214 protein-coding genes, 4 tRNA genes and 1 other RNA gene (2 of these 219 only partly in view) are annotated in these 226,761 nt (G+C 70.9%); 118 read left to right on the forward strand and 101 right to left on the reverse strand.

What is annotated here, in order from left to right; genetic code table 11:
• The 3 genes from BJ963_RS02190 to BJ963_RS02200 all read left to right on the forward strand — a co-directional run.
• Positions 1-1,478, forward strand: partial view of an aldehyde dehydrogenase family protein gene (locus BJ963_RS02190; protein ID WP_179454294.1) — the 3' portion only. 28 nt of this gene lie to the left of the window's left edge; 1,478 of the gene's 1,506 nt are visible here — the last part of the coding sequence; its start codon lies beyond the left edge, outside the window; its stop codon occupies positions 1,476-1,478.
• Positions 1,475-2,335, forward strand: coding sequence for an aldehyde dehydrogenase family protein (locus tag BJ963_RS02195; RefSeq protein ID WP_089912494.1), 861 nt, complete (start codon positions 1,475-1,477; stop codon positions 2,333-2,335). The genes BJ963_RS02190 and BJ963_RS02195 overlap by 4 nt, the downstream gene beginning before the upstream one ends.
• A gap of 87 nt (positions 2,336-2,422) precedes the next feature.
• On the forward strand, positions 2,423-3,016 hold the full coding sequence (locus BJ963_RS02200; protein WP_179454296.1) for an SGNH/GDSL hydrolase family protein: 594 nt from the start codon (positions 2,423-2,425) through the stop codon (positions 3,014-3,016).
• A 106-nt stretch (positions 3,017-3,122) separates the two neighbouring features.
• Here the strand turns inward: BJ963_RS02200 and BJ963_RS02205 are convergent, their stop codons facing one another.
• The 9 genes from BJ963_RS02205 to BJ963_RS02245 form a co-directional block, all read right to left on the reverse strand.
• Positions 3,123-4,637: a helix-turn-helix domain-containing protein gene (locus BJ963_RS02205; protein ID WP_179454298.1), complete on the reverse strand. Its 1,515-nt coding sequence runs from the start codon at positions 4,635-4,637 to the stop codon at positions 3,123-3,125.
• Positions 4,634-5,662 (reverse strand): S-methyl thiohydantoin desulfurase domain-containing protein, encoded by a 1,029-nt coding sequence (locus BJ963_RS02210; RefSeq protein WP_179454300.1) that lies wholly within the window; start codon positions 5,660-5,662, stop codon positions 4,634-4,636. The genes BJ963_RS02205 and BJ963_RS02210 overlap by 4 nt, the downstream gene beginning before the upstream one ends.
• Before the next feature lie 38 nt (positions 5,663-5,700).
• Positions 5,701-6,843 carry an S-methyl thiohydantoin desulfurase domain-containing protein gene (locus BJ963_RS02215; protein ID WP_179454302.1) on the reverse strand — a complete coding sequence of 381 codons (1,143 nt, stop codon included), beginning with the start codon at positions 6,841-6,843 and terminating at the stop codon, positions 5,701-5,703.
• Positions 6,840-7,934 carry an S-methyl thiohydantoin desulfurase family protein gene (locus tag BJ963_RS02220; RefSeq protein WP_179454304.1) on the reverse strand — a complete coding sequence of 365 codons (1,095 nt, stop codon included), beginning with the start codon at positions 7,932-7,934 and terminating at the stop codon, positions 6,840-6,842. Before BJ963_RS02220 ends, BJ963_RS02215 begins: the two co-directional genes overlap by 4 nt.
• Complete coding sequence (locus BJ963_RS02225; protein ID WP_179454306.1) at positions 7,931-9,484, reverse strand: hydantoinase/oxoprolinase N-terminal domain-containing protein; 1,554 nt, start codon at positions 9,482-9,484, stop codon at positions 7,931-7,933. The genes BJ963_RS02220 and BJ963_RS02225 overlap by 4 nt, the downstream gene beginning before the upstream one ends.
• A 44-nt stretch (positions 9,485-9,528) precedes the next feature.
• Positions 9,529-10,914 carry a purine-cytosine permease family protein gene (locus BJ963_RS02230; RefSeq protein ID WP_179454308.1) on the reverse strand — a complete coding sequence of 462 codons (1,386 nt, stop codon included), beginning with the start codon at positions 10,912-10,914 and terminating at the stop codon, positions 9,529-9,531.
• A gap of 216 nt (positions 10,915-11,130) precedes the next feature.
• Positions 11,131-12,405, reverse strand: a complete 1,275-nt coding sequence (locus BJ963_RS02235) for a M20/M25/M40 family metallo-hydrolase (RefSeq protein WP_179457996.1) — start codon at positions 12,403-12,405, stop codon at positions 11,131-11,133.
• Positions 12,406-12,461: 56 nt separating this feature from the next.
• Positions 12,462-12,998: an O-acetyl-ADP-ribose deacetylase gene (locus BJ963_RS02240; protein ID WP_179454310.1), complete on the reverse strand. Its 537-nt coding sequence runs from the start codon at positions 12,996-12,998 to the stop codon at positions 12,462-12,464.
• Positions 12,999-13,007: 9 nt separating this feature from the next.
• Positions 13,008-13,286 (reverse strand): metal-sensitive transcriptional regulator, encoded by a 279-nt coding sequence (locus BJ963_RS02245; protein ID WP_018190392.1) that lies wholly within the window; start codon positions 13,284-13,286, stop codon positions 13,008-13,010.
• 194 nt (positions 13,287-13,480) lie between these two features.
• On the opposite strand from BJ963_RS02245, the gene BJ963_RS02250 reads away from it, so the two are divergent.
• From BJ963_RS02250 to BJ963_RS02260, 3 genes are all read left to right on the forward strand, one after another.
• The gene (locus BJ963_RS02250; RefSeq protein ID WP_089912470.1) at positions 13,481-13,909 is read left to right on the forward strand and encodes an RbsD/FucU domain-containing protein; all 429 of its coding nucleotides are present in this window, start codon (positions 13,481-13,483) and stop codon (positions 13,907-13,909) included.
• 112 nt (positions 13,910-14,021) lie between these two features.
• Positions 14,022-14,369: a DUF6804 family protein gene (locus BJ963_RS02255; RefSeq protein ID WP_089912466.1), complete on the forward strand. Its 348-nt coding sequence runs from the start codon at positions 14,022-14,024 to the stop codon at positions 14,367-14,369.
• Between the two features lie 170 nt (positions 14,370-14,539).
• On the forward strand, positions 14,540-16,699 hold the full coding sequence (locus BJ963_RS02260; RefSeq protein WP_179454312.1) for a DEAD/DEAH box helicase: 2,160 nt from the start codon (positions 14,540-14,542) through the stop codon (positions 16,697-16,699).
• A gap of 85 nt (positions 16,700-16,784) precedes the next feature.
• On the opposite strand, the gene BJ963_RS02265 is transcribed toward BJ963_RS02260, so the two are convergent.
• Complete coding sequence (locus BJ963_RS02265) at positions 16,785-16,985, reverse strand: hypothetical protein (RefSeq protein ID WP_018190396.1); 201 nt, start codon at positions 16,983-16,985, stop codon at positions 16,785-16,787.
• 43 nt (positions 16,986-17,028) lie between these two features.
• Positions 17,029-17,421, reverse strand: coding sequence for a DUF3224 domain-containing protein (locus BJ963_RS02270; protein ID WP_179454314.1), 393 nt, complete (start codon positions 17,419-17,421; stop codon positions 17,029-17,031).
• A 76-nt stretch (positions 17,422-17,497) separates the two neighbouring features.
• On the opposite strand from BJ963_RS02270, the gene BJ963_RS02275 reads away from it, so the two are divergent.
• The 4 genes from BJ963_RS02275 to BJ963_RS02290 all read left to right on the forward strand — a co-directional run bounded on the left by BJ963_RS02275 (position 17,498) and on the right by BJ963_RS02290 (position 20,691).
• Complete coding sequence (locus BJ963_RS02275) at positions 17,498-18,112, forward strand: CYTH domain-containing protein (protein WP_179454316.1); 615 nt, start codon at positions 17,498-17,500, stop codon at positions 18,110-18,112.
• 117 nt (positions 18,113-18,229) lie between these two features.
• Positions 18,230-19,258, forward strand: coding sequence for a 6-phosphofructokinase (locus tag BJ963_RS02280; RefSeq protein WP_089912452.1), 1,029 nt, complete (start codon positions 18,230-18,232; stop codon positions 19,256-19,258).
• 86 nt (positions 19,259-19,344) lie between these two features.
• Positions 19,345-20,268 carry an alcohol dehydrogenase catalytic domain-containing protein gene (locus tag BJ963_RS02285; RefSeq protein WP_179454318.1) on the forward strand — a complete coding sequence of 308 codons (924 nt, stop codon included), beginning with the start codon at positions 19,345-19,347 and terminating at the stop codon, positions 20,266-20,268.
• A gap of 15 nt (positions 20,269-20,283) precedes the next feature.
• Complete coding sequence (locus BJ963_RS02290; protein ID WP_179454320.1) at positions 20,284-20,691, forward strand: cupin domain-containing protein; 408 nt, start codon at positions 20,284-20,286, stop codon at positions 20,689-20,691.
• On the opposite strand, the gene BJ963_RS02295 is transcribed toward BJ963_RS02290, so the two are convergent.
• The 3 genes from BJ963_RS02295 to BJ963_RS02305 form a co-directional block, all read right to left on the reverse strand.
• On the reverse strand, positions 20,688-21,167 hold the full coding sequence (locus tag BJ963_RS02295; protein ID WP_179454322.1) for an acetyltransferase: 480 nt from the start codon (positions 21,165-21,167) through the stop codon (positions 20,688-20,690). The two genes, BJ963_RS02290 and BJ963_RS02295, sit on opposite strands and share 4 nt — an antisense overlap.
• A gap of 34 nt (positions 21,168-21,201) precedes the next feature.
• On the reverse strand, positions 21,202-22,500 hold the full coding sequence (locus BJ963_RS02300; RefSeq protein WP_179454324.1) for an alpha-hydroxy-acid oxidizing protein: 1,299 nt from the start codon (positions 22,498-22,500) through the stop codon (positions 21,202-21,204).
• A gap of 95 nt (positions 22,501-22,595) precedes the next feature.
• Positions 22,596-23,249 (reverse strand): LysR substrate-binding domain-containing protein, encoded by a 654-nt coding sequence (locus BJ963_RS02305; RefSeq protein WP_179454326.1) that lies wholly within the window; start codon positions 23,247-23,249, stop codon positions 22,596-22,598.
• A gap of 33 nt (positions 23,250-23,282) precedes the next feature.
• Here BJ963_RS02305 and BJ963_RS02310 point away from each other — a divergent pair, with 33 nt between their 5' ends.
• On the forward strand, positions 23,283-23,675 hold the full coding sequence (locus BJ963_RS02310; RefSeq protein ID WP_089912435.1) for a DUF5997 family protein: 393 nt from the start codon (positions 23,283-23,285) through the stop codon (positions 23,673-23,675).
• A 6-nt stretch (positions 23,676-23,681) separates the two neighbouring features.
• Here BJ963_RS02310 and BJ963_RS02315 read toward each other — a convergent pair whose 3' ends face one another.
• Complete coding sequence (locus BJ963_RS02315; RefSeq protein ID WP_089912433.1) at positions 23,682-24,107, reverse strand: DUF1622 domain-containing protein; 426 nt, start codon at positions 24,105-24,107, stop codon at positions 23,682-23,684.
• A gap of 29 nt (positions 24,108-24,136) precedes the next feature.
• Here BJ963_RS02315 and BJ963_RS02320 point away from each other — a divergent pair, with 29 nt between their 5' ends.
• Together BJ963_RS02320 and BJ963_RS02325 are read left to right on the forward strand one after the other, a co-directional pair.
• Positions 24,137-25,639: an SDR family NAD(P)-dependent oxidoreductase gene (locus BJ963_RS02320; RefSeq protein WP_179454328.1), complete on the forward strand. Its 1,503-nt coding sequence runs from the start codon at positions 24,137-24,139 to the stop codon at positions 25,637-25,639.
• A 40-nt stretch (positions 25,640-25,679) separates the two neighbouring features.
• A complete protein-coding gene (locus tag BJ963_RS02325) occupies positions 25,680-27,770 on the forward strand; it encodes an APC family permease (protein WP_425484707.1) in 2,091 nt (696 codons plus the stop codon).
• 193 nt (positions 27,771-27,963) lie between these two features.
• Here BJ963_RS02325 and BJ963_RS02330 read toward each other — a convergent pair whose 3' ends face one another.
• Genes BJ963_RS02330 through BJ963_RS02340 form a run of 3 tightly spaced genes read right to left on the reverse strand, consistent with a single transcriptional unit; the run spans position 27,964 to position 29,584 of the window.
• Positions 27,964-28,230, reverse strand: a complete 267-nt coding sequence (locus BJ963_RS02330) for a DUF6510 family protein (protein WP_089912426.1) — start codon at positions 28,228-28,230, stop codon at positions 27,964-27,966.
• The gene (locus BJ963_RS02335; RefSeq protein ID WP_179457998.1) at positions 28,227-28,976 is read right to left on the reverse strand and encodes an FAD-binding oxidoreductase; all 750 of its coding nucleotides are present in this window, start codon (positions 28,974-28,976) and stop codon (positions 28,227-28,229) included. Before BJ963_RS02335 ends, BJ963_RS02330 begins: the two co-directional genes overlap by 4 nt.
• Before the next feature lie 14 nt (positions 28,977-28,990).
• On the reverse strand, positions 28,991-29,584 hold the full coding sequence (locus tag BJ963_RS02340) for a sulfite oxidase-like oxidoreductase (RefSeq protein WP_179454330.1): 594 nt from the start codon (positions 29,582-29,584) through the stop codon (positions 28,991-28,993).
• Positions 29,585-29,663: 79 nt separating this feature from the next.
• Between BJ963_RS02340 and moaA the strand changes: the two genes are divergently transcribed.
• Entirely contained in the window at positions 29,664-30,755 is a 1,092-nt protein-coding gene (gene moaA, locus BJ963_RS02345; RefSeq protein ID WP_218857001.1) for a GTP 3',8-cyclase MoaA, read from the forward strand.
• Entirely contained in the window at positions 30,748-30,993 is a 246-nt protein-coding gene (locus BJ963_RS02350; protein WP_089912416.1) for a MoaD/ThiS family protein, read from the forward strand. The genes moaA and BJ963_RS02350 overlap by 8 nt, the downstream gene beginning before the upstream one ends.
• A gap of 109 nt (positions 30,994-31,102) precedes the next feature.
• On the opposite strand, the gene BJ963_RS02355 is transcribed toward BJ963_RS02350, so the two are convergent.
• The 9 genes from BJ963_RS02355 to BJ963_RS02395 form a co-directional block, all read right to left on the reverse strand.
• Positions 31,103-32,185: an ABC transporter ATP-binding protein gene (locus BJ963_RS02355; RefSeq protein WP_179454332.1), complete on the reverse strand. Its 1,083-nt coding sequence runs from the start codon at positions 32,183-32,185 to the stop codon at positions 31,103-31,105.
• The gene (locus BJ963_RS02360; protein ID WP_179454334.1) at positions 32,182-32,997 is read right to left on the reverse strand and encodes an ABC transporter permease; all 816 of its coding nucleotides are present in this window, start codon (positions 32,995-32,997) and stop codon (positions 32,182-32,184) included. Before BJ963_RS02360 ends, BJ963_RS02355 begins: the two co-directional genes overlap by 4 nt.
• A gap of 19 nt (positions 32,998-33,016) precedes the next feature.
• Complete coding sequence (modA, locus tag BJ963_RS02365) at positions 33,017-33,847, reverse strand: molybdate ABC transporter substrate-binding protein (protein WP_179454336.1); 831 nt, start codon at positions 33,845-33,847, stop codon at positions 33,017-33,019.
• A complete protein-coding gene (locus tag BJ963_RS02370; RefSeq protein WP_179454338.1) occupies positions 33,844-34,248 on the reverse strand; it encodes a TOBE domain-containing protein in 405 nt (134 codons plus the stop codon). The genes modA and BJ963_RS02370 overlap by 4 nt, the downstream gene beginning before the upstream one ends.
• A gap of 35 nt (positions 34,249-34,283) precedes the next feature.
• The gene (locus BJ963_RS02375; RefSeq protein ID WP_179454340.1) at positions 34,284-34,697 is read right to left on the reverse strand and encodes a molybdenum cofactor biosynthesis protein MoaE; all 414 of its coding nucleotides are present in this window, start codon (positions 34,695-34,697) and stop codon (positions 34,284-34,286) included.
• Positions 34,694-35,716 carry a bifunctional molybdenum cofactor biosynthesis protein MoaC/MoaB gene (moaCB, locus tag BJ963_RS02380; protein ID WP_179454342.1) on the reverse strand — a complete coding sequence of 341 codons (1,023 nt, stop codon included), beginning with the start codon at positions 35,714-35,716 and terminating at the stop codon, positions 34,694-34,696. The genes BJ963_RS02375 and moaCB overlap by 4 nt, the downstream gene beginning before the upstream one ends.
• Complete coding sequence (locus tag BJ963_RS02385) at positions 35,713-36,942, reverse strand: molybdopterin molybdotransferase MoeA (RefSeq protein ID WP_179454344.1); 1,230 nt, start codon at positions 36,940-36,942, stop codon at positions 35,713-35,715. The genes moaCB and BJ963_RS02385 overlap by 4 nt, the downstream gene beginning before the upstream one ends.
• Positions 36,943-37,032: 90 nt before the next feature.
• Entirely contained in the window at positions 37,033-38,163 is a 1,131-nt protein-coding gene (locus tag BJ963_RS02390) for a ThiF family adenylyltransferase (RefSeq protein ID WP_179454346.1), read from the reverse strand.
• Between the two features lie 42 nt (positions 38,164-38,205).
• Positions 38,206-39,732: a molybdopterin-dependent oxidoreductase gene (locus tag BJ963_RS02395; RefSeq protein ID WP_179454348.1), complete on the reverse strand. Its 1,527-nt coding sequence runs from the start codon at positions 39,730-39,732 to the stop codon at positions 38,206-38,208.
• A 72-nt stretch (positions 39,733-39,804) separates the two neighbouring features.
• Between BJ963_RS02395 and BJ963_RS02400 the strand changes: the two genes are divergently transcribed.
• The 3 genes from BJ963_RS02400 (at position 39,805) to BJ963_RS02410 (ending at position 44,110) form a co-directional block, all read left to right on the forward strand.
• The gene (locus BJ963_RS02400; protein ID WP_179454350.1) at positions 39,805-42,408 is read left to right on the forward strand and encodes a DEAD/DEAH box helicase; all 2,604 of its coding nucleotides are present in this window, start codon (positions 39,805-39,807) and stop codon (positions 42,406-42,408) included.
• 158 nt (positions 42,409-42,566) lie between these two features.
• Positions 42,567-43,781 (forward strand): inorganic phosphate transporter, encoded by a 1,215-nt coding sequence (locus BJ963_RS02405; protein WP_089912388.1) that lies wholly within the window; start codon positions 42,567-42,569, stop codon positions 43,779-43,781.
• On the forward strand, positions 43,778-44,110 hold the full coding sequence (locus BJ963_RS02410) for a peptidase (protein ID WP_089912386.1): 333 nt from the start codon (positions 43,778-43,780) through the stop codon (positions 44,108-44,110). Before BJ963_RS02405 ends, BJ963_RS02410 begins: the two co-directional genes overlap by 4 nt.
• A gap of 22 nt (positions 44,111-44,132) precedes the next feature.
• On the opposite strand, the gene BJ963_RS02415 is transcribed toward BJ963_RS02410, so the two are convergent.
• Positions 44,133-45,410, reverse strand: a complete 1,278-nt coding sequence (locus BJ963_RS02415) for a uracil-xanthine permease family protein (protein ID WP_179454352.1) — start codon at positions 45,408-45,410, stop codon at positions 44,133-44,135.
• 205 nt (positions 45,411-45,615) lie between these two features.
• Here BJ963_RS02415 and BJ963_RS02420 point away from each other — a divergent pair, with 205 nt between their 5' ends.
• The 6 genes from BJ963_RS02420 (at position 45,616) to BJ963_RS02445 (ending at position 51,721) form a co-directional block, all read left to right on the forward strand.
• Complete coding sequence (locus BJ963_RS02420; RefSeq protein WP_425484708.1) at positions 45,616-46,971, forward strand: NCS2 family permease; 1,356 nt, start codon at positions 45,616-45,618, stop codon at positions 46,969-46,971.
• A 94-nt stretch (positions 46,972-47,065) separates the two neighbouring features.
• Positions 47,066-47,353 carry a hypothetical protein gene (locus BJ963_RS02425; protein ID WP_089912375.1) on the forward strand — a complete coding sequence of 96 codons (288 nt, stop codon included), beginning with the start codon at positions 47,066-47,068 and terminating at the stop codon, positions 47,351-47,353.
• Positions 47,354-47,375: 22 nt separating this feature from the next.
• Positions 47,376-48,059, forward strand: a complete 684-nt coding sequence (gene trmB, locus BJ963_RS02430) for a tRNA (guanosine(46)-N7)-methyltransferase TrmB (protein ID WP_179454354.1) — start codon at positions 47,376-47,378, stop codon at positions 48,057-48,059.
• 52 nt (positions 48,060-48,111) lie between these two features.
• Positions 48,112-49,494 carry an aldehyde dehydrogenase family protein gene (locus tag BJ963_RS02435; RefSeq protein WP_179454356.1) on the forward strand — a complete coding sequence of 461 codons (1,383 nt, stop codon included), beginning with the start codon at positions 48,112-48,114 and terminating at the stop codon, positions 49,492-49,494.
• A 189-nt stretch (positions 49,495-49,683) separates the two neighbouring features.
• Positions 49,684-51,249, forward strand: coding sequence for an aspartate ammonia-lyase (locus BJ963_RS02440; protein WP_089912365.1), 1,566 nt, complete (start codon positions 49,684-49,686; stop codon positions 51,247-51,249).
• A 118-nt stretch (positions 51,250-51,367) separates the two neighbouring features.
• Positions 51,368-51,721: an ABC transporter substrate-binding protein gene (locus BJ963_RS02445; protein WP_179454358.1), complete on the forward strand. Its 354-nt coding sequence runs from the start codon at positions 51,368-51,370 to the stop codon at positions 51,719-51,721.
• Here BJ963_RS02445 and BJ963_RS02450 read toward each other — a convergent pair.
• The 6 genes from BJ963_RS02450 to BJ963_RS02480 all read right to left on the reverse strand — a co-directional run bounded on the left by BJ963_RS02450 (position 51,673) and on the right by BJ963_RS02480 (position 57,059).
• Complete coding sequence (locus BJ963_RS02450; protein ID WP_157696933.1) at positions 51,673-51,906, reverse strand: ACT domain-containing protein; 234 nt, start codon at positions 51,904-51,906, stop codon at positions 51,673-51,675. The two genes, BJ963_RS02445 and BJ963_RS02450, sit on opposite strands and share 49 nt — an antisense overlap.
• 214 nt (positions 51,907-52,120) lie before the next feature.
• On the reverse strand, positions 52,121-52,405 hold the full coding sequence (locus BJ963_RS02455; RefSeq protein ID WP_179454360.1) for a hypothetical protein: 285 nt from the start codon (positions 52,403-52,405) through the stop codon (positions 52,121-52,123).
• A gap of 434 nt (positions 52,406-52,839) precedes the next feature.
• The gene (locus BJ963_RS02465) at positions 52,840-53,757 is read right to left on the reverse strand and encodes an alpha/beta fold hydrolase (RefSeq protein WP_179454369.1); all 918 of its coding nucleotides are present in this window, start codon (positions 53,755-53,757) and stop codon (positions 52,840-52,842) included.
• 30 nt (positions 53,758-53,787) lie between these two features.
• A complete protein-coding gene (locus BJ963_RS02470; protein ID WP_179454371.1) occupies positions 53,788-54,663 on the reverse strand; it encodes a fumarylacetoacetate hydrolase family protein in 876 nt (291 codons plus the stop codon).
• Positions 54,664-54,681: 18 nt separating this feature from the next.
• Positions 54,682-55,446: a glycosyltransferase gene (locus tag BJ963_RS02475; RefSeq protein WP_179454373.1), complete on the reverse strand. Its 765-nt coding sequence runs from the start codon at positions 55,444-55,446 to the stop codon at positions 54,682-54,684.
• A gap of 47 nt (positions 55,447-55,493) precedes the next feature.
• Positions 55,494-57,059, reverse strand: coding sequence for a DNA-3-methyladenine glycosylase 2 (locus BJ963_RS02480; RefSeq protein ID WP_281363868.1), 1,566 nt, complete (start codon positions 57,057-57,059; stop codon positions 55,494-55,496).
• Positions 57,060-57,122: 63 nt separating this feature from the next.
• Here BJ963_RS02480 and BJ963_RS02485 point away from each other — a divergent pair, with 63 nt between their 5' ends.
• On the forward strand, positions 57,123-58,520 hold the full coding sequence (locus BJ963_RS02485; protein ID WP_179454377.1) for an FAD-binding oxidoreductase: 1,398 nt from the start codon (positions 57,123-57,125) through the stop codon (positions 58,518-58,520).
• A 183-nt stretch (positions 58,521-58,703) separates the two neighbouring features.
• Entirely contained in the window at positions 58,704-59,078 is a 375-nt protein-coding gene (locus BJ963_RS02490) for an FKBP-type peptidyl-prolyl cis-trans isomerase (RefSeq protein WP_089912339.1), read from the forward strand.
• 129 nt (positions 59,079-59,207) lie between these two features.
• On the opposite strand, the gene BJ963_RS02495 is transcribed toward BJ963_RS02490, so the two are convergent.
• Positions 59,208-59,648, reverse strand: coding sequence for a carboxymuconolactone decarboxylase family protein (locus BJ963_RS02495; protein WP_089916815.1), 441 nt, complete (start codon positions 59,646-59,648; stop codon positions 59,208-59,210).
• A gap of 137 nt (positions 59,649-59,785) precedes the next feature.
• On the opposite strand from BJ963_RS02495, the gene pdxR reads away from it, so the two are divergent.
• From pdxR to rpsO, 4 genes are all read left to right on the forward strand, one after another.
• Positions 59,786-61,228: a MocR-like pyridoxine biosynthesis transcription factor PdxR gene (pdxR, locus tag BJ963_RS02500; protein WP_484497032.1), complete on the forward strand. Its 1,443-nt coding sequence runs from the start codon at positions 59,786-59,788 to the stop codon at positions 61,226-61,228.
• A 7-nt stretch (positions 61,229-61,235) separates the two neighbouring features.
• Positions 61,236-61,832 (forward strand): acyl-CoA-like ligand-binding transcription factor, encoded by a 597-nt coding sequence (locus tag BJ963_RS02505; protein WP_179454380.1) that lies wholly within the window; start codon positions 61,236-61,238, stop codon positions 61,830-61,832.
• A gap of 77 nt (positions 61,833-61,909) precedes the next feature.
• Positions 61,910-62,677 (forward strand): VOC family protein, encoded by a 768-nt coding sequence (locus BJ963_RS02510; protein WP_179454382.1) that lies wholly within the window; start codon positions 61,910-61,912, stop codon positions 62,675-62,677.
• A 133-nt stretch (positions 62,678-62,810) separates the two neighbouring features.
• On the forward strand, positions 62,811-63,080 hold the full coding sequence (gene rpsO, locus BJ963_RS02515; RefSeq protein ID WP_018190446.1) for a 30S ribosomal protein S15: 270 nt from the start codon (positions 62,811-62,813) through the stop codon (positions 63,078-63,080).
• A gap of 99 nt (positions 63,081-63,179) precedes the next feature.
• Here the strand turns inward: rpsO and BJ963_RS02520 are convergent, their stop codons facing one another.
• A complete protein-coding gene (locus BJ963_RS02520; RefSeq protein WP_179454384.1) occupies positions 63,180-63,347 on the reverse strand; it encodes a hypothetical protein in 168 nt (55 codons plus the stop codon).
• 77 nt (positions 63,348-63,424) lie between these two features.
• Positions 63,425-64,618 carry a low temperature requirement protein A gene (locus tag BJ963_RS02525; RefSeq protein ID WP_246297975.1) on the reverse strand — a complete coding sequence of 398 codons (1,194 nt, stop codon included), beginning with the start codon at positions 64,616-64,618 and terminating at the stop codon, positions 63,425-63,427.
• Positions 64,619-64,636: 18 nt separating this feature from the next.
• On the opposite strand from BJ963_RS02525, the gene BJ963_RS02530 reads away from it, so the two are divergent.
• The 3 genes from BJ963_RS02530 (at position 64,637) to BJ963_RS02540 (ending at position 68,438) form a co-directional block, all read left to right on the forward strand.
• The gene (locus BJ963_RS02530) at positions 64,637-65,071 is read left to right on the forward strand and encodes a VanZ family protein (protein WP_179454388.1); all 435 of its coding nucleotides are present in this window, start codon (positions 64,637-64,639) and stop codon (positions 65,069-65,071) included.
• Positions 65,068-65,826, forward strand: coding sequence for a fructosamine kinase family protein (locus BJ963_RS02535; protein ID WP_179458003.1), 759 nt, complete (start codon positions 65,068-65,070; stop codon positions 65,824-65,826). Before BJ963_RS02530 ends, BJ963_RS02535 begins: the two co-directional genes overlap by 4 nt.
• A gap of 323 nt (positions 65,827-66,149) precedes the next feature.
• The gene (locus BJ963_RS02540; RefSeq protein WP_179454390.1) at positions 66,150-68,438 is read left to right on the forward strand and encodes a polyribonucleotide nucleotidyltransferase; all 2,289 of its coding nucleotides are present in this window, start codon (positions 66,150-66,152) and stop codon (positions 68,436-68,438) included.
• 191 nt (positions 68,439-68,629) lie between these two features.
• Here BJ963_RS02540 and BJ963_RS02545 read toward each other — a convergent pair whose 3' ends face one another.
• A complete protein-coding gene (locus BJ963_RS02545; protein ID WP_089912319.1) occupies positions 68,630-69,094 on the reverse strand; it encodes an Lrp/AsnC family transcriptional regulator in 465 nt (154 codons plus the stop codon).
• A gap of 184 nt (positions 69,095-69,278) precedes the next feature.
• Here BJ963_RS02545 and pdhA point away from each other — a divergent pair, with 184 nt between their 5' ends.
• Genes pdhA through BJ963_RS02560 form a run of 3 tightly spaced genes read left to right on the forward strand, consistent with a single transcriptional unit; the run spans position 69,279 to position 72,822 of the window.
• Entirely contained in the window at positions 69,279-70,454 is a 1,176-nt protein-coding gene (gene pdhA, locus BJ963_RS02550; protein ID WP_179454392.1) for a pyruvate dehydrogenase (acetyl-transferring) E1 component subunit alpha, read from the forward strand.
• A complete protein-coding gene (locus BJ963_RS02555; protein WP_179454394.1) occupies positions 70,451-71,461 on the forward strand; it encodes an alpha-ketoacid dehydrogenase subunit beta in 1,011 nt (336 codons plus the stop codon). Before pdhA ends, BJ963_RS02555 begins: the two co-directional genes overlap by 4 nt.
• Complete coding sequence (locus BJ963_RS02560) at positions 71,461-72,822, forward strand: dihydrolipoamide acetyltransferase family protein (protein WP_179454396.1); 1,362 nt, start codon at positions 71,461-71,463, stop codon at positions 72,820-72,822. Before BJ963_RS02555 ends, BJ963_RS02560 begins: the two co-directional genes overlap by 1 nt.
• Positions 72,823-72,908: 86 nt before the next feature.
• Here BJ963_RS02560 and dapD read toward each other — a convergent pair whose 3' ends face one another.
• A complete protein-coding gene (dapD, locus tag BJ963_RS02565; protein ID WP_179454398.1) occupies positions 72,909-73,919 on the reverse strand; it encodes a 2,3,4,5-tetrahydropyridine-2,6-dicarboxylate N-succinyltransferase in 1,011 nt (336 codons plus the stop codon).
• Between the two features lie 17 nt (positions 73,920-73,936).
• Here dapD and dapE point away from each other — a divergent pair, with 17 nt between their 5' ends.
• The 3 genes from dapE (at position 73,937) to BJ963_RS02580 (ending at position 76,510) form a co-directional block, all read left to right on the forward strand.
• Complete coding sequence (dapE, locus tag BJ963_RS02570) at positions 73,937-75,034, forward strand: succinyl-diaminopimelate desuccinylase (protein WP_179454400.1); 1,098 nt, start codon at positions 73,937-73,939, stop codon at positions 75,032-75,034.
• Complete coding sequence (locus BJ963_RS02575; protein WP_179454402.1) at positions 75,003-76,268, forward strand: hypothetical protein; 1,266 nt, start codon at positions 75,003-75,005, stop codon at positions 76,266-76,268. Before dapE ends, BJ963_RS02575 begins: the two co-directional genes overlap by 32 nt.
• Before the next feature lie 68 nt (positions 76,269-76,336).
• Positions 76,337-76,510 (forward strand): DUF3117 domain-containing protein, encoded by a 174-nt coding sequence (locus BJ963_RS02580; RefSeq protein WP_018190460.1) that lies wholly within the window; start codon positions 76,337-76,339, stop codon positions 76,508-76,510.
• A 64-nt stretch (positions 76,511-76,574) separates the two neighbouring features.
• Here BJ963_RS02580 and BJ963_RS02585 read toward each other — a convergent pair whose 3' ends face one another.
• A complete protein-coding gene (locus BJ963_RS02585) occupies positions 76,575-77,207 on the reverse strand; it encodes a class I SAM-dependent methyltransferase (protein ID WP_179454404.1) in 633 nt (210 codons plus the stop codon).
• Positions 77,208-77,304: 97 nt separating this feature from the next.
• On the opposite strand from BJ963_RS02585, the gene BJ963_RS02590 reads away from it, so the two are divergent.
• Genes BJ963_RS02590 through BJ963_RS02600 form a run of 3 tightly spaced genes read left to right on the forward strand, consistent with a single transcriptional unit; the run spans position 77,305 to position 80,573 of the window.
• Positions 77,305-77,667, forward strand: a complete 363-nt coding sequence (locus BJ963_RS02590; protein WP_179454406.1) for a twin-arginine translocase TatA/TatE family subunit — start codon at positions 77,305-77,307, stop codon at positions 77,665-77,667.
• 46 nt (positions 77,668-77,713) lie between these two features.
• Positions 77,714-79,087, forward strand: coding sequence for an MFS transporter (locus tag BJ963_RS02595; protein ID WP_179454408.1), 1,374 nt, complete (start codon positions 77,714-77,716; stop codon positions 79,085-79,087).
• Positions 79,074-80,573 carry a pyridoxal phosphate-dependent decarboxylase family protein gene (locus BJ963_RS02600; RefSeq protein WP_179454411.1) on the forward strand — a complete coding sequence of 500 codons (1,500 nt, stop codon included), beginning with the start codon at positions 79,074-79,076 and terminating at the stop codon, positions 80,571-80,573. Before BJ963_RS02595 ends, BJ963_RS02600 begins: the two co-directional genes overlap by 14 nt.
• Positions 80,574-80,664: 91 nt before the next feature.
• Here the strand turns inward: BJ963_RS02600 and BJ963_RS02605 are convergent, their stop codons facing one another.
• From BJ963_RS02605 to BJ963_RS02615, 3 genes are read right to left on the reverse strand one after another with little or no spacing between them, the layout of a single operon-like run.
• On the reverse strand, positions 80,665-81,825 hold the full coding sequence (locus BJ963_RS02605; protein ID WP_179454413.1) for a P-loop NTPase: 1,161 nt from the start codon (positions 81,823-81,825) through the stop codon (positions 80,665-80,667).
• Positions 81,818-82,339, reverse strand: a complete 522-nt coding sequence (locus BJ963_RS02610) for a DUF1003 domain-containing protein (RefSeq protein ID WP_089912281.1) — start codon at positions 82,337-82,339, stop codon at positions 81,818-81,820. The genes BJ963_RS02605 and BJ963_RS02610 overlap by 8 nt, the downstream gene beginning before the upstream one ends.
• Complete coding sequence (locus tag BJ963_RS02615) at positions 82,326-83,648, reverse strand: magnesium transporter MgtE N-terminal domain-containing protein (RefSeq protein ID WP_179454415.1); 1,323 nt, start codon at positions 83,646-83,648, stop codon at positions 82,326-82,328. The genes BJ963_RS02610 and BJ963_RS02615 overlap by 14 nt, the downstream gene beginning before the upstream one ends.
• Positions 83,649-83,725: 77 nt before the next feature.
• On the opposite strand from BJ963_RS02615, the gene BJ963_RS02620 reads away from it, so the two are divergent.
• Positions 83,726-84,373, forward strand: coding sequence for a YflT domain-containing protein (locus BJ963_RS02620; protein WP_179454417.1), 648 nt, complete (start codon positions 83,726-83,728; stop codon positions 84,371-84,373).
• Positions 84,374-84,431: 58 nt separating this feature from the next.
• Here BJ963_RS02620 and BJ963_RS02625 read toward each other — a convergent pair whose 3' ends face one another.
• Positions 84,432-86,024 (reverse strand): aminopeptidase P family protein, encoded by a 1,593-nt coding sequence (locus tag BJ963_RS02625; RefSeq protein ID WP_425484710.1) that lies wholly within the window; start codon positions 86,022-86,024, stop codon positions 84,432-84,434.
• A 68-nt stretch (positions 86,025-86,092) separates the two neighbouring features.
• On the opposite strand from BJ963_RS02625, the gene BJ963_RS02630 reads away from it, so the two are divergent.
• Both BJ963_RS02630 and BJ963_RS02635 read left to right on the forward strand, forming a co-directional pair.
• Entirely contained in the window at positions 86,093-86,965 is an 873-nt protein-coding gene (locus tag BJ963_RS02630) for a PHP domain-containing protein (RefSeq protein ID WP_179454421.1), read from the forward strand.
• Between the two features lie 61 nt (positions 86,966-87,026).
• Positions 87,027-88,154 carry an aggregation-promoting factor C-terminal-like domain-containing protein gene (locus BJ963_RS02635; RefSeq protein WP_179454423.1) on the forward strand — a complete coding sequence of 376 codons (1,128 nt, stop codon included), beginning with the start codon at positions 87,027-87,029 and terminating at the stop codon, positions 88,152-88,154.
• Between the two features lie 115 nt (positions 88,155-88,269).
• On the opposite strand, the gene BJ963_RS02640 is transcribed toward BJ963_RS02635, so the two are convergent.
• The gene (locus tag BJ963_RS02640; RefSeq protein ID WP_179454425.1) at positions 88,270-89,742 is read right to left on the reverse strand and encodes a DEAD/DEAH box helicase; all 1,473 of its coding nucleotides are present in this window, start codon (positions 89,740-89,742) and stop codon (positions 88,270-88,272) included.
• Positions 89,743-89,867: 125 nt separating this feature from the next.
• On the opposite strand from BJ963_RS02640, the gene BJ963_RS02645 reads away from it, so the two are divergent.
• On the forward strand, positions 89,868-90,584 hold the full coding sequence (locus BJ963_RS02645; RefSeq protein ID WP_179454427.1) for a ferritin-like fold-containing protein: 717 nt from the start codon (positions 89,868-89,870) through the stop codon (positions 90,582-90,584).
• 205 nt (positions 90,585-90,789) lie between these two features.
• Here the strand turns inward: BJ963_RS02645 and BJ963_RS02650 are convergent, their stop codons facing one another.
• The gene (locus BJ963_RS02650) at positions 90,790-91,092 is read right to left on the reverse strand and encodes a hypothetical protein (protein WP_089912257.1); all 303 of its coding nucleotides are present in this window, start codon (positions 91,090-91,092) and stop codon (positions 90,790-90,792) included.
• Positions 91,093-91,102: 10 nt separating this feature from the next.
• The gene (locus tag BJ963_RS02655) at positions 91,103-91,327 is read right to left on the reverse strand and encodes a DUF3107 family protein (protein WP_179454429.1); all 225 of its coding nucleotides are present in this window, start codon (positions 91,325-91,327) and stop codon (positions 91,103-91,105) included.
• A gap of 107 nt (positions 91,328-91,434) precedes the next feature.
• Here BJ963_RS02655 and BJ963_RS02660 point away from each other — a divergent pair, with 107 nt between their 5' ends.
• Complete coding sequence (locus BJ963_RS02660) at positions 91,435-94,632, forward strand: UrvD/REP family ATP-dependent DNA helicase (protein ID WP_179454431.1); 3,198 nt, start codon at positions 91,435-91,437, stop codon at positions 94,630-94,632.
• The gene (locus BJ963_RS02665; RefSeq protein WP_179454433.1) at positions 94,629-97,988 is read left to right on the forward strand and encodes an ATP-dependent helicase; all 3,360 of its coding nucleotides are present in this window, start codon (positions 94,629-94,631) and stop codon (positions 97,986-97,988) included. The genes BJ963_RS02660 and BJ963_RS02665 overlap by 4 nt, the downstream gene beginning before the upstream one ends.
• On the opposite strand, the gene BJ963_RS02670 is transcribed toward BJ963_RS02665, so the two are convergent.
• Entirely contained in the window at positions 97,919-98,998 is a 1,080-nt protein-coding gene (locus BJ963_RS02670; RefSeq protein ID WP_179454435.1) for a phosphotransferase, read from the reverse strand. The two genes, BJ963_RS02665 and BJ963_RS02670, sit on opposite strands and share 70 nt — an antisense overlap.
• Positions 98,999-99,058: 60 nt before the next feature.
• On the opposite strand from BJ963_RS02670, the gene nudC reads away from it, so the two are divergent.
• Both nudC and BJ963_RS02680 read left to right on the forward strand, forming a co-directional pair.
• Positions 99,059-100,078 (forward strand): NAD(+) diphosphatase, encoded by a 1,020-nt coding sequence (gene nudC, locus BJ963_RS02675; RefSeq protein ID WP_089912242.1) that lies wholly within the window; start codon positions 99,059-99,061, stop codon positions 100,076-100,078.
• Positions 100,075-101,841, forward strand: coding sequence for a UvrD-helicase domain-containing protein (locus tag BJ963_RS02680; protein WP_179454437.1), 1,767 nt, complete (start codon positions 100,075-100,077; stop codon positions 101,839-101,841). Before nudC ends, BJ963_RS02680 begins: the two co-directional genes overlap by 4 nt.
• Here BJ963_RS02680 and BJ963_RS02685 read toward each other — a convergent pair.
• Together BJ963_RS02685 and BJ963_RS02690 are read right to left on the reverse strand one after the other, a co-directional pair.
• A complete protein-coding gene (locus tag BJ963_RS02685; RefSeq protein ID WP_179454439.1) occupies positions 101,786-102,622 on the reverse strand; it encodes a hypothetical protein in 837 nt (278 codons plus the stop codon). The two genes, BJ963_RS02680 and BJ963_RS02685, sit on opposite strands and share 56 nt — an antisense overlap.
• A 78-nt stretch (positions 102,623-102,700) precedes the next feature.
• The gene (locus BJ963_RS02690) at positions 102,701-104,050 is read right to left on the reverse strand and encodes a zinc-dependent metalloprotease (protein WP_089912231.1); all 1,350 of its coding nucleotides are present in this window, start codon (positions 104,048-104,050) and stop codon (positions 102,701-102,703) included.
• Between the two features lie 204 nt (positions 104,051-104,254).
• On the opposite strand from BJ963_RS02690, the gene BJ963_RS02695 reads away from it, so the two are divergent.
• The 4 genes from BJ963_RS02695 (at position 104,255) to BJ963_RS02710 (ending at position 110,290) form a co-directional block, all read left to right on the forward strand.
• Entirely contained in the window at positions 104,255-105,394 is a 1,140-nt protein-coding gene (locus BJ963_RS02695; RefSeq protein ID WP_179454441.1) for a PDZ domain-containing protein, read from the forward strand.
• Between the two features lie 86 nt (positions 105,395-105,480).
• A complete protein-coding gene (locus BJ963_RS02700) occupies positions 105,481-108,405 on the forward strand; it encodes a UPF0182 family membrane protein (RefSeq protein ID WP_343037215.1) in 2,925 nt (974 codons plus the stop codon).
• Positions 108,406-108,623: 218 nt separating this feature from the next.
• Positions 108,624-109,817, forward strand: a complete 1,194-nt coding sequence (locus tag BJ963_RS02705; RefSeq protein WP_179454443.1) for an ROK family transcriptional regulator — start codon at positions 108,624-108,626, stop codon at positions 109,815-109,817.
• Complete coding sequence (locus BJ963_RS02710; protein ID WP_179454445.1) at positions 109,817-110,290, forward strand: hypothetical protein; 474 nt, start codon at positions 109,817-109,819, stop codon at positions 110,288-110,290. Before BJ963_RS02705 ends, BJ963_RS02710 begins: the two co-directional genes overlap by 1 nt.
• A 16-nt stretch (positions 110,291-110,306) precedes the next feature.
• Here the strand turns inward: BJ963_RS02710 and BJ963_RS02715 are convergent, their stop codons facing one another.
• The gene (locus BJ963_RS02715; protein WP_179454447.1) at positions 110,307-111,446 is read right to left on the reverse strand and encodes an ROK family protein; all 1,140 of its coding nucleotides are present in this window, start codon (positions 111,444-111,446) and stop codon (positions 110,307-110,309) included.
• Positions 111,447-111,574: 128 nt separating this feature from the next.
• Between BJ963_RS02715 and BJ963_RS02720 the strand changes: the two genes are divergently transcribed.
• Positions 111,575-113,911: a phospholipase C/P1 nuclease family protein gene (locus BJ963_RS02720; protein WP_246297976.1), complete on the forward strand. Its 2,337-nt coding sequence runs from the start codon at positions 111,575-111,577 to the stop codon at positions 113,909-113,911.
• Between the two features lie 32 nt (positions 113,912-113,943).
• Here BJ963_RS02720 and BJ963_RS02725 read toward each other — a convergent pair.
• Positions 113,944-114,017 (reverse strand) — tRNA-Met (locus BJ963_RS02725).
• A gap of 119 nt (positions 114,018-114,136) precedes the next feature.
• On the opposite strand from BJ963_RS02725, the gene BJ963_RS02730 reads away from it, so the two are divergent.
• Genes BJ963_RS02730 through BJ963_RS02765 form a run of 8 tightly spaced genes read left to right on the forward strand, consistent with a single transcriptional unit; the run spans position 114,137 to position 120,602 of the window.
• A complete protein-coding gene (locus BJ963_RS02730; RefSeq protein WP_089912213.1) occupies positions 114,137-115,219 on the forward strand; it encodes a response regulator in 1,083 nt (360 codons plus the stop codon).
• Positions 115,216-116,229 carry an ATP-grasp domain-containing protein gene (locus BJ963_RS02735; RefSeq protein ID WP_179454449.1) on the forward strand — a complete coding sequence of 338 codons (1,014 nt, stop codon included), beginning with the start codon at positions 115,216-115,218 and terminating at the stop codon, positions 116,227-116,229. Before BJ963_RS02730 ends, BJ963_RS02735 begins: the two co-directional genes overlap by 4 nt.
• Positions 116,226-117,044 (forward strand): PHP domain-containing protein, encoded by an 819-nt coding sequence (locus BJ963_RS02740; RefSeq protein WP_343037216.1) that lies wholly within the window; start codon positions 116,226-116,228, stop codon positions 117,042-117,044. The genes BJ963_RS02735 and BJ963_RS02740 overlap by 4 nt, the downstream gene beginning before the upstream one ends.
• Positions 117,041-117,223 (forward strand): hypothetical protein, encoded by a 183-nt coding sequence (locus BJ963_RS02745; protein WP_179454451.1) that lies wholly within the window; start codon positions 117,041-117,043, stop codon positions 117,221-117,223. The genes BJ963_RS02740 and BJ963_RS02745 overlap by 4 nt, the downstream gene beginning before the upstream one ends.
• Positions 117,216-117,608, forward strand: coding sequence for a response regulator (locus tag BJ963_RS02750; protein ID WP_179454453.1), 393 nt, complete (start codon positions 117,216-117,218; stop codon positions 117,606-117,608). The genes BJ963_RS02745 and BJ963_RS02750 overlap by 8 nt, the downstream gene beginning before the upstream one ends.
• Complete coding sequence (locus BJ963_RS02755; protein ID WP_179454455.1) at positions 117,605-119,383, forward strand: sensor histidine kinase; 1,779 nt, start codon at positions 117,605-117,607, stop codon at positions 119,381-119,383. The genes BJ963_RS02750 and BJ963_RS02755 overlap by 4 nt, the downstream gene beginning before the upstream one ends.
• Positions 119,380-120,222, forward strand: a complete 843-nt coding sequence (locus tag BJ963_RS02760; RefSeq protein WP_179454457.1) for a nitrilase-related carbon-nitrogen hydrolase — start codon at positions 119,380-119,382, stop codon at positions 120,220-120,222. Before BJ963_RS02755 ends, BJ963_RS02760 begins: the two co-directional genes overlap by 4 nt.
• Positions 120,222-120,602: a hypothetical protein gene (locus BJ963_RS02765; protein ID WP_179454459.1), complete on the forward strand. Its 381-nt coding sequence runs from the start codon at positions 120,222-120,224 to the stop codon at positions 120,600-120,602. Before BJ963_RS02760 ends, BJ963_RS02765 begins: the two co-directional genes overlap by 1 nt.
• Before the next feature lie 54 nt (positions 120,603-120,656).
• Here BJ963_RS02765 and BJ963_RS02770 read toward each other — a convergent pair whose 3' ends face one another.
• Positions 120,657-121,853 (reverse strand): pyridoxal phosphate-dependent aminotransferase, encoded by a 1,197-nt coding sequence (locus tag BJ963_RS02770; protein ID WP_179454461.1) that lies wholly within the window; start codon positions 121,851-121,853, stop codon positions 120,657-120,659.
• Positions 121,854-122,000: 147 nt separating this feature from the next.
• On the opposite strand from BJ963_RS02770, the gene BJ963_RS02775 reads away from it, so the two are divergent.
• The 4 genes from BJ963_RS02775 to BJ963_RS02790 all read left to right on the forward strand — a co-directional run bounded on the left by BJ963_RS02775 (position 122,001) and on the right by BJ963_RS02790 (position 126,600).
• The gene (locus tag BJ963_RS02775) at positions 122,001-123,734 is read left to right on the forward strand and encodes a S1C family serine protease (protein ID WP_179454463.1); all 1,734 of its coding nucleotides are present in this window, start codon (positions 122,001-122,003) and stop codon (positions 123,732-123,734) included.
• A 124-nt stretch (positions 123,735-123,858) separates the two neighbouring features.
• Positions 123,859-124,902 carry a glycosyltransferase family 2 protein gene (locus tag BJ963_RS02780; protein ID WP_089912185.1) on the forward strand — a complete coding sequence of 348 codons (1,044 nt, stop codon included), beginning with the start codon at positions 123,859-123,861 and terminating at the stop codon, positions 124,900-124,902.
• Positions 124,903-124,904: 2 nt separating this feature from the next.
• A complete protein-coding gene (locus tag BJ963_RS02785; protein WP_179454464.1) occupies positions 124,905-125,723 on the forward strand; it encodes a CDP-alcohol phosphatidyltransferase family protein in 819 nt (272 codons plus the stop codon).
• The gene (locus BJ963_RS02790) at positions 125,716-126,600 is read left to right on the forward strand and encodes a glycosyltransferase (protein WP_179454466.1); all 885 of its coding nucleotides are present in this window, start codon (positions 125,716-125,718) and stop codon (positions 126,598-126,600) included. The genes BJ963_RS02785 and BJ963_RS02790 overlap by 8 nt, the downstream gene beginning before the upstream one ends.
• A 41-nt stretch (positions 126,601-126,641) precedes the next feature.
• On the opposite strand, the gene BJ963_RS02795 is transcribed toward BJ963_RS02790, so the two are convergent.
• The 6 genes from BJ963_RS02795 to BJ963_RS02820 form a co-directional block, all read right to left on the reverse strand.
• On the reverse strand, positions 126,642-127,640 hold the full coding sequence (locus BJ963_RS02795) for a hypothetical protein (RefSeq protein ID WP_246297977.1): 999 nt from the start codon (positions 127,638-127,640) through the stop codon (positions 126,642-126,644).
• Between the two features lie 27 nt (positions 127,641-127,667).
• Positions 127,668-127,976, reverse strand: a complete 309-nt coding sequence (locus BJ963_RS02800) for a helix-turn-helix domain-containing protein (protein WP_179454468.1) — start codon at positions 127,974-127,976, stop codon at positions 127,668-127,670.
• A 148-nt stretch (positions 127,977-128,124) separates the two neighbouring features.
• Complete coding sequence (locus tag BJ963_RS02805) at positions 128,125-128,442, reverse strand: hypothetical protein (RefSeq protein ID WP_231946785.1); 318 nt, start codon at positions 128,440-128,442, stop codon at positions 128,125-128,127.
• 126 nt (positions 128,443-128,568) lie between these two features.
• Positions 128,569-129,303: an ABC transporter ATP-binding protein gene (locus tag BJ963_RS02810; protein ID WP_089912175.1), complete on the reverse strand. Its 735-nt coding sequence runs from the start codon at positions 129,301-129,303 to the stop codon at positions 128,569-128,571.
• The gene (locus BJ963_RS02815; RefSeq protein WP_179458005.1) at positions 129,304-130,167 is read right to left on the reverse strand and encodes an ABC transporter permease; all 864 of its coding nucleotides are present in this window, start codon (positions 130,165-130,167) and stop codon (positions 129,304-129,306) included.
• A gap of 73 nt (positions 130,168-130,240) precedes the next feature.
• Entirely contained in the window at positions 130,241-130,933 is a 693-nt protein-coding gene (locus tag BJ963_RS02820) for a phosphocholine cytidylyltransferase family protein (protein WP_089912169.1), read from the reverse strand.
• Positions 130,934-131,317: 384 nt separating this feature from the next.
• Here BJ963_RS02820 and BJ963_RS02825 point away from each other — a divergent pair, with 384 nt between their 5' ends.
• The 3 genes from BJ963_RS02825 to BJ963_RS02835 are packed head-to-tail and all read left to right on the forward strand — an operon-like array spanning position 131,318 to position 134,205.
• Complete coding sequence (locus BJ963_RS02825; RefSeq protein ID WP_089912167.1) at positions 131,318-132,316, forward strand: ABC transporter ATP-binding protein; 999 nt, start codon at positions 131,318-131,320, stop codon at positions 132,314-132,316.
• Positions 132,292-133,869 (forward strand): hypothetical protein, encoded by a 1,578-nt coding sequence (locus tag BJ963_RS02830; RefSeq protein ID WP_343037217.1) that lies wholly within the window; start codon positions 132,292-132,294, stop codon positions 133,867-133,869. Before BJ963_RS02825 ends, BJ963_RS02830 begins: the two co-directional genes overlap by 25 nt.
• A 57-nt stretch (positions 133,870-133,926) precedes the next feature.
• A complete protein-coding gene (locus BJ963_RS02835) occupies positions 133,927-134,205 on the forward strand; it encodes a DUF3039 domain-containing protein (protein WP_018190512.1) in 279 nt (92 codons plus the stop codon).
• Between the two features lie 24 nt (positions 134,206-134,229).
• Here BJ963_RS02835 and BJ963_RS02840 read toward each other — a convergent pair whose 3' ends face one another.
• On the reverse strand, positions 134,230-135,546 hold the full coding sequence (locus tag BJ963_RS02840; RefSeq protein WP_179454470.1) for a nicotinate phosphoribosyltransferase: 1,317 nt from the start codon (positions 135,544-135,546) through the stop codon (positions 134,230-134,232).
• Between the two features lie 71 nt (positions 135,547-135,617).
• On the opposite strand from BJ963_RS02840, the gene murI reads away from it, so the two are divergent.
• The 4 genes from murI (at position 135,618) to BJ963_RS02860 (ending at position 138,791) form a co-directional block, all read left to right on the forward strand.
• Positions 135,618-136,436, forward strand: coding sequence for a glutamate racemase (murI, locus tag BJ963_RS02845; protein ID WP_089912157.1), 819 nt, complete (start codon positions 135,618-135,620; stop codon positions 136,434-136,436).
• Between the two features lie 28 nt (positions 136,437-136,464).
• Positions 136,465-137,220 (forward strand): ribonuclease PH, encoded by a 756-nt coding sequence (gene rph / locus BJ963_RS02850; RefSeq protein WP_179454472.1) that lies wholly within the window; start codon positions 136,465-136,467, stop codon positions 137,218-137,220.
• A gap of 2 nt (positions 137,221-137,222) precedes the next feature.
• Positions 137,223-137,816 (forward strand): RdgB/HAM1 family non-canonical purine NTP pyrophosphatase, encoded by a 594-nt coding sequence (gene rdgB, locus BJ963_RS02855; RefSeq protein ID WP_179454474.1) that lies wholly within the window; start codon positions 137,223-137,225, stop codon positions 137,814-137,816.
• Between the two features lie 72 nt (positions 137,817-137,888).
• Positions 137,889-138,791: a cation diffusion facilitator family transporter gene (locus BJ963_RS02860; protein WP_179454476.1), complete on the forward strand. Its 903-nt coding sequence runs from the start codon at positions 137,889-137,891 to the stop codon at positions 138,789-138,791.
• A 116-nt stretch (positions 138,792-138,907) separates the two neighbouring features.
• Here BJ963_RS02860 and BJ963_RS02865 read toward each other — a convergent pair whose 3' ends face one another.
• The 4 genes from BJ963_RS02865 to BJ963_RS02880 all read right to left on the reverse strand — a co-directional run bounded on the left by BJ963_RS02865 (position 138,908) and on the right by BJ963_RS02880 (position 142,216).
• Entirely contained in the window at positions 138,908-139,684 is a 777-nt protein-coding gene (locus tag BJ963_RS02865; protein ID WP_218857005.1) for a DedA family protein, read from the reverse strand.
• A 68-nt stretch (positions 139,685-139,752) separates the two neighbouring features.
• A tRNA-Leu gene (locus BJ963_RS02870) sits at positions 139,753-139,834 on the reverse strand.
• Between the two features lie 16 nt (positions 139,835-139,850).
• On the reverse strand, positions 139,851-140,888 hold the full coding sequence (locus BJ963_RS02875) for an LLM class flavin-dependent oxidoreductase (RefSeq protein ID WP_179454478.1): 1,038 nt from the start codon (positions 140,886-140,888) through the stop codon (positions 139,851-139,853).
• A gap of 62 nt (positions 140,889-140,950) precedes the next feature.
• A complete protein-coding gene (locus BJ963_RS02880) occupies positions 140,951-142,216 on the reverse strand; it encodes an MFS transporter (RefSeq protein WP_179454480.1) in 1,266 nt (421 codons plus the stop codon).
• A gap of 67 nt (positions 142,217-142,283) precedes the next feature.
• Between BJ963_RS02880 and prfB the strand changes: the two genes are divergently transcribed.
• From prfB to BJ963_RS02910, 6 genes are all read left to right on the forward strand, one after another.
• Positions 142,284-143,396 (forward strand): peptide chain release factor 2, encoded by a 1,113-nt coding sequence (gene prfB, locus BJ963_RS02885; protein WP_179454482.1) that lies wholly within the window; start codon positions 142,284-142,286, stop codon positions 143,394-143,396.
• Between the two features lie 100 nt (positions 143,397-143,496).
• Positions 143,497-144,579, forward strand: a complete 1,083-nt coding sequence (ftsE, locus tag BJ963_RS02890) for a cell division ATP-binding protein FtsE (RefSeq protein ID WP_179454484.1) — start codon at positions 143,497-143,499, stop codon at positions 144,577-144,579.
• Positions 144,576-145,481 (forward strand): permease-like cell division protein FtsX, encoded by a 906-nt coding sequence (gene ftsX / locus BJ963_RS02895; RefSeq protein WP_089912130.1) that lies wholly within the window; start codon positions 144,576-144,578, stop codon positions 145,479-145,481. The genes ftsE and ftsX overlap by 4 nt, the downstream gene beginning before the upstream one ends.
• Positions 145,482-145,571: 90 nt before the next feature.
• Positions 145,572-146,048 (forward strand): SsrA-binding protein SmpB, encoded by a 477-nt coding sequence (gene smpB / locus BJ963_RS02900; RefSeq protein WP_089912127.1) that lies wholly within the window; start codon positions 145,572-145,574, stop codon positions 146,046-146,048.
• A gap of 29 nt (positions 146,049-146,077) precedes the next feature.
• Positions 146,078-146,818, forward strand: coding sequence for a tyrosine-protein phosphatase (locus BJ963_RS02905; RefSeq protein WP_179454486.1), 741 nt, complete (start codon positions 146,078-146,080; stop codon positions 146,816-146,818).
• An 82-nt stretch (positions 146,819-146,900) separates the two neighbouring features.
• Complete coding sequence (locus BJ963_RS02910) at positions 146,901-147,578, forward strand: DUF5666 domain-containing protein (RefSeq protein WP_246297978.1); 678 nt, start codon at positions 146,901-146,903, stop codon at positions 147,576-147,578.
• A 41-nt stretch (positions 147,579-147,619) separates the two neighbouring features.
• Here BJ963_RS02910 and BJ963_RS02915 read toward each other — a convergent pair whose 3' ends face one another.
• The gene (locus BJ963_RS02915) at positions 147,620-148,288 is read right to left on the reverse strand and encodes an SIMPL domain-containing protein (RefSeq protein ID WP_179454490.1); all 669 of its coding nucleotides are present in this window, start codon (positions 148,286-148,288) and stop codon (positions 147,620-147,622) included.
• A gap of 128 nt (positions 148,289-148,416) precedes the next feature.
• On the opposite strand from BJ963_RS02915, the gene ssrA reads away from it, so the two are divergent.
• Positions 148,417-148,811, forward strand: a transfer-messenger RNA (tmRNA) gene (gene ssrA / locus BJ963_RS02920).
• Between the two features lie 57 nt (positions 148,812-148,868).
• Here the strand turns inward: ssrA and BJ963_RS02925 are convergent.
• From BJ963_RS02925 to BJ963_RS02935, 3 genes are all read right to left on the reverse strand, one after another.
• A complete protein-coding gene (locus BJ963_RS02925) occupies positions 148,869-150,293 on the reverse strand; it encodes a DUF2252 domain-containing protein (protein ID WP_343037218.1) in 1,425 nt (474 codons plus the stop codon).
• Positions 150,294-150,309: 16 nt separating this feature from the next.
• Positions 150,310-150,675: an META domain-containing protein gene (locus BJ963_RS02930; protein WP_179454494.1), complete on the reverse strand. Its 366-nt coding sequence runs from the start codon at positions 150,673-150,675 to the stop codon at positions 150,310-150,312.
• Positions 150,676-150,738: 63 nt separating this feature from the next.
• The gene (locus BJ963_RS02935; protein ID WP_179454497.1) at positions 150,739-151,734 is read right to left on the reverse strand and encodes an SLAC1 family transporter; all 996 of its coding nucleotides are present in this window, start codon (positions 151,732-151,734) and stop codon (positions 150,739-150,741) included.
• A 303-nt stretch (positions 151,735-152,037) separates the two neighbouring features.
• Here BJ963_RS02935 and BJ963_RS02940 point away from each other — a divergent pair, with 303 nt between their 5' ends.
• The 3 genes from BJ963_RS02940 to BJ963_RS02950 are packed head-to-tail and all read left to right on the forward strand — an operon-like array spanning position 152,038 to position 155,073.
• On the forward strand, positions 152,038-152,538 hold the full coding sequence (locus tag BJ963_RS02940) for a DUF6325 family protein (RefSeq protein ID WP_179454499.1): 501 nt from the start codon (positions 152,038-152,040) through the stop codon (positions 152,536-152,538).
• A gap of 1 nt (position 152,539) precedes the next feature.
• A complete protein-coding gene (locus BJ963_RS02945) occupies positions 152,540-152,695 on the forward strand; it encodes a hypothetical protein (RefSeq protein WP_172824199.1) in 156 nt (51 codons plus the stop codon).
• An 11-nt stretch (positions 152,696-152,706) separates the two neighbouring features.
• A complete protein-coding gene (locus tag BJ963_RS02950; protein ID WP_179454501.1) occupies positions 152,707-155,073 on the forward strand; it encodes an arylsulfatase in 2,367 nt (788 codons plus the stop codon).
• 64 nt (positions 155,074-155,137) lie between these two features.
• On the opposite strand, the gene BJ963_RS02955 is transcribed toward BJ963_RS02950, so the two are convergent.
• The 5 genes from BJ963_RS02955 to BJ963_RS02975 all read right to left on the reverse strand — a co-directional run bounded on the left by BJ963_RS02955 (position 155,138) and on the right by BJ963_RS02975 (position 159,189).
• Positions 155,138-155,806 (reverse strand): copper resistance protein CopC, encoded by a 669-nt coding sequence (locus BJ963_RS02955; protein WP_179454504.1) that lies wholly within the window; start codon positions 155,804-155,806, stop codon positions 155,138-155,140.
• A 4-nt stretch (positions 155,807-155,810) separates the two neighbouring features.
• Positions 155,811-156,545: a YcnI family copper-binding membrane protein gene (locus tag BJ963_RS02960; protein WP_179454506.1), complete on the reverse strand. Its 735-nt coding sequence runs from the start codon at positions 156,543-156,545 to the stop codon at positions 155,811-155,813.
• Positions 156,546-156,646: 101 nt separating this feature from the next.
• Entirely contained in the window at positions 156,647-157,264 is a 618-nt protein-coding gene (locus tag BJ963_RS02965; RefSeq protein WP_218857006.1) for a hypothetical protein, read from the reverse strand.
• 81 nt (positions 157,265-157,345) lie between these two features.
• Positions 157,346-158,176: an alpha/beta fold hydrolase gene (locus BJ963_RS02970; RefSeq protein ID WP_179454508.1), complete on the reverse strand. Its 831-nt coding sequence runs from the start codon at positions 158,174-158,176 to the stop codon at positions 157,346-157,348.
• Positions 158,173-159,189 (reverse strand): adenosine deaminase, encoded by a 1,017-nt coding sequence (locus BJ963_RS02975; protein ID WP_179454510.1) that lies wholly within the window; start codon positions 159,187-159,189, stop codon positions 158,173-158,175. The genes BJ963_RS02970 and BJ963_RS02975 overlap by 4 nt, the downstream gene beginning before the upstream one ends.
• A gap of 80 nt (positions 159,190-159,269) precedes the next feature.
• Here BJ963_RS02975 and BJ963_RS02980 point away from each other — a divergent pair, with 80 nt between their 5' ends.
• Complete coding sequence (locus BJ963_RS02980) at positions 159,270-159,725, forward strand: ribosomal maturation YjgA family protein (RefSeq protein ID WP_179454512.1); 456 nt, start codon at positions 159,270-159,272, stop codon at positions 159,723-159,725.
• Here BJ963_RS02980 and BJ963_RS02985 read toward each other — a convergent pair.
• Genes BJ963_RS02985 through hisN form a run of 4 tightly spaced genes read right to left on the reverse strand, consistent with a single transcriptional unit; the run spans position 159,628 to position 163,629 of the window.
• Positions 159,628-160,608, reverse strand: a complete 981-nt coding sequence (locus BJ963_RS02985; protein WP_179454514.1) for an NAD(P)H-quinone oxidoreductase — start codon at positions 160,606-160,608, stop codon at positions 159,628-159,630. The two genes, BJ963_RS02980 and BJ963_RS02985, sit on opposite strands and share 98 nt — an antisense overlap.
• Positions 160,608-161,864 (reverse strand): ABC transporter permease, encoded by a 1,257-nt coding sequence (locus tag BJ963_RS02990; RefSeq protein WP_179454515.1) that lies wholly within the window; start codon positions 161,862-161,864, stop codon positions 160,608-160,610. Before BJ963_RS02990 ends, BJ963_RS02985 begins: the two co-directional genes overlap by 1 nt.
• Positions 161,865-161,867: 3 nt before the next feature.
• Entirely contained in the window at positions 161,868-162,803 is a 936-nt protein-coding gene (locus BJ963_RS02995) for an ABC transporter ATP-binding protein (protein WP_179454517.1), read from the reverse strand.
• Positions 162,804-162,813: 10 nt separating this feature from the next.
• A complete protein-coding gene (hisN, locus tag BJ963_RS03000; protein ID WP_179454519.1) occupies positions 162,814-163,629 on the reverse strand; it encodes a histidinol-phosphatase in 816 nt (271 codons plus the stop codon).
• A gap of 59 nt (positions 163,630-163,688) precedes the next feature.
• Between hisN and BJ963_RS03005 the strand changes: the two genes are divergently transcribed.
• The 6 genes from BJ963_RS03005 (at position 163,689) to BJ963_RS03030 (ending at position 170,271) form a co-directional block, all read left to right on the forward strand.
• Positions 163,689-164,045 carry a hypothetical protein gene (locus BJ963_RS03005; protein ID WP_179454520.1) on the forward strand — a complete coding sequence of 119 codons (357 nt, stop codon included), beginning with the start codon at positions 163,689-163,691 and terminating at the stop codon, positions 164,043-164,045.
• A gap of 118 nt (positions 164,046-164,163) precedes the next feature.
• Positions 164,164-165,240 (forward strand): AI-2E family transporter, encoded by a 1,077-nt coding sequence (locus BJ963_RS03010; protein ID WP_231946779.1) that lies wholly within the window; start codon positions 164,164-164,166, stop codon positions 165,238-165,240.
• 77 nt (positions 165,241-165,317) lie between these two features.
• A tRNA-Lys gene (locus BJ963_RS03015) sits at positions 165,318-165,393 on the forward strand.
• 515 nt (positions 165,394-165,908) lie between these two features.
• Positions 165,909-167,324 carry a 3' terminal RNA ribose 2'-O-methyltransferase Hen1 gene (locus tag BJ963_RS03020; RefSeq protein WP_179454521.1) on the forward strand — a complete coding sequence of 472 codons (1,416 nt, stop codon included), beginning with the start codon at positions 165,909-165,911 and terminating at the stop codon, positions 167,322-167,324.
• A complete protein-coding gene (locus BJ963_RS03025; RefSeq protein WP_179454523.1) occupies positions 167,321-169,861 on the forward strand; it encodes a polynucleotide kinase-phosphatase in 2,541 nt (846 codons plus the stop codon). Before BJ963_RS03020 ends, BJ963_RS03025 begins: the two co-directional genes overlap by 4 nt.
• 158 nt (positions 169,862-170,019) lie before the next feature.
• Positions 170,020-170,271 carry a hypothetical protein gene (locus BJ963_RS03030; protein ID WP_179454525.1) on the forward strand — a complete coding sequence of 84 codons (252 nt, stop codon included), beginning with the start codon at positions 170,020-170,022 and terminating at the stop codon, positions 170,269-170,271.
• A 1,315-nt stretch (positions 170,272-171,586) separates the two neighbouring features.
• Here the strand turns inward: BJ963_RS03030 and BJ963_RS03035 are convergent.
• From BJ963_RS03035 to BJ963_RS03060, 6 genes are all read right to left on the reverse strand, one after another.
• Entirely contained in the window at positions 171,587-172,708 is a 1,122-nt protein-coding gene (locus BJ963_RS03035; RefSeq protein ID WP_179454527.1) for a fatty acid desaturase family protein, read from the reverse strand.
• Positions 172,709-172,807: 99 nt separating this feature from the next.
• Positions 172,808-172,978 (reverse strand): hypothetical protein, encoded by a 171-nt coding sequence (locus tag BJ963_RS03040; RefSeq protein WP_172824198.1) that lies wholly within the window; start codon positions 172,976-172,978, stop codon positions 172,808-172,810.
• Between the two features lie 57 nt (positions 172,979-173,035).
• Positions 173,036-173,878: an NAD(P)-dependent oxidoreductase gene (locus BJ963_RS03045; protein ID WP_179454529.1), complete on the reverse strand. Its 843-nt coding sequence runs from the start codon at positions 173,876-173,878 to the stop codon at positions 173,036-173,038.
• Positions 173,879-173,936: 58 nt separating this feature from the next.
• The gene (locus BJ963_RS03050) at positions 173,937-175,235 is read right to left on the reverse strand and encodes an RNA polymerase sigma factor (protein WP_179454531.1); all 1,299 of its coding nucleotides are present in this window, start codon (positions 175,233-175,235) and stop codon (positions 173,937-173,939) included.
• Positions 175,236-175,249: 14 nt separating this feature from the next.
• Positions 175,250-175,591 carry a YciI family protein gene (locus tag BJ963_RS03055; RefSeq protein WP_089912050.1) on the reverse strand — a complete coding sequence of 114 codons (342 nt, stop codon included), beginning with the start codon at positions 175,589-175,591 and terminating at the stop codon, positions 175,250-175,252.
• Positions 175,592-175,692: 101 nt separating this feature from the next.
• Entirely contained in the window at positions 175,693-177,090 is a 1,398-nt protein-coding gene (locus tag BJ963_RS03060; RefSeq protein WP_179454533.1) for an MFS transporter, read from the reverse strand.
• 151 nt (positions 177,091-177,241) lie between these two features.
• Here BJ963_RS03060 and BJ963_RS03065 point away from each other — a divergent pair, with 151 nt between their 5' ends.
• A complete protein-coding gene (locus tag BJ963_RS03065; RefSeq protein ID WP_179454535.1) occupies positions 177,242-179,122 on the forward strand; it encodes a glycoside hydrolase family 15 protein in 1,881 nt (626 codons plus the stop codon).
• Here the strand turns inward: BJ963_RS03065 and BJ963_RS03070 are convergent.
• The 8 genes from BJ963_RS03070 to BJ963_RS03105 all read right to left on the reverse strand — a co-directional run bounded on the left by BJ963_RS03070 (position 179,043) and on the right by BJ963_RS03105 (position 188,752).
• Complete coding sequence (locus BJ963_RS03070) at positions 179,043-180,176, reverse strand: hypothetical protein (protein WP_179454537.1); 1,134 nt, start codon at positions 180,174-180,176, stop codon at positions 179,043-179,045. The two genes, BJ963_RS03065 and BJ963_RS03070, sit on opposite strands and share 80 nt — an antisense overlap.
• Positions 180,177-180,280: 104 nt before the next feature.
• Positions 180,281-181,342 carry a glycoside hydrolase family 130 protein gene (locus BJ963_RS03075; RefSeq protein ID WP_179454539.1) on the reverse strand — a complete coding sequence of 354 codons (1,062 nt, stop codon included), beginning with the start codon at positions 181,340-181,342 and terminating at the stop codon, positions 180,281-180,283.
• Positions 181,339-182,364, reverse strand: coding sequence for a glycoside hydrolase family 130 protein (locus BJ963_RS03080; protein ID WP_179454541.1), 1,026 nt, complete (start codon positions 182,362-182,364; stop codon positions 181,339-181,341). Before BJ963_RS03080 ends, BJ963_RS03075 begins: the two co-directional genes overlap by 4 nt.
• 41 nt (positions 182,365-182,405) lie before the next feature.
• Positions 182,406-183,329 carry a carbohydrate ABC transporter permease gene (locus tag BJ963_RS03085; RefSeq protein WP_089912031.1) on the reverse strand — a complete coding sequence of 308 codons (924 nt, stop codon included), beginning with the start codon at positions 183,327-183,329 and terminating at the stop codon, positions 182,406-182,408.
• Positions 183,326-184,303, reverse strand: coding sequence for a carbohydrate ABC transporter permease (locus BJ963_RS03090; protein ID WP_089912028.1), 978 nt, complete (start codon positions 184,301-184,303; stop codon positions 183,326-183,328). The genes BJ963_RS03085 and BJ963_RS03090 overlap by 4 nt, the downstream gene beginning before the upstream one ends.
• Before the next feature lie 2 nt (positions 184,304-184,305).
• Positions 184,306-185,598: an ABC transporter substrate-binding protein gene (locus BJ963_RS03095; protein ID WP_179454544.1), complete on the reverse strand. Its 1,293-nt coding sequence runs from the start codon at positions 185,596-185,598 to the stop codon at positions 184,306-184,308.
• A 36-nt stretch (positions 185,599-185,634) separates the two neighbouring features.
• On the reverse strand, positions 185,635-186,657 hold the full coding sequence (locus BJ963_RS03100; RefSeq protein WP_179454546.1) for a LacI family DNA-binding transcriptional regulator: 1,023 nt from the start codon (positions 186,655-186,657) through the stop codon (positions 185,635-185,637).
• A gap of 7 nt (positions 186,658-186,664) precedes the next feature.
• Positions 186,665-188,752, reverse strand: coding sequence for a hypothetical protein (locus tag BJ963_RS03105; RefSeq protein ID WP_179454548.1), 2,088 nt, complete (start codon positions 188,750-188,752; stop codon positions 186,665-186,667).
• A 184-nt stretch (positions 188,753-188,936) separates the two neighbouring features.
• Between BJ963_RS03105 and BJ963_RS19080 the strand changes: the two genes are divergently transcribed.
• A complete protein-coding gene (locus tag BJ963_RS19080) occupies positions 188,937-190,058 on the forward strand; it encodes a baeRF11 domain-containing protein (protein WP_179454550.1) in 1,122 nt (373 codons plus the stop codon).
• A gap of 236 nt (positions 190,059-190,294) precedes the next feature.
• Here the strand turns inward: BJ963_RS19080 and BJ963_RS03115 are convergent, their stop codons facing one another.
• Genes BJ963_RS03115 through BJ963_RS03125 form a run of 3 tightly spaced genes read right to left on the reverse strand, consistent with a single transcriptional unit; the run spans position 190,295 to position 192,860 of the window.
• Positions 190,295-190,801 (reverse strand): DUF2017 family protein, encoded by a 507-nt coding sequence (locus BJ963_RS03115; RefSeq protein ID WP_179454552.1) that lies wholly within the window; start codon positions 190,799-190,801, stop codon positions 190,295-190,297.
• Positions 190,798-191,088: an ATP-dependent Clp protease adapter ClpS gene (gene clpS / locus BJ963_RS03120; protein ID WP_089912007.1), complete on the reverse strand. Its 291-nt coding sequence runs from the start codon at positions 191,086-191,088 to the stop codon at positions 190,798-190,800. Before clpS ends, BJ963_RS03115 begins: the two co-directional genes overlap by 4 nt.
• Positions 191,085-192,860: a glycoside hydrolase family 15 protein gene (locus BJ963_RS03125; protein WP_179454554.1), complete on the reverse strand. Its 1,776-nt coding sequence runs from the start codon at positions 192,858-192,860 to the stop codon at positions 191,085-191,087. The genes clpS and BJ963_RS03125 overlap by 4 nt, the downstream gene beginning before the upstream one ends.
• A 29-nt stretch (positions 192,861-192,889) precedes the next feature.
• Between BJ963_RS03125 and BJ963_RS03130 the strand changes: the two genes are divergently transcribed.
• On the forward strand, positions 192,890-194,266 hold the full coding sequence (locus BJ963_RS03130; RefSeq protein WP_218857007.1) for a glucose-6-phosphate dehydrogenase: 1,377 nt from the start codon (positions 192,890-192,892) through the stop codon (positions 194,264-194,266).
• Positions 194,267-194,298: 32 nt separating this feature from the next.
• Here BJ963_RS03130 and BJ963_RS03135 read toward each other — a convergent pair whose 3' ends face one another.
• Both BJ963_RS03135 and BJ963_RS03140 read right to left on the reverse strand, forming a co-directional pair.
• Positions 194,299-194,736, reverse strand: coding sequence for a hypothetical protein (locus BJ963_RS03135; RefSeq protein ID WP_343037219.1), 438 nt, complete (start codon positions 194,734-194,736; stop codon positions 194,299-194,301).
• A gap of 168 nt (positions 194,737-194,904) precedes the next feature.
• A complete protein-coding gene (locus BJ963_RS03140; protein WP_089911998.1) occupies positions 194,905-195,123 on the reverse strand; it encodes a hypothetical protein in 219 nt (72 codons plus the stop codon).
• A 62-nt stretch (positions 195,124-195,185) separates the two neighbouring features.
• Between BJ963_RS03140 and BJ963_RS03145 the strand changes: the two genes are divergently transcribed.
• Positions 195,186-196,340: an SLC13 family permease gene (locus BJ963_RS03145; protein WP_179454560.1), complete on the forward strand. Its 1,155-nt coding sequence runs from the start codon at positions 195,186-195,188 to the stop codon at positions 196,338-196,340.
• 67 nt (positions 196,341-196,407) lie between these two features.
• Here the strand turns inward: BJ963_RS03145 and BJ963_RS03150 are convergent, their stop codons facing one another.
• Together BJ963_RS03150 and BJ963_RS03155 are read right to left on the reverse strand one after the other, a co-directional pair.
• The gene (locus BJ963_RS03150; RefSeq protein ID WP_179454562.1) at positions 196,408-198,384 is read right to left on the reverse strand and encodes a YhgE/Pip domain-containing protein; all 1,977 of its coding nucleotides are present in this window, start codon (positions 198,382-198,384) and stop codon (positions 196,408-196,410) included.
• Complete coding sequence (locus BJ963_RS03155) at positions 198,381-201,317, reverse strand: MMPL family transporter (RefSeq protein ID WP_179454564.1); 2,937 nt, start codon at positions 201,315-201,317, stop codon at positions 198,381-198,383. Before BJ963_RS03155 ends, BJ963_RS03150 begins: the two co-directional genes overlap by 4 nt.
• Positions 201,318-201,435: 118 nt before the next feature.
• On the opposite strand from BJ963_RS03155, the gene BJ963_RS03160 reads away from it, so the two are divergent.
• The 9 genes from BJ963_RS03160 (at position 201,436) to BJ963_RS03200 (ending at position 211,620) form a co-directional block, all read left to right on the forward strand.
• Complete coding sequence (locus BJ963_RS03160) at positions 201,436-202,122, forward strand: TetR/AcrR family transcriptional regulator (RefSeq protein WP_179454567.1); 687 nt, start codon at positions 201,436-201,438, stop codon at positions 202,120-202,122.
• Between the two features lie 35 nt (positions 202,123-202,157).
• Complete coding sequence (locus BJ963_RS03165) at positions 202,158-203,075, forward strand: SGNH/GDSL hydrolase family protein (protein ID WP_179454569.1); 918 nt, start codon at positions 202,158-202,160, stop codon at positions 203,073-203,075.
• A gap of 159 nt (positions 203,076-203,234) precedes the next feature.
• Positions 203,235-204,707: an alpha,alpha-trehalose-phosphate synthase (UDP-forming) gene (gene otsA, locus BJ963_RS03170; protein WP_343037220.1), complete on the forward strand. Its 1,473-nt coding sequence runs from the start codon at positions 203,235-203,237 to the stop codon at positions 204,705-204,707.
• A gap of 34 nt (positions 204,708-204,741) precedes the next feature.
• The gene (gene otsB, locus BJ963_RS03175) at positions 204,742-205,566 is read left to right on the forward strand and encodes a trehalose-phosphatase (RefSeq protein ID WP_179454571.1); all 825 of its coding nucleotides are present in this window, start codon (positions 204,742-204,744) and stop codon (positions 205,564-205,566) included.
• A 72-nt stretch (positions 205,567-205,638) separates the two neighbouring features.
• Positions 205,639-207,333, forward strand: a complete 1,695-nt coding sequence (gene ilvD, locus BJ963_RS03180) for a dihydroxy-acid dehydratase (RefSeq protein WP_089911974.1) — start codon at positions 205,639-205,641, stop codon at positions 207,331-207,333.
• 53 nt (positions 207,334-207,386) lie between these two features.
• Entirely contained in the window at positions 207,387-209,192 is a 1,806-nt protein-coding gene (locus BJ963_RS03185; protein ID WP_179454573.1) for an acetolactate synthase large subunit, read from the forward strand.
• A gap of 2 nt (positions 209,193-209,194) precedes the next feature.
• Positions 209,195-209,704, forward strand: coding sequence for an acetolactate synthase small subunit (ilvN, locus tag BJ963_RS03190; RefSeq protein ID WP_026307135.1), 510 nt, complete (start codon positions 209,195-209,197; stop codon positions 209,702-209,704).
• A 24-nt stretch (positions 209,705-209,728) separates the two neighbouring features.
• The gene (ilvC, locus tag BJ963_RS03195; RefSeq protein WP_484497033.1) at positions 209,729-210,805 is read left to right on the forward strand and encodes a ketol-acid reductoisomerase; all 1,077 of its coding nucleotides are present in this window, start codon (positions 209,729-209,731) and stop codon (positions 210,803-210,805) included.
• 86 nt (positions 210,806-210,891) lie between these two features.
• Complete coding sequence (locus tag BJ963_RS03200) at positions 210,892-211,620, forward strand: copper homeostasis protein CutC (RefSeq protein ID WP_179454575.1); 729 nt, start codon at positions 210,892-210,894, stop codon at positions 211,618-211,620.
• A gap of 10 nt (positions 211,621-211,630) precedes the next feature.
• Here the strand turns inward: BJ963_RS03200 and BJ963_RS19335 are convergent, their stop codons facing one another.
• On the reverse strand, positions 211,631-212,011 hold the full coding sequence (locus tag BJ963_RS19335; RefSeq protein ID WP_179454577.1) for a DoxX family membrane protein: 381 nt from the start codon (positions 212,009-212,011) through the stop codon (positions 211,631-211,633).
• Positions 212,012-212,160: 149 nt separating this feature from the next.
• Here BJ963_RS19335 and serA point away from each other — a divergent pair, with 149 nt between their 5' ends.
• Positions 212,161-213,753, forward strand: coding sequence for a phosphoglycerate dehydrogenase (serA, locus tag BJ963_RS03210; protein WP_089911963.1), 1,593 nt, complete (start codon positions 212,161-212,163; stop codon positions 213,751-213,753).
• A 189-nt stretch (positions 213,754-213,942) separates the two neighbouring features.
• Here serA and BJ963_RS03215 read toward each other — a convergent pair whose 3' ends face one another.
• Complete coding sequence (locus BJ963_RS03215) at positions 213,943-214,584, reverse strand: TetR/AcrR family transcriptional regulator (protein WP_218857008.1); 642 nt, start codon at positions 214,582-214,584, stop codon at positions 213,943-213,945.
• A 58-nt stretch (positions 214,585-214,642) separates the two neighbouring features.
• Between BJ963_RS03215 and BJ963_RS03220 the strand changes: the two genes are divergently transcribed.
• The 12 genes from BJ963_RS03220 (at position 214,643) to BJ963_RS03275 (ending at position 225,401) form a co-directional block, all read left to right on the forward strand.
• Complete coding sequence (locus tag BJ963_RS03220) at positions 214,643-216,169, forward strand: MFS transporter (protein WP_179454579.1); 1,527 nt, start codon at positions 214,643-214,645, stop codon at positions 216,167-216,169.
• Between the two features lie 73 nt (positions 216,170-216,242).
• Positions 216,243-217,298 (forward strand): 3-isopropylmalate dehydrogenase, encoded by a 1,056-nt coding sequence (locus BJ963_RS03225; protein WP_089911958.1) that lies wholly within the window; start codon positions 216,243-216,245, stop codon positions 217,296-217,298.
• A gap of 25 nt (positions 217,299-217,323) precedes the next feature.
• On the forward strand, positions 217,324-218,454 hold the full coding sequence (locus tag BJ963_RS03230; protein ID WP_089911953.1) for a branched-chain amino acid aminotransferase: 1,131 nt from the start codon (positions 217,324-217,326) through the stop codon (positions 218,452-218,454).
• Positions 218,455-218,744: 290 nt separating this feature from the next.
• Complete coding sequence (locus BJ963_RS03235) at positions 218,745-219,059, forward strand: hypothetical protein (RefSeq protein WP_179454581.1); 315 nt, start codon at positions 218,745-218,747, stop codon at positions 219,057-219,059.
• 137 nt (positions 219,060-219,196) lie between these two features.
• On the forward strand, positions 219,197-220,285 hold the full coding sequence (locus BJ963_RS03240; RefSeq protein WP_179454583.1) for a Tle-like phospholipase domain-containing protein: 1,089 nt from the start codon (positions 219,197-219,199) through the stop codon (positions 220,283-220,285).
• Positions 220,286-220,300: 15 nt separating this feature from the next.
• Positions 220,301-220,663, forward strand: a complete 363-nt coding sequence (locus BJ963_RS03245; protein ID WP_179454585.1) for a hypothetical protein — start codon at positions 220,301-220,303, stop codon at positions 220,661-220,663.
• Between the two features lie 14 nt (positions 220,664-220,677).
• Complete coding sequence (locus BJ963_RS03250) at positions 220,678-220,998, forward strand: hypothetical protein (RefSeq protein WP_218857009.1); 321 nt, start codon at positions 220,678-220,680, stop codon at positions 220,996-220,998.
• Between the two features lie 43 nt (positions 220,999-221,041).
• On the forward strand, positions 221,042-221,914 hold the full coding sequence (locus tag BJ963_RS03255; protein WP_179454589.1) for a ketopantoate reductase family protein: 873 nt from the start codon (positions 221,042-221,044) through the stop codon (positions 221,912-221,914).
• Positions 221,915-221,974: 60 nt separating this feature from the next.
• Positions 221,975-222,760: a fumarylacetoacetate hydrolase family protein gene (locus tag BJ963_RS03260; protein ID WP_179454591.1), complete on the forward strand. Its 786-nt coding sequence runs from the start codon at positions 221,975-221,977 to the stop codon at positions 222,758-222,760.
• Between the two features lie 24 nt (positions 222,761-222,784).
• Positions 222,785-224,302: a glutamate--tRNA ligase gene (gene gltX / locus BJ963_RS03265; RefSeq protein ID WP_179454593.1), complete on the forward strand. Its 1,518-nt coding sequence runs from the start codon at positions 222,785-222,787 to the stop codon at positions 224,300-224,302.
• 4 nt (positions 224,303-224,306) lie between these two features.
• A complete protein-coding gene (locus BJ963_RS03270) occupies positions 224,307-225,272 on the forward strand; it encodes an NAD(P)/FAD-dependent oxidoreductase (protein ID WP_179454596.1) in 966 nt (321 codons plus the stop codon).
• A gap of 57 nt (positions 225,273-225,329) precedes the next feature.
• Positions 225,330-225,401: transfer RNA gene (locus BJ963_RS03275), tRNA-Gln, on the forward strand.
• Positions 225,402-225,444: 43 nt separating this feature from the next.
• On the opposite strand, the gene BJ963_RS03280 is transcribed toward BJ963_RS03275, so the two are convergent.
• On the reverse strand, positions 225,445-225,774 hold the full coding sequence (locus BJ963_RS03280) for a ferritin family protein (protein WP_089911938.1): 330 nt from the start codon (positions 225,772-225,774) through the stop codon (positions 225,445-225,447).
• 125 nt (positions 225,775-225,899) lie between these two features.
• Here BJ963_RS03280 and BJ963_RS03285 point away from each other — a divergent pair, with 125 nt between their 5' ends.
• Positions 225,900-226,761 carry the 5' portion of an FAD-dependent oxidoreductase gene (locus tag BJ963_RS03285; RefSeq protein WP_179454598.1) on the forward strand. Its footprint extends 266 nt past the window's final position, so 862 of the gene's 1,128 nt are visible here — the first part of the coding sequence; its start codon is at positions 225,900-225,902; its stop codon lies off the right edge, out of view.

The raw sequence follows: 226,761 nt of genomic DNA on the forward strand, positions 1-226,761 counted from the left end.
CCGAGTCGCGGTCGATCCTCACCCTGCGCGACGAGTACGGGCTGTTCATCGACGGCGAGTTCGTCGCCGGGCACGGCACGCCGTTCCAGACCATCTCTCCCGCGACGGAGGAGCGCCTCGCGACCATCGCCACCGCCGACTCCTCCGACGTGGATGCGGCCGTCGCGTCCGCCCGCCGCGCCTACGACCGCGTCTGGTCGCGAATGAGCGGGAGCGACCGCGGCAAATACCTCTTCCGCATCGCCCGGCTCGTCCAGGAGCGCGCACGCGAGCTCGCCGTGGCCGAGAGCCTCGACAACGGCAAGCCGATCAAGGAGAGCCGCGATGTGGACGTGCCGCTCGTCGCCGCCTGGTTCTTCTACTACGCGGGCTGGGCCGACAAGCTCGAGCACGCCGGGCTCGGCCCCGCGCCCCGGGCGCTCGGCGTGGCCGCGCAGGTGATCCCGTGGAACTTCCCGCTGCTGATGCTCGCGTGGAAGATCGCCCCGGCCCTCGCCGCAGGCAACACGGTCGTGCTGAAGCCGGCCGAGACGACGCCGCTCACGGCGCTGCTGTTCGCCGAGATCGTGCAGCAGGCCGACCTGCCCGCCGGTGTCGTGAACATCGTCACCGGCGCGGGGGAGACCGGGCGCGACCTGGTCGCCCACCCGGATGTGGACAAGGTCGCGTTCACGGGCTCCACGGCCGTCGGGCGCGAGATCGCGCGCACCGTCGCCGGCACCTCCAAGAAGCTGACCCTGGAGCTCGGCGGCAAGGCCGCCAACATCGTCTTCGACGACGCTCCCATCGACCAGGCCGTCGAGGGCATCGTCAACGGCATCTTCTTCAACCAGGGCCACGTCTGCTGTGCCGGAAGCCGCCTGCTGGTGCAGGAGAGCGTCCACGACGAGGTCGTCGAGCGACTGAAGAGCCGCCTGTCGACGCTGCGTCTCGGCGACCCGCTCGACAAGAACACCGACATCGGCGCGATCAACAGCGCGGAGCAGCTGCAGCGCATCCGCGAGCTGTCGGACATCGGCGAGGCCGAGGGCGCGGAGCGCTGGACGGCCGACTGCGAGATCCCGGAGAACGGGTTCTGGTTCGCGCCGACCATCTTCGACAACGTGTCGACCAGCCACCGCATCGCCCGCGAGGAGATCTTCGGCCCTGTGCTGTCGGTGCTGACCTTCCGCACTCCGGCCGAGGCGATCGCGAAGGCCAACAACACCCCGTACGGGCTGTCGGCCGGCATCTGGTCGGAGAAGGGCAGCCGCATCCTGGCCGTCGCCGACAAGCTGCGCGCCGGTGTCGTCTGGGCCAACACCTTCAACCGCTTCGACCCCGCCAGCCCGTTCGGCGGGTACAAGGAGTCCGGCTACGGCCGCGAGGGCGGCCGTCACGGTCTCGGCGCGTACCTCGTGCCCGGCCGTTCGCTGCCCGCCGCCTCCGGCCTCCGCATCCCCGCCGTCCGCCCGACCCGCAAGGGAGCCTCCAAATGAGCCGCCTGGCCGTCCCCAAGACCTACAAGCTCTACATCGGCGGGAAGTTTCCGCGCAGCGAGTCCGGCCGCACCTACGAGGTCGTCTCGTCGAAGGGGGCGTTCCTGGCGAACGCGGCCAAGGCGTCCCGCAAGGACGCCCGCGACGCCGTCGTCGCCGCGCGCGCCGCCGTCTCCGGCTGGTCGGGCGCCACGGCGTACAACCGCGGCCAGGTGCTGTACCGGATCGCGGAGCTGATGGAGGGGCGTCGTGCCCAGTTCGTCGACGAGATCCAGAAGTCCGAGGGCGTCTCGGCGTCCGTCGCGACCGCGCAGGTCGACGAGGCGATCGACCGCTGGGTCTGGTACGCGGGATGGGCGGACAAGTTCGCGCAGGTCGCGGGCAACGCCAACCCCGTCGCCGGCCCGTACTTCAACATCTCGGTGCCGGAGCCGACCGGCGTCGTCGCCATCGTCGCGCCGCAGGACTCCAGCCTGCTCGGCTTCACCAGCGCGGTCGCCCCGGCCCTGGTCGCGGGCAACACGGTCGTGGTGATCGCGAGCGAGCGCTTCCCGCTGTCGGCGATCAGCCTCAGCGAGGTGCTCGCGACGAGCGATGTGCCGGGCGGCGTCGTGAACATCCTGACCGGCTCGCCGGCCGAGATCGCGCCGTGGCTGGCCTCGCACGCCGACGTCAACGCGCTCGATCTGGTCGGCGCGGGCGAGCTCGACTGGGTGGACCTGCAGATCGCCGCGGCGGACACCCTCAAGCGCGTGCTGACGCCCGAGAACGGGCCCGATGCGGCCGCGCCGTCGCTCGACCGCATCGCCTTCTTCACCGAGACGAAGACGGTCTGGCACACCAAGTCGCTGCTGTAGGCGCCGCGCGCGGCGGGACCCCGGCCCGCATTCCTTCCCCTTGTCGCGGATGTGAGGGAGGATGGGGGCGAGGAACGGGGACACGGTATGACGGATGAGTGGAGACCCGAACGCGGTGAGCTTGCCCTCGTCGGCGACAGCCTGACGCAGGGCGGCGACTGGGATGCGCTGCTTCCCGGTGAGGCGGTTCGCAACTTCGGGATGGCCGGCGACACCACCGACGACGTCCTCGCGCGACTCGGGGACGTGATCGACGCGCGGCCCGCGCTGATCGCCCTCCTCGTCGGCACCAACGACCTGGCCTGGCGCCGCTCGGTGGAGCACGTCGTCCGCAACATCGAGACCATGCTGGTGACGCTCCGCAAGGAGCTGCCGGAGACGCGCATTCTGGCCCAGTCCGTGATGCCGCGAGGGCACGAGTTCGCCGACCAGATCCGCGACATCAACCGGCACCTGTGGCAGTTCGCCCCGACCGTGCACGCCGGCTGGCTCGACCTGTGGCCGGCCATGGCGCTGGAGGACGGCGAGCTGAACCCCGCGTACACCGAGGACCGTCTGCACCTCAATGCCGAGGGCTACCGCGTGTGGGCCGGCGAGCTCATCCCCGCGCTGGAGCGCATCCGCGAGCTGCCGCCGTCGAGCCGCGCCATCACCCTCCCCGACCTCGGCGGCGCCGCCTAGCCGCCCACCCTCCTCGCCCCGCCGTCGAGTCCGCGATCTTTGCACGCGACGCGCCGTGCGGGCGTGCAAAGTTTGCGGACTCGACGGTGGGGGACAGGCGGACGGGTCAGCGGCGGAGCGCGCGGCAGGCGAGGTGCACGGCGAGGCGCGTCTCGGGGTCGGCGAGGTCGAGACCGAGCAGCTCCTGGGCGCGCGCGACGCGGGTGGAGACGGTGTTGCGGTGCAGACCGAGCGCCTCGGCGGTCGCCGCGATGCCCGACTCGTGGTCCAGGTACGCGGCGAGGGTCTCCACGAGCTCCGGCCCGCGGGCGAGAAGCGGGGCGAGCAGGGATTCCGCCGCGGGGACGAACGTGTCGCTCTCGGTCCACGACAGCAGCAGCTGCTCCAGTCCGAGCGCGTCGATCCGCACGAAGTAGCCCGTCGCCGAGCGGCCGGCAGCGATGCGCGCGGCGTCCGAGGCCCCGTCGATTGTGGCGACGAGTCCGGTAGCGCCGCCCTCCAGCGTCCCGACCCCTGTCGCGACGTTGAACACGCGGCGGGCGGCCGTGTGCATCGCGAGCAGCGCCCGCACGCTCTCCTCGACCCGGCTCGGCGACGGCGGAGTGGCGAAGCTGAGCCAGCCCGTCACCCCGCGACCGCTCGTGGCGGCGTGCGAGTCGACGGGCAGCGCCGTCAGCTCCCGGGCGACCAGGCGCAGCAGTTGGAGGGTGTCGACGCGGGAGCGCCCGACCAGACGGAACCCCAGATGGTATCCGGTCGTCCGCCAGCCGCGTTCGAGCATCCGTTGCTCCAACTCGGAGTCGCGGCTGTCGCGCAGCTCCAGGAAGTCGCGCAGCAGGCCGGAGGCGACCGCCGCATCGTTCACGTCGGCCACCTCGTCGATGAGGATGCGCGCGGCGACCGCGGGCATGGCCACCTCCGCTGCGACCGCCAGGGCGCTCAGCTGCACGGCGCCGAGGCCCCGGCCGAAGACCGCCAGCCGGAGGCCGGCGCGGCTCGGGCTGTCCACCCGGACGGAGGCGGCGGACCCCTCCGGGAGTTCGACGGTGCTGATCCAGGGGCCGAAGTCGATCGCGGCGTGGACGGAGGCGGGCAGCGCTTCCCCCGCCTCCAGCAGCACGCCTTCACTGTCGATCAGGGCGACGCCATGGCCCACGCTGGCGGAGAGGTGCCGCAGCAGATCCGCGAGGTTGTCCGCGTGGTACTCGATCGACTGCGCGACGCGCCGGACGTACCCGAGAGTGAGCGCGTCCCGTCCTTCGCGCAGCTCCCACCCGGCGCGGGCGAGCGCCATCGGGTCGGCCGCGCCGAGGAGCGCCAGCCCGAGGCGCTCCGCGAGGGAGCGGGTGCCCGCACCGAACCCCTCCGCCTCGGGGAGCACCAGCCCGCGGTAGCCGCGGTCGCGGACGCGGCGCACCAGCGCATCCTGCTGCCACGGCGTCGCCGGCGGCGGGACCGTGAGCACGGCGAGTCGTCCGTCTCCCTCGTCCGGCAGCCCGGACTCGTCCGCGGCGACGACGAGTTCACGCCACACGACGGACGGCTGCGCCCCCGCGATGGCGCGCAGTCCGCCGTTCGCGGGATGCGCGAACAGGGCCGCGAGGTCGAGTCCGTCGCTCACGCGTGCACCTCCAGTCCGCGCAGGCCGAAACCGGCGGGCGTGATGTGCCGCTCGCGGTCGGGGGAGGCGGTCCACCAGGCCGGGGCCGCCAGCGCGAGCACGATCACGTTGCGGGCCAGGGTGATCTCGTCGACCTGCAGCACGTCGCCCGAGACGGAGTCGAGCGCGACGATGATCTCCGGGCTCGCGGCGGTGGTCAGGCCGTCGCGCACGACGGCCAGCAGCTCCGATCGCGCCACGAGCCGCAGCAGGGCGCCGTCGTCGCCGTCGAGCTGGATGGCGCTGACGTACGGGTCCTCGACGGAGGCCTGGACGCCGCTCACCCGTCCCGTCGCGAGCAGCCGGGCGTCGATGGCCTCCGCGAGGGCGGAGGGGGCGAGGGTCCGGTCGGCGCTGCCGAGGCCGAGACGGAGGGCGCGCCCGGCCGTGCCGACCACGCCGTGCTCGACGAGATCGCCGACGGTGAAGCCGGCGACGAGCACGGCACCGGCGCCTCCCGCCTGAACGATGGCGGCGCGCACCTGACTCTCGACGTCCGCCGGCCGGGCGGTGTCGATCACGACGACGCCGCCTCCGGTGTCGCAGACCGCGACCACGCCGGGGACGGCGTCCACCAGCAGCGAGATCTGGTCGAGCCGGGGGAGCGCCCGGCCCATCAGGTCGGCGTCGACGAGGTCGAGGCGGTCGGCGAGGAGCAGCGGGCTGAGCCCGTTCATCCCGGAGCCCTCGAGCCCGCACACCGCGCTGGCGCGCACCCCGGTCCAGCGCTCGGCGGCCGCCAGCAGCGGCCCGAACGCGTCCGCCGCCGGGAGGCGCTCGGTCAGCAGGTAGGTCGACCCGGCGAACGCGACGGCGACGCACGGAGTGGCCGGGTCGAACGCGTCCGGCTCCCGCAGCACGATCGGCCAGATGGGGGCGTCCTGCACCATCAGCTCCAGCATCGTCGTGGCGCCGCCGCCCCCGGAGCCGAGCAGCGAGAAGCCCCGGGCGAGAGCCGGCAGGCTCTCCTGGCCGAGAGTTCTCATGTCCTCCAGCGTAGGCGGCGACGGCCGCGGCGGCGGCGTCAGACCAGCGCCCGCGCCGACTCGACCGGGACGAACTCCTCGGTCAGCCCGAAGGCGCGCGGGCCGAACGCGGCGAGCGCTGCCGGCGTCCGCATCATCTCCGGGGTCGAGATGCCGAGCACCCGGACGCGCTGCCCGTACCGCAGCCCCTCCGTGGTGATCGGCTCTCCCGACTCGATGTCGGTGACGCAGATCAGGTCGGGGACGATCGCGACGAGCTCGCCGTCGCGGTGCGCCGTGAGGTTCTCGTTCTGGAAGCGGATCTCGAGCGTGCCGCCGGAGGCGCCCGCGCTGCCCGACCCTGTGCCGTCCAGGGCGGAGATGGTCGCGCGTCCTTTCGCGAACCCCTCGGTGGTGCGGCGTTCCACGTCCGTGACCTTGCCGGCGAACAGCTCCCGGACCTCCGAATAGAGGGTCGTCGAGAGGGTGTGCGCGATCGCCTCGAACGGCGACCGGTGCTCCTCCCGCGCAACGCGGATGGCCCGCCCGAGGGCGAGCGCCATCGAGAGGGTGCGCGGGACGGCGGTGCGCTTCACGTCCGCACCGCTCATCGCGTACTCCGCGATGTGCCCGACACCGCCGAGCCGGATGGTGACGCCGCGCGCCAGCCACTCCATCTGCCGGTCGTCGTCGCCGGTGTCGATGATCACCGTCTCGCCGCGCTCGCCGGCCAGCGCCAGCGGGGAGCCGTGCACGCCGTAGACGGCGAAGGTCTCCATCGAGAGCTCGGGGAAGGCACGGCCCATGCCGTCCGCATCCACGACGGGAAGACCGGTCTCGGCGGCGACGATGAGCGGGATCATCGAGTTGATCCCGCCGCACTCGATCGGCATGGTCGCGTCGGCGGAGCGCCCGAGGTGGGCCTCGAGCGTCCGCAGGGCGAGCGTCGGCTCGGTGCCGGCCGGGATCTTCTCGATCATCACCGTCGGCGCGCCCATCTGGGCGGTGGGGATGACGAACGTGTCGTCGGCCAGGTCGTCCGGATCCAGGATGGTGATGCCGCGGTCTCCGATGCCCCGCTCGCTCAGCACTCGGGCGACGAGCATCTGGCCGATGTAGGGGTCGCCGCCCCCGCCGGTGCCGAGGAGGGTCGCCCCACGGGCGAGGTCGGGCAGGTCGGCCGCGGTCAGCGTCCAGCTCACGCGGTCACCCCCTCGAGCACGCGCTCCGCCGTCCCGTCGAAGCGGTGCGACGGCAGGTCGTAGCCGAAGTATCCGGGGCCGACCATGGCCAGCGCCTCGGCGCTGTGCCAGCGCGGGTCGCTGGGTGCGGCGATCACGCGCACGCGCTGCCCGTACCGCAGGCCCTCGGTGGTGATCGGCTCTCCGCTCTCGGCGTCGAGCACGATGATCAGGTCGGGCGTCGTCACGAAGACCTCGTCCCCGGACCGCGCGATCAGGTGCTCGTTCTGGAAGGCGAGGTCGAGCGACGAGTCCGCGCCATCGATGCGGGCGCGTCCCCGGGCGAACCCGGCCGTGGTGCCGCGCTCCACATCCACCACCTTGCCGGAGAAGAACTCGCGCCCGCCGAGCAGCTCGACGGTCGCGGCGACCGCGTCGGCCTTCGCGGCACGCGCGGCGGTGATCCCGGAGCCGATGGCGAGGCAGTGCGCCAGCGAACCCGGCACCAGGGCCTCCCGGGCCACGGACCCGCTCATCGGGAAGCCGGAGATCATGATCGAGCAGCCCATCTCGACGCACGCCACCCGGGCGATGCGCTCGGTCCAGTGGTTGTCGGCGGTGTTCAGGACGCCGACGTTGCCCTTCTCATCGCCGAAGGCGAGCGGGGACGCCGTGACGCCGTACAGGGTCGGAAGCACCATCTGCAGTTCGGGGAAGGCGCGGCCCATGCCGTCCGCGTCGACCAGCGGCAGACCGAGCGCGGCGGCAGCGGCGACCGGGATGGTGGAGTTGACTCCGCCGATCTCGGCGCACGCCACGTGGGTCACCGGGCGGCCGAGGTAGGTGTCGAGCGCGTGGACGGGCGCGATCACCTCCTCGAGGCTGGGCAGCTTCTCGACCATGACCGTCGGGGCGCCCATCATCGCCACCGTGAGCACCAGGGCGTCGTCGGGCACTTCGTCGAGCGAGACGACCGTCACCGGGCCGTGCTCGGCGAGCGCCTGCGCGGCCAGCAGCGACCCGATGTAGGGGTCGCCGCCTCCTCCGGTCCCGAGCACGGCCGCACCGCGCGCGAGCTCGGCGATCCGGTCGGCGGTCAGCGTCCAGCTCATACCCGCACCTCCATCGCCAGATCGCCGACGGCCTTGACCCGGATGCGCGTCGCGTTCCCGGGAAGGTAGGGGATGGGCACCTCGTCGAAGTCGACGATCGCGACCGACGTGGGGGAGGCGCCGGCCGCGATCGCCTTATCCACCGCCTCCGCCCGAACGGCGGCGATGGCCTCATCGCGGCGGCCGGGCTCGACGGCGTACACCTTGTCGATCTCGCCCCCGACCTGTGCGATGGATGCGCCGATCGCGTTCGCGACGGCGTAGTTGTCGGGCCGGTGCACGGCGCCGAAGATGGGCAGCTCCTCCGGCAGCAGGATGGACCCGCCGCCCACCGCCACGACGGGGATGGGGTCGGGCGAGGTGCGCATCCGGTCGACGGCCTCCGCGACGCGTTCGGCGATGCGGTCGAGCACGCGCTGCACGAACGCAGGATCGAGGTGGGCGACCTTCGCCGGGTCGCCGATGACGGCGCGGCCCGCCGCAACGGCGACGTCCGTCGCCGTCAGGGTGGACCCGCCGAAGACGAGGGCCTCGGAGGTCAGCCGGTAGCCGACGGACTCCGGACCGACCTCGGCCGTCTTGGTGTCGACGATGGACCCGCCGCCGATGCCGATCGAGAGCACATCCGGCATCCGGAAGTTGGTGCGGACACCGGCGACCTTGACCTCGTTCGCGGTCTCGCGCGGGAAGCCGTTGACGAGGAGGCCGATGTCGGCCGTGGTGCCGCCGATGTCGACGACCGCGCAGGTCGAGAGACCACTGGTCAGGGCGGCTCCGCGCATCGAGTTGGTGGGGCCGGAGGCGAACGTGGCGACCGGGTAGAGGCGCACGTAGTCCTCGTCCATCAGCGTCCCGTCGTTCTGGCTGAGGAAGATGGGCGCGTCGATGCCCTGCGCGCGGACGGCCGAGGTGAGGCCGTCGACGATCTCGGAGGCGAGCTCCCGCAGCGCCGCGTTGATGATGGTGGCGTTCTCGCGCTCGAGGAGCCCGATCCGGCCGATCTCGTGCGACAGCGAGATCGCGACGCCGTCGCCCAGCTCGTCGCCAAGGATGGCCGCGGCCTGCGTCTCCACGTCGTGGTTCACGGGCGAGAAGACGGAGGAGATGGCCACCGACCGCACCCCGTTCGCCGCCATGTCCGCCGCGATGCCCTTGAGCTCTGCGACGTCGATCGGCGAGATCGGACGGCCGTCGAACTCGTAGCCGCCGTGCGCGAGGTAGCTGCGGCCGCCGATGGCGCCGATGAGCGACTCCGGCCAGTCCACCAGCGGAGGCAGGGCACGGGTCGCGGGCAGGCCGAGGCGAAGCGCGGCGGTGGGCGCCAGGCGCTTCGCCTCGACGAGCGCGTTGATGAAGTGCGTCGTGCCGATCATCACCGCCTGGATGTCGTCGCCCCGGAAGTCCCGCGCCGCCCGCAGCGCTTCGATCGCGCTCACGATGCCGCTGGTGACATCCGGGCTCGTCGAGTTCTTCACGCCGGCCAGGGTGGTCCGGCCGTCCATGAGCACTGCGTCGGTGTTGGTGCCGCCGACGTCGATGCCGATATGCATGTTGTGTCGCTTTCTGTGGTGATGGGCGGTGCGGGAGCCGGAGCTCAGTTGGAGGCGACGGCCTCGGGGCCGGACGGGGAGTCGGCCGTGGGGACCGTCGCCGCGTCCTGCGTGCCGGCAGGCGCCTGGATCGTGGTCGCGCGGCCGACGCCGCGCACCCAGCCGAGCTTGCCGGCGACCGTGTAGAGCACGATCGAGAGCAGCAGCGACCAGATGGCCGGGATGCCCCAGGTCACGAAGTACCCGACCAGCGAGGAGACCAGCCACACCAGGAGGGTGACGGGGACGATCCGCGGTGCGTACTGGGGGAGGCGCCCGGTCGCGCGGGTCTCGTCGAGGTCGCCGCGCCAGCGCCGCACGAAGAAGTACTCGGCGACCATGATGCCGGCGATCGGAGGGAAGGCGACGCCGAGGATCGTGAGGAAGCCGGTGAACTGGGCGAGGATGCCCGCGGCCGCGAGCACCGAGCCGACGATGCCGAGCACGATCGTGGTGGTCACGCGGTGCAGGTTCTTCGAGAACGCGGTGGAGATGAAGTTCACCAGTCCGAGCGTGGACGAGTAGAGGTTCCAGTCGTTGATCTTGAGCGTTCCGGTGATGACGATGATCAGACCGACGAAGCCGATCGACGATGTCACGATCGCGACGATGTCGCCGCTGGCCGCCGCGTGGGCGAGGAGGACGCCCGCCAGGCCGATCACGAACTCGCCGAGCGTGACGCCCAGCACGGTCTGCTTCACGACGTCTGCCCGGCTGCGGTTGAATCGCGTCATGTCGGCGGTGATGATCGCGCCGACGATGAGGCTGCCCGCGACGATGCCTGTGCCCTGCCAGACCGACATCGTCGGCCCGGGCGCCGGCGATGTCATCAGCTCGCCGATGGAGTGCTTGCTCAGCTCGCTGATGATCGACCAGCCGACGAGGATGAGGAAGAGCGGGACGGTGATGTTCGCCAGCCACTGCATCCCGACGAAGCCGTACGCGACGATGGCGGTGACGGCCAGGCCGAACAGCAGGCTCCACACCCACACCGGCATGACGCCGGGCATGAGCACGTTCAGGGACTGGGCCGAGATGGCGGACTGGATGCCGAACCAGCCGATCAGGCTGATGCCGATCGCCAGGCCGACGAGGGAGGCGCCGATCTCGCCGAAGCCGGTCCAGCGCGCCAGGAGGGCCGTGTTGAGGCCCTCCTTCTGGCCGATGATGCCGACGATGCACATGATCACCTCGAGGATGATCGAGCCGAGGAGCAGCGCGAGCGCCGCCTCCCCGAAGGTCATCGAGTAGCCCAGGGTCGCCCCGAGCAGGAACTGCGAGAGAGCCGAGACCTGGCCGAAGCGCTGCACCGCGATCCCGAACCACGGCTTGCGCGCGTCGGGGGTCACACGGGAGAGGGCGAAGTCGTCGGCATGAGCTGTGCGTGCCATTGGGAGTCCTTCATACGGGTGGGAGGGGGACGGTTGCCCGAAACCGTAGTAACCGCCTCCCCCTCGACGGAATGTGCAACCCGCACGACTTCGCCGCCCACCTGTGCACATCGCACACCCCCTCCCTCCATCCGCCCCACCGTCGAGTCCGCGATCTTTGTACGCGAAACGCCGCGGGAGCGTGCAAAGTTTGCGGACTCGACGGTGGGGGTGGGGTCAGGAGGCGCGGAGGAGCGCGGTGTAGACGGCGATGCCGCGTTGCCAGGTGGCGACGTGGATGCGCTCGTCGCGCGCGTGCAGCGCGCCCCGCTCCTCGGCGCTCAGCTCGAACGGGGTGAACCGGTAGACCGCGTCGCAGATGCCGGTGAAGTGCCGCCCGTCGCTCGCGCCGAGCATGATGTACGGCGTCACGACGGCCCGCGGATGCACAGCGCCGATGGCGGCGGCGAGACGGTCCCACTCCGGCCCGTCTGCGGGGGAGACGGGCGACGGCTCGCTCGCATCCACGGCCTCCACCCGCACGGCGTCGTCGCGGATGGCCCTCCGGATGTGCTCCAGTGTCTCGGCGACGGAGGATCCGACGGCGATCCGCGTGTTCACGACCGCCTCCGCCGTCTCGGGCAGTGCGTTCGCGGCGAGGCTGCCGCGCAGCTGCGTCACCGCGGTCGTGGTCCGCACGATCGCACGCGTCTCGTCGCTCAGCCGCCCGAACACGACACGCAGCAGCGGCTGCAGGCGCCGGGCGCGCGTGAAGACCGCGCGAAGGGGTCCGGTCGCGTGCGCGCCGAGCGTCTCCACCATCCGCAGATTGGTCTCGGTCAGCCGAGCTGGGAACGGGCGGGCGTCGAGCCGGGTGATGGCACGTGCGAGCCGCACCGTCGCGGTCGTCCTCGGGGGAGTGGATGCGTGCCCGCCGTGCTGCTCGACGGTGAGCCGGACGCTCGTGATGCCCTTCTCGCTCACACCGACCACCGCGATGGGCGCCGTGACGCCCGGGAAGATGCGCTCGACGACCGCTCCGCCCTCGTCGAGCACGAGCGCAGGGCGGATGCCGCGCTCGGCGAGCACCGCGGCGATGGTCCGTGCGCCGGAGCCGACCGTCTCCTCATCGTGGCCGAAGCTGAGGTAGACGTCGTGCTCGGGCCGGAAGCCCTCCCGCACCAGCGCCTCCACCGCCTCCAGGATCGCGACGAGCGACCCTTTGTCGTCGATCGCGCCTCGCGCCCACAGCAGCTGCTGCTCTCCGGAGCCCGTCAGCTCGGCGCCGAACGGGGGATGCGTCCAGCCCTCGTCGGTCGCGGGGACGACGTCGTAGTGCGCCATCAGCACCATCGGCGCTCCGTCCTCCCGCCCGCGCCAGCGGTAAAGCAGGGAATGTCCGTGGCGCTCCTGTTCGAGCGCCGCGTGGAGCGCCGGGTACAGCTCGGGCAGGGCGACGACGAACCGGTCGAACGCCGGCCAGTCGGTCTCCTCGACGGCGTTGCGCGACATCGTCGGGATGCGCAGCAGGGTGCGGAAGCGCTCCAGTGCCGCGGTGTCGGCCGCCGTCACTCGCCGGCCGCTTCCCGGAAGGCGTCGAACGCCTCGTCCGAGAACAGCACGAATCGGACGTGCTCGACCGATCCGACGCCGGAGGACAGCACGGCGCGGACGGTGCTGACGGCGATGCGCGCCGCGTCGTCCATCGGCCAGCCGTAGACGCCGGCCGAGATCGCGGGGAAGGCGAGGGTGCGGGCTCCGAGTTCGCGGGCGACGCGGAGGGAGGAGCGGTACGCGTTCTGGAGCAGCGGCGTGCGGTCTTCGCTGCCCGACCAGACGGGTCCGACCGCGTGGATGACCCACCTCGCCGCGAGGTCGCCCGCGGTCGTCGCGACGGCCTGGCCGGTGGGCAGTCCGTCGGGGAGGGTCGTGGCGCGGAGTTCGCGCGTCGCCTCCAGGATGGCGGGGCCGCCGCGGCGGTGGATGGCGCCGTCGACGCCTCCGCCGCCGAGCAGCGAGCTGTTGGCGGCGTTGACGATCGCATCGACGGTCTCGTCGGTGATGTCGCCGCGCACGATGCGGATGAGCTCTTCGCGGTCCGTCACGGCTGCGTCTCAGCCGCGGTTGTTGGAGAGCTCGTAGACCTTGAGGAGTTCGACGATCGCGTCGTCGCGGGCGCTTCCGCCCTCCTCGAACATCTCCGAGACGTGGGTGCGGAGGTGGTTCTCGACCAGGAGCTTGTTGAGCGACCCGAGCGACTTCTGGATGGCGAGGGACTGCGTGATGATGTCGATGCAGTAGTCCTCGTTCTCGATCATCTTCTCGAGGCCCCGGAGCTGGCCTTCGAGGATGCGCGTGCGGTGCAGCGCCCGCTTCTTGATGTCTGCGATCACCCCCTCAGGATAGTGCCGCAGGGGGCATACCCGGCGGGGGTACGAGGGGGTGTTCGCGCAGGGCATTCCGCCCTCGCCTGCGCCCGGCGGACCGGCAGGTATCCCCCTAATGGGGGGGTGGGGGTGGACATACCGACGGGTCTATCCTCCACGTAGGGGTTGAGAAATATTCGTTTAACAGGAAAGGCCCGACTTTGCTGAAGAACCTCAGCCCGCTGCTGTCCGGTGCGCTCTTGAGTGCGCTCGACGCGATGCACGATGGCGCGACGCTTACCCTCGTCGGCAGCGGCTACCCGGAAGACCAGATGACCACACCCGTCGTCCACCTCGGTGACGACGTCACGACGGAGGCCGCCGCCGAGGCGATCCTCTCCGTGTTCCCGCTCGACCAGGAGAGTGCCTCGCCGATCGTGTTCCTCGATCTCGCCGACGAACCCTACGACGTGCCCGACGTCGCGTTCGCGGTGAACGGGATCGCGTCCGATGCAGAACTCCGTCGAGTCCCGATGACCCGCCTCGAACTCGAACCGTTCCTCGAGCTCGCCCGAAACTCCAGCGTCATGGTCCGCGTCGGATCCGACGCCCCGCCCTGCGCATTCCTGTTCCGCCGCGGAGTGCTGTAGCCAACAGCATCCCGCACAGCACACAGCGTCGCCCGCCCGGCCGGAGAGAACGTCTCCGCACCCGGGCGGGCGCACCACGTCCGGCGCGCCGACTGCGTAGAGTGGACTCCCGATGCCCGCACCACACACTCCGCAGCAGCCCGCATACAACCGCGCCGCGCTGGTCCCCGGCCTGCTCGGGGCGATCGTGCTCCTCGCGGGTCTGGCCCTCATCGGCGGGGACTGGTACCTCTACGTGCGGTACGCCGTCAGCATCCTCGCGCTCATCCTGTGCGTGTTCGCCGGACAGGCGCGGATGTGGTGGTGGTTCGCGGGGCTCGTCCCGCTCGCCGTGGTCTGGAATCCGGTCTGGCCGCTGCCGCTCGGCGGTGTCGCGCTCCAGGGGCTCTCGATCGCGGGAGCCGTGGTTTTCGTCGCAGCAGCGGTCACGATCAAGATCCCCGCAGACACGCGTCGCTGAACGGCCGCGCATCCGGTAAAATGGGTTCTGCGCGGCCATCCTGCGTCGCGCTCCCGGCGTCACTCGCGGCGAATACGGTCCACTCGGCACCCGACCTCCCCGCCCCGCCGGCCTCACGCCAACACGGCGTCGCACCCTCCGGCAGCGCGCGACGCCTCTCCTGGAGGACCATGTCTCGTTCCGGTCAGCGCACCAGCCCGACCAGGCCGCAGCAGCGGAAGAACCGGCACGCCAACAACGACGGACTCATCCCCGTCCTCGCCCGCAAGGTGCGCGAGGTCGAGGCGAAGGCCGCCGACGGCAAGAAGCTCGGGCCGACGAACCGCACCAAGTTCCAGGTGATCGCGTTCCTGATGCGCGAGGAGCGCGCCAGGGCGAAATCCGACCCGGAGCTCAGCGACGCCGCTCGCGCCGAACAGCTGAAGCGCCTCGACGGCATCGCGACCATCCTGGCCAAGACGGCGGCGCGCGACACGTCGCTGATCTCGCTGCTCGAGAGCGAGTCGCCGTCGACCGCCACCGCGCAGAAGATGCGCCGCGACTGGCTGCTCGAGTCGGGCACGGAGCTCTCGCCCGACGACCTGATCATCACGATCGAGCGGCCCGTGACCAAGCAGGACAGCGTCATCCCGCCGGAGCTGGCGGATAAGCAGGTCGTTCCGCCCTCGGTCAAGGCGCGCCAGCTGTCCAACCCCTTCCTCGCGCCCGACTTCTCCCGGCTCAGCCCGGCCGCGCCGACCCCGCGCCGCCGCCTCGACTCGTGGGAGCTGCTCGGCCCGCTGTTCAAGTCGTTCGAGTACGGCGCGGGCGGTCAGGCGGCCAGCATGGACCTGCCGCCCGCTCCGCCGATCGACCGCTACTCGCCGCAGGGCCTGGAGCTGATGCACCACCAGTCGCGCTTCATCGAGAGCGTGCGCCTGGGGCACCGCAGCTTCCTGCTCGCCGACGAGCCGGGTCTCGGGAAGACGGCGCAGTCCGTCCTTGCCGCATCCGTCGCCGGGGCGTACCCGCTGCTGGCTGTCGTGCCCAACGTCGTCAAGATGAACTGGGCGCGCGAGGTGGAGCGCTGGACGCCGCATCGCCGTGCCACGGTCATCCACGGCGACGGTGAGGGCCTCGACGCGTTCGCCGACATCGTCATCGTCAACTACGAGGTGCTCGACCGCCACCTCTCGTGGCTGAGCACCCTCGGCTTCAAGGGCATGGTCGTCGACGAGGCGCACTTCATCAAGAACCTGCACTCGCAGCGTTCGCGCCTGGTGCTGGGGCTGGCGGACGCCATCCGCTCGACGACCCCGGATCCGCTGATGATCGCGCTGACCGGAACGCCGCTGATCAACGACATCGACGACTTCAAGGCCATCTGGCAGTTCCTCGGCTGGATCGACGGCAACAAGCCGACCGCGACGCTGATGGAGCACCTGGAGGAGACCGGGCTGACCCCGGCCGACTTCGGCTTCTACGCCGCGGCCCGCGAGGCCGTGATCGACATGGGGATCGTGCGTCGGCGCAAGCTGGACGTGGCCTCCGATCTGCCGAGCCGTCGTGTCGTCGACCTGCCCGTCGAACTCGACGACGAACTGGGCCGCTCCATCCGCCAGGCGGAGAAGGAGCTCGCCGCCCGGCTCGTCACGCGCTACCAGCGCGCGGCGGCCGCCGGCCGTCCCGCCGGTTTCGAGGGCGACGACGACGCGCACAGGAAGCACCTCATCCGGCTCGTCGCGCAGTCCGAGCTGGAGGAGTCGAAGTCGGCGAAGTCCGGCGAGAACGTCTTCACCATGGTCCGGCGGATCGGTCAGGCGAAGGCCGGCCTGGCGTCGGACTACACGGCCCAGCTGGCCCGCTCGGTCGGCAAGGTGGTCTTCTTCGCCAAGCACATCGACGTGATGGACGCGGCGGAGGAGGCGTTCGCCGCCCGCGACCTGAAGACGATCTCGATCCGCGGCGACCAGTCCGCGCTGTCCCGGCAGAAGGAGATCGACGCGTTCAACAACGACCCGGAGGTCGCGGTCGCCGTCTGCTCGCTCACGGCGGCGGGCGTCGGCCTCAACCTGCAGGCGGCGTCGAACGTCGTGCTCGCCGAGCTGTCGTGGACGGCCGCCGAGCAGACCCAGGCGATCGACCGCGTGCACCGCATCGGTCAGGAGGAGCCGGTCACGGCGTGGCGGATCATCGCAGCGCAGACGATTGACTCGAAGATCGCCGAGCTCATCGACGCGAAGCAGGGGCTCGCCGCGCGGGCCCTCGACGGCAGCGATGTCGAGGTCGGCTCGGCCGACTCCGTGCAGCTCGACGCCCTCATCCACCTGCTCGAGGACGCCCTCGCCTGACCCGAGTCCCTCCCCTCACACCGACAGCTCCTGAGTTTTTCGCGTTCCGGACGCCGAATCCGCGGAAAAACTCAGGAGCTGTCGGCTAGGCGATCTCGGCGTCGTCGGGGTCGATGGGAACCGGACGGTCGTCGTCGGGGAGCAGCTCGTCGTCCTCGTCGTCGACGACCGGCACATCCTCCGGGTCGTGGATGACGGGCTCCGGCTCGTAGTCGGTCTCCTGCGCCTCGCGGAAGTCGTCGAGGTCCTCGTCGTCTCGGTACTCACGTCCTCTGGGGTCGCTCATGCCCCAACGGTACCGCCGGGCGCCGCGGGCGTGAAGGGCGGTCTCAGTCGAGCTCGAAGACGAAGAACGCCCCGCGGTCGTCGTGCTCGATCCGCGCCCGTCCGCGGAACCCCGAGAAGTCGTCCGTCCCGGTGCCCGGCACGATGTTCCCGAACGCGGAGCTGTCGTCGGGATGCTGCAGCGCGCCGTGGTGCACGGTGAACGACCCGGACCTCCCGTCGTCGAGCCGGCCGGTGATCCGCTCGGCGGCGAGGTAGCCGCGGCCTCCCTCCTCGGTGCCGGACGAGACGAAGTGCGCGAGCGACTCGCCGACCAGTCCCTCGGTGTAGGTCTTCCGCATGACGACGGCGCCCACCCAGTCGCCGTCGATGCCCGCCAGGTCGGCCGGCTCCCATCCGGTCACGTCGAAGCGGGCGGTGATCGTCTCTGAGGTCATGCGTCCACCGTAGGCGACGCAGCGGGCTGTCCTCTTGTAATTTCGCGACAGACGAATTGTGGGCTAGACAGGGGATATGCCCCACCACTCCCAGACAGAGATCGAGCGGAAGTACGACGTCGACGCCGAGGCGCGGCATCCTCTGCTCGTGGGCGTCGGCGCGGTCGCGGTCCAGGGGGAGCCCGAGCGGCACGAGCTGGTGGCCACCTACTTCGACACGGCCGACCTCGCCCTCGCTCAGCACCGGACCGCCGTGCGCGTCCGCCGCGGCGGTCACGACGCCGGCTGGCACGTCAAGCTGCCGGCCGACGAGGGCCGGACCGAGCTGCACTGGGAGCTGACGGACGGCGACGAGCCTCCGGCCGAGCTGCGCGCGTACCTCCGCGAGGTCATCGGCGACGAGCCGCTCATCCCGATCGCCCTGGTCACCAATCATCGCGACAGCGTCCTGCTGCAGGATGCTGCGGGCTTCGAGGTGGCGGAGCTCACCGACGACCACGTGCACAGCGAGAACCTCCGCACCGGCGGGGCGCAGGAGTGGCGCGAGTGGGAGGTGGAGCTGCTGAGCGGCGCCCCCGACACCCGGCAGCGCCGCACCGCCCTCCTCGACGAGATCGAGGAGCGCCTGCTCGCCGCGGGCGCGCGCCCATCGGCGAGTTCGTCGAAGCTGCAGCGCGCGCTCGGACTCTGAGACGCGACGGTCTACCCCGGGCCGTTTACCACCCGCCGCCGCCGGCGTCCAGTGCGATTTTGTGCAGCCCGCCGGGTCCGGGCATGATTCAGGGGACGCCTTGAGAAACGGAGCAGCATGAAGATCGGCATCCTCACCAGCGGCGGCGACTGCCCGGGCCTGAACGCGGTCATCCGCGGCGCGGTCCTGAAGGGCGACCGCGTGTACCGCTCCGAGTTCGCCGGCTTCCGCTACGGCTGGCGCGGTGTGGTCGACGGCGACATCATGCCGCTCGACCGGCACAGCGTCCGCGGCCTGTCCCGCCAGGGCGGCACCATCCTCGGCTCCAGCCGCACCAACCCGTTCGAGGGCGACAAGGGCGGCCCGGAGAACATCCAGCGGATGATGGACGAGAACGGCATCGACGCGATCATCGCCATCGGCGGGGAGGGCACCCTGACCGCGGCTCGCCGTCTCACCGACGCGGGTCTCAAGATCGTCGGCGTCCCGAAGACGATCGACAACGACCTCGCCGCCACCGACTACTCCTTCGGCTTCGACACGGCCGTCGAGATCGCCACCGAGGCGATCGACCGCCTGCGTACGACGGCCGAGTCGCACCAGCGCTGCATGGTCGTCGAGGTCATGGGCCGTCACGTCGGCTGGATCGCGCTCCACTCGGGCATGGCGGGCGGCGCCCACGCCATCCTCATCCCCGAGCAGCCGCAGTCCATCGAGCAGATCTGCGAGTGGGTCGAGTCCGTCCGCGACCGCGGCCGCGCGCCCGTCATCGTCGTCTCCGAGGGTTTCCACCTCGACACGATGGAGGAGGCGCACTCGCACAAGGGACTGGACGCGTTCAACCGGCCGCGCCTCGGCGGCATCGGCGAGATGCTCGCACCGCTGATCGAGGAGCGCACCGGCATCGAGTCGCGCGCCACGGTGCTCGGCCACATGCAGCGCGGCGGCGTCCCGAGCGCCTACGACCGCGTGCTCGCCACGCGCCTCGGCATGGCGGCGGTGGATGCGGTGTACGAGGGCCGCTGGGGCTCGATGGTGTCGCTTCGCGGCACCGATGTCGTCAACGTCTCGATCGCCGACGCGACCGGTGGTCTGAAGACCGTTCCGGCGGCCCGCTACGAAGAGGCCGCCATCCTCTTCGGCTGAGTGCTCGCTGCACCCGCGCCCCGCTCTCTGCTGTTCCGGGGGAGTCGGGGCTAGGCTCCGTGCTACCAGAGGGAAGGAGCCCGACCGTGCCGCGTTTCGTCCAGTTCGATGAGTTCGGCTCCCGCGACTACCTGCAGGTGGTCGAGCGGGAGAGACCGTGGGCCGGTCCGGGCCAGGTGCTGGTGCGGGTGATGGCCGCCGGGCTCAACCCGATGGACGTGAAGGCGTATCGCGACGAGCGGTCCGCCGCGCGGATGGGCGTCACGCTGCCGAGCGGGATCGGTCAGGACTTCGCCGGGTTCGTCGAGGAGGTCGGCGATGGCGTGACGCGCTTCGAGCTCGGCCAGGCCGTACTCGGCACGGCGCCGTTCGCCTCCATCGCCGACTTCGTCGTGGTGGCGGAGGACGGCCAGGTGATCCCCAAGCCCGACCCTCTCACCTTCGAGGTGGCCGGCTCCCTCGGCGTCGTCGGCCGGACGGCCATGGCGAGCGTGCGCTCGCTGGGCATCCGCGAGCGCGACACGGTGCTGGTGAGCGCCGCCGCGGGCGGGGTCGGCGTTCTCGCCGCCCAGCTCGTCGTCCGCGCCGGCGCGACCGTGATCGGCACGGCGAGCGAGGAGAACCACGAGTTCCTCGAGTCTCTCGGCGTCATCCCGGTGACCTACGGGGACGGCCTCGCCCAGCGGGTGCGCGAGGCGCTCGACGACGACCGCGTCACCGCGGTGCTGGACAACCACGGTGCGGACACCATCGAGGCGGCGCTGGAGCTCGGCGTCCCGATCGAGCGCGTCAACTCCATCGCGGCGTTCGGACCGGCCGCGCACGGTGCGCAGAACGTCGGAGGCTCCGCCGGCACCAACGACGACCTCGCCGAACTGGCCGATCTGCTCGCCGAGAACGAGCTGGTGCTGCCGATCGACTCGATCTATCCCATCGAGCGGACCGTCGAGGCGTACGGCAGGCTCGAGGCCGGCCACGTGCGCGGCAAGATCGTCATCGTCACCGACTGAGCGTAAGGAGCATCCATGATCGCAGAGGACATCGCCCGGCAGCTTCGTGCCGCGGGCCTGCGCTGGCAGCCGGTGTCGGGCGACACGTTCGCCATCGACCGTCCCGGCATGGAGGGCGAGCGCTTCACCGTCAGCGAGATGACGATCGAGCCGCACCACTTCGATACGGGGACGATCCTCGGCTTCAACGGCACCACCGAGTGGGCGCTCGACTCGCTCGCGGTGGAGGACGCCCTGTGGATCCCGCGCGAGGACCAGCTGCGCGAGCTGCTCGGCGGCACGTTCCGGCATCTGGCGCGCACACCCGACGGCTACCGGGTCACCGTGGTGATCGAGAGGGAGGAGCGGTACTTCGAGCACGACGACGCCGCCACCGCGTACGCGCAGGCGCTGCTGTCGCTGATCGGCGCGTCCGTCTCCTAGCGATGCAGGCTCGGCCGCGCGAGCCCGAGATGGAGCAGCGGATACGGACGCCCCGCCTCATCGGTCGCGCTCCGGCCGACGACCTCGAACCCGCGGGACAGGTAGAAGCCGGCGGCCGACCCGTTCTGCTCGTTGACGTCGACGCGGACGATGCCCTGGTCGCGGATGGCGTGGTCGAGGAGCGCCGTGCCGATCCCTCCGCCGCGCTCGGCCGCATCGACGAACAGCATCTCCAGGGTGCCGTCGAGCACACCGGAGAAGCCGACCGGTCGGCCGTCGCGCTCGGCGACCGACAGCGTCACGGCGGGGAAGTAGTCGGACGCCAGCCGTGCCTCGATCTCGTCGCGGTCGGCGGCGGAGAGGAAGTCGTGGGTCGCATCCACGGCTCGGCGCCAGATCGCCACGAGAGCCGGGTACTCGGCTGGTCCGGCGGAGGGCCGGATGCGCGCGGGCACACCGGTGGATGCGGACACCATGCGGGCTCCCTTCGGCGGATATCGGCCTTCCAGCCTACGGAATGACCGGCGAAGCGGCCGGAGCCAGGATGCCCGCATCCAGCTCGGCGACGCTGCGGACGCCGGCGAGGCCGAGCGTGATGTCGAGCTCGGCGATGGTGTTGCGCAGCAGCTCCCGGACGCCGGCCTCGCCCGCGACCGCCAGTGCATAGGCGTACGGCCGGCCGATCGCGACCGCCCGCGCGCCGAGGGCCAGAGCGATCACCGCGTCCGCGCCTCCGCGGATGCCGCTGTCGAAGAGCACAGGCGCGCGTCCGTCGATCGCCGCGACGACTCCGGGCAGCGCATCGAGCGCCGCGATCTCCCCGTCGATCTGGCGGCCGCCGTGGTTCGAGACCTGCACCGCGTCCACTCCGGCGTCGAGCGCGCGACGGGCGTCGTCGGGATGGAGCACGCCCTTCAGCACGATCGGCAGCCGGGTGCGCTCCCGCAGGAACGCCAGGTCGTCCCACGTCAGGGAGGGGTCCGCGAACACGTCGAGGAACGTCTCGACCGCGGCGAGCGGCTCGCCCGACCGCAGCTTCTCGCGCAGCGGTCCCGGATGGTGGCGCAGGATGCCGGCGAAGGCCGCGAGCGCCGCGGGCGTCGGCGTGGTGCGCGGTCGGACGGCCACCGCCGCCCGCTCCCGCACCAGCTGCCGGAAGACGGGATCGCTGGTGTACTGAGCAATCCCCAGCCCGCGGCTGAACGGCAGATACCCGAGGGCCAGGTCGCGGGGCCGCCAGCCCAGGACGTGCGTGTCGAGGGTGACGACGATGGCCTCGCAGCCGGAGCGCTCCGCCCGCTCGACCAGGCTCGCCACGAGGTCGCGCGACGAGCTCCAGTACAGCTGGAACCAGCGGGAGGCGCCGGGCGCCGCGTCGTCCATGGCGGCGGCGACCTCCTCCATCGGCTGCGATGCCTGCGTGGAGAGCACGGCAGGGACGCCGAGGGCCGCTGCTGCGCGCGCGGCGGCCGCATCCCCTCCGCGCCGGGCGAGTTCCAGCACGCCGATCGGCGCGAGCAGTAGCGGCGTCGGGCGGCGGACGCCGAACAGCTCGACGGAGAGGTCGCGAGCGGACACGTCGCGCAGCACGCGCGGAACGATGCGTCGCCGCCGGAACGCGTCGGCGTTGGCGTCCGCCGTGCGTTCGAGCCCGGCGGACCCGGCGATGTACGCGAACGCCGCACGGCTCAGCCGGCGCTGCGCCGCCCGTTCCAGCTGTGCGTAGCCCACCGGGATGCGCGGGCGACGGCCGGCGACGCCGTCGCGGTAGATCTCGGACTGGGCGTCGCGCCCGGCGCTGGAGCTCATGGCTCCTATCCTCCATGAATCCGGTTGACGCAACACGCCGTCGGTGGGCACGGCCGGACGGCGTGTCGTGTCCACTGGACCGGCGAAGAGGCGCGTCAGCGGCGGCGCGGGCGCTTGCGCGGAGTGGACGAGCGTGGACCCGAGGGCGCACGGCCGCCGGACGGCGTGCGCGGGCCGCCCGCCTTGCGGCCGTCGGCCGCCTCGCGCGCCGCGATCTCCGGGTTGCGCGAGCTGTGGGCCGTGCGGCCCCGGACGATCCCGATGAAGTCGTCCACCAGTGGATGCTGCCCCTCCCGCGGCCAGGTCAGGCCGATGCGGCTCTGCGGGGCGTCCTCGAGGGGCAGGGCCACCACGTCCTTGCGACGGAGGGCCTTCGCGACCGACGCGGGCAGCAGGGCGATGCCGTCGCCCGCGGCGACGCTGCGCATGAGCGCCTCCGACGGCTCGCCCGTGACCCGCGGCTCGCCGTCGAGGTCGGCGATCCGGAGGTGCTCCTCCAGGGTGAGCAGGTGCTCGTGGTGCGCGACGACCACCACATCCTCGGCATAGAGCGGGATGAGGTGGCGATCGTCGTCCGCCTCGGCGTCGCGGGCGAACACCATGTCCGCGTCCCCGGCCGCGAGCACGGCGAGGGGATCGCCGCTCGGCCGCACCACGAGCTCCACGTCGGGGAGGCGCTGCTCGAACGCGCGCGTCCACTTGCCGACGGTGACACCGAGCGGGAAGGCGATCGCGAAGCGGGAGGGCACCTGACGAGGGTAGCGAACGGTAGCCTGGAGAACATGAAGGCGCAGACGATGAAACCGGCCACAGCGGCCAAGAAGCTCGGCATCTACCTGCCGGCGGCGCCCGACGACTTCCGCGACCGCGAGATCAGCCGGACCGAGCTGGATGCGCTGACCGCCGAGCCGCCGGAGTGGCTGAAGACCCTGCGCGCCGACGGGCCGCATCCCCGCGACGTCGTGGCACGCAAGCTGGGCGTCTCCAACTCGGGCCTCGCCCGCGGAGGGGTGACCGAGGCGCTCACCACCGCTCAGATCAAGGACCTGCTGGCCGACCCGCCGCAGTGGCTGGTCGACGAGCGGGCGACGCAGGCGGCCGTCCGCGCCGAGAACGCGCGCGTCAAGCAGCGCGATGCCGAGCGCGCGGCGCGCTGGGCGGCCGAAGAGGAGTAGGCGGCCTCACGCCCCGCCGGGCTCCGGGCTGCCGTCCGGTGTGCGGGTCGCCGACCGCGCGGCCCGCGCGATCGTCTGCGGCCCCGTCACCAGAGCCCGCCGCCAGGGCGCGACGCCGTCGATCTCGACCTGCAGCGAGAAGCTCAGGATGGTGCGGATGAGGACGATGATCCCGAGCACCACCGCATCCGTCAGCGACGGCGTCGACGTCACGGTCTTCACCAGGTCGGCCGCGACGAGGATCTCGAGGCCGAGCAGGATGACGCCGCCGAAGCTCTCGCGCAGGGTCCGGAACGCCGCGGCCCCGCTGCGCTGACGCCGCCAGGCGACCAGCGACAGGCCGATCGCGACGAGGAGGCCGATGGCCATCGCGGCGACGCCGGCGAACTCGAACGCCGTACCGGTCGCCTCGAACAACGCGTGCGCATCCATGTGCTCATGGTGCCACGTAGAATTCTCCGGTGCCTCCCGAAACCCCGGCGTCCTCCGGCCTCGACCCCGATGAGCTCGCCGTCACCCTCCGCGTCCTCGGACAGCTGCATGAGCTGGACCAGGAGCACCCCGACTACGTGACCGTGCGCCGCGCGACCGCCCACATGTTCAAGGCGTCGAAGCAGGCCAGGAAGCGGCAGCTCCGCGAGCAGGTGCAGGCGGCCGACCGCGCCGTCATCGCCGCGACCGCCACCGGCGCGCCCGACCGCATCGACGACGAGACCCGTGGCCGCGAGCTGACCTCCGGCACGACGGCGTCGCACACCGCAGGCACGCTCATCACGCCGCGCGCCTGCTACATCTGCAAGCAGGACTACACCCAGGTCGACTGGTTCTACCACCAGCTGTGCCCGTCGTGCGCGGCGTTCAGCCACGCGAAGCGCAACGCGCGCACCGACCTCACCGGCAAGCGCGCGCTGCTCACGGGCGGCCGCGCGAAGATCGGCATGCACATCGCCCTGCGGCTGCTGCGCGACGGCGCGCACCTGACGATCACCACCCGGTTCCCGCGGGATGCGGTGCGCCGGTTCTCGCAGCTGCCGGACGCCGGCCGCTGGATCGACCGACTCCGGGTCGTGGGCATCGACCTGCGCGACCCCGCCCAGGTCATCGCCCTGGCGGACTCCGTCGCCGAGCGCGGGGGCCTCGACATCCTGATCAACAACGCCGCGCAGACCGTGCGGCGCTCGCCCGGCGCGTACTCGCTGCTCGCCGAGGCGGAGACGCAGCCCCTGCCCGACGGTCCGCTGCCCGAGCTCGAGACGTTCGGCCACACCGCCGATCCGCATCCCCTCGCCCTGGAGCGCTCGGTCGCGGCGCACCCGCTGCTGTCGGCGGCAGACGTCCGCGGGACGATCGCGGAGGTCGCCGGCGCCGCGGCGCTCACCGCCGACGACCTCGCGGCCGTCGCGATGGCCGCCGGCTCGTCGTCGCTCGAGAAGCACGCCGACGGCACCGCCATCGACGCGGGAGGGCTGGTGCCGGATGTTGCGCACGTGAACAGCTGGACGCAGACGATCGGAGCGATCGACACGCTTGAGCTGCTCGAGGTCCAGCTGTGCAACCAGACCGCTCCGTTCATCCTGATCGACCGGCTGCGCCCGTCCCTCGCCGCCGCCGGCCGCTCGTACATCGTCAACGTGTCGGCGATGGAGGGCGTCTTCGGCCGCCGCTACAAGGGCCCCGGCCACCCGCACACCAACATGTCGAAGGCGGCGCTCAACATGCTCACGCGCACGAGCGCGGCCGAGCTGTTCGAGACCGACGGCATCCTGATGACGGCCGTGGACACCGGATGGATCACCGACGAGCGTCCGCACCACACGAAGGTGCGGCTCGCGGAGGAGGGCTTCCACGCCCCGCTCGACCTCGTCGACGGCGCGGCCCGCGTCTACGACCCGATCGTGCGGGGAGAGGCGGGCGAGGACGTCTACGGCGTCTTCCTCAAGGACTACCGTGCCTCGGCCTGGTGAGCGCTACGCTGACGACGAAGGCATGAGCGGAAGGACGCCGATGTCGAGCACTCCGGGCCAGCAGACCCCCAGCGGCGAGGCGACCTCGGGCGAGGCGACCTCGGGCGAGGCGACCGCGGGCGACGGCGCCCCGGCGCCGGTCCCGCGGGTCACGCCCCGCAGCGCCGTGCCCGTCCCGGGGCAGGCCCGCCCCATCCCGGCGCAGGCGAAGGGCGGCAGGTTCCGCCACTGGCTGCTCACCGGCCTGGTGGATGAGCGCGGTACCCAGCAGGGACCGCACGGCCGCAACCCCGAGCGCACGCACCCGTGGTGGCAGGTCATGTGCCTCACCGGCGTCGACTACTTCTCGACCCTCGGCTACCAGCCGGCCATCGCCGCGCTCGCCGCCGGCCTCATCTCGCCGTTCGCGACCCTGGTGCTCGTCGCCCTCACCCTGCTCGGGGCGCTGCCGGTGTACCGCCGGGTTGCGCGCGAGAGCTTCAAGGGCTCCGGCTCGATCGCCATGCTGGAGCGTCTGCTGCCGTGGTGGGCCGGCAAGCTGCTGGTGCTCGTCCTGCTCGGGTTCGCGGCGACCGACTTCATGATCACGATCACGCTGTCGGCGGCGGACGCCTCGGCGCACGCGATCGAGAACCCGTACTCGCCGGAGTGGTTCCACGGCAACAACGTGCTCATCACGCTGTTCCTGCTCGCACTCCTCGGCGCCGTCTTCCTCAAGGGCTTCAAGGAGGCGATCGGCATCGCGGTGGTGCTCGTCGCGGTCTACTTGGCGCTGAACGTCATCGTGGTGACCACCTCCATCGTGGAGGTGTTCCAGCACCCCACCGCCGTCGACGACTGGTGGAGCGCGCTGTTCCGGCAGAACGGCGATCCGCTCGTCGTGGTGGGCATCGCGCTGATCGTGTTCCCGCGCCTGGCCCTGGGCCTCTCCGGCTTCGAGACCGGCGTCGCCGTCATGCCGCAGATCAAGGGCCGGCCGGACGACGACCCGGCCTACCCGAAGGGGCGCATCCGCGGCGCGGGGCGCCTGCTGACGACGGCGGCGATCATCATGAGCGTCTTCCTCATCACGTCGAGCTTCACGACGACGCTGCTCATCCCGCAGAAGGACTTCCAGCCCGGCGGCCCCGCGAACGGACGCGCGCTGGCGTACCTCGCGCACGAGTACCTCGGCAACGGGTTCGGCACGGTCTACGACATCAGCACGATCCTCATCCTGTGGTTCGCCGGAGCATCGGCCATGGCCGGTCTGCTCAACCTCGTTCCACGCTACCTGCCCCGCTACGGGATGGCGCCGCAGTGGGCGCGCGCGGTGCGTCCGCTCGTCCTGGTGTTCACGGCCATCGCGTTCCTCATCACCCTGGTGTTCGAGGCGAGCGTGGATGCGCAGGGCGGCGCATACGCGACGGGCGTCCTGGTGCTGATCACCTCCGCATCCCTCGCGGTGACGCTGTCGGCCCGGCGGAAGCGGCAGCACAAGCGCATGGTCGCGTTCGGCGTGATCACGGCGATCTTCGTCTACACGACGGTGGACAACATCATCGAGCGGCCGGACGGCCTGCGGATCGCGACGCTCTTCATCCTCGCGATCCTGGTCGTGTCCATCGTGTCGCGGATCGGCCGGTCGTTCCAGCTGCGCGCCACCTCCGTCACCTTCGACGTGACGGCGCTCGACTTCATCCTCGAAGACGCCGAGGAGGGCGAGATCCGCATCATCTCGCACGAGCCGGACGTCGACACGGACAAGGAGTACGCGCAGAAGAACAAGGACGAGCGGAAGTTCAGCCACATCCCGCAGCGGTCGCGCACCATCTTCCTCGAGGTGCTGCCGTCGGACTCCTCCGACTTCGAGGAGGACCTGGAGGTGCAGGGTGTCGTCAAGCACGGCTACCGGGTGCTGCAGGTGCGCAGCGGCAACGTGCCGAACACGATCGCGGCCGTGCTGCTCGAGATGCGCGACATCACCGGGGTGGTGCCGGCGATCTACTTCGAGTGGACGGAGGGCAACCCGATCTCGAACATGTTCCGCTACCTGATCACCGGCGTCGGCGAGGTCGCCCCGGTGACCCGCGAGGTGCTGCGGGAGGCCGAGAAGGACGTCAAGCGCCGGCCGCTCGTCCACGTGTCCTGAGCCCCCGATTCGTCACGAATGGCGACCATTCGTCACGAATGGCGACCATTCGTGACGAATCGCGGGCTCAGGACACGTGCGCCCGAGCTAGCGACTCGTCACGAACGGCGGTCATTCGTCACGAATGGTCGCCATTCGTGACGAATCGCGGCGGGTGGGGGGCGAGAGGGAGAGAGGGAGAGCGGGAGCGGGGCTATTCGACCGCGAACTCCAGCCAGGCGAGGCCCCGCAGGTCGAGGCAGAGCCGTCCGGCGCGCTCCGCGGCGACCGCCAGCACGTCGCCGCAGACCGAACAGCGGACGACCAGCCCGTGCTCGTCCAGGTAGACGCGGCCGCGGGCGACGACCGACTCGTCGCCGCAGTTGCCGCAGCAGCCGACCGCGGTGGTGACGTCGGCCGCGAAGACCTCCGACAGCATCCCGGCCGCGGCGTTCCCGTCGAGGAAGTCCTGTTCCGTCATGGCGTGCCTCCGATGCCGCCGTAGCGTTCGGTGCGGATGCGCGCCGCCTCGTGACCCGCGTCGACGAGCCAGCCCGAGACCGCCTCGACGAACGGCGTGGAGCCGCAGATGAAGAAGGTGGGGGAGTCGGAGGCCGGGAGGGTGCGCTGCATGAGGCCTTCGGCGGTCAGGCGGGCGGGCGCGGGTGCGCCCTCTGGAGCCTGCCGCGTGTAGACGTAGTCGAGCTGGAGGGGCGCCACGGTGTCGGCGGCCAGCGCGGCGAGCTCGTCCGGGTAGTACCCGGAGGCGGGGGAGCGCAGCGAGTAGAGCATCCGGAACGGGGCGGCGCTCCCGGCGGCCGCGTGCGCCCGCGCCATCGACATGAGCGGGACGACGCCTGAGCCACCCGCGATCAACTGCACGGGGGAGGTGTCGCCGTCGCGCCAGACGAACCAGCCGCCCACCGGACCGCGCACCTCCAGCTGGTCGCCGTCGGCGAGCCCGCGCACCAGGTAGGGGGAGACCTCGCCGTCGGCGAGCTCCTCCACGGTCAGCTCCAGCTCGTCGTCCGGAAGCTCACGCGGTTCGAGCGCTCCCCGTCCGCCCCCGGAGGCGATCGAGTACGACCGCACCGCCTGGTAGCCGTCGGGCGCCGTCAACCGGATGTCGACGTGCTGCCCCGCGAGGTGGCCGTGCAATCCGGGGATGCGCAGCCGGATGGTGCGGGCCGTCGGGGTCTCCATCCGCGTGGCGACGACGTCGGCCACCCGCCATACGCTGCTCACCAGTAGCGCTGTTCCTTCCAGGGGTCGCCGTACATGTTGTAGCCGTTCTGCTCCCAGAAGCCGGGCTGGTCCTGCGGGAGCATCTGCAGCCCGTTGACCCACTTGGCGCTCTTCCAGAAGTACAGGTGCGGAACGAGCAGCCGGGCCGGACCGCCGTGCTCGGGGTCGAGGTCCTTGCCGTCGAAGCTGTGCGCGACCCATGCCTTGCCGCCGAGCAGGTCGGCGAGCGGCACGTTGGTCGTGTAGCCGCCGTAGCTGTGCGCCATCGTGTACTCGAACGAGGTGTCGACATCGGCGAACAGCGTGTCGAGGGCGACGCCCCGCCAGGAGGTGCCGAGCTTCGACCAGCTGGTCACGCAGTGGATGTCGGTGCTCACGTCCTCCTGCGGGAGCGCGAGGAACTCGTCCCAGCTCCAGCGGTGAACCTGGCCCTTCTCGGTGGTGATGGTGAACGCCCAGTCGTCCTTGGCGATGCGGGGCGTCGGCCCGGCCGAGAGCACCGGGAAGCCCTCGGTCAGGTACTGACCGGGTGGCAGGCGGGGGTCGTCGGACCTGCGACGGCCCAGAAAGCCGGAGGAGATGATTCCCATGGGGGCAGCTTATTGCCGTGCGTGCCTCCGGGTCTACGACGGGCTCGGTGTTGACGGGCGGGCGGTCTAGGGTGAAGTCATGACCGCCGTCAACCTGGGGCTCCCGCTGAGTGCGCAGCGCCAGGCCGCGCCGCCGACGGTCCCCGACACCGCGGGGCGGCCCGAGCATCCCGGCCTCCTCGACCGGTTCGGGCGTGTCGCCCGCGATCTGCGCGTCTCGGTGACCGAGAAGTGCTCGCTGCGCTGCACGTACTGCATGCCGGCGGAAGGTCTGCCCGCGATCCCGCGCGACGACCTGCTCAGCGCGACCGAGATCGCGCGGCTGGTCGGCATCGGGGTCCGCGACCTGGGGGTGCGCGAGGTGCGGTTCACCGGCGGGGAGCCGCTGATGCGCGCCGACCTCGCCGAGATCATCGGCCGCTCGGCGGCGGTCGCCCCCGGAGTGGACCTGTCGATCACGACCAACGGCATCGGGCTGGACCACCGCATCCGGTCGCTGGTAGACGCCGGCCTCACGCGCGTCAACGTCTCGCTCGACACCGTCGACCGCGAGCACTTCGCCCGCCTCACCCGGCGCGACCGGCTTCCGGCGGTGCTCGCGGGCATCCACGCCGCGCACGCGGCGGGGCTCACTCCGCTGAAGCTCAACGCCGTGATGATGCGCGACACGCTCGACGACGCGGCCGACCTCCTCGCCTGGGCGCTGGAGAACGGCTGCCGGCTGCGGTTCATCGAGCAGATGCCGCTCGACGCGGACCGGTCCTGGCTGCGCGAGAACATGGTGTCGGCCGAGGAGCTGCTCTCGGTGCTCGGCGAGCGCTTCACCCTCATCGAGGCGGGTCGCGACGACCCGCACGCCCCCGCCGAGGAGTGGCTCGTCGACGGCTGGACGGTGGATGGGCTCCCCGCCACGGTCGGGATCATCGCGTCGGTGACGCGCTCCTTCTGCTCGGCCTGCGACCGCACCAGGATCACCGCGGAGGGCACCGTCCGCTCGTGCCTGTTCGGCGACGACGAGACCGACCTCCGCGGACTGCTCCGCGGCGGTGCCGACGACGCCGAGATCGCCCGATGGTGGCGAGCGGCGATGTGGGGCAAGCAGGCCGGTCACGGGATGGACGCGGCCGGGTTCGCCCCGCCGGTGCGGAGCATGGGGGCGATCGGTGGCTGAGGTGCTCGTGCGCTACTTCGCCGCGGCCGAGGAGGCCGCCGGACGACCGGAGGAGCGCGTCGAGGTCGCGGATGCGACGGTCGGAGGGCTGCAGGCCGAGCTCGTCGCCCGTTACGGCGAGCCGATGGAGCGCGTCGTGCGCTCCGGCTCGTTCCTGGTCGGCGGGGTCGTCTCGCGCGATCCGTCCCGCGAACTCACGGCCACCGTCGACGTCCTCCCCCCGTTCGCCGGCGGCTGACCCCCGCCCTCACCCGCCCACCCGCTCACCCTCCCACACCGTCGAGTCCGCGATCTTTGCACGGTTTCGGGCGCCCGAGCGTGCAAAGATCGCGGACTCGACGGTGGGGTCAGGCGGGGTAGACGGTCACGGCGGAGGGCGGGACGTCGAGGGTCACGCGGTCGCCGATGCGCAGGCGGAGGTCGGCCACGTCGGCGGGCGGCACCAGCGCGTCGAGGCGGTCGGTGCGGACCCGGACGAGGTCGGCCTGCGGCTCGAGGCCGGTGACGATCGCGGGGATGCGGTCGGGGCGGTCCGCGTCCGTGACGCGCTCGGGGCGGTCCGCGTCCGTGACGCGGGTCGACCCTGCGCCCGCCAGCACACGAACGGCGGACGGGCGCACCGCCGCCAGCGCCGGAGCACCCACCGGAACGGCCGCGACGGCGGTGGCGCGCAGCCGCATCCCGTCGCCCGTCTCGATGCCCTCGGCCGTCCGGGCGCCCGTCAGCAGCGTCAGCCCGGAGAGCTCGGCGGTGAAGGGATGCCGTGGCCGCTCGAGCACCTGCCGCATCGGTCCCTGCTCCACCACGCGGCCCGCGTGCATGACCGCGACGCGGTCGGCGAGGAGGTACGCGTCCAGCGCGTCGTGGGTGACGAGGACCGTCGTGCGTCCGGCCAGCACGCCGGCCAGCGTTCCCCTGAGTTCGGCGGCGACCCCCACATCCAGCGCCGACAGCGGCTCGTCGAGCAGCAGCAGCCGGGGCTCAGCGGCGAGCGCCCGCGCGACGGCGGCCCGCTGCGCCTGCCCCCCGGAGAGCTCGGAAGGGCGCCGGTCGGCGAACTCCGCGGTGGCCGTCCTCCGCATCCACTCGTCCGCCCGGTCCGCCGCCTCGGCGCGGGTGGCGCCCGCCGACCGCGGCCCGAAGGCCACGTTCTCGCGGACGCTGAGGTGCGGGAAGAGCAGTGCGTCCTGCGCGAGCAGCGCGACGCCGCGGAGGTGCGGCGGCCGCCAGTCTCGGGGGAGGTCGAACAGGGTCTCGTCGCCGAGCGTCGCCCGGCCGTCGTCCGGGCGGAGCAGGCCGGCCAGCATGCCGAGCACCGTCGACTTCCCCGCGCCGTTGGGGCCGAGCAGAGCGAGGGTCTCGCCGTCGGCGACGGAGAGCTCGACGGCGACGTCCCGTGCCGCGAGCGACGCGGCCAGCCGGAGGCTCATGCCGTCCGCTGCCGGGCGTCGGCGTCGGTGCCCGCCCGCCGCGGGCGGAGGCCCTCGCCGGCTCCGTGGGCGACGGCCACGACGGCGATCGCGACGGCCACCAGGACGAGCGAGAGCGCGACGGCCGCATCCGGATCGGTCTCGCGCTGCAGGTAGATCTCCAGCGGCAGCGTTCTGGTCACCCCCTGCAGGCTGCCGGCGAAGGTCAGGGTCGCGCCGAACTCGCCGAGCGCCCGCGCGAACGACAGGATCGACCCGGAGACGATCGCCGGCAGCACCAGCGGCAGCGTCACCCGGAACAGGACGGTGGACGGCCGGGCGCCGAGCGTCGCCGCCACCGCCTCGTAGCGCTCGCCGGCCGAGCGCAGTGCGCCCTCCAGGCTCAGCACGAGGAAGGGGAGCGCGACGAACGTCTGCGCGATCACCACGGCGGGCGTCGAGAAGGCGACATCGATGGCGCCGCCGAGCAGGCCGCGGCGGCCGTACAGCGCGAGCAGCGCCAGGCCGCCGACGACCGGCGGCAGCACGAGCGGCAGCAGGACGACGGCGCGCACGACGCGGCGCCCGGCGAACGGCACCCGGGCGAGCACGACCGCCATCGGGACGCCGAGCACCAGGCAGCCGGCCGTGGCCAGCAGCGATGTCCGCAGGCTGAGGAGCAGCGCATCCACCGACGACGGCGACGTGATGAGCGGGAGGAAGTGCGCCCAGTCGACGCGCGCGGCCATCGCGACCAGCGGGAGCACGATGAACAGGCCGCCGAGGGCGGCGACCACCACGATCCACCGCGGAACGCCCAGCCGCGCGCTCATCGCGTCGGCACCTCCGCGGTCACGGTGCCCCGAATCCGGCGGCGGAGAGCACCCGGCGCCCCTCGGGTCCGGTGACGAAGGCGACGAACGCCTTCGCCCCCGGGGCGTTCGGTGCGTGCGCCACCGCGGTGATCGGGTAGACGTTGACCGTCTTCGCCGCCTCCGGGAACGGCACGGACCCCACGGCCGAGCCTGCGCCCTTCACGTCGGTGGCGTAGACGATCCCGGCGTCCGCCTCTCCCGAGGTCACCTTGCCGAGGACGTCCGTCACCGAGGACTCCTGGCTCACCGGCGTCAGGGTCACGCCGGCCGATGCCTCGACCTTCGCGGTGGCGGCGCCGCACGGCACCTGGGGCGCACAGACCACCGTCTTGACGCCGGGGGAGGCGAGGTCGGCGAAGCCGGTGATGTGAGCCGGATTGCCGCGCGGCACGGCGATGGCGAGCACGTTCGTGGCGAAGTCGACGGGGGAGCCGCTGACGACCTGCGCATCCACCGCCTTGGCCATGTTCGCCTCGTCGGCCGAGGCGAACACGTCCGCCGGGGCGCCCGCGGCCAGCTGCGAGACCAGGTCGGAGGAGCCGGCGAACGAGAAGGTCACGGTCGTTCCGGGATGCGCCGCCTCGAACCGCCTGCCGAGCTCGGTGAACGTCTTCGTGAGCGAGGCGGCGGCGAAGACGGTCACGGTGCCGGTCACATCCGCGGACGAAGGCGTGGAGGACGGGAGGGATGCGGCAGGGCCGCTGCAGCCGGAGAGGGCCAGGAGGGCGGCGGTCAGGGCGGCGGCGGTCACCGCCGTCACGCGGGCGCGGCGGTCGCGACGCGCGGAGCGGGGCGGGAGCGCCGTCATCGGGCGACCGCCGGAGCCTCGACGATGACATTCGTCGCCTTGATGACGGCCACCGCGACCGATCCGGGTTCGAGGCCCAGCTCGCGCAGCGCTTCGCTGCTGATGAGCGAGACGACCCGGTGCGGGCCGCACTGCAGCTCGACCTGGGCCATCACGCGGTCCATCACGATGCCGGTGACGAGCCCGACGAAGCGGTTGCGCGCCGAGCCCGCGACGCCCGAGGGGTCGCCCGGCAGCACGGCGTTCTGCTTGGCGAGCTGCGCGAGCTCCAGGCCGTCGACGACCGTGCGGCCCGACTCGTCCTTCGCGCTTCCGAGCACGCCTCCGTCGATCCAGCGGCGCACGGTGTCGTCGCTCACACCGAGGTAGAGCGCGGCGTCTTTGATCCGAATCTGCGGCATGGATCTCATCCTATGACCGCAGATGCGGAAGCGGGCTACAGGCCGACCCACTCCGAATCGCCGTCGGTGAAGTGCTGACGCTTCCAAATGGGCACGCGGGCCTTGATGATCTCGACCAGTTCGGCGCAGGCGGCGAAGGCCTCGGCCCGGTGCGGGGCGGCGACCGCGGCGATCAGCGCGAGGTCGCCGATGGTGAGCGACCCGACGCGATGCTGCGCGGCGACCCGCAGTCCCGTGGTCCGCGCGACCTCCTCGCAACATTCGCGGAGGAACGTCTCCGCCTCAGGATGCGCGCGGTAGTCGAGCGAGACGACGCCCTTTCCGCCGTCGTGGTCGCGCACGATGCCCTGGAACGACACGACGGCACCGGCGTCGGAACGCCACACGAACTCGTCGACGGTCGAGGGGTCGAGGGGGTCGCCCGTGACGGCGGCCAGGATGTCGCTCATCCGTGATCCCCTCCCCGCAGCTGGTCGAGCAGGTGAGGAAGCAGGTCGTCCAGCACCGCGAGCCCGTCGGAGACTCCGCCGCGCGAGCCGGGCAGGTTGACGACGAGCGTGGACCCCGCGACGCCGACGACCCCGCGGCTGAGCGCGGCGAGCGGGGTGGCGGCCGCTCCGCGCGCGCGGAGCGCCTCGGCGACGCCGGGCAGCTGCCGGTCGAGCAGGGCCGCGGTCGCCTCCGGCGTCCGGTCGGTGGGGGAGACCCCGGTTCCGCCCGTCGTGATGACCACGCGCGGGCGCTCTGCGACCGCTTGGCGCAGGGCCGCATCCACGTCGGCGTCCGCGACGACGCGCACGTCGGCGGGCAGCCGGCGCTCGGCCAGCCAGGCGGAGATCGCCGGCCCGGTGGTGTCCTCGGAGACTCCGGCTGCGGCCCGGGTGGAGGCGACGAGCACGATGGCCGGTGCGGTGGCGGCGGGTGGAGCGGCGGCCGGTGCGGTGGCGGCCGGTGCGGTGGATGCGGGAGCGCCGGGTGCGTCCGCCGCCTCGCCGTCGCGCCTCCACTCGCCGCGCTTTCCGCCGCTCTTGGCGACCAGCCGGATGTCGGTGAGGGTGGCGGCCGGATCCACCGCCTTCACCATGTCGTGCAGGGTGAGTCCGGCGACCGCGACGGCCGTGAGCGCCTCCATCTCGACGCCCGTCCGCCCGCGCGTCCGGGCGACGACCTCGATGTCGATCGCTCCTGCCTCGGGGTCGAGCTCGAAGTCGACCCGGACGCTGTTCAGCGGCAGGGGGTGGCAGAGCGGGATGAGCTCGCTCGTGCGCTTCGCGCCGCCGATGCCCGCGATGCGCGCGGTGGCCAGCACATCCGCCTTGGGGAGGTCGTCGGCGGCCACCAGACGGATGACCTCCGGCGTCGTCAGGAACCGGCCGCGGGCCACCGCCTCACGGTCCGTCTCCGGCTTGCCGCCGACATCGACCATGCGGGCGCGGCCGTCGGAATCGAGGTGGGTGAGCTGCGTCATAGTGTCCAGACTGTCACGGCCGCGCCGGCGTCGAGCGCGTCGGCCTCGGCGGGCACATCGATGAGCACGTCGGCGCGGGCCATGCCGGCGACCAGGTGCGAGGACGGCCCGGAGACCGGCGACACCGCCCCCGAGGGGTCGAGACTGCCGCGGAGGAACTGCCGCTTTCCCGGCACCGACCGCAGGCCGTCGGCGAGCGTGGCCTCGACCGGGGGGACCGCGGGCAGTCCCGCCGCCGCGCGCAGCGGGTCGCGCAGGAACACGACGAACGACACCTGGGTGCTGACCGGGTTGCCCGGGAAGGCGAAGACCGGGACGCCGCCGACGACGGCCGTCGCCTGCGGGCCGCCGGGCTGCATGGCCACGGTGGTGACGTCGGCGCCGTGGGGGAGCAGCACCTCGCGGACGACCTCGTACGCTCCGCGCGAGATCCCGCCGGAGGTGATGACGAGGTCGCTGCGGTGGATGGCGTCCTCGAGGATGCGCTCGAACGCGGCAGGGTCGTCGTCGCTGCTGGCGCGCACCGACACGACGGCGCCCGCCTCCTCGACCAGCGCGGCGAGGGCGATGCCGTTCGCGTCGAACACCTGGCCGAACTCCGGGGTTCCGGACCCGACGAGCTCTGTGCCGGTCGTGAGCACCGCCACGCGCAGCCGTGCCCGCACCCGGACGTTCGCGATTCCCGCTGCGGCGAGCGCCGCGAGGTGCCGCGGGCCGAGCCGCGTGCCGGCCGGGACGAGCACATCCCCGCGGCGCACATCGCTGCCGCGTTCGCGGACGTACTCGCCGACGGCGCGCGACCGGCGGATCTCGACGATCGCCCCGGCCAGATCGTCGTCGCGGCCGAGCACCAGCTCCGTGTCCTCCACCGGCACGATGGTGTCGGCTCCGGACGGGACGGGCGCTCCCGTCATGATGCGCAGCGCGGTGCCGGCGATCAACGTCATGGGGCTGGTGTGCCCGGCCGGGATGTCGCCGGACACCTCGAGCGCGACGGGGACCGACCGGATGTCGGCCGCGCGCACCGCGTACCCGTCCATCTGGGAGTTGCGGAACAGCGGGAGGTCGACCTCCGATCGCACCTCGTCTGCCGTCACGCGGCTGAGGGCGGCCTCGAGCGGGACGGTCTCGGCGGCCGGCTCCTCGGAGAGCGGCGCGAGCATCCGCGCGATGAGGCCGGCGTGGTCGTCGACGCTGCGCGGGTTCGCGGAGGGGTCGCGTGTCATGCGTTCAGTATCCCCCGTCCGTCCGCCGCGGATTCGTGCCGAATGTGCGGTCAGGGTCGCCCTTTCCGCACATTCGTGCCGAATCGCGGGTCAGTAGCGCGGCATCCCGGGGTCGACGTCGCGCGCCCACGCGTCGATGCCGCCGGCGAGCACCAGCCCCGGCATCCCGGCCTCGGCGAGCAGCCGACGCGCGGTCTCGGCACGGATGCCGTGGTGGCAGACGATGACCAGGGGACCGTCAGGCAGGCGTCCCGCTACGCCGGCCGGGTCGCGCTCGACCACGCCGAGCGGCACCAGCAGCGAGCCGGGCAGCTCGACGATGTCGGCCTCCCACGGCTCCCGTACGTCGAGCAGCGTGTGCGGCTCGCCCGCCCCCAGCCGCGCGTGCAGCTCGGCGGGGGACATCGTGTCGGTCACACCGCAGAACAGGTCGTAGTCGATCAGCTCCGTGATCGGGGCGGCCTGCGGGTCGCGCTCGTAGGCGAGCTCGCGGAACGTCCCGCGCAGGCCGTCGTGGATGATGACCCGGCCGAGCAGCGGCTCACCCGTCCCTGTCGCCAGTTTGATGGCCTCGCTGACCATCAGCCCGCCGATGACACCGCACACCGACGGAAGCGCACCCGCCTCGGCGCAGCTGGCGACACTGCCCGGCGCGGGCGGCACCGGGAAGAGGTCGCGGTAGGTCGGCCCGTTCGCCGCCCAGCTGAGGCCCGCCTGGCCGCCGGTCTGGTGCACGGCGCCCCACACGACGGGGATGCCGGCGAGCGTCGCCGCGTCGTCCACCAGATACCGGGTCGGGAAGTTGTCGCTGCCGTCGAGCACCAGATCGAAACCGGCGAGGATGCCGGGGGCGTTCTGCGAGGTCAGCCGCTCGGCGTAGAGGCGCAGCTCGACCTCGTCGTCCAGCGCGCGCACGGCGTCGGCGGCGGAGTCCACCTTGGGCCGCCCGACGTCGCCGGGCGTGTGGATGGCCTGCCGCGGCAGGTTGCTCGGCTCCACCCGGTCGTCGTCGACGATCCCGATCGTTCCGAAGCCCGCCGAGGCGAGCAGCGGGAGCACCGCGGAGCCGAGACCCCCCGCGCCGACGACGAGCACGCGCGTGGCTCGGAGCCGGCGCTGGGCGACCGGCCCGAAGCCGGGCAGCTGCGCGGTGCGGGCGTAGCGGGCGGTCCGCTCGGGGGACAGCTCTGGGCCGGGTTCGACCAGGGGCGGGAGGGCCATGACCTCAGCCAATCACATCCCGGGCCGGCGTGGTCTCCGCTGTCACACCACGGTGACGCGCACGGTGTGCAACCCCGTCGCGCCGTCGGGGACGACGTCCCGCACGGCCGCCGTCTGCACCTTCCCGTTCGCGTCCGTCGCCCGCACCCGGAGGGTGTGCGCCCCGGGCGTCGCCTCCCACGCGAAGCGCCACTGCCGCCACGTGTCGGCGGAGATCGCGTCGGCGAGGGTCGCCTGCTGCCAGGGGCCGTCGTCCACCTTCACCTGCACAGCGCTGACGCCGACGTGCTGCGACCACGCCACCCCGGCGACCGCGACGGTCCCGGCCTTCACCTGCCGGCCCGCGGCGGGCACGTCGATCCGCGACGACAGCTTCACCGGCCCGCGCTCCGACCAGCCGCGCTCCGTCCAGTAGGCGGTGTGCCGGTCGAACCGGGTGACCTCGAGCGACACGACCCACTTCGTGGCCGACACGTAGCCGTACAGGCCCGGCACCACCATCCGCACCGGGTAGCCGTGCTCCAGGGGCAGCGGGCGGCCGTTCATCCCGACGGCGAGGATGGCGTTGCGCTCGTCGGTCAGCGCCTCGATCGGGGTGCTCGCGGTCCAGCCGTCCTGGCTGGTCGACAGCACCATGTCGGCGTCGGCCGACGGCTTCGCGCGGGCGAGAAGGTGCCGGATCGGGTAGCCGAGCCAGGTCGCGTTGCCGATCAGGTCGCCGCCGACCTCGTTGGAGACGCAGGTGAGCGTCGTCGTCGACTCCTCCAGCGGCAGCGCGAGGAGCTGGGAGAACGTCAGTTCGACCTCGTCCTCGACCATCCCGGTGATCCGCAGCTTCCAGTCGTCCGGCTGGATGCCGGGGATCTGCAGCGCGGTGTCGATCCGGTAGAAGTCGGCGTTCGACGTGATGATCGGGGAGAGCCCCGGGATGTCGAACGACGCCCCCGGCGGGACGGGCGGGGCCGTCCGCGCCGGAGCGGGCAGCCGGATCGCGGCCCGCGTGGCGGAGGCCGCCCGGAATCCGCCGGCGATCACCTGGCCGGTGATCAGCGCCACCGCTCCGCCCGCGGCGGTCGCGGCGGTCGAGCCGACGAACCGGCGGCGCGTGACCCGCCCGTTCGGCGCGACGCGGGTCGGCTCGGTGTCGCGCAGCATCCGGATCAGCCATCCGAGAAGCAGGATGGCGACCCCGGCCGCGAGCACCGACGGGAGCGCGTCCACGATGCTGTTTCCAGACCGCGTGACCGCTGCCAGCACGCCGACCGCGCCGCCGACCCCGATCAGGATGCGCCCCAGCGGCGGCCGCACGCGCTCCAGCCAGCCCGCGAAGCCTGCGCCGGCCACGACGACGACCGCCAGCGACACGATGAGGAACGCCTTGTCGCCGGTGCCGAACAGCCCGATGACGCCTTCCTTCAGCCAGGCGGGCGCCAGGTCGATGAGGAGCGCTCCGACCGTGAGGACCGGGCTGCCGTTCTGCACGACGACGGCGCTCACCAGCTCGGCGGCGCCCACGCCCGCGACGACGCTCGCGACACCGGCCCCGGCGGGCCGCCAGAAGTCGGACATGGAGTAAACCTAAGACCGCCGCCTGAGCGCGCGCCACGTGCGCGCGCCGCGACGTGGGAGGCTGGGGGCATCATGTCCGATGCCTCGCCGTCCTCCTCCGCACGCCAGAGCCCCCGGCGACTCCGCCTCGAGGACATCCCCGGGTGGGCGGGTCCGGGCTCCGTCACCGAGGACGCCGTGTACGACACGTTCGTCGCCTGGGTGGAGGAGAGCGGCATCCGGCTGTACCCGGCCCAGGACGAGTCGGTGATCGAGGTCGTGGGCGGCGCCAACCTCATCCTGAGCACACCCACAGGCACCGGCAAGTCGCTGGTGGCCGTCGGCGCCCACTTCGCCGCCCTCGCCCGCGGCGAGCGCACCTACTACACCGCGCCGATCAAGGCGCTGGTCTCGGAGAAGTTCTTCGCGCTCGCCGACATCTTCGGGGCCGAGAACGTCGGCATGACGACCGGCGACTCCGCGGTGAACCCGGATGCGCCCATCGTCTGCGCGACAGCGGAGATCCTGGCGAACCTCGCGCTCCGCCATGGGGACGAGACGCCGGTGGGGCAGGTCGTCATGGACGAGTTCCACTTCTACTCGGACCCCGACCGCGGCTGGGCCTGGCAGGTTCCGCTGCTGACCCTCCCGCACACGCAGTTCGTGCTGATGTCGGCCACCCTCGGCGACGTCACCGCTCTGGCCGACGACCTCGAGCGTCGCACCGGCCGCGCCACCGCGACCGTGACGGGCGTCGAGCGGCCCGTGCCGCTGCACTACTACTACGAGGTCACGCCCGTCCACGAGACGATCGAGGACCTGCTGAGCACCGGTCAGGCTCCTGTCTACGTCGTGCACTTCTCGCAGCTCGCGGCGCTCGAACGCGCGCAGTCGCTCTCCAGCGCGAAGATCGCGACGCGGGAGCAGCGGGATGCGATCGCCGCGCTGATCGGGGAGTTCCGCTTCACGACGAGCTTCGGCAAGACGCTGTCGCGCCTGCTGCGGCAGGGGATCGGCGTGCACCACGCGGGGATGCTGCCCAAGTACCGCCGGCTGGTCGAGCAGCTCGCCCAGCGGGGGATGCTGCGCGTCATCTGCGGGACGGACACGCTCGGCGTCGGCATCAACGTGCCCATCCGCACCGTGCTCCTCACGGCGCTCACGAAGTTCGACGGCACGCGGATGCGCCAGCTCAATGCGCGCGAATTCCACCAGATCGCCGGGCGGGCGGGCCGCGCCGGGTACGACACGGCCGGCACCGTGGCCGCTCAGGCTCCCGAGCACGAGTCCGAGAACCTCAAGGCGCTGGAGAAGGCCGGCGACGACCCGAAGAAGCGCCGCAAGATCGTGCGCAAGAAGGCGCCGGAGGGCTTCGTCTCGTGGGGGGAGCCGTCGTTCCGGCGCCTGATCGAGGCGGAGCCGGAGACGCTGACCTCCTCCATGCAGATCACCAGCGCCATGCTGATCAACGTCATCGGCCGCGGCGGCGACGTCTACGGGCACGTTCGAGCGCTGGTCTTCGACAACCACGAGCCGTGGAAGCGACAGCTCGCCCTGGCCCGGCGCGCGATCGAGCTCTACCGCTCCCTGCTGACCGCGGGCGTCGTCGAGGCGGTCAGGACCGCCGACGGCGTGGAGATCCGCCTCACGGTCGACCTGCAGCCCAATTTCGCCCTCAACCAGCCGCTCTCGCCGTTCGCGCTCGCCGCGTTCGAGCTGTTCGACCGGGAGTCGCCCTCGTACGCGCTCGACATCGTCTCCGTGGTGGAGGCGACGCTCGACGATCCCCGGCCGGTGCTCTCCGCCCAGCAGTTCCAGGCGCGCGGGGAGGCCGTCGCCGCCATGAAGGCCGACGGCTTGGAGTACGAGGAGCGGATGGAGGCGCTGGAGGAGGTGACGCATCCCAAGCCCCACGACGTGCTGCTGCACGAGGCGTTCGCGACCTACGCGTCGAGCCAGCCCTGGGTCGCCGACTTCGCGCTCAGCCCCAAGTCGGTGGTGCGCGACCTCTACGAGCGGGCGATGACGTTCGGCGAGTTCATCGCGTTCTACAAGCTCGCCCGGTCGGAGGGCGTCGTGCTCCGCTACCTCTCCGATGCCTACCGCGCGCTCAACCAGACCGTCCCGCTCGAGGCCCGCACCGAGGACCTGCGCGACATCGTCGAGTGGCTGGGCGAGCTGGTGCGCCAGGTCGACTCCAGCCTCCTGGACGAGTGGGAGGAGCTGGTGCACCCGGATGCCGCGAAGCACGCCGCCGAATCGGCCGAGCTGGCGCCTCCGGCCCCGCGGAACGTCACCACCAACCGCCGCGCGTTCTTCGTGCTGGTGCGCAACGAGCTGTTCCGCCGCATCCAGCTCGCCGCCCTCGATCGCGTGCCCGACCTCGGCGCGCTGGAGGTGGAGGCGGCCGCCCTCGCCGGCGGCGCTCCGCCGTTCACCGAGGCTCAGTGGGATGCGGCGCTCGAGGCCTACTACGCGGAGCACGACGAGATCCTCACCGATGCCTCCGCACGCTCGGCTCAGATGATCCTGGTCGACGACAAGCCCGAGGGAGCCGACGGGATCTGGCGGGTCCGCCAGATCATCGCCGACCCCGAGGGCGACTACGACTGGGGCATCACCGCGGACGTCCTGCTCGAGGACTCCGCACGCGAGGGTGTCGCGGTGATCCGGGTCACGGGAGTCGGGCGGTTCTAGCCCCGGGCACGGGACCGCGGCGGGTTTGACCTGGCCCAGGCGTCATGTGAGTATCGTCACGGTGTCGAAACGCGCCAGGTCCCTTGCATGAACCTCCGATGAACGTTCGCGTCTGATCGTTCGCGTCGGGGGAGGCATCCCACACGAGAAAGAGAACGGTGGACCTCACCCTCATCGTCGTGCTGGTCATCGCGCTGGCGCTCTTCTTCGACTTCACGAACGGCTTCCACGACACGGCCAACGCGATGGCGACCCCCATCGCCACCGGCGCCATGCGGCCGAAGGTCGCCGTGGCCCTCGCCGCCGTGCTGAACCTCATCGGAGCATTCCTCTCGACGGAGGTCGCCAAGACCATCTCCGGCGGCATCATCAAGGAGGGCGACGGCGGTGTGCAGATCACCCCGGTGCTCATCTTCGCCGGGCTCGTCGGGGCGATCGTCTGGAACATGGTCACCTGGCTGTACGGCCTCCCGTCGTCGTCCAGCCACGCACTGTTCGGCGGCCTGATCGGCGCTGCGATCGTCGGCGCCGGACTGCAATCGGTCGACTTCGTGGTGGTGCTCGACAAGGTCATCCTGCCGGCGATCATCGCCCCGTTCACGGCCGGTGTCGTCGCGTGGAGCGCCACCAGGCTGGCGTACTGGATCACCCGGCGCTACGACGGCCGGCCGGACGGTCGCGGCGGCTTCCGCTACGGGCAGATCTTCTCCTCCTCGCTCGTCGCCCTCTCGCACGGCACGAACGACGCGCAGAAGACCATGGGCGTGATCACCCTGACGCTCATCTCCGCCGGCCTCCAGCCGACCGGTTCCGGCCCGGAGATCTGGGTCGTCATCGCCTGTGCGCTCGCCATCGCGATCGGCACGTACTCGGGCGGATGGCGCATCATCCGCACCCTCGGTCGCGGGCTCACCGAGGTGAAGCCGGCGCAGGGATTCGCTGCGGAGACGAGCACGGCGGCCACCATCCTGGCCTCCAGCCACCTGGGCTTCGCGCTCTCGACCACGCAGGTCGCCTCCGGATCGGTGATCGGGTCCGGCCTCGGCCGCCGGGGATCGTCGGTGCGCTGGGGGACGGCGGGGCGGATCGCCATCGGCTGGCTGCTCACGCTGCCCTCCGCCGCGATCGTCGGCGCCGCGGCCGGGCTGCTCGCCAACCTCGGCCCCGTCGGCGTCGTCATCGACACCGTGGTCGGCACGGCGGTCGTCGTCTACATCTTCTGGCGCGCACGGCGCAACCGGGTGAGCAGTGAGAACGCCGTCAAGCCGCTGCCCGTGCAGGGCAAGAGCGAGGTCGCGGCGTCCGGCAAGGTCGTCAAGATCGAGAAGGTCAAGCCGCTCAAGAGGGATCGGCGCAGGAGGGAATCCGCATGATCGACTGGGCCTCCTTCGTCATCGTCTTCGGCGCCGCCCTCGTCGGCTCGTGCCTCGTCGTGGCGCTGTATGCGCTCGGGACCCGGCTGCTGGCCGCCGCGGGCCGCGCCCTGTTCGTCGAGCCGGTCGAGTTCACCGACGCGATCACGGTCCTCACCCCGGAGCGCGCTGCGAAGCTGCAGCGCAAGGCCGAGAAGGCCCAGAGGAAGAACCCGCTGAGTACCGGGCAGAAGCGGCTGGCGCTCACCGGCGCGTACGCGTGCTTCACCGGCTGCGGGCTGGCCGTCCTCTACGGGCTGTACCTGATCATCCCGTTCTTCCACCAGTAGGAGCGCCCGCCGGCGCCCTCTCTCAGTCCGTCCCGCGCAGCCGCGCGATCGAGGCCATCACGTGGTAGACGACGATCGCGGCGATGGCGCCGAGCGCGATCCCGTTGAAGGTCAGCTGGCCGAGGTTGAGGGTGAAGTCGCCGACGCCGATGATCAGCGCCGTCGCCGCCGTGAACTGGTTGACCGGCTTCGAGAAGTCGACCTTGTTGTCCAGCCAGATCTTGACGCCGATGATGCCGATGAGGCCGTACAGCGCCGTGGTGACTCCGCCGAGCACGCCGGCGGGGATGGTGTTGATCACGGCGCCGACCTTGGGGGAGAGGCCGAGCAGGACCGCCACGATGCCGGCGACCCAGTAGGCGGCGGTCGAGTAGACGCGCGTCGCGGCCATCACGCCGATGTTCTCGCCGTACGTCGTCGTCCCCGAACCGCCGAAGAAGCCGGCGATCGTCGTGGCGACGCCGTCCGCGAAGAGCGCACGGCCGGTGAGGCGGTTGACCGACGGGTCCGTCAGCTGCGCGACGCCCCGGATGTGCCCGACGTTCTCCGCGATCAGCACGAGCACGACCGGGAGGAATGCGGGCAGGATGCCCCAGGTCGCCGCGGGGGACGTGAACGGGTTGGCGGGCAGCGTGAACTGCGGGAAGCCGATCCAGGCCGCCTTCGCCACGGCGTCGAAGTTCACCTCGCCGACGATGACGGCGAACACGTACCCGACGGCGACGCCGAGGAAGATCGAGAGCCGCCCGAGCATCCCGCGGAACAGGACGGTGCACAGGATGACAGCCGCCAGCGTCACGAGGGCCGTGATGGGCGCCTGCACGAAGTTGTTCTTGGCCGCAGGCGCCAGGTTGAAGCCGATGAGGGCGACGATGGCGCCGGCGACCACCGGCGGCATGAGCCCGTCGATCCACCGCGTCCCGGTCGCCACGACGATGAGGCCGACGATCGCGAGCAGCACACCGGTGACGACGATCCCGAACAGCGCCGATGGCATCCCGTCGGCCTTGGTCGCCGCCACGATCGGCACGATGAACGCGAACGACGAGCCCAGGTAGCTGGGCAGGCGGTTGCCCGTGATGACCAGGAAGAGCAGCGTGCCGACGCCCGAGAACAGCAGCGTCGTCGCCGGAGGGAAGCCCGTGAGCAGCGGCACCAGGAACGTCGCGCCGAACATGGCGACGACGTGCTGGGCGCCGAGCCCGATCGTGCGCGGCCAGGTCAGTCGTTCGCCGGGGAGCACGATCTCGTGCGCGCCCACCTTCTTGCCGTCACCGTGCAGCGTCCAGGGCAGCGCCATGCGTGTCCTTCAGAGGTCTCGAGTCGGAATAGGCTTGGTGCTGCGCATTCGCGCACTACTCGACGAACCTGAGTCTTCGCCGGGCCACCGCCCACCGATCCTACGGGAGTCCACCATTTCCGCATCGACCAGCGCGCCCACCTCCACGGGGCGCTTCGACCGCTTCTTCGAGATCAGCGCCCGCGGCACGACGTGGGGCACGGAGGTGCGCGGCGGCGTCCTCACCTTCGTGACCATGGCGTACATCGTCATCCTGAACCCGCTCATCCTGGGCGGGACGAAGGATGTGGTGGGCCACACCCTGGGGACCTCCCAGGTGGCGGCCGTCACGGCGCTCAGCGCCGGCGTGATGACCGTGCTGTTCGGCCTGGTCGCACGTCTGCCGTTCGCCTTCGCGGCCGGCCTGGGCATCAACTCGTTCCTCGCCGTGAACGTGGTCAAGATCCTCACCTGGCAGGAGGCGATGGGCCTCGTCGTCATCAACGGCGTGATCATCGTGCTGCTGTCGGCGACCGGTCTGCGGAAGCTCATCTTCAACGCCGTCCCCGCCCAGCTGAAGACCGCGATCACGGTCGGCATCGGCCTCTTCATCGCCTTCATCGGCTTCGTGGACAGCGGCTTCGTGCGCACCACGACGCTCTCCTCGCCGCCCGTCCAGCTCGGTGAGGCCGGATCCATCGCGACCCTCCCGACCATCACCTTCCTCATCGCGCTGATCATCATGGGCGTGCTGATGGCCCGCAAGGTGAAGGGCGCGCTGCTCATCGGGATCGTCGCGGCCACCGTGGTCGCGATCATCGCGGAGGCCATCTGGCACGTCGGCCCGTCGATGGGCAAGAACCCGGCCGGCTGGAACCTGACCGTCCCGCAGCTGCCGACCTCGCTCGTCTCGCTGCCCGACCTCAGCCTCGTCGGCCAGGTGGACCTGTTCGGCGCGTTCGGCCGCATCGGCGCACTCGCCGCGATCATGCTCATCTTCACCCTCGTCTTCACGAACTTCTTCGACGCCATGGGCTCGATGACCGGACTGGCGCGCAGCGCGGGTCTCGCGAACGAGGACGGCACCTTCCCGCGCCTGCAGCCAGCGCTCATCGTGGAGGGTGTCGGCGCGATCGTCGGAGGCGGCACTTCGTCGTCGTCCAACACGGTGTTCGTCGAGTCGGCCTCCGGTATCGGCGAGGGAGCGAAGACCGGCTTCGCCAGCGTCATCACCGGCGCGCTGTTCCTGCTCGCGATGTTCTTCACCCCGCTGACCCAGGTGGTCCCGCTGGAGGTGGCCGCCGCGGCCCTGGTGGTCGTCGGCGCCCTGATGGTGGTGCAGATCAAGCACATCGACTTCACCGAGTTCTCGGTGGTCCTGCCGGTGTTCCTGACGATCATCGTCATGCCGCTCACGTACTCGATCGCGAACGGGATCGGCGTCGGATTCATCAGCTGGGTGCTCATCCGCTCGCTCGCCGGGAAGGCGCGCGAGATCAGCCCCCTGCTCTGGATCGTCGCCGCCGGCTTCCTGATCTACTTCGCGCGCGGCCCGATCGAGGGACTCCTCGGGCAGGTCTGACCTCGCGAATCCTCAGGAGGGGGAGGGACGCCTCAGGGGGGAATCGGGGGTTACCCCGATACCGTGGCGCGAGACGGGTCGCTTGGATGGACTCATGACCACCACCACTCCGTACCAGACCGCTGCTCCCGTCCGCACCCTCAGCATCACGAGCTTCGTCCTCGGGCTCGCCTCGATCGTGTTCGGCTGGACCTTCGTCGCACCCGTCGCCGGCCTCGTCGTCGGGATCCTGGCGCTGGGCCGCGAGCCGCTGGGCAAGACGTTCGCGGTGTGGGGCATCGTGCTCAACGCCGTGATGCTGGCCGGCGTCGCATTCTTCGCCCTCCTCGCCCTCGTCGGGATGGGGATCGGCGCCATCGCCCTGCCGTTCGCCTGGCTGTGAGTCGATCGGAGACAATGGGGGGATGGAACCATCCCCCCTCGTCCGCCCGCGCAGCTTCGTGGTGCGCGGGCGCAAGACCGAAGCCCAGACGCGCGCGATCGAGGAGCTGTGGCCGAGCTTCGGCGTCGACTTCGACGGCTCACTGCTCGACCTCGACGCGATCTTCGGGCGGACGGCCCCCCGGGTCGTCGAGATCGGCTTCGGCAACGGCGAGAACCTGCTGACCCTGGCGGAGCGCCACCCGGACCGCGACTTCCTCGGCATCGAGGTGCACGGCGCCGGCATCGGCCGCGTGCTCGGCGCGATCCGCGATCGCGGGCTGGCGAACATCCGCATCGTGCGGCACGACGCGGTCGAGGTGTTCGAGCGCGGACTGCCCGGCGGCTCGGTGGATGAGATCCTCGTCTTCTTCCCCGACCCCTGGCCCAAGGCCCGTCACCACCGGCGCAGACTCATCCAGCCGGAGGTCGCCCGGCTCCTCGTCCGGGCGCTCGCGCCGGAGGGCGTGCTGCGGCTGGCGACCGACTGGGAGCCGTACGCCGAGCACATGATCGAGGTGCTCGACGCCGAGCCGGGACTCGTGAACCTGGCGGGCGCTGCGCACTTCGTGCCGCGTCCGGACGACCGCCCCGTCACGAAGTTCGAGCGACGGGGCGAGCGCCTCGGCCACGCCATCTTCGACCTGGCCTACCGTCCGGCCCGCTGATCGCGGCCCGCTGATCCCGGCTCCGGGAGCGCGGGGTTCGTAGGATGGGCGCATGACGCATGCGCGCACGGTCGACGAGCTCCGGTCCGCTTTCGAACGAGGGGTCACCAAGCCGCTCGCGTGGCGCCTCGCTCAGGTGCGGGCCCTGCGGCGCATGCTCACCGAGCGCGCGGCGGAGTTCGAGGACGCGCTGCTCTCCGACCTGGCGAAGAACCCCACGGAGTCGCAGATCGCCGAGCTGGGGTTCGTCGTCGGCGAGATCGACCACACGCTCGCGCACCTGCGGCGCTGGCTGCGGCCGAAGCGGGTCCGGGTTCCCGGCGCCCTCCTTCCGGCGCGCGCATCCACGGTGCTCGAACCGGTGGGCGTCGTGCTCGTCATCGCACCGTGGAACTACCCCGTGCAGCTGTTGCTCGCGCCGCTGGTCGGCGCCCTCGCGGCCGGCAACGCCGTCGTGCTCAAGCCGAGCGAGCTCGCCCCCGCCACCTCCGCGGCGATGGCCCGGCTCATCCCGCAGTACCTGGATGCGCGCGCGGTCGCCGTCGTCGAGGGCGGTGTCGAGGACACCACCGATCTGCTCGCGCAGCGCTGGGACCACATCTTCTACACCGGCAACGGCCGCGTCGGCCGCATCGTCGCCGCGGCGGCGGTCGAGAACCTCACGCCGGTGACGCTGGAGCTCGGCGGCAAGTCGCCCGTCTACGTGGATGACACCGTCGACATCGCCGCCGCCGCGCAGCGCATCGCGTGGGGCAAGTTCATGAACGCGGGCCAGACCTGCGTCGCGCCCGACTACGTGCTCGCCGAACGCTCCATCGTGCCGCGTCTCACCGAGGCCCTGCGCGAGGCGGTCCGTGACCTCTACGGCGACGATCCCGCGCAGAGCCCGGACTATGGCCGCATCGTCAACGATCGCCAGTTCGAGCGGCTGGCCGGGATGCTCGGCTCCGGCACCGCCGCGGTGGGCGGCGATCATGACGCCGCGTCGCGCTACCTCGCGCCGACCGTGCTCACCGACGTCGGCCCGGAGTCTCCCGCGATGGCGGAAGAGATCTTCGGGCCCATCCTGCCGATCCTGCCCGTCGACGGGCTCGACGACGCCATCCGCATCATCCGTGCGGGGGACAAGCCCCTCGCCCTGTACGTCTTCACCACCAGCGCGACGACCCGGCGGCGCATCCTGACCGAGACGAGCTCCGGCGCGGTCGGCTTCAACGTCCCGGCCGCGCACCTCGCCGTCGCCGGGCTGCCCTTCGGCGGGGTCGGCGAGAGCGGCGCGGGCGCGTACCACGGCGAGCGGTCGCTGCGGACGTTCAGCCATGAGAAGGCGGTGCTCAGCAAGCCGCTCAGCCCCGACACCCTCCGGCTGATCTACCCGCCGTACACCGAGGCGAAGGACCGCTTCGCCCGCGGTCTGCTGCGCAAACTGGGCTGAACCGGAGGCGATCGGGAGCCATGGACACCGTGTCGAAGGAGGGGGGAGATGGGGGACAGATCGTCCACCGGGCGCGATGTGCCCGGGGGTAGGCTCGGCACTGCCGGAGGCCACGAACGTCCGGCGCCAGAGAGTCATGCCAACGCACAACGAGAGGCAACGGTGCCAACCGTGAACCCGACAGCAACCATGGACGAGTCCAAGACATCCCCCATCCCCGTCGTGACCCCGTCCGGACCGGCGATCGTCGACGCGTCCGAGAACGTCTCCGACGTCCCCACCCCCAGCGCGGACGGACGGCCGACCCGCATCGAGACCGACTCGCTGGGGAGCCGGGAGATCCCGGCCGACGCCTACTGGGGCATCCACACCTCCCGCGCCCTGGAGAACTTCCCGATCGCGAAGCGCCCGATCTCCGTCTACCCGGACCTCATCGTCGCCCTGGCCAGCGTGAAGCAGGCCGCCGCGCGTGCCAACGCCGAGATCGGCGTGCTGGATGCGCACACGGCCGAGCTGATCGACCGCGCCTGCCAGCTCATCATCGACGGCCGTTACCACGACCAATTCGTCGTCGGCGTCATGCAGGGAGGCGCGGGCACCTCCACGAACATGAACGCCAACGAGGTGATCGCGAACATCGCCCTCGAGCTCGACGGGCACGAGAAGGGCGACTACTCGCACCTGCACCCGATCGACGACGTGAACCGCAGCCAGAGCACGAACGACACGTACCCGACCGCGATCAAGATCGGGCTCACCTTCGCCCTCGGGCACCTGCTCGACGAGCTCGCCCTGCTGCGCGACTCCTTCGCGGCGAAGGCGGCCGAGTTCCGCAACATCCTCAAGGTCGGCCGGACGCAGCTGCAGGACGCCGTTCCCATGACGCTCGGGCAGGAGTTCCACGGCTTCGCCACCACCCTGACCGAGGACCACGCCCGCCTCACCGAGACCAAGTGGCTGCTGGCCGAGATCAACCTCGGCGCGACCGCGATCGGCACCGGCATCACCGCGGATCCGGGGTACGCAGCGGCCGCCGTCCGCCACCTCAACGCCATCACCGGCCTGAATCTCGAGACCGCCCCCGACCTCATCGAGTCGACCAGCGACGCCGGCGCGTTCATGTCGTTCTCCGGCTCCCTCAAGCGCAGCGCGATCAAGCTGTCCAAGATCTGCAACGACCTCCGGCTGCTCTCCTCCGGACCCCAGGCAGGTCTCGGCGAGATCAACCTGCCGCCGCGGCAGGCCGGCTCCAGCATCATGCCGGGCAAGGTCAACCCGGTCATCCCGGAGGTCGTCAACCAGGTGGCCTTCTCGGTCGCAGGCGCGGATGTGACGGTCACCATGGCGGCGGAGGGCGGCCAGCTCCAGCTCAACGCCTTCGAACCCGTGATCGCGCACTCGCTGCTGCAGAGCATCACGTGGATGGCCCAGGCGTTCCGCACGCTCCGCATCAACTGCGTCGACGGCATCACCGCCAACGAGGAGCGCCTCGGCGCCATGGTCGGATCGTCCGTCGGCGTCATCACGGCGCTCACGCCGCACATCGGCTACGCCGCGTCGGCCGCCCTCGCCAAGTCGGCGCTGCTCACCGGCCGCAACGTCGCCGACCTCGTCGTCGAGGCGAAGCTGATGAGCCGCGAGGAGGTCACCCGGCTGCTGTCGCCGGCCCGCCTGAGCGGACTCGAGGTCGTCACGACGGCCATCCCGGTGATCCAGGCGGACGCCATCCGCGAGGCGCGCTCCGATACGGAGTGACCCCGGGTTCGCCTCGCCCGTCATCGTTCTCAGACCCGTTCGTCTACTCCTATGGACGGATGTCCGGCTTCCCCGTGGTCCAGCGGGTTCGGGCCGGCTCCGCCGGAGGGAGAGACGGATGCCGCAGGACGAAGGACGGATCGTGGACCGCTTCCTGCGGTCCCTCGAGCGGGCGCCGGGCGTGCGCGTCGTGGATGCCGACGGGCTGGTGCTGCAGGTGACGGCCCCCGACGGCCGCATCGTGGAGGTGCGGGTGGAGGAGGAGGCGCTGCTGGCCAACGCCCGCGAAGTCGCGGCCGACAGCACGCTTCACGGCCTCGCGGGCTCCGACACGCTCGACCGGTCGTTCACGTTGTTCTTCCTGCACCTGCAGACGGCGGTCACCGACAGCTCCCGCCAACCGGCCCGGCTTCGGTACACGGCTCAGGGTGTGGTCCCGGACGATGGGCGCATCGGCATGCTTCCCGCATAGCGGTAACCGGCCCGCGCGGGCCAGCCGGACGCGTCACTGAGCAGGAAGACATCGACGACCCGGCCACCCTGCGCGTCCACCGCTGCGACGCGCACATGGGGCGGCGGCGCCGCGTGGTCGGTGACCGGGAGGCTGACCTCCTTCACGACGCCGTCGTGGAACAGCTCGGCACGGAATTCGGTCACGTCGTCCATCCTCCGCACGGTACGGGGGCCGGATGCGCGCCGAAAGACAGCCGGGAGTAGAGCGAAAGGTGCTGTCTAGGCTCATCGACTGCCGACTGCGAGGGTGATGGCAGTCGTCCACAGAGGTCGTCATGCCTGACATGACGACAAGGGTGCCGGCACCGGGGAATCTCGCTGCGCCGAGTGCCGGCACCCGACCTGATCCGACCGGCGTTTAGTCGGACGGGGCGGGACCGGCGGGCGGGGAGCCGTCCGCCGGGAGTTCGTCCGTGCTCTGCGGCACGGTGGATTCGTACAGGTACACGGCGCGCTGCGGAGTCCCGCGGAACTCGGAGAACACATAGACGTCGACGACCGCCGCGCCACCGATCTCCGAAGGCCGACGGATGCGATTGGGCGGTCTTCTGGCGAGGGCGGGCACCGTCAAGGAGGTCTCGCTGCCGTCACGGGCGATGAGGATGCAGGTGAGCATCCATCCGTCCGCATGGTCGTCGCTCATGCTGCGACCATAGGACGGTCGGCGGGCGCTGGTCGATCCCCATTCGGAGGGGGAGTGCACGCCGGTGCCGTCCGCGGCGTCCCGCTCGTGGCGCGGCGGACGGCACCGGAAGAGAGTCAGTTGAAGGGCGCCCATTCGTCGAGGTCGTACTCGAGCTCGACGCCGTCGTAGAGACGGACCCGCCACACGTGGCTGTTGCCCCCGACGTACTGGCCGCGAGCAGTCTCCATCGACCATTCACCGTCGCCGACGCGTTGCCAGCGGATCATGCCGACGTGTTCGCGGAGCCGCGGAGCGTGCGGCGGGTGAAGGAAGTCGTCTTCAGACATTGATCCATACCATCCCCCTCGCTGCCCTCTCATGGTGGCTCAGCGGGAGAAAGAGTCACTACCCCCAAATGTGGGGCCTAGGCTTTTGGCCCGGAGGGCCGGCCGTCACCGCCCCCTGGACTCGGCCTCGCGGAACAGGGTGATCATGTCGCGCCCGAGCTGGTGCGGTGCGGTCTCGCACGGGCTGTGCCCGGTGCGGTACACCGCGAGACGAGCACCCAGTGCTTCCGCGTTCGCGGCGTGCAGGTGGGTGGGCCAGAGGTCGTGGTCGCCCGTGACGACGAGCAGCGGGATGCCGCTGGCCGCGACGCGTGCGCGCACGTCCGGAACGCGCTTCATCAGACCGACGATGTCGTCGACGCTGGAGCGGCGGGTGAGCGCGAACCGTGACCGCACGAACGCCAGCCGGCTGTCGGAGACCCTGTTCTTGTTCGTCGTGATGCCCCAGATCATCAGGCTCGCGCCGATGCGGGCCGTCGCGAACCAGCTGAGCACGCCGATGATCCGCACCCCGCGGAAGGACTGGCCCGGCTCGGGCGGCGCTGTCAGGAGGGTGAGGGAGCGGAACAGCTCGGGGTGCTCGACCAGCGCCAGCTGCGCCAGGATCCCCGCGAAGGAGTAGCCGAGCACGTGCGCCGGGCGGCCGTCACGGAGGAAGGCGACGACATCCGCCACGAGCAGGGGGTAGGTGTAGTGGCCGCCCGGCACCGGACCGGCATCCGCCGACTCGTACTGCCCGGCCAGGTCGAAGCTCTGCACGTAGTAGCCGGCCGCCACGAGGATGGGCGCCAACAGGTAGAAGTCCTCTTTCGAGCCGGTCACACCGGGGATGAGGACGACGCGCGGGTCGGCGGGATCGCCGAGGGCTGCGACCGCCAGCTCGCCGCTGGGGGCGCGGAAGCGGGAGAAGACCGTGCCGACGGGTGCGACCGACCAGTCGATGTCGGGCAGGGCGGCATCGAGGCGCGCGGCCTCGTCGTCCCCACCCGTGACCGGGCGCCTCTCTCCGATCGACACAGGCATTACGCTAACGCACCTGGCGCGGCAGGTGGCTCAGGTGACGCGGCAGTACGTCGTGAGGTACCCGATCCCGCCGATGGAGACCGTCACCGTGGAGCGGTCCCGGAGGAAGACGGGCGGGGTCCGGGAGTAGCCCGCACCGCCCGGGCTCCCGGTCGAGATCAGGGTCCCCGGCGGGATCGTGGCCGAGCGGGAGAGGAACTCGATCAGCTCGGGGACGCTGCGGACCATATCGGCCGTCGAGGCATCCTGCAGGATCGCACCATCGACGTTCGTGGTCAGCCAGAGGTCCTGCGGGTCGGGGATCTCGTCCGCCGTGACGACGACGGGGCCGGTGGGCGTGAACCCGTCGAACGACTTGCAGCGCGACCACTGCGCCTCCGAGAACTGCAGGTCGCGCGCGGTGATGTCGTTCACCACGGTGTAGCCCCAGACGTAGTCCAGGGCGTCCTGCACGGAGACGTTGCGCGCCGGACGGCCGATGACGACCCCCAGCTCGGCCTCGTAGTCCACCTGGGTCGAGAGATCGGCCGGCCACGTCGTGGTGCCGCCGTGCCCGGCCAGCGAGTTGGGCCAGAGGTTGAAGACGGTCGCGGCCTTCTCGCTGCGCAGCTTCAGTTCGGAGGCGTGCGCGGCGTAGTTCGCGCCGATCGCGATCACGTGCGGCGGGCGCAGGATCGCGGAGGCGTGGCGCAGCTCGTGGACGGCCGGCAGCTCGCGGCCATCGACCTCCGCGGCTGCGACCACCGAACGCACCTCGGCCAGACCCTCGTCACCGCGCTCGATCAGCTCCTGCAGGTCTCTCGGCGGCCGCGCCATCACCTCGTCGAGGAAGAGTGCTCCGTCTCCGATGACGGCGGCCAGGCGAGGCCTGGGATCTGCGGCGGTGCTGAGGTGCGAGAATCTCACCGATCCAGGCTATCGGTTTCAGGCGACCGCGCCCGGTGCGTCCCTCTCGCGCTCATGCTCCAGGCGGCGCCGGGCGGCGCGACGGCGCCAGGGCGACTGCTCCGGAAGATGCATGCTCAACGTCGTGTACGCCCAGTGCAGGCGGCGTCCGAACCCGCGCCAGGTCGAGAACGGCCGGGCGGAGATGCCGACGGTGAGCCGGTCGTCATAGCGGACAACGGTGTCGAGGCTGAGGTGGATGGCGAGGTCGAGATCGTCGTGGATGTCGCCGCGGTCGCGGTGGACCCGCGCACGCACATCCAGCCAGACCTCGCGGCGCATGGCGAAGTTCGAGCCGAAGATCGGCGGGTTGCCGAGCCAGATCCCCATCGACCAGAAGTAGCCGCCGATGTAGAGCACCTGCCCGATCCCGGCGACGACCGTGTTCCCGTCGTAGAACACACCGCGGCCGGTGAGGACGCCGACCTCCGGCGCATCCACCAGCTCGGCCTCGATGTGGAGCAGCCAATCGGCCGGGGGACGGGAGTCGGCGTCCAGCCGGGCGATGATGTCGCCGGTCGCCGCGTCGTACCCGGTGGCTGCGGCGGGCCAGATCCCGCGGTGCGGCTGGTCGATCACGCGCGCGCCAGCCGCCCGTGCGACGTCCGCCGTTCCGTCGCTGCTGCCGTTGTCGACCACGATGATCTCGTCGGCCGGGCGCAGCTGTGCGGCCAGGTCGCTGAGGCAGCGGGTGAGCATCTCGGCGTCGTCGAGGGCCGGGATGACGACGGAGATGGTCGGCACCCGGCAATCCTACGCGTGCCGTGAAGCGGGGAGAGGGAGCCGCCGGGCTAGGCGCGCCACAGGTGCAGGCCCGCGTAGCTGCGCCAGGGAGCCCACCGGGCACCGTGCTCTGCGAGGCCGCGTGGATCCGCCGGGAGGCCGAGCCGCGCGGCCCCCTGCCGCAGGGCGAGGTCGCCGGTGAGCAGGATGTCCGGGCTCCCCAGCACACGCAGGGCGACGTAGCCGGCCGTCCACGGGCCGATTCCGGGCAGCGCCATCAGTCGCTGTTCGAGGTCGTCGCGCGACTCGCCGACGTCGATGCGGAGCCGCCCGCCGGCCAGCGCCTCGGCGACGCCGATGATCGCGTCCACCCGGCGGGCCGGACCACGGAGCACGTCGCGACCGCGCTCGGCGATCGCGGCGGCGGTCGGGAACAAGCGGGTGAAGGCGCCCCCGCCGGGCACAGGCAGGTCGAGCCGCTCGCCGAGGGCGTCGGTGAGCCGGGTGAGCGCGGTCCGGGCGGCGGCCACCGAGACCTGCTGCCCGATCAGGGCGCGGAAGACGATCTCCTCCGCATCCACGGCCCCCGGAACGCGGAGGCCGGGCGCTGCGGCGACGCTGGGAGCGAGCGCGGGATCGGCGGCCAGCACGGCGTCGATGGCCTCCGCGTCCGCGTCGAGGTCGAGGAGGCGCCGCACCCGTGCCACGAGCGGTGCGAGATCGGCGACATCGGCGAGGGAGGCGTCGCACTGCACGGCGGGGGCCGCGGCCGTGCCGGCGAGGGCCAGCCGGACGACCGCTGGACCGTGCGGGAGCCGCAGCGTCCGGGCGTACCAGGCGCCGTCGGCGCCAGCGGTCTCCATCCCGTCGATCGCGCGGGCCGCCAGGAAGCCGAGCACCGACGCGCCGTCGAACGGTGCGCGGGCGGGCAGCCGCAGACTCAGGCTCACGGTGCCCGGCTCGCGGTGCGCGGCGGCGGGGGAGCGCCGGGCGGCGGTGCGGATGGCGCCGGGTGTCAGCCGGTACACCTCGCTCATCGTCTCGTTGAACTGCCGGACGCTGCGGAAGCCGGCGGCGAAGGCGACATCGGTGATCGGCAGATCGCTTCCCGTCAGCAGCAGGCGGGCGGTCTGTGCGCGGTGGGCTCTGGCGAGCGCCAACGGCCCGGCGCCGAGCTCCGCGGTGAGCACGCGGTTCAGGTGACGCGGGGTGTAGCCGAGCCGATGGGCGAGACCCGGGACGCCCTCCCGCTCGACCGTCCCGTCCGCGATGAGGCGCATGGCCCGGGCGGCGAGGTCGTCGCGGATGTTCCATTCGGGAGAACCGGGGACGGCGTCCGGGAGGCAGCGCTTGCAGGCGCGGAGCCCGGCTTCGTGCGCCGCCGCGGCCGTGAGGTAGAAGCTGACGTTGCCCGGCTTCGGCGTGACCGCCGGGCAGCTGGGGCGACAGTAGATGCCGGTGGTGTGCACGCCGGTGATGAACTGCCCGTCGAAGCGCGCGTCCTTCGCGCTCATCGCCCGGTAGCGCTCGGCGAAGACCGGGTCGGCCAGGGGGCCGTCCGGCGTCGCCGTGGCGACGGGCCGGGGGTGCTGCAGCGTGGTCATGTCCTCCAGCGTGACACCCGCCGCCGACATCCGATAGCGGAAATCGGACACGAGCGCGAACGTGGTGCCGCCGCCGATCGCTAGCCTGAGGGGATGGACGTACTCGACTGGCTCGCGGCCGCGCTCGGCGAGGAGGCCGTCGACGCCGGCGCGCTGACGACCGATCCCGCACTCCTGGATGCCGCCCGCACCGATCGCTCGGGCTGGGTGGCCGATGGGCGCCCGCTCGCCATCGTGACGGCGCGGACGGTGGAACAGGTCCAGGCCACTCTGCGGGCGGCCAGTGAGTTCCGCGTCCCCGTCGTCCCGCGGGGTGCCGGCACCGGTCTGGCGGGCGGCGCGAACGGCACCGACGGCTCCATCGTGCTCGACGTGTCCGCCCTGAACCGGATCGTCGAGATCTCGGCCGACGATCAGCTCGCCGTCGTCGAGCCCGGCGTCGTCAACAGCGACCTCAATGCGGCGCTGGAACCCTACGGCCTCTTCTTCGCGCCCGACCCGGCCAGCAAGGCCGTCTCGACCGTCGGCGGCAACATCGCGACCAACGCAGGCGGGCTGCTCTGCGCGAAGTACGGCGTCACGCGGGAGGCCGTGCTGGGGCTCGACGTGGTGCTCGCGGACGGACGCCTCATCCACACCGGGCACCGCACCGTCAAGGGCGTCACCGGCTACGACCTGACGGCGCTCTTCGTCGGCTCGGAGGGGACCCTCGGCGTCATCGTCGGCGCCACGGTGCGGGCCCAGCCCATCCCGCCGGGCGAGCCGGTGACCCTCGGTGCGCTGTTCTCCGACGTCACGGCGGCGGCGCAGGCCTCCGCGCGGATCACGGCGGCCCGGCTGCGCCCGGCGGTGATGGAGCTTCTCGACGCCCCGGCGCTGGAGCGCATCGCGGCGTACCTCGGCCCGGCGACGATCGAGGACGCGTTCGGCGCGGCCGGCGGCGCGGCCTACCTCCTCGTCCAGTTCGACGGCGCGACGGCGGCGGTCGACGCGACGGCCGCGGGCGACCTGCTGGCGGAGACGGGCGGGACGGTCCGGGTCGCCGCCGACGCCCAGGAGGGGGAGCGGCTGCTGGCGATCCGCCGCGCGTTCCACCCGGCGCTGGCCTCCTCCGGCGAGGTGCTCATCGAAGACGTCGCGGTCCCGCGGTCGCGGATGCCCGAGATGTTCGCGGCGATCGAGCGCATCTCCGAGCGGTACGGCATCCCCATCCCCACCGTCGCCCACGCCGGCGACGGCAACCTGCACCCGAACTTCGTCTACACGGGCGAAACGGTGCCCGACGCGGTCTGGGATGCGGCGAACGACCTGTTCCGGACCGCCATCGCCCTCGGCGGGACGCTGACCGGCGAGCACGGCGTCGGCGTCCTCAAGCGGCGCTGGCTCGCGGACGAGATCGGACCGGACTCGTACGAGCTGCAGGTGAAGCTGAAGTCGGTGTTCGACCCGCTCGGCATCCTCAACCCGGGCAAGGTCTTCGGCGGGGCCTGACGCCCGCACCCGCCGTTAACAGACTCGACCCCCGGTGGTGCGGCGATGCCTGCAGCGCTCCCGGGGGATCGAGTTATGCGTCAAGGATGCCCCCGGTGCGGTCGGAACGCAACCCCCGATCGCGACTGCGCGGTGAGCGAACGCGCTTTGACGCGGCACCCCGGCACCGGTTGGATGGGAGGCATGGCAGAGAACACCAACCAGAAGCCGGACGTCGACGCCCCCGAGGGGCCGGCTCCGGAGACCCTCGAGATCGTCGACATCGTCGAGGGCACCGGCCCCGAGGCCACCCCCGGCGCGAAGGTCGACGTGCACTACCTCGGCGTCGAGTACGAGACCGGCGAGGAGTTCGACTCCTCCTGGAGCCGCGGCCAGTCGATCAACTTCCCGCTGAACAACCTCATCAAGGGCTGGCAGGAGGGGATCCCCGGCATGAAGGTCGGCGGTCGCCGCAAGCTCACCGTCCCGCCGGCGCTCGCGTACGGCCCCGCCGGCGGCGGTCACCCGCTGTCGGGCAAGACCCTGATCTTCGTGATCGACCTGCTCGGCGTCAGCTGACCTCGGCCGACTCCGAACCGCTCGTCGGAAACGGAGGGGATCCCGGCAACGGCCGTGGCGATCCCCTCCGTTTTCTGCGTCTCGGGGTGCTCAGCGGGTGAATCTCCTCCCTTTCGCGCGAGCGGCGGATCAGAGGGCGGGCGGCTGCATCCGGGTCGGGATGGCGATGCGGTTCCAGATGTTGATGGTCGCGATGGCGAGCAGCACGTTCGCCAGGCCCTCCTCGCCGAACTCGTCGAGCGCTCGCTGGTAGAGATCGTCGGGCACGCCGTCCTCGTGGATGAGCGTCACGGCCTCGGTGAGCTCGAGCGCGACGCGCTCGCGGTCGGTGAACCACGGCGACTCGCGCCAGGCCGAGACCGCGAAGACCTTGCGGAGCGGGACGCCGCGTCCCTGCAGATCGACCGAGTGCATGTCGACGCAGTAGGTGCAGCCGTTGATCTGCGAGGCGCGGAGCTTGATGAGGTCGCCGAGGGGCTCCTCGACCTTTCCGCCAACGTAGCCGTCGAGGTTGATGACCTTGCGGTAGCCCTCGGGGACGATGGTGGGGAGTTGGATGCGTTCTGTCATGTCCTCCACGCTAGGAACCGGATTGGCTGTGGGTAAGATCCATTCCGATCGATTCCGATCAGGCCATTCGTCGAGCCCCGGAGGGCATCCTGGAACTGCATGTCGCGATCGGCGGGCGGGGCGACCGCGCGGACCGCATCTACCGCCAGCTGCGCGACGCGGTCGTGGACGGCCGGCTGCGCCGCGGAGAGAAACTGCCGGCGACGCGCGAGCTCGCCGAGCGGCTCCAGGTCTCCCGCTCGACCGTCGCGACCGCGTACGAACGGCTGACCGCCGAGGGGTACCTGGCCGCGCGGGTGGGTGCCGGGACATTCGTCGCCTACACCGGTGCGCCGGGAGGCGCGGGGGCCGCATCCCGCCGCTCTCCGTCCGGGGTCGCCCGGCCCGGCGCCACCCGGCCCGGCGCCGCCCGGCCGAACGCGACCTGGAGCTACCTCGACGACCCGCTGTGGACCGAGCCGCGCCCGATCGCCTACGACTTCAGCGTCGGGGCGCCCGATCCCGCCCTCTTCCCGCTGGAGACCTGGCGCCCCTACGTCACGGCCGAGCTCCGCGGCGGCTTCGCGCGCTCGGCCCTCTACGCCGACCCGGGCGGCGTCGAGCGGCTGCGCGAGGGGATCGCGCGCCACCTCGCCCTCGCGCGGTCGGTGGACGCCGGGCCGGGCGACGTGCTGGTGACCAACGGCGCCCAGCAGGCGTTCGACCTGCTCGCCCGGGTGCTGCTGACCCCGGGCGACACCGTGGTCGTCGAGGACCCCGGCTATCCGCCCGTCCGCCAGCTGTTCGAGACGACGGGGGCCCTCGTCGTCCCGGTGCCGGTCGACGAGTTCGGGCTCCGCGTCGACCTGCTTCCGCCGGCGCGGCTGCTGTACGTGACGCCGTCGCACCAGTTCCCGCTCGGCGGTGTGCTCCCGCTCGAGCGTCGGGTCGCCCTGCTGGAGTGGGCGGCCCGCAACGACGCCGTCGTCATCGAGGACGACTACGACAGCGAGTACCGGTTCGGTGCGCGGCCGCTCGACCCGTTGCAGCGACTGGATGCGGACGGCCGCGTCGTCTACGTCGGCACGTTCTCCAAGACGATGGCACCGGCGCTGCGGCTTGGCTTCGTCGTCGCGCCGCCGAGCCTCCTGCCCGCGCTGCGGCACGCGAAACGGCTGAGCGACTGGCACAACGACGTGGTCACGCAACGGGCGATGGCGCGATTCCTCGACTCGGGCGGGTTCGCGCGGCACGTCCGGTCGGCGACCCGCGTCTACGAGCAGCGGCATGCGGAGCTGGTCCGTGCCGCGGGGGAGCTGCTGCCGGGCCTCCGCCTCGTCCCGTCCGTCGCCGGCCTCCATCTCGCGCTGCTCGCGGACGGCGCGGACGGCGACATCGACGGCCGCCGCGTCGCCGATCGGGCCGCGGTCGCCGGCGTCGCGGTGCAGCCGGTGTCGCGGTTCCGCGTCGGCGCCGGGCCGGACGGCCTGCTGCTCGGCTTCGGCGGCATCCCGGCCGAGCAGATCCCGGACGGGCTGCGCACGCTCGCGCAGGCCGTGGAGCGCGTGCGGGCCTCGTCGCCGGGCGAAGCGGTGCCATGATCGGAGCATGACCTCGCCCGATGCGCCACCGCCGCGCCGTCGCGGACGCCCGGCCGATGTCGATCCAGAGTCGGTGGCCCTCCTGGCGCTCCGCCGCTTCGACGAGCACGGGTACGAGCAGACGACGATGGACGACATCGCGCGGCTCGCCGGCATCGGGCGGAGGACGCTGTTCCGCTACTTCCCGAGCAAGCCCGACCTGGTCTGGGGCGGTGTCGAACCGGTGGTCGGTCGGATGCGCGCGGTGCTCGACGCCGCGGGGGACGACGAGCCGCTGCGCGAGGTGCTCGCGCGCGCGGCGACCGAGTCGCTGACGCTGACGCCGGAGGCGGAGGAGGCCACGCGGCGCCGCATGGCGCTCATGGGGACGCATCCCGCCCTGGTCGGGTTCGGCCTCACCGCCATCGCCGCGAACCGCGGCATCCTCGTCGGCTTCCTCGCCCGCCGCCTCGGGGCCGACCCCGACGCACTGCGCGTGCAGGTGCTCGCGGACGCGATCGGCTCGGCCGACTTCTCCGCGCTGCTGTGGTGGGCGCGCCACGACGACGGACCGCCCGGGCCGGTCGTGGTCGCCGCGATGGACGAGGTGCTGCGCGGCGTCTGAGCCGCATCCTGCTGTTCGGCCGCACCGCGTCCGATCCGCTCTCGCCGCCCTGGGCGGCGGCGAGTAGCGTGAGGCCCATGCCGATCGAAGACGTATTCCCGCAGGGCACGCCGGTCTGGGTCGACCTCCAGAGCCCGGACCAGCCCGCCGCCGCCACCTACTACCGGTCGCTGTTCGGCTGGGACGTCTCTGCCCCGTCGGCCGAGTCCGGCGGGTTCTCGCTCGCCCGCACCCGCGGCGTCCCTGTCGCCGCGCTGGGACCGCTGCCGTCGGACGATGTCCCGACGATGTGGACGGTCTACTTCTCCGTCGACGACCTGACCGCAGCGGCGGAGACGGTCACCACTGCGGGAGGGACGGTGCTGCTGGAGCCGGGCGAGCCGGTCGCCGGCATCCGGCTCGCCATCGTCTCCGACCCGGCCGGCGCTGTGTTCGGTCTCTGGCAGCGGAAGGAGCAGGGCGACCCCTGGCTGCGCGACGAGCCCGGCGCGGTGGACTGGCTGGAGCTGGTGGCCGCCGATCCGGCGTCGACGTTCCCGTTCTACGAGTCGGTGCTCGGCGTCGGCATCAGCGAGATGCGGGTGGGCGACGAGCCCTACGGGCTCTTCGACGTCGGCGAGACCAGCGTTGCGGGGGCCTACCGGTCGGACGGCGCCGAACCCGCGCACTGGCTCGTCTATTTCAACGTCGCCGACCTGGATGCGGCGATCGTGCGCGCGACGGAGCTCGGCGGCACGCTGCGCACCGAGCCGCTCTCCGCTCCCGGTGTCGGCCGGTGGGCCGAGATCGTCGATCCGCAGGGCGCCGGATTCGCCCTCCTCGAGCCGGAACCCGAGCCCTCCTGAGGAGCGGCCGCGGGGCGGGGATGCTCTGGATGCTCTGGTAGACTCTTCCAGTTGCCGTCTAACGGCCGCGGATCAAGAGAGCCCAGGCATACGGCCCCGGGCACCGCGCAACGAGCAGAAAGGGGATCCCTCTATGGCGCTGGATGCAGACACCAAGAAGGCGATCATCGAAGAGTACGCGACCCACCCCGGTGACACCGGATCCCCCGAGGTCCAGGTCGCGATCCTGACCAAGCGGATCAAGGATCTCACCGAGCACCTCAAGGAGCACAAGCACGACCACCACTCGCGTCGTGGCCTGCTCCTCCTGGTCGGTCAGCGTCGCCGTCTCCTCGGCTACCTGTCGGACATCGACATCAACCGCTACCGATCGCTGATCGAGCGCCTCGGTCTTCGTCGATAACCGCAGCCGGAAGCCGGCGTCTTCGACAGACACCGCGAACTTCTTCACAACGGGCCGTCACCTTCGGGTGGCGGCCCGTTCTGCGTGTGGTCGTACGGGTCAGCGGTGCTCGGGGTCCGCTCCCGGCCGGACCTTCGCGTCATCGCGCACGTCGATCCGGCGACGGCCCTCCGAGCCTTCGCTGACCTCGATGCGCGGGTCGGCATCGCTCTCGTCGGCGGCGGGAGCGGTCGTCAGCTGGTCGGCGCGTTCGTCTCGGTGGCTCATCCCACGACTCTCCCGCGCCGCTCCCTCACCCGCAAGGCCCCCTCCAGGCCGAAGATTTGCGCCAAATATGCCGACGTTCAGTCGCGGGGTTCGGGAGGTGTGCGCGCGGCGAGCGAACGGTCCAGGAGGGTGAACGCGACGAGCGCGGCGGCGACGAGCGCGATCCCGATCGTCACTCCGACCAGGCCGATCGCCGGCGACGCCAGCGGCAGGAGCAGCACGAGCGCGATCGCGACGAACGTCTTCAGCGGCCGGATGACCACCTCCGGCACCAGGGGAGCGTGCAGCACGTAGAGCATCAGCAGGAACACGGCGACGGGGACAGCGATGGCGTACTCGACCGCGGTGTTCGACGCCTCCGAGTGCGCCGCGCCGGCCTGCACCGCCACCTCCAGCCCGGCACCGAGGGCCGCCAGCGACGCGAACACGAAGTAGTGGCCGTAGCCCCAGTAGAACGAGCGGTTGCGGTGCGAGCGCAGCCCCTCGCCCGCCGGCTCCAGGAAGTACAGCCACCACAGGGCGAACAGCAGCACGAGCGCCGCCACCGCTATCCACACCAGCGCCGCGGAGAAGCCGGACTGGGCGAGCGCGTTCTGCACCCCGATCGCCGAGGCCGACACCGACTCGCCGAGCACGATGATCGTGAACAGCCCGTACCGCTCGGCGATGTGGTGCGGATGCCAGCTCGTCATCCCGGGGCGCTCCGCCCACAGCGGCACTGCCAGTTCGAGCAGCGCGCCGAGCACGAACGTCGCGACCGCGAGCTGGCTCGGCAGGAAGCCCCAGGCCACCCACAGCACCTGCACCGCCGAGACGCCCACCGCGTAGCGGATCGCGGTCTTCCGGCCCTCCGGAAACTCGACGGCCGCCCGCACCCATTGCGCGACCAGCGCGAAGCGCATGATCAGGTAGCCGACGATGATGGCCGTGAAGTTCTCGTGCTCGAACGCCGCGGGGACGCCGGCCGCGAGCACCAGGACTCCGCCCATCTGCACGAGGGTCATCAGCCGGTAGGGCACGTCGTCGGTGTCGTAGGCCGAGGCGAACCAGGTGAAATTCATCCACGCCCACCAGATGGCGAAGAACACCATCAGGTAGAACGGCAGGTGGGCGAGGATTGTCCCCGTCTCGCCCGCGTGCGCCAGCTGCCCGGCCACCTGAGCGATGGCGACGACGAAGGTCAGGTCGAACAGCAGCTCGAGCGGGCTGGACACCCGGTGTCGTTCGTCGGTGGAGCGGCCGGTCATCCGGATGCGGAAGGCACTGGTCATGTGCGCCAGCATAGGAGGATGCGCCGCCGTCCCGTGCTCCCCGCCGTGATCGCCGTCTACCTGGCGGCCGTCGCGTGGATCACGCTGAACCCGGCGCCGGGGAACCCCGCAGGCAACCCCCTCCTGCGGTCTCTGCTGCGGGCGGTGTCGGCGGTTCCCGGCCTCGGCTGGGTGGACTACGCGGCGGCGGAGTTCTCGGCCAATGTGCTGATGTTCGTGCCGATGGGTCTGCTGTTCACGCTCCTGCTCGGCCGCTGGCGCTGGTGGCTGGCGGTGACGATCGGCATCGGAGCCACCCTCATCATCGAGTTCGTCCAGCTGTTCCTCCCGGCACGGTTCAGCGACCCGAGCGACCTGCTCGCGAACACGCTCGGGACGCTCGTGGGCGTCGGGATCGCGTTCCTCCTTCCCGCAGCCAGGGACGGACGTAGGGTGGCCGCGTGGAGACGGTGACGAAGGAGCGGGCGGACGCGCCCGCCGGATTCTTCGAGGCGGAGGCCGCCGGGCTCCGCTGGCTCGGGGAGCCGGAGACGTCCGGGGGAGCGCGCGTGGTGCGCGTCGCGTCGGTTCGCCCCGGGCGGATCGAGCTGGAGCGGATCCGCGAGACACGGGCGAGCGCGGAGGCCGCCCGCGCCTTCGGTGCGGCGCTCGCCGTGACGCACGCGGCCGGTGCTCCCGCGTTCGGCGCGCCGCCGGACGGCTGGGACGGCCCGCTCTTCATCGGCAAGCGCCCCCTCCGGATCGCGCACGAGGCGAGCTGGGGCCGGTTCTACGCTCGCGACCGGGTGCGGCCGTACCTCGAGATCGCGGTGGATGCGGGGAGCGTCACCGCCGACCAGCTGCCGGTGATCCGGGAGGCCGTCGATCGCGTGGAGTCGGGGGAGTTCGACGACGACGAGCCGCCTGCGCGCATCCACGGCGGCCTGTGGACCGGCAACCTGCTCTGGGACGCCCGCGGCGGCGTGCTGATCGACCCGGCGGCGCACGGCGGTCACCGCGAGACCGACCTCGCGATGCTCGCCCTCTTCGGCGCTCCGCACCTCGACGAGCTCGTCGCCGGCTACGACGCCGCCCGGCCGCTGCGCCCGGGGTGGCGCGACCGCGTCCCACTCCACCAGCTGCACCCGCTGGCCGTGCACGCCGCCAGCTACGGGCCGTCGTACGGCCGGGCGCTCACCGACGCGGCGCGCGCGACGCTCGCGCTCTGAGCGCGCCGGGAGGGCGCACCGCTCTCTCACGGCTCCCGACTGATAGGATGCTGGTGGTCGGCCGAACGCCGTCCATCCAACTCAATACCGAGAAGGAACCCGGAGCAGGCTGGCAGGAGCTGGTCCTCGGTGGTGGTATCCGGATGCGGTGGCAGCGAGAGCGGCCCGCAACCGTGTATTTCTACTGATGGCCAGACGGGCTCAGCCCACGCGACCCGCATGGGATGCCGCGTACACGCGAAGTGTCGAACTGCCTGTTCCTGCTCCTTGAATGAAGTCGCGTCCACACGGGACAGCGACGTTAAACAAAGGAGACAGACCTCTTGGAAGGTCCTGAGATCAAATTCGCCGAAGCCGTTCTCGACAACGGCCGTTTCGGCACCCGCACCGTCCGGTTCGAGACCGGACGCCTCGCCCAGCAGGCGCAGGGCGCCGTCGCCGCCTACCTCGACGAGGAGACCATGCTGCTGAGCGCGACGAGCGCCAGCAAGCACCCGAAGGACAACTTCGACTTCTTCCCGCTGACCGTCGACGTCGAGGAGCGCTCGTACGCCGCCGGCAAGATCCCCGGCTCGTTCTTCCGGCGCGAGGGCCGCCCCTCCACCGAGGCGATCCTGGTGTGCCGTCTGATCGACCGGCCGCTGCGCCCGTCGTTCGTCGAGGGCCTCCGCAACGAGGTGCAGATCGTCATCACCGTCCTGAGCATCGCTCCGGACGAGTTCTACGACGCGCTCGCCATCAACGCGGCCAGCGCCTCCACGCAGATCTCCGGTCTGCCGTTCTCCGGTCCGATCGCCGGTGTGCGCCTCGCGCTCATCCCCGGCAACGGCACCCACGAGGACCAGTGGATCGCGTTCCCGAAGGCCGAGCAGCTGAAGGAGGCCGTGTTCGACCTCATCGTCGCCGGCCGCGTCCTCACCAACGAGGACGGCTCCGAGGGCGACGTCGCGATCATGATGGTCGAGGCGGAGGCCACCGAGAACAGCTGGAACCTCATCCAGGGTGGAGCGGTCAAGCCGAACGAGGAGATCGTCGCGCAGGGCCTCGAGGCGGCCAAGCCGTTCATCCGCCAGCTCGTCGGCGCTCAGAACGTCATCGCCGAGCAGGCCGCGAAGGCGATCGCCGAGTACCCGGTGTTCCTGCCCTACTCGAGGGAGACCTACGACAACGTCGCCGGCCTCGCCTACGACGAGCTCGTGAACGTCTACCAGATCGCCGACAAGATCGAGCGCCAGAACGCCGACGACGCCCTCAAGGAGCGCGTCAAGGTCGCCCTCACCGAGAAGGTGGAGGCCGGTGTGCTCCCCGCCGAGGTGCTGACGCAGTTCTCGGCCGCCTACAAGTCGGTCTCGAAGGTCGTCATGCGCGGCCGCGTGCTGCGCGAGGGCATCCGCATCGACGGCCGTGGCCTCACCGACATCCGTCCGCTCGACGCCGAGGTGCAGGTCATCCCGCGCGTCCACGGCTCGGCGATCTTCCAGCGCGGCGAGACCCAGATCCTGGGCGTCACCACGCTGAACATGCTCAAGATGGAGCAGCAGATCGACTCGCTCTCGCCGGTGACGCACAAGCGCTACCTGCACCACTACAACTTCCCGCCCTACTCGACCGGTGAGACCGGCCGCGTCGGGTCGCCGAAGCGTCGCGAGATCGGGCACGGCTTCCTGGCCGAGCGCGCCCTCGTGCCGGTGCTGCCGAGCCGCGAGGAGTTCCCGTACGCGATCCGTCAGGTGTCCGAGGCCCTCGGGTCCAACGGCTCCACCTCGATGGGCTCCGTCTGCGCCTCCACCCTGTCGCTGCTGAACGCCGGTGTGCCGCTGCGCGCCCCGGTCGCGGGCATCGCGATGGGCCTGATCTCCGACGTCGTCGACGGTGAGACCCGCTACGCGGCCCTCACCGACATCCTGGGCGCGGAGGACGCGCTCGGCGACATGGACTTCAAGGTCGCGGGCACCAGCGAGTTCGTCACCGCGATCCAGCTCGACACGAAGCTCGACGGCATCCCGTCGTCGGTGCTCGCCGGCGCGCTGAAGCAGGCGAAGGACGCCCGCACCACCATCCTGAGCGTGCTCAACGCCGCCATCGACCGTCCGGACGAGATGGCCCCGACCGCGCCCCGCGTGATCTCGGTCCAGATCCCGGTCGACAAGATCGGCGAGCTGATCGGCCCGAAGGGCAAGACGATCAACGGCATCCAGGACGAGACCGGCGCCGAGATCTCCATCGAGGAGGACGGCACCGTCTACATCGGCGCCACCGACGGCCCCTCGGCCGAGGCGGCCCGTGCCCAGGTCAACGCGATCGCGAACCCCACCAACCCGGAGGTCGGCGAGCAGTTCCTCGGAACCGTCGTCAAGATCGCCGCGTTCGGTGCGTTCGTCTCGCTGCTCCCGGGCAAGGACGGCCTGCTGCACATCTCCGAGGTCCGCAAGCTCGCCGGTGGCAAGCGCGTGGAGAACGTCGAGGATGTGCTCTCGGTCGGACAGAAGGTCCTGGTCGAGATCACCAAGATCGACGACCGCGGAAAGCTGTCGCTCGCCCCGGTGATCGCGGAGGAGTCCGCTGAGGCCCCCGCCGAGGACGCCCCCGTCGAGGCTCCCGCGGAGGCGTAAGCACCCGCACCTCACCGAAGGCCGCGCCGACCCTGTCGGCGTGGCCTTCGTGCGTCCCGGCGCCCTGATCCGCTCCGCCCCGTCCCACACCAACAGCTCCTGAGTTTTTCGCCCCCGGTGCGGCGCGTCGGCCCGAAAAACTCAGGAGCTGGTGGTGTGGGAGCCGGCGGTGGGGGAGCCGGCGGCGGGGATCAGGCGTCGCGGGTGAGCAGTGGACGGAGGCGGTAGGGGATGAGCTCGCCCATGTCGAGGGAGGTCTCCGCGCGGTCGACGCCCTCTGTCGACTGGATGATGCCGGTGATGCGGAAGAGGTCCTCCGCGTCGACGCAGACCACCCGCAGCAGTAGGTCGGACGGCCCGGAGAGTCCGTGCGCCTGCACGATCTCGGGGATGGCGGCGAGGCTCTCCACGACAGCCGCCAGCCGCTGCTGCCGCACATGCACGTTCACAAAGGCAGCAAGCGGGTACCCGGCGACCCGGGCGGAGATGCGCCGCTCGAACGACAGGAACGCGCCGCTGCGCTCCAGCTCGGCGACGCGCGCTTGTACCGTGTTGCGGCTGAGTCCCAACCGGTCGGCGAGCGACACGTTCGTCGACCGCGGGTCGTCCGCGAGGGCCAGGAGGATGCGGCGGTCGGTGTTGTCGAAGCTGCGCATAGTGTGAAACCTAGCAGGGCTGCACCCGCCTGAACAGTGCATCCTGCATGGTCGACACGCCGATGGTTGTGCGCGCTGATCCCGCAGCGTAGCCTTCCCTCTAATTCCGGCGAAGGGGCCGGAAGCCGGTCGTGCGCGCCACAAGCTGCGTCGGCCGGGCGCGAGAGTGAAGGTTGCGTGAACCGTGACGATCGACAATCAGCCCGCCACCCGCCGGGGCGGCTCCCACACGGACCTCGGTGCCATCGACGAGCTCCGGCTCGGCGACGCAGGACTCGGCGACCTCGGCCTCGTCCGCCTCCTCGACGCCCACGGCGTCCGTCACGAGGACGACCGGTACGACGCCTGGGTCTCGGACATCGGCACGGACCAGCTGCTCGCGCTCTACGAGGACATGCAGGTCATCCGGCGCATCGACGCCGAGGCGACCGCGCTCCAGCGTCAGGGCGAACTCGGACTCTGGCCGCCGCTCCTCGGCCAGGAGGCCGCCCAGATCGGGTCGGGACGCGCTCTGCGCGCCGACGACTTCGTCTTCTCCAGCTACCGCGAGCACGGCGTCGCCTACTGCCGGGGCGCCGGTCTCGTCGACCTGCTGCGCGTCTGGCGCGGCACCACCCAGAGCGGCTGGAACCCCTACGACATCAACATGGCCACCCCGCAGGTCATCATCGGCGCGCAGACCCTCCATGCGACGGGATACGCCCTCGGCATCCAGGCGGACGGCACGGACGCCGTGGCGGTCGCCTACTTCGGCGACGGCGCCACCAGCGAGGGGGATGTGAACGAGGCCCTGATCTTCGCGGCGACGTACGCGGCCCCGGTGATCTTCTTCTGCCAGAACAACCAGTACGCGATCTCCGAGCCGGTGTCGCTGCAGGCGCAGCGCCCGATCGCCGACCGCGCGCCCGGCTTCGGCGTGCCGAGCATCCGCGTCGACGGCAACGATGTCCTCGCGGTGCTGGCGGTCACCCGGGCCGCCCTGGACCGTGCCCGCACGGGAGGCGGCCCGACCTTCATCGAGGCGGTGACCTACCGCATGGGCCCGCACACGACCGCGGACGACCCGACCCGTTACCGCGACGCCGCCGAGCTCGACGAGTGGCGCGGCAAGGACCCGCTTGCCCGGGTGGAGGCGTTCCTCGACGCACAGGGCGCCCTGACCGAGGAGCGCAGGCAGGCGGTCGCCGCGAAGGCGGACGCCGTCGCCGCCGAGATGCGGGCGGGCATCACCACGCTCGCCGATCCCGACCCGCTCACGGTCTTCGACAACGTGTACGCCGAGCCGCACACCGGTCTCTCGCGCCAGCGCGACCACTACTCGCGCTACCTGCGCACCTTCGTGGGGAGCGACGGACGATGACCTCCCTGAGCATGGCCAAGGCCATCAATGCCGGCCTCCGGCGCGCGCTGGCCGCCGACGACCACGTCGTCCTGATGGGCGAGGACATCGGCACGCTCGGCGGCGTCTTCCGCGTCACGGACGGCCTGCAGACCGAGTTCGGGCCGCGCCGGGTGATGGACTCGCCCCTGGCCGAGTCCGGCATCGTCGGCACGGCGGTCGGAATGGCGTACCGCGGATACCGTCCGGTGGTCGAGATCCAGTTCGACGGCTTCATCTATCCGGCTTTCGACCAGATCGTCAACCAGGTGGCGCGCATGCACTACCGGACGCAGGGGGCGGTGCGGATGCCGATCGTCATCCGCGTGCCGTTCGCAGGCGGCATCGGGTCGGCCGAGCACCACTCCGACTCGCCGGAGGCGTACTTCGCGCACACCGCCGGGCTGCGGGTGGTCAGTCCGTCCGATCCGCAGGACGCCTTCACGCTCATCCAGCAGGCCATCGCATCCGACGACCCCGTGCTGTTCTTCGAGCCGAAGCGCCGCTACCACGCCAAGGGCGAGGTGGACGAGGACGCTCCGCTCGCGGACGCGCGCCCGATGGGAACCGCACGGGTGCTGACGCAGGGGACCGACGTGACCCTGGTCACCTACGGCGGTCTGGTGCAGCTGGCGCGGGACGCCGCCGTGGCCGCGGGCGATGACGGCGTCTCGGTGGAGGTCGTCGACCTGCGCTCGCTGTCGCCGCTCGACCTGGACACGGTCGTCGCCTCGGTCAAGCGCACCGGCCGCCTCGTCGTCACGCACGAGGCGGCCCTCTCCGGCGGCCTGGCCGCCGAGATCTCGGCGTCGATCACGGAGCGCTGCTTCTACCACCTGGAGCACGCGCCGGTGCGCGTGACCGGCCACGACATCCCGTACCCGCCCGCCCGGCTGGAGTCGGCGCACCTGCCCGACCTCGACCGCATCCTGGACGGGATCGACCGTGCCATGGACCGGCCGAACTCGCTGAGCGGAGTGGAGGACTGATGGCCGTCCGCGAGTTCGCGCTGCCCGACCTCGGCGAGGGTCTGACCGAGTCGGAGCTGGTCGCGTGGAAGGTCGCCGTCGGCGACACCGTGCAGCTCAACCAGATCATCGCTGAGGTGGAGACGGCCAAGGCGCTCGTCGAGCTGCCGGCGCCGTACGACGGACGCGTCGCTCGGCTGTTCGTCGAGCCGGGCGTGACGGTCGCCGTCGGGGAGCCGCTCGTCGCCTTCGAGGTGGATGCGGAGGAGGGGGCAGCCGATGCTCCGGTCGCGCCTGCGGCGCCTGACGCGGCTGGTGCTTTCGCCCCGTCCGCGGGCGGCCTGTCGGCGGACGGACGCGAGCCGACGCTGGTGGGCTACGGCGCCCGGCCGGAGTCGGGTGCGCGCCCGGCGCGGCGGGCCCGGCCGGGGCTGGCCGCAACGGCTCCCGCGCCCGTGGCTCCTGTGACAGCCGCGCCGTCCGCACCGTCAACCACGGCCACTGCGCTCGCGGAGCGCCCGCGCGCGACGCCGCCGGTGCGGAAGTTCGCGCGCGAGCTCGGGGTCGACCTCGCCTCCGTGGCCGGGTCCGGCGACCGCGGGCTGATCACGCGCGGTGACGTCCAGCTGTACGTCGACCAGCACACGACGGATTCAGCGGGGCCGACGGTGGAGGCCGGGTCGCGCGAGAAGCGCATCCCGATCCGCGGCGTGCGCAAGGCGACCGCCGACGCGATGGTCCGCAGCGCGTTCGGCGCACCGCAGGCGACCGTCTTCCTGACGGTGGACGTGACGCCGACGATGGAGCTGATCGCCCGGCTGCGGGAGCGGGCCGAGCATACCGAGGCGCGCCCCGGGCTGCTCTCCGTCGTCGCCAAGGCGCTGCTGCTCGCGGTGCGACGTACTCCGGAGGTCAACTCCCGCTGGGACGATGCGGCCAACGAGATCGTGGAGGCGGAGTACGTGCACCTCGGCATCGCGGCGGCGACCCCGCGCGGGCTCATGGTCCCGGTCATCCGCGACGCCGACCGTATGACCCTGGGCGATGTGTCCGGCGCGATCCGCAGCCTCGCCGAGACCGCGCGGGCGGGACGGACCGCCCCGGCGGACCTCACCGGCGGCACGATCACGATCACCAACGTCGGCGTGTTCGGGGTGGATGCGGGAACGCCCATCCTCACGCCCGGCGAGGCGGCGATCCTCGCGGTCGGCGCGGTGCGTCGTCAGCCGTGGGAGCACGACGGCGGTATCGCGCTCCGTCAGGTGCTCACGCTCGCCCTGACGTTCGACCACCGGATCGTGGACGGAGAGCAGGCCTCCCGCTTCCTCGCCGACATCGGCCGCATCCTGGCCGACCCCGCCTCCGTCCTCACCCTCGTCTGACCGCCCACCGTCGAGTCCGCAAACTTTGCACGCCAGGGGCCGTGCAAACGTGCAAAGTTTGCGGACTCGACGGTGGGGAGGCGGGGTCAGGCGTGCAGGGCGGCGTTGAGGGTGACGCCGGTGCCGGCGCGGCGGAGCACCTCGACGGCGCCCGTGAGAGAGTTGCGGCGGAACAGCAGCCCGGGCTGGCCGGACAGCTCGGCGGCCTTGACGGTACGGGGGCGGCCGTCGGCGGTCGGCGCGTCGCCGACGAGCACGACCTTGGTCCCCGCGGTCACGTACAGGCCCGCCTCGACGACCGAGTCGTCGCCGATCGAGATGCCGATGCCCGAGTTGGCGCCGAGCAGCGCCCGCTCGCCGATCGAGACGCGGTGCGTCCCGCCGCCGGACAGCGTCCCCATGATGGATGCGCCGCCGCCGATGTCCGAGCCGTCTCCGACGACGACCCCCTGCGAGACGCGGCCTTCGACCATCGACGAGCCGAGCGTGCCGGCGTTGAAGTTGACGAATCCCTCGTGCATCACGGTCGTGCCGGGGGCGAGGTGCGCACCGAGGCGCACACGCGACGCGTCGGCGATGCGCACGCGATCCGGTGTCACGTAATCGAGCAGCCGCGGGAACTTGTCGATGCCCGCCACCTGGATGCCCGCCCGCTGCAGACGCGGACGGAGCCGGTCGAGGTCGGCCGGGTTCACCGGCCCGGCGTTCGTCCAGGCGACGGTGGGCAGGTGCGCGAACACGCCGTCGAGGTTGAGGCCGTTGGGCTGTACGAGCAGGTGCGACAGCAGGTGCAGGCGCAGGTAGGCGTCCGGCGTGGAGGCGGGAGGCGCATCCAGCTCGATCTCGACGGTCACGATATCGACGCGCACCGCGCGACGCGGATCGTCGCCCGCCAGCTCCTCGAGCTCGGCCGGGGCGATCCAGCGGTCGCGGCCGGCGGGAAGCCTGCCGAGCTGCGGCTCCGGGAACCAGGTGTCGAGCACGGTGCCGTCGGCGGACACCGTCGCGAGTCCGTACCCCCAGGCCGAACGGAGATCGGCCGAACGGACATCGGCGGAACGGGGCACGGCGGCATTTTCAGGCACGGCAGAGGGCATGCCCCTAGGTTAGTAGAGTGCAGATCAGCAGCGTCCCCCTCGACCTGACCGCTTCGTCCATCGACCTCACGCGTCAGCTGTGCGACATCGAGTCCGTCTCCGGAGACGAGCGGACGCTCGCCGACGCGATCGAGTCCGCTCTCGCCGAGCTGCCGCATCTGGAGGTCATCCGCGACGGCGACGCGATCGTCGCGCGCACGAACCTGGGGCGCGGCCGGCGCGCGCTCATCGCCGGCCACATCGACACCGTCCCGCTCAACGACAACCTGCCGACCCGGTTCGAGGAGCACGACGGCATCCGCTACCTCTGGGGCCGCGGCACCGTGGACATGAAGGCCGGCGTCGCTGTGCAGCTGAAGCTCGCCGCCGAGCTGACCGACCCCTCCGTCGACGTCACGTGGATGTGGTACGACCACGAGGAGGTCAACGCCGAGCTGAACGGCCTCGGCCGCCTGGCCCGCAACCGTCCCGACCTGTTCGTCGGCGACTTCGGCATCCTGGGCGAGCCGAGCAACGGCGTCGTGGAGGGCGGCTGCAACGGCAACCTCCGTGTCGAGGTGCGCACGTACGGCCTGCGCGCCCACTCGGCGCGCGGCTGGGTGGGCGACAACGCCATCCACAAGGCGGCTCCGATCCTCGACATCCTCGCCGGATACCAGGCGCGCGAAGTCGAGGTCGACGGGCTCGTCTACAAGGAGGGGCTCAACGCGGTCGGCATCTCCGGGGGAGTGGCCGGCAACATCATCCCCGACGAGTGCATGGTGCACATCAACTACCGGTTCGCTCCGTCGCGCTCGTCGCAGGAGGCCATCGTGCACATGCACGAGCTGTTCGGCGACTACGAGATCACCGTCGTCGACCGGGCCGACGGCGCCCGACCCGGCCTGGATGCGCCGCTCGCGCAGGAGTTCGTCGCCGCGGTCGGCGGTGTGGCGAAGCCGAAGTACGGGTGGACGGACGTGGCCCGCTTCAGCGCCATGGGCATCCCCGCGGTCAACTACGGCCCGGGCGATCCGCTGAAGGCCCACGCCGACGACGAGCGCGTCGACGTCGAGCAGATCATCGCGGTCGAGGAGGGGCTGCGTGCCTGGCTCACCGGCAGCGGCGCCCGCTGACTCCAGCGCGCTGCGGGATGCTCCGGGCGGCCGGGCGGCCGTCCGCGGGCGCTGGTGGACGCTGTGGTGGGTGCAGGTCCTGCTCGTCTATCTGGGTGCGCGTGCGGTCACGACCGTCATCCTGCTGAGCTTCGCCGCCGCAGAGGGCGCGAACGCCTGGACGAGCGCGTCGCCCGACTACTTCTCCTTCGCCAACCTCTGGGACGGGCGCTGGTACGAGATTGTCGCCGGCTCCGGGTACCCCGCAGCGCTGCCGACGAGCGACGGCGTGCACGTGAGCGAGAACGCGTGGGCGTTCCTGCCCGGCTACCCGGGACTGGTCGACGTCGTCATGTTCCTGACCCGGCTGCCCTGGCCGATCGCGGCGGTGCTGGTGTCGTTCGCGGCGGGCGCCGGGGCCGCGCTGGTCTTCTCCCGGCTGATGCGCCGCGTGGGGCTGGGCGCATCCACGAGTCTGTTCGCCGTCGTCCTGTTCTGTGTCGCGCCGGTCTCCCCGCTGTTCCAGGTCGCGTACGCCGAGTCGCTGTACATCCTGCTGCTCGCGACCGCCCTGCTCCTGCTCGTCGAGCGCCGGTACGGCTGGCTGTTCCCCGTCGTGCTCGCGATGGCGTTCACCCGCCCGTCGGGCCTCGCGTTCGCGCTCGCGGTCGCGCTGCACGTCGGCTACCGGTGGCTGCGACGGCGAGAGGACCCGTTCCCCGTCCGCGAGCGCGTGCTCAGCGTGGCGCTCGCCGTCTTCAGCGGGCTCGCCGGGCTCGCCTGGCCGGCCATCGCCGCCATCGGGACAGGATCGCTCACCGCGTACACGGACACAGAGCTCGCCTGGCGCTCCGCCTACATCGGGTACACCCATCTGGTGCCGTTCGCGCCCTGGTTCCAGGGGGCCGACTGGTGGGCGAGCGCGATGCTCGGCATCCCCGGCTGGGTGGGCATGGTCGCGCTGGTCGTCATCGTTGCGCTGTTCGGCATCCTGCTGTTCTCCCCGGCGGTGCGGAGACTCGGGGTCGACCTGCGGTTCTGGGTCGCCGCCTACTCGCTCTACCTCCTCGCCGTGTTCTTCCCGCAGTCGAGCACCTTCCGGCTGCTGATGCCGCTCTTCCCGCTGCTGGGCGCGCTCGCCCTGCCGCGCAGCAGGGTCTACCGGGTGGCGATCGTCGCGCTGTTCATCGCCCTCCAGGTCGGCTGGGTCGCCGTCTGCTGGTACATCGACGGATACGATTGGTCACCTCCCTGATCCCTCCGATTTCCGCACGTCGGCAACGATGTCGGATAATAGGAGGACATCCACGAAAGGGGAGCTGCATGGCGGCCATGAAGCCGAGGACCGGGGACGGGCCGATGGAGGCTGTGAAGGAGGGACGGCTCATCATCGTGCGTGTGCCGCTCGAGGGTGGGGGACGATTGGTGGTCTCCGTCAACGATGCGGAAGCCAAAGAGCTCCACGATGCGCTTGCGAGCGTGGTGACCTCCGCCTGACCAACGCTGTAACGAGAAGGGCCCCGATCTCATCGATCGGGGCCCTTCTCGCATGCTCGGGCGCCTAGGGCGCGAGCTTGGTGATCTGCAGCAGGCCTTCGCCGGCCGGCGACAGGGCGCTGATGACCGCGCCGGACGCCGAGGTCTCGGTGATGAGCGTGCGGAAGCCGGTGGCGATCTCGTCGCGCGCGGCCGGGTCGGCGACGCGCCCGCGCCAGAGCGCCCGGGCGACGAGCACCGTGCCGCCGGGTCGCACGAGCCGAAGTCCGTGCTCGACGTACTCGATGACCGACTGCGGGTCGGCGTCGATGAAGACGATGTCGTAGGAGTTCTCGTTCATCCGCGGCAGCACCTCGAGTGCCCGGCCGGGGATGAGGCGCACCCGGTTCGACGGCAGCCCGGCCTCGGTGAAGAACGCGCGGGCGTGCTGCTGGTACTCGACCTCGACGTCGATGGAGGTGAGCTGTGCATCCGTTCCGCCCGTGAGCAGCCACAGGCCGGAGACGCCGACGCCGGTTCCGATCTCGACCACGTTCTCGGCGCGCGTCGCTGCGACGACGACGGCCGCCTGAGCGCCGGTCGCGGGCGAGATCGGTTCGATGCCCAGTTCGAGCGACTGCTGCCGTGCCCGGGCGATCACGTCGCTCTCGACGACGATGTCGTCGGCGAATCTCCAGTTCGAGTCCTTGTCTGACACAGCTCTCCCGTCGATCGGCCTCGGGCGCGGGCCTCTTCTCAGGATACGGCGGGCTCATGCGGCATCCGTGCAGGCACCGCCGCGATACCCTGGAAACGTGTTCGGGCTGACCTTCGACAAGCTGCTGATCGTGGCGGTGATCGCGGCGTTCGTCATCGGCCCGGAACGTCTGCCCGCCTACGCCGCGAAGCTCGGTCAGCTGGTGCGGTCGCTTCGGGATTTCGCCAACGGCGCGAAGGACCGGATGCGCGATGAGATGGGCCCCGAGTTCGACGAGGTCGACTGGAAGAAGCTCGACCCCCGCCAGTACGACCCGCGCCGCATCATCCGCGAGGCGCTGCTCGAGGACGGCCCGGAGGCCACCGGCGCGATCAAGCCGGTGACGCAGTCCGCCTACGCCCAGCGGAAGATGCCGCTGACGGCCGGAGCGATCCCGCCGTACGACACCGAGTCCACCTGACGCGGCGCGGCGGGCTGCGCGGGCGCGCATCCACTACGCTGCGGACATGATCGCAACGGAGCAGTCGCTGAGCAGAGCGACCGTCGCGCGGTACGCCGTCGGCTCGCTCGGCACGGGCGGCTTCGCCACTTTGCCCGGGCTGGTGCTCGTCTACTACCTGACCGACTCGCTGGGCGTCGCCGCGCTCGTCGCGGGCGTCGTCGTGACGGTGGCCAAGGTGTGGGACGTGGTCATCGACCCGGTGATCGGAGCCAGGAGCGACCGGATGCTCGCGGTGCGCGGCTCCCGCCGGCCGATGATGTTGCTCGGCGCGCTGGCCCTGCCGGTGTTCTTCCTCCTCACCTTCGCCGTCCCGCCCGGGACGCCCACCGCGGCGGCCGCCGTATGGGTGCTGCTCGCGTTCGTGCTGACGGCGACGGCGTTCAGCCTGTTCCAGGTGCCGTACATCGCGCTCCCGGCGGAGCTCGCGTCCGGCTACGACCAGCGCACGCGCCTGCTGACCTGGCGGGTGGTGGTGCTGACCTTCGCCATCCTGCTGTTCGGCGCGGGCGGCCCCGCGCTGCGGTCGCTCGGCGGAGGGAACACGTTCGCCGGGTACGTCCTCATGGCCCTGGTCGCCGGGGTGGCGATCGGCGCCGGGATGCTCGTGTCCGCGTTCGTCGCACCGCGCGGTCTGCCCGCGGGCGCGTCGCTGCCGCGTGAGAGCATGATCGCGACGGTCCGGGCGAACTACGCGGCCGGGATGCGCGTGCTGCGCGACAGCCAGCCGTTCCGCGCTCTGCTGCTGACCTTCCTGCTCCAGGGACTGGCCACCGGCCTGATGCTCGCCGGGGCCAACTACGTCGCGACCTGGGTGCTGCACTCGGAGGACGCCGTGACCTTCCTGTTCGTGGCGCTCATCGGTCCCGCCCTCATCGTGACGCCGCTGTGGGGCGTCGTAGCGCGCCGCATCGGCAAGGAGCGCGGGTTCGTGATCGCGAGCCTGGTGTTCGGGCTGGCGGCCCTGTCCATGTTCGCGCTGCTGTGGGCGCCCGGCGCCTGGGTCTACGCGCCCGTCGCCCTGGCCGGCGCCGGGTACGCGGGCATGCAGTCCCTGCCGATGGCCATGCTCCCCGACGTGATCTCGCACGACGCCCGCCGCAACGGCGAAGGCCGCGCCGGCACGTTCGGCGGCATGTGGACGGCGGGGGAGACCACCGGGATGGCCCTCGGCGCGACCGCGCTGAGCATCGTGCTGGCCCTGAGCGGGTACGTCTCGCGCAGCGCGGCGGTGGCCGAGGCGGGGGCATCGCAGCCGTCCAGCGCCGTCGCCGGGATCGTCCTGACCTTCAGCCTGGTTCCCGCGATCATCATCGCGATCAGCCTGGTGCCGCTGGCGCGGTACCGGCTCCGGAAGGGAGACATCGATGGCGTCGTTTGATGCTGCGGCCATCCTCGGCCGCCTCGCCGCCCTGCGCGAGGCGGACGCGCCGACGCACGGCGGGCGGGTGCTGAGCTACGTCTACGACTCCGGGATGCCGGAGATCGACGAGCTGGCGGCGGAGGCCATGCGGCTGGTGCAGCCGGTGAACGGGCTGGACCCGACCACGTTCACGTCGGTCGCCGTGATGGAGCGCGAGGTCGTCGGGTTCGCGCGCGAGCTGCTGCACGGCGGCGACGACGTGGTCGGCTCGGTGACCTCGGGAGGGACGGAGTCATGCCTCCTCGCGGTGAAGACCGCCCGCGATGTCTGGCGGGCCGCCGGAGGCACGGGGACGCCGCGCCTGCTCGCGCCGGTGACCGCGCATGCCGCGTTCCAGAAGGCCGCGGCGCTGTTCGACCTGACGCTGGACCTCGTGCCGGTGGACCCCCGGACCGGGCGGCTGGACGTCTCCCGTCTGATCGAGCGCATCGGCCCGGATGTCGCCCTGGTCGTGGTCTCGGCGCCGTCGTACCCGTACGCGACGCTCGACCCGATCGAAGTGGTCGCGGCGGCCTGCGAGGACGCGGGCGTGGCCTGTCACGTGGACGCGTGCATCGGCGGCTGGATCCTGCCGTTCTGGCGGGCGGCGGACGGCTCGGCGCTCCCGGCGTGGGACTTCCGGGTGCCCGGCGTGACGAGCGTCTCGGCCGACCTCCACAAGTACGGGTACGCCCCGAAGGGCGCCAGCGTGCTGCTCCAGCGGGGGAGGGACCGGCAGCGGCGGCAGTACTTCGCGACGACGGGCTGGCCGGGCTACCCGGTCGTCAACTCCACGCTGCTCGGGTCGAAGTCGGCCGGGTCGCTCGCGGCGTCGTGGGCCATCATCCAGGCGCTCGGAGCCCGCGGGTTCGCGCGTCTCGCCGAGTCGTGCCGCCGGGCCACCCGCGGGCTGCAGGACATCGTCGGCGACATCGAGGGGCTGCGGGTGCTCGGCGACCCGACCGGTCCGCTGCTCGCCGTCACGACCGACGAGTCGCTGCCGTCCGAGCGTCGCATCGACCCGCACCACTGGGCGGACCGAGTCCGCCGCCGCGGCTGGGTGCTGCAGCTGCAGCCCGGACTGGTGCAGCCGGACGGCACCCGCCTGCCGCACACGACGCACCTCACGATCACCCCGGTGACGGAGGGACGGATCGACGAGCTGGAGGCCGCTCTGCGCGGCGCGGCGGACGAGGCGCGCGGCGTCCCCCCGGTCGACGCGGATGCGGTGCTCGCATCCCTGCCCGGCGACCTGCTCGCGGGGCTCGCGGCCGGCGACGTCGAGCTCGATTCGGCGACGGCCGCGCAGCTCCTCGCCTCGATCGGTCTCGCGGGAGGCGCGACCCCCGGCCTGCCCGACGATCAGGCGCCGCTGCTCGCGCTCGTCTCGGCTCTCCCGCGCCCGATCACGGAGCGCCTCCTCACCGAGCTCCTCGCCCGCGCCGTCGAACCCCCCGACGCCTGACCCGCCTCCCCGCCGTCGAGTCCGCAAACTTTGCACGCTGTGGGCGCGTTGGGCGTGCAAAGATTGCGGACTCGACGGCGGGGGGCCGGGGTCAGCGGACGGAGAGGCCGAGCTTGCGGCCGGCGAGGCCGCGGGAGCGGGTGGCCAGGCGGTCCGCGACGGCGCGGATCGCGGCGGCAGCGGGATCGGCGGGATCGGTCACCACGATGGGCGCGCCGGTGTCGCCCCCGGCCCGCAGCGGGATGCTGAGCGGAACGCTCGCGAGCAGCGGCACCTCGTCCTCCTGCCCGGACGAGAGCCGGCGCGCCACCTCGGCTCCGCCGCCCGAGCCGAACAGATCGAGCACGCTGCCGTCCGGCTGCACGAGCCCGGCCATGTTCTCGATCACCCCGATGACCCGCTGGCCGGTCTGCCGGGCGACGACGCCGCTGCGCTCCGCCACGTCCGCCGCGGCCGGCTGCGGTGTCGTCACCACGAGCACCTCCGCGCCGGGCAGCAGCTGACCGACCGAGATCGCGACGTCGCCCGTTCCCGGGGGCAGGTCGAGCAGGAGGACGTCCAGATCGCCGAAGTAGACGTCCGAGAGGAACTGCTGGATGGTCCGGTGCAGCATCGGCCCGCGCCAGGCGACGGCCGCTGAGGCCGAGTCGACGAACATTCCGATCGAGACGACCTTCACGCCGTAGGCGACCGGAGGAAGGATCATGTCGTCGACGCGCGTGGGCCGCGGTGCGACGCCGTTCTCGTCCGTCAGCCCGAGGATGCCGGGGATGGAGAAGCCGTGGACGTCCGCATCCACGATCCCGACTCGCAGCCCGCGCTCCGCCAGCGCGACGGCCAGGTTCGCCGTGACGGTCGACTTGCCGACGCCGCCCTTGCCGCTGGTGACCGCGTACACGCGGGTCAGCGACTCGGGGCCGAACTGCTGGCCGCGCACCGGCCGGCCGGCGCGCAGCCGGTCGGTCAGGGCGCGGCGCTCCGCGGGGGTCATCACGGAGACGTCGACGGCGACCTCGGTCACGCCCGGGACCGCGGCGGTCGCAGCGCGCACATCCCGCTCGATCGCGTCGGCCGCCGGGCAGCCGACGATGGTCAGCTTGATGCCGACCTCGGCACGACCCCGCGCATCCACCGCGACGCCGCCCACCATGTCGAGCTCGGTGATCGGCTTGCGGATCTCGGGGTCGAGCACCGCGCCGAGCGCGCTCCGGACGGCGCCCGCGAGGTCGACGACTCCGTCGGGCTCAGGCACGGGCCTGCTCGCCGTCGCCCGCGTCGCCCCTCTCGAGGTCTTCGAGCAGCGAACGGAGCTCGGCGCGGATGAAATCCTTCGTCGCCATGTCCTTCACCGCGAGCCGCAGCGCGACGACCTCGCGCGCCAGGTACTCGGTGTCGGCGAGGTTGCGCTCCGCGCGCTGCCGGTCCTGCTCGATCTGCACGCGGTCGCGGTCGTCCTGACGGTTCTGCGCGAGCAGGATGAGAGGAGCGGCGTACGAGGCCTGCAACGACAGCACCAGGGTCAGGGCGATGAAGCCGAGGGCGGCGGAGTCGAAACGCCAGGCGTTCGGCGCGAGCGTGTTCCAGCCCATCCACAGCACGACGAAGACCGTCAGCCCCAGCACGAACCAGGGCGTGCCCATGGCCCGTGCGATCCACTCGGTGAACCGGCCGAACCGGTCGCGCGACTCCACCGGGCTGCGTCGCAGCACCGGCGTCCGGAGTCCCTTCGGGGCGTCGAGCCCCGCGTCCTGCCTACCTCCTGCCACTTCCGCCCCTCCTTCCGTTCACGATGCGGATGCTTCCGGTCTCGTCGGACGGCGCCGTGCGTTTCACGGGCTCGTCCTCGTCTTGACTTCGCCAGTCGTCGGGGAGCAGATAGTCGAGGATGTCGTCGATGGTCACCACCCCGACGAGACGATGCTTGTCGTCGACCACGGGGACCGAGACGAGGTTGTAGGACGCGAGGATGCGCGACACCTCGGCGGCGGAGGTGTCGGCGGTGACCGGCTCGAGGCTCGGGTCGAGCAGGGTGCCGAGACGCACGTGAGGCGGGTAGCGCAGCATGCGCTGGAAGTGCACGACGCCGAGGAACCGGCCCGTCGGCGGCTCGTACGGCGGCAGGGTGACGCACACGGCGGCGCCGAGCGCCGGCGCGAGCTCGTGGCGGCGGATCAGGGCGAGGCCCTCCGCGACGGTGGCGTCCGCCGAGACGATGATGGGCTCGGTCGTCATCAGACCGCCCGCGGTGTCGGGGTTGTAGCTGAGGAGCATGCGGACGTCCTCCGCCTCCTCCGGCTCCATCAGCTCCAGCAGGTGCTCGCCGCGCTCGTCGGAGAGCTGCGCGATGAGGTCGGCGGCGTCGTCCGGCTCCATCTGGTCGAGCACGTCGGCCGCACGATCGTCGTTGAGCTGGGCGAGGATCTGCACCTGCTCGCTCTCGGGCATCTCTTCCAGCACGTCGGCGAGGCGGTCGTCCGGCAGCTCCTCCGCGACCTCCAGCATCCGCTGCTGGGGGAGGTCCAGGAGGGTGTTCGCGAGATCGGCGGGCTTCAGCTCCGAGTAGGTGGCGATGAGCTGCTCGGCGGACTGCGCCTCACCGAGCTTCTGCTTCTCGCGCACCTCGTTCCAGGTCACGAAGGTCGTCGCGCCCTTGGCGAAGGGAGAGCCGCCCGCCTTGGGCTTGCGGACGAACAGCTGGCTGACCGCCCAGTCGCCCGTCTCCGTCTCCTCGATCGCGACATCCTCGATGGTGGCCTCGCCGCCGCCGTCGGCGAAGACCACGCGGCGGCCGAGGAGCTCGGCGATCACGCGCACCTCGCCGCCGCGCTGCTCGAACCGGCGCATGTTGATGATGCCGTTGGTGATGATCTGCCCGCTGCCGATGCTGGTGACCCGCCCGATGGACAGGAACACGCGGCGCTTCCCGGGGATCTCGACGATCAGCCCGACGACGCGGGGCGGGTCGTTCTTGCGGTAGACGACCAGCACGTCTCTGACCTTGCCGACCCGGTCTCCGACGGGGTCGAACACGGTCGTCCCGGCCAGGCGGGCGACGAAGACTCTGGGCGAACTCACTCTATTAACCTAGCCCTCACAGGGGAACGACGGCTGTTTCCTGTGCCCTCCCGAAGCCTGGATGGAACAATGGGGGAATGAGCACACCGGGGCTGAACAACCAGCGCAACCGCATCCTCTTCCCGACCCTCCCGCGAGGCGAGGTCGTCGCCACCTTCGAGAGCTACCCCGAGGCGCAGCAGGCGGTCGACGTCCTGGCCCGCGCCGACTTCCCCGTGGACAAGGTCTCCATCGTCGGCAGCGACCTCAAGAGCGTCGAGCGCGTCACCGGAAAGCTGACCTGGGGACGCGTCGCGCTGGCGGGCGCTGCGTCCGGCGCGTGGCTCGGCATCTTCTTCGGACTGCTGCTCATCATCTTCTCGCCGTCGGTCAGCCTCGCGTTCGTGCTCGCCGCCCTGCTGCTCGGCGCCGGCTTCGGGATGCTGTGGGGCATCGTCTCGTACGCCATCAACCGGCGGAGGCGCGACTTCACGTCGATCCAGCAGGTGATCGCGACCAGCTACTCGGTGCTCGTCGACTCCGATCTCGGCAACCGCGCGCGCAACCTGCTGGCGAGCGGCGGAGCGGAGGAGCCTGCCCCCGCACCCGGCTGGACGCCGCCCGCGCAGCCGCAGCATCCGTCCGACCCGCCGCCCGCGCCGCCCGCGTCGGCGCCGCCCGCCGCTGCGCCGCCCGCGGCTGCGCCGCCCGCGGAGGGGGAGCGCCCGCCGGCACCTCCCGCGTGAGACGGAACGGCGCCGCCTCGGAGCGGCGCCGTTCTCGGCCTCCGCGCCCTCAGCGCCCTCAGCGCTGCGAGAGCCGCCGCACCCATGCCTCCACATCGTCGGCCGTGCGCGGGATGCCGGCGGAGAGGTTCTCCGCGCCGTCGTCGGTGACCAGGATGTTGTCCTCGATCCGGACGCCGATGCCGCGGAACCGCTCGGGGACCGTCAGGTCGTCGGGCTGGAAGTAGAGCCCCGGCTCGATCGTGAACACCATGCCCGGCTGCAGAACGCCGTCCAGGTAGAGCTCCCGGCGGGCCTGTGCGCAGTCGTGCACGTCGAGCCCGAGGTGGTGGCTCGTCCCGTGCACCATGTAGCGGCGGTGCTGCTGGTTCTCGGGCTCCAGCGCCTCCTCGGCGCTGACGGGGAGGAGACCCCACTCGGCGGTGCGCCGCGCGATGACCGCCATCGCCGTCGCGTGGATCTCGCGGAACCGGATGCCGGGGCGCACGATCGCGAACGCCGCGTCCGCCGCCTCCCGCACCGTCTCGTAGATCAGGCGCTGCGTCTCCGTGAACGTGCCGTCGATGGGGAAGGTGCGGGTGATGTCGGCCGTGTAGTAGCTGTCGAGCTCGACCCCCGCATCCAGCAGGATGAGGTCGCCGGGCACCACGGGGCCGTCGTTGCGCGTCCAGTGCAGGATGCACGCGTGCGGTCCACTCGCCGCGATCGTGTCGTACCCGACCGCGTTGCCGTCGGCGCGGGCGCGGCCGTAGAAGACGCCCTCCACCAGCCGCTCGCCGCGCGGGTGCGCCGTGATGCGCGGGAGGTCGGCGATCACGTCGTCGAAGCCGCGGGCCGTCGCCGCGACCGCCGCGCGGAGCTCGGCGATCTCGTCGTCGTCCTTCACCAGGCGGAGCTCGGAGAGGTCGCGGGCCAGCCGGTCGTCGTCCGCGTGGTCCTCCGGGTCGAGCTCGGCGTCGGTGCCGGTGCCCGCGGTGCCGGCGTCCAGGAGCAGGCGGGCCGCATCCACCTCGTCGGTGATGCCGCGGTCGGCCTCGCGCAGCACGAGGGTGTCGCCGTCGACCGCGTCGAGCACGGAGCGCACCTCGGCGATGCCGCGCGTCTCCAGCGCGAGGTCGCCGGCGACCTGCGCGAGCGACGGGCGGGGACCGATCCAGAACTCGCCGATCTCCGGGTTCGCGTAGAACTCGTCGGAGTCGCGGCCGGCTCGCTCGCGGAAGTACAGCGTCGCCTCGTGGCCGGATGCCGTCGGCTCCATGACCAGCACGCTGCCCGGCTCGGAGTCCGACCCCCAGCCGGTCAGGTAGGCGAAGGCCGAGTGCGCGCGGAACGGGTAGTCGGTGTCGTTCGAACGCTGCGCGAGGCGCCCGGCCGGGATGATCAGGCGCTTGCCCGGGAACAGCTCGGACACGCGGGAACGGCGCGCCGCCGCGTACTGCGCCTGACGTCGGGGCGCAGGCACGACCTCCGGACGCTCGGCCCAGCCGGAGCCGATGTACTCCCGGAAGGCGTCGGAGCCGGGAGTGGTGGAGCGGTTCTGCGTCGCCCGGGGAGCCTCGTCGGACTCGGCGGCGACGGGTTCTGCAACGACTGTTTCTGCAACGACTGTTTCTGCAACGACGGTCTCTGGCGTGGTCGGCTGGGAGGACATGACGTCCATTCTTCCACCCGCAGGCCGCCTTGCGCCCGGCCGGTCAGCGCCCTCCTAGGATGGTCACCATGGCTGATGCGCGGCGGTTCCGAGGTCCCGTCGACCTGCACACGCACTCCAGCGTGTCCGACGGGACGCAGACCCCGGCCGAGCTGATCCGCGCCGCCGCCGACGCGGGGCTGGGCACCGTCGCCCTCACGGATCACGACTCGACGGCCGGCTGGTCCGAGGCGGCGGCCGAGTCCGCCCGCGCCGGCATCACCGTCATCCCCGGGATGGAGCTGTCGACCCGCATCGAGTTCGCGAGCGTCCACATGCTCGGCTACCTCTTCGATCCGTCGGACGAGGCGCTCATGGCCGAGACGCGCCGCATCCGCGACGGCCGCATGCGCCGGGCCGAGGACATGGTGCGCCGCATCTCCGAGGACTACGACATCACCTGGGCCGACGTGCTCGCGCAGGCGACGGAGGGCGCGACGGTCGGGCGGCCCCACATCGCGGACGCCCTCGTCGCTCGCGGGCTGGCCTCGGATCGCAGTGCGGCCTTCGAGGGCATCCTGCACTGGCGGAGCGGATACTTCCAGCCGCACTACGCGCCGGATCCGCTGACCGGCGTCCGTCTCATCCGCGGGGCGGGCGGGCTGCCCGTGCTCGCGCATCCTGCGACGGGAGGCCGCGGCCGGGTCATCCCCGAGGACCGGCTGCGGCGCCTCGTCGACGCCGGACTGTTCGGTCTGGAACTGGACCACCGTGAGAACAAGGCCGACGGGGTCGAACGCCTGCGCGAGCTGGCTGCGCGCTACGGCCTCCGCATCACGGGGTCGAGCGACTATCACGGCGCGGGAAAGCCGAACCGGTTGGGTGAGAACACCACCGATCCGGCCGTGGTCGACGCGATGATCGAAGAAGCGACAGGCGCGGCGCCTTTCTACGCTCCGTGAGCACCACGACGTAGCCTGGTCCCCGGAGACGATCGGGGCGAGAAGGATGCGAGGTGCGCGGGTGAGACGGTTGTGGCGAGGATCGGCGGTCACCGCTGCCCTGACGGCCGTCCTCGTGGTCGCTGCCGGTGTCGCGCCCGCGAACGCCGACGGTTACCCCTCGTGGGACGACGTCCAGGCCGCGAAGAACAACGCGAGTGCGGCCCAGGCGGAGGTCGACCGGATCAACGGGCTGCTCACCACCCTGCAGACAGCAGCGAACGCCGCGGGCGATCTCGCCGTGAAGCGGCTGGGGGAGTACGGGACGGCGGAGACGGCGCTGCAGACGGCGACCGCCAAGGCACAGAGTCTGGCCGAGAAGGCCCAGGAGGCGTCGGCCGAGGCGGATGCGCTCAAAACGCAGAGCGGAAAGCTCGCCGAGCAGCTCACCCGCGCCGGCACGTCATCCGTGTCGTTGCGGCTGTTCCTCAGCCCGAACGCCGCGCGCTCCGACTCGCTGCTGTACCAGCTGGGTGCCGTGTCGAAGCTCGCCGACCAGGCCAGCTCGCTGTACGCCCGGGCGAATGCGCAGAGGAACCTCGCCGCGTCCCTGAGCGAGCAGGCGACCAGCGCCCAGAAAGTCCGCGATCAGCTCGCGGTGGAGGCGAAGAAGGCTCTCGAGGCGGCGACCGCAGCGAAACAGGCCGCCGACGCCCAGCTCGCGGACCAGAAGCAGCACGCGGACACGCTGTACGCCCAGCTGGCGACCCTGAAGAACACCGAGGCGTCCGTCGAGAAGTCCTACGCCGAAGGTCAGGCCGCCGCTGCGGCTGCCGCGGCCGCCGCGAACCCGGGCGGAGGATCGGACGGTTTCGCTCCGCCGCCCGGCATGGTGGTCGACCCGGCAGGCGCCCAGGCGTACGCCGCCAGCCGCCTGTCCGCCTTCGGCTGGGGCGGTGACCAGATGGGCTGCCTGATCAAGCTGTGGAACCACGAGTCCGGGTGGCGCGCAGACGCCTACAACACGTCGAGCGGCGCCTACGGCATCCCGCAGGCGTGGCCCGCGAGCAAGATGTCGTCGGCCGGCCCGGACTGGCTGACGAACCAGAACACCCAGGTCAATTGGGGGCTCGACTACATCAACCGCAGCTACGGCTCCCCGTGCCGGGCGTGGAACTTCGAGATGAGCCACGACCCCAACTGGTACTGACCGCGCCCTCGCTCTTGTCCCCGTCCCCGTCCCAAGCGAACAGCTCCTGAGTTTTTCGCTCCGATCCGGCCGGATCGGGCGAAAAACTCAGGAGCTGTTGGTGTCGGGGCCGGGGTCAGCTGGCGGGAGTGGTGGCGGAGCCGCCGCGCGAGCGACGGCGACGACGGCGCGGGGCGCTGTTGCCGTCGCGGTGCTGCGATCCGCCGCCGTCGTGCGTGCCGGCGGCCGGGGCCTTCGCCTCGCCGCCTTCCGGCGCGGAGCCCTCCGGGGCCGTCGAGCCCGGGGACGAGCCCTGGCCGGAGCCGCGCGTGCGTCGGCGACGGTTGCTGCTCGAACGCTCGCCGCTGTCCGGGCCGGTGGAGTCGGTGCGGCCCCCGCGCGACTCCGGCGCCTTCACGGCCGGGGTCGGCTTGAGCCGGCCCTTGACGCCCTGGGGGATGTCGAGGTCGGTGTACAGGTGCGGCGACGACGAGTAGGTCTCGGTCGGCTCCGGCTGCCCGAACTCGAGCGCCTTGTTGATGAGGGCCCACTTGTGCAGGTCCTCCCAGTCGACGAAGGTCACGGCGATGCCGGTCTTGCCCGCGCGGCCGGTGCGCCCAGCGCGGTGCAGGTAGGTCTTCTCGTCGTCCGGGATGGTGTGGTTGATGACGTGCGTCACGTCGTCGACGTCGATGCCGCGGGCGGCCACGTCGGTGGCGATCAGGATGTCCTTCTTGCCCGCCTTGAACGCGGCCATGGCACGCTCGCGCTGCTCCTGGTTGAGATCGCCGTGCACGGCGGCGGCGTTGAATCCGCGGTCGTTGAGCTCCTCGACCAGCTTGGCGGCGGCGCGCTTCGTCCGGGTGAAGATCACGGTCTTGCCGCGGCCCTCGGCCTGGAGGATGCGGGCGATGACCTCGTCCTTGTCGAGCGAGTGCGCGCGGTAGATCAGGTGCTTGATGTTCGCCTGGATCTGGCCCTCGTCCGGGTCGGTCGCACGGATGTGGACCGGCCGGGTCATGAACCGGCGCGCGAGCGCGACGATCGGGCCCGGCATTGTCGCCGAGAAGAGCATGGTGTGGCGCGTGGCCGGCGTCTGCGCGAACAGCTTCTCGATGTCCGAGAGGAAGCCGAGGTCGAGCATCTTGTCGGCCTCGTCGAGCACCATCTCCTGCACGTTGCCGAGGTTCAGCAGGCGCTGACCGGCGAGGTCGAGCAGACGGCCCGGGGTGCCGACGACGATCTGGGCGCCGCCCTTCAGCTGGGCGATCTGGCCCTCGTAGGCCTTGCCGCCGTAGATGCTGGCGATGGAGGTCGGGCGTCCGGCAGCGGCCGTCTCGAGGTCTTCGTAGACCTGGATGGCCAGCTCGCGGGTGGGAACGACGACGAGCGCCTTCACGCCGGGCTCGGGGTTCGGGCCGAGCCGCTGGATGAGGGGGAGGCCGAAGCCGAGGGTCTTGCCCGTTCCGGTCTTCGCCTGGCCGATGATGTCCTGACCGGTGAGGGCGAGAGGGATGGTCTGCGCCTGGATGGGGAACGGCTCGATGATGCCCTTGGCGGCGAGCTGATCCACCATGTCCTGGTCGATGTTCAGTTCTGAGAAAGTCACTGGTGAATTGCCTGTCGATTCGATTGGAGTGTCCACGCCCTGTTTCTCTGTCGCAGGCGTAGGGCCGTCGATCCTGCGCCGACGGCGTCCCCAGCCTACTGGACGGTGCCGATACACTGCTGAGCGTGTCGACTTGGTTCACCCGGCGACGGCCTTCCGTCGAGCTCCCGCGCCTGACTCCGCGGGCGCGCTCGCTGCCGACCGTGCGCGTGGACCTGCACGAAGTCATGCCGGACCTGCTGCCGTATCTGGGCCAGGCGGCCTACCTGCAGCTGGAGCAGTTCGAGACGCTGTCGCGCGTCGCGGCCGAGGCCGGCGACCTGCACGACAAAGGCCTCATCTCCGCCGCGGCGGGTCACGCCCTGTCGAAGCACCAGGGGATCGTGGCCGAGATCCGGCGCCGTGGCGACGACCCGGCCGACGCGATGAAGCCGTTCGCCGATGAGATCGAGGGCTTCAGCGCGCTCATCGTCGGGGCGGACTGGCGAGAGACGCTGCTCTCGGCGCTGGTGACGGGCGGGCTGCTCGACGACTTCTTCATCCGGCTCGCTGCGGGCCTGCCCGGCGACGTCGGGCCGCGCCTCGCGCACCTGCTCGGCTCCGAGTCCGGCCAGGAGGGTGTGCTGGAGGTGCTGCGCGGGCAGATCGCGGCCGATCCGCTGCTCGGATCGCGCCTCGCGATGTGGGGCAGGAGGCTCGTCGGCGACACGCTGCTCGTCGCCCGGTCGGCCCTGCACCTCTCGGGCAACCGCGCCACCGACGACGCGCGCATCGAGCCGATCTTCACGGAGCTGATCGCCGCACACACGCGTCGCATGGACGCGCTCGGCCTGACCGCGTAGCGTTCCCGCGCACCATTCGGCACGAATTCGCGCCGTTCGGCACGAATTCGCACCGTTCGGCACGAATTCGCGCCATTCGGCACGAATCGCGACGTTCGGCATTCGGCACGAAATCGCGCCGTTCGGCACGAAATCGCGCCGTTCGGCACGAAATTCGGCACGAAATCGCGCCATTCGGCACGAAATCGCTAGCGGGTCGGCAGCGTCAGCGGGCGACGGCGCCCTTCGCGAGCGCGTGCAGCATCCGTTCGTCGTTCGCGGCACGGATGCGTCCGATCAGCAGGTCGGCGACCGCGACGATGAGCGCCGTGCCGAGGAGCGTGATCCACCAGATCCAGCCGCCGTCCCACTTCAGGCCGGCCCAGGTGAGCGCCACCCAGAGCACGGCCGACGAGACGAAGCCGACGGCCGGGATCAGGACGGAGCCGTGCGTGTGACGGTTCGGCAGCAGATAGCGTCCGGCCAGGCCGATGATGGCCCCGCCGAGGACGACGAAGAGCAGTTCCACGAGTGGGAGGTTAGCCGACGAAGCCGATGCGGCGCGATTCCTCGGTGCCGAGCTCCACGTAGGCGATGCCGGCGGTCGGGACCAGGTAGAGACGGCCCTTGTCGTCGGTCAGCTGCAGCAGTCCCGTGCCGCTGGCCAGAGCGGCCTGCACCTGCCCGGCCAGCTCCTCGGCCGACTGCGACGACTCGAAGTTGAGCTCGCGGGGGGCGTTGACGATTCCGATGCGGATCTCCACTGAGGTGCCTTTCGAGTCTGACCGGCGGGTGTGAGTTCAGACTACGGCACACGGCTCGCGGCCCCCGCTCGCGTTCTCTGTCGGCGGACGCCGATAGCGTGAAAGCCATGATCGCTCGAGGCTTCCGGATGCACCCTTCCGGCACCCTCGCCTCCGCGTCGGCCGCGGGCCGCGCACCGCTCGACGGCTCGCAGTCGGAGGTGCTGCTGCTCCCCGACGGCTCCTCCGCCGCCGTGCTCGGCGCCCCCGGCACGGGCAAGACGACGACCCTGGTGGAGGCGCTCGCCGAGCGTGTGCTCGACCGCGGTTACCGGACGGACGAGGTGCTCGCACTGAGCGCATCGCGCGCAGCGGCGACGGCGCTCCGCGACCGCATCGCCCTGCGCGTCGGCGTGCCGACGCAGGGACCTCTCGCCCGCACGGCGACCTCTCTCGCGTTCCAGCTCGTCGGCGAGCGGGCGCGTCGGATCGGGGCGGAGCCTCCCCGCCTGCTCACGGGCGGCGAGCAGGACCAGATCATCGCGGAGCTGATCAGCGGCCACCTGGAGGACGGGACGGGCCCGGTCTGGCCGGAGCCCCTCGTCGAGGAGGTGCGGACGCTGCGCGGGTTCCGCACCGAGCTGCGCGAGCTCATGGCGCGGTGCGCCGAACGGGGCGTGACCCCCTCCCGCCTGTCCGAACTCGGCGCGATCACCGGCCACGACGAGTGGCGCGCGGCCGCCCGCTTCATCGCCGAGTACCAGCTGGTGGTCGACAGCTACCGCGGCGGGTTCGTGGACTCGGCCGAGCTCATCGCCTCGGCGGTCACGGTCATCGCCGAGGGCAGCTCCCTCGACGGTCTGCGCGCCGTGTTCGTCGACGACCTGCAGGAGGCGACGGTCGCGACCCTGGCCCTGCTGCGGGCGCTGGCGGAGCGCGGCGTCGCCGTGATCGCGTTCGGCGACCCGGACGTCGCCTCCACCACGTTCCGCGGAGCCCAGACCACGGCTCTCGGCCAGTTGGAGGCCCGCATCGGGGTTCCGGTGACGCGCTTCGTGCTCACGACCGCGCACCGCCAGACGCCCGCACTGCGAGAGCTCACCGCGCGGGTGACGGAGCGGATCGGCACGGCGGCGGCGGGCGTGCAGCGTCTGGCTGCGGCCGGGCGCGAGGAGCCGCCCGGCGACCACGGCGGGATGGACGCGGCGGACGCGGCTGACGGGACGGACGCGTCGGAGCGCCGCCCCGAGGTCGTCCGGATCGTGGCCGTCTCCGCCCCGTCCGAGGCGTCGAGGCTGGCCCGCAAGCTGCGCGAGCGTCACCTGCTCGACGGCGTGCCGTGGAGCTCGATGGCCGTCGTCGTGCGCTCCGGGGCCCACGTCCCCGCGCTGTCCCGCGCCCTGGCCGTCGCCGAGGTGCCCACGACGACGAGCATCGCCGGCCGGCCGCTGCGCGACGACTTCGCCGCCCGCCAGCTGATCACGATCGCCGGCGTGCAGCTCGGCGCGATCGAGCTGACGCCGGCCGTCGCCACCGAGCTGCTGATCGGGCCGTTCGGCGGACTCGACAGCGTCAGCCTGCGGCGGCTGCGCCTCGCCCTCCGGCAGGAGGAGCTGGCCGGAGACGGCAATCGGCCGGGAGACGAGCTGCTGGTGGAGGCTCTGCAGCATCCCGCCCACCTGGCGACGATCGACGCGAGCCCGGCCCGCCGCGCGGGGCGGCTGGCGGAGACGCTGCGGTCGGGTCGCGAGAAGGCCGCCGGCGGGGCCTCCATCGAGGAGCTGCTCTGGCACGTGTGGGAGCGCAGCGGTCTCGCCGCCCGGTGGCTGGAGCACTCGGCGCGGACCGGCATCGTGGCGGACGAGGCGAACCGGCACCTCGACGGCGTCGTGGCGCTGTTCACCGCCGCCCGGCGCTTCGTCGAGCGCTCTCCGGAGCGGCCGGCCTCCGACTTCGTCGTCGAGCTGCTCGGCGCCGAGGTCCCGGAGGACACCCTGGCGGCCCGCACTGCGGGCGACGCCGTCCTGGTCTGCACGCCGAGCGCGACCGTCGGGCGCGAGTTCGAGGTCGTCGTGGTCGCCGGCCTGCAGGAGAGCGTCTGGCCGAACCTGCGCCTCCGGGGTTCCCTGCTGCACCCGCAGGACCTCGCCGACGCGGTCGAGGGCCGCACCACGGAGACGGAGGACGAGCGCGCGGAGGTGCTCGGCGACGAGCTGCGGATGTTCGCGCTGGCGGTCTCGCGGGCCCGCGGCCAGGTGATCCTGACCGCGACGGCGAACGACGACGAGCAGCCGTCGCCGTTCCTCCGGCTCGCGGCCGAGCTGGCCGTCGACGACACCGACGACGGCGCCCATCCGCTCTCCCTCCGCGGGATGGTCGGCCGGCTGCGCCGCCGTCTGGCGACGACGGGCGCGCCGGACGCGGCCGAGGCGCTCGCGCGGCTGGCGGACGCCGACGTGGAGGGCGCCGATCCCGCCTCCTGGTACGGCTTGCTGGAGCCGTCGACCACCGAGCCGCTGGTCGACCTCGACGACCCCGAGGCGGTCGTCCGGGTGTCGCCGTCCCGGCTGGAGACGTTCGAGAAGTCCCCGCTCGCCTGGTTCGTCGACACGATGGCGGCCTCGCCGAGCGGCCTCGCCGCCGGCATCGGAACCGTCGTGCACGCCGTGATGGAGGAGGCGAGCACGAGCGAGGACCGCGATCTCAGCGTCGAGCGGCTCTGGCAGGGCATCGAGCGCCGCTGGGACGAGCTGGCGTTCGAGTCGCCGTGGCTGGAGGAGAAGGAGCGGAGACGGACCAGGACGCTCACGGCGGGCGTGTCGGAGTACCTCCGCGACTTCGAGCGCGCCGGCGGCGTGCTGCTCGGCTCGGAGGGAGCTTTCGAGCTGCGACTGGGCCGCGCGCTGGTCCGCGGCACGATCGACCGGGTCGAGCGCACGCCGGACGGCACGGTCGTGATCGTCGACCTCAAGACCGGCAATCGCACGCCATCCGCGGCAGAAGCCGCGGAGCACGCCCAGCTGGGCGCGTACCAGCTGGCCCTGGAGCACGGAGCGGTCGACGAGGCTGCCGACCTGCCGTCCGGCGGGGCCAAGCTGCTGTTCGTCGCCAAGGGGGTCCGGGGGAAGGGCTATCGCGAGGTCGCGCAGGACCGGGTCGACGACGAGGGCCTCGCCCGGCTGCGCGAGCGCGTCGCGCGGGCGGCGGACGGCATGGCGGGAGCGACCTTCGCCGGTGTCGTCGACCTGGGCGAACGCGACCCGCACGGGTCGTACGAGTACCGCATCCATCTGGTGCCTGCGGTGAGCGCGGGAGGGGGAGCATGACGGACGAAGCGACGCACGTCGACGACGGCCTCCTGGAGTGGGCGACCGAACAGGCGGAGCTCGACCTGGTCGAGCAGGCGTTCTCACTGGCCGAGACGGAGCTGGAGCGACCGCGTCCCGCCCGGGCGCTGAGCGCGGTGGAGATCGCGGACGCCCTCCACCTGCCCACCCCGACCCCGCAGCAGCAGGCGGTCATCGAGGCGCCGCTGCGGCCGGCGATCGTGGTGGCGGGGGCCGGGAGCGGCAAGACCGAGACGATGGCCAACCGGGTGGTCTGGCTGCTCGCCAACGGTCACGTGCGGGTGCCCGAGATCCTCGGCCTGACCTTCACCCGCAAGGCGGCGGGCGAGCTCGCCGGCCGCATCCGCACACGCATCGAGCAGCTGGTCGCCTCCGGCGTGACCGAGGTGGAGTTCGACCCATTCGACGCCCCATCGGTCGCCACCTACAACGCGTTCGCGAACGCGATCTTCCGTGAGAACGCCCTGCTGATCGGGCGGGAGCCCGAGTCTGCGGTGCTCAGCGAGGCGTCGGCCTGGCAGCTCGCGCGCCGTCTCGTCGTGGCCAGCACCGACGACCGCCTGGTCGAGCTCGACCGGGGCGTCGAGGCGGTCACGACCGCCGTCGTGACGTTGAGCCGGGCGCTCAGCGAGAACGTCGCCGATCCCGACGAGGTCGAGCGGATGGTCGGGCAGTTCGGCCGCACCGCCGAGCTGCCGACGGGCAACGGCCGGGTGAAGGAGCTGTACGCCTCCGTGCGCTCCGCCGTCGTCGCGGTCGGCTCGCTTCCTCCGCTCCTGGACCTCGCCCGCGCGTTCGCCGAGGAGAAGCGCCGCCGCGGGTTCGTGGAGTACTCCGACCAGGTGGCCCTCGCGCTGGATATCAGCGAGCGCCTCCCTGCCGTCGTGGCCGACTACCGGCGCCGCTACCGGGTGGTGCTGCTCGATGAGTATCAGGACACCTCGGTCGTCCAGACCCGCCTGCTCTCGACGCTGTTCGCCGGGCAGCCGGTGATGGCGGTCGGCGACCCGCACCAGTCCATCTACGGCTGGCGCGGAGCCAGCGCGGCCAACCTCGGCCGGTTCTCCGCCGACTTCACCGGCCGCCGCACCGGGGCGGAGCGCGCAGCGGACGAGTACGCCCTGAGCACCAGCTGGCGTAATCCGACCCGGGTGCTCGACGCGGCGAACACCCTCGTCGAGCCACTGACGGCCGAAGCGCCGGTGCACGTCGAGCGCCTGCAGCCGCGCCCGGGCGCCGACGCCGGAGAGCTGACGGCCGTGTTCGAGCAGACGGTCGCCGACGAAGCCGAGACGGTGGCGCGCTGGTTCGGCGACCGGCTCCGCGAACGCGACGCGGACGGCCTCCCGGCCAGCGCGGCGATGCTCTGCCGGTCGCTGAAGAAGATCGACGTGTTCACGTCCGCGCTCGCCCGCCACGGCATCCCGTATCACGTGCTCGGGCTGGGCGGTCTGCTGGAGCAGCCGGTCATCGCCGACCTGGTGAGCGCCCTGCGGGTCATGCACGATCCCACCGCCGGCTCCGAGCTGATCCGCCTGCTGACCGGCGCGAAGTGGCGCGTCGGCCCGAAGGACATCGCCGTGCTGCGCGACGTGGCGTCCTGGCTCGCCGAGCGCGACCACCGCCATCAGCGACTCGACCCCGAGCTGCGCGACCGGTTGCGCCGCTCCGTCGCGGGGGAGGAGTCGGCCTCCCTCGTGGATGCGCTGGACTTCGTGGTCGAGGCGCCGGACGGGCACGGCCGGCTGGAGGGCTTCAGCCCCGCCGGCCTCGCACGGCTGCGCGACGCGGGCCGTCGGCTCGACCATCTGCGGTCCCGTGTCGGGCTCGACCTGCTCGACCTGGTCACGCTGGTGCAGCAGGAGCTGCTGCTCGACATCGAGGTCGCGGCCAACGAGACGGCCCAGCTCGGTCAGGCGAGCCTCGACGCCTTCGCCGAGCAGGTGGCCTCGTACCTCGCCGCGGACGACCAGGCGACCCTCGGGTCGTTCCTGTCGTGGCTCGCCGAGGCGGAACAGCGCGACAACCTGGCACCGCGCAGCGAGGAGCCGGAGCCCGGCACGGTGCAGATCCTCACCATCCACGGGGCGAAGGGCCTCGAGTGGGATGTCGTGGCGGTGCCGCGCCTGGTCGACGGAGAACTCCCGGGGCCGCCGCAGAGCAGGAAGGGCTGGCTGGCGTTCGGGCAGCTGCCGAACGAGTTCCGCGGCGATTCGGCCGAACTGCCGGTGATCGCCTGGCGCACCGCAGAGACCCAGAAGGACGTCAACGACTCCATCGCAGCGTTCGAAGAGGAGAACCTCGCCCGGCACCTCGACGAGCAGCGCCGCCTGATCTACGTCGCGGTGACCCGCGCGCGGCAGCGCCTGCTGCTGTCCGGCTCCTACTGGTCGACCCAGACCAAGCCCCGTGGCCCCGGATCGTACCTGCTCGAACTCCAGGAGGCCGGACTGCTGCCGGCCGACGCCTTCCCCGACTGCGACGAGCCGGACGAGAACCCGTTCGCGCTCAGCGCATCCACCGTCACCTGGCCGCTGGAGCCGCTCGGCGCCCGCCGCACGCGCGTCGAAGCGGCGGCGGAGGCCGTCCGCCGCGCACGCGAGCGCGGCGCGGGCGACGGTGGGGTCTACGCGCGCGACCTCGACCTGCTGCTCGCCGAGCGCGCCCGGCGCGCGGAAGAGGCCGGCCTGGTGGAGCTGCCCGCGCGCATCCCCGCGTCGCGGTTCAAGGACTACGTGACCGATCCGGCGTCGGTGGCCGCGACCCTGCGCCGGCCGATGCCGGAGCGCCCGTACCGCCAGACCCGCCTGGGCACCCTGTTCCACCGCTGGGTGGAGGAGCGCTTCGGAACGGTGGCCGGCGCGACGGACGTGCTCGACGCCCACGTCGCCGAGCTGGACGACCTCGCGGGCGACGTGCTCGACGCCGAGCGCTTCGAGGAGCTCCGGGCGACGTTCGAGGCCAGCCAGTGGGCCGGGCGCCGCCCGTCGGAGGTCGAGCTGGAGATCCACATCACCCTCGCGGGGCAGGTGGTCGTCTGCAAGCTGGACGCGGTCTACCCGGTGGAGGACGGCATCCACGACGTCCAGATCGTCGACTGGAAGACCGGCAAGGCGCCGCGGGACGCCGACGACCTCGAGCGGAAGCAGCTGCAGCTCGCGCTCTACCGGCTGGCGTACGCCCGGTACGCCGGGATCGACCCGGAGCGGATCGACGCCGTCTTCTACTTCGTGGCGGACGACACGGTCGTGCGACCGGAGCGGCTCTACGCGGAGGAGGAGCTGACGTCGCTCTGGTCGTCGGCCACCGGCTTCATCCCGCCGGAGCGTCCGTAGCCTCCCGCGTCCGTCCGGTCGCCCGGGGTGCGGTCGAGCATCGCCTCGACGTCGCCGACCGCCAGGATGGGACCGGTGGCCGTCGAGAGCGGGTTCATCGAGTTGCTGCGCACGCGGTCCACGAGCCCGTCGAGCATCTCCACGGCGTCGTCGACGATCGTCTGGTCGCGGACCTCGCGGCCGTGGAGCAGCCACCTGGCGACCTCGAGCTCGGCGTACAGCATGGCGCGCTGCGTGAACTGGCGGTCGGTGGCGACCTGCCGGGTCGACGCGTAGGCGCCGAGGGCGCCGTCGGTCGCGTCGGGGTTCATCGCCAGCAGCCAGTGCAGGTCGCGGGCCGGGTCGCCGACCCGCAGCGCCGACCAGCCGAGCACCGCCGTGACGACGTCGTCCTCGACCAGGAAGGAGTCGGCCGTGAGGGAGCCGTTGATGACGGTCGGCTGGAACTGCCAGATCGAGTGGTCGGCCGCCGCATCCCGCCACCGGTCGCGCAGGGCGACCGGGAGGAGACCGGTGGATGCGGCCGACTCGATCACCGAGCCGGCCGCGGTGAGGCACTCGGCCGACGACATCACGGGAAGCCCGGCCTCACCGACGAAGGCGGTGGGGAGCGCGTGGATGGCCGCGATCGCGTGCCCGATGGACCCGGCCAGGCCGTCGCCCGGCGGGACGTCCTCGACCGCGATGTGCTCGCCGGGGAGGAAGTCGTAGACGACGGCGCGCGTACCGGCCACCGGTGCCTGGCCGAGGTAGCGGGGGACCTCGAACGGCAGACGGCTGCGGATGCCGGTCGTGAGAGCGCGCAGCGCGACGAGGTCGGCGCTCTGCTCGGTCTCCGCGATCTGGTTCGTCGGAACCCGCACGATGACGGTGGAGCCGTCCCGCGTCGTCAGCAGCGCCGAGTCGAACTCGCCTGCACCGCTCCGGGTGTAGCTGCGGGCGCCGGAGACGTCGAGGTCGGGGACGGCCGAGGTGGCCAGCGCGGCTAGAGTGAGATGGGATCTGGCCATGCACCTAGGCTAATTGGACCTCCCTGCGACGGCCGTCCGCCACGCCCCGAAAGGACCTCGATGTCGTCCGCCCCGACTCCCGCCCTTCCCCTCGCCGCTCTGCCCCTCTCGCGGCACGCGACCGACCGCGACCACGCCGCGCGCTCGCGTCCGGCGCTGTTCGACGAGCTCTGGGAGGAGCCGACGACGCGGGTGCTGGCGCTGTGGAAGGGGCGGGCGCTGCTCACCGCGGAGAGCGTGGCGGCCGCGACCCCCGCAGCCGACGGCTGGTCGGCTCCGGACGCCGGTCCGGCCGAGCTGGAGCTGCTCCCGGTGGACCGGGTCACTTCCGCGCTCATCCGGGTGTACCTCGGCCGCACGACGGTCGCCTCGGCGGCCGAGCCGGCAGGCACGGCCGTCGTTCTGCAGGTGCTGACCGACGCCGCGGCCCAGGAACTGGAGCCGGACGAGGCGCGCTGGGGCAACCTCCGGACGGTCGCGACGGCGCTGAGCGACCGCGACGCGGGCCTCTTCACCGAGGCGCTCGCGATGGCGAACTGGCACGCGACCCACACGCACTGCCCGCGCTGCGGATCGCCGACGGTGGTGGAGCAGGCCGGCTGGGTGCGGCGCTGCCTGGAGGACGGCTCCGAGGTGTTCCCGCGCACCGACCCGGCGGTCATCGTGACGGTGCTGGATGCGGACGACCGCCTGCTCCTCGGCTCCAACGCGATGTGGGAGAACTCCCGCTACTCGCTGCTCGCCGGCTTCGTCGAGCCGGGCGAGTCGTTCGAGGCGGCGGTGGAGCGCGAGATGTTCGAGGAGGCGGGGGTCCGGGTCGTCGACGCCCGCTATAAGGGGTCGCAGCCCTGGCCGTTCCCGGCGTCGGTCATGGTCGGTATGACGGCGCGGCTGGCGGACGACCAGGCCGCGGGAGCCCTCGACCCGGACGGCGAGGAGATCCTCGACCTCCGCTGGTTCACCCGGGAGGAGCTGTGGGCGGCGCGCGAGCAGATCATCCTGCCGGGGCGGTCGTCCATCGCGCGCGCCCTGATCGAGGACTGGTACGGCGGCCCGCTCGACGAGCCGCCGGCGCCGTGAGCACCGCGCTCTCCGGCCCGGACGCCCTGCTGGCCGGGCTGGATGCGCAGCAGCGGGTGGCGGCGGAGGCCCTGTTCGGCCCGGTGTGCATCCTCGCCGGAGCCGGCACGGGGAAGACCCGGGCGATCACGCACCGCATCGCCTACGGTGTCGCCTCCGGGGCCTATGCGCCCGGGCGCGTGATGGCGTTGACGTTCACCGCGCGCGCTGCCGCCGAGCTCCGGGGCCGGCTGCGGCAGCTCGGCGCCGGGGGAGTGGCCGCGCGCACCTTCCATTCGGCGGCGCTCGCGCAGCTGAACTACTTCTGGCCCCAGGTCGTCGGAGGCCAGCTGCCCTCCGTGCTCGACGGCAAGGGGCGCATCCTCGGTCATGCCGCCGAGCGGCTGCGGCTGAGGGTCGACACGCCCACGCTGCGCGACGTCGCCGCGGAGATCGAGTGGCGCAAGGTGTCCGGCCTGAGCATCGAGCAGTACACGTCCGCCGGACGGCCGACACCGGGGTCGTTGACGGCCGACCAGGTCGCCGCTCTGCTGCAGTCGTACGAGGACCTCAAGGACGAGCGCAAGCAGATCGACTTCGAGGATGTGCTGCTCGCCTGCGCCGGGATGATCGAGTCGGAGCCGTCGGTCGCCCTCCAGGTGCGCGAGCAGTACCGCTTCTTCGTGGTCGACGAGTTCCAGGACGTCTCCCCGCTGCAGCATCAGCTGCTCAGCCTGTGGCTGGGCACCCGGCGGGATCTGTGCGTGGTCGGCGACGCGAGCCAGACGATCTACTCGTTCGCGGGCGCGCGCAGCGAGTATCTGCTCGGCTTCGAGAGGGAGCATCCGGGCGCCACCGTCGTCCGGCTGGAGCAGAACTACCGATCCACCCCCGCCGTCATCGACACGGCGAACCGGCTGATGCGCGGCCGGTCGGGCGCACTCACCCTGCGCCCGGCCGAGGTCGCGGGCGGCACGCCGGCCGGCGAACCCGTCACCGAGCCCGCCGCCTTCGAGGACGACCGGGCCGAGGCCCGCGCCGTCGCCGCACGCATCGCCGCGGAGCTGGCCGCCGGCGCCCGGCCGGAACACATCGCCGTGCTGTACCGCGTCAACGTGCAGGCGGCCGTGCTCGAGCAGGCGCTCGGCGATCTGGGCATCAGCTACCAGATCCGCGGATCGAAGCGGTTCTTCGACCTTCCGGAGGTGCGCCAGGCCGTCATGTCGCTGCGCGCCGCCAGCCTCGCGGCCACCGATGACCCGCTGTTCAAGTCGGTCAGCGACGTGCTGCGCTCGCTCGGCTGGTCGGTGCAGCCGCCCGAGGCGCGCGGTGCGGTCCGCGAGCGCTGGGAGTCGCTGAACGCCATCATGGGCCTGGTGGACGAGCAGCCTCCCGGGCAGACCCTGCGCGGGTTCACCGACGAGCTGCTCGCCCGGCAGGCCGGTCAGCACGAGCCGACCATGTCGGCGGTGACCCTGGCCACCCTGCATGCGGCGAAGGGCCTGGAATGGCCGTCGGTCTACCTGATCGGACTCAGCGAGGGACTCGTCCCGATCAGCTACGCGAGCACGTTCGAGCAGATCGACGAGGAGCGCCGCCTGCTCTACGTCGGCATCACCCGGGCGCGGCGCTCCCTGCACCTCAGCTGGGCGGCGCGCGGAAACCAGCCGGGCCGCCCGTCGCTTCGGCAGCCCTCGCGCTTCCTGGCGGAGCTGCGCCCCGCCGCCGTCACGGCGGAAGGCCGAGACACCCGCAGCCGGGGTGCGGATCCCACGCGCCGCTGACCCAGTCTGCGCTGCCTGAGGGCAGCCGCCAGCTCGCCCCGGCAGGCGGCGACGGCGCGGTCCGTCCGCGCGCCGAGGCGATGCCTGCCAGCACCAGGGTGGCCGCCCGGGCGGCGACGAGGGCGGACACGATCGCGTCCTCGCCGCGTGGCGGCAGCGTGTGCAGCTGGGTGGCCATCGCCGGCCAGGCCGGGTCGGCGTCGGTGCGGTGCAGGTCGACGCAGCGCAGGCACGGGCCGGCGCCGGGACGCACGAACGGTCCGACCGTGATCCCGGCATCGCCGAACACGACCGGCAGGTGCGGGATGTCGCGGCGGAGCCAGCGCGCAGACCGCTGCGGTTCGATCGCGTACGAGCCGAGGACGACCGCGGCCTCTGCGCGATCGACGACCGGGTCGTCCCAGGCGAGGCCGCCGCGCACCTCGGCGCCCGCATCGGCCAGCATGCGGGCGAGGGCCGTCGCCGTCGGTCCGGCCGCGTCGAGCACGACGAGGGGCGGCGCGCCCCGATCACGCTCCTCCGCTGTCTGCGACCCGCGCGGCCGGCCGAGCACAGGTGCGACGCGCTCCAACAGCCTCGCCACCGCTCCCGGCGGCGCGCCGGCCCGCTCCGCGAGCAGCTGCAGGCCCTCCCGGGTGATCCCGCAGACCAGCGCGGCGATCATCCGCTCCTCTGCCGCGCTGATCCCGTCGAGCACGAGCACGGGGCGCTCCACCCCGAACTGGAGGCTGTCCGGAGTGCGCCAGACGCGTTGGATGCGGGGGTCGAGTGCGAGTGTCATCCCCGCATCCTGCCGGACGCCGATGTCGTGTCAGCGGTTGTCCACAGCCGCCGACGACGAGCCCCGGTCATCCACAGGTCAGCCCTCGGTCGGCCGCTCCCGGTCGTCGCGGAGGAGGTCCTCGATGGCCTGGTCGAGCGCGTCCTGCTCGGGCTGCTGACCGGTCGCGGTCGCGGTGAGGCGCGCGACCAGCGCGGACGGGTCGTCGAGGTCCGACGACTGCGGAAGCAGGTCGGGATGCGACCACAGGTCGTCGCGGGCGTCCATGCCGACCGCATCGGTCACGGCCTGCCACATCGCGGCGGCGTCGCGCAGCCGGCGCGGGCGCAGCTCCAGGCCGACGAGTGTCGAGAAGGCCGACTCCGCCGGTCCGCCCGACGCGCGGCGACGGCGGACCGTCTCGGCGATCGCGTCCGCGCGGGGGAGCAGCCGCGTCGCATTGGCGGTGACGACGTCCACCCAGCCCTCGACCAGCGCGAGCACGGTCTCGAGGCGCGCGAGCGCCTCCTGCTGCTCCTCCGTGCGCGGCGGGATCAGCCGGCCGCTGACCATCGCCTCGCGCAGCTCGTCGGGGTTCGACGGGTCGAAGTTCTCGGCCAGCGACTCCAGAGCGTCGGTGTCGATGGTGATGCCCTTGGCGAACGCGGTGATCTGCGTGATCAGCTGCAGGCGCAGCCACTTGGCGTGCCGGAACAGCCGGGCGTGCGCGAGCTCGCGCACCGCCAGGTACAGCTGGATCTGGTCGTCGGGGATGTCGAGGCCGTCGCCGAACTCCGCCACGTTCTGGGGGAGCAGCGCGGCCGTGCCGTCGGGCAGCAGCGGGATGCCGATGTCGCCTCCGGAGACGACCTCCTTGGAGAGCTGGCCGACCACCTGACCGAGCTGCATGGCGAACAGCGCGCCGCCGATGGAGCGCATGACCTGTCCGGCGTTCGCCAGCATGGCCTGCATCTCCTCCGGCGCCTGCTCGGCGAGCACGCGGGTGAGCGCGTCCGAGATGCTGAGCGCGACCGGCTCGGCCAGCTGGGTCCAGAGCGGCATCGTCTGCCGCGCCCACTCCGCGCGCCCGATCAGTTCGGGCGTCGCGCTGAGACCGGCGACGCCGGTCGCCTGGTCGAGCCAGAGGGCGGCGACGTGGAAGGCCTGGTCGAGGGAGGCGCGCTCGGCGGGAGTGACCGCGTGAGCGCCCTCGGCGGCGAGCTGGCGCGCCTGCTGCTCGGCGATGTCCCAGTTGATGCCGCCGCCCGGATTCATCAGCGCGTTCTGCAGCTGTCCGAGCAGGGCCTGGATGCTGGCGGGGTCGTTCGGGAGGCCCGCTGCGCCGGCGAGGCGGCTCGGGTCGATCGATGCGCCGTTCCCCGACAGGAACTGGTTCAGCATGTCGCGGAACTCGTCGTCGTCCCGCTCCTCGTTCTGGTCGTCGGCCATCGTCGTTCCCTACTCCTCGAAGTGTGCCGGCCGTCCGGTGAGCAGCCGTCGGGCTCGGCTTCAGGCTTGTCATCTACGCTAGCCGCTGGCGCCGGGGTGCCGGGTGGGAATTGCCCTATGCTCGCATCCGGACCGTGCGCCTGTGGCGAACACGACCGGAAGGGCGTTCGCCGCCGCCGGACCACCTGACGAGAGGACGCCCCCGTGACGCTGTTCAGCGACGAGGACCCGACGCTGCCCGCCGAGGAGCGCGCCCGCGTCGCACCGCCCCGCCGCGTCATCGTCGGATGGGTCGCCATCGCCATCGCCGTCGTCCTCGCGCTGGTGCTCGCGCTCGTTCCTGCGCCGTTCGTCATCGAGCAGCCCGGACCCGTCTACAACACGCTCGGAACCGACGAGCAGGTGGGCGCGAAGGGCAGCGGGGACGCCAAGGAGCTCATCAGCATCCCGGACAAGAAGACGTACCCCACCTCCGGCTCGCTCGATCTGCTCACCGTCTCGGTCGTCGGCAACCCGGAGCAGCGCCCGTCGTGGCTCGAGATCGCCGGCGCCTGGTTCCAGCCGAGCAAGGCCGTGCTGCCCTTGGAGTCCGTGTTCCCGCCCGGCACGACCACCGAGCAGTCGAACGCCGAGAACGCCGCGCTCATGGTCGACTCGCAGCAGGATGCTATTGCAGCGGCGCTCAACGAGCTCGGCTACACCTTCCCCGAGAGCGTTGCCGTGAAGCAGCTGATCAAGGACACTCCGGCCGCCGGGGTCCTGAAGGTGGGGGACGAGATCGTCTCCGTCAACGGGGAGAAGATCTCCAGCGTCGACGAGCTCCGCGCCGCGGTGAAGAAGAACGGGACGTCCAAGCCCGCCGAGCTCGGGATCGTGCGCGACGGCGCGGCGATGACGGTCTCGATCACCCCGACCGAGTCGCAGGGTCAGGTCGTCCTCGGCATCGGCGCCGGGATGGACTACACCTTCCCGTTCGACGTGAAGATCCAGCTCAACGATGTGGGCGGCCCGAGCGCCGGCCAGATGTTCGCGCTCGGGATCATCGACAAGCTGACTCCCGGCCCTCTCAACGGCGGCAAGCGCATCGCCGGGACGGGAACGATCGACAACACGGGCGAGATCGGCCCGATCGGCGGGATCCGGCAGAAGATGTACGCCGCGCGCGACGACGGGAAGGCCGACTACTTCCTCGCGCCCGCCGCGAACTGCGACGAGGTCAGCGGCCATATTCCGGCCGGACTGCGTGTATTCGCCGTGAAGACGCTGGACGACTCGCTCAAAGTGCTGAAGGCCGTGCGCGACGGATCGAGCATGTCCGGCCTCGCCACCTGCCCCGCCCGGTGAGCGCACGGTCGCGTAGCAGCGTTCTCCAAGCGTCTCTTGCCTAGGATGGGTGACATCCCCGCCACGCGAGACCAAGAAGGCCATACGTGAGTTCAACAGCAGCAGCTCGACCCGCAGGCCGCCGACGCGCGGCCATCTGGATCACTCTCGGGGTGATCGTCGCGGTGGTCATCCTGTTCTTCGTCTTCGCCGGGCTGTACGCCGACATCCTCTGGTACGACCAGGTCGGCTACCTCCAGGTGCTCACCACCCAGTGGTTCGCGGGCATCGCCATGTTCTTCATCGGCTTCTTCGGGATGGCGCTTCCGCTCTGGCTGTCCATCCAGCTCGCCTACCGGCTGCGGCCGGTCTACGCCAAGCTCAACTCGCAGCTCGACCGCTATCAGCAGGTCATCGAGCCGCTGCGTCGTCTCGCGATGTACGGCATCCCGATCGTCTTCGGCATCTTCGCCGGGGTCTCGACGGCAAGCCGCTGGCAGACGGCTGCGCTCTGGCTGAACGGCACCTCCTACGGCAAGACCGATCCGCTGTTCCATCTCGACATCGGCTTCTACCTCTTCGCGCTGCCGTTCTACCGCAGCGCGGTCGGCTTCGCGTCGGCGGTCGTCTTGATCTCCCTGCTGGCGACGCTCGCCACGACCTACCTGTACGGCTCGATCCGGGTCAGCGGCCGCGAGGTGCGCATCTCGCGTGCGGCGCGCGTCCAGATCTCGGTGATCGCCGCGCTGTACCTCCTCCTGCAGGGCATCAGCATCTGGCTCGACCGCTACGCCACGGTGACCGACTCCAATGTCAACGACATGATCAACGGCGCGGCGTACACCGATGTGAACGCCACGATCCCCGGGCGCGCGATCCTCGCGGGCGCGGCGGTCTTCGTCGCCATCCTGTTCGTGCTGACCGCCTTCATCGGCCGCTGGCGCTTCCCGATGGTCGGTACCGCGCTTCTCATCGTCGCCGCTCTGGTGGTCGGCGCGATCGTGCCATGGGTGGTCCAGCGGTTCCAGGTCGACCCCAGCCAGAAGACGCTGGAGTCGCCGTACGTCCAGAAGGGGATCGACTACACCCGTGAGGCCTACGGGCTCGGCGACATCAAGACCATCCCGTACAACGCCACGACCACGGCCGAGCAGGGTGCCCTCCGGCAGGACGCGCAGACGACCGCGCAGATCCGCATCCTCGACCCTGCCGTCGTCAGTCCGTCCTTCCGTCAGCTGCAGCAGTTCCGGCAGTACTACGCGTTCCCCGAGAAGCTGAACGTCGACCGCTACGAGGTCAACGGAACACAGCAGGATGCGGTCGTCGCCGTGCGCGAACTGCAGCAGTCGGGCCTCGGCGGCACCCGGAACTGGTACAACGACACGATCGTCTACACGCACGGCTACGGCCTGGTCGCCGCCTACGGCAACCAGCGCTCTCCCGACGGCCAGCCGGTCTTCATGGAGTCCGGCATCCCGTCGTCGGGGACGCTGGGCACCTATCAGCCGCGCATCTACTTCGGCGAGCAGTCGCCCACCTACTCGATCGTCGGCGGTCCGAAGAGCGGGAAGCCGGTCGAGCTGGACTACCCCGGCGGCGCCGACGGCGCCCAGCAGACCTACACGACCTTCGACGGCAACGGCGGTCCGAAGCTGGACAACATCTTCAAGCGGCTCGTGTACGCGCTGAAGTTCCAGGACGAGCAGATCGTTCTCTCGGACGCGGTCAACAACGACTCGCAGATCCTGTACGACCGCGATCCGATCAAGCGTGTGCAGAAGGTCGCGCCCTATCTGACCCTGGATTCGCAGGCGTATCCCGCCGTGGTGGACGGTCGCGTCAAGTGGATCGTCGACGGCTACACGACGAGCGATCAGTTCCCGTACTCGCACGTCGGCAGCCTCAGCGACGCGACGGCGGACAAGGACACCCCGAAGCCGGCGTACGCGTTCGACGACATCAACTACATCCGCAACTCCGTGAAGGCGACGGTCGACGCGTACGACGGCTCCGTGACGCTGTACGCGTGGGACACCAGCGACCCGGTGCTCAAGACCTGGGAGAAGGTCTTCCCGACCACGGTCAAGCCGGTGAGCGACATGAGCGCGCAGCTGATGAGCCACGTGCGCTATCCGTCCGATCTGTTCAAGGTGCAGCGGTCCGTGCTCGGCCAATACCACGTGGACGACGCGGGCTCGTTCTACTCCCGGGAGGATGCGTGGACGACGCCGAACGATCCGACCTCGCCCTCGAGCAATCCCGCGCTGCAGCCCCCGTACTATCTGACGCTGAAGATGCCCGGCCAGGATGCCCCCGCGTTCTCGCTCTACTCCACATTCATCCCGGCAGGGACGAGCGAGTCCAGCCGCTCGGTCCTGAAGGGCTATCTGGCGGTGGATGCGGATGCCGGCGACACCAAGGGAAAGGTCGCGTCGGGGTACGGAAAGCTGAGACTCCTGCAGCTTCCCTCCGGTGACAGCATCCCCGGGCCCGGGCAGATGCAGAACCAGTTCGATTCCGATCCGACGGTCTCGCAGCAGCTGAACCTGCTGCGGCAGGGAAAGTCCGAGGTCATCAACGGCAACCTGCTGACGCTTCCTGTCGGCGGCGGTCTGCTCTATGTGCAGCCGGTCTACGTCCGCTCGTCGGGGGAGACCAGCTATCCGCTGCTGCAGAAGGTCCTCGTGGCGTTCGGCGACAAGATCGAGTTCGAGGACACCCTCGATCAGGCGCTGGACGCCCTGTTCGGCGGCGATTCGGGTGCCTCGGCCGGTGACAACAACGTGCCGACGCAGGGTACGACCGGCGGTGGCACCACCGGCGGCGGCGAGCAGACCGGGGGAGGGACCGGCGGCTCCGCGGCCGGCAATACGGCCCTGCAGGAGGCGCTGCAGCGCGCGAACCAGGCGCTCAGCGACAGCCAGGCGGCTCTCAAGTCCGGCGACTGGACCGCATACGGCGATGCCCAGAAGCGTCTGCAGCAGGCGATCTCCGACGCCGTCGCGGCGGAGGGGCAGCCCGCCGCCAAGTAGTCCGCCGCAGCGAACGGCTGAGACGGCCCGCGCGTTCTCGCGCGGGCCGTCTCGCGTTCCGTGACCGACCCGTGTGGATACGGAACGTCGGAGCTCCGCACCCCGCTGTCGGCGATCCGAGCCGCCGTATGCTCGGCCGCCGTGCGAAGTGCGGAATCCGACAGGACGAATGCCGCAAACTCTTGCGCCGACTTTGATTGTCAGCTTTACTAACAAACATGTCGATCGACCTGGCCAAGCGCACCGCCGCCGCCGATCGGGGTGCGCCGTCCGACCACGGACTCGTCCCCGGCCGGGCCCTCCGCCCGCGGACGAAGGTGCTGCCGGAGCACGCGCGCGGCCACAACCGCTCGCTCGTGCTGCAGTCGCTGTACCGCTCCGGCCGGGTCAGCCGGGCCGATCTCGCCCGGACGACCGGCCTCACCCGCGTCACGGTCTCAGACCTCGTGGGGGAGCTGATCGCCGAGGGGCTCGTGGTGGAGCTCGGCCAGCGCGACGACGCCCGGCCGGGAAAGCCCGCCGTCCTCCTCGACGTGAACCGCGGCGCGACCCAGATCATCGGCGTCGACCTCAGCGAGCACGCCGTCTTCCGTGGCGCCGTCCTCGACATGGACGGCCGCATCCTGCAGACCGCGGAGGTCGAGCTCGCCGGGAGCCGCGGGGAGGAAGCGACCGCCAAGGTGCTCGCCCTCGTCGACCGTCTCGTCGCGGCGACCACGGCGCCCGTGCTCGGTATCGGCATCGGGTCGCCCGGCATCGTCGAGGCCGACGGGGTCGTGGCGACCGCCCCGAACCTCGGCTGGGTCGACGAGCCGCTGCAGCACCGGATCGCCGAGCGCACCGGACTCCCGGTCTTCGTCGCGAACGACGCGAACGTCGCCGTCCTGGCCGAGCACGGCTTCGCCGACGCACAGGGCGACATGATGCTCGTCAAGGTCGGCCACGGTGTCGGCTCCGGCCTGCTGGTCGCGGGCGCGCTGGTCTTCGGCAGCCGCTTCGCCGCCGGCGAGATCGGCCAGGTCATGGTCGGCACGGATGCCGGGCCGGAAGCGCCGTACGACCGCGAGCGCTGCCTGGAGGCGTGGCTGGCCGTTCCGCGGCTGGAGTCGCGCGTGGCCGCCGCCGAAGCCGTCGGGGCGCCGACGGAGCCGGTGCTGCGGGAGGCCGGCCAGCGCCTCGGCGTCGCCCTCGCGCCCATCGTCGGAGCGCTGAACCTGTCGGAGGTCGTCCTCGCCGGCCCGGAGGAGCTGCTCGACGGGGTGCTCCTGGACGCGGTGCGCGAGACCCTCCGCAACCGCACGATGGCGGGCTTCCACTCCGGCGTCACGGTCCGGATGACGAGTCAGGGTCGCGACATCGTGCTGCGCGGGTGCGTCGTCATGGTGCTGTCCGCGCAGCTGGGGGTGTCGTGATGACGCTGCTCGCCGACACGGACCTCGACGTCGATGCCGCACTGTCGTTCCGGTTCGCTCCCGCAGTGCAGGACAGGCTCGCCGCGTTCCGGGGGCGGTGCACCGTCGTCCGGCTGGCGACGCTCGACAACGAGGTGCTGGGCGTTCCACGGTGGTACACGCTCCAGGAGGCGTGGGCCGAGCCGGGGAGCGCCACCGCGGCATCCTGGTCGGGCAACCCGGTCGTCGCGGTCGGGCCGTCGGACGATCCCGAGCTGGTGCTGGCCACGGGGACGCCCGTCGTGGTGGTCGGCGCGGACAACGCGGCCGCCCGGTGGACCCGGCAGGTCGTGGATGCGGTGCGGGCGACGTGCCGTTCGGTGCTCGTGGTGGACATGGGCGGGCGTCCCGATCCCTCGTACGCCGACATCGCGACGTACGGATTCGACCGCCGTCACGGCGCCGCGCTGCTCGGACTGCTGACCGGCCGCTGACCTGCCGGTGATCCCGTCAGCGCGCCCAGCTGACCCCGAGCGCCGACTTCAGCGCGTACTGCGCCGCCCCGCGGTAGGGGTGCTCTTGCGGAACCCGGGCGTACCGGAAGCTGAGCGGCATGGCCGCCTTGACGGGATGCCGGGCCGCCTCGGCGCGCAGGTGGCCGATGAACTCCGGCCCGAGGCGAGGCGCAGCACCGCCGAGCACGATGTTCGGGACGTCGAGCGCCGCGGCGACGAGCAGGAGGGCGCGGGCGAGCACGCGCGCGCCGTCCGCGATCCGTTCCCGTGAGTCCGGAGCGGCGGCGAGGGCGGCGAGGTCGAGGGCCTCGAGGTCGGTGCCGTGGGGGAGTCCGAGCAGACTGGTCACCGAGACGACCTCCTCGAGGCAGCCGCGGTTGCCGCAGGCGCAGAGCGGCGCTTCCGGCCCGAACAGCACGGGCACGTGGCCGATCTCGCCGGCGCGGTGGGCGGCGCCGCTGACGACCTCGCCGTCGATGATGACGGCCGCACCCACTCCGGTGCTCAGTGAGACGAACAACTGGTTCGCCCCGAAATCGTCCGACGTGATCGCGTCGGCGATCGCCTCCGCGTCGGCGTCGTTGATGAGGTGGATGGGCGCATCGACGATCCCGGAGAGCTCGCGTGCCAGGTCGACATCCGTCCATCCCAGCTGCACCGACTCGCGGATCAGCGTGCCGTCGGCGATGCCGGGGACCTGGACCCCGACCGCCACGATCCGTGCCGAGGTGGAGGCGACCAGCCGTCGCGCGACGGAGCGCACGTCCTCGAGGGACCCGGGGGTCGCCGCGCGGTGCGTGAGCGTGGCGAGCTCGTCGCCCAGCAGGTCGACGACCGCGCCGCGGACGAGTCCCGGCTGCACGAGCAGGGCGAGCAGGACGTGATTCTCGGCGGCGATGCGGAGGGTGGTCGCGCGCTTTCCCCCGGTGCTCTCGGCGAGCTGCCCTTCGATCACGAGTCCGTCGGCGATGAGCCCGGCGAGCAGGGAGGAGACGGTCGCACTGGTCAGGCCGGTGCGTCGAGCGATCGCCGCCCGGGTCGCCGTGCCGTTCCCCGACAGCACGAGTTGCAGGGCGGTGGTGAGATTCCGCTCGCGGACGGCGGCCTGCGTCGCCTTGCCGTGCTCCTCTGCCACTGTTCTCCCCGCCGTGTCGTTGCGTCACGACACTAGCGAATCCACGATTCCCCCGTTCACCCCGCGGGGCTATCCTGGCGGCGCCCGCGTCCGGCGACGACCGCGTGGGCGAGGGGATGGGGGACGAGATGGACATCCTGAGCGCCGACAGCAGCTTCGCGAGCCTGTCGACAGCGGATCTGCTCGAGGCACGCGACCTCTACCACTGGCATCTCCTCAACAAGAAGAATGTGGTGGGCACCGCCGTCGGGCTCTCCCTGATCCGGAAGAGCGATCCGTGGCCGGTCGGCGAGCGGCCGGACGCCGGAGGAGGCGTCCGCGCAGCGACGCGGGCGCCGGTGCGCGGCGAGCGCACCTTCGACAACTCCGAGGTGCGGGACTACTCGCGCCCGTGCATCCTGGTGCTGGTCGACGCGTGGATCCCCGCGGACCGCTTCGGCTCCGGTGCGGAGCAGGAGTCGCCGGAAGAGCTGGTGCCGAGCACGCTGTACCTTCCCGACGGGCGCACGGTCCCCGTCTGCGTGGTCAAGGTGACGCCCTCCGCCCCCGACGCCTCCGTTCTTCCGCCGCGCACCTGGCCGGCGTCGCGCATCGGGGGTGGCTTCCCGCTCGTCAGCGAGAGCCAGGGCGTGCAGAACCTGGGCAGTGTCGGCACCCTCGTGACGGACGGGCACACCGTGTTCGCGCTGACGAGCCGTCACGTGACCGGGCCGGCGGGGAGCCCTGTCTCGAGCTTCCTCGGCGGATCGCTCTCCGTGGTGGGCCGGGCGAGTGCGCGCCACCTCACCCGACGGCCGTTCGCCGAGGTGTACCCGCAGTTCTCCGGCCGCCGCACCTTCGCGACGCTCGACGTCGGCCTGGTCGAGGTGGACGACGTCACGGCCTGGACGTCGCAAGGCTACGGACTCCCGGCGGCGGGCGCGCTCGCCGACCTCAACGAGCTGAACATCGGCGTCCGGCTCATCGGTGCGCGCGTTCGGGCCTTCGGAGCCGCCTCGGGCGAGCTGCACGGCCGTATCGCGGCGCTCTTCTACCGCTATCGCAGCCGCGGGGGCTTCGACGACGTGACCGACGTCCTGATCGCGCCGGACCCCGAGGCGGCCGGGGATGCGGATCCGGGCGCGGGGGAGTCGCGCCCGGGCGATTCCGGCACGGTGTGGTACCTGGTTCCGGCCGGCGACGGCCCGCTCCGCCCGATCGCGGTGCAGTGGGGCGGGCAGGGCTTCCTGGGCGCGTCGGGGGCGGGCTTCGACTTCTCGCTCGCCACCAGTTTGAGCGCCATCCTGCGCCTGCTGGATGTGGAACTGGTCGTCGACTACAACACCGGCCCCCAGCCCTACTGGGGGAAGACCGGTCACTACACGATCGCGACCTTCGCCTGCGAGCGGGCGACGGATGCGAAGCTCCGGACACTGCTGACCGCCAACACGGACAGGATCAGCTTCAGCCTCGCGGGCCTCGGGCACGGCACCATCGACACGACGACCGTCCAGGCCAAGAGGAACGGCGGCTTCGTCCCGCTCGCCGACGTGCCGGACCTGGTCTGGAAGAACCTGCCGGGCGCGGTGAAGGGCGGCCGCGACACCGCGTTCCGCACCGGGCCGGAGCATCCGAACCACTTCGCCGACATCGATCAGCTCCTCGACGGGACGACGCTCCGGGCGCGCTGCGTCGACGATCCGGCGAACGTCTCCGTTCCGGTGTGGCAGGACTACTACACGCGACTCGGGCACACCGAGCCCGACAAGCGGGGGCTGCTGCCGTTCCGCGTCCAGCAGTTCTTCGACGAGCTGGTCGCGGCGGTGCGGGCGAAGGACGTCGTCCGGTACGTCGCCGCCGCTGGTCTCGTCGCGCACTACGTCGGCGACGCCTGCCAGCCGCTCCACGGCTCGTTCCTCGCCGACGGCCTCGAGGACGGCACGGGGAAGGGCGTCCACTCCGCCTACGAGTCCACGATGATCGACCGCCACGACGTCGAGATCGTGTCGGGGATCGCTCACGCGCTCGACGGAGTTGCCCTGCCGCCGCTGGTGACCTCCGGTACTGAGGCGGCGGTCGCCGTCGTCCGGCTCATGGACCGGTCGGCGACGGCCATCGATCCGCGCGCCCTCGTCAGCGCGTACGCCGCCGTCGCGACGAAGCCCGGCGACTCGACGGTCCGGGTCACGGACGCGCTGTGGACCGCGTTCGGCCCGCAGACGATCGGTGTACTCGCCGACGGAGCGCTCGCCCTCGCGATGCTCTGGCAGAGCGCCTGGAAGGCGGCGGCAGGGGATGCCGCGTTCTCCTCCGGTGCCCTGGCCGCGGTCGACACGGCGGCGCTCCAGGCGTTGTACGAGGATCCGGCGTTCGTCCCGTCGCTCACCCTCGACGAGATCGGCCGGGTGCTGCAATCCGCGCCGTCGAGCGGACGCTCCCGCACCTCGGGCGCGCGTCGGAAGACCGCGCAAAAAAAGACCCCCTGATCAGAGAATCCCTGATCAGGGGGTCTTACCGGTTGCGGGGGCAGGATTTGAACCTACGACCTCTGGGTTATGAGCCCAGCGAGCTACCGAGCTGCTCCACCCCGCGGCACAAGAAGAAACTCTAGCACGGGATCGGAGGGGTGGGAAATCGCGAACACCCGCCCGGGCGCGTCCTGTCCTGTGGACCGGCCGTCCTACTAGAGTCGATCCGAGATAGGGGATGCGATGGCGAGTGTCGTGACGAAGTACCGGGTGGTCGTGGTCGAGGACGACCCGGACGTGGCCTTCTTCATGAAGACCGTGCTGGAGAAGCGAGCCGATGCGGTCGCCATCGCGGTCACGGACCCGTCCGTCGCCCTGGCCAGGATCGCCGAGTTCGAACCGGACCTCGTCATCACCGACATCGAGATGCCCGGCATCACCGGCCTCGACCTGCTCAAGGAGCTCCGCGCCGAGTATCCGGGGATGCCGGTCGTCGTGATGACCGCGCACGTCTCGGTCGACTACGCGGTCTCCGCACTCCGGGCGCAGGCCGACGAGTTCCTGAGCAAGCCCGTCGCGTCGGCTGAGCTGGTCGCGATCGTGAACCGGCTCGCCGCCGAGGGGCGGATCAAGCGCGCTGCCGCCCGCCGCCAGGTGGTGCTCGCCGTCGGCGCGCACCCGGACGACGTCGAGATCGGCGTCGGCGGCATCCTCGCCGCCCACCGCGATGCGGGGAACGAGGTCGTCATCCTGACCCTGTCGCGGGGCGCCCGCGGCGGGGACGCCAACGACCGCCAGCACGAGTCCCTCGCGTCCGCCGAACTGCTGGGCGCCCGGCTGTTCCTCGAAGACCTCGAGGACACCCACATCTCGGCGGCCGACCCGACGGTCGGGATCATCGAGCGCGTCGTCGCCGAGATCCAGCCGGACATCGTCTACACGCACTCGTCCCACGACCGGCACCAGGACCACCGGGCGGTGCACGCCGCGACCAACGTCGCCACCCGTTCCGTGCGCACCGTGTGCTGCTACCAGAGCCCGTCCGCCACCATCGACTTCCGGCCCACCCGCTTCGTCCCGATCGACGGGTTCACCGACACCAAGCTCCAGCTCCTCGACTGCTTCCGCTCGCAGACCGAATTGCGCGGCTACCTCGAGCCCGACTTCGTGCTCGCGACGGCCCGCTACTGGTCGCGCTTCGGCGGCGGAAAGAACTGCGAGCCCCTCGAGGTGATGCGCGACACCGCCGACATCTCGGTGCCTGCCTCCGCCATCCACTCCGACGCCCGCATCGCCGGGAACCGACTGAACAGGACCGCTGAATGACCGATTCCCCCCGTACCCGCGTCCTGGTGACGGGAGCAGGCGGCCCCGCCGGCGTCGCGGTGATCCGCTCGCTGCTCGCCCGGGACGACGTCGACGTCTACGCCGCCGACATGGACGGATGGGCCAGCGGTCTGTACCTGGTGGAGGAGGGGCGCAGGCGGATCGTGCCGCCCGGGCGGTCGGACGGCTTCGTCGACGCGCTCATCGCGATGAGCCGGGCCGACGGCATCGACGTGCTCTTCTCGACGGTCGACGTCGAGCTCCCCGGGCTCGCCGCTCGCCGCGACGAGCTGGAGGCGGTCGGGACGAAGCTGGCCGCGCCGTCGCACGACACGCTGGTCACCTGCCTCGACAAGTTCGCCCTGGTCCAGCGGGTCGGCGACCAGGCGCGCGTCCCGGTCACGCGGCTGCTGAACGCGGAGGGGATCGGCGCCGACTGGACCTTCCCGGTCATCATCAAGCCGCGCAGCGGCGCCGGATCCCGCGGTGTCCGTCTCATCGCGGACCGCGGCACCCTGGAGGCGCTCGGCACCGACGAGAGCATCATCATCCAGGAGAACCTGCCGGGCGAGGAGTTCTCCGTCGACGTGCTCGCCGGGCTCGACGGCGGCGTCATCGCGGCGGTCCCGCGGTCGCGGGAGCGGGTCGACTCCGGCGTCTCGATCGCCGGGCGCACGGTACGGCGGCCGGAGCTCTCGGACACCGCGGCCGCGGTGGCCCGCGCGATCGGTCTGACCGGCGTCGCGAACGTGCAGCTGCGCTACAGCTCCGAGGGAACCCCGGCGCTCCTCGAGGTGAATCCGCGCTTCCCCGGTGCCATGCCGCTGACGATCGCGGCGGGCGTCGACATGCCGTCCCTCCTGCTCGACCTGGTGCTCGGCCGGCCCGTGCCGTCGGCGGTCGACTTCGAGGAGCTCGCGAACGTGCGCTTCCTGGAGGACGTCTTCCTGGCCCCCGCCGACGTGCTCGTCTCCGAGAACGCGGCGCACGCGGAGGGCCTGGAGGAGTGAGCGGGACGGAGGCGGGCCGGCTGCCCGCTCTGCTCCACGGCGACTTCCACGTCCACTCGACGTTCTCGGACGACGCCCGCAGCACGCTCGCGGAGAACATCGCCGCCGCGTCCGCTGTCGGGCTCCGGACCATCCGCCTCACCGACCACGTGCGCGCCTCGACCGCCTGGGTGCCGGAATTCCTCTCCGCCGTCGCGGCGGAGCCGGTGCCCGACGGGCTGACCGTCCTGACCGGGGTGGAGGCCAAGCTGCTGCACGCGTCCGGCGCCGTCGACACTCCTTCCGGGCTGGTCGTCGGGCCCGGGGGCGTCGATGCGGTCGTGATCGGCGACCACCAGTTCCCGGGGACCGACGGCCCGTGGTCGCCCACCGCGACGCGCGAGCGGCTCGATGCCGGCCTGGCGGTCGACGATGCGCTCGACCTGCTCATCGAGGGCAGCATCCGCGCCATGGAGCGCACGCCGCACGCGCAGCTGGCGCACTGGTTCTCGATCCTGCCGAAGGTCGGCCTCGACGAGGCTCGGCTCGGCGAGGAGCGCCTCCTGGCCTGGGCCCAGGCCGCCGCGGCGACCGGGACCATCGTCGAAGTCAACGAGAAGTGGAACTGCCCGGGCCCGGACGCCATCGCGGCGCTGCTGGACGCCGGCGCCCGCATCGTCGCCTCCACCGACAGCCATGTCGCCACGGACGTGGGACGCTACGAGCGCGTCCCCGCCCTGCTCGCCGAGGCCGCGGATCGAGCGGTCGCAGAACGGCCGGCCGCAGAACGGCCGGCCGCAGAACGGCCGGCCGCAGAACGTGAGGACGCACGGTGAACACTGCCCGACACTCCGCAGAACCGCCCTCCGAACTCCCCGAAGAGCTTCGCGAGCGCATCCAGGACGAACTGGAGCGCGACCGCCGCTGGGAGTACCGCCTCCCCGTCTATGGCGGCATCGCCCTCCTGGTCCTCGCCGCGATCGTGGTCGTCCGGACGGTGTTCCTCCATGTCTGAACGCCAGAAGCGCGTCGTGATCGCGGACGACGACGACGACATCCGCGGCCTGATGACCATCGCCGCCAACCGTGCAGGGGTGGAGATCGTCGCGGCCGTGGACAACGGCTCCGCCGCCCTCGCGGCCGTCCAGGCGGGCGGGATCGACCTCGCGGTCCTCGACATCTCGATGCCCGGGCTCAACGGCGTGGAGGTGGCCGAGGCGATCCGCGCGGACGACCTCACCCGCTCGACGCTCATCCTGATGGTGTCCGCGTCCGTCCAGCTGCTCACCGACCACGGGGTCGTCGCCGACCGGTCGGACAGCTTCATCGTCAAGCCGTTCAGCCCGCGGGTTCTGTCGACCCGCATCCGGGAGATGCTCGATCTGGAGGAGCCGGCATGACCCTCGACCGCTGGCTCAGCCGGCTGCCGCTCGACTCGCCGTCCGCCTTCATGAAGCAGGTGCCGACAATCGTCGGCTTCGGGATCGCCGTGGTGATCGCCGTGCTGCCGAACGGCGTGCCGATCACCAACACCTCCGAGTTCGTGGCCGGTGTCGTGCTCGTGGCCGTCGCGTCGGTCCTTTCGCTCGTGGTGCCCTGGCGACGGTTCGCGCCGGAGTGGGCCGTGGTCGTGCCGACGCTGTCCCTGCTCGCGGTCGGGCTGCTCCGGCTCGGGACGGGGTCGTCGGCGTCGCCGTTCGTCGTTCTGACCCTGCTTCCGTTCGTCTGGATCGCCTCCGAGGAGGGGCGGATCAACATCGTGATCGCGTCGCTCACGACCTTCGTCGTCCTCCTGGCGCCCCTGGTGGTCGACGGGGCCACGCGGTCCGTCGGCGACGTCGTCCGGGCGTTCTTCTCCCCGGTGATCTACCTGATCGTCGCCATCGTGATCAACGAGCTCGCCCACCGGATGCGGGTCCAGCTCGCTGCGGCGCGGGAGGCGGGCGAGCGGCAGGAGACACTGCTGGCGCAGGCGGTCACCGCGCAGGACGAGCTGGTGCTCAACGAGGCGCGGCTGAAGACGGCGAACCGCCTCATCCAGAGCATCTGGAACGCGGTGACCGAGCAGTCGGTCATCGGCACCGACCTGGACGGCCTCATCGATGTGTGGAACCCCGGCGCCGAGAAGATGCTCGGCCTGACCGAGAAGCAGGTTCTCGACGGCAGGCACCACATCACCGACTTCCACCTCCCGTCGGAGCTGGCGGAGCGGCTGCAGGACATGGATGCGCGGTTCACGACGGTCGCGACCACCGACGAGTTCTCCGCCCTGGTGGACACGGTCCGTGCCGGCTCCGCCGACGTCCGCGACTGGACGTACGTGCGCCCGGACGGCAAGCGTGTCGTCGTGCAGGTGGCGGCGACCCCGCGCCTCGACGAGAACGGCCACCGGGTCGGGTTCATCTTCGTGGCGACGGACATGACGGAGGCGCGCGAGTTCGCCCGCCTCAAGGACGAGTTCGTCGGCCTCATCTCGCACGAGCTGCGGACGCCGCTCAGCTCGATCCTCGGGTATCTGGAGCTGCTGCGCGACGACGACGAGGATCCGCTGTCGGAGGAGCAGCTGCAATACCTGGCGGTCGCCGAGCGCAACGCGCACCGGCTGCTCCGCCTCGTCGGCGACCTGCTGTTCACCGCGCAGGTGGAGTCCGGACGCTTCCCGCTCGACATCAAGGACGTCGAGCTCAGCAGCGTCGTGTCCGCGTCGGTGGAGTCGGCCCGCCCGGCCGCCGCCAACGCCGGGGTGACGCTCGTCGCCGAGGTGCCCGATCACACGGTGGCCGTGCGCGGGGACACCCTGCGGCTCGGTCAGGCGGTCGACAACCTGGTCTCGAACGCGCTCAAGTTCACGCCCTCCGGCGGCACCGTCACGGTGGCTCTGCGCTCGGACGGCTCCCAGGCCGTGATCGCCGTGACCGACACCGGCATCGGTATCCCGGCCGTCGAGCTCAGCCAGCTCTCGCAGCGCTTCTTCCGCGCATCCACCGCGACCCGCAACGCGGTGCCGGGCGTCGGGCTCGGCCTCACCATCACGAAGGCGATCGTGACCGCCCACGGCGGCCGCCTCGACATCGCCAGCGAGGAGGGGGTGGGCACCTCGATCAGCATCGTCCTGCCCGTCGAGACGCCGGCGGCCGTGACCGGCGCCATCCCGCGTGTGGAGGTGACGCCGTGACCGACCGGCCGGCAGAGCTCACGATCGACGACAGCACGATCGCCGTCGCCGTCGCCGTCGCCCAGTTCGCACCAGGAGACGACCGGGTGCGCAACCGGGACACGGCGACCGGGCTGATCGCCGTCGCCGCCTCCCGCGGCGCCCGCCTCGTCGTCCTGCCCGAGTACGCCTCCTACTTCACCGATCCGCTCGGGCCGTCGTTCGCCCGCAACGCCGAGCCGCTCGACGGCGAGTTCGTCGGGGCGCTGACCGCTGCGGCACGCGAGCACGGGCTGTTCGTGGTGGCGGGGCTCGTCGAGCGCACGGACCAGTCGCATCGGTTCTCGAACACCCTCGTCGCGGTGGGGCCGTCCGGCGACGTGCTGGCGACCTACCGCAAGCAGCACCTCTACGACGCGTTCGGTGCGAAGGAGTCGGACTGGGTCGTGCCCGGCGAGCTGGACGAGCCGCAGACGTTCGCGGTGGACGGCGTGACCGTCGGCCTGCAGACGTGCTACGACCTGCGCTTCCCGGAGGTGACGCGGCGCCTGGCCGACGCGGGCGCCCAGCTGGTGGCGGTGCCCGCCGAGTGGGTGCGCGGTCCGCTGAAGGAGTTCCACTGGTCGACGCTGCTCGCGGCGCGCGCCATCGAGAACACCCTGTACGTCGCGGCGGCGGACCATCCGCCGTCGATCGGCGTCGGCTCGAGTGCGATCCTCGATCCGATGGGCGTCACCCTGGCCGGTCTCGGCGACACCACCGGTGTCGCCGTCGCGGAGGTGTCGACCGCACGGGTGCGCGAGGTGCGGGAGCGCAACCCCGCCCTCGCTCTCCGCCGTTACCGGGTGACGCCGCTCTGATGGCGACGACGCACGACTTCTTCCTCGTCGGCGACCCGGAGCAGGGCCGCGGCATCGTCGTCGACGCCCTGCGCGCGCAAGGCTTCGCGGTGACGCCCGCGCCCGACGGTGCGTTCGCCGTGCAGCGGGGGAGCACCGCCATGACCGTGCTCTTCGGCGGTCTGTCCGGGTCGCAGCTGCGGATCACCTTCCTGCTGCGCTTCCTGACCGATCAGCAGGGAGGCCTGGTCGCCCGGCTGTCGCGCGACCAGGTGGGCGCGGCGGTGAGCGGAGGGGCGATCGGCGCCTCGAAGGCCACGGCCGTGTTCGAGCAGTGCGTCGCCGACATCGGCGGCCGGCTGCGGGCCGCGCACCTGTTCGCGGGCGAGCGCCGCCAGTGACGGCGCGCTGACGCGGGCGGACGGCTCAGCGGTTCACGGGGCCGGAGCCGCGGTTCAGGGAGCCAGCGCCGCGAGCCGCCGTGCCGCCTCCTCGAGCACCTCCATCCGCTTGCAGAACGCGAACCGGACCAGGGATGCGGTGCGCGCCGCGTACTCGCCCCGGCTGAACGCGCCGAGCGGCACGGCGACGACACCGGCGAGCTCCGGCAGCCGCCGGCACAGCTCGACGCCCTCGGGGAAGCCGAGCGGCGCTGCGTCGGCGACAACGAAGTAGGTCCCGTCCGAGGGGAAGACGCCGAAGCCGGCCGCCGAGAGCCCGGCGGAGAGCACGTCGCGCTTGTGGGCGAGAGCGTCGGCGATGCCGGTGAAGTAGGCGTCCGGCAGCCGGAGTCCCGCCGCGATCGCCGGCTGGAACGGCGCCCCGTTCACGTAGGTGAGGAACTGCTTCACGGCGAGGACGGCGGTGACGAGCTCGGGAGGCGCCGTCAGCCAGCCGACCTTCCATCCGGTCGTGTTGAAGGTCTTCCCGCCGGACGAGATCGCGATGGTGCGCTCGCGTGCGCCCGGCAGGGACTCGAGGGGGATGTGCTCCGGCCCGAACGTGAGGTGCTCGTAGACGGAGTCGGTGATGATCACAGCGTCGTGCCGTTCGGCCAGCTCGACGACGGTCGTGAGCGTCTCGCGGTCGAGCACCGTTCCCGTTGGATTGTGCGGCGTGTTCACGAGGATGGCGCGCGTGCGGTCGGTCACCGTCTCGCGCAGCCGGTCGAGGTCCGGCCGGAACGCCGGGGGCTCCAGCGGCACGGTGCGGTGGACGCCGCCCGCCAGGGCGATCACGGCGCCGTACTCGTCGTAGTAGGGCTCGAAGGTGACCACCTCGTCGCCCGGTTCGAGCAGGGCGAGCAACGTCGCTGCGATGGCCTCCGTCGCCCCCGCGGTGATGAGCACCTCGCGGTCCGGGTCGAGGTCGAGACCGTAGAAGCGCTTCTGGTGCTCTGCGACGGCCAGACGCAGGTCGGCGATGCCCATCCCGGGCGGATACTGGTTCTCGCCGGCGCGGATGGCGGCCACCGCGGCATCCAGCACGGCGGCGGGGCCGTCCTCGTCCGGGAAACCCTGACCGAGGTTGATCGCCCCCGTGCGTGCCGCCAGCGCACTCATCTCGGCGAAGATCGTCGGCCGCACGGAGCCGTCCGCCCCGAGCAGCCCTGCACCAGCGGCGGCGCGCCGCCAGCCTCCCGTGATCGTCATAGGACAACGCTACGGCCTTACTCGCATCCAACCCATTGGGTACGTTGGGGAGAGTCATCGACAGGCAGAAGGTCGCCCACAGCAACGGCAAATAGAACGCCCAGGTTCGCATCCCAAGCTGTCTGTGCTTGGAAGGAGCAACACACCATGACCGACACCCCGAACACCCCGGAGCCCGCGAAGCCCCAGCACGACGCCGACACCGACGCGGTCGTGGATGCTGCCGGCACTGAGAACACCGAGCACACCGAGGCAGCGGCCCCCGCGGCCCAGACCGAGACCCCCGCGGCGGCCCCCGCGGCCCCGACGGCTCCCGCGGAGCAGGCACCCGCGACGCAGCAGCCTGCGTCCGGCGCAGGCTGGACCGCTCCGGCGGCGCACACCGCGGGCGACCCCGGCGCGCAGCCGACGGTGCCGCAGCCGACCGCCGCGCAGCCGACCGTTCCGCAGCCGACCGCCGCCCCGCAGCACCAGACCCAGCCCACGCAGCCCCAGCCCTACGGTCAGCCGTACGGCCAGCAGCAGCCGCACTACGGCAACGGCGCCTTCGGCCAGCCCGCAGGATACGGCCAGCAGCCGCAGCAGCCGCCCTACGCTCCCAACGCCCACCAGCAGGGCTACGCGGGCGCACCGGGCGCCCCCACCGCCACGGCCCCGGCGAAGCCCGCCAAGCGCGGCAGCACCGGCCTGATCATCGCGACGCTGGCCATCGGCGCACTCGTCGGCGGCATCGCCGGCGCCGGAGCGGGCGTCGGCATCTACGCCGCCACCAACGGAGGCAACGCGACCATCAAGACCGTCTCCGGCCCGCAGAACATCACCGTGAACGACGCCAACGACGCCAGCACCATCACCGCGGTCGCCGCCAAGGCATCCCCGAGCGTCGTCACCATCTCGGTGAGCGCATCCAGCTCCGGCGGAACCGGCTCCGGCATCGTCCTGACCTCCGATGGCTACGTGCTCACCAACACGCACGTCGTGACGCTCGACGGCCAGGCGGCCAACGTGAACGTGACGGTCACCGACAACGACGGCAAGATCTACACGGCCAAGGTCGTCGGCACAGACCCGACCACCGACCTCGCCGTCATCAAGCTGGACAAGGCGTCGGGCCTCACCCCGATCAGCTGGGGCGACTCGAGCAAGCTCAACGTCGGCAACACGACGGTCGCCATCGGCGCGCCGCTCGGCCTCTCCGGCACGGTCACCGACGGCATCGTCAGCGCGCTCAACCGCAGCATCAGCATCGCCTCGTCGGCCGCTCCGAAGGACGACTCCAACAACGGTGGCGGCAGCCAGAACCCGTTCAACTTCGACTTCCCCGGCCAGGGCGGTCAGCAGCAGCAGCAACAGCAGAGCTCCGGAACGATCTCGCTCCCGGTCATCCAGACCGACGCGTCCATCAACCCGGGCAACTCCGGCGGTGCGCTGCTCAACAGCAAGGGTGAACTGATCGGCGTCAACGTCGCCATCGCCAGCGCGGGCGGGTCGAGCTCCGACGGCTCGCAGTCCGGCAGCATCGGCGTCGGCTTCGCCATCCCGTCCAACCTCGCCAAGCGCATCTCCGACGAGATCATCAAGAACGGCTCCGCCTCGCACGGCCTCCTGGGCGCGTCGGTCACCGACGCGAGCACGGACAGCAAGGCGACGACCGTCGGCGCCCTGATCAAGAGCGTCACCGGCGGCGGCGCCGCGGCCGGAGCGGGCCTCCAGGCCGGCGACATCGTGGTGAACCTCGACGGCACCCCGATCACCGACGCGACCGACCTGACCGCTCAGGTCCGGGCGCACGCGGCCGGCTCGAAGGTGGACGTCACCTACATCCGCGACGGCCAGACGAAGACCGCGACCGTCACGCTGGGGTCCCTCCCGGCGGAGTGATCGAGCACGCACGGAAGGGCCGTCCCGCGACCGCGGGGCGGCCCTTCTGCGCCCATCCGTCTCCCGGCTCCGCGGCAGGCCCGGCTGATAGGCTCGACGCCGACCCGCTACAGCGAAGGACCAGATGCCGGACGACATCGTGAACACCCTCCCCGGTGTCTCGTACGTGATGCCCGTGCTCAACGAGGTGACCCACGTGCGGGCCGCCGTCGACAGCCTCCTGGCGCAGGACTACGCCGGCCCGTTCGAGGTCACCATCGCCCTCGGGCCGAGCATGGACGGCACCACCCAGCTGGTCGAGGAGCTCGCTGCGGTCGACGACCGCATCCGGGTCGTCGACAACGTGGTGGGCTCGACGCCTGCGGGGCTGAACCTCGCCATCCGCGAGTCGCAGTACCCGATCGTGATCCGGGTCGACGCCCACAGCGTCCTGCCGCCCGACTACGCCAGGGTCGCCGTCGAGACGATCCTGGAGACGGGCGCCGACAACGTCGGCGGGCTGATGGATGCGCAGGGAACCACCGACTTCGAGCGCGCCGTCGCCCGTGCGTACGGCAGCCGCGTCGGCCTCGGCGGGACGAAGCTGCACGTCGGCGGCGAGGCCGGCCCGGCCGAGACCGTGTACCTCGGCGTCTTCCGCCGCGATCGGCTGATCGAGGTCGGCCTCTTCGACGAGGAGATCAAGCGCGGTCAGGACTGGGAGCTCAACCGGCGACTCCGCACCACCGGCGGGACGGTGTGGTTCACGCCGCGGCTGAAGGTCACCTACCGACCGCGCCCGAACCTCTACCGGCTGGCTCGCCAGTTCTTCTCCACCGGCATCTGGCGCGGCGAGCTCGCCCGCCGCTTCCCGGCCTCGAACGGGCTGCGCTACTTCGCTCCGCCGGTGATGGTGCTGGGTGTCGGCATCGGCACGCTGCTCGGCCTCGCCGGCATCGTCCAGGCGGCCCTGGGCGCGGCTCCGTGGCTGCTCTGGGGCTTCGCCGTCCCGGCGCTGTACGTCGTGATCGTCGTGGTCTCCGCGCTGCTGTGGGGCCGGCGCGACGGTTTTCGCCCGTTCCTGTGGTTTCTCGTAGTCTTGCCCTGCATCCACTTCAGCTGGGGGATCGGCTTCATCCTCGGATACCTGTCGCTCACCCGGAACATCACGTCCCACACGGGAAGGTAGGCATGACCGCACCCGGACCTGCGGCGCACGGCGCCCGTCCGTCCTCGATCGCCGAACTGAAGGCTGTCGCGCAGCCCCCGGAGGTGCGCGGACGCCGCAACGCCGAGCACTGGACGGCCTCGCTGTACCTCCGCAATCTGTCGCCCTACCTCACCTGGGTGCTGCTCAAGACGTCCATCTCGGCCAACGGCGTGACGGGCCTGATGATCCTGACGGGATGGGCGACCGCGGCGGCGCTGCTCATTCCCGGGATCGCCGGAGCGGCGTTCGCCCTCGTGCTCGGCCAGCTGCAGATGCTGGTGGACTGCTGCGACGGCGAAGTGGCGCGCTGGCGCCGCACGTCGTCGCCCGCGGGCATCTTCCTCGACAACGTCGGCCACTATTCGACCGAGACCCTGATCGCGATCGCGCTCGGCATCCGTGCTGCGGGCTACCCGCTGGAGACGCCGGAGGACTTCCTCTGGACGAACCTCGGAACGCTGCTCGCCCTCGTGATCGTGCTCAACAAGGCGCTCAACGACATGGTGCGGGTGGCGCGGGCCAACGCCGGCCTGCCGAAGCTCGCCGATACGCAGTCGGAGTACGCGCCGACCCACGGCCTCATCGCTACCCTGCGGCGCGCGGCGAAGTTCCTCCCGTTCCACCGCCTGTACCACTCGGTGGAGCTCACCATCCTGATCTTCGTGTTCTCGATCGTCGGCCTGTTCATCGGCGCGACCTTCGCCGACCGCATCCTGCTGTGCGCGCTCGTCCCGCTCTCGATCCTCGCGCTTGTCGGCCACTTCGTGACCATCATGGCGTCCCGGCGGGTCCGTGGCTGAGCTGCCCGCGGTCGCGGTCGTGGTGCTCACGCAGGGCGCCCGGCCGGTGGAGCTGCGGCGCGGTGTGGAGTCGGTGCTCGCCCAGGAGGGCGTCGGCACCGACATCGTCGTGGTGGGCAACGGCTGGGATCCGGCGACGGCCGATCCGGCGCTGCCGGACGGCGTGCACGTGCTCGCTCTGCCCGAGAACGTCGGCATCCCGGCCGGACGCAACGCGGGGGTTCCGCTGGTGCACGGCGAGTGGCTGTTCTTCCTCGACGACGACGCCGACATCCCCTCGCGCACGTTCCTGGCGGACGCCATCGCCAAGCTCCGCGCCGATCCCGGCATCGGGATGCTGCAGCCCCGGCTCCGGGTGCCCGACGGCACGCCGTCGCCCCGGCGCTGGATCCCGCGCATCCGCAAGGGCGATCCGGAGCGGTCCAGCAACGTGTTCGCCGTGCTGGAGGCGGCCGTCGTCCTTCCGCGCGCCGTCTTCGAGCAGGCCGGCGGGTGGGCCGACCCGTTCTTCTACGCGCACGAGGGCATCGACCTGGCCTGGAAGGTGTGGGATCAGGGGAAGCGGGTCTGGTACGCCGGCGACCTCGTGGCCGAGCATCCGTCCGTCTCGCCGACCCGGCACTCGTACTACTACCGGCTCAATGCGCGGAACCGGGTGTGGCTGGCGCGCCGCAACCTGCCCGCGGTGCTCATTCCGCTCTACGTGGGGTCGTGGACGGGGATCCAGCTGCTCCGCTGGTTCCGCAAGCCCGCCGTCCTGCGCGCGTGGTTCGGCGGCTGGGCGGAAGGGTGGCGCACCGATCCGGGGGAGCGACGTCCGCTGCGCTGGCGAACGGTCGCGCGGATGACCGCCGCCGGGCGGCCGCCGATCGTCTGAGGCAGCCGATCAGCCGAGCCCCGCTCAGCCGATCGCCGCGGTCAGCCCGCTCGGCGCCGGTCTCCGTCGGCCGCGTCCGCAGCCTCGCCCGTGCGATCCGCATCCGGGAGTCCGCGAGGCGCCGGCTCCGATGCGCCGGCCTCGATGACGAACGGGCCGCGCGGCAGATCGGACCGGGACGGGTCGCCGTGTTCATGCTTCCGCCGGCCGCCGCGGGGCAGAGCGCCGCGCAGCGCCGTCCCGACCCGAACGACCCGGGTTCCGGTCGCCGTGCCGAGGCGGCGGACCGCACCAGGGCCCTCCACCGGCGTGAGGACCTCGGGGATGATCAGCGGGACAGGACCGAAGGCGAGACGCGCATTCTGCACCACGCGGCGCCCGAGGATGTGGTTCCCGGTGCCGCCGATGACGGCGCCGACGCCGAACGGGATGGCGCGGGCCAGGATGCTGGCACCGCCGCGTACGGCGAACTGGCGGATGAAGACATTCTTCAGGCGGTCGACCAGGGGGCCGACGACCATGCTCGGCAGCGTGGACGTGACCAGTTCGCCCCAATAGGCGGTGCGGGTCACGCCGCCTCCGCCGAACTGGCCGGCGAGCTGACGCACGAGATCGGAACCCTCCTTGCCGAGCATCATGGTGAGCACCAGAGCTCTGGCGCGCTCGGGGTCGTCGACGGCGATGCCGTGCAGCTCGCTCATCGACTGCGCGTAGAGCGCGGTCGCCTCGAGGAAGCCCGCCGTCTCCAGCCCCGAGAGGGCGAGGGTGATGCCGGTGCCGATCGCGGGGATGACGGCCGTGGCTCCGACCGCGGCCCCGCCACTCGTGACCGCGGCGAGGTACCGCCGTTCGAGGACGCGGGCAAGCTCCTCCGCGGAGGCGTCCGGGTGGCGGCGGCGGATGCTGCGCAGGTGCGCCACCACGACTGGCCGCTGGATGCCGAGGAAGCGGTCGAGGGTCGTGTTGACCGCGCGCGGAGTGTCCCCGCCCTGCGACGGTCCTCCGGTGACGGAGATGATCGGTTGCTGCTTCTTAGCCATCTCCTCAGAGTGTAGGCCGGTTCCTGATCAAGACGACCCGGGGTTCCCCTCGCGTGCGATCAGATAATCCTGGGCCGACAGGACGCGAACGTCGCTCGGCAGGTGTTCGGCCGTGATGTCCTGGGTCAGTGTGGACACGTCCGTCCCGAGCACGGCGGCGATGCGCATCATCGTCAGGAGGCTCGGGTTCGCCCCGCCGCGTTCGATCTTGCCGAAGTTGGTCACATGCATGGCGGCGAGACTCGCGATCGCCTCCTGGCTGAGGCCCAGACGGACCCGGGCCTGACGGATGCGTTCGCCGAGCAGGAGGGCGGCGGTCCCTGCGGGGTTCTTCATAGTCAACAGTGAAGAGCCGGACGGCTCTCCGCTCCAGAGCACGAGCATCCCGAACCACGGACCTCACGCGTTGGTCACAGAAAATGCTGGTGATGCCTGCGTTCGCCGGGAGCTCTCCGGGCCGCTCGCGCGACCCGGAGAGCCCGGGTCACAGGCTGATCTGCCAGAGGTACTCGCGGCCGTCGGGCGGGAACCAGCGGACGACGAGCACGGTGTCGCGTGCGGGCTCACGGCCGGACACGCTCGCCCGGACGGCCTCCCCGGGCGATACGGAGGTGGGCGGGCTGACCCGCAGACTCGCGCTTCCGGCGACGCTCACAGTGACGCCGCTGAGCGTCTCGCGCCCGGCATTGATCAAGCGGTAGTGGGGTGCCGTGGAGCGGTCGACCCGCCACGGGACACGGTACGCCAGGCGGCGCGGACGAGGGGCGGGAGAGGGGCTGCGAAGAAACCGGAGACGATTCATGCAACGACGCTAACCAGCCCCTCCGACGCTCGACGCCCCGAAATCGGGCACGAACACCACTTCCGGGGACAACCCGCCCAAATCTTTTCTGGGGACGGTTCCGCCCCTGTGGAGAAGGCCGCAGCGTCAGGTGCCGTAGTCGGAGTTGTAGAGCTCCAGGACATCCCCGATCGGGCCGTCGAGCACGAGCGCGCCCTTGTCCAGGTACAGGCCGCGTTCGCAGAAGCGCCGCAGGTCCTTCTCGTTGTGCGAGACGAAGAACAGGGTCCGCCCGCCCGCGAGCAACTCCTCGATCCGCCGGTAGCACTTCTCCCGGAAGCCGCGGTCGCCCACGGCGAGCACCTCGTCGACGAGGAGCACCGGCTCCTCCAGCTGCGAGATGACGGAGAACGCGATGCGCACCTTCATGCCGCTCGACAGGTGCTTGTACGGGGTGTCGACGAAGTCGCCGATCTCGGCGAAGTCGATGATCTCGCCGAACCGCTCGTCGATCTGGGAGCGCGTCATGCCGTGGAGGCCGGCCGTCAGATAGACGTTGTCGCGCACCGTGAGGTCGTCCACGAACCCGCCGGTGATCTCGATCAGCGGGGCGACGCCGTCGCGAACGGTGACCGTCCCCTCGTCCGGCAGCATCACCCCGGCGACCAGCTTGAGAAGCGTCGACTTGCCCTGTCCATTGCGGCCGACGACGCCGATCGCCTCGCCCGGCTGCACGTCGAAGCTGACGTTGCGCAGCGCCCAGAAGTCGTCGGGGCGCACCCGGCGCTGACGGGTGGAGAAGAGGTCCTTGAACGAGCGGCGGGCGCCGCGATTGCGGCGGAAACGGACGCCGAGACCCTCGACGGCGATGACGGGGGGCACTCAGATCTCCTTCAGGACGTCGCGCTCGAAGTGCTTGAAGACGAGCCAGCCGATCCCCAGCAGCACGAGAGACATCGCAGCGCTCACCCCGACCAGGAACCAGTCCAGCTCCTCGGCGAAGAACGCCGAGCGATAGAGACTGAAGATGCCGGTGAGCGGGTTGAACGCCGACCAGAAGTGCAGCGAGAACAGCACATCCGTCTGCGCGCCGGGATGCTCGGTCAGGTAGGCGGCACAGCGGCGCGCGGCGACACCGGCGCCGCATCCACCCGGGAGGTCTCGCGCGCTGTAGATGATGGGGGAGGCGTAGAAGAGGAAGCGCAGCGCCAGCTTCACCGCGCGCTCCAGGTCGCGGAAGAACACCACGAGCGGCGCCACGATCAGCCCGACGCCGATCGTCAGCACCGTCTGGATGAGGATCGCCAGCGGGAAGAGCAGGACATCGACGTTGAGCCGGGCACCCGTCAGGATGGCGAAGAAGGCCAGAACCGGGAGCGAGAGCAGGAACTCGATGCCCTTGGATGCGACGATCCGGTTGACCCAGATGGTCCGCGGGATCTTCGTCGAACGGATGAGCTTCGCCTCGCGGATGAACGCCCGCGTGCTGTCCGAGACAGCGCCGTTGAACCACATCCACGGCAGGAGGGCGGCCAGGAGGAAGACGATGTACGGGTTCTCGCCGACGTCGCGCTTGAAGATGACCGTGAAGACGAACCAATAGATCGCGCTCATGACGAGCGGATCGAGGATCGACCACAGATAGCCGAGCACGCTCGTCGAATAGCGCACGCGGAGATCGCGCTTGGTCAGCAGCCAGAGCGAGTGCCGGTAGCGCGAGAAGGGCGAGCGCTGCGCAGGGCGCACTTCAGTCGGGATACTGGTCACGAGAACCCATCGTATTGATCGAAGCCGCGTGAAAGCTCACGCCGACATCCGACTATACGAAAAGATTCGCGCGCTCCAGGTCCTCCTGGAAGTCGACCTCGACGGCGTACAGGTCGGAGATGTCCACCGGCTCGACCAGCATGCGGTCCTGCTCGATGGCCAGCTCGATGCCGCGCTCGAAGTAGTCCTGGTCGCCGACGCGCTGCAGCTGGCGGAGCAGGGCGGCCTTGTCGCCGGAGGAGACGTAGTTGATGCCGACCGCCTCGCCGAGACCACCCTTGACCGTCTTCGACAGCTCCTGGATGTAGCCCTCGGGCCCGGTCGTGTACTTGACCTCCTCGTCGGCGACGGACGAGGTGTTGACGGTGACGAAGGTCTGGTCGCGGGCCACCATGGCCGCGCCGCGCACGAGAACGGCCGGGTCGAAGACCACGTCGCCGTTCATCCAGAGGACACCGCCGGGACCGGACGCCTGGAGGGCGCGCATCAGGCTCTTCGACGTGTTGGTCTGGTCGTACTGCTCGTTGTAGACGAACTGGGCGTCGGGGAACGCCTCGATGATGTGCTCCAGCTTGTAGCCGACCACGATCGTCACCTGGGCGTCCTTGCCGAAGGCCGCGTGGATGTTGTCGAACTGCTGCTGCATGATGGTGCGGCCATCGTTCAGCTCGGTCAGCGGCTTCGGAAGGCTTCGTCCGAGTCGGCTTCCCATTCCGGCCGCGAGAATCACTACCTGGGTCGTCACAATCATCTCCTTGGTCCTACGCGAACCCGGCCGTCTGCTGCGCCCTCATCGGTCGCCGCCGGCCTCGCCCGGGAGAAGGTCACCCAGGAATTCATCCGCGCTTACGCGTTCAGACACCCCGTTATGCCTCCCACAGGCTATCGGGGGACGGGCACGGGCGGCAGGGGTTGACGGATGTCGTTGTTGGGTCGTTATGTTCCTCACAGGACTTTCGGAGCAGACCGATCGCCTCACGCTCGTGCGGGGGGTACGCAGGCGCGCGGGTGTTGGTACGTTAGCGGGGTGAGTTCCGAGCACGCGCGTCCCCAGAGCACCGAGCCCGAGGAGGACCGGGCGGCGGAAGCGGCGGAGACGGCTGAACGGAACACGCAGAGGGGGGACACCATGGCGGAGGCCGCAGAGCCGACGACCGCGGAGGGCGGGGCCCAGACAGGCTCCGTTCCACGGGCGAAGCGCGCCCCGGCGAAGACGGCTGCGGCCGCCGCCGGGACGAGCACGCGCGCACCGCGGACACGGACGACCGCGGCGAAGCCGCGTCAGACCACACGCACGAAGACCGAGACGGCCGCCGCGAGCGCCGCCCCGACCGTCGCGCTCGATGCGCCGGAGCCGGTGGACACCCGGCCGACCGTACTCACGATCACCGGCGTGCAGAAGCGCTACGGCGACACGGTCGCCGTCGACGGAGTGAGCCTCGACATCCGGGAAGGCTCCTTCTACGGCATCGTCGGGCCGAACGGCGCGGGGAAGACGACCACTCTCTCCATCGTCACCGGACTGCTCCGGCCGGATGCCGGCCGCGTCGTCGTGCACGGCGTCGACGTCTGGGCCGAGCCGGTCAGGGCCAAGCACATCATCGGTGTGCTTCCGGACAAGCTCCGGCTGTTCGACCGCCTCACCGGCGCCCAGTTCCTGCGCTACGCGGGCACGCTGCGCGGTCTGAGCGCCAAGACCGTCCGGGCGCGCACCGGCGACCTCGCCGCCGCCTTCGGCATCGAGGACGCCCTCGACCGTCTGGTCGCCGACTACTCCGCGGGCATGACCAAGAAGATCGCCCTCGCCGCCGCGATGATCCACTCGCCGCGACTCCTGGTGCTGGACGAGCCGTTCGAGTCGGTCGACCCGGTGTCGGCCGCGAACATCATCGACATCCTGCAGCGCTACACCGCAGCGGGCGGCACGGTCGTCGTCTCCAGCCATGGCATGGACATGATCCAGCGCGTGTGCGACAGCGTCGCGATCATCGTCCGCGGGCAGGTGCTCGCTTCCGGGACCATCGACGAGGTGCGCGGCGAGCAGACGCTCGAGGAGCGCTTCGTCGACCTGGCCGGCGGTCGCAAGGCAGCGGAAGGCATGGAGTGGTTGCACAGTTTCTCGGACTGAAGCTGCGGATCATGGGCAACGCCTTCCGGCGGACCCCGTGGCAGGTCTTCGGCCTGGTGATCGGGCTGCTCTACGGAGGGTTCATCACCGTCATCGTCGTCGGCTCGCTGGTCGCCGCACGCCTCGTCCCCGATGTGGCGGCGACGCACAGCGTGCTGGTCGTCATCGGCGCGGTCGTGCTCGCCGGCTTCGCCCTGCTCCCGCTGCTGTTCGGCGTCGACGACACGCTCGACCCGCGCGAGTTCGCCCTGTTCGGCATCCCGAACCGGGTGCTCGCCACCGGTCTGCTGCTCGCCGGGCTGCTCGGCATCCCGTCGCTCGTGCTCGTCATCTGCGCGGGGGCGACCGTCGTCACCTGGTCTCAGAACGCGGGGACGGTGCTGATCGCGCTGATCTCGGCGGTCGTCGTCGTGCTCACCTGCGTCCTCGCCTCCCGCGTCACGACGGCGATCGCGCACTCGATGCTGTCGACGCGTCGTTCCCGGGAGGCGGGAGGCGTGATCGGCATCCTTCTCCTCGTGCTGATCGGCCCCGTGCTGCTGCTGCTCGTGACGGTCGACTGGGGTCGCGACGGCCTCGGAGCGCTCGGGGGCGCGGCGGGATGGCTGGCCTGGACGCCGCTCGGCGCCATGTGGTCGGCGCCCGGTGCCGCCGCGGAGGGCGACTGGGGTGCCGCCGTGCTGCAGCTGATCATCGCGCTCGCGACCCTCGGCCTGCTCTGGCTGGCCTGGACGGCGCTGGTCGCCCACGTCGTCGCGTCGCCCGAGCGCGAGCAGCGCTCCAAGGCGTATCACGGCCTCGGCTGGTTCGACCGGCTGCCCGGCGGCCCGACCGCGGCGATCGCCGCGCGCTCGATGACGTACTGGGGGAGGGACGCGCGCTACTGGGTGTCGATCGTCCTCCTCCCGGTCATCCCGGTCGCGGTCGTGGTCGCCCTGGCGCTCGCCGGGCTCCCGTGGCACTTCATCGCCCTGGTGCCGCTCCCGCTGGTGTGCCTGTTCCTCGGCTGGAGCATCCACAACGACCTCGCCTACGACAGCACCGCGATCTGGCTGCACGTCGTCTCGGGCACCCGCGGCATGGCCGACCGCGCCGGCCGGATGTTCCCGCCGGTCGTGGTGGGCATCCCGGTCCTGGTGGTCGGATCCATCGCGACGACCGTCGTCTTCGGCGACTGGGCGGTGCTTCCGTCGGTGGCGGCGCTCAGCGGCGCGATCCTGGTGATCGGCCTCGGCCTGTCCAGCATCTCGTCGGCGCTCTTCCCGTACCCCGCGACGAAGCCGGGCGACAGCGCGTTCACCCAGCCGCAGACCTCGGGTGCATCGGCGGCGCTCGTCCAGTCGCTCAGCTTCTTCGCGATCCTGATCCTGGCCTCGCCCGTGCTGGTGTTCCTCGTCCTCGGTCTCACCGTCAACGCGTTCTGGCTGGCGATCGCCCCGGTCGTCGCCGTGCTGATCGGCTTCGCCACCCTGTTCTTCGGGATCTGGCTGGGCGGTCGCGTGTTCGACCGCCGCGGGCCGGAGATCATGGCCTTCGCGAACCGCAACGACTGAGGTGCGGGCTCGCGCACTCCCGGCCGCATCCACTCGCGCGGCGTCTAAACTGGTGGCATGAACGAAGCGAGCATCTCCGAGCCGGGCGGCCAGCCGAGCGGTGGCGGGGCGACGACGCTCGACCGCGAACTCGAGGAGCTCCTGCAGAACCAGGAGCCGGGGGACCACGAGCGCTTCTCGCACTACGTCAAGAAGGAGCAGATCCTCGAGTCGGCGCTCACGGGCAAGCCGGTGAAGGCGCTGTGCGGCAAGATGTGGACGCCGAACCGCGACCCCGAGAAGTTCCCGGTGTGCCCGACCTGCCGCGAGATCTACGAAGGCCTGCAGGGCGAGTAGCCGCGCCGCCCGTGATCGTCCGGCTCAACCGAAGATGGTCGGCAGCACGGGGTCGCCGCGGCCCAGGCGGAACGCCTCGTCCGGCAGCTCCGCCATGGCGAGCGCACGGTGGTCGCGCGCGCGGCGCGTCCCCTCGACGCCCAGATGCTCGCGGTGCACCTCGCCGTCGGTGATCAGCGGCACCAGGAGGTCGCGGCCGCTGTCGTCCGGCGTGTCGCCCTTCTCGACGATGTGCACCACCTCGGCCACGGCCGTCCCGCGTGCGTCGAGCCGGCGGATCGGGTGCTTGCGGCCACCGATGCTGGCCTTGCCGTCCGACTTCTTCGCGACGGAGATCCACTCGCCGCCGTCTCCGCTGCGGTGCGCGACGAGCTTGTAGACCATGCCGGACGCGGGATGCCCCGATCCGGTCACGACCGAGGTCCCGACCCCGTACGAGTCGACGGGGGAGGCGGCAAGCGCTGCGATCGTGAACTCGTCGAGATCGTTGGTGACGGTGATGCGAGTTTTCGCGGCGCCGAGGGAGTCGAGCTGCTCGCGCACCTGCTTCACCAGCTTCGGCAGGTCGCCGGAGTCGAGTCGCACAGCGCCGAGCTCCGGACCGGCCACCTTCACGGCGGTCTCGATCGCCTTCTCGACGTCGAAGGTGTCCACGAGGAGCGTCGTCCCGGGACCGAGCGCATTCACCTGCGCCCGGAAGGCGTCCTCTTCGGAGTCGTGCAGGAGCGTGAAGGCGTGCGCCGCGGTCCCCATCGTCGGAACGCCCCAGGTCCGGCCGGCCTCGAGGTTGGAGGTCGCCGAGAACCCGGCGATGAAGGCGGCGCGGGCGGCGGCCACGGCCGACCGCTCGTTCGCGCGGCGGGATCCCATCTCGGCGAGCGGCCGCCCGCCCGCGGCGGCGACCATCCGGGCGGCGGCCGAGGCGACGGCCGAGTCGTAGTTGAACACGCTCAGCAGCAGGGTCTCCAGGATGACGCCCTCGGCGAAGGGGGCGTCCACGATGAAGAACGGCGAACCCGGGAAGAACAGCTCGCCCTCGCGGTAGCCGCGGATGGTGCCGGAGAAACGGTAGTCGGCGAGCCAGTCGATGGTCTCGTCGCGCACCACGCGGTTGTCGCGCAGGAACTGCAACTCGGCGTCCTGGAAGCGGAACTGCTCGATCAGCTCCAGCAGCCGCCCGGTGCCGGCGAGCACGCCGTAGCGGCGGCCGGCGGGGAGGCGCCGGGTGAACGCCTCGAACACGCATTCGCGGTCGTGCGTCCCGGCGAGGAGCGCGGCGTCGAGCATCGTGAGCTCGTAGCGGTCGGTCAGCAGGGCGGAGGACGCGGCTCTCTCGGTCACGCCGCTCAGCCTACCCACGCCGGGGCCTACCCACGCCGGGCAGCGCGGAGGGACGGGTAGGCTGGAGTGCTGTGACGGATGCGCCGATTGGGATCTTCGACTCGGGTGTCGGCGGGCTGACCGTCGCCCGGGCGATCCGCGATCAGCTGCCCAACGAGTCCCTGCTGTATGTCGGGGACACCGCGCACTCCCCGTACGGCCCGAAGTCGATCGCCGACGTGCGCCGCTATTCGCTCGAGGTGCTCGACTTCCTGGTCGACCAGGGCGTGAAGATGCTCGTCATCGCCTGCAACACCGCATCGTCGGCCATGCTGCGGGATGCGCGCGAGCGCTACGACGTGCCCGTGATCGAGGTGATCCAGCCGGCCGTCCGCCGTGCCGTCTCCGCGACGCGCACCGGCCGGGTCGGGGTCATCGGGACCGTCGGCACCATCGCCTCCCGTGCGTACGAGGATGCGTTCGCCGCCGCGCCGACGCTCCAGCTCTTCACGCAGGCGTGCCCGCGTTTCGTGGAGTTCGTGGAGGCGGGCGTCACGAGCGGCGAGGAGGTGCTGCGGGTCACCGCCGAGTACCTCCAGCCGCTCCGCGAGGCGGACGTCGACACCCTGGTGCTCGGCTGCACGCACTACCCGTTCCTCAAGGGCGCGATCTCGTACGTGATGGGCGAGTCCGTGTCGCTCGTGTCGAGCGACACGGAGACCGCCAAAGACGTCTACCGCACGCTCGTCGGCCAGGGGCTCGAGCGGCGCTCGCCGCTCCCGCCGACCATCCACTACGAGGCCACCGGGTCGGACGCCGACACCTTCCTGCGCCTCGCCCACCGGTTCATCGGCCCCGAGGTCTCGCGTGTCGATCTGGTGCACACCGGCGTCATCGACCTCCCGCTCTGACCATCCACCCACCCACCGAGGAGACCTCGTGACCGACATCACCCGCGCCGACGGGCGCACCCCCGACCAGCTGCGGCCCGTGACCATCGAGCGCGGCTGGAGCCGCCAGGCCGAGGGCTCCGCGCTCATCTCCTTCGGCAACACGCGCGTGCTGTGCACCGCCTCGTTCACCAACGGCGTCCCGCGCTGGATGTCGGGCAAGGGCCGCGGATGGGTCACCGCCGAGTACGCCATGCTCCCGCGCTCCACCAACGAGCGCATGGACCGGGAGTCCGTCAAGGGACGCGTCGGCGGGCGCACGCACGAGATCAGCCGCCTGGTCGGCCGCAGCCTCCGGGCCGTCGTCGACATGAAGGCGCTCGGTGAGAACACGATCGTCCTCGACTGCGACGTGCTGCAGGCCGACGGCGGGACGCGCACGGCCGCGATCACCGGCGCCTACGTCGCCCTCGCGGAGGCGCTGGAGTGGGGTCGCGAGCACCGCTTCATCGGCCAGAAGGCGACGCCGCTGATCGACTCCGTCTCCGCCGTCTCCGTCGGCATCATCGACGGCAGCCCGATGCTCGACCTGGCCTACGTCGAGGACGTGCGCGCCGAGACCGACATGAACGTCGTCGTGACCGGACGCGGCCTCTTCGTGGAGGTGCAGGGAACGGCCGAGGGCGCCCCGTTCGACCGCGGAGAGCTCAACGCGCTCCTCGACCTCGCGCTGGCCGGCACGACCGAGCTCGCCGGCGTCCAGGCAGCGGCGCTCGCCCCGGCCGCGGTGGGCGCGGAGGGCTGAGCGTGGTCCGCGTCGTCCTCGCAACGCACAACCAGCACAAGGCCGCCGAGTTCCAGCAGATCCTCGGCCGCGAGGTGCCCGGTCTCGAGATCGTCGCCTACGACGGCCCCGAGCCGGTGGAGGACGGCGTCAGCTTCGAGGAGAACGCTCTGATCAAGGCGCGGGCCGCCGTCGCGCACACCGGGCTGCCCGCCCTCGCCGATGACTCGGGCATCTGCGTGGATGTGATGGGCGGCGCCCCCGGGATCTTCTCCGCCCGCTGGGCGGGCTCGCACGGCGATGCCGCCGCGAACCTGCAGCTGCTGCTCGACCAGCTCGCCGACATCCCGGACGCCGATCGCTCCGCGCACTTCACCGCGACGCTGGCGCTGGTCACCACGGACGGCGAGCCGACCGTCGTCCAGGGCATCTGGCCGGGCAGCATCGCGCGGGCGCCGCGCGGGCGGAACGGGCACGGCTACGACCCGATCTTCGTGCCGGACGGCCACGACGTGACGGCGGCGGAGCTGGAGCCGGCGGCGAAGAACGCGGAGAGCCACCGGGCGCGCGCGCTCTCGGCCATCGTCCCCGCGCTGCAGGCGCTCGGCGAGAGCTGAGAACGGCACTCATTCCCATCTAGCCCCACCCCCTGGCGACGCGGGCGACTTCTATCTACCGTAGAAGGCGAGATGAGTCACGACCACGGCCACACCGCCAACCGAAACCGCCTGCTGATCGCCATCGGCATCGTGGCGGTCGTGCTCGTCGTCGAGGTCGTCGGCGCGTGGGTGAGCGGCTCCCTCTCGTTGCTCGCCGACGCCGGCCACATGCTCAGCGATCTCGCCGGGCTGATCATCGCGCTGATGGCGACCATCGTCGCCGCGCGCCCGGCGACGGACCGGCAGACCTTCGGGTTCCGCCGTGCGGAGGTGTTCGGCGCGCTCATCAACGGCCTCATCCTCGTCGTCGTCGCGGTCACGGTCACCGTCGGCGCGATCGGGCGCCTGGTGGGCGGCGAGACCGAGGTGCACAGCGTCCCGATGCTCGTCGTCGCGGTGATCGGCCTCGTCGCGAACTTCGGGGCGCTGCTGCTGCTCCGGCCCGCCGCCGGACACTCGATCAACATGCGCGGGGCGTATCTGGAGGTGTTCGGCGACCTGGTGGGGTCCGCCACCGTCATCGTCGCGGCCGTGGTCATCCTGCTCACCGGCTTCACCCCGGCCGACGCGATCGCGTCGCTGCTGATCGCCGCGCTGATCGTCCCGCGTGCGTTCGTGCTGCTGCGCGACGTGGTGCGGGTGCTGAGCGAGGCGGCGCCGGCGGACACGGATGTCGCCGAGATCCGGGACCACATCCTCGGGACGGCGGGGGTCGTCGCGGTCCACGACGTGCACGTCTGGGCGATCACCTCGGGGGCGCCGGTGTTCAGCGCGCACGTCGTGTGCGAGCCGGCGGTGTTCCGCGAGGGCCGGACGGGCACCCTGCTCGACGAACTGTCCGGCTGTCTGTCGAAGCACTTCGACGTGGAGCACTCCACCTTCCAGCTGGAGCCGGCGGAGCATGCCGCCCACGAGGACGAGTTCCACCGCTGACCCGCCTGGCGTCTTGCCTCCGTCGGAGATCCGGCCGCCCTGGGCGCGTATCTCCATCCACACCGCGGTCCGTCGGAGATTCGGGGCGGATTATCCGACGGTGGACGCGGTCAGGGTCAGGCCTCGGGGTGCGTGGGAGCGGGGGCAGGCTCCTCGACCGCCGCGGGAGCGGCCGCGTCTTCCGCGGCCTTGCGCTTCGACTTCCGCAGTGACTGGAAGTAGTGGAACAGCGTCGGCACCAGGGTGATGACGACCGCGCCGATCAGGATGACGTCGATGTAGCTGGAGACGAAGTTCGCCACCGGCGGGATGTATCCGATCAGATAGCCGAAGAACGTCAGCCCGGCGCCCCACAGCAGCGCGCCGAGGGCGTTGTACAGCGAGTACTTCTTGTAGGACATGTGCCCGACGCCCGCGGCGACCGGCGCGAAGGTGCGCACGATCGGCACGAACCGGGCAACGATGACCGCGAGCGCACCGAAGCGCTCGAAGAACTGGTTGGTGCGCCGCACGTTCTCCATCGAGAACAGTCCGGTCTCCTTGCGTTCGAAGATCCGGGGGCCGGCCTTGTGGCCGATCAGATACCCGGCCTCTCCGCCGAGGAACGCCGCGAACGCGATGGCGAGGCAGACCCACCAGATGTCGACGCCGAACACCAGGGAGGTGTGCGTCAGCAGCCCCGAGATGATCAGCAGCGTGTCGCCCGGAAGCAGGAAGCCGACCAGCAGACCGGTCTCGGCGAAGACGATCCCGCAGACCACGAGGAGCGCCCAGGGACCCGCCGAATGGATGATGGTGTTCGGGTCGAGCCACGGGATGAGGCCGGCGTGATGGATCACGGTACTCCAGGAGGGATCGGTGGGAAAGCTGAGCCCGAGTTTAGCGTCGGCCATGCGCTGGAAGCTGCACGAAGCGTGCGAATTCGGGCCCGCCCGGAAAGATCATCCTGGGGTCGTACGGGTGCGGGAGAAGGGACTCGAACCCTCACGCCGTGAAGCACAGGAACCTAAATCCTGCGTGTCTGCCAGTTTCACCACTCCCGCAGTGCGCTGGGCGCGGCTACGACATTAGCTCATGGACGCGCGGGGCGACCTCCGTGCCGTACAGCTCGATGGATCGCATCAGGTCGTCGTGGGGGAGCGTCCCGTTGCTCATCTTGATGTCGAAGCGGGAGGCCCCGAGCCCCTTCGCCGCGTAGGCGATCTTCTGCGCGACGGTCTCGGGCGAGCCGACGACGAGCGCACCGTCCGGCCCGGCCTCGTGCTCGAACCGGGCGCGCGAGGCCGGCGGCCAGCCGCGCTCACGGCCGATGCGGTTCGTCATCACCTCGTAGTGCGGCCACAGGATGTCCTTGGCCTCCTGGTCGGTCTCGGCGATGAAACCGGGGGAGTGCACGCCGATCGGGAGGCTCGTGTCCTGCCCGAACTGCTCCAGCGCCTTGCGGTACAGCTCGGCGAGCGGCTGGAACCGCATCGGGCCGCCGCCGATGATGGCGAGCACGAGCGGGAAGCCGTAGTGCGCCGCACGCACCACCGACTCCGGGCTCCCACCCACGCCGATCCACGTCTTCAGCAGGCCGTGCTCGACGTGCGGGTACACCGACTGATCGTTCAGCGGCGCCCGGAGCTCGCCCGTCCAGGTGACCGGCTGCTGCTTGCGCACCTCGGCGAACAGACTCAGCTTCTCCTCGAACAGCTCCTCGTACTTTGCGAGGTCGTAGCCGAACAGCGGGAACGACTCGATGAACGAGCCGCGGCCGAGGATGACCTCTGCGCGACCGCCGGAGATGCCGTCGAGGGTCGCGAATCGCTGGAACACGCGCACCGGGTCGTCCGAACTCAGCACCGTGACGGCCGATCCGAGGTGGATGCGCTCGGTCTGCCCGGCGATCGCCGCGAGCACGACCTCGGGCGCCGAAACGGCGAAGTCCTCGCGATGGTGCTCGCCGACGCCGAAGAAGTCGAGGCCGACGCGGTCGGCCTGCACCCCCTCCGCCACGACGTTGCGGAGCGTCTGCGCCTGCGACAGCGGTGTGCCGTCCGCATCCCGCGTCACGTCGCCGAACGTGTCGATCCCGAGTTCCAGCTTCCCGGCCATGTCATCCCTCTATTCATGCGTTTGCATGGATGCCAACGCCTCACCGGCCAGGGTATTCCGGGTCAGGCGGTCCGGGGACGACGCGGGACGTACCGCGGGATGTAGCGGGCCAGCATCCCCGCGCCGACCAGCCCCAAAACGCCCATGACACCGCTGGCGAACGAAATCGACACGAGCGCCGTCAGCAGCGAGACGACCAGGGGGGCGGCGGCCTGGCCGGCGTCGGCCGAGAACCGCCACGCGCCGAGGAAGGGTGCAGGCCGGTCCTTCGGCGCGAGGTCGGCGCCGAGCGTCATCACGATGCCGGAGCCGATGCCGTTCGCCACCGAGAGGAACAGCGAGACGCCGATGTACCAGGCGACCGCGGAGCTGAGGTCGTGCGAGAAGGCGAGCACCAGGAAGCCGAGGCCGAGGCCGATCATGGACGGGATGGCGCTCCACATCCGCCCGAACCGGTCCATGATCTGTCCGCTGGCGTAGAAGAGGGCGAAGTCGACGGCACCCGCGAGGCCGATGATGAGCGCGGTGTTCGACTCGCTCAGTCCGATGGACACGGCCCACAGCGGCATCAGCACGGTGCGGGCGGAGCGGATCGCCGCCACGAGGGAGACGCCCGCGCCCATCCGGATGAGCACCTCCCGGAACGACCAGATGGTGCGGAACAGCCCGTGGGTGCGCTCCTCTGCCTCCTCTTCGCCGGCCGTCACCTGGGCGCCGGATTCGTCGGTGACCCGCGCGGACGGGCCGAACATCTTCTCGGGGTCCGGGAGCGCCAGGAGCACGACGACCGAGCCGAGGCAGCTGATGATGAAGATCCAGAACACGGACTGCGTGGATCCTGTCGCCGCGATGACGGCGGACGCGATGAGCGGGCCGACGAACCATCCGCCGCGGAAGATGCCGCCGAGGGTGGACAGTGCCCTGGCGCGATAGCGAGCGGGAACGTACGAGGTCATGAACGCGTGGCGGGCGAGGGCGAACACGGCGGTCGCGATGCCGACCAGGAAGATGCCGGCCATCAGCACCCAGTAGTTGGGCGCCAGCAGGCAGATCGCGACGCCGACGATCGCGACGACGGCCGCGCCGATCATCGAGGTGCGCTCGCCGACGCGTGACACCACCCATCCGCTCGGGATGTCTCCGATCAGTTCGCCGAGCATCACCATGGAGGCGATGAAGCCGGCCATCGCCAGGGTCGCACCGAGGTTGCCTGCGGCGACGGGGATGATGGGGATGATCGCGCCCTCTCCGATCGAGAAGAGGAGCGTCGGCAGGAAGGCGGCGAGGGCGACGGAGCGGAAGGAGAAGGGGCGCTCGTCGGAAGTCATTTCGTTAACACCGTACAACTTCCCGCTCGGGTGACTCACCTGACCGCCCGGTAGGCTGGAGGACGACATGATCGAACTCGACCTCTCCTCCCAGATCGCCGACCTGCGATCCACCTTCGCCGACATCACCGCGGTGGTCGACGTCGACCGGCTGCGCGCCGACATCGCCGACCTGAGCGAGAAGGCGGGAGCCCCCGACCTCTGGGACGACACCACGAACGCCCAGAAGGTGACGAGCGCGCTCAGTCACCGCCAGTCGGAGCTCGCGCGCATCACGGCGATCGAGCGCCGTCTGGACGACCTGGAGGTGCTGGTCGAGCTCGCGAACGAGGCGGAGGACGAGGAGTCTGCCGCCGAGGCGCGGGCCGAGCTGCAGTCGCTGCAGACCGCGCTCGGCGACCTGGAGGTCCAGACGCTGCTGAGCGGCGAGTACGACGACCGCGCGGCCATCGTGACCATCCGCTCCGGCGCGGGCGGCGACGACGCCACCGACTTCGCCGAGATGCTCATGCGCATGTACCTGCGCTGGGCGGAGCAGCACAAGTACCCGGTGAAGGTCATGGACACGTCGTATGCGGAGGGCGCCGGCATCAAGTCCGCGACCTTCGAGGTGGATGCGCCCTACGCGTTCGGCACGCTGTCGGTGGAGGCCGGCACCCACCGCCTCGCGCGCATCAGCCCGTTCGGCTCGGCCGACAAGCGGCAGACGTCCTTCGCCGCAGTGGAGGTCATCCCGCTGATGGAGGAGGCGACAGAGGTCGAGGTCCCGGAAGGCGATATCCGCGTGGATGTGTTCCGCTCGTCCGGCCCCGGCGGCCAGTCGGTCAACACCACCGACTCCGCGGTGCGCATCACCCACCTCCCGACCGGCCTCGTCGTCTCGATGCAGAACGAGAAGTCGCAGATCCAGAACCGTGCCGCCGCCATGCGCGTGCTGCAGACCCGACTCCTGCTGCTGCAGAAGGAGGAGGAGGCCGCGAAGAAGAAGGAGCTCGCCGGCACGATCACGGCGAGCTGGGGCGACCAGATGCGCTCCTACTTCCTCTACGGCCAGCAGCTGGTGAAGGACCTCCGCACCGGCTACGAGTCGGGCAACCCGAGCGCCGTCTTCGACGGCGACCTCGACGGCTTCATCGCGGCGGGCATCCGCTGGCGCGCGGGCAACAAGTCCGGGGAGTAGAGCCGGAGGTCGTCCTGCTGGGGCGCGGAACGGCGGGGTTGTGCCGCACGGGCATGTCGCTACTGCGGATCGGGGCGGGACTGCTTAGTCTCAAGGGGTCATGATCCGGTTCGAACACGTATCCAAGCAGTACCCGGGCACAGCGCGCCCTGCACTCAACGGCATCAACCTCGAAGTGCTGCGCGGAGAGTTCGTCTTCCTCGTCGGCGCCTCGGGCTCCGGCAAGTCCAGCTGCCTGCGCCTGATCCTCAAAGAGGAGAAGCCGACCAAGGGCAAGATCCACGTGCTGGGGCAGGACCTCGGCACGATCTCGTCGCGCAAGGTGCCGTACTTCCGCCGCAACATCGGTGTCGTCTTCCAGGACTTCCGGCTGCTGCCGAACAAGAACGTCTTCCAGAACGTCGCCTTCACCCTGCAGGTGATCGGCAAGTCGCGGGGCTTCATCCAGGAGGCCGTGCCCGACGTTCTGAAGATGGTCGGCCTCGACGGCAAGGCGCAGCGCCTGCCGCACGAGCTCTCGGGTGGTGAGCAGCAGCGCGTCGCGATCGCCCGGGCGGTGGTCAACAAGCCGCAGGTGCTCCTCGCCGACGAGCCCACCGGAAACCTCGACCCCGCGACGAGCGCCGGCATCATGGCCGTGCTCGAACGCATCAACGCCGGCGGCACCACCGTCGTCATGGCCACGCACGAGGCCGCGATCGTCGACCAGATGAAGCGACGCGTCATCGAGCTCGTCGGCGGCCAGATCGTCCGCGACGAGCGCCACGGCGGATACGGCTTCACCGCCGCGATCCCGGTGGCGCAGCCGCTGGAGCGCGACGAGCCGGTCTCCGACGCGACACCCGTGTTCGCGGGAGCGGCCGCGGCAACGCCCGCCGCGCCGATGACCCGGCCGAACGCACCGACCTCGACACCGACCGCCCCGGTGGCGGTGCCGCAACAGGCACAGCCGCAGCAGGCGCCGCAGACGCCGGCTCACCAGCCGCAGCACGCGCAGCCCGCCGAGCAGCCGCGGCCGGCCGCCTATCCGGCCCCGGTGCAGTTCGCGACCGCCCCGGTCCCGCCGGCCCCCGCGTCGGAGGAGCTGCCCGAACACCTGAACTTCACGGCGAACCTCGACCTCAGCGGACTCCGCGAGGACGCCGACCGTGACGGCGACCAGAATGTGGGGCCGACGAAATGAGATTCGGACTCATCTGGTCGGAGGTCGGCAACGGCCTCCGCCGCAACCTGTCGATGGTCGTGTCGGTCATCCTCGTCACGTTCATCTCGCTGACCTTCGTCGGCACCGCCGTCCTGCTGCAGATGCAGATCGGCCAGATGAAGACCTACTGGTACGACCGCGCGCAGGTCGCCGTGTACATGTGCACGACGACGGACAACTGCGCGAGCGGGCCGGCCACCGACCAGTCCATCGAGGCGGTCAAGAAGCAGCTCGAGTCGCCCGAGCTCGCCCCGTACATCCAGAAGTTCTACTTCCAGGACCAGAAGCAGGGCTACGAGCAGTTCAAAGAGCAGTTCAAGGGCAACCAGATCGCCGACTTCGTGACGCCGGACATGATCCCGCAGACGTTCTGGGTGAACCTGAAGGATCCGAACCAGTCGGCCGTGCTCACCGAGACGCTCTCCGGGTCGGCGGGCGTGCAGAGCGTTGTCGACCAGCGGAGCTACCTGGACCAGATCTTCAGCATCCTCAACGCCGCCAGCTACACCGCGATCGGCATCGCGGCGCTCATGCTCGTGGCGGCGGTGCTGCTGATCGCCACGACGATCCGGCTCTCCGCGTTCTCGCGAAGGCGGGAGATCGGGATCATGCGGCTGGTCGGCGCCTCCAACCGCTTCATCCAGACGCCGTTCATCATCGAGGGCGTGATCGCCGCGCTCGTCGGGTCGATCCTCGCCTCGGTCGTGATCGCGCTGGGCGTGCAGTTCTTCGTCCGCGGGTACCTCAGCCAGCGCATCCAGTCGATCAACTTCGTCGGGATGGAGCAGGCCTGGCTGGTGATCCCCATCCTCGTCGTGATCGGCGTGGTGCTGGCCGCCGCGTCCGCCAACTTCGCCATCAAGCGGTATCTGAAGGTCTGAGCCGTGCCCGGGAGACCGGGGAGGCGATAGACTGGTCCGCTGCCCGGCACCGCGCCGGGCGATGACCGTCGCCGATGTGAGGAGCGAGCTGTGCCGAAGGAACGGGGCCAGAAGGTCGTGGCCACCAATCGCCGGGCGCGCCACGACTACACGATCGAGGACACCTTCGAGGCGGGCCTCGTGCTCACCGGGACCGAGGTGAAGTCGCTGCGGATGGGACGGGCGTCCCTCGTCGACGGCTACGCGTTCGTCGACGGCGGAGAGGCCTGGCTCGACGCCGTGCACATCCCCGAGTACGCCGACGGCACCTGGAACAACCACGCACCGCGCCGCAAGCGGAAGCTGCTGCTGCACAAGGCCCAGATCCTCAAGATCGAGAACAAGGTCAAGCAGGGCGGCTACACCATCGTGCCGCTGTCGATCTACTTCAACGACGGCCGCGCGAAGGTCGAGATCGCGGTCGCCAAGGGCAAGCGCGAGTACGACAAGCGGCAGGCTCTGCGGGAGCGTCAGGACCAGCGTGAGGCGCAGCGGGCGATGTCCACGCGCAACCACCTGGGCGAGTGACCGTTCCGGCGGAGTGACAGACTGAGGTCATGGACTCCACCGCTCAGCGCATCCCGATCGCAGGAACCTACAACTTCCGGGATGTCGGCGGCTACCCGGCGGCGGGCGGCACCACGCGCCGCGGAAAGCTGTACCGCGCCGACGCGCTTGGCCGGATCGGACGACCCGGGCGGGAGGCGCTCCGCGAGCTGGGCATCCGCATCGTGATCGACCTGCGCGACGACTTCGAGGTGGAGGCGCTGCCCGACGATCTGGACGGACTGGACGTCGAGGTGCTGCGGCTGCCGGTGTTCGAGGGCTCCGGCGCCTCGGCGGCCACCGTCGGCGCGACCATCGTGCACCTGTACGACAAGATCGTCTTCCAGCACACCGACGTGATCGTCCGTGCCCTGCGCGAGATCGCGGACACGGGGGAGGAGGCGGTGGTCGTGCACTGCACGGCGGGCAAGGACCGCACCGGCATCGTCGTGGCGCTCGCCCTGCTCGCCGTCGGTGTCGACCGCGAGACCGTCGTGGCCGACTACGCGCTCACCGAGGACAACCTGCGCGGGCCGTGGCTCGAGGGGATGCTGGATTTGGTCCGCGGCTACGGGGTCGAGGTGACGCCCGATCTGCGGATCATTCTCGGCGGCAGTCCGCGGGAGGCGCTGGAGACCACGATCGACCGGATCGAGGAGCGCGCGGGCAGCGTTCGGCAGTACCTGCTCGACGCGGGACTGGACGAGGTCGAGCTGGCGATGCTCCGCTCCGTGCTCGTCGAGCCGGCCTGACGCGCAGCACCCGCCGGGATTCTCATCGGACCCATAACCGCTTCCCAGCGCGAACAGGGCTCTCGGCTGCTTTCATATGAACATGAGCAACACACCGCCCACCGATCCCACCGAGCCGCTGCCGGCTTCCCCGGGCTACACGCCGCCGCCTGGTCCGCCTGCGCCGGCTCCGGGTCCCGCTGCTCCGGGCGCGGCGGTACCGGGCACGCCGGCGCCCGTGGTCACCGAGCCGTTCTACAAGCGGCACGGACTGGCGTTCGCGATCTCGACGCTCGTGCTCTCGATCGTCGTACTGCTCGGGCTGGTGACGGCCGGCTCCTTCGCGGTCGCCAGCGTGGTGTCGCACATGGGCGAGCGGGCCATCTCGCGCGTCATCCCGGGGCAGGGTCACGGGCAGCCGGGAATGCCCGGGATGCCGGGGATGCCGGGCGACGGCGATGATAACGGCGGCGGCGGCCAGCAGGGCGGCGACCAGAAGGGCCGCGTGCTCGTGCGCGGCACCATCGTCTCCATCTCGGGGGACACCTGGACCATCGACCGCGACAGCGGCTCGTCGGTCGAGGTGCGGGTGACGTCGTCGACGGTGTTCGGCACGCCGATGCAGTCGGCGTCGAAGTCGGACTTCGCGAAGGGGGACGAGGTGATCGTCATCGCGAAGCGCGCCGACGACACCGTGACCGCGACGCGCGTGCTCAAGCTGGACGCGTTCCCCACCCGTCCGCCGTCGACGCCGGGCACGCCGCAGACCCCGGGATCCTGATAGAGCCCGGATCCTGATCCCCGCAGGTCGGCAGCCGCCGGTCAGCTGGCGGAGAACCGCGCGTGCACCTGCACCGCGATGGTCAGCTCCTCCGGCTTGAGCGACAGGGTCGCCCCTCCGGAGTCGGCGGACACCGCGCGGGCGAACAGCGGCTGCGGCGGCTGCCCCGGCGCCGATCCGTCGCCGAGCATGCCCGGGTCGCTGAGCGCGAGCGGCTTCACCGTGGTGAGCCCGAGACTCGTCGCGTACACCGTCGCCTTCGCGACCGCGTTCTCCACCGCACGGCGCCGCGCCTCCTGCGTCAGCGTCTGCCGGCGCGCCTCCGTCAGCGACCAGGTGACGCCGTCGACCGCGACGCCGTCGAGCAGCGACACCACCCCGACCCAGTCGGACAGGGCGGCCAGGTCGCTGAACCGCGCGTCGATCCCGACCTCCGCATGATGCACGACGTCGAGCCGGCGACCGTCGTTGCTCCACGGGCGGTCGCCCCAGACCCGGAGCTGGTCGGAGGACCACTGCGTGACGGGACCGCTCTGCGGGTTGTGGAGCTCCCGCAGCTCGCTGCTGAGCTGCAGCTGTCGCTGCGTCGTGAGCGCGAGCACGTCCTCGCGCGACGGCCCCTCGTAGGTGACCCGCAGCCGCACGGCTCCGCGCTCGGCCGGGTGACGCAGCTCGTATTCCCCCTGGACAGTGATGATCGTGTCGGCCATTCCCCGATGGTGGCATAAACGGCGCAGGGGCGATGTTGTAGTATGAGTAGCTGCCCGCCTGGTCGGGCAGACTGGTATCTGGACAACTCAACAGCGCGTGACAGCGACCCGGCCGACAGGCCGCGCATGGGGATGATCGGTTTCGACATTGTCTGCGTGACTGTGAGAAGCGGGTCGAGGATGCATGGTTATCTCGTTAACGATCCATGCGAAAAAATAAGTGCCAATAACAAGAGCACTGTCTCGGCCAAGGCCGACTTCGCCCTCGCGGCGTAAGTTCACCTCCGCCATTTGAGAGACCGTCAGTCCGGGAATCGTTCCCTACCCGGATCCTGGCGTCAGCTAGGGGACTTGCTTCTGCGTTGAGCATCAGGGCGCAGAGGGACTTCCACTGATACTGGGTCCGTCGGAGCAGGTGCCAATGACAAGCTCCGGGACCGAGAAAGCGACTTCATTGGCTACGCCCGTAGAAGGCACATGACCACAGCAGTGGACGGGGGTTCGATTCCCCCCATCTCCACCATTCGGTCGCTGTCACGCGTTGTTCAGATCCGTGTGGTTCCGGGGAAAGTGAGGCCGCCTACTCCACCCGGGACGCCGCAGGATCGAGGCTGTCCGGCGCTGTCGGTGAGAACCGGCCGTCGGCCACCGCCTGGCGGACGGTCAGATAGTCCGCGTACGCCTGGTCCGCGTAGGCGAAGGCCCAGGCGACGACCGCGGCGTCGAATGCCGTGCCGCCGCCGAGGTAGCCCGAGATGAACGGAGCGTCGGGCGACTGGGCGTGGGCGCGCGCGAGGACGGTGCCGCAGGCGTCGACGTAGTCGGCGAAAGGCCGGAATCCGAGCGTCTCCGTGTCGATGGACACGTTCTGGTCGCGGAACTGCCGGATGTAGTACGCATGCCCGTCCTGCGTGACATAACCGAGGAACGGGTCGCTCACGGCTTGCAGCACGCGCTGGTTGGCGACGACACGGTGACCGTGCTCGGCGGAGTGGGCGTGATCGTCGAAAGCGGGAGCGCATCCCGCGGGAGCACCGCCGAACTCCACGACGACGGACTCGGTCGCTTCCTTCACCTGAAGCACCAAGGACTCGCCGGCCGGCCCCGAGAGCACGATGATGTAGCACCGCGTCCCCACGCTGCCGACGCCGACGACCCGGCGCACGGCATCCGTCGCGGTGTACTGGGACAGGAGCAGCGCGATGTCGGCGGGGACGGTGGTGGCGTACTCGCGCGCGATCGCGAGCACCCTGCGCTCGGTCGCCTCGGGGATGTGGGTGAGTCGTGGCGGACTCTCGATGATCGCCGTCGTGCCGTCGGGGGCGCGTTCGGTGATCTTGCGCACCACCCGCTCCGACGTGCGGCGGGAGGCCTCCGCGATCGCGCGGTCGAGCACCTTCTGCGAGCTCGCTGCCCGCCGGCCTCCGCGGACGTCCGCGCGCAGGTAGTAGCGTTCCAGCGCGCCCAGCCCGGTGAACTGCCTCATCGCCGTCCGGTACGCGGCCGCCGCCTCGGATGCCGCCCTCTCGGCCTTCGCCTCCGAGAATCCTCGCTGGCGCGCAGCGATCACCACGCTCGTGACGAAGCGCTTCACATCCCACTCCCACGGCCCGTAGGCGGCCTCGTCGAAATCGTTGAGGTCGAAGACGAGCCTGCGCTCCGGCGAGGCGAAGATGCCGAAATTGGCGACGTGCGCGTCGCCGCAGATCGTCACGTCGATGCCCGTCCGGGGTCCGTCGCGCAGGTCGGCCGCCTGGATGGCGGCAGAACCGCGGTAGAAGGCGAAGGGGTTCTCGGTCATCCGCTCGAGGCGGAGCGGGATCAGCTCCGCGACGCGGTGCTCGTGCTGCCGACGGAGGACGCCGACGGGATCGCGATCCTTCGCCGGTGCATACGTCGCATGGATGCTGCGCGGCACCCGCTCGCGAGCCCGCCTTCCCGCGTCGTACAGGCCGGCTGCGGACCGGACTGCGTCGTGATCGAAGCGGAGGCGACCGGAGTCCACAGAACTCATCCCCGGCTCAGCGCCGCTGGAGGGTCCCGATCTTGGTATCACCGGATCGATAGACGGTGAGGGTGTTGCCGTCGACCTTCGCCGTTGCGGCGAGGTTGAGCCACGGGGTGACTCCCTCGCACGCCTTCAGCGTCGAGGCGAAGGGCCCGAACGTGAACGTGTCGCCGGAGATGCTGCCCTGACCCTTGAGCGGGTTGCAGCCGTCGGTACCCGAGAAGGAACCATCGGACGTGATGGTCAAGGAGGGCTTCCCGGGTGCGACCTGACCCCAGTCGCCGGTGAACGAGGAACCGGACGAGGAGCACCCAGCGAGGACGATCATGGTTGCAACGGCAGCGATGGAGAATCCCGCTCGCGCGAATCGAGTGCTCATGCCCAGACCCTAGTGGAGCGGGTTCCCGCGCGACCAGATCCGAGTCCCACCGCCCACGTCGGCTCATCGCCGTTCCACCGCATCGTCCGCGTGCCGAAGCGGGATCTCGGCGCGCATCACGCCTCGGCGGACACGCGTCACCAGAAGGAGTGAGCCCACGGCGACAGCCAGTATCACGCCCGTGACGATGACGACGAGGCCCCACGAGACGACCTGCCAGCCGGGGAATGCGGCGAGGGAGGCCCACTCGATGCCGTAGGCGCCGGCGGCCGCGATCGGGAACGTGAACGACCAGAAGCCGAGCGTGAAGGTGAGCCTGCGATAGCGGGGGAGGAGCGCGAGTTGTTGCAGCGCCATGAGCACCAGCAGCCCCAGAAGCACGGTGGAGACGAGGTCGGCCTGCTCGCCGTTGATCGTGAACCAGGCGGTTCCGGCCACGGCGGGTGGTGCGAGCAGGATCGCGCAGGTGGGCGTGAGCGCGTCGGGAAGAGCGGCGAAGAACGCCAGTCTCGCCAGGAGCACGGTCGAGATGACGATCCAGAAGAAGACGCCGACGCCGAAGGCTCCGATCGCCATCCCGGGCAGACCGATCCTGGACGACGTGGTCGCCGCGATCAGGCCCGCCGCCACGGTCGGCAGCAGGTAGCCGCCGTGGAACGCCTCAGGGGGCAGGCTGCCGCTGTGCCAGAACGCCAGCACCCAGCCGGCGAACGCCGCGGCGACGATGATCGCAACGATGACGACGACGCTGCCGGCGATCGGCGTGAAGCGGTACAGATCGGCGCCGAGCAGCATCCCGACGACAGGGACGAGCGCGGCGATGGGGCCCTGCGCGGGATGCCTCAACTGCTGTCGCAGGGTCTCGGCGCTCCTGGCGCCGCGGCGCAGGTGCGCGACGATGAGCCAGATCCAGGAGACGGCGACGACCACCCAGAGTGCCTGCCCGATGGGTTCCGGGACGCCCAGGAGGCGGGCCGCCACGGTCCAGATGGTGGCGAGCCCGGCGAGGCCGAAGGCGATCGCGAGGGTGTTGAGCGGGATGCGCTGCGCGGCGCTCATCACTGCGCCGCCGACGACAGTTCTTCATCGATGCGGAGTACGGCGAGTTCGCGATGCCCGCCGATCGGAGCCCTGGCCATTCGTTGGTCCCTTCGACGATCACCGGTTGCGGCGATGGAGTACGGAATGTGCCCGCGGTGGCCTCTGTGCGATGGTCGCGGTCACGAGGGGACGGTATCGCCTCCGCCCGGTCGTGCGCGACATCGGGCGGCTTCCCGCAGCCCTCGAGTACTGCCTGTCCACGGTGGGACCTTCCCTGCGACACTGACCCCGGAAATGACCGGACCAGTGAGAGGGACACCCATGACCGACGACAATGACTCCGTCGCCCCGATCGATTTCGTGATCATCGAATTCCCGCCGGGGCAGCAGAATTTCTCCGGCGAGGTGATCGACGAGCTCCTGGCGCTCGTCGACGCCGGCACCATCCGCCTCGTCGACGCCATCGTGCTCGTCAAGGACGAGGACGGCTCCGTCGAGGCCGTCGAGCTGTCCGAGCTGCAGGGCCCGTCGGCCCTCGCGACGCTCGCGGAGCAGCTCGCCGACTTCCTCGCGGAGGCGGACATCGCGACCCTGGCCGAGGCGATGGAGCCGGGCAGCGTCGCCGGCGCCATCGTCTACGAGAACGTGTGGGCGGCTCCGTTCGCGGCCGCCGCACGCAGGGCCGGCGGGCGGCTCATCGCGGATGGGCGCATCCACAGCCAGGACATCGCCGACGCCCTGGAGGCGGAGGCCGAGCTGGAGGCCGCAGAGGACTTGGAACAGCAGGAACAGCGGAAAACGCAGGAAGAGCAGGGAGTCTGAGATGTTGAGACCAGCACGAGTGGGGCGCGTCGGCGTCGTCCGCGCCCCCGTCGCCAAGGCCGCCGTCGTCACGCGCGCCGTCACACCGGGCCCCGCGCCCGTCGCAAAGGCCGCCGTCGTCGGCGCCGCCCTGACCCCGCGCCGCCGGCGCATCTGAGAGGAGCCGTCATGACCGTCGACCGCGCAGCGCGCAGCGTCCTCCCCATCCCGGACCGCCCGGCGCCCGGGCTCACCACCTACGACGCGAAGGATCCGGAGACGTCGTACCCGCCGATCACCCCGCTGCGCCCGCCGGAGGGCGCGCCCAACGTTCTGGTGATCCTGCTCGACGACGTCGGGTTCGGGGCATCCAGCGCCTTCGGCGGCCCGTGCGCCACGCCGAACGCCGAACGGCTCGCCGCGAACGGCCTGAAATACAACCGGTTCCACACGACCGCGTTGTGCGCGCCGACGCGGGCAGCCCTGCTCTCCGGGCGCAACCACCATTCGGTGGGCATGGGCAGCATCACGGAGACCGCGACCTCCGCGCCAGGCAACAGCTCGCTGCGGCCGAACACCAAGGCGCCGCTCGCGATGACCCTGAAGCTGAACGGGTACTCCACGGCGCAGTTCGGCAAGTGCCACGAGGTGCCGGTGTGGCAGTCGTCGCCGATGGGACCGTTCGACGCCTGGCCGTCCGCCGGAGGCGGTTTCGAGACCTTCTACGGCTTCATCGGCGGAGAGGACAACCAGTGGGACCCGGCCCTCTACGACGGAACGACCCCCGTCGAGCCGCCCGCCACTCCCGAGGAGGGATACCACCTCACGGAGGACCTCGCCGATCACGCCTCCACGTGGATCCGGACGCAGAAGGCGCTCATGCCGGACAAGCCGTTCTTCGTGTACTTCGCGCCGGGAGCGACGCACGCGCCGCACCACGTGCCGAAGGAGTGGGCGGACAAGTACGCCGGGAAGTTCGCCGGCGGCTGGGACGCGCTGCGCGAGCAGACCTTCGCCCGGCAGAAGGAGCTCGGGGTGATCCCGGCCGACGCCGAGCTGACCCCGCGCAACGCGGAGATCCCGGCGTGGGACGACATGCCGGAAGAGCTGAAGCCCGTGCTGGAGCGCGAGATGGAGGTCTACGCCGGGTTCCTCGAGCACACGGACCACCAGGTCGGACGGGTGCTCGACACCGTCGAGGACCTCGGGATCCTAGACAACACGCTGATCTTCTACATCATCGGCGACAACGGCGCATCGGCCGAGGGCACGCTGAACGGCGCTTTCAACGAGATGGCGAACTTCAACGGGATGGCGGCCCTCGAGACGCCGGAGTTCCTGCTCTCCAAGATGGACGAGTTCGGCAGCCCGAGCTCGTACAACCACTACGCCGTCGGCTGGGCCTGGGCGATGGACACGCCGTTCCAGTGGACGAAGCAGGTCGCATCGCACTGGGGTGGCACCCGCAACGGGACGATCGTGCACTGGCCGGAGCGCATCACCGACAAGGGTGGTCTGCGGTCGCAGTTCACGCACTGCATCGACGTCGCGCCGACGGTGCTGGAGGCCGCCGGGCTCCCGGAGCCCACGTTCGTGAACGGGGTGCAGCAGTCGCCGATCGAGGGCACCAGCATGATCTACAGCTTCGACGCCGCGGACGAGCCGGAGCGGCACGAGCTCCAGTACTTCGAGATGTTCGGCAACCGCGGCATCTACTTCAAAGGCTGGAGCGCCGTGACGAAGCACCGGACGCCCTGGAACCTGCTGGGCGGCACCGTCCCGGCCTTCGACGACGACGTGTGGGAGCTGTACGACGGCAGCACCGATTACAGCCAGGCGCGCGACCTGTCCGCTGAACAGCCGGATCGGCTCCACGCGCTGCAACGGCTCTGGCTGATCGAAGCGGTGAAGTACAACGTGGTCCCGCTCGACGACCGCACCGCCGAACGGATCAGCCCGCAGCTGGCCGGGCGGCCTGTCCTCGTGCAGGGGAACAGCCAGCTGCTGTATCCGGGCATGGGGCGGCTCTCCGAGAACAGCGTCATCAACCTCAAGAACCGATCCTTCTCGGTGACGGCCGAACTGGAGATCCCGGACGGCGGGGCCTCCGGGGTCGTCGTGGCCCAGGGCGGCCGGTTCGGCGGATGGGCGCTGTACCTGGTCGACGGGGTCGCACGGTTCACGTACAACGTCCTCGGCATCCAGCTCTTCACGACAGAGGCCGGGGAGCCCGTTCCAGCGGGGACGCGGCAGGTCCGGGCCGAGTTCGCCTACGACGGCGGCGGTCTTGCGAAAGGTGGGAACCTCACGCTCTACTACGACGGCCGCGAGGTCGGGTCCGGCCGGATCGCGGTGACCCAGCCCATGGTCTTCTCCGCCGACGAGACGACCGACGTCGGCTACGAGGCGGGGACCCCGGTGTCGCCGGACTACACGACCGCCACGAGCAGGTTCACTGGACGCATCCGCTGGGTGCAGCTCGATGCCGGCCTGGACGACAACGACCACTTCATCGACGACGACGAGCGCCTGCGGGTGGCGATGGCTCGGCAGTGACGCGGGGGGAGTGGAGGCTCCGCGCCGGCGGACGACGGTCGGGTCGTCCGCCGGCGCGAAGCGGTCAGACGGTTCCGTCCGCTCCCGGGCCGCCGCGGTGCTTGCGGCCCGTGAGCACGACCACGAGCACCCCGATCAGGGCGAGCACCACGATCCCGACACCGATGCCGATCACCAGCCCGATGCTCCCGGAATCGGAGGCGGCGCTCGCCGCGGGGGCGGGCGTCGACGTCGCGGCATCGGTGCTCCGTCCACTCGCTGCTGCGGCCCCGGCCGCGCACGCGGGCGGGCCAGCGCTGCCCGGCGCAGCGGTCGCCCCCGCCGGCGGCTGATAGGTGAACGGGATGGTCCCGGAGACGGTGTGCCCGTCGGCCGAGACGATCTGCCACCTCAGCGTGTACGGACCCGGCGCACCGAGGGCCACCGGAGCCGTGACGGTGCGGTCGGCGATGGCCGGGCATCCCGTCTCGTAGTGGCGGTTCGCCGTGTCGGTGACCTGCACCAGTGATGACGAGCCGTCGCCGGCGAGGTCGAGCACCCGGTCGTTGAAGGTGAGGGATGCGCTCTCGAGCGGCGTCGACTGGGTCGAGCCGGCCGACGGCGTGCTCTGCACGAGGTAGTCGTGGGCGTCGGCCGCCGTGGCCGGGATCACGGCGAGCAGGGCAGCCAGCGCGACTCCGGTCAGGGCGGAGAGCGCCGTCGGCCGCGGCCGACGACGTGGTGCCGAGGTCACGGTCTCAGCCCCGCGGAGCCGTCGCGGTGCCGCGACGGGTGAGCGCGAACACCGCCACGATGAGCGCCGCCGCTCCCAGCGCCAGGCCACCGATCCCGAGACCGATCGCGACGGCGTTGCCCGCCGCGGAGGTCGCCGCCGGGGCCGGTGCCGTCGGTGCGCTCGTCACCAGCGGCCCGGCGGCGCCGTCCTCCGCGGGCGGCGCGTCGTCGATGTACAGGGTCGGGGCGGGGTGCTCCGGCTCCTTCCCATCGGCCGGCGTCTTCTCGTCCCAGTCCACGACGGTGCCGTCCGAGTACGTCTGGTGGGTGGGCAGCAGCACGCTGCCGGTGTCGGGCACCGCTCCGGCCGAGATCACGAACTGCTGGAACTCGCCGGGCGCGACCTGGACGCCCGGGTCGGCGGTCCAGGTCACCTTCACGGGCGCCTCGGTGATGGTTCCGTCATCCGTCTTCACCGGCTTCGGGAGCTTCTCGGTGACGACCTGCGTCGTCCAGCCGGTCAGGGGCTGGTAGGAGACCGAGGTGAACGGGGTGTCGGTGGGGAGGTCCACTTCGAGCTTCACCGTGCCGGCGGTGGCCGACTCGGTGGGCACCTTGAAGGTGAGGGTGGCGTAGCTGCCGGGCTGCGCCTGGTCCGGGTTCACCCGGACGTGGGCGCTGGCGGCCAGGGGGAAGGAGAGGGCGAGGGCGGTCGCGGCCACGGTGGCGGCGGCGCCCAGGAGGAAACGCGTGTTCATGGGATGGGTCCGATTCTCGACCGCGGACAGCGGTCGGGTAGGCAGGTGGATGGGAAGGACCGCGAACGCGGCAGACCTCTGCCCGGCGAGGAGCGGAATGCTCAGGCCGGGCCCATCAGTGCCGGGGGACCCCGGTGGCGGAGACGGCCGAGCACGATCGTGCGGGCCGGAAGGACGACCGGGACGGTCTCGACGCGCATCGGCGGCACAGGGACGTCCACGACGGCTGCGACGACCAGGAGCCGTCGCAGCGAGAACGCGGTGAACTCGGACACGGCGGTGAAGACACGCTCGCCGTACCGGAGCGCGAGAACGGTCAGGACGGCCGCGCCGGCGTGGGCCAGCCACATCCACGGTCCGCCCAGCGACATGGCGGCCATCGGAACGGACGGCATCGGAACGACGCCGTCGGTGACCATCGTCAGGTGCGATCCGGGATGGAGGTGGCCGGTGGCGCCCGCGAAGTGCGCGGACGGGCTCAGCGAGAACAGCGCGTGGAACAGGAACTGGCTGAGCCCGACGGAGGAAGCCGAGCGCCACAGGGCGGACCGCTTCCCGGCGAGGACGATGCAGCCGAGCCCGGAGAACACCAGGCTCAGCGTCAGCGCCACCGCGCTCGGCGGAAGGCCGCCGCCCGCGACGTGGAACAGCGCGGCGACGAAGGTCGCGAAGCCGGCGGCGATGAGGCCGCGAGCCACACGTGCGCTGCGCGTAGACATGTCACTCCGTCGAAGGTGGGGGCGGTTCGAGTCTACCCACAGGGGATGCGGCGGCCGGTCCGTCCGAGGACGGGCTCGCAGCTAGGCCGGCGTCTGGGCCAGCGCCCAGTCGAGCGTCACGCCGAGGGCCGTCAGGACCGAGACGTGGCCGTCGCGCGGGCGGATCCAGAGCTCGGCGTCGGGGAGGCGTTCGAGGAGGGATGCGGCGTGCTGGGGAGGGACGACGCGGTCGGAACCGCCCTGCACCAGGAGGACGGGAGGCCGGACGGCGCGGAGGTCGAACCCCCACGGCGACACGTAGGCGAGATCGTCGTCGACCTCGCCCGCGGGCCCTTCGGCGGCCCCAGCGCCCGCGTCGGCGCCGAGCGGGCCCCAGTCCGCGTTCAGCGTGTCGTAGTCGCGTGAAGTGAACGACTCCGGGTCGAACTCCGCGGTCTCGGCGTAGGCGAGGCGGGTCTCGCGGCCGGAGAGGGCGGCGCGCAGGGCGCCGGGGGATGCCATCCCGGAGAACCAGTCCGGGGAGCGGTCGAAGGGAGAGAGGCCCGCGAGCGTGACGATCGCGGTCACCCGGGCGGGGTCGAGGACCCCCAGCGCCAGAGCGTGCGGGCCGCCGCCGGATGCGCCGACCGTCACGAACCGCTCGACGCCGAGCAGGTCGGCCACGGCGAGGACGTCGAGAGCCGCGTCGGCGATCGATCGCCCCGGACGGACGTCCGAGCCGGGGTAGCCGGGACGGGTGACGGAGACGACGCGCATCCCGCGGGCCTCGGCCGCGGCGGCGACCGGCGCGATCACGGCGCCCGTCTGCGGAGTGCCGTGATGCCAGACGAGCACGGGGGCGCCGGGCGCGCCCCCGGTGTCGAAGAAGCGGAGCGCACGGCCGTCCGCCGTCCGGACATCCCGCCGGGTCATGCGCCCCAGCCGTCCAGTTCGGCGAGGAGCTCGGCCTTCCGCTCGTCCGACGCGAACGAGGCCTCGATCGACGTGCGGGCGAACCGGCGGGCCTGGTCCGCGGTGAGGCCCAGGGCATCCCGCACCGCGGCGAAATTCTGCCCGGCGTAGCCGCCGAAGTAGGCGGGATCGTCCGAGTTGACCGTGACGCGGACGCCCGCCGCATCCAGCCGGTGCAGGGGGTGGTCTCTCAGGTCCGGGGTCGCGCGCAGCCGCACGTTCGAGAGCGGGCACACCGTGAGCGGGATGTGCTCCCCGGCGAGCCGGGCCACCAGCTCCGGGTCCTCGATCGAGCGGATGCCGTGGTCGATCCGCTCGGCGTGCAGCAGGTCGAGCGCCTCCCGCACATACGCAGGCGGGCCCTCTTCGCCGGCGTGCGCGACGGCATGCAGGCCCGCGGCGCGGGCGCGGGCGTACACGTCCTCGAACAGCGACGGCGGATACCCCACCTCGGCGGAGTCCAGCCCGACGCCGACGATCCGGTCCGTTCGGCGGAGCCCGGCGGTCAGGGCCTCCTCGGCCGAGGCGACCGGCTGATCGCGCAGGAAGCACAGGATGAGACCGCCGGACATCCCGAACTCGCGCCCGGCCTCGTCCAGGGCGTCGCCGATGCCGTCCACCACGTCGTCGAACGCGACGCCGCGCGCGGTGTGCGCCTGCGGGTCGAAGAACAGCTCGGCGTGCCGGACGCCCTGCGCGTGCGCGCGGCGGAGGTACCGTCTCGTCAACTCTGCGAAGTCCTCCCGCGTGCGCAGCACGGCCATCGTCGCGTAGTACAGGTCGAGGAACGACTGCAGGTCGTCGAAGTCGTACTGCGCCGACAGTTCCTCGACCGTCGCATAGGGCAGGTCGACGCCGTTGCGGGCCGCGAGCTCGAAAGCGAGCTCCGGCTCCAGCGTCCCCTCGATGTGGAGGTGCAGCTCGGCTTTCGGGAGGGCGTACAGGGCGTCGTCGGTGAGGGCGTCGTCGGTCATGCTCCGATCCTCCCACCGACGGACCGGGTTGCGTCGCGGGGATGACGCGGCACCTCCGTGCGGCCCGTTAGCCTCGCACAATGGGAACAGGTCGGCGTCGCATCCTCCTCGCAGCGGTGGGCGTCGCACTCGTCGTCGTCGGGCTCGCGGTGGCACGCGGGATGGACGGAGCGGTCGCCGCCTTCCTCGGCGATGCGCTGTACGCGGCCCTGATCGTCGTGGCGATCGCGTTCCTGGCCCCGCGGGCGCCCGCGCGGCTCGTGACCCTGGTCGCCTTCGCCATCTGCGCCGCCGTCGAGCTCTTCCAGCTGACGGGCGTGCCCGCGGCGCTGGCGGATGCGGTACCCGCCGTCGCGCTCGTCCTCGGGACCACCTTCCAGTGGACCGACCTGCTCGCCTACGCGATCGGCGCGATCGCGGCCGGAGCGGTGGATGCGGTCAGCCGACGCGCAGCAGGATCTTCCCGCGGTGCGCCGACGACTCCATCCGCCGGTGGGCGGCCGCCGCATCCTCCAGGGGGAACACCGAGTCGATGACCGGGCGCACGCGCCCGTCGGCGAGCAGCGGCCAGACGTTCGTGCGCACCGCGGCGATGATCGCCACGCGCTCGGCGAGCGGCCGGGCGCGCAGCGTCGTGCCGTGGATGCTCGCCCGCTTCCGCATCAGCAGACCCATGTCGACAGCGGCCGGCGTGCGGTCGCGCACGGCGATCGAGAGAATGCGGCCGCCGGTCGCGAGGGCGTCCAGGTCGCGCGCGATGTAGTCGCCGCCGACGATATCGAGCACCACATCCACCCCGCGACCGTCGGTGAAGGCGCGCGCCGCCTCCACGAAGTCCTGCCGCCGGTAGTCGAAGGCGGCCTGCGCGCCCACCTCCCGGCAGAACGCCGCCTTCTCCTCGCTGCCCGCGGTCGCGATGACCTCCGCGCCGAGCGCCCGGGCGAGCTGGATGGCCATGGTGCCGATGCCGCTCGACCCGCCGTGGACGAGCAGGGTCTCACCCGCCGCGAGCCGGCCGAGTTCGAACACGTTCGACCACACCGTCGCCGCGACCTCGGGAAGCCCGGCCGCCTCGACCAGGTCCACCTGGTCCGGCACGGGGAGCACGAGCCCCGCGTCGACCGTCACCAGCTCGGCGTATCCGCCACCGGGCAGGAGCGCGCAGACCCGGTCGCCGACGTTCCAGGCATCGACGCCGTCGCCGACCGCGTCCACGATGCCCGAGACCTCGAGTCCCGGCCAGTCGGGCGCACCGGGCGGCGAGGGGTAGTACCCGCGGCGCTGGCTCAGATCGGCGCCGTTGAGGCCTGCGGCGGTGACGCGGATGCGCACCTCTCCGGCGGCGGGCACCGGATCGGGGCGTTCGGCGAGAGTCAGCACCTCCGCATCGCCGGGCTCGGTCACCACCACAGCGCGCATCAGGCGCCTCCCGCCGACCGCGTCGGCTCCGCGCGCTCCGTGCGGCGGCCCAGCACATCCCGGATCCGCACCTTGCTGGAGTACTCGATCGACCCGTACCGGAACAGCCGGACTGCGATGCGCAGCACGACCACCGAGAGCACGAACAGCTCGACGATGATGATGATCGCCTGCCACAGCGGCAGCGACCCGAACGCGTTGAGGATCAGCGCCGTGATCGGCGCGGTGTACGGGAAGTACGCGAGCAGCTGCACGATCGGCGAGTTGGGGGAGCTGATGGCGAAGCCGGAGGCGTACAGGGGGATGACGACGGCGAAGATCACGACGGAGAACACCGGCGCCGCATCCTTCGCCGTCGGCATCACCGCTCCGACCGCGACCAGCGTCCCGGTGAACAGGGCGAAACCGCCGATCAGGATCAGCGCACCGACGATCATCTTCTGCGGATCGAACACCAGCCCGCTCAGGTCGAAGTTCGGCAGCTGCAGCTGGTCGCGGAAGAACAGGTACCCGATGAGCATCGGCAGCGCGAACACCGCCAATTGGATGATGCCGATCGCGAAGAGGGAGATGACCTTGCCGAGCAGCAGGTTCGTCGGGTTGATCGTGGTCAGGATCATCTCCGTGACGCGGTTCTCCTTCTCCTCGAGCGTCGAGTTCAGCATCTGGTTGCCGAGGAACACGATGACGATGAAGAAGGCGGCGAGGAACACGAGGGCCGGCAGGATCGCCTCGAAGCCGGGCGCGCGCTTGCCGTCGGCGAACGTCGTGGTCGAGGTCTTCACGTCACCGCGGAGCACCGCGACATCCGTCGGGCTGTCCAGCTTCTGCTCGACGCTCGCCGACAGGAGCGACTCCGCGACGGCCGAGTACTTGCTGTTCTGGAACACGCCGGAGTCCTCGCCGTACACGCGGACGGTCTGCTTCGCGGGATCGGCCGGGTACGCGAAGTAGGCCGGCGTCCCGCCGATCTGGACCTCCTCGACGCCCTCCGCCTCCGACGTGATCCGCGTGCCGCCGTACTCCTTGGCGATGGTCGCGTCGATCAGACCGGAGTCGTCGGTATAGAGGAACTCGAAGCGGGAGTTCTTCTGCTGGTCGGCGGTGTTCGCGGTCGACACGTTCGACGCGATGATCAGGCCGCCGAGGCCGAACACCAGGATCGGGATGATGAGGGTGATCGCCCAGAACCGCCGCTTCGTGATGGTGCGGCGGAACTCGAACGAGATGACGGTGCTCAGGTTGTGGCGGGCCATGGCTCAGTCCTCCTCCCGGCTCTCGGCGCCGTAGACCTCGACGAAGATGTCGTCGAGCGACTTCCGGGTGGGCGAGAAGCGGGAGACCGGGACGCCCGCATCCACCAGTCCGCGCAGGATGGCGGACGGGTCGGCGCCCTCTGCGGCTTCCAGCTCGGCGTGCCCGGCCTCGTCCGACAGGATGCGGTAGGCGGCGGAGTCGGGGAGGCGACCGCCGTCGTGGTCGACCTGGACGATCGTTCCGCCGAACTGCTCCTGCACCTCCTCGACCGTGCCGTACGCGCGGGCGACGCCGTCCTTCAGGAGGATGACGCGGTCGCACAAGCGCTCCACCTCCTCCATCTGGTGGGTCACCATCATGACGGTGGAGCCTGCGCGCTTCTGGTCGTCGATGATGTCCATCAGCAGGCGCCGGTTGACCGGGTCGAAACCCTTCGTCGGCTCGTCGAGGATGAGCAGCTCCGGCTCGTTCATGATCGTCACGCCCAGCTGCACCTTCTGCTGCTGGCCGCCGGAGAGCTTGTCGAGCCGCACCTTCTCCTTCTCGCCGATGCCGACGCGTTCGAGATACTCGCGCGACCACCGCCTGGCCTGTTCGGCGCCGAGGCCCTTGAGGCGCCCGAAATACACCATCACGTCGATGACGGACTCCTTCTTGTAGAGTCCGCGTTCCTCCGGCAGGTAGCCGAGGCGTTCACCCGCCTCCGGGCTGAACGGCCGGCCGTCGATGTGCAGGACGCCCGCCGTCGGCTGGTAGATGCCGAGCAGTGCCCGGATCGTGGTGGTCTTGCCCGAGCCGTTGCTGCCGAGGAACCCGAAGGTCTCGCCGCGGCGGATGTCGAAGGACAGATCGCGGATCACCGTCGTGCGCCCGAAGTCCATCCGGAAGTTCGCGATGTGGACCAACGGCTCCGTCGTCGTGGGGGTCTGTTCGCTCATCGAAGCCAGCCTAGGGGAGCGGCCCGGCGTCGGCGAGGGCCTCCAGCAGGGCGGGGTGGAGCAGTCTGTTGGAGGCGAGCGACGACCCGTTGCCCGGGCCGGGCGTGCCGTCCACCGAGGTGAACGAGCCGCCGGCCTCCTCCACGATCGGGATGAGGGCGGCGAGATCGTAGGTCTTCACGCCGAACTCGGCCACCGCATCCACCAGCCCCTCGGCGAGCAGCATGTACGACCACATGTCGCCGTACGCCCGGTCGCGCCAGATGCGGCGGGTGAGCGCGATCAGCCGGTCGAGGTAGCCCGCCTCGTCCCACTGCGCGATGCTCTGGAAGCTGAGGGAGGCGTGCTCCAGGTCGGCGACACCGGAGACGCGGATGCGGCGCGGCTCGGCGCCGGGCGCATCCGTCGTCCACGCTCCGCCGCCGGCCACGGCCCACCAGCGGCGGCCGAGGGCGGGGGAGCTGACCACGCCGACGCGGGGGACGCCGTCGACCGCGAGGGCGATGAGCGTTCCCCAGACCGGCACGCCGCGCAGGTAGTTCGCGGTGCCGTCGATGGGGTCCACGATCCACTGGCGGGCGGTGTCGCCCTCCGTGCCGTACTCCTCGCCGAGGATGCCGTCTTCCGGGCGCTCGGCGGCGATGGTCTCGCGGATGGCGCGCTCCACCGCCAGATCCGCCTCCGTGACCGGCGACCGGTCGGGCTTCGTCTCGACGTGCAGGTCGCGGTCGCGGAAGTGCGTCAGTGAGATGCGATCCGCCTCCTCTGCGAGCCGGAGGGCGAGGTCGAGATCGGCGGCGAGGGCGGGGGATGCGGTGTCAGGCACGATCCGAGCCTAGCGTCGCGCCCTTGGCAGGTGACCTGCCCGCGGGTAGGAGTGGACGCATGAGGAAGATCGTGTACGCGGGCTCGACGTTCTATACCGGAGATGCGCTCGCGGAAGCGCTGCTGGACTATGCGCGGGCGCTGGCCCGGCACGGCATCGCCGACACGATCTTCGTGCCGGGGCGCACGATGCAGGGGGAGACCGACGAGGTCGAGCTCCTCCTCGGGCCGGCCAGCCAGATCGTGAGCGAGCCGGTCGAGCTGGTCGGGGAGGAGATCGACGACGACGAGCTCCTGTCGCAGCTGCGCACCCTGACCGCGCAGCTGGCGCCGCACAAGTCGGCGGCCGAGCCCGCCGACGGCTCCAGCGGCTCCGACGACGAGGGGGAGCGCCGGACCTTCGACGACATGCTCTGACGCGCGCTGCCGGACGTTCTGCGCTCGGCGGAGCTTGTTGGCCGGTGCCTGCTCCCAATACGCTCGCGGTAGCCCTGCGGGGCGGAGCGGAGGCACCATGCGTTTCATCCGGAGACCCGTGAGCGCGCGCGAGCGCGTCGCCGCCCCGGAGCCGCTGCTGCGGCGCAGCCCCTTCCTGTTCGGCTACCTCATCGCCCTCGGCGCGATCGGCGCGGTCGCGACGGGCTACATGCTGTACGGGCTGCGCTCCATCATCTTCTCCGTCTTCCTCGCGATGTTCGCGACGGTCGGCCTCGACCCGCTGATCCGCTGGTTCCAGCGGAGGGGGATGCCGCGCGTCTGGGCGATCGTGACCGTCATCCTGATCATCGTCGCCGTGCTGGTCGCGATCATCTGGGTCGTGGTCCCGCTCATCGTGCAGCAGATCTCGTTCCTCGCGACGGCCGTTCCGCAGGAGATCACCAAGCTGCGGGCGGAGGGCTGGTTCGACACCGTCAACCAGGCCAGCAACGGCGTGGTCGGGCAGATCGTCGGCTGGATCTCGGAGCAGGTGCAGAACCCGCAGACCTGGGCCACCATCGGCAACGGGCTCGTCGGGTTCGGCCTGTCGGTGCTGAACGCGGTGACGACCGGATTCTTCATCGCCATCCTCACCATCTACTTCATCGCCTCGTACGACTCCACCAAGCAGGCCGCCTACCGTCTGGTGAGCCGTTCCCACCGCGACCGGTTCGAGAGCTACGCCGAGCGCATCCTGCAGAACTTCGGCAAGTACCTGAGCGGGATGGTGGTGCTGGCGTTCTGCAACTCGGTCTTCAGCCTCATCCTGCTTCTCGTCACCGGGGTGCCCGGCGCCTTCCTCATCGCGCTCGCCGCGTTCTTCATCACGCTCATCCCGCTCATCGGGACGGTGCTGACGACGGCGGTCATGTCGGTGCTGGCGTTCATCCACTCGCCGGTCAGCGGCGTCGTCGTGCTCCTGCTGATGCTGGTCTACATGCAGGTGGAGGCGTACATCCTCACACCGCGGGTGATGGGGAAGGCGGTGCAGGTGCCCGGATCGGTCGTCCTGATCTCCGCGCTCGCCGGCTCCACCCTGTTCGGCCTGCCCGGGGCGCTCGTCGCGATCCCGATCTCGGCGGGCATCATCCTCATCATCAAAGAGGTCGTGATGCCCCGGAAAGAGCTCCGCTGAGCCGAGCGATCCTCGATTGGCGGGAACCGCGAAACGGATGCTAATGTTGAGCCTCGGTTCGGGAAACCGGATCGGATGCGCCTCTAGCTCAATCGGCAGAGCAATTGACTCTTAATCAATGGGTTCAGGGTTCAAGTCCCTGGGGGCGCACCAACACCGCAGGTGGCGAGAAGCTCCCGATCCCATGGAAACACTGGGATCGGGGGCTTCTTCGTTTCCGGCGGTTCGTCCCGCAATGGGGTCGAGCACTTCCTCGGCTGGGTTGCTCAGCCGAGCGGCCTCAGCGGCGGGAAGAATCTGCGGGTCTTCTGGAATTCCGTCCCTCATAACGAGAACGAGGCCTCTGCCGACGACAAGAACTGGGCCGCGCGCGAACCGGACCCTGACGCGCCATAACACTAACGGGCAGGCGGTAGCGACGCGGAGCGTCCAGCCGAGCTTCGCGATGGCGCGATAAGGCTGAAGTGGTTTCAGCGGACACGGTGGCATTTCGCCTGCTGTTCAGAGCGTCTTGGGTCTCCAACCGGCCAGGTACTTGTCCGCTAGCAGGAACTACCCGGCGCCGTCATCTCCCGGGCCTACGGGCTGCGGGACCATACACTGAAAGCTGAGGGCGCGGCGGAGCGTCTCGGCGGCAATGCCGACAATCGACCAGGGGAGGGCGCCGCGTGCTGCTGACCGTCACCTACCGCGGCTCTGAACCCGGTGACCTCGGGTTCTTGCTGCACAAGCATCCTGACCGGGTGCATGACTTCGAGCTGCCTGTCGGGCATGCGCATGTTTTCTATCCGGAGCTCGATGACGAGCACTGCACGGCCGCTTTGATGCTGGAGGTCGACCCGATCGAACTGGTCCGCAGCAAGCGGTTCCGTGGTGATGCTGGGACGCTCGGGCACTACGTCAACGATCGCCCGTACGCGTCCGGGTCGATGCTCGCCGTTGCGCTCGGGTCGGTGTTCCGCACGGCGATGACCGGCCGTTGCGACGCGCGTCCGGAGCTCGCCGCCTCCCCGCTGGAGGTGGAGATCGGGCTGCACGCGGTACCGCTCCGCGGTGGTGACGACCTTCCCGAGCGACTCTTCGTGCCGCTCGGCCTGTCCGTGGAGCAGTCGGAGACGCTGCTCGATGGCGAGTATCCCGAATGGGGGCGGTCGCAGTACGCGAACATCACCCTCCGTGGCACAACGCTCCTCGGGGAGGTGCTCCGGCAGCTCTATGTGCTGCTCCCGGTGCTCGACGACGCCAAGCACTACTGGGTCGCGGACGCCGAGGTCGACAAGCTGCTGCGCGCAGGCGAAGGGTGGCTGGCCCAGCACCCGGAGCGGGATCTCATCTCCAAGCGCTACCTCGCCCACCAGCGCGAGTATGTCGTCGCGGCGACCGCGCGGCTCGCCGAGCTCGATCAGAGTCCCGGACCGGCGGACACGGCGACCGACAGCGCTTCCGGCGCCGATGGGGGCGAAGACACGAACCGGCCGCTCAACCGGCTGCGCGGCGACGCGGTGCTGGCGGCGCTCCAGGATGTCGGTGCGCGAACCGTCGCGGATGTCGGGTGCGGACCCGGCGCACTGCTCTCCCGGCTGGTGGTCGACCCGCGGTTCACCCGGATCGTCGGAACCGACGTCTCACCCGCGGCGCTCGAGACGGCGGCGCGACGCCTCGACCTCGCCGAGCGCAGCGATGCCCAGCGGGAGCGCATCCAGCTGCACCCGTCGTCCGTCACGTACCAGGACGACCGGATCGCGGGACTCGACGCGATCGTGTTGATGGAGGTCATCGAGCACGTCGAGCCCGAGCGTCTCGACGCCCTCGCGCGTTCGGTGTTCGGCCTGGCGACGCCGGCCGCGGTGATCCTGACGACGCCGAACGCCGAGTACAACTCCCTCTACCCGACTCTCGCTGCCGGGGAGTTCCGGCATCCTGATCACCGGTTCGAGTGGACCAGGGCGGAGCTGGCCGGATGGGCCGGCGAGGTCGCCGATCGATACGGCTATCGAGTGGAGTTCCGGCCGGTCGGAGTGCCGGATGCCGTGCTCGGACCGCCGACGCAAATGGCCCTGTTCCGGAAGGAGGCGTCCGCATGACCGAGCTACGCATCCCCGCCACCTCCCTCGTCGTGCTCGTCGGAGTCAGCGGGTCAGGCAAGTCGACGTTCGCGCGTGAGAAGTTCGGCGCGTGGGAGACACTGTCCAGCGATGCCTTCCGGGGGCTGGTCTCCAACGACGAGAACAGTCAGAGCGCGACGGGCGACGCTTTCGAGGCGCTGCGGTTCGTGGCGGCCAAGCGGCTTCGCGCCGGCCTGCTTACCGTGATCGATGCTACGAACGTCCAGGCCACGGCGCGCAAGAGCATGGTCGCACTGGCCAAGGAGCACGACGTGCTGCCCGTCGCGATCGTTCTCGACGTTCCGGAGCGCGTCGCCGTCGAGCGCACGGAGGCCCGTGACGATCGGGGCTTCGGTGCGGAGGTCATCCGTCGCCAGTCGAAGCAGCTCCGCAGCGGTCTGTCGAGTTTGCGCCGCGAGGGGTTCCGGACGGTGCATGTCCTCAGCGATCAGGCGGAGGTCGACGCGGCGACGATCGTCCGTACTCGCCTGCTCAACGACCGTGCAGACGACCACGGGCCGTTCGATGTGATCGGCGACGTGCACGGCTGCCGCTCCGAGCTCGAGACGCTCCTGGCCCGGCTCGGTTACGACATCGCGCGCGACAGCCAGGGCCGGCCGGTCGACGCCGTCCATCCGGATGGCCGCCGCGCGCTCTTCCTCGGTGACCTGGTCGACCGTGGACCGGACACGCCCGGCGTGCTCCGCCTGGTGATGGGGATGGTCGCCGCCGGACACGCGATCGCGGTCCCCGGCAACCACGAGGACAAGCTCGCGCGGGCGCTGCACGGCGACAAGGTGACTGTGGCGAACGGGCTGGAGACCTCCCTCGCGCAGCTCGCAGAGGAGTCGCCGGAGTTCCGCGACGAGGTGCAGGCGTTCTGCCGCCAACTCGTCTCGCACCTGGTGCTCGACGACGGCCGGCTGGTCGTCTCGCACGCGGGCCTGCCCGAACAGTTTCACGGGAGGGCGTCGGGTCGGGTTCGGGCTTTCGCGCTGTACGGCGACGTCACGGGAGAGAAGGACGAGTACGGTCTCCCCGTGCGCCTCGACTGGGCCCGCGACTACCGTGGCGCGGCTACCGTCCTCTACGGACACACGCCCGTGCCACGCGCCGAATGGGTAAACAACACGATGTGCCTCGACACCGGCTGCGTGTTCGGCGGCGCGCTGACAGCACTGCGCTACCCGGAACGCGAGCTCGTCGCCGTGCCCGCCGAGCAGGTCTGGAGCGAGCCCGCTCGCCCGTTCGCAGTCGCCGTCGACACCTCCGCCGAGCGCGACGACGACGTCCTCCGGATCGAGGACGTGCTGGAGACGCCGATCATCGAGACGCGCACCTCCGGGAAGATCAGGCTGCGCCCGGAGTTCGCCCTCGGGGCTCTCGAGACGATGAGCCGGTGGGCAGTGGACCCGCGCTGGCTGCTCTACCTGCCGCCGACGATGTCGCCGCCGGGGCCGTCGTCCCGCGACGGGATGCTAGAGCACCCCGACGAGGCGTTCGCGGCGTACCGGAAGAGCGGTGTCACGCGCCTCATCGCCGAAGAGAAGCACATGGGCTCGCGTGCAGTGACGCTGGTGACGCGCGACGCGACCCGGTTCGGTGCACCCGACGGGTGGCGAGGCATCGTCCACACCCGCACGGGGCGTCGGTTCTTCCCGTCGGCCGCCGACGAGGACGCGTTGCTGTCCCGCGTGCACGAGGCGGTCTCCCGGGCCGGGCTCTGGGAGGAGCTGGACACCGACTGGCTGCTGCTGGATGGGGAGATCCTGCCGTGGTCACTGAAGGCCGGTGCACTCATTCGCGAGCAGTACGCCGCGGTGGGCGCGGCGGCGGCATCCGCGCTGCCCGCCGCCGTGGCGACGCTGGAACGCGCAACCGATCGAGGACTCGACGTCTCGCCGATCCTGGACCGGACGCGCCGACGCCAAGGCGACGCGGCCCGGTACGTCGACGCCTACCGCCGCTACGTCCAAAGGACCGACGGCATCGAGGGAGTCCAGCTCGCGCCCTTCCAGGTGCTGGCCGCAGAGAGCGGCGTGCACGCCGAGAAGGAGCACGCCTGGCACCTCGCGCTGGCCGACCGACTGGTCGCGGCCGACCCGCTGCTGTTCCGCGAGACCCGGCGACGCGAGATCGACCTCGACGACCCCCTGTCGGTGGAAGCCGCTGTCGACTGGTGGACTGCGCTCACCGAGGCCGGAGGCGAGGGGATGGTCGTCAAGCCAGCGACCGGCCTCGTGCGGAATGAGCGAGGTCTGGCCCAACCCGGCATCAAGGTGCGGGGCCGCGAATACCTCCGAATCATCTACGGACCGGATTACACCGAGCCATCGAGCCTGGACCGACTCCGCGAACGCAACGTCGGCCACAAGCGCTCGATGGCACTACGCGAATACGCGCTCGGTCTCGAGTCGCTTCACCGCTTCGTGGAACACGAGCCGTTGTGGCGGGTACACGAAGCGGTGTTCGCCGTGCTGGCCATGGAGTCAGAACCTGTCGACCCGCGGTTGTGAGCGACGCGCCAGATTGATCAGGTAGCGGTCACTGCCGAGCCGGCAGGGCACTGGCCTCCCGAGTAGCGAAAACACATTCACTCTTTCAAACGTGGAGCCGCCGGGAACGTGCCACTGCCTTGTGTCACAATTCGACTACCCGAGCGAGGAGACATGGCGTGGCCAACTTGTTGCGAACAGTCGTCCTGATGTTCAGCGGCGGTGCGTTCGCGATCGTTGGCGTTCTGCTCTGGCGTCATGCCAAGGGGGCGGCCGAGTCGTTTCGTAAAACGGGTTCGATGGTATTCGGGGACAAGACCGCTGAAACCGTCTACACGGCGTGGAACGTGAAGTGGGGAGCCGGCGCGAGCGTTGTGATCGGCGCAATCATGTTCATTTCTGGTTTGGTCGCCACCATTCGGCTTCTGTGAGCCGACCGTCGACTATGAGTGGGAATAGGGGAGCTTTGCGAGCCCGAGTCCTCACCCGGTGGGTCGCCTATTACGCGGTTGCCCTCCTGTGGCCGATCTTCCTCGTGTTCACGATGGTCGAGCGGATTCGGACGTCATCGCTGGGTTCTTCGACGGAGCTGACCATCGGGATGGTGGTGCTCGGCGCAGTGCTCCTTGCGGCGCTCGTTGGTTTCCCGTTGTGGGTTCTCCCGAACACTCGATGCCGCGCCGTGCTACGTCGTCGTTTTCCTGATGCGGTCGTGCTCGTCGCGCGACGCGATGATTTCCGCCGTTTCATTGACGTGGACGCGCTCGACGTCCCGTACCGAAGAATCCCGTACTTCCTCACGGTTGTTGCAGATCGAGACTCACTCTCGGCGTGGGCAGGGGGAGAGCCGGGAGAAGAGCCCCGAGAATTCGTTTCGATTCCGTGGCTCGTGTTGACCCCATTCGAGCGGGCCGCGACAGAGGGAGTGCTTCCGCAGTCCGTCCTGCGTTCTACCGCGCAGTGGAACGGCGAAGCGCAACCGCTGGAGTTGACGCGATCGGGACAGAACGCGGGGCGCTATCCGCGAGAGCAGGGAGCCGGAGACACCACGCGTGGCCCGCGCCACCGAGTCGTGAGCCATCGCCGGAATCCGCGTCGAGTGGTGACCAGATGTCGCAACTGGGTCACTCGGTGGACGGCGCGACCTAGTGGATGCGAGATTCTGTGATCCGCGCCCGTGAACTCCTCTCGCCGGCTACTCCACCATGCCACGGGCGTGAGTGACCACCACCGATAAGGGGCCTCACCAGTCTTGGCCCCTCCGGTGCGCAGCAGGTGGCGCGTAGGCGCCTGTCCCGCGCCCTCGATCCCGCAGCGCAATGAACAGGTAGGCCCCGGCGATGGCCCACGCCCAAAGTGTGGCCAGAAACCATGGCCACCAGTTCGGGAGACCGCGAATCGCGTAACTCACTCCGAGTGCTCCGCACGCTGCGCCGAGGATTCCCCACAGTACCGCGTGGATGATTCGAGGACGCCCGAAAGCCCATCGAACCCAGCGGGGAAAGCTACCCATGCTCATGCTCCATTCCTGGCGGGTTGCAGTCGGGCACGAAAATTAGCGAGTTCGTCGCGACCTTACAGAGGTCCCGTCACCTACTTGGACGAGGGGATCGACGGATCGTGACGAGGTCCCTCAGATGATGTTGAGAAGAGCACAGAGCCGGACACGCCACGCGCGCCCGCGCCGCCGAGTCGTGAGCCGTTGCCGGAATCCGCGTCGAGTGGTGACGTGATGTCGCGACTCGGTCACTCGGTGGTCGACGCGACCTCGCGCAGCTCCAGGAGGGGGCAGGCGAACGGGTCCTTGTCGCCGAGGCCGACCTGGTTGATGTGGCGGGTGACGATCGCGTAGGAGTGCAGGAGGGTCGTCTCGGTGTAGCGGGTGCCGTTCGCGTCGCAGAAGGCGCGGATCATCGGCGCCGCCCGGCGGAGGTGCGGCCGGGGCATCGAGGGGAACAGGTGGTGCTCGATCTGGTAGTTGAGGCCGCCCATCAGGAAGTCGATGGTGCGTCCTCCGCGGATGTTCCTGCTCATCAGCACCTGTCGGCGGAGGAAGTCGAGCTTCATGTCGTGGGGCACCAGCGGCATCCCCTTGTGGTTCGGCGCGAACGACATCCCCATGTAGAACCCGAACAGCCCGAGCTGCACGCCGAGGAAGGCGGCCGCCTTGCCCGGCGGGAGGACGAGGAGCACCAGCGTCAGGTAGCCGATGATCCGGATGGCGAGGAAGGAGATCTCCACGGCCCGCCGTCGCAGGACTCCGTGGGCGAAGACGCGGCGCACGCTGGACGCGTGCAGCGACAGACCCTCGAGAAGCAGGATGGGGAAGAAGAACCAGCCCTGGTGGCCGATCAGCCAGCGCAGCGGCCGCGAACGCTTCGCCTCCACCTGCGCCGCGGTGAACGAGATCACCGGGAGCTCGATGTCGGGATCGGCGCCCACCTGGTTCGGGTTGGCGTGGTGCCGGGTGTGCTTGTGCTGCCACCAGCCGTAGCTCATCCCGACGAACAGGTCGCCGACGATGAGGGAGATCCAATCGTTCCAGCGGCCGGAGCGGAAGATCTGCCGGTGGGCGGCGTCATGGCCGAGGAAGGCGATCTGGGTGAACACGAACGCGAACACCACGGCGGTGACGAGCTGCCACCAGCTGTTCCCGATGAGCACGAACGCGACGATCATGGCGGCCGTCACGACCGGGACCAGGATGAGCTTGGTCCAGTAGTAGCCGTAGCGCCGGCGCAGGAGGCCGGCCTCGCGCACCTGCGTCGCGAGCTCCGAGTAGCCCCCGTCTCGCCCGGCCGAGCGCGCAGCAGTCGGGCGTACGGCAGTCAGGCGTGCTGCCGTCGAGGGGATGGACGGTTGCGTCATGGCGGACCCCGAATCGTTGCGAGTCGCGCCGGGGTCTCGGACGCTGGTGAGAAAATTCTACGCCGCGCACCGCCGATGTGGACGGGCGCGGGCAACCTCTCAGGTGCGGTTGCGCTTCGAAAGTGCGGAGCGCCGGACGAACCCGATCACCAGCGTGGCGATCACCAGGACGATGCCGATGATCCCGAGCCACAGCAGCCCCTTGATGGCGAAGCCGACGATCGCGAGGATCACCCAGAGCACGACGAGAACGATCACCAAGATGAGCATGCCCCGACCGTACTCCGCGGACGCCAGGAAGGAACCCGTCCGGCCGGGCGAAACGCCTCAGCGGTCGCGCGCGATCACGGAGAAGTCCTTGTCGCCGAGGCCCGCATCCACTGCCCGCTGGAGTTCGGCGGCCACCAGGGCGGCGGCCGGGAGAGGAGCATCGGCGGTCGCGATCATGAGGCGGAGGTCTTTCGCGAGCAGGGCCGCGGAGAACTGCGTGTCGTCGAAGTCGCCGGACGCGACCACGGGTCCCTTCATACCGGCGATGGGCGCGATGGTCGTGAGGGGCAGCATCGAGAGCACCTCGTCCGTGGAGAGCCCGCCCGCGCGGCCCAGCCGGAGCGATTCGGTCAGCGCCTCCATCGAGATGGCCAGGGCGAGGTTGGCGACGAGTTTGGCCGCGGCCGCCTTCTCGGGGCTGTCGAATGTCCGGATCTTGTCCGGGTCCGCCCACAGGGCGACGACACCGCGGGCGTCGCGCACCGCGTCGTGCTCGCCGCCGATCAGCACCGCGAGGCTGCCGGCACGCGCCGGGGCGAGCGACCCGACGACCGGCGAGTGGACGTACCGCACGCCCGCGTCGGCCGCCCACGCGGCGAAATCGGCCGCGTCGGAGGGAGCGACGGTCGTGATGTCGACCCACAGGGCCCCGACCGGGATCGGGAGCGACGACTCCATCACCGTCTCCCGGACCGCCTCCGGCCCGAACAGGACGGTGATCACGACGTCCGCCGCCTCGACGGCTGCGGCGGCGGAGGGAGCGATGCGGGCGCCGCGGCGTCCGACGGCTTCCGCCGGTTCGGGGGAGCGGTTCCACGCCGTGACGCGGTGACCGTTGTCGATGAGGTGTGTGACCAGCTCGCGGCCCATGCGGCCGAGCCCGAGGAAGGCGATGTCCATGGCCCCACTGTGCGCCTGCGGCCGCGCAGACGGAAGGGGGCCGAGCGAAGGGGCCGGGTCAGTCGCGCCCGGTGAGCGCATCCCTCTGCCCGAGGAGGAACGCGCGCTCCGCGTCGCCCCCGCACAGCGAGGCGGCGACGGCGTACTCCTCCGCCGCCTCGCGGGTGCGGCCAGCACGTCGCAGCAGCCCCGCCCGCACGCCGTGCAGCAGGTAGAAGCCGGCGAGCGTCTCGCGCAGCGGGTCGAGCGCAGCCAGGCCCGCGTCGTTCCCCTCCACTTCGGCCACGGCGACGGCGCGGTTCAGGGCGACGACGGGAGTGGGGGAGGTGCGCAGCAGCTGGTCGTACAGGGCGACGATCTGCGGCCAGTCGGTGTCCGCGGCGGCCGGGGCGTCATCGTGCACCGCCTGGATGGCCGCCTGCAGCTGGTACGGCCCCGGTCGTCCCTGGGCCAGGCACCTGCGCACCAGGTCGTGCCCCTCGGCGATCTGCGCCGCGTTCCAGCGGGTGCGGTCCTGCTCGGGAAGCGGCACGAGCGCGCCGTCGGCGTCCACCCGGGCGGCGCGGCGCGCATCCACCAGGAGCAGCAGCGCGAGGAGGCCGAGCACCTCCTCCTCGTCCGGCAGCAGGGAGCGCAGCTCGCGCGCCAGGCGGATCGCCTCCGTGCACAGGTCCTCCCGCACGAGCCGGTCGCCTGCGCTCGCCGCGTAGCCCTCGCTGAAGACGAGGTAGACCACCGCCAGCACCGACCGCAGCCGGGTCGGGAGGTCATCTGCGGACGGGATGCGGTACGGGATGCGCGCGTCGCGGATCTTCGCCTTCGCCCGGGAGATGCGCTGCGCCATCGTGGTCTCCGGCACGAGGAACGCCCGGGCGATCTCGGCGGTCGTGAGGCCGCCGAGCAGCCGCAGCGTCAACGCGACGCGGGCCTCCGGCGACAGGGCGGGGTGGCAGCAGGTGAAGACGAGCCGGAGGCGGTCGTCCGCGATCGCATCGGCGTCTCCGTCGGTGTTTCCACCCGAGTCGGCGCCGGAGTGGGCGTCGGCCGTGTCATCGCGGGTCAGCCGCCCGAGCAGGACGGCCTCCGCCTCCTTCTCGCGCCCCACCGCGTCCCGCCGCAGCCGGTCGATCGCGCGGCGGCGGGCCGTCGTGATGATCCAGCCGGCGGGCGCGGGCGGGATCCCGTCGCGTGGCCAGCGCACGAGAGCGGCGGCGAAGGCGTCCTGCACCGCGTCCTCGGCGCGATCGAGATCGCCGAAGACGCGGTACAGCACCGAGACGGCGCGGCCGTACTGCTCCCGGAAGACGAATCCGACCGCGGCGGCGTCCGGCCCGGGGGTGGTCGCTTGGTCCTCCATCCGACGGGCTCCGGTCAGCCCGCGAAGGGCCGCACCTCCACCGGCAGAGTGGAGGCGATGGCGAGGCGCCTGCCCCACTCGAGGGCGGCATCCAGGTCGGGCGCCTCGACGATCGTGAAGCCGCCGAGATGCTCCTTGCCCTCGGCGAACGGGCCGTCGGTGACGAGCACCTCGCCGTCCTGCGGGCGGAGCACGGTGGCCGACGAGACCGGAAGGAGGCCGTTGGAGAACACCCAGGCGCCCGCCGCGCGGATGTCCGCGTTGAGCGCGTCGAGGTCGCGGCCGATGGCGGCGAGGGCCTCGGGCGAGGGGATGGGGCCGTCCGGCTGGTAGACGCTGAGCAGGTACTGGGTCATGATCGTGATCCTCTCCGGAGCACCGCCGATGGGTGCTCTCACCGTCTACACGAACACCCTGCCGCATTCTCGACAGCGACGGCGGAATCCGTTTCGCGGGATCACGCCGGCGCGCGGCGGTGGCGGTCCTCCGGCAGGAAGATCGCAGCGATCAGGCCGCCGACGCCGAGGATCGCCAGAGCGCCCATCGCCGTGCCGTAGGCCGCGCCGCCCGCGTCGATGTTGGCGACGAGGATGGTGCCGGCGATCGCCGTTCCGAGTGTCGATCCGAGGTTGGACACGCTCCGCGACAGCCCGGAGATCTCGCCCTGCGCCTTCTCGGGGAACGAAGACTGGACGACGTTCACCGACGGCGTCAGCATCAGGCCGAGCCCCGCGCCGATCAGGAACAGCCCGGGCACGAACGACCACTCGGTCGTGCTCACCGCCACGAGCCAGATCAGGAGCACCACCCCGGCGAGGCAGAGCACGAACCCGGTCAGGATGAGGTCGCGCTGCGAGAAGAGCTTCGCCAGCCGTCCCGCCACCAGCGAGGTGAGGAGGAGTCCGACCGTCGCCGCGGTGAAGATGACGCCGGTCTCGATCGCGTTGTGGCCGCGCACCACCTGCAAGTAGGCGGACACGGTGAACGACGTGCCCATCAGCAGCACCCACTGCACGTTCTGGGTGATCAGCGCGATGTTCGACACCCGGTTCGCGAACAGCGCGGTCGACAGCAGCGCCTCCTTGCCTGCGCGCTCCCGCCTCCGCACCCACCAGAAGAACAGGAACAGGATGACGAGCCCGGCGACGACGAGCGCGATCATCAGAGGGACGCTGGAGTCCGCCGCGAGGATGCCGAGCACCAGCACGAACAGGCCGAGGGCGGAGAGCACGGCCCCCACGACGTCGAACGGCCGGCCGGGGTCGGCGGGCACGGGGTCGGTCAGCCGCCGGCTGAGAAGCAGGATGACCACGATGATCAGCGTCTGGAACAGGAAGGCCGCCCGCCAGCTGATCGCGCTGGTGATCAGGCCGCCGATCAGCGGGCCGGCGGCGGCGCCGATGCCGCCCAGCGCGCTGATGATGCCGAACGCCCACGCGCGCGTCGCGATGTCGGGCAGGTAGAGCGTGGTCAGGATGTACACCGGCGGGATCAGCAGAGCCGTCCCGACCCCCTCCAGGAGGCTGTTGCCGAGGATGAGGGCCCATAGCCCGGGCGCGAACGCGCTGATGATCGCCCCGACGCCGTAGACGATCAGCCCCAGTGTGAAACAGCGCTTCCGGCCGATCTTGTCGGTGAGCTTGCCCGCCGGGATCATCAGGGCCGCCATCGTCAGCAGGAAGAGGGTGATGCTGACCTGGATGCCCTGGACCGTCGTGTCGAGGTCGCGGGACATGTCGTTGATCATCACGTTCATGTTCGACCCGGCGAAGCTGCAGATGAACTGCGCGAGTGCGAGGGGCGCGATCAGGCGCCGGACCGATGCGTGCGAGACGCCGACGGCTGCTGCGGTCATGGTGACCTCCGATCGGGAGGGCGGACTCCGCCCGGATGGTAGCTCCGCAGGTGGGGCTCCGGGCAGACGGCAATCGGCCGGATTCCCGTCTCGCCGGTCGCGTGCCCGCGGGGTTACCATCCCGCCATCGACTCGAGGGGGCATCACGATCATGGCCGCAGACGAGCACGCGTACCCGGATATCGCCGATCACGGTCTGATCGGCGACCTGCAGTCGGTCGCCCTGGTGTCCACGACGGGCTCGATCGACTGGTTCTGCGCTCCCCGCTTCGATTCGCCCGCGGTGTTCTCGTCGCTGCTCGACCGGGAGAAGGGCGGGTTCTTCCGGCTCGGGGCCGAGGACGAGGGGATGCGCGTCCGGCAGATGTACTTCCCGCAGACGGCCGTGCTGATCACCCGCTTCCTGTGCCCGTCGGGGGTCGGGGAGGTGATCGACTTCATGCCGGTCGCCGACGAACCGACGATCGCGACCGACAACCGGGTCGTCCTGCGCGGCATCCGCGTCGTCCGCGGCGAGCTGGACTTCCGCATCGAGTGCCGGCCGCGGTTCGAGTTCGGCCGCCGTCACCACACGGCGAGCGTCGCCGACGGCGGCGTGGCGTTCGAGGGCGACGGCGTGCGGGCATCCCTCAGCGGACTGACCGCCGACGAGCTCGCCGGAGTGGACCTCTCCGCCGGCGACGTCGACGCGACGATCACGGTGGCGGCGGGCGATCTGCGGCTCTTCGTGTTCCAGACCGCGCCAGAACCGGGAGCGGAGCCCCTCTCGACGGACACCGGGCAGGCGGTGTTCCGCGAGACGGTCGCGTTCTGGCGCGACTGGCTGCAGCGCAGCACGTACTCGGGCCGGTGGCGGGAGGCGGTCGAGCGTTCGGCCATGGTGCTGAAGCTGCTGCAGTACGCCCCGAGCGGCGGCCTCGTCGCCGCGCCGACGGCCGCCCTGCCCGAGCAGCTCGGGGGAGTCCGCAATTGGGACTACCGCTACACCTGGATCCGCGACGGCTCGTTCTCGGTGTTCTCGCTGCTCGCGCTGGGATACACGGAGGAGGCGATCGCCTTCGCGCTCTGGGTCGCCGACCGCGTGGCGGAGCAGGCCGGTGAGGGCTCCGGACCGCTGAAGATCATGTACCGGATCGACGGCTCGTCCGACCTGCAGGAGCGCGAGCTCGAGGAGTTCGAGGGATACGCGGGGTCGCGTCCCGTCAACATCGGCAACGGCGCGGCCGACCAGCTGCAGCTCGACATCTACGGGGAGGCGTTCGACGCGCTCTACGCCACCGAGCACTATCGGCCGATCGGGCATCCCGGCTGGAGCACGCTGTGCGGCATCCTCGACTGGCTCGGCGCGAACTGGGACCAGCCGGACGAAGGCGTCTGGGAGACGCGCGGCGGCCGCAAGGACTTCACCTACGGGCGCATCATGTGCTGGGTCGCGTTCGACCGGGCTATCGCGATCGCCCGGGAACGCGGTCTCCCCGCGCCCCTCGAGGCGTGGTTGCAGGCGCGCGACGCGATCTACGAGCAGGTGTTCACGCGCTGCTGGAACCCGGACCGGCAGGCGTTCGTGCAGTATCCCGGGACGGACGTGGTGGATGCGATCACCCTGCTGATGCCGCTCGTCGGCATGATCTCGCCTCAGGACCCGATGTGGCTGTCGACGCTCGACGCGATCACCGAGGAGCTCGTGACGGACAGCCTCGTCTACCGCTACAACCCGGCCGCGTCGCCGGATGGGCTGCCCGGGGCCGAGGGCACGTTCTCGCTGTGCTCGTTCTTCTACGTCAACGCCCTCACGGATGCGGGCAGGATCGACGACGCGCAGTACGCCTTCGAGAAGATGCTCACTTACGGCAACCACCTGGGTCTGTTCGCCGAGGAGATCGACCCGACAGGATTGCAGCTGGGAAACTTCCCGCAGGCGTTCACCCACCTCGCGCTCATCCGGGCCGCGATCACCCTGGATGCTGCGCTCGACCGGCCGCGGATGCGGGAGACGCCTGCACGTCCGGCCTCGGGCCCGCGGCGCCGCTGACGCGCAGATAGACGATCAGCCAGGCGAAGACGACGATTCCGGCGACGAGCTCCGTCGCCGTGAGCACGTAGTAGCCGACGACGAAGAACACCAGGACGGCCACCACGGTCGCGAAGAAGACGTAGCCGAGCACGAAGAACGCCAGGGGAGCCTCCGGGAGCGCCGCCCGCACCCAGAAGACGACGAGCGAGAACACCAGCACCATGCCGACTGCGGAGGCGTTGTGCAGGATCTGCGAGACGTTCAGCGGGAACAGCCCGACCCCGGCGAGCAGCACCCCGATGAGGATCAGGCCGACCCGGACCCGGAGGAGCGCTGCGCGACGCCGGTCGGCGACCGGATCGCCCTCCGACGCCGGAGGGAGGAACCGCGTGTCCGTGGCGTAGCGGGCCATGGCGGTGACGATGATCCCGGCGATGATGAGGGTCAGGTTGAACGAGAGCGAGGAGATCGACTGCGTCATCCCCAGGGCGCTCAGGTGCAGCATCCACCAGTGCGGGTCGGGCGCGCTGAGCATGGCGGTCAGGATGCCGACGATGACGAAGGCGCCGAGCACGGTGGACAGCCGCAGCAGGCTCATATTCACCGCGGACAGGAACACGGCGTACCCGGTGACGGCCGCGGCAGTGGCCGCGAGCGCGGAGGCGGACAGGAAGTACACGGTCGCGTCCTGGAAGCCGTCGGCGAGCACAGTGCCGAGCACCAGCCAGCCGAGGAGCGCGATCACCCCGTGCGCGACGGCGATGGCGATGGTGTCGAAGACGTCGACCGGGGAGACCCCGGCGTGCGTCCGCTCGCCCGGGGTCGCGAACGGGGTGAACCCGTCGCGCATCCACAGCCTCCCGACGATGTAGCCGAGCACGGCGACGATCCCGCCGGCGTAGGCGACGAACTGGCCGACCGAGTCCGGTCCGGCGATCGGCAGATCGCGTCCCCAGAACAGCGGGAGCGCGACGACCGCGGCGAGGACGAAGGCCGCGCCGCCGGCGACGATGGCGGCACCCTCCGCCTTGAGCAGCGGAGTGCGCCGCGTCTGCCCATCGGTGTCGCCCATGTCACCACCTCGCCGGCCGGAACGCGCTCACTGTACCGCCGGCCCGAGCGCAGGCACCAGGCAGCGTTCCCGCCGGATGCGGCGTGCGGGACGCGGGGGTGACGTCAGCCGGCGGCGGAGTCCCGCTCCAGCAGCGCGACGCCGATCTTCGAGTCGGCCATTCCGTAGAAGACCCAGTCGCGGCCGTCCACCGTCTCGATCGCGGTCGGGAAGACCACGTTCGGAACGATGCCGCTGCGCTCGTCGTCCGTCTCGGCGGAAAGGATCGGCTCGGCGGTGCGGTCGAGCACCCGCCACGGCTCGTCGGCGTCGAGGATCATCGCGCCGGCGGCGTAGTTGACGTTCTTCTGCTGCGCGACGCCCGACTCCAGCCGGCCGGTGACGCCGTGGTGGATCAGCAGCCAGCCCTCGGGGACACGCTTCGGGGCGGGGCCCGCGCCGATCTTGAGCTCCTCGAACGGGAACTCGGGACCGGCGAGAAAACGGTTCTGGCGCCACCGGGCGAGCTCGCGCAGGTCGCGCTCCACGGGATCCACGGGGATGAACGCGATCCAGATGCTGGGCCGGCTCTCGCCCGCCGGAGGATGCTCGCCCTCGCCCGGGCGGATCTCGCCCAGATCCCACACCGGGCGGTGCAGCACGGCGAGACTCGGTGTGCCGTCAGGTGCGGTGACCGGCTCGGGGAAGAACACCGTGTCCTTGTTGTGGAAAAGCGAGAGGTCGATGCCGAGCTCGTCGTCGTACTCGAACGACACCGGTCCGAGCCGCCTCCAGGCGCGCAGGTCGTCGGAGACGGCGACGGCGGTGTGCGGCCCGAGAGGACCGTACGCGACGTAGGTCATGACGTGCAGCCCGAGCGACGGGATGAACGTGATCCGCGGATCCTCGACGCCGGCGTTGGACCGGCCGCGCTCGAAGGGGCGGTCCGGTTCGAGCACGACGCCCTGGCGTTCGACGGCGACGGGGACGCCGTCCTCCGTGACCACGCGAGCGAGACCCACGCGCGAGACGTTGCCCTCCGCGACCAGGCGGGGGAGCAGATACAGCTCGCCGTCGGGGCCGCGGCCGGACGCGGGGTTCAGCACCCCCTCGGCCTCGAGCGGGTCGCCGACGACGGGGGTCATCACGACACCCGCGCGCGCGAGTCGGTACGGGAACGCGCTCATGCGTCCACCTCCTTGTAGAAGTACAGTTCGCGGACCCCGGGAGGAGCATCCCACCCCTGGGCGAACGACCAGCGGCCGTCGAGCTTCTGGAGTCCGCCCCAGGCGAGCGAGCCGCCGCGGTTGAGCTCCAGCTGCGTGAACGGGTCGTCCGGCCGGTAGAGCGCCTGCGCAGCGGCGAAGTCGCCGTCCGCGTCGGCGTAGAAGAAGTCGAGCACCAGGCGGTCGCCGTCGACGACGGCGCACGCCACCTCGAACAGGGAGCCCGAGAGCGGCGACAGATCGAGGTAGGGCTGCACCTCGAACCGCCACTCGAGGCCGTCCGCCGAGTGCCCGACCGTGGGCCGGCCCCCGCATCCCTCCGACAGGAACATGAGGTACTCGCCGCCGATGCGCACGGCCCGCCCGTGCTCGTCCCGCGGGATGACCGCTCCCTTCGCCCAGTACTCCGACACCTCGTAGGGCACCACGAGGCCGCGCTTCGTCCAGTGCTCCAGGTCGTCGGAGACCGCGCTCATGATGTCGACCGCGACCGAGCCGTCGTCCCGACGCCAGATCGCGTTGTAGAACAGCACGTACCCGGTGTCGAGCGCGTAGACCTTCGGGTCCTCGACGCCGAGCGTCTCGTTCGCGAGCGTCGGATAGACGATGGGGTTGGCCGGGGAATCGTGCCAGACGCCGTCACGCCGGACCGCGTGTCCGATCCGGCTGGCCGTCGACTCCTTGCGCGGCGACGCCCGGTAGAACAGGTGCAGTTCGTCGCCGCGCTCGATCACGGTCGGGTTGAAGACCGAGTCGCTCGTCCATCCCACCCCGGTCGGGTCGTCCCACTGGCCCTCCGGGCGGAAGGTCAGCGCGTCGTCACGGACGAACGGGCCGATCGCCCAGTCCGGGCGCTCCGGATAGTGCGCCGAGAACTGGTCGGTCGAGATGCGGTCGGTGAGGGCGTTGGTGTGCGCAAGCGCCTCGCGGTAGCTCGCCAGCAGGGCGTCGTGCTCCGCCGGTGCGATGTGGACGGTGTCCATGGTCTCCCGTGTGGTTCGTTTCTGTGGATGGACGTGGTGGGTCAGCCCTTGACGGACGAGCCCAGATCGGTGGAGGTGAAGTAGCGCTGGAACACGATGAACAGCACGACGACGGGCGCTGCGAGCACCACGGCTCCGGAGAGGATGGCGCCGTACGGGTTCGCGGTGGATCCGGCGACCGTCGAGATGTAGTTCGCCAGCGAGACGGCCAGCGGCTGCAGGCTCGCCTCCTTGGTGATCAGGAAGGGCCAGAGGAACTCGTTCCACGGGCCGATGAACGTCAGCAGCAGCACCGTGACGAGCGCGGGGCGCACCAGGGGCAGCGCGATCCGCCAGAGCAGCCGGAACTCGCCGGCGCCGTCGACCCGGGCGGCGTCGAACAGCTCCTTGGGGAGCTGCAGGAAGTACTGCCGGAAGATGAGCACCGCCGCCGAGTTGATGGCGAAGGGCAGGATCATCCCGAGGTAGTTGTCGGCGAGCCCGTAGTTGCGGGCGATGAGCACGTACAGCGGGATCATCAGCAGCTGGAACGGGATGGTCTGCACCAGCAGGGCGAGGGCGAAGGTGACCCCGCGTCCGCGCCACTGCAGCACGGCGAGCGAGTAGCCCGCGAGGACGCCGAACACGACGGTGCCCAGCAGCACCCCGCCCGTGAAGATCCCCGAGTTCACCAGACCTGTCAGCAGGTTGATGCGCGAGTTGATCTCGGCATAGTTCTGCAGCGTCAGGTTGGCCGGATTCGGGAAGGCACCGGCGATGGACGTGTCTGGCGCCGTCTGCAGCGACCCGACCAGCATGTAATAGAACGGGAACAGGAACGCGATGGCGCCGAGCGTGAGCACGATGCCCTGCAGGATCGTCTGCCCGCGGCTCAGTCGCCGCGGAGTCCCCAGGTCCTTCCGTCGCCTGGTGCGTGCCGGCCTGGCCGGCCGCGGTGCGGGCCGTGGTGTGGTCTCTGTGGTCATGACTCGTTCCTCCCTCCGACGAACCGGTTCTGCAGCCAGCCGATGATGAGCACCCCGATCACGAGGATGACCCCGATCGCGGAGGCGTAGCCCGGGTGACCCTGCTGGATGCCCTGCTGGTAGATCAGCAGGACGGGCGAGGCCGATCGGCCCTCCGGCCCGCCGCCACCGGTCAGCAGGTAGGGCTCGGTGAACAGGTTCGCACCGGTGATGGTCGCCAGCAGCAGGACGAGGACGGTCGCCGGGCGCACGCCCGGCACGGTCACCGACATGAACTGGCGGATCTTGCCGGCCCCGTCGGTCGCCGCCGACTCGTACAGCTCCGTCGGCACGTTCTGCAGGGCGGCGAGGTAAAGCAGGATGTAGAAGCCGAGACCCTTCCAGGTCACGTAGATGGCGATGGAGGGCATGGCGAGAGCCGGATTGGACAGCCAGCTCGGGCTCGGCGCCAGCGGCCCCAGGATCTGGTTGACGAGCCCGTTCTGCCCGAACAGGAACAGCCAGACGGCGATGGTCGCGACGCTCGCCGTCACGTAGGGCACGTAGTAGCTCACCCGCAGGAAGGTGCGGAACCGGACGATGCTGTTGAGCCCGGAGGCGAGCAGCAGCGACAGGATGACGGTGAGCGGCACGTTGATGATCAGGAAGATGCCGACGTTGACGAACGACTGCAGCACCTGGGGGTCGGTGAACGCCTGGATGTAGTTGTCGAACCCGACGAACGGGCGGTCCACGTTCGCACCGGGGGCCGCGAAGAAGTAGTCGAAGAACGACATGTACACGGCGAAGCACAGGGGGAACGCGAAGATCGCGATGACGAAGACCAGATAGGGCGCGCTGAACAGCCAGCCCAGCGGGTTGGTGCCCAGGATGCGCTGGATGAGCGGGGGCCGGTGCGTGCGCCCCGACCCGGCGGCGGGCGTTGTGCCCGCCGCCGGAGGTGCGCCCGCGGTGCCGCGAACGGAGGTGCTCATGGCTACTTCTGCGCCTGCAGCTTGTCGATCTTCTCGGCGGCGGTCTTGAAGACGTCCTCGACCGATCCGCTGCCGTTCACGACGGCCTTCGTGTAGGCGTCACGCAGGGCCTGCATCTGCGCGATGGTGTTCGTGCCGGTCGGGTCGTCCACCGTGTGGGCGCTCTGCGCACCGAACTCCTTGTACGCGGGGTGCGATGCGAAGTACGACGCGTAGGTCGTGGCGAGGTCCTTGCGGATGGGCATCTGGCCGCTGACGTCGAGCAGCTTGCCGTCCTGCTCCTGGCTGGTCGCGAACTTGATCACTTCCCACGCGGTGCCCTGGTTCTTGCACGAGGTGTACATGCCGATGTTCTTCGCGTCCGGGAACGTGTAGGTCTCGTCCGCCGACGTGCCGTCCTTGGTCGGGACCGGGACGGAGCCCCACTGCACCTTGTCGCCGTAGTACGCGATCGCCCAGGGGCCGACGATGGCCATCGCGGCCTTGCCGTCCTGGAACGCGTCGCCCTGGTACTGCTCCTTGCCGGCGAGGCCGTCACTGTAGATGGTCTTCCAGAAGTTCGCGACATCCAGCGAGTCCTGGCTCGTGATCGTGGCTTTGCCGTCCTCGATGAAGGTCTTGCCACCGGTCTGCGCGGCGAGGAGCGGCAGGTAGTCGAAGTTCACCTGGAAGAACTCGCTGGTCGGCGCGGGGTAGATCGCGTACGGGGCAGCGCCAGAGGACTTGATCTTCTGGGCGGCGGCCAGGAACTTGTCGTAGGTCGACAGATCGGGGTTCTCGGCGTCGAGGCCGGCCTTCTGGAAGATGGCCTTGTTGTAGAAGATCATGACGGGGTTCTGCTTCCACGGCATCTGGTAGTAGTCGCCGTCGGCCGACTTGTACTGCGCCGCCGCGTCGCCGCTGCGCGCCTCGATGTACTTCGCGCCGTCGGCGAACTTCGACAGGTCGACGAGACCGCCCTGCTTCTGCCACTGGCCGGTCGCGGCCGGGAGGTTGTTGAACACCAGGCACGGTGTGGTGCCCGCGGTGATGGCGGCGCCGATGACCTCTTCCGTGCTCTTGCCGGCCGGCACCTCCTGCGCCTTGATCTTCTCGTCGGGGTGCGCGGAGTTCCAGGCGGAGACCATCGCCTTGCCCCACTGCACCTCCTGGGTGTTGTTCGAGTACCAGATGGTGATCGGGCCGTGCGCCTTCATGGCGTCACCGCCGCCGCCTCCGCTCGAGCCGCACGCGGCCAGGGTGCCGGCGACGATGCCGGCGGTGACGAGGGAGATGGCGATTCTACGCTTTCGCATGTCTTTGCCTTTCGGTGGATAGGGGGGTGGGGTGGGTCAGCCGGCCGACGGCGGGGCGGTGGAGGCGCGCACCACCAGCCGCGCGGGCGGCAGTGCCACGTCGCCGGGCTCGCCGTCCTCCACCAGCCGCAGCAGCGCGGTGGCGGCGGCGGTTCCCCAGCCGGCCGGGTCGTTGTCGAGGGTGGTGAGGGAGGGGTAGACGAACGACCCGATGTGCGAGCCGTCCAGTCCGGTGATGGAGAGCTCGGCCGGGAGGTCGAGCCCTCGCTCGTGGGCGACGCCCATTCCCGCGATCGCCATGGGGTCGTTCCCGTAGACGATCGCGGTCGGGCGGTCCTCTGTCTCGAGCAGGGCCTTCGTGGCCTCTGCGCCCTGCTCGGGAGAGAAGTCTGTGGTGACGACGACGGGCGTGATGCCGGCCGCGGCCGCGGCGAGCTCGAAGCGCTCCCGCCTGCGAAGCCCGTGCAGCATCCGCTCGTCGCCCGAGACGTGGGCGATGCGCCGGTGGCCGAGCCGCACGAGGTGCTGGACGAGGTCGTCGATGCCGGCGTCGTAGTCGCGGGTGATGACCGGGAACGGGCTGCCGCCGGGCGGTTCGCCGAGTGAGACGGCGTACGAGCCGAGCCGGGAGATCAGCGGGATGCGATCGTCCGCGGCCAGCAGGTCGGTGAGCAGGAACCCGTCGACGCGCTTGTCGGCGACGAGCCGCTCGTAGGCGCGCTCCTCTGCGGCGCGATCGGGCACGACGGTCAGCACGAGGACGTTCCCGCGCTCGGCGAGCACGGTCTCGACGCCGGCGATGAACGACGCGAAGAACGGGTCGACCTCGATCGTCCGGGGTTCGCGCCGCAGCACCAGCCCGAGGGCGTACGCGCGCCGCGTGCTGAGCCCCCGGGCGCCGGGATGCGGTGTCCAGCCGAGCTCGCGGGCGGTCCGAAGGATGCGCTCCCGCGTCTCGCTCGCGACCCCGGGCCGCGCGTTGAGGGTGAGCGACACGAGCGACTTGCTGACGCCCGCGGCGCGGGCGACGTCGTTGATCGTGACGTTGGCGGGACTCATGCCGGGCTCACCTCGGGCTCACCGTGGTGAAGCCGCCGGGGAGGACCACGACGATGCCGTGGGCTCCGACGGTCTGCGTGCGGCCGACCTGGCGGCCGGAGGCGTCGTAGCTGGTCGCCGTGACCGGTCCGGTCGCGGCCAGCTTCTGCGGCACCGACAGCTTCGTCGCATTGACGTAGACGTCGAGGCTGCTGCTGCCCGTGAGGCCGAGGTGGGAGACGATCGGCTGGACGAGCACCGCATCCAGCCGGGCGGTCCCGGAGACGCGCGCGGTCACCGTGGTGGCCTGCGCGGGCACAGGGACCGCGAGGGTCTGCGGCAGCAGGAAGACGGGGCTGGGCGCGATGCCCTGCTCCCCGGCGCGGACGTTGTCCGTCCGGCCGAGCGGCAGCGTCAGGCGGCCGATGGATGCGGTCCAGGAGGTCGTCCCGGCTCCGCCCGGGCCGAGGTCGGCGATCGGCAGGATGCGGGCGGCCGGGTGCCCGGCCGGGAGGGTCAGGGTGACCGACGAGCGGTCGGACGCCTGCAGGTAGGCGCCGCCCGACCAGTTCGCGGATCCCGTCCAGGCGGAGGGCGGCGTGACGGTGGTCACGGTGCCGGTCGTTGTGCCGGATTCCGCCTCGACCACCGTCAGGCCCTGCGTCGCGGTGGTGCGGGTGAGCGCGGTCGCCGCGCGGGCGATGGCCGGGTGCGCATCCAGCGCGAGCATCGTCAGCTGGGTGTGGATGGCCGACTCCGCGCCGCAGTTGCGGTTGACGGTGCCGTCGGCGGCGATGCCGTCGACGCAGACCCCGGTGGCCGGGTCGTACGCGGCGACGCCGGCGCGGTTCGCCCCGAAGAACCAGGCGGCCTGGGCACCGGCCAGTGCGGCGAGGCCGCCGGCCCTGGTGGCGTCGGCCGCGGCGACGAGACCCTCGACCCGCGAGTCGACGCCGTACGCGATCTGCGTGCGGTCGGCCGGCGTCGGGGTCCACCCGTTGTCCGGTCCGCCGGAGGCGAGCAGCTGCGCGGTGAACTGCGCGAGGTCGGCTGTCGCACTGCGCTGCAGCGAGGCATCGCCGAGCGTGGCGGACGCTGCGGTGAGCGCCGCCGGCTGCATCCCGGCCCACGCGTGCCAGAAGGTGGGGGAGTTCGCCTCGGGCAGGAGGGCGCCGAACGGCCACTGGCCGACACCGCCGCTCTGCAGCTTCGCAATGCCCTCGCTGTAGTGCGCGAGCGCGGTGCGCGCCGCCGTGTCCGCCGGACGTGCGGCCACGTAGGCGCTCAGTCCGAGCACGGCCTCGGCCGTCGCCCCGGCACTGCCGACGATGAGCCAGCCGGGAACGGTGACGCCGTTGGCAACCTGCGTCTGCGGGTACTGGGCGAGCGACTGGCGGCCGAGCGCACCCAGCGCCAGCTGCATCCGGTCGCCGAGGAACGACGCGAAAGCCGGGTCGGCGTCGCGGAAGCCGGCGTAGCCTTCGCCGAGCGCCCACACGGTCCGCGCGAGCCAGAACGACTCGGCCGAGTCGGAAGGATCCGGCAGCTCCTTGGGGATGGCGGACGGGTTGAGCGTGCCGTCGTGCTGCTGCCAGAGCACCACGTTGCCGGCGTTAGGGCCGTCCGCCGTCTGCAGGTAGGTCAGCGAGCGCAGCAGCTCGTAGGCGGTCGTCCGGCTGGATGCCGTTCCGTTCTGCTTCCAGTCGCGCAGGTAGACGACCGCGGCGCGCGAGATGTCGTCGGCGTCGTAGGCGCCCTGGGCGTACCAGCCGCGGGCGGCGTCCGTGATCGGCCCGCCGCCGACCCGGTGGAAGGTGCCGTCGGCCTGGCGGTCGGCGTACACCCAGGGGGCGCGGGCGACCGGCTCCTCGGCGGCACGGTAGGTGGTGTGGCCCGCGACGCCCGCGAGGAGCGGGACGTCGTCGAGCAGGAAGTCGAGGTGAGCCAGGTTGGTGAGCTTCGGCGCGGCGGCGTCAGCGCCCGCGGACGTGCTGCCGGCGGCCGCCGGCGCGGTCGTCGCCGCCTGCGCGGGCAGGCCGACGGCGGTCACCGCCATGGCTGCACCCAGCGCGAGAGCGAGCGCGGCTCGCGGCATCTTCAGTTCTCGGTTACGCATCGTCGCGGACCCCTCATGGTGAAGCAGCCTCGAGCCGAGGCCGTCGTCTAAACCGGTTTAAAAGACGGTAGGCCTGGAGTCCGCGAAAGTCAATGTGAGTCTTGTGAACGCTCCGTCGCGCGACGAGACTGGCGGCACCTACCGCGATCGATCCTCGCCACGACGGCGGGGCAGGAGGACTCCCGTGGAGTACAAGGACATCCCGACCCAGGCCGACGTCGAACGGATAGCCGGCTTCCGGCAGCCCGGATGCGTCAGCATCTACCTGCCGACCGGCACGACGCCGGCGGAGGCGGACCGTGCCCGCATCGAACTCAAGAACCACCTGGCGTCCGCCCAGCGCGCGCTCGAGAAGCTCGAGGTGCCGCGGCAGCGCGTCCAGACCATTCAGGCGGAAGGGGAGCGGATCCTGGAGGACCGCGACTTCTGGCGCTACCAGTCCCGATCCCTCGCGGTGTTCCTCGACGGGGAGCTGGCCGAGACGTTCCGGCTCCCGAACCGGTTGACGACCGCGTGCGAGATCGCGGACCGCTTCTACGTGAAGCCGCTGCTGCGCGCGCTGACCTTCCCGCAGACGGCGCTGATCCTCGCCCTCGCCGGGAACTCGGTGCGGTTGCTGCGCATCACCCCCGACCGGCCGCCCGAGCGGATCGACGTGCCGGGGATGCCGAAGGATGCGGCGGACGCCGTCGGACTGGCCTCCATCAGCGGCCGGCAAGCGGACGGACGCATCCAGGGCTCGGAGGGTCACAAGGTGCGGATGCTGGAGTACGTGCAGGCGATCGAGCGCGCCCTCCACCCACTGCTGGCCAACTCGACGGAGCCGCTCATCCTGGCCGCCGCTGAGCCGTTGATCGGCATCTTCCGGGGAGCGGGAGAGCATCCCCACCTCGTCCCCGAGGTGATCGCGGGCAACCCGGAGGACAAGACCGACGAAGAGCTCGCAGCGGCTGCGCGTGCCGTGCTCGACCGGCTGTACGCGAGCAAGGTGGCCGCCCTCCGCGAGACCTACGAAGCCCGGGTCGCGGCCGGGACGGCGCTGGTCGACCTCAGCGACATCGCCCGCGCTGCGACGTTCGGCGCGGTCGAGTCGCTGATCATCGACATCGACCGGCGCGTGCCGGGAACGGTGGACGAGGAGACGGGCGTGATCACGTTCGCGGACGACGACGCGCCGGGGGAGTACGGCGTCGTCGACGAGATCCTCCGTCGCGCGCTCGGCTCCAAGGCGAAGGTCTACGCACTGCATGCGGAGGACGTTCCTGGAGGAGGCGCGGCCGCGGCCGCGATCCGCTTCCCGGTCTGACCACGCTCCCGTTCGTCCTCCCTCTCCAACGCCCTCGGAAACGGAGGTCATTGGGCCGGGTTCCGCTCGCATCCCCTCCGTTCCCGGCGAAACCGCCGATCACCCGGGCGTTTCTCCTCCGTTCCCCGCATCGGAGGAAAGGGAGGAGAAACGGCGCGGCGCGCCGACGGATCGCGAGATCGGGAGGCTGTGAGACCGGCGTCGGCCGCATCCACCTCCGTTTGCGGCGGCGCGGGTCAGCGGCGCGGGCGGACGGCCAGCACCAGGAACTCCTGCACCGCGGCGAGCCAGTCGTACACGGCACGCTGCATCGCCGACTCCTCATCGTGGATGTCGCCGTCGTCGCCGTCCTCGTGGATGCCGAGACGCGCCGCAAGCACCAGCCGGAGGTCGGTGATCGTCCGCAGCCACGCGCTCGCCTCTGCGCCGTCGAGGGCGACCTCCGTGCGCCGCCCGGCCGGCTCCCCGATGGTCCGCGCCATCAGCCGCGCGTTGTGCTCCTTGCGGTCGGCGAGACCCTCCGCGGTGAACCGGCGGAACTCCGCCGACGCCTCCGGATCGTCCGGGTACGCGTCCGGCAGCAGGCGTCCGAGCGCCGGATCCGCCTGCGGGCCGTCGGGGGACGCCGCGGCCCGCGCGAGCTGGGCGGCCTCGTCGGCCAGCGACAGCAGCAGCCGCGCCTCATCCGCCGTGAAGGATGCCACCACCCGGCCGTCGCGCCGTCTCCGGTGGAACGGGATCACGCGTCCGCCTTCTGCAGTGTCGCCCACAGGCCGTACTCGTGCATGGCCTCCACATGCCGTTCCATCTCCTCGCGGGTGCCGGTCGCCACGACCGCGCGGCCCTCGGTGTGGACGAGCATCATCCGGCGCTCCGCCTCCGCTCGCGGGAAGCCGAAGTAGGTCTGGAAGACGTAGGTCACGTAGCTCATCAGGTTGACGGGGTCGTTCCAGACGATCGTCACCCACGGCGAGCCCAGTTCGAGGAGTTCGTCGGTTCCGACCTCCTCGAGGGTGCCTGCGTCGGTCATCCGCTCGCCCCCACAATCGCGTCCGCCGCCCGCACCAGCGCCAGGTGGGTCAGCGCCTGCGGTGTGTTGCCCGCGTGGGAGCGCCCGTCGACGTCATATTCCTCGGAGAGCATACCGACGTCGTTCGCCAGGCCGACCAGCCGGTCCATCAACCGCGTCGCGTCGTCGAGTCGCCCGGATCGGGCGTACTGCTCGACCAGCCAGAACGAGCAGGCCAGGAAGGGATGCTCGCCCGGCGGGAGCCCGTCCACCCCGGACTCGGTTCGGTAGCGGAGCAGCAGGCCGTCGCGCAGCAGGTCCTCCTCGAGCGCGCGAACCGTTCCCAGCATCCGCGGGTCGTCCGCATCCACATAGCCGACCTGAGCCAGCTGGAGCAGGGAGGCGTCGACCGCCGTGGTGCCGTAGTGCTGCACGTACGTGCCGCGGTGCTGGTCCCATCCGTTCGCCTCGATGTCGGCGCGGATGGCGTCGCGTTCTCGCTTCCACCGCTCGACAGGCCCATCCAGCCCGAACTCCTCGACGCCGCGGATCGCGCAGTCGAACGCCGCCCAGACGAGGGCGCGCGAGTGCGTGAACTGCTGGGGCTTGTCGCGGATCTCCCAGATGCCGTGGTCCGGGTCGCGCCAGTGCTGCTCCAGGTACCCCATCAGCGCACGTTGCAGGGCCCACGAGAACCGGGTCTCCGGGTTGCCCGCGCGGCGTCCGTGGTCGAGGCCGAGCATCACCTCGCCGATCACGTCCGCCTGGAACTGGGTGGATGCGCCGTTGCCGATGCGCACGGGATGCGCACCCTGGTATCCGGGCAGGCTGTCGATGATCCGCTCGGCGAGGTCGCGCTCCCCGGCGAGGCCGTACATGATCTGCACGTCGCCCGGATCGCCCGCGATGGCCCGGAGCAGCCAGTCGCGCCAGTGGTCGACGTAGTCGTTGTAGCCGTGGGTGAGCAGCACGCCGATGGTGAGCGACGCGTCCCGCAGCCACACGTAGCGGTAGTCCCAGTTGCGCTGACCTCCGAAGGACTCGGGGAGGGATGTGGTCGCGGCCGCGACGATGCCGCCGGTCTCCAGGTGCGAGAGGGCTCGGAGCAGGAGCAGCGACCGCACCACCTCGTCGCGGTAGGGCCCGTCGTGGGCGCAGCCGCTCGCCCATTCCGTCCACCACTCGCGGGTGTGCTGCAGCGCGGCCTCGACGTCGAGTGCGGGCGGCGCCTCGCGGTGCGAGGGGAACCAGGTGAGGACGAGGTCGACGGTCTGCCCGGCGCGAACGGTGAACGTCGACTGGTGGGAGTGGTCGGCCGCGTGCAGCTCCGCACCGCGGACGACGATCGCGTCGGGTCCGGCGACGGCGATGAGGGCGTGCGGGCGCTCCTCCTTCTCCTGGCGAACCCAGGGGATCGCGGTCGCGTAGCCGAAGCGGATGCGCAGGTCCTGGTGCATGCGGACAGTGCCGCTGACGCCGCGGACGCGCCGGATGATGTCGGCCCGGTGATCGCCCATGGGCATCGCATCCACGACCTCCACCTCGCCGTCCGCGGTGCGCCACCGCGTGACGAGGATCATCGTGTCCTTCTCGTAGTGGCGCGTGCTGATGGCCGAGGCGTCCTCCGGTGCGACCAGCCAGCGGCCGTGGTCCTCCGTGCCGAGCAGGGCTCCGAACATGGACTGGGAGTCGTAGCGCGGGAGGCACAGCCAGTCGATGCTTCCGTCCTTCCCGACGAGCGCCCCGGTGAAGCAGTCACTGATCAGGGCGTAATCCTCAATGGGGAGCGACATATTCCCAGTATGGACGTACTGTGAACGGCATGACGCAGTCCGTGGACACTCTTGTGATTCTCGGAGCATCCGGCGACCTCACGTCACGGCTCCTCCTCCCCGCCATCGGACAGCTGCTCACCGATCAACCGGACCGCGCGTTCGCCCTGGTCGGTTCGAGCAGCGACGACCTCGACGACGACGCCTGGCGGAAGATCGTCACGGCGTCGTTCGCGACGGTCGACGCGAAGGGGGATGCGGTGGAGCGCCTGCTCGCCGGCACCCGCTACGTGAAGGGCGACGCCACGAGCGCTGACGACCTGAAGTCGCTGCTCGCGAGCGTCGATGGCGTCCCCGCCCTCTACTTCGCGCTGCCGCCTGCCGTGACCGCGAAGGCCTGCGACGCGCTCGGCACGTTCGACCTGCCGAAGGGACTGACGCTCGCGCTGGAGAAGCCGTTCGGAACGGACCGCGAGAGCGCCATCCGTCTGAACGCCCAGCTGGCGCGGCTCGTCCCCGAGGACCAGATCCACCGCGTCGACCACTTCCTCGGTCGTTCCAGCGTGCTGAACATCCTCGGCGTGCGGTTCGCCAACAGCATCCTCGAGCCGCTCTGGGACGGCCTGCACATCCAGCGCGTCGACGTGATCTACGACGAGACCCTGGCCTTGGAGGGACGCGCCCGCTACTACGACGGCGCCGGCGCGCTGATCGATATGATCCAGAGCCACCTGCTCCAGGTCATGGCGGTGCTGGCGATGGAGCCGCCGTCGACGCTGGGCGAGGCCGATCTGCGCGACGCGAAGCAGCTCGTGCTGCGGGCGACGAAGGTGTGGAACGGCGACCCGGTGACCGCCAGCAGGCGAGCCCGCTATGCGGCGGGCGAGATCGACGGCGCGGCGCTGCCCGCCTACGCGGACGAGAGCGGCGTCGACCCGGCGCGCGAGACGGAGACCCTCGCCGAGGTCACGCTGCAGGTCGACACCTGGCGGTGGAAGGGCGTGCCGTTCACGCTGCGCTCCGGCAAGGCGCTCGGCGGTCGCCGCCGCGAGATGGTGATCACGTTCGTGCCGGCCCAGCATGTTCCGACCGGGATGACGGGGGCCAGGGAGCCTGCCCAGCTCCGGCTGATGTTCGCGCCGGACTCGATGGCGTTCGACATCAACATCAACGGGACAAACAACCCCTACGAGCTGGAGCGCGCGAGCCTGACCGCGGACTTCGGCCCGGGGGCGCTGCTGGCCTACGGCGAGGTGCTGGAGGGCATCCTCGACGGGGATCCCACGCTCTCGGTCCGGGCGGACACGGCCGTCGAGTGCTGGCGCATCGTCGAGCCGGTGCTTGCCGCCTGGCACGACGGGCGCGTCCCGCTGGAGGAGTATCCGGCCGGTTCAGAGGGTCCGGAGGACTGGGCGCCGCTCGGCTGACGCTGCGGCGCCGGCTCGGCCGATGCCCGGTGTCAGGCCGCGGAGCGGTGCGAGACGACCGGGAATTCGCCGGTGACCGGCTTGCGGAGGTCCGTCCACTGCGTGATCGGGGCGGGCTCCCAGCCGAACGCGGCGGGCTCCGCCGCCGGTGCAGCCGCCACGGCGACGTCCGCCTCGGGGGCGGGCGCGGCAGGCGCAGTCTCGATGCGCTCGGCCGTTGCGACGACCGTCTCGTCGATGACCGGGCCGTCCGCGGCGGCGGCGGCGAGGTGCTGCGGCTCGGTGAGGCTCTCGCCGGCCTCGAGCCGGCGGCGGGCTTCGGCGATCGCGGCCGCGATGCCGACGGAGACCGACTGGGCGAGGATCGAGTGGAAGATGGTGTCGGTGTCGTCGTGAGCGCGGCGGACCACGGTCCACTCGCCCTTCTCGCCGATGAGCTCGGCCACCTTGGTGTGCACGAGCTCGAGCACCTGAGCGTCCGTCAGCTGAGGTACCGGGGCCGCCGGGACTGCCGCAGCGTGTCGCCTCCGACCAAACATCGCGCACCCCTTCCAGGTTCACCGTCGTCTACAAGTGTCCTGGACATCCCGGGTGCGACCCGGCGCAACACGCCGGGGATTTCGGCGGAAATCAGCGGGTCAACGCCCTTTTCGCGACGCGAGGGGGGTGGATTCGCGCTCGGAGGCCTCCTTGGACTCCTGCAGCACCGCTCCGATCGCCAGGGTGAGCGAGATCGCGGCGTTGATCCACATCAGCGGGATGCGCCAGTCGCGCGGTCCGTTCTTGGACGACTGGATGGTGGTCCACAGGCCGATCGCCGCACTGATCACGGCTCCGTTGAAGAGGTACTTGCGCATGCCGTTCCTTTCGGGGTCGCCCCGTAGCGTACGCTTCCAAAGTCGGGACCGGGAGGAGGAGGATGCGCACCGCAATCGTGGGCGCCGTGCTCCTCGTGCTCGGCGGTATCGCCGTGGCCACCGGGCTTCTGCCCGTCCCCGAAGCCGTCGAGCTGTGGGACCGCGTGTGGCCCATCCTGCTGTTCGTCGTGGCCATCACCGTCGTGACCGAGCTGGCGGCCGAGGCCGGTGTCTTCACCGTCCTGGCGCAGCAGACGGCACGCTGGGGACGCGGTCGCGCCTGGGTGCTGTGGCTGCTGGTCGTGGTGGTGGCCGCGCTCAGCACGATCTTCCTGTCGCTCGACACCACCGCCGTCCTGCTCACGCCGGTTGTCATCGTGATGGCGCGGCACGCCGGGCTGAACCCGCTGCCGTTCGCGCTGACGACCGTGTGGATGGCGAACGCCGGCTCCCTGCTGCTCCCGGTGTCCAACCTCACCAACCTGCTGGCCCAGCACGCGATGGGCGACCCCACACCCGCGGCCTTCGCCGCGCTGATGCTGGCGCCCGCGCTGGTCGCGATGATCGTGCCGATGGTCGTCGTCTTCGTGATCGCCCGGAAGTCGCTGCTCGTGCGCTACGAGACCGGCGAGGAGGACGGCATCGAGGACCGCGTGCTGTTCTGGATCTCGGGCGCCGTCGTCGTCGCGCTGGTCCCGCTCCTCGTCTCCGGCCTGCCGGTGTGGCTTCCCACGAGCATCGCCACCGTCGTTCTCGGCGTCGTCTTCCTGGTGCGCCGCCGCTCCGTGCTGCGCTTCGGCCTGGTGCCGTGGCAGCTGGTGCTGCTGGCATCCGGCCTGTTCCTGTTCATCGAGGCGCTGCACGCCGCCGGCCTCGCCACCCTCATGGCGACGGTCTCGGGAACGGGGGAGTCGCCGCTCGCGCTGCTGCGGCTGTCGCTGACGGGCCTGGTCGGCGCGAACGCGATCGACAACCTGCCCGCCTACCTCGCCCTGGAGCCGGTGGCGGACAGCCCGGCGCGCTTGGCTGCGCTGCTGATCGGCGTCAACGCCGGCCCGCTGATCACGCCGTGGGCGTCGCTCGCCACGCTGCTGTGGCACCAGCGGCTGACGTCGTTCGATGTGGAGATCCGCTGGAGCCGGTACATGCTCCTCGGGCTGATCGTTGCGCCGGTGACGGTCGTGCTCGCGACGCTCGCGCTCTCCGCGACCGTCTAACCATCTGTGGGGCGCGACACGCCGTCATCCGTCGCCCGGAACGGCATGTCGCGACCCCCGGATGCTGCTACTCGGCGGGGAGCAGCTGCGCAGCCCGCACGACCCGGCGGCGTGCCACCGCGATCAGCGCGAGGGCGAACCCGAAGGCGGCCCAGAGCAGCAGTCCGCCGAGACCGCGCCAGGCGTCCGCCGAGCCGTCGATCGCTCCCTGGAGCGCGGTGATCGCCGGTGCCGTCGGCAGCCAGGGCAGCGTTGCGTCGAAGAAGCCGGGGGCGGTCGACACGATCCCGGAGGCCAGAGTCACCACCACGACCAGCATCGAGAGGAACCGCCCGACACCGCCGAGGAGCGCGACCAGGCCGTGGTTCACCGCGGCGAAGGCGATGCCCGCCGCCGCGGCGAGTCCGGCGAATCCGAACCAGTGGCCCGCATCGAGCGCGAGCGCCGGAGCGAGGACCGCGGAGACGAGCACCCCCTGCACGACTCCCAGCGCCGCGGCAGGAAGGAACCCGTCGAGGGCGATCAGCCCGGCGGCGCGCGAGGTGAGGAGGGCGCGGCGCGAGAGGGCCTGCAGCACCAGGAAGGTGGCGAGCGCGCCGAGCCACAGGGCGACGGACGCGAACAGCGGGATGCTCGCGGTGCCGAACGCGGTCTGGCCGGAGGTCTTCTGCGTGACCGGCTCGGCGGCGACCTTCGCGAGGCTGGTGCGTTCTCCGCTGTCGTAGCTCGGGAGCTGCGCGACCGCGCTGTGCAGGCCGGACGCGAGCGAGGCGGCGCCGGAGGCCGACTGGTCGGCGCCGGAGGCGAGCGCGGGGATGCCGTCGCTCAGCTGCGTCACCGCGGTCGCGAACTGCTGTGCGCCGTCCGCCGACTGGGAGGCGCCGGACGCGAGCTTCTGTGCGCCGGCGGCCGACTGGGCGACGCCGCCGGACAGCTGCTGCGCTCCGGACGCGGACTGCGCGATGCCGCTGGTCAGCGCGGGCATGCCGGACGCCAGTTGCGCCGTCCCGCCCGCGACGGTCGAGGCGAGACCGGTGAGGCTCGGGTTGCCACCCTGCGGGGTGGTCATCCCCGCGCGCGCCTGGGAGATGCCCTGGCACGTGGCATCCAGCGCTCCGTGGTCTGCGACGCACTGGTCGTAGAGCCCGGCGAGGCCGTCGGCGGTCTTCTGGACCCCCGCGGAGACGCCGGCGGCGCCGGCGGCGAGCTGCTGGGTCTGCGTCGGAAGGCCGGCCGTGTTCTGCTGCAGGGTGCTCAGGCCGCCGGCCAGGGACGACGCACCGCCCGAGAGCTGCTGCAGCCCGCTCGCGAGGCCGGACGTGCCGTCCGACAGCTGCGAGATCCCGTCGGCGAGGGATGTCCCCCCGGTCGACAGCTGCGCCGCTCCGTCTGCGAGCTGGTGCGTCCCGCTCGCCAGCTGCGTGAGACCGCTGGTGAGCTGGTCGGCACCGGTCGCCGCCTTCCCGAGCTGCTCGCCGAGCGTGTTGAAGCCGACATAGACGTTCTCGATATAGGTGGAGGTCAGCTGCTTGTTGAGCACGGAAGTGGCGGTCGTCGTCACCGCCTGGCTGATCGCCGGGTCGACCAGCTTCGAGTCGGGGCTGGTGCGGACGTCGATCGTGGCCTGCGTGGCGTCGGAGGCCGCGCCGGCGGTCGAGGTCGCCGCCTTCGAGAAGTTCTCAGGGATGGTGACCACCGACACGTACTCGCCGGTGCTGATGCCCTTGTCGGCATCCTTCTTGTCCGTCAGGACCCAGGTGAAGTTGTCGTTCTTCAAATCGAGCAGCCCGGCCGAGAGCTGCCGGCCGAGCGGCACCGTCTGCCCGTTGATCTTCACCGGCTGATCGAGGTTCACGACGGCGGCCTTCACATCGTGCAGCCGCTCGGTCGGGTTCCACAGCGCCCAGACCAGCAGGCCGCCGATGGTGATCGGCACCAGCAGGAGGCCGACGACGGTCAGCCAGGTGACGCGCTTGTCGGAGCGCATGCGCTCGAGCGAGAACAGCGAGCGCGGCCGGCGGAGGCGGGAGGAGGGGGTGGTCATCGGGCGTTCGCCTTCTCGAGGTGGGCGCCGTGCTCGGCGCGGTCGGGGTCGGTGAGGTCGGGGGTCGCGACGCCCGGGGCGGCGTCGGCGGACAGATCGACGGAGGTCGGCTCAGCGCTCTCGGGAAGAAGGTCGTCGAGGCCGGCGGGCTCGACGCAGCTCACGACGAGCGCGAACGGGCGCTCCTCCACCCGGGCGCGGCTCAGGGCGGCGGTCAGCTCGGCGCGGATGCGGCGGCGCTCGACCGGGTCGGTCACCGCGTCGACGGCGTCGAGGGCGAGCAGCTGCGGACGGCCGGCGAGCGCGTGCCGGATGTCCTCCACCGGCGTCTCGACCGCATCCAGCCGGACGATGGCGGTGCGCGAGCGGACCGCAGCGCCCCGCACCGGGAGCACCAGGCCGGCGACCTTGACGGTTCCGCCGTCGACGGGCGTCCGTCCGGTGACCGCCATCAGGAGCGCGACGGCCGCCGTGCGGTCGCCGCCGTGCACGACGAGCACCTCGCCGTCGGCGAGACGGAACGACACGTCGCCGACCAGCCGCCGCTTGCGGGTGCTGACGGAGAGCCCGTCGGCCGCGGCGACCAGGTTCTCGCCGCCCTCCGGCCAGTTCGCGAGCTCCAGCTCCTTCTGCAGGCCGTCGCCCTCCACGTCGAAGGAGGGCAGGATGCGGTCGAGCCAGCGCGGCATCCACCAGGCCTTGTCGCCGAGCAGCTGCAGCACTGCGGGGACGAGCGTCATGCGCACGATGAACGCGTCGACGAAGACGCCGACGGCGAGTCCGAGCGCGATGGGCTTGATGGAGGTGTCGCCCTCGGGGACGAAGGCGGCGAAGACCGAGATCATGATGATCGCGGCCGCCGTGACGACCTTGGCCGAGCTCACGAACCCGCTCTGGATGGCGCGTCGGGCATCCCCGCCGTGCACGTAGTCCTCGCGGATGCGGCTGACCAGGAACACCTCGTAGTCCATCGCGAGGCCGAACAGCACGCCCATCAGGATGATCGGCATGAACGAGATGATCGGCCCGGTCTTGTCGACGTGCAGGGCGTCGGCCAGCCATCCCCACTCGAACACGACGGTGACCGCGCCGAACGCGGCGCCCACCGAGAGCAGGTAGCCGAGGGCGGCCTTGATCGGCACGGCGATCGAGCGGAACACCATCGTGAGCAGGATGAGCGAGAGCCCGACGACGAGGATGCCGAAGGGGAGCAGCGCGCCGGCCAGGCGCGACGAGACGTCGATCTGGGCCGCCGTGTTGCCGGTGACCTTCAGGTCCACCCCGTACTCGTCGAGGAAGTGCTGGTGCTTCGCCCGGATCTCGGCGACCAGGTCGGCCGTCTTCTGGTCGTCGGGACCGGTGGTCGGGACGACCTGGATGATGCCGGTGTCGGCGGTCGCGTTGGGGGTGGCGAGCGGCACGGAGGCGACCCCGGGGAGGTCGGCGATCTCGTTCCCGATCTTCGTCATGAGACCGACCGGATCGGTGCTGGAGATGATCGATCCCGTCACGATGAGGGGACCGTTGTACCCGGGGCCGAAGTGCTCGGAGACGAGGTCGTAGGCCACCCGCGCCGGGGCGCCCTGGGGCTGCGAGCCGGCGTCCGGCAGGGCGAGCCGCAGCTGCAGGGCGGGCAGCGCGGCGATCCCGAGCGCCACGATGACGGCGACGACGGTCACGATCGGGAAGCGGATGACGGCGCGCACCCAGCCGCGGAAGAACCCGGGCGGGATGTCGGCCTTCGCGGCGTGCGCGAACGACGGGGCGGATGCATCCGCCGGCTGGGGGGAGCCGGTCGTGGCAGGCACGTCGTCGGCGCCCGTGAAGTCGGCGCCCGCGGAGTCGACGCCCGCGGAGTCGGCGGCGCTCGCCTTCGCCCGGCGCTTCGCCGCACGGGCCGCCGCGCGGCGACCAGGGGTCAGCCGTGCCCCGGCGAAGCCGAGCAGGGCGGGCGTCATGGTGAGGGCGACCAGCACAGCGACCGCCACGCCGACGGAGGCGGCGATGCCCATCGTGGTCAGGAAGGGGATGTTCGCGACGGCGAGTCCGGCCAGCGCGATGATGACGGTGATGCCGGCGAACAGCACCGCCGACCCGGCCGTCGCGACCGAGCGCGCGGCGGACTCCTCCGGCGGGACCCCCGACTTCAGCTGTGCCTGGTGCCGGGAGATGATGAACAGCGAGTAGTCGATGCCGACCGCGAGCCCGAGCATCAGGGCGAGCATCGGCGTCGTGGACGAGATGGAGCCGAACAGCGTCGCGACGAAGATCAGGCACATCGAGATGGCGACGCCCAGGATCGCGGTGAGCAGGGGCATCCCGGCCGCCAGGAACGACCCGAACGTCAGGATGAGCACGACGAGCGCGATGAGCACGCCGATGAGCTCGATGACGGAGAGGGTGGGCAGGTTCTGCGAGAACAGCTGACCGCCGACCGCCGATTTCGCGCCGTCGGGCAGCTCCTTCTTCAGTTCGGCGCCGGCGTCGGTGATCGCCGTCTTGGTCTCGGCGGTGACCGTGGTCATCTGTCCCTTGAGCTGGACCGTGATGATCGCGGCGGACCGGTCGTCCGAGATCAGGTTCTTGACCTGGGTGGAATAGGGGGAGCTGACGCCGGAGACGCCGTTCACATCCTTCAGGTGGTCGACCGTGTCCTCGATCGGCTGCCGGATGTCGCTGTCGTCGACGGTCTGCCCGTCGGGGGCCACGACGACGATCTGCGCGGTCGTCCCGCTCACCTGCGGGAAGGTACGGCTCAGCGTGTCGAGCGCCTCCTGGGACTCGGTGCCCGGGATGCTGAAGCTGTTGTCCGTGCCCTGGTTGAACAGCAGAGCGCCGCCGCCGAGGAGGGCCAGCAGGCCGATCCAGACGATGACGACGAGGGCACGGGCGCGGTAGGCCCACCGGCCGACCGAATACAGGAGCGAGGACACGCGTTCTCCAGTGGATGAGTACCGAAAAGGGTGAGGGGGTTCGATACACCGTTGTATCCGTACACGACCGTATCGGATACACTCCTGTATCGACAGCTCCCTTCAGGAAGGTTTCAGCTTGGACAGCACGACTCTCAGTGATGGCGTAGCCAGCGGGGTCGCCGAGGACATCCCGGCCGAGTCCGCGCGGCGGCAGCGCACCCGCGCCCGCCTGCTCGACGCGGCGTTCGACGTGTTCGCGGAGCAGGGCGTCCGCGCGGCCAGCGTCGAGACGATCGCCGAGGCCGCCGGCTTCACACGCGGTGCGTTCTACTCCAACTTCTCCAGCAAGGAGGAGCTGTTCTTCGCTCTCATGGAGCGCGAGAAGACGATGCGGCTGGAACAGCTCAACACCGGCGTCGCGCAGTTCCTCGCCCCGCTCGTCGGCCCGGACGGGGCGGGGCTCGACGACGACGATGTGCTGCAGACCATCACGCACATCCTCGAGCTGCAGTCCGACGACCGGCGCTGGTGGCTCGTGCAGGCCGAGTTCCAGCTCATGGCGTTGCGGGACCACACGATCGCGGCCGACTACCTCCGCTACCACGACGAGTTCTTCTCCGACCTCACCGAGATCGTCGTCGCCGCGCTCGACAGCGCCAGGAGACGCTTCACCATCGACCCAGAGGAGGCCGTGCGCGTGATCGCCGAGCTGTGCGCGAGCGGCGAGGCCCGCGCCGTGCTCGCGGGCGACGAGCGGACGTTCACCGAGCGGCTGTCGGAGTCGGTGCCGGCGATCCTGCTTGCGCTGACGGAGCGTGTCTGAGCGTTCGCCAAGCCTCGGCGACTACCCTCGATGGGATGCGACCCGAAGCACTCCGGACCTCCCGCGCGCCCCGCCGGGCTCCGCGCTCCTCGCGTGCGCTCCGCGCCGTCGCCCTGCTGGCCGCGGCCGGCGTCCTGACCGTCCTGACGGCGTGCTCCTCGGCGCCGACGAGCGCCGTGCCGCCGCGGGCGGTATCCTCCTCGGTGCCGACGCCCACCGCGACGCCCGATACCTTCCCGAAGGAGCCGCTCACCCCGTCCACCCGGTACGTCGCCCTCGGCGACTCGTTCGCCGCGGGCATGGGCGGCGGGGACGAGAAGGGCAAATGCCGGGTCAGCCCTTCGAATTACCCCACGGTGTTCGCCCGCGAGTCCGGCGTCGACCTCGTCGTGAACGCCGCCTGCGCCGGAGCCACCACCTCCGACCTCCTCAAACACCAGCTCAGCGCGCTGGACGACCGGACCGACCTCGTCACCGTGAGCATCGGCGGCAACGACCTCGGCGTGGCCGAGATCGCAGCAGACTGCACGGCGGGGAAGCTGACGGCCTGCCGCAACGAGGTGACCGCGGCCCTGTCGCTGCTCAATGTCCTGCCCGACCGGCTGGACACCGTCTATCGCGCCATTCTCCAGGCGGCGCCGAATGCGCGCATCGTCGTCACCGGCTACGTGCTGCTCTACGACGCGTCCGATACCTCCGCGCCCGACTTCAGCACCGCGGCCGCGATCAACGCGGCGGCCATCGGCCTCAACGAGGTCATCCGCCAGGCGGTCGACCAGCAGCGGGCGGACGGCAAGCCGATGACGTTCCTACCCGTCGACTTCGCCGGACACGTCATGGGAGACAAGACCCCCTGGCTGAACACGAGCGGCCCCGACATCTTCCACCCGACGGCGACCGGCTACGCGAACTATTCCAAGCGGCTCATCCAGCTGCTGGGCACGGCGCACTAGGCGGGGCCGCCCCTGAGCGGGCTCGGAGGACGCTGGTACCCTGGCAGGTGCCACATCCCGACCCCTCGAGGGAGTTGACCCACCATCACCGCGACGCCTGAATCGACGACGACCACCGCGAGCACCACGACGAACGACGACACGTACGACCTGGTCATCGTGTCCAACCGACTGCCCGTCGACCGCGTGGTCGACGAGAGCGGGAACGCCGACTGGCGGCCGTCGCCCGGCGGCCTGGTCGCGGCTCTCGAGCCGGTGATGCGGTCGCAGGACGGCATCTGGATCGGCTGGGCCGGCGTCGCGGGCGAGGAGATCGAGCCCTTCGAGGCCGGCGGCATCAACATCCTGCCCGTCCCGCTCTCCGACCAGGAGCTGCAGGAGTACTACGAGGGCTTCTCCAACGACACCCTGTGGCCGCTCTACCACGACGTCATCGCCCAGCCGAGCTACCACCGCGAGTGGTGGGAGAGCTACGTGAAGGTCAACCGCCGGTTCGCGCAGGCGGCCGCCTCGGTCTCCGCGCCCGGCGCCGTCGTCTGGGTGCACGACTACCAGCTGCAGCTGGTGCCCGCGATGCTGCGGGAGCTGCGGCCGGACCTGGTGATCGGGTTCTTCAACCACATCCCGTTCCCGCCGTACGGCATCTACTCGCAGCTGCCGTGGCGCCGCCAGATCATCGACGGTCTGCTCGGCGCGGACGTGATCGGCTTCCAGCGCGTCGCCGACGCCGGCAACTTCTCGCGTGCGGTCCGGCGGCTGAAGGGCTTCGAGACCCGCGGCCCCATCATCGAGGTGCCGATCGACGCCGACGACCCCGAGGCCGGATCGCACCGCCACGTCACCACGGACCGCCGGGGCGGACTGGTGCGCACGGTGCTGGCCCGCGCGTTCCCGATCTCGATCGACGCCGACCAGTACCAGGAGCTCGCCAGGCGGCCGGAGATCCAGGCCAGGGCGCGCGAGATCCGCGAAGAGCTCGGCAACCCCGAGAAGATCATGCTCGGCGTCGACCGTCTCGACTACACCAAGGGGATCGGTCACCGGCTGAAGGCGTTCGGCGAGCTGCTCGAAGAGGGCCGGCTGAACGCGGAGGACGTCACGCTGGTCCAGGTCGCCAGCCCCAGCCGTGAGCGCGTCGAGACCTACCGTCAGCTGCGCGACGAGATCGAGCTGACCGTCGGCCGCATCAACGGCGACTACTCGACCCTGGGCCACACGGCCATCGCGTACCTCCACCACGGGTACCCGCGCGAGGAGATGGTGGCGCTGTACCTCGCCGCCGACGTGATGCTCGTCACCGCACTGCGCGACGGCATGAACCTGGTGGCCAAGGAGTACGTCGCAACGCGCGTGGACGAGGACGGCGTTCTCGTGCTCAGCGAGTTCGCGGGCGCCTCCGACGAGCTGCGGCAGGCCCTCCTGATCAACCCGCACGACATCGAGGGGCTCAAGGAGACCGTCCTGCAGGCGCTCGCCATGCCGCGCCGCGACCGCACACGGCGAATGCGCGCGCTGCGCAAGAAGGTGCTCACGAACGACGTCGCCCGCTGGTCGGCGTCCTTCCTCGACGCGCTGACCCGCAGCGCGCACGGGGACCACCCGCTCCAGAACCCGCCGGTCAACCGGCGCTGAGCCGCATCCACCCCACCCTCCCGCAGAAAGACCCATGACCGACACCGCCTCGCACCGCCCGCCCGCCTCCGCCATCGCCCTCGCTTCTGCGCTCCAGGAGCTGGCGCGGACGGATCGGCTGCTGCTCGCCCTCGACTTCGACGGGACGCTCGCGCCGTTCGTCGACGTGACGCGCGGCGCCCGCGCGCTGCCCGAGTCGAAAGCAGCGCTCGACAGGCTCGAGCACCTGCCGGACACGTGGGTCGCCTACGTCTCCGGACGGCCGCTGTCGAGCCTCGAGACCGTGACGGAGGCCGACGAGGACGCCCTGCTGGTCGGCTCGCACGGCGTCGAGATCCGTTTCGGCCGCGACGGCGTCAGCCTCGATCTCGACGCCCGGGAGCAGGACACCCTGGCTCGGCTCGGCGCGGCGCTGCAGGCGCTTGTCGACGACATCCCGGACACCAAGCTGGAGACCAAGCCGGTCGGGTTCGGGGTGCACTACCGCCGGGTGTCCGCCGGACGCGGACCGGAGGTCGTCGCCCGCGCCCGCGAGGCCGCCGCGGCGGTGAGCGACGAGCTGACCATCCGCGACGGCAAGGACATCATCGAGTTCTCCATCCGCGGCGCGGACAAGGGCGATGGCGTCGAGCGCCTCCGCGAGTACACGCACGCGACCGCCGTGCTCTTCGCCGGCGACGACGTCACCGACGAGGACGGCTTCGCCGTGCTGCACCCCGAGCGCGGCGACGTCGGCATCAAGGTGGGCGCGGGGGAGACGGCCGCGCAGTACCGCGTCGCCGACGAGCGCGCGATCGCCACCCTGCTGGGCCTGCTGGCGCAGGCGCGTGAGGCGCACCTGAAGTCGTCAACAGACTGACGCCCGATCGGGTTGTCCACCGGTCGCCGACGCATGGTCGGAGCGGCATTCGAGACGTCCTAGAGTTGTTCCATGCCAGAAGTCGATTGGAAGCCGCGTTCGCGCGTCGTCACGGACGGGATCGAAGCCACCACCAGCCGCGGGATGCTCCGCGCCGTCGGCATGGGAGACGAAGACTGGGAGAAGCCGCAGATCGGCATCGCCAGCTCGTGGAACGAGATCACGCCATGCAACCTCTCGCTCGACCGCCTCGCGCAGGGCGCCAAGGAAGGCGTGCACGCGGGCGGCGGGTACCCGCTCCAGTTCGGCACCATCTCCGTCTCCGACGGCATCTCGATGGGCCATGAGGGCATGCACTTCTCGCTCGTGTCGCGCGAGGTCATCGCCGACTCGGTCGAGACCGTCATGATGGCCGAGCGCCTCGACGGCACCGTCCTGCTGGCGGGATGCGACAAGTCGCTCCCCGGCATGCTGATGGCGGCGGCCCGCCTCGACCTCTCCGCGGTCTTCCTCTACGCGGGCTCCATCGCCCCCGGCTGGGTGAAGCTCTCCGACGGCACGGAGAAGGACGTCACGATCATCGACTCCTTCGAGGCGGTCGGCGCGTGCAAGGCCGGCAAGATGAGCGAAGAGGACCTCAAGCGCATCGAGTGCGCCATCGCCCCGGGCGAGGGCGCCTGCGGCGGCATGTACACGGCGAACACCATGGCCTCCGTCGCCGAGGCGCTCGGGATGAGCCTTCCGGGCTCCGCCGCGCCGCCGTCGGCCGACCGTCGCCGCGACTACTACGCGCATCGCTCCGGCGAGGCCGTCGTGAACCTGCTCAAGAAGGGCATCACCGCGCGCGACATCCTGACGAAGGAGGCGTTCGAGAACGCCATCGCCGTCGCCATGGCGTTCGGCGGCTCGACCAACGTCGTGCTCCACCTCCTCGCGATCGCGCACGAGGCCGAGGTCGACCTCACCATCGACGACTTCAACCGCATCGGCGACAAGGTCCCGCACATCGGCGACCTGAAGCCCTTCGGCAAGTACGTGATGAACGACGTCGACCGCCACGGCGGCGTCCCCGTCGTCATGAAGGCCCTGCTCGATGCGGGCCTCCTGCACGGCGACTGCCTCACGGTGACGGGCAAGACCGTCGCCGAGAACCTCGCCGAGATCAACCCGCCCGCCCCGGACGGCGAGGTCATGCGCTCGCTCGACAATCCCATCCACCCGACGGGCGGCATCACGATCCTCAAGGGCTCGCTCGCCCCCGAGGGCGCTGTCGTCAAGACGGCCGGTTTCGACGCCGAGGTGTTCGAGGGCCCCGCGCGGGTCTTCGAGCGCGAGCGCGCCGCGATGGACGCGCTCACCGAGGGCACGATCAAGGCAGGCGACGTCGTGATCATCCGCTACGAGGGCCCGAAGGGCGGACCGGGCATGCGCGAGATGCTCGCCATCACCGCCGCCATCAAGGGCGCAGGCCTCGGCAAGGATGTACTACTATTGACGGACGGACGATTCTCAGGCGGCACAACCGGCCTGTGCATCGGCCACATAGCACCCGAAGCGGTGGACGCAGGTCCCATCGCCTTCGTGCGCGATGGTGATCTGATACGGGTCGATATCGCGGCTCGCTCCCTCGACCTACTTGTCGACGAGTCTGAGCTGACCGCCCGCCGTGAAGGCTGGGCGCCTCTTCCCCCGCGCTATACCCGTGGCGTTCTCGCGAAGTTCTCCAAGCTCGTGCGCTCCGCAGCTGAAGGAGCCGTCACCGGGTAGGGGCCGTTCGCACCACCACCCACCACCGCAGTATGTAAGGACTGATGACAGGCATGTCCACGGATGCAACCCCCAGCAGTGTGTTGCCGTCCGCGACGCCGGGCAAGGCGTCGCCCGAGATCCTGACCGGCTCCCAGTCGGTCGTCCGCACCCTCGAGCTCCTCGGCGTCACCGACGTCTTCGGGCTCCCCGGGGGTGCCATCCTCCCCATCTACGACGCGATCATGGACTCCACCCGGATCCGTCACGTCCTCGTCCGTCACGAGCAGGGCGGCGGTCACGCCGCCGAGGGCTACGCGGTGGCGTCCAACAAGGTCGGGGTCGCCATGGCGACCTCCGGCCCCGGCGCCACCAATCTCGTCACGGCGATCATGGACGCGCACATGGACTCCGTCCCCGTGGTGTTCATCACCGGCCAGGTGTTCTCCACCCTGATGGGCACGGACGCGTTCCAGGAGGCCGACATCGTGGGCATCACGATGCCGATCACCAAGCACTCCTTCCTGGTGAAGGACGTCGAGGACATCCCCTCGACGATCGCGGCGGCTTACCACATCGCCGGCACCGGTCGTCCCGGTCCCGTCCTCGTCGACATCACCAAGGACGCGCAGCAGAACACCGCTCCGTTCGTGTGGCCCCCGAAGGTCGATCTGCCGGGCTACCGGCCGATCACCAAGGCCCACGGCAAGCAGGTCCTGGCAGCGGCCCAGCTGCTCGCCGAGGCCAAGAAGCCCGTGCTCTACGTGGGCGGCGGAGTGATCCGCGCCCGCGCGTCGCAGGAGCTGTTCGAGCTCGCCGAGGCGACCGGCGCGCCGGTCGTCACCACGCTGACCGCGCGCGGCGCCTTCCCGGACACGCACAAGCAGCACCTCGGTATGCCCGGCATGCACGGCACGGTGCCCGCGGTGCTCGCGCTGCAGGAGTCGGACCTCATCATCTCGCTCGGTGCGCGGTTCGACGACCGGGTCACCGGCAACACCTCGCTGTTCGCGCCCAACGCGAAGATCGTGCACGTCGACGTCGACCCTGCCGAGATCTCCAAGATCCGTGTCGCCGACGTCCCCATCGTCGGCGATGCCAAGGACGTCATCGTCGATCTGACCGCCGCGTTCCAGGACGCAACCCGCTCGGCGGCGCCCGACCTCATCGAGTGGTGGACCTACCTGAACGGGCTCCGCGAGGAGTTCCCGCTCGGGTACACGCCGACGACCGACGGGCTGCTCGCTCCGCAGTACGTCATCCAGCGGATCGGTGAGCTCACCGGTCCGGAGGGCGTCTACACGGCGGGTGTCGGCCAGCACCAGATGTGGGCCGCGCAGTTCATCAAGTACGAGCGGCCCAACTCGTGGCTCAACTCCGGCGGCGCCGGGACCATGGGCTACTCGGTGCCGGCGGCGATGGGCGCGAAGGTCGCCCAGCCCGACCGCGTGGTGTGGGCGATCGACGGCGACGGCTGCTTCCAGATGACCAATCAGGAGCTCGCCACCTGCACGATCAACGACATCCCGATCAAGGTCGCGATCATCAACAACTCGTCGCTCGGGATGGTGCGGCAGTGGCAGACGCTCTTCTACGACGGCCGCTACTCCAACACCGACCTCAACACGGGCCACGACACCGTGCGCGTCCCCGACTTCGTGAAGCTGGCGGAGGCGTACGGCGCCCTCGGCATCCGCGTCACGAAGGAGGAGGAGGTCGACGCCGCCATCAAGCTGGCGCTGGAGACCAACGACCGCCCGGTGGTGATCGACTTCGTCGTCAGCGCCGACGCCATGGTGTGGCCGATGGTCCCGCAGGGCGTCAGCAACAGCTACGTCCAGTACGCCCGCGACCACAGCCCGTCGTTCGGAGGGGAGTGACCATGAGCACGCACGTTCTGAGCCTCCTCGTGGAGGACAAGCCGGGTCTGCTGACCCGCGTGGCCGGGCTGTTCGCCCGTCGCGGGTTCAACATCCACTCGCTCGCGGTGGGGACCAGCGAGGTCGACGGGCTGTCGCGCATCACGGTCGTCGTCGACGTCGAAGACCTCCCGCTCGAGCAGGTGACCAAGCAGCTCAACAAGCTGATCAACGTCATCAAGATCGTGGAGCTCGACCCCGCGCAGTCCGTGCAGCGCGAGCACCTGCTCATCAAGGTGCGGGTGGACAACTCCACGCGTTCCCAGGTGCTCGAGGCCGTCAACCTCTTCCGCGCCCGCGTGGTCGATGTCGCGACGGATGCGCTGGTGATCGAGGTCACCGGCGACAGCGGGAAGACCCAGGCGCTGCTCAAGGTGCTCGAGCCGTACGGCATCAAGGAGATGGCCCAGTCGGGCCTGCTCGCGATCGGCCGCGGCGGCAAGTCCATCACCGAGCGCGTCTTCCGGAACTGAGCCCGCCGCTCGGCGGACCGACCAATTCACACACGACTTCACACACGACCCAACCAGCAAGGAGAAGCAGCAGTGGCTGAGATCTACTACGACAACGACGCGGACCTCTCGATCATCCAGGGCAAGAAGGTCGCCGTCATCGGTTACGGCTCGCAGGGCCACGCGCACGCGCAGAACCTCCGCGACTCGGGCGTCGAGGTCGTCATCGGCCTCAAGGAGGGCTCGAAGTCGAAGCCAAAGGCCGAGGAGGCGGGCTTCCGCGTCCTCAGCGCCTCCGACGCGGCGGCCTGGGCCGATGTCATCGTCATCCTCGCGCCGGACCAGGTGCAGCGTCACCTGTACGCCGACGACATCAAGGACAACCTGCAGGAGGGCAACGCCCTCGTCTTCGGCCACGGATTCAACATCCGCTTCGGCTACATCGAGGCGCCGGAGGGCGTCGACGTGATCATGGTCGCACCGAAGGGCCCCGGCCACACGGTGCGCCGCGAGTACGAGGCCGGCCGTGGCGTCCCCGTCATCGTCGCCGTCGAGAAGGACGCGTCGGGCAACGCCTGGCCGCTCGTGCTCTCGTACGCGAAGGCGATCGGCGGCCTCCGCGCCGGCGGCATCAAGACGACCTTCACCGAGGAGACCGAGACCGACCTCTTCGGCGAGCAGGCCGTGCTCTGCGGCGGCGTCTCGCAGCTCGTCCAGTACGGCTTCGAGACCCTGACCGAGGCCGGCTACCAGCCGCAGGTCGCCTACTTCGAGGTGCTGCACGAGCTCAAGCTCATCGTCGACCTGATGTGGGAGGGCGGCATCGCCAAGCAGCGCTGGAGCGTCTCCGACACGGCCGAGTACGGCGACTACGTCTCCGGACCGCGCGTCATCGACCCGCACGTGAAGGAGAACATGAAGGCGGTGCTCTCCGACATCCAGGACGGCACCTTCGCCAAGCGCTTCATCGCCGACCAGGACGCCGGCGCTCCGGAGTTCCTGGCCCTCCGCAAGAAGGGCGAGCAGCACCCCATCGAGGCCACCGGCCGCGAGCTGCGCAAGCTCTTCGCCTGGAACGCGTCGAACGACGACGACTACGTCGACGGCGAGGTCGCGCGCTGATCGCAGCCCGCCCCTCGTAACCGCACCGCAGTAGTCTCAGGGTGCCGCACGCGACGCGTGCGGCACCCTTCTGCGTCAGGAGCCACATGGGCATCGCCGTCGAGATCGCCGTCCAGGACATCGCCGGCGTGCGCGTTGCCCTGGCGGAGGGCGCCGACCGCGTCGAACTGTGCAGCGCGCTCGGGATGGGCGGTCTCACCCCGTCCGCCGCGCTCGTCACCGGCGCGGTGGCCGAGGCGCGCGCGGGCGGCCGCGACGGGTTCGTCCACGTCCTCATCCGCCCGCGCGGCGGCGGGTTCGTCTACGACGCCGACGAGCTGGCCCTGACCATCGCCGACGTGCGCTTCGCCCGCGACGCGGGCGCGGCGGGGGTCGTCGTCGGCGCCCTCGACGACAGCGGTGCCGTGGACGCGGAAGCCGTCGCCGCGATCCGCACCGTTGCCGGTCCGCTCGCCGTGACGTTCCACCGGGCGATCGACGTGTCGCCCGACCCGCTCGCGGCGGCCGAGCAGCTAGTCGAACTCGGCGTGACGCGCATCCTCACGTCCGGAGGCGCGGAGCGCAGCATCGACGGCATCCCTGCGCTGCGGCAGCTGGCGGACCGCGTCGGCGGCCGGGTGCAGGTCATGGCCGGCGGGGGAGTGCGCGTCGACGACATCCCCGCGATCGCGGCGGCCGGGGTGGATGCGGTGCACCTCTCCGCGCGCGACGGCGTGCGGGGGTCGCCGAGCGGCCCGGGCGGGGGCGCGGCGACCTATGACATCACGGACGCCCGGATCGTCCGCGCGGCCGTGGAGGCCGCGGCGCGGGGGTAGCGCCCGGCGGCTACAGCGCGCAGAACACGCAGAGCGCGATCAGCACGAGCTGCAGGACCAGCCGCGGGACGAGGGGCGTCGCGAAGACGCCGAACCGCTCCGTCTTGCCCGCGGCGTAGGCGTTCGCCGGGAACACGGCGACGAGGAAGACGGCCAGGCAGATCGCGGCGGGCACCCGGGTGGCCGGGATCAGGAGGCCGACCCCGCCCAGGATCTCGCAGACACCGGTGATCGCGACCAGGATGCCCGGCCGGACCACGCGCAGGGCCGGCGGCACCATCGCGGCCATGCCGCGCGCCGGGCCCGGGACGAAGTGCAGCGTCCCCATCGCGACGAACACCACCGCGAGAAGGATGCGGACGATGAGCTGTGCGATCTCGAGAAGTGTCACCGTGCCATCCTCTCCTGTGGTTGTCCACAGGTGGCGTAACGCGGCGAAAGGGGGCGGTGGCCGCCCGCTAGAGTTAAGCCGTTCCGCGCCCCACCGACCGTGGCGCCGTTCTCCCAAGCCAGCCCTCGCCCTCTGTAAGGAACTGCCACGTGACAAAGCCGGTCGTCCTGATCGCCGAAGAACTCTCGCCCGCCACCGTCGACGCCCTGGGGCCCGACTTCGAGATCCGCTCGGTGGACGGGACCGATCGGCCGGCGCTGCTCGCGGCTGTCGCCGACGCCGACGCCATCCTGGTGCGCTCCGCGACCAAGGTCGACGCCGAGGTCATCGCCGCCGCACCGGTCCTCAAGGTCATCGCCCGCGCCGGCGTCGGGCTCGACAATGTCGACATCAAGACGGCGACCAACGCCGGCGTCATGGTCGTCAACGCGCCGACGTCGAACATCATCTCGGCCGCCGAGCTCACAGTCGGCCACATCCTGAGCCTCGCCCGCCACATCCCCGCCGCGCACAACGCACTCGCGCAGGGACAGTGGAAGCGGTCGAAGTACACCGGCGTTGAGCTGTACGAGAAGACCATAGGCATCATCGGCCTCGGCCGCATCGGTGCGCTGATCACCGCGCGCCTGCAGTCGTTCGGGACCAATGTCATCGCGTACGACCCGTACGTCACGAGCGCGCGGGCCCAGCAGCTGGGCGTCCAGCTGGTGACGCTCGACGAGCTGCTGGCGCAGTCCGACTTCATCACCATCCACATGCCGAAGACGCCGGAGACCACCGGCATGATCTCCGACGACCAGCTGGCCCTGATGAAGAAGACGGCGTTCATCGTCAACGTGGCCCGCGGCGGCCTGATCGACGAGGATGCGCTCTACCGCGCCCTGACCACCGGCACGATCGCGGGCGCCGGGCTCGACGTCTTCGTCTCGGAGCCGCCGCAGGACTCCCCGCTGCTCGCGCTCGAGAACGTCGTGGTGACGCCGCACCTGGGCGCATCCACCGACGAGGCGCAGGAGAAGGCGGGCGTCTCGGTCGCGCGCTCGGTGCGGCTTGCGCTGTCGGGCGAGCTGGTGCCCGACGCGGTGAACGTCGCCGGCGGCGTCATCGACCCGTACGTGCGCCCCGGCATCCCGCTCGTCGAGAAGCTGGGCCAGGTGTTCTCCGGGCTCGCGAGCAGCCCCGTGACGAGCGTCGACGTCGAGGTGCGCGGCGAGCTCGCCGACTACGACGTCAGCGTGCTGAAGCTCGCGGCGCTGAAGGGCATCTTCACCAACATCGTCAGCGAGACGGTGTCGTACGTGAACGCGCCCCTGCTCGCCGACCAGCGCGGCATCGAGGTCCGCCTCATCACCGACTCGGTGAGCGAGGAGTACCGCAACCTGATCACCCTGCGCGGCGCCCTGAGCGACGGTTCGCAGATCGCGGTGTCCGGCACGCTGACCGGCCCGAAGCAGATCGAGAAGATCGTCGGGATCAACGGCTACGACGTGGAGGTGCCGGTCGCCGAGCACCTCGTCGTCATGGTCTACGACGACCGTCCCGGCATCGTCGCGGTCTACGGCCGCGAGTTCGGCGAGGCGGAGATCAACATCGCGGGCATGCAGGTCGCCCGGACCTCGGCCGGAGGCAAGGCGCTCAGCGTGCTCACCGTCGACTCGCGCGTGCCGGACGGCCTGCTCGAGAAGGTGCGGCTCGCGATCGACGCCGACCTCATGCAGGAGATCGACATCACCGAGTCCTGACGGCCGCCGGGCGGGTCTCCGGCGGCCACCGTCGGAGGTCCGCCTCCCACCGTCGGAGATCGGCGCCCGATCGCGCCGGAACTCCATCCGGACCGCGTCCCGTCGGAGATCTGCGGCGCTTTCTCCGACGCTAGGTCCGGTGTGCGCGCCTGCGGTTTACGCACGCGTGCGGTTTACGCGTCTGCGGGTTTACGCGTCCCCGGCGAACCGGCGGATCAGAGCGACCAGATCGTCGATGTCCGTCTCGTCCCTGAGCACGTTGTTGGCCGCGGGAAGCAGGGCGGTGTTGTAGTACATCCCGTCGCCGATCAGCATGATCGTGCGCGCCACCAGCGGGTCGCCGACCGCCTCCTGCAGCACCTCCAGCCAGCGCCGCTGCGCGCTCGCGAGGGCGTCGCGCGCCCGCGGGTCGGCCGCCTGCGCCAGCCGGGCGATCGCGACGATCGCGCGCTCGAAGCGGGAGTCGGTGGGGATCGACGTCCGGAGGAAGTAATCCACCGGGCCGTCGGGGGCTGCCCGCATGGCGGCGAGGTCGTCGTCGATGAGGGCCGCGAAGCGGTCGAGCACGCCGGCGGCCAGCGCCTCCTTCGACGCGAAGTGGTAGAGCAGTCCACCCTTCGAGACGCCGGCGCGGGCGGCGACGGCGTCGAGGGTCGCGGCGCGCTCGCTCTGCTCGGCGAGCAGCTCCTCGAAGGCGTCCAGCACGCGGTCGCGGGCGGAGACCGGAACCGCCGGCGCCCCCGCCGACGCGACGCCTCCGCCGGACGCTCCAGGCGCGGGCGACGCGGCGCCGGGCGATGCGGGGGAGGGGGACGCTGGCGCGGACGGCATGCCTCCATGGTAGCGGGACCGTTTTGCGACTGTACCGTCCAGACGGTACAGTAACAGCATGACCTCGACACCGACCCTCCCGACCCCGGCGATCACGCGTGCGGGCGTGCGCGGTTGGGCGGCGCTCGGCGTCCTCATGCTGCCGACGCTGCTCGTCTCGGTCGACAACACCGTGCTCAGCTTCGCCCTGCCCGCCATCTCCGAGGCGCTGCGCCCGTCGGCGACCGGGATGCTGTGGATCGTCGACATCTACCCGCTCGTTCTCGCGGGCCTCCTCGTCGCCATGGGCAGCCTCGGCGACCGCATCGGCCGTCGCCGGCTGCTGCTCATCGGCGCCACAGGCTTCGCCGTCGTGTCGGCCGTCGCCGCCTTCGCACCGACCGCCGAGCTGCTCATCGCCGCACGCGCGGCTCTCGGCGTCTTCGGCGCCATGCTCATGCCGTCCACCCTGTCGCTGCTGCGCAGCGTCTTCCTCGACCGGGAGCAGCGCCGGCTGGCGATCGCGATCTGGGCCTCCGGCTTCGCGGCAGGCTCCGCCCTCGGCCCGATCGTCGGAGGAGTGCTCCTGGAGCACTTCTGGTGGGGGTCCGTGTTCCTGCTCGCGGTGCCCGTCCTCATCCCGCTGCTCGTGCTCGCGCCGCTGCTGGTGCGCGAGTCGCGCGACCCCGCGCCCGGCCCGGTGGATGTGCCCGGCATCGTCCTCTCGCTCCTGACCATGGCGCCGATCGTCTACGGCATCAAGGCGCTGGCGGTCGACGGCTTCTCGCCCGTCGCCGTGCTCGCGATCGGGGTGGGCGCCGCGAGCGGCGCGCTGTTCGTCCGGCGGCAGCTCCGCCGCCCGGTGCCGATGCTCGACATGCGGCTGTTCACCCGTCCCGCGTTCAGCGGAGCCGTCGTCGTCAACCTGCTCAGCGTCGTGTCGCTCGTCGGCTTCCTGTTCTTCGTATCCCAACACCTGCAGCTCGTCATCGGGCTGACGCCGCTGCAGTCCGGGCTCGTGCTGCTCCCCGGGCTGCTCACGATGATCGTGGCCGGGCTCGTCGTCGTCCCGATCGCCCGCCGAATCCGGCCCGGCGTCGTGATCGCGGGAGGGCTGACCTTCTCCGCGGCGGGCTACCTCCTGGTCGCGCTGACCGGAGGGGGAGCGCCGTGGGGCGTCCTGCTGGCCGCGTTCGTGCTCCTGGGCGCGGGCATCGGCGGTGCCGAGACCGTCTCGAACGAGCTGGTGATCTCGACCGCTCCCGCCGCGAAGGCGGGCGCCGCGTCGGCGGTGTCGGAGACGGCGTACGAGCTGGGAGCCGTGCTCGGCACAGCCACCCTCGGCACCCTGATCACGGCCTCTTACCGGGCGACCCTCGTCGTTCCTGATGGGCTGACGGCCGCGCAGGCGGACGCAGCGGGGGAGACGCTGGGCGGCGCGGTCGCCGTCGCGGCGGGTCTGCCGGACGCGCTCGGCGAGCAGCTGCTGGCGTCGGCCAGAGCGGCGTTCGACAGCGGGGTCGGGGTCACCGCGGTGATCGGCATCGGCCTGGTGGCGACCGCCGCCGTCGTCGCCCTGATCACCCTGCGTCACGTGCGCTCCTGAGTGCCCGTCGATGTCGTGCCGCGGCGATAGGGTGGCACTACCGGTTCCCACCATCGACCAGCGCAGGAGTGCCATGTCCCGTACCGTCAAGCTCGCCGTCATCCCCGGGGACGGGATCGGTCCGGAGGTCATCGCCGAGGCCGTCGCGGTGCTCGACGCGGTGACGGAGGGGAGCGGGCTCTCGTTCGAGAAGACGCACTTCTCGCTCGGCGCCGACCGCTACCTGGCGACGGGCGATGTCCTGACCGACGACGACCTGGAGGCGATCAAGAGCCACGACGCCATCCTGCTCGGCGCGGTCGGCGGCGTCCCGGGCGACCCGCGGCTGGCCGGGGCGAACATCGAGCGCGGGCTCCTGCTGAAGCTGCGGTTCTCGCTCGACCATTACGTGAACCTGCGTCCGACGACGCTCTTCCCCGGCATCGCCAGCCCGCTGGCGAACCCGGGCGATGTCGACTTCGTCGTCGTGCGCGAGGGGACGGAGGGCCCGTACGTCGGCAACGGCGGCGTCATCCGGCAGGGCACGCCCCACGAGATCGCCAACGAGGTGTCGGTGAACACCGCGTACGGGGTCGAGCGGGTGGTGCGCTACGCGTTCGAGCAGGCCGGGCAGCGGAGGCGGAAGCTCACGCTGGTGCACAAGACCAACGTGCTCACCTTCGCCGGCTCCCTCTGGAAGCGGATCGTGGATGCGGTGGCCGCCGAACACCCCGACGTCACGGTCGACTACCTCCACGTCGACGCGGCCACGATCTTCCTGGTCACGGATCCTGCTAGATTCGATGTGATCGTCACGGACAACCTCTTCGGCGACATCCTCACCGACCTCGCGGCCGCGATCAGCGGCGGCATCGGGCTGGCGGCCTCGGGCAACATCAACCCGGCCGGGGCCTTTCCGAGCATGTTCGAGCCGGTTCACGGATCGGCCCCCGACATCGCCGGCCAGCAGAAGGCCGACCCCACCGCCGCCATCCTCTCCACGGCACTCCTGCTCCGCCACCTCGGCGAGAAGGAGCTCGCCGGACGCGTGGAGCAGGCAGTGACCGCCGACCTCGCCGCCCGCACGGGCGCTGCGCGAACGACCTCCGAGATCGGCGCAGCGATCGCCGCACGAGTGGCGCAGAATTGAATCACCGTCGCATAAAGGACCTGTCATGACTTCGACCAGCATCTCCCTCACCAGCGGACCCACCGAGACCTCGGGCCTGCTCTGGAACGTCACCCGCAACGAGGCCGCGCGCGATGCGGCCACCCGGGCCGAGATCCTCGCGGATCCCGGCTTCGGCAACCACTTCACGGACCACATGGTCGACATCTGCTGGTCCGCGAAGGGCGGCTGGCACCGTCCGCGCGTCTCGCCCTACGGACCCATCCAGCTGGAGCCGTCGGCCGCGGTGTTCCACTACGCGCAGGAGATCTTCGAGGGCCTCAAGGCGTACCGCCACGAGGACGGCTCGATCTGGGGCTTCCGCCCGGAGGCGAACGCGGCCCGCATGCAGCGCTCGGCGTACCGCCTGGCTCTTCCCGAGCTGCCGGTCGAGCACTTCCTCGACTCGCTCAAGCAGCTCATCGCCGTCGACGGCGACTGGGTGCCGGACGCACCGGAGACCAGCCTGTACCTCCGTCCCTTCATGTTCGCAAAGGAGGCGTTCCTCGGTGTCCGCCCGGCCAACAAGGTCGCGTACTACCTGATCGCGAGCCCGGCCGGCGCGTACTTCCCGAGCGGCGTCGCCCCGGTGTCCATCTGGCTGTCCGACCGCTGGTCGCGTGCGGGCAAGGGCGGAACGGGTGCGGCGAAGACCGGCGGCAACTACGCCTCCAGCCTGCTGCCGCAGTCGGAGGCGTACGAGCACGGCTGCGCGCAGGTGCTCTTCCTCGACTCGGTCGAGGGAAAGTACCTCGAAGAGCTCGGCGGGATGAACGTTGTGCTGGTGCGCAAGGACGGCACGCTGATCACTCCGGAGTCGGACAGCATCCTCGAGGGCATCACCCTCGACTCCGTGCTGCAGCTGGCCCGCGACCGCGGTCACGCCGTGGAGCGCCGCAAGGTGACGCTCGACGAGTGGCGCGACGGCGTGGAGTCTGGCGACATCGTCGAGGTGTTCGCGTGCGGCACCGCCGCGGTGATCACGCCGATCGGTGAGCTCAAGTCGGACACCTTCACGGTGGGCGACATCACGGCGCCTCCCGGCGAGCTGACGATGTCGCTGCGCCAGGAGCTGACGGACATCCAGTACGGCCGCGAGCGCGACCGCCACAACTGGATGTACCGCCTCGACGCGTAATACTCGAGCGAAGGCCTTGGAGGGGATGCGCGGCGTGAGCCCGCATCCCCTCCAGTGTGTTGCGCGGCTCTGTGATCGCGTTCGGCTCACGTCACGATCCCGCAGTTCCGACGTCTTCTAGGGTGACGGCCGAGTCCAGTTCGGCCGCACCGCACACCTCGAACGGGGTCGGCGGACGGATGTCGAGCGGAGGAATGCGCGTGCGCGTCGCTCGGATGATGGGAGCGTTGGCGCTGAGCGCTGGGCTCCTTGCCGGATCGGTGGGCTGCGTGTGGGGAGGGGACCGCAAGGTGAGTCAGCAGACGGCGTTGCAGGAGAATATCGCGCTGCAGAGGAAGTCCGCATTGACGTTCCGAGACGAGTGGCAACCCAATGTCGAGAAGATCCGCTTCACACGTGAGGGGGACGTCCCTGGGCTGGGTGCTTCGTGGAGTGTGAATGCCATTGCCACCATCGGCGGCGTCGACTACCAGGTAATCATCGATGAGCGTTTTGGTCCTGCGTGGGTGGGCGACGAAGGGCGCCCACCCGATTTGCCCGCTCCTCCTTCGCGTCTGCCTTTGACTCTTATCTTCAGCGATGGAACGTCCGAGGTGATCAAGTGACGACGGCCGAAGAGTTCATGGAGCTTTCCGGTAAGGCCTACCTGGTCGACCCTCTGAGGAGGGAACCGCCCCTGGCACCAGGGGAAACGTTCGATGCTCGGAGCGGCTCAACTCGCCAGACCTACGAGGTGCTCGACGTGCAGGACAATCCGGTCAACGGGTTCCAGGCGATGGCCGTCGCGCCCGTCGTCAACGGTAAGGCGGATACCTCCCAGGTGGTGATCTCCTATGCGGGCACTAATCCGGAGCACCACGCCGACGTGGTCACCGACGTGCAGTCCGTTCTCGGCAACCAGCAGCTCATCGGGACGCAGGTCGGCGATGCGAAGTCGTTCGCCGCTCGGGTGGAGGGGAGGTACACGGGCGCCGACATCCACTTGACCGGTCACTCGCTCGGGGGCTTCCTCGCCCTGCTCGTCGCATCCGAGACCGGGCGGCCGGCGACAACGTTCAACGCCCCGGACCCCTGGAAGCTGCTCTCGGACGGCGCGAAGAAGCGCATCGACGTCGAGCGCACGGCGGGTCGTCTGCCGTTGCAGAACTACGTCAACATCTGGGATCTGATCGGCAATCTGCATCCGAACCGCACCGGTGCGGCGATCTACGTGAAGGACGAACCGGGCCGCCAGCTGCTCGAGTATCACAACATCTCCAATCGCGAGTCCCTCGACGTCAAGCCCGACGGATCGATCAGAGGCGCCGGCGTCACGGGCCACACGCTCGAGGAGATCGTCGAGATGCACCTGAACTCGATGGTCCCCGGCGTGGGAGAAGTGATGCGACCGGCCCTCGGCGCCGTCGTCGCCACGGTCAGGAATCCGGCTTTCGCCGGGATGGCCGCGAAGAACATCAGCGGCCTCATCGTGACCGTCAACACGCTGTCGGTCGTCGCGCTCGCGGCGAGCCTCGCGGCGACGGCGGCGGAGCTCGCCGAGATCAAACGGGCGAACGGCCGTCTGATCCCGAGCATGGAGGAGGGCCTGAACGCGGCGAAGACGGCGGCCCTGATGCTCCCGACCATCACAACGCACGACATCGAAGCCTGCGTGGACACGAACCGGCTGCACGTCCACCAGAACGTCGACGAGGGCGCCGTTCGCGAGGTCGATCGGCTGGTCGATCGCCACATCGAACGGGTGCAGGACATCAGCCAGGGGTTGCTGAAGATGGTCGAGCACACGGTCGCCCAGGACGGGCAGTGGGCTCTCACCTACGGCAGCCGCTAGACCGGAGAGGATGACATGAACTCGATTCCCAGCGACCCGTTCGCGTTCGTCGAGGACTTCACGGCGAGTCTCGATCGCGAGATACAGTCGGGCGTCGGCGCCCTGCAGGACTTCATCGAGGGCCAGGCGCACACCGTAGCCCTCGGGCTACTGCAGGCCATGCTTCCCCCGCTCGTCCGCGCCAACACCCTTGCCGTCAAGGCCACGGCCTCGACGCAGGTGGCCGTGGCCGGAACGGCTGTCGGGACCGCCCTCGGGAGCGCCGACCTGAGCAACACCGTCCTGTCGGGAGCGGTCGCCAAGAAGGTCGGAGAGGGCATCGGCGAGCTTCTCTCGGACAACGACTATGCACGAGGGGTGAACAGCATCACATGGTGAGCCGACAGGTGTCATTGCGCGAACTCGAAGAGGGTCAGCAGGAGGAGAAGGCCGCGGCCCGTCGGCGTATCGACCTCGCCGAGGAGGGCGTGTGGGCCTACCGCACCCGGATCCACCAGGTTCAGGAGGCCTTCTACGCTCTGAGCGCACACCAGGGCGTCGCCGACGACCCGGGGTTCCGCAGGGAGCTTCAACGGGTCTCGGAGACGAGCGACGAGAATATACGTCGAGCCGGCCGGATGATCGCCGAGCTCGAAGAGGAGTACGAAGAACTCGGGAGGCAGCACGAGCGAGACCGTGAGACCTGCATCCAGGAGGAACGTCAGCGACGCTAGAGCGTGAGGCGCCGGCCGAACGAGGCCGCGCTAGCATCGGCTCATGGATGACGCGGTGTTCGCGGTCGTCGGTCCCGGGGCCGTCGGCGGGTTGTTCGCCTGGCTGCTGCAGCGCGCCGGGCACGAGGTCGTCGCAGTGGGCCGTCCGGGCACGGTGGAAGCCATCCGGCGCGACGGCATCGAAGTCCGCAGTCCGCAGTTCGGCGACAGCGTGGAGCGCATTCGCGCCGAGACCGCGGTGCCCCGAGGTGCGCACGTGATCGTCGCGACCAAGGCGTACGGCCTCGACGACGTGCTTCCCGGGATCGCCGCCGCGCGGCCGTCCGAGGTCGTGTCGTTCCTCAACGGCATCGAGCACATGGGGCCGCTCCGCGCCGCGCTCCCCGGCGTACCGGTCGCGGGAGCGTCGGTCGCGGTGTCGGCCCTGCGCGCATCCACCACCGTGATCGACCACCGCAGCCCGTTCGTGCGCATCGAAGCGCCGGAGGCGGCTGCGGAGTTCGCCTCCACCCGCGCGCTCGCCGACGCCGGGCCCAGTGTGCGGGTCGGTGGCACGGAGGCAGAGGTGCTCTGGGCGAAGTTCCGGCTCCTGGCGGCGCTCGCCCTGCTCACGTCGTACTGGCGTCAGCCGGCCGGCACCGCTCTCAGCGAGGATCCCGAACTCACCGAAGCGGTCGTGTCCGAGATCGTCGCGTGCTCCGCTGCGGAGGGCGTGCCCGTGGCCGAGCTCGACCTGGTCCGTGCGCTGCGCAGCGTGCCCGGCGGGATGCGCACCTCGCTGCAGGAAGACCTGGCCGCAGGCGCACCCAGCGAGCTCGACGCGCTCGGCGGCGCCCTACTTCGCGTGGGGGAGTCGCATGGCATCCCGACCCCGGCCATCACCCGGATCGTCACGGCACTGAGCGCGGCCGGCTGAGCTCGGCCGGCTGAGCGCGGCCGACTGCCTCCGCATCCTGTCGGCGCTAGGCTCGGATGCGTGAAGATCGCACGTTTCAGCCACACCCGCGAAGGCTCGTCGACCCCGGCCATCGACTACGGCATCGTCGACGACGATGCCCTGGTCGTGCTCGCGGGCGACCCGATGTTCGTCGGATTCGAGACCACCGGGGAGCGCGTGCCGCTGGCGAAGGTCGGCTCGCTTCTCGCGCCGGTCATCCCGCGCTCGAAGGTCGTCGCCGTCGGCAAGAACTACCACGAGCACGCCGCCGAGATGGGCGGAGAGGCGCCGGGGGAGCCGCTGCTGTTCCTGAAGCCGAACACGGCCGTGATCGGCCTCGGCGATGCGATCGTGGTGCCGCCGCAGTCGGAGCGCGTCGACTACGAGGGCGAGCTGGCCGTTGTGATCGGGAAGATCGCCCGCAACGTCCGCGCCGAGAACGCCGCCGAGCACATCTTCGGGTACACCGTGGCGAACGACGTGACCGCGCGCGACCTGCAGGAGAAGGACGGCCAGTGGACGCGCGCGAAGGGCTTCGACACCTTCTGCCCGCTCGGCCCGGTCATCGAGACCGAATTGGCTCCGGACGCCGTGCTGCGGACCCGCCTCAACGGCGAGCTGAAGCAGGAGGCGCCGATCTCGGACATGGTGCACGACATCCCGTCGATCGTGGCGTACGCGTCGAGCGTCTTCACGCTGCTCCCCGGCGACGTGATCCTGACCGGCACTCCCTCCGGCATCGGCCCCATGAAGGCCGGCGACACCGTCGAGGTGGAGGTCGAGGGCGTCGGATCGCTGGTGAATCCGGTGCGCGCCCCGAAGTAGCCTCCCCGGTAGGATCGAAGACGTATGTCTGACTCGATCGCACACCCGTTCTCCGAGGCCACCGGCGCCGATGTGCGCGTGCGCTTCTGCCCGTCGCCGACCGGAACCCCGCACGTCGGCCTGATCCGCACCGCCCTGTTCAACTGGGCGTACGCGCGCCACACGGGCGGCAAGCTGGTGTTCCGCATCGAGGACACCGACGCCGCCCGCGACAGCGAGGAGAGCTACCAGCAGATCCTCGAGGCGCTGCGCTGGCTGCGGCTCGAGTGGGATGAGGGCATCGACGTCGGAGGCCCGCACGGCCCGTACCGGCAGTCGCAGCGGTACGGCATCTACAGCGACCTCATCCAGAAGCTGCGCGATTCCGGCCACATCTACGAGAGCTTCGCCACGGCGGAGGAGATCGAGGCGCGCAACGTGTCGCTCGGCCGCGACCCGAAGCTCGGCTACGACAACTTCGAGCGCGACCTCACCGACGAGCAGAAGGCCGCCTACCGCGCCGAGGGCCGCGAGCCGGCGCTGCGCCTGCGCGTGCCCGACGACGACCTCAGCTTCGACGACCTGGTGCGCGGCGAGATCACCTTCAAGGCCGGATCCTTCAGCGACTTCGTCGTCGTGCGCCCGAACGGCCACCCGCTGTACACGTTCGTGAACCCGGTGGACGACGCCCTGATGGGCATCACCCATGTTCTCCGCGGCGAGGATCTGCTGTCGTCGACCCCGCGCCAGATCGCGCTCTACCACGCGCTGATCGACGCCGGCGTGACCACCTTCGTCCCGCGGTTCGGACACCTGCCCTACGTGATGGGCGATGGCAACAAGAAGCTCTCCAAGCGCGACCCCGAGTCGAACCTGTTCCACCACCGCGACCGCGGCTTCATCCACGAGGGCCTGGTCAACTACCTGGCGCTGCTCGGCTGGTCGCTGACCCACGACCGCGATGTCTTCTCGCTGGCGGAGATGGTGGCGGCGTTCGACGTGGAGGACGTCAACCCGAACCCGGCCCGCTTCGACCTGAAGAAGGCGGAGTCGATCAACGGCGACCACATCCGGCTGCTGGATGTCGCCGACTTCGCCGAGCGCACCATCCCGTACCTGGCCGCGGCCGGTGTGGTCCGGGAGCCGCTGACGCCCGCCCAGCACGAGGTGCTGACGAAGGCGGCCCCGCTCGTGCAGGAGCGCGTGCAGCTGTTGGGCGAGACGCCCGGCATGCTCGGCTTCCTGTTCACCGACGCCGTATCCCTGGTGGTGGAGCCCGACGCACGCGCCTCGCTCCCGGCCAACGCGGGCGAGGTGCTGGCCGCCTCCCTCGGCGCGCTGGAGTTGGTGCCCGAGTCCGAGTGGAACCACGAGGCGATCGAGTCCGCGCTGCGCGACGCCCTGGTCGAGGGGATGGCGCTGAAGCCGCGGGTGGCGTTCGGGCCGCTGCGCGTGGCGCTGTCCGGTCGCCGGGTGTCGCCGCCGCTGTTCGAGTCCATGGAGATACTGGGCAAGGCGGAGACCATCGCGCGGCTCGACCGGCTGTCGGCGGACCTGGGGTAGCGCGATGACCGGTGTGCCCGCGGCGCCGGCTCTCGAGCCGTCCTACGAGGTCGTCGTCATCGGAGGGGGCCCTGCGGGGTTGTCCGCGGCCCTGAACCTGGCCCGCGCCCGGCGGCGCGTGCTCGTGGTGGACGGCAACCGTCCCCGCCACGCGGCCACGCTCCTCGCCCACGGCTTCCTCACGCGCGACGGCGTCAGCCCGCTGGAGCTGCGCCGGATGGGCCGCGAGGAGGTGGACGCGTACGACAACGCGACCGTGGTCTTCGCCCAGGTCGGGGCTGTCTCGGTGGAGGGCGACGGGTTCCGGGTCACCGGCCGCGGCGTGCGCGGCGGTGCGGATGTGGATGTGCGCGCCGACACGGTGGTCGTCGCGACCGGCGTGACCGAGACGATGCCGGCCATCCCGAGCATCCGCGCCTTCTACGGCACGCAGCTGCACAGCTGCATCGAGTGCGACGGCTTCGAATCGGCCGACCGGCCGCTCGCCCTGATCGGCGAGACCGACGACCTGGCCGAGCGCGCGCTCCTGCTCACCCAGTGGACGGACGACCTGATCGTGTTCACGAACGGCGTCGCACCGATCGGCGAGGCCGAGGAGGGCACGCTCGCCCGCCTCGGCGTGCGGGTCGAACGCCGCCCGATCGACGACGTGGTGGGGGAGAAGGGCGTCATGACCGGCGTCCGGCTCCAGGACGGCGCGGTCATCGAGCGGGCCGGCGGGTTCCTCCGCCCGGTGTGGTCGCCCTCCCTGTCGTTCGTGGATGCGCTGGACCTCGACAGCGATGCCGACGGCTACCTGTTGACCGACGCGGACGGGCGCACGTCGCTGCCCGGGGTGTACGCGGCGGGCGAGACGACGGCGCCCGGCCCGCAGCAGCTGATCGTCGCTGCGGGCTCCGGTGCGGTGGTCGCGGCGGCCGTCAACCGCGACCTCATCGGGCTCTCGCTGGAGGACGCACCCGTTTTGTAGTCCGGCCTGCCGGTAGGCTAGAGTTGTTTCTCGTGCCCGGACTACGGTTCAGGCCGGTGGGGTATGGTGTAATTGGCAACACGGCTGATTCTGGTTCAGTTGTTCTTGGTTCGAGTCCAGGTACCCCAGCAAGCGAAGCCCCGGTTCTCCCGGGGCTTTTTTGCTGCCCGCGTCAGCCCTGCGGCGCGTCCTCCGCTGCCTCTTCGGCCTCCTCGCCGTGCTTCACGATGTCGCCGTCCTGGAACAGGATGCCCTTCGCGGTCTCGCGCCACTGGGGCTTCGCCCGCAGCAGGAATTCGAGTTCCATGCTGAAGTGCTTGTACTCCTCCGCGAGCGAGTCCAGCATGATCGCCCGCGCGGCCTCGTCCTTCTCGACGGCGATGCGCTGCTCGTACCAGCCGATCGCCTCCGCCTCCTCGGAGAGGCTCGCGCACATCCGCGCGAACGTCCGCGTCTCCTCGCTGAGCTCGCTCGGCGGCTCGTGGTACTGATCGGTCGACATCGTCGGTGTCCTTCCGTCGTGGTGACCCCATTCAAGTCCGAATCCCGCGTGCCTCAAGGGGCGCCGGCTGCGAAAGGGCAGAGGCACGGCGGAGCTCGTGGTCGGCCGCTCGATAGGGTGGCGGCATGGCAACGAGTGTGATCGTCATCGGCGCCGGGGTCGTCGGCGCGGCGACGGCCTGGTCGCTGGCGCGCGAGGGCGCCTCCGTACTGCTGCTGGAGGCGTTCGAACGCGGCCACGATCGCGGGTCCTCGCACGGGGCGACGCGGATCTTCCGCCACGGCTACGCAGAGCAGGACTACGTGGAGCTGTCGGTCCGCGCGCTCCAGGGCTGGAAAGAGCTGGAGCGCGCCACCGGCCGCACGCTGCTGGACGCGACGGGCGCGCTCGACCACGGCGACCCGGCGGCGCTGAAGGCGATCGCCGCGGCGCAGGATGCGGCCGGGCTGCCGTATGAGCGCCTCACGGCGGCGGAGGCCGAGGTCCGCTGGCCGGGCCTCCGGTTCGAGGAGCACGTGCTGTTCAGCCCCGGCGGAGGCCGGTTGCGGGCGGCGGACGCGGTGGAGTCCTTGCTCGACGCGGCCGAGCGGGCCGGGGCGCAGCTCCGCTTCGGCGCCCGCGTGACGGCGGTGTACGAGTCCGGCGACGGGGTGACGGTCACGGCCGGCGACGACGCGCACACCGCCGACGCGGTGGTCGTCGCGGCAGGGTCGTGGACGCCCCTCCTGCTGCGCCCGTTGCTCGCCGCGAACGGCGTGGAGCTGCCGACCGTCCGGGTGACCGAGGAGCAGCCGGCGCACTTCCCGCTGCTGCCCGGCCCGGCGGACACGGAGAGCGCGTGGCCCAGCTTCGTGCACCATCCGACCCGGGATGGGGTGGCTGGCGCCTACGGGCTGCTGACACCCGGAGAGGGCGTCAAGGTCGGCTTCCACGGCGTCGGACCGGAGATCGACCCGGACGCCCGCGACCGGAGCATCGATCCCGATC

The organism is Leifsonia soli (genome assembly GCF_013408745.1).
GTDB lineage: Bacteria > Actinomycetota > Actinomycetes > Actinomycetales > Microbacteriaceae > Leifsonia > Leifsonia soli.

Bases quoted from the DNA above. Each gene is read 5' to 3' on its own strand.
- BJ963_RS02545 (WP_089912319.1), bottom strand. From the start codon at position 69,094: ATGCGCAGCTTCGACAACACCGACCGCCGCATCCTCCTGGCCCTCGCG.
- BJ963_RS02630 (WP_179454421.1), top strand. From the start codon at position 86,093: ATGGCTGATGCGCGGCGGTTCCGAGGTCCCGTCGACCTGCACACGCAC.
- BJ963_RS02775 (WP_179454463.1), top strand. From the start codon at position 122,001: ATGACCGACACCCCGAACACCCCGGAGCCCGCGAAGCCCCAGCACGAC.
- BJ963_RS02195 (WP_089912494.1), top strand. From the start codon at position 1,475: ATGAGCCGCCTGGCCGTCCCCAAGACCTACAAGCTCTACATCGGCGGG.
- BJ963_RS03045 (WP_179454529.1), bottom strand. From the start codon at position 173,878: ATGGACATCGCCTTCCTCGGGCTCGGCCGCATGGGCCGCGAGCTGGTC.
- ftsX (WP_089912130.1), top strand. From the start codon at position 144,576: ATGAGATTCGGACTCATCTGGTCGGAGGTCGGCAACGGCCTCCGCCGC.
- BJ963_RS03055 (WP_089912050.1), bottom strand. From the start codon at position 175,591: ATGACCCAGTACCTGCTCAGCGTCTACCAGCCGGACGGCCCCATCCCC.
- BJ963_RS02905 (WP_179454486.1), top strand. From the start codon at position 146,078: ATGGACTCCACCGCTCAGCGCATCCCGATCGCAGGAACCTACAACTTC.
- BJ963_RS02835 (WP_018190512.1), top strand. From the start codon at position 133,927: ATGAACGAAGCGAGCATCTCCGAGCCGGGCGGCCAGCCGAGCGGTGGC.
- BJ963_RS02600 (WP_179454411.1), top strand. From the start codon at position 79,074: ATGGCGTCGTTTGATGCTGCGGCCATCCTCGGCCGCCTCGCCGCCCTG.
- nudC (WP_089912242.1), top strand. From the start codon at position 99,059: ATGTCGTCCGCCCCGACTCCCGCCCTTCCCCTCGCCGCTCTGCCCCTC.
- BJ963_RS02860 (WP_179454476.1), top strand. From the start codon at position 137,889: ATGAGTCACGACCACGGCCACACCGCCAACCGAAACCGCCTGCTGATC.
- BJ963_RS02960 (WP_179454506.1), bottom strand. From the start codon at position 156,545: ATGAACACGCGTTTCCTCCTGGGCGCCGCCGCCACCGTGGCCGCGACC.
- BJ963_RS02935 (WP_179454497.1), bottom strand. From the start codon at position 151,734: ATGAGCGCCGCGCAGCGCATCCCGCTCAACACCCTCGCGATCGCCTTC.
- BJ963_RS02910 (WP_246297978.1), top strand. From the start codon at position 146,901: ATGAGCAACACACCGCCCACCGATCCCACCGAGCCGCTGCCGGCTTCC.
- BJ963_RS02360 (WP_179454334.1), bottom strand. From the start codon at position 32,997: ATGAGCGCGCGGCTGGGCGTTCCGCGGTGGATCGTGGTGGTCGCCGCC.
- BJ963_RS02280 (WP_089912452.1), top strand. From the start codon at position 18,230: ATGAAGATCGGCATCCTCACCAGCGGCGGCGACTGCCCGGGCCTGAAC.
- BJ963_RS02290 (WP_179454320.1), top strand. From the start codon at position 20,284: ATGATCGCAGAGGACATCGCCCGGCAGCTTCGTGCCGCGGGCCTGCGC.
- BJ963_RS03090 (WP_089912028.1), bottom strand. From the start codon at position 184,303: ATGAGCACCTCCGTTCGCGGCACCGCGGGCGCACCTCCGGCGGCGGGC.
- BJ963_RS03095 (WP_179454544.1), bottom strand. From the start codon at position 185,598: ATGCGAAAGCGTAGAATCGCCATCTCCCTCGTCACCGCCGGCATCGTC.
- BJ963_RS02490 (WP_089912339.1), top strand. From the start codon at position 58,704: ATGGCAGAGAACACCAACCAGAAGCCGGACGTCGACGCCCCCGAGGGG.
- BJ963_RS02560 (WP_179454396.1), top strand. From the start codon at position 71,461: ATGGCCGTCCGCGAGTTCGCGCTGCCCGACCTCGGCGAGGGTCTGACC.
- clpS (WP_089912007.1), bottom strand. From the start codon at position 191,088: ATGACCGACGCAGGCACCCTCGAGGAGGTCGGAACCGACGAACTCCTC.
- BJ963_RS03255 (WP_179454589.1), top strand. From the start codon at position 221,042: ATGGATGACGCGGTGTTCGCGGTCGTCGGTCCCGGGGCCGTCGGCGGG.
- BJ963_RS02975 (WP_179454510.1), bottom strand. From the start codon at position 159,189: ATGACCGACGACGCCCTCACCGACGACGCCCTGTACGCCCTCCCGAAA.
- BJ963_RS03125 (WP_179454554.1), bottom strand. From the start codon at position 192,860: ATGTCGCTCCCCATTGAGGATTACGCCCTGATCAGTGACTGCTTCACC.
- BJ963_RS02620 (WP_179454417.1), top strand. From the start codon at position 83,726: ATGAGCACACCGGGGCTGAACAACCAGCGCAACCGCATCCTCTTCCCG.
- BJ963_RS03140 (WP_089911998.1), bottom strand. From the start codon at position 195,123: ATGCGCAAGTACCTCTTCAACGGAGCCGTGATCAGTGCGGCGATCGGC.
- BJ963_RS03130 (WP_218857007.1), top strand. From the start codon at position 192,890: ATGACGCAGTCCGTGGACACTCTTGTGATTCTCGGAGCATCCGGCGAC.
- BJ963_RS03270 (WP_179454596.1), top strand. From the start codon at position 224,307: ATGACCGGTGTGCCCGCGGCGCCGGCTCTCGAGCCGTCCTACGAGGTC.
- BJ963_RS02485 (WP_179454377.1), top strand. From the start codon at position 57,123: ATGGACGTACTCGACTGGCTCGCGGCCGCGCTCGGCGAGGAGGCCGTC.
- BJ963_RS02355 (WP_179454332.1), bottom strand. From the start codon at position 32,185: ATGAGCCTCCGGCTGGCCGCGTCGCTCGCGGCACGGGACGTCGCCGTC.
- BJ963_RS02425 (WP_089912375.1), top strand. From the start codon at position 47,066: ATGACCACCACCACTCCGTACCAGACCGCTGCTCCCGTCCGCACCCTC.
- BJ963_RS02735 (WP_179454449.1), top strand. From the start codon at position 115,216: ATGACCGATTCCCCCCGTACCCGCGTCCTGGTGACGGGAGCAGGCGGC.
- BJ963_RS02390 (WP_179454346.1), bottom strand. From the start codon at position 38,163: ATGGCCCTCCCGCCCCTGGTCGAACCCGGCCCAGAGCTGTCCCCCGAG.
- BJ963_RS02525 (WP_246297975.1), bottom strand. From the start codon at position 64,618: ATGACCAGTGCCTTCCGCATCCGGATGACCGGCCGCTCCACCGACGAA.
- ftsE (WP_179454484.1), top strand. From the start codon at position 143,497: ATGATCCGGTTCGAACACGTATCCAAGCAGTACCCGGGCACAGCGCGC.
- BJ963_RS02505 (WP_179454380.1), top strand. From the start codon at position 61,236: ATGACCTCGCCCGATGCGCCACCGCCGCGCCGTCGCGGACGCCCGGCC.
- BJ963_RS02520 (WP_179454384.1), bottom strand. From the start codon at position 63,347: ATGAGCCACCGAGACGAACGCGCCGACCAGCTGACGACCGCTCCCGCC.
- BJ963_RS02825 (WP_089912167.1), top strand. From the start codon at position 131,318: ATGGCGGAGGCCGCAGAGCCGACGACCGCGGAGGGCGGGGCCCAGACA.
- moaCB (WP_179454342.1), bottom strand. From the start codon at position 35,716: ATGACGCAGCTCACCCACCTCGATTCCGACGGCCGCGCCCGCATGGTC.
- BJ963_RS03220 (WP_179454579.1), top strand. From the start codon at position 214,643: ATGACCTCGACACCGACCCTCCCGACCCCGGCGATCACGCGTGCGGGC.
- BJ963_RS03060 (WP_179454533.1), bottom strand. From the start codon at position 177,090: ATGACCGCAGCAGCCGTCGGCGTCTCGCACGCATCGGTCCGGCGCCTG.
- BJ963_RS03100 (WP_179454546.1), bottom strand. From the start codon at position 186,657: ATGAGTCCCGCCAACGTCACGATCAACGACGTCGCCCGCGCCGCGGGC.
- BJ963_RS02690 (WP_089912231.1), bottom strand. From the start codon at position 104,050: ATGGCCGACGACCAGAACGAGGAGCGGGACGACGACGAGTTCCGCGAC.
- BJ963_RS02990 (WP_179454515.1), bottom strand. From the start codon at position 161,864: ATGGCCCGCCACAACCTGAGCACCGTCATCTCGTTCGAGTTCCGCCGC.
- prfB (WP_179454482.1), top strand. From the start codon at position 142,284: ATGATCGAACTCGACCTCTCCTCCCAGATCGCCGACCTGCGATCCACC.
- BJ963_RS03165 (WP_179454569.1), top strand. From the start codon at position 202,158: ATGCGACCCGAAGCACTCCGGACCTCCCGCGCGCCCCGCCGGGCTCCG.
- BJ963_RS02375 (WP_179454340.1), bottom strand. From the start codon at position 34,697: ATGAGCGACATCCTGGCCGCCGTCACGGGCGACCCCCTCGACCCCTCG.
- BJ963_RS03005 (WP_179454520.1), top strand. From the start codon at position 163,689: ATGAGGAAGATCGTGTACGCGGGCTCGACGTTCTATACCGGAGATGCG.
- BJ963_RS02710 (WP_179454445.1), top strand. From the start codon at position 109,817: ATGACGCTGCTCGCCGACACGGACCTCGACGTCGATGCCGCACTGTCG.
- BJ963_RS02995 (WP_179454517.1), bottom strand. From the start codon at position 162,803: ATGAGCGAACAGACCCCCACGACGACGGAGCCGTTGGTCCACATCGCG.
- dapD (WP_179454398.1), bottom strand. From the start codon at position 73,919: ATGCCCTCTGCCGTGCCTGAAAATGCCGCCGTGCCCCGTTCCGCCGAT.
- BJ963_RS02705 (WP_179454443.1), top strand. From the start codon at position 108,624: ATGTCGATCGACCTGGCCAAGCGCACCGCCGCCGCCGATCGGGGTGCG.
- BJ963_RS02800 (WP_179454468.1), bottom strand. From the start codon at position 127,976: ATGAAGAACCCCGCAGGGACCGCCGCCCTCCTGCTCGGCGAACGCATC.
- BJ963_RS03105 (WP_179454548.1), bottom strand. From the start codon at position 188,752: ATGCGTAACCGAGAACTGAAGATGCCGCGAGCCGCGCTCGCTCTCGCG.
- moaA (WP_218857001.1), top strand. From the start codon at position 29,664: ATGACCGCCGTCAACCTGGGGCTCCCGCTGAGTGCGCAGCGCCAGGCC.
- BJ963_RS02965 (WP_218857006.1), bottom strand. From the start codon at position 157,264: ATGTCTACGCGCAGCGCACGTGTGGCTCGCGGCCTCATCGCCGCCGGC.
- BJ963_RS02915 (WP_179454490.1), bottom strand. From the start codon at position 148,288: ATGGCCGACACGATCATCACTGTCCAGGGGGAATACGAGCTGCGTCAC.
- BJ963_RS02510 (WP_179454382.1), top strand. From the start codon at position 61,910: ATGCCGATCGAAGACGTATTCCCGCAGGGCACGCCGGTCTGGGTCGAC.
- BJ963_RS02275 (WP_179454316.1), top strand. From the start codon at position 17,498: ATGCCCCACCACTCCCAGACAGAGATCGAGCGGAAGTACGACGTCGAC.
- BJ963_RS02785 (WP_179454464.1), top strand. From the start codon at position 124,905: ATGACCGCACCCGGACCTGCGGCGCACGGCGCCCGTCCGTCCTCGATC.
- BJ963_RS03185 (WP_179454573.1), top strand. From the start codon at position 207,387: ATGTCCACGGATGCAACCCCCAGCAGTGTGTTGCCGTCCGCGACGCCG.
- BJ963_RS02440 (WP_089912365.1), top strand. From the start codon at position 49,684: ATGGACGAGTCCAAGACATCCCCCATCCCCGTCGTGACCCCGTCCGGA.
- BJ963_RS03280 (WP_089911938.1), bottom strand. From the start codon at position 225,774: ATGTCGACCGATCAGTACCACGAGCCGCCGAGCGAGCTCAGCGAGGAG.
- BJ963_RS03075 (WP_179454539.1), bottom strand. From the start codon at position 181,342: ATGAGCGCGTTCCCGTACCGACTCGCGCGCGCGGGTGTCGTGATGACC.
- BJ963_RS02555 (WP_179454394.1), top strand. From the start codon at position 70,451: ATGACCTCCCTGAGCATGGCCAAGGCCATCAATGCCGGCCTCCGGCGC.
- BJ963_RS02580 (WP_018190460.1), top strand. From the start codon at position 76,337: ATGGCGGCCATGAAGCCGAGGACCGGGGACGGGCCGATGGAGGCTGTG.
- BJ963_RS03080 (WP_179454541.1), bottom strand. From the start codon at position 182,364: ATGGACACCGTCCACATCGCACCGGCGGAGCACGACGCCCTGCTGGCG.
- BJ963_RS02330 (WP_089912426.1), bottom strand. From the start codon at position 28,230: ATGACGGAACAGGACTTCCTCGACGGGAACGCCGCGGCCGGGATGCTG.
- BJ963_RS02875 (WP_179454478.1), bottom strand. From the start codon at position 140,888: ATGGCCGGGAAGCTGGAACTCGGGATCGACACGTTCGGCGACGTGACG.
- BJ963_RS02415 (WP_179454352.1), bottom strand. From the start codon at position 45,410: ATGGCGCTGCCCTGGACGCTGCACGGTGACGGCAAGAAGGTGGGCGCG.
- BJ963_RS02310 (WP_089912435.1), top strand. From the start codon at position 23,283: ATGAAGGCGCAGACGATGAAACCGGCCACAGCGGCCAAGAAGCTCGGC.
- BJ963_RS03050 (WP_179454531.1), bottom strand. From the start codon at position 175,235: ATGGAGGACCAAGCGACCACCCCCGGGCCGGACGCCGCCGCGGTCGGA.
- BJ963_RS03200 (WP_179454575.1), top strand. From the start codon at position 210,892: ATGGGCATCGCCGTCGAGATCGCCGTCCAGGACATCGCCGGCGTGCGC.
- BJ963_RS02750 (WP_179454453.1), top strand. From the start codon at position 117,216: ATGTCTGAACGCCAGAAGCGCGTCGTGATCGCGGACGACGACGACGAC.
- ilvD (WP_089911974.1), top strand. From the start codon at position 205,639: ATGCCAGAAGTCGATTGGAAGCCGCGTTCGCGCGTCGTCACGGACGGG.
- BJ963_RS03065 (WP_179454535.1), top strand. From the start codon at position 177,242: ATGGCCGCAGACGAGCACGCGTACCCGGATATCGCCGATCACGGTCTG.
- BJ963_RS02260 (WP_179454312.1), top strand. From the start codon at position 14,540: ATGTCTCGTTCCGGTCAGCGCACCAGCCCGACCAGGCCGCAGCAGCGG.
- BJ963_RS02755 (WP_179454455.1), top strand. From the start codon at position 117,605: ATGACCCTCGACCGCTGGCTCAGCCGGCTGCCGCTCGACTCGCCGTCC.
- ilvN (WP_026307135.1), top strand. From the start codon at position 209,195: ATGAGCACGCACGTTCTGAGCCTCCTCGTGGAGGACAAGCCGGGTCTG.
- BJ963_RS02325 (WP_425484707.1), top strand. From the start codon at position 25,680: ATGTCGAGCACTCCGGGCCAGCAGACCCCCAGCGGCGAGGCGACCTCG.
- BJ963_RS02665 (WP_179454433.1), top strand. From the start codon at position 94,629: ATGACGGACGAAGCGACGCACGTCGACGACGGCCTCCTGGAGTGGGCG.
- BJ963_RS02270 (WP_179454314.1), bottom strand. From the start codon at position 17,421: ATGACCTCAGAGACGATCACCGCCCGCTTCGACGTGACCGGATGGGAG.
- BJ963_RS03025 (WP_179454523.1), top strand. From the start codon at position 167,321: ATGACCGAGCTACGCATCCCCGCCACCTCCCTCGTCGTGCTCGTCGGA.
- BJ963_RS02400 (WP_179454350.1), top strand. From the start codon at position 39,805: ATGTCCGATGCCTCGCCGTCCTCCTCCGCACGCCAGAGCCCCCGGCGA.
- BJ963_RS02200 (WP_179454296.1), top strand. From the start codon at position 2,423: ATGACGGATGAGTGGAGACCCGAACGCGGTGAGCTTGCCCTCGTCGGC.
- BJ963_RS03040 (WP_172824198.1), bottom strand. From the start codon at position 172,978: ATGCTCATCTTGGTGATCGTTCTCGTCGTGCTCTGGGTGATCCTCGCG.
- BJ963_RS02455 (WP_179454360.1), bottom strand. From the start codon at position 52,405: ATGAGCGACGACCATGCGGACGGATGGATGCTCACCTGCATCCTCATC.
- BJ963_RS02595 (WP_179454408.1), top strand. From the start codon at position 77,714: ATGATCGCAACGGAGCAGTCGCTGAGCAGAGCGACCGTCGCGCGGTAC.
- BJ963_RS02265 (WP_018190396.1), bottom strand. From the start codon at position 16,985: ATGAGCGACCCCAGAGGACGTGAGTACCGAGACGACGAGGACCTCGAC.
- BJ963_RS02670 (WP_179454435.1), bottom strand. From the start codon at position 98,998: ATGGCCAGATCCCATCTCACTCTAGCCGCGCTGGCCACCTCGGCCGTC.
- BJ963_RS03225 (WP_089911958.1), top strand. From the start codon at position 216,243: ATGTCCCGTACCGTCAAGCTCGCCGTCATCCCCGGGGACGGGATCGGT.
- modA (WP_179454336.1), bottom strand. From the start codon at position 33,847: ATGACGGCGCTCCCGCCCCGCTCCGCGCGTCGCGACCGCCGCGCCCGC.
- rpsO (WP_018190446.1), top strand. From the start codon at position 62,811: ATGGCGCTGGATGCAGACACCAAGAAGGCGATCATCGAAGAGTACGCG.
- BJ963_RS03230 (WP_089911953.1), top strand. From the start codon at position 217,324: ATGACTTCGACCAGCATCTCCCTCACCAGCGGACCCACCGAGACCTCG.
- BJ963_RS02220 (WP_179454304.1), bottom strand. From the start codon at position 7,934: ATGAGCTGGACGCTGACCGCCGACCGGATCGCCGAGCTCGCGCGCGGT.
- BJ963_RS02625 (WP_425484710.1), bottom strand. From the start codon at position 86,024: ATGTCCTCCCAGCCGACCACGCCAGAGACCGTCGTTGCAGAAACAGTC.
- BJ963_RS02950 (WP_179454501.1), top strand. From the start codon at position 152,707: ATGACCGTCGACCGCGCAGCGCGCAGCGTCCTCCCCATCCCGGACCGC.
- BJ963_RS02300 (WP_179454324.1), bottom strand. From the start codon at position 22,500: ATGAGCTCCAGCGCCGGGCGCGACGCCCAGTCCGAGATCTACCGCGAC.
- gltX (WP_179454593.1), top strand. From the start codon at position 222,785: ATGTCTGACTCGATCGCACACCCGTTCTCCGAGGCCACCGGCGCCGAT.
- BJ963_RS02660 (WP_179454431.1), top strand. From the start codon at position 91,435: ATGATCGCTCGAGGCTTCCGGATGCACCCTTCCGGCACCCTCGCCTCC.
- BJ963_RS02770 (WP_179454461.1), bottom strand. From the start codon at position 121,853: ATGACGATCACGGGAGGCTGGCGGCGCGCCGCCGCTGGTGCAGGGCTG.
- BJ963_RS02385 (WP_179454344.1), bottom strand. From the start codon at position 36,942: ATGACACGCGACCCCTCCGCGAACCCGCGCAGCGTCGACGACCACGCC.
- BJ963_RS02980 (WP_179454512.1), top strand. From the start codon at position 159,270: ATGGGAACAGGTCGGCGTCGCATCCTCCTCGCAGCGGTGGGCGTCGCA.
- BJ963_RS02865 (WP_218857005.1), bottom strand. From the start codon at position 139,684: ATGGCCGACGCTAAACTCGGGCTCAGCTTTCCCACCGATCCCTCCTGG.
- BJ963_RS02435 (WP_179454356.1), top strand. From the start codon at position 48,112: ATGACGCATGCGCGCACGGTCGACGAGCTCCGGTCCGCTTTCGAACGA.
- BJ963_RS02945 (WP_172824199.1), top strand. From the start codon at position 152,540: ATGTTGAGACCAGCACGAGTGGGGCGCGTCGGCGTCGTCCGCGCCCCC.
- BJ963_RS02685 (WP_179454439.1), bottom strand. From the start codon at position 102,622: ATGACACTCGCACTCGACCCCCGCATCCAACGCGTCTGGCGCACTCCG.
- BJ963_RS02315 (WP_089912433.1), bottom strand. From the start codon at position 24,107: ATGGATGCGCACGCGTTGTTCGAGGCGACCGGTACGGCGTTCGAGTTC.
- BJ963_RS02495 (WP_089916815.1), bottom strand. From the start codon at position 59,648: ATGACAGAACGCATCCAACTCCCCACCATCGTCCCCGAGGGCTACCGC.
- BJ963_RS02295 (WP_179454322.1), bottom strand. From the start codon at position 21,167: ATGGTGTCCGCATCCACCGGTGTGCCCGCGCGCATCCGGCCCTCCGCC.
- BJ963_RS02765 (WP_179454459.1), top strand. From the start codon at position 120,222: ATGGCGACGACGCACGACTTCTTCCTCGTCGGCGACCCGGAGCAGGGC.
- BJ963_RS02970 (WP_179454508.1), bottom strand. From the start codon at position 158,176: ATGACCCGGCGGGATGTCCGGACGGCGGACGGCCGTGCGCTCCGCTTC.
- BJ963_RS03035 (WP_179454527.1), bottom strand. From the start codon at position 172,708: ATGACGCAACCGTCCATCCCCTCGACGGCAGCACGCCTGACTGCCGTA.
- BJ963_RS03215 (WP_218857008.1), bottom strand. From the start codon at position 214,584: ATGCCGTCCGCGCCAGCGTCCCCCTCCCCCGCATCGCCCGGCGCCGCG.
- BJ963_RS02940 (WP_179454499.1), top strand. From the start codon at position 152,038: ATGACCGACGACAATGACTCCGTCGCCCCGATCGATTTCGTGATCATC.
- BJ963_RS02255 (WP_089912466.1), top strand. From the start codon at position 14,022: ATGCCCGCACCACACACTCCGCAGCAGCCCGCATACAACCGCGCCGCG.
- BJ963_RS02465 (WP_179454369.1), bottom strand. From the start codon at position 53,757: ATGCCTGTGTCGATCGGAGAGAGGCGCCCGGTCACGGGTGGGGACGAC.
- BJ963_RS02985 (WP_179454514.1), bottom strand. From the start codon at position 160,608: ATGCGCGCTGTGGTGGTGACCGAGCCCGGCGATGCGGAGGTGCTGACT.
- BJ963_RS02805 (WP_231946785.1), bottom strand. From the start codon at position 128,442: ATGAATCGTCTCCGGTTTCTTCGCAGCCCCTCTCCCGCCCCTCGTCCG.
- BJ963_RS02730 (WP_089912213.1), top strand. From the start codon at position 114,137: ATGGCGAGTGTCGTGACGAAGTACCGGGTGGTCGTGGTCGAGGACGAC.
- BJ963_RS03245 (WP_179454585.1), top strand. From the start codon at position 220,301: ATGAACTCGATTCCCAGCGACCCGTTCGCGTTCGTCGAGGACTTCACG.
- BJ963_RS03085 (WP_089912031.1), bottom strand. From the start codon at position 183,329: ATGACCACAGAGACCACACCACGGCCCGCACCGCGGCCGGCCAGGCCG.
- BJ963_RS02225 (WP_179454306.1), bottom strand. From the start codon at position 9,484: ATGCATATCGGCATCGACGTCGGCGGCACCAACACCGACGCAGTGCTC.
- trmB (WP_179454354.1), top strand. From the start codon at position 47,376: ATGGAACCATCCCCCCTCGTCCGCCCGCGCAGCTTCGTGGTGCGCGGG.
- BJ963_RS02230 (WP_179454308.1), bottom strand. From the start codon at position 10,914: ATGGCACGCACAGCTCATGCCGACGACTTCGCCCTCTCCCGTGTGACC.
- otsB (WP_179454571.1), top strand. From the start codon at position 204,742: ATGACCGACACCGCCTCGCACCGCCCGCCCGCCTCCGCCATCGCCCTC.
- BJ963_RS02930 (WP_179454494.1), bottom strand. From the start codon at position 150,675: ATGAGCACTCGATTCGCGCGAGCGGGATTCTCCATCGCTGCCGTTGCA.
- BJ963_RS02395 (WP_179454348.1), bottom strand. From the start codon at position 39,732: ATGTCCGACTTCTGGCGGCCCGCCGGGGCCGGTGTCGCGAGCGTCGTC.
- BJ963_RS02880 (WP_179454480.1), bottom strand. From the start codon at position 142,216: ATGACTTCCGACGAGCGCCCCTTCTCCTTCCGCTCCGTCGCCCTCGCC.
- BJ963_RS02720 (WP_246297976.1), top strand. From the start codon at position 111,575: ATGGACATCCTGAGCGCCGACAGCAGCTTCGCGAGCCTGTCGACAGCG.
- BJ963_RS02210 (WP_179454300.1), bottom strand. From the start codon at position 5,662: ATGAGAACTCTCGGCCAGGAGAGCCTGCCGGCTCTCGCCCGGGGCTTC.
- BJ963_RS02235 (WP_179457996.1), bottom strand. From the start codon at position 12,405: ATGTCGCGCAACGCCGTCGAGGAGACCGACTGGCCGGCGTTCGACCGG.
- BJ963_RS02780 (WP_089912185.1), top strand. From the start codon at position 123,859: ATGCCGGACGACATCGTGAACACCCTCCCCGGTGTCTCGTACGTGATG.
- BJ963_RS02370 (WP_179454338.1), bottom strand. From the start codon at position 34,248: ATGCCGCAGATTCGGATCAAAGACGCCGCGCTCTACCTCGGTGTGAGC.
- BJ963_RS03150 (WP_179454562.1), bottom strand. From the start codon at position 198,384: ATGACCACCCCCTCCTCCCGCCTCCGCCGGCCGCGCTCGCTGTTCTCG.
- BJ963_RS02795 (WP_246297977.1), bottom strand. From the start codon at position 127,640: ATGGCTAAGAAGCAGCAACCGATCATCTCCGTCACCGGAGGACCGTCG.
- BJ963_RS02530 (WP_179454388.1), top strand. From the start codon at position 64,637: ATGCGCCGCCGTCCCGTGCTCCCCGCCGTGATCGCCGTCTACCTGGCG.
- BJ963_RS03145 (WP_179454560.1), top strand. From the start codon at position 195,186: ATGCGCACCGCAATCGTGGGCGCCGTGCTCCTCGTGCTCGGCGGTATC.
- BJ963_RS03070 (WP_179454537.1), bottom strand. From the start codon at position 180,176: ATGGGCGACACCGATGGGCAGACGCGGCGCACTCCGCTGCTCAAGGCG.
- BJ963_RS02340 (WP_179454330.1), bottom strand. From the start codon at position 29,584: ATGGGAATCATCTCCTCCGGCTTTCTGGGCCGTCGCAGGTCCGACGAC.
- BJ963_RS02480 (WP_281363868.1), bottom strand. From the start codon at position 57,059: ATGTCGGCGGCGGGTGTCACGCTGGAGGACATGACCACGCTGCAGCAC.
- BJ963_RS02410 (WP_089912386.1), top strand. From the start codon at position 43,778: ATGATCGACTGGGCCTCCTTCGTCATCGTCTTCGGCGCCGCCCTCGTC.
- BJ963_RS02445 (WP_179454358.1), top strand. From the start codon at position 51,368: ATGCCGCAGGACGAAGGACGGATCGTGGACCGCTTCCTGCGGTCCCTC.